The sequence below is a fragment of the Buttiauxella sp. AC038 genome (assembly GCF_979253565.1).
Window position 1 is genome coordinate 1,266,323 of record NZ_CEEDCQ010000001.1, and the last position, 230,686, is coordinate 1,497,008.

Here is a 230,686-nt window from a genome sequence, read left to right on the forward strand (position 1 = left end):
TAAGGGGGGCGGGGTATTAACCGTCTGGGCTGCACAACCTGCCAATAACAGCCCGAAAATAATCACACCTGCTTTATGCATAATTTCACTCCTTGCCAGATGTTGACTGGGATATCCGGGGAATATTTCCTCACGGCTTATTCTTTACCCAGCGTGGCTTCCACATACAAATAACCAATTCCCATCACTTGCTGTGGCCGCGAAAGCTTGCCGAAACTAATTTGTGTCGCATTAATCTTTAGCGCATCGCCATGGTCAAACGGATTAAACCCAATCTGCCGATTGATGGTTGCCAGCCAGTCCTCGCCAAATCCACAGCTTCTACCATAAAACAAAATATTGTTAATATTTAATATATTAAGGAAATTATACAAACTCAGCCCAATGGCATTAGCGGCACTTTCTACCCAGCTACGAACTTGTTCATCGCCACTATGCCAGGCTGAAATAAGCTGTGCGGAGGTGACATTTTCCGGGTCTTGTCGTGCCGAACCAGGTTGCGATTTTAACCAGATACGCGCCTGTTTTTTTAACGCTGAAAGCGATGCGACGGTTTCCAGACAGCCGTAGCGCCCGCAGTCACAGGCCATGCCATCAGGGTTCACAATGGTGTGGCCGATTTGCCCACTGCCATACAAACTGCCGCGATAAATCTGCCCGTTGATGACAAACGATGAACCAATCCCGTAATCCACATTTATCACGCAGAAATCCTGGCGGTTTGCCGGGTTTTGCCATTTTTCTGCCAGCGCCAGCATCACACAGTCGTTATCGACTCTTACCGTTACACCAAGCTTTTCCTCCAGCAGATATTTAATTTCTACCGGCTCACGCCACGGAGCCTGCGGCATGGTTTGCGAAACGCCTGTCACAGGATCGACTTGCCCATGAATAGCCAGAGCGAGATTGATGACTTTTTTCGGCCAGATTTTGCGTTGATTACGCCAGATGTTCTCAATAGCGGCCAGTAATACCTGCGGTGTGGCGGCGTTCACATGGATACGCTCAAATTCCCCTTGCGGTGAAAGTTGTGCGTCGCACAGTTGGCTTTCAATACTGGTGGGCGTGACATTCATGCAGAGAATGAAATCGCCATCAGGTGGAATTTGGTAACTGCCGCTGTTAATGCCTCGGTTACTGAGGTTTTCGCTGGAGTGGCTCAGTTTGCCATCGCTCACCAACTCCTCAAGGATCTTACTCACCGCTGGAATGGACAGCCCGGTGTACTGCGCAAACTGCGATTTGCTTAGCCGCTTATGCTGCCAAACCAGTTTCATAATCGTCTGGCGGTTAAGTTGGCGCACGCGTTGATTATTCAGCCCTGAATTATGCATTTCACTAAACCCCGTTAACTTTATTGTGTGAGCATTAAGCGCTCTAAGCCGTTATGAGTTCTCTACACTGCAAACATAACGTATTTCACTGTTGTTTGTTTACTGGAGAAGCGAAATGTACGGAGCCGTTAGCGTCTGGCAAGAGACGATTGCTTTACCCACCTGGACTACCGGTGCGGAAGACCCGAATCCTATGTTTCTGGAGAACCGTGTCTATCAGGGATCTTCAGGTGCTGTTTATCCTTACGGTGTTATTGACACACTTACTGGCAATCGCGAGATGCGTGATTACAACGCGGTGTGGATTGAGAACGACTTTATCCGCGTAATGTTATTGCCTGAGCTAGGAGGCCGTATTCATCGCGCCTACGACAAAGTGATGGAGCGCGACTTTGTTTACTACAACGAAGTGGTGAAACCAGCTTTGGTTGGACTGGTCGGGCCGTGGATTTCCGGTGGTATCGAATTTAACTGGCCGCAGCATCATCGCCCAACTACTTTCATGCCGGTAGATGTGACTTTCCAGAAACATGACAACGGTGCGCAAACCGTCTGGCTCGGTGAAGTTGAGCCAATGCGCGGCCTACAAGTGATGACCGGCTTTACGCTGTACCCGGAAAAGGCGCTGATTGAAATCACCGGGAAAGTATTCAATGGCAACGCTACACCGCGTCATTTCCTGTGGTGGGCGAACCCGGCGGTAAAAGGCGGTGATGATCACCAAAGCGTATTCCCACCGGATGTCACGGCGGTATTCGACCACGGTAAACGCGATGTTTCTGCCTTCCCGATTGCCCACGGTACTTACTACAAAGTTGATTATTCCGCAGGCGTGGATATCTCGCGCTACAAAAATATCCCGGTGCCAACCTCGTATATGGCGGATAAATCAGATTACGATTTTGTTGGCGCCTACCATCATGGCGAGCAGGGCGGTTTATTACATATTGCGGACCACCATGTTTCACCGGGTAAGAAACAATGGTCATGGGGGAACTGTGATTTCGGCCAGGCATGGGACCGTAATCTAACCGATGAAAATGGCCCGTATATTGAGTTGATGACCGGTGTGTTTACCGATAATCAGCCAGATTTCACCTGGATTGCCCCTTACGAAGAAAAAGTCTTCGTGCAGAACTTCCTGCCATACAGCCAGCTTGGCACTTTGCAAAACGCCAACACTCAGGCGGCAATAAAACTGGAACGCCACAACGGCGAGTTGCATCTCGGTGTATATGCGATTGCGCCGCTGCCTGATTTTACACTCGACATTGAAGCCGCAGGCCAAACACTCTGGAAATCAGCTCTTTCATTACAACCCGCGCAGGCGTCGCAGGAAAAATTCAGTAACCACTGGCCACAACGGTTGACGCTAAATCTGCGCGATCCGCAGGGCAATATCATTCTCAGTTATTGCGAACATATCCCTGAAGATTTACCTCTGCCGCAACCTGCTTGCGTGCCCGCCAAACCGCAAGACATCACGAATTGCGATGAATTGTATTTTATCGGTCAGCATCTGGAGCAGTATCTTCACGCCAGCCGTTCGGCACTGGATTATTACCAGCGTGCACTGGCTTTAGATCCCGAGGATTACCGCTGTAACGTGGCGCTCGGCCAGCTTGAATTTAACCGTGGCAACTGGGAGCTTGCTGAACAGTACGCGGATGCGGCACTTAAACGCGCACATCGTCTGAATAAGAACCCGCAAAATGGCGATGCCAGCATGTTGCGTGGAGCGGCAAAAGAGAAGCAAGGCGACTTTAACGGCGCATTTGACGATTACTTCAAAGCAAGCTGGAGTGGTAATTGCCGCGATGCTGCATTCTACGCGCTGGCACGTCTGGCGCTGCGTAAAGGTGATGCGGTTCAATCACTGGCGTTTGTGAACCAAAGCCTTAAATTTAACGCCAGCAATAATCTGGCGATGGGGCTAAAAGCACTGGTTTTACACCAAACAGGGGCAACACAAAAAGCCCTGAACTGGATTGCGCAGCAGCTTGAGGAATACCCGCTCAGTTACGTGTTGTACTACGCCCATTGGGCAATCACGCAAAGCGAAACTGAACGTGCTGAACTGGTGCGAGTCACCGGAAAACGAGGTGTTAATGCCAGTGTACTGGCAGGTTGGTTGGTGAGCCTTGGCAAGGATTCGGCGGCGAAAGAGATGCTAGGTATTCTTGACTCACAAGAGGCGATGCCGCTTTTGTGGCGTGCAGCGCTAACCACTGACCGCACTCGACAACATCTATTCATTCAGCAGGCGCAGGAGAATTTTGCCCGTAAAGTTCGCTTCCCAAATACCCTGGATGAAGTGCAAATGTTGCAGCGATTGCCGCATGATGGCTTCGCGCAATATCTGCTTGGTTGCTTCTGGTACAGCAAACGTCGGTATAACGAAGCGGTTGCCTGTTGGCAATTTGCCGCGCAACAACTTCCAGAGTTCGCTGCAGTACAGCGTGTGTTGGGGATTCACGCCTGGAATAAAACGCACGATGTAAGGCTTGCCGAAAGCTATCTGCAACGAGCGGTTGAACTCGAGCCCGATAACGCCCGCTTCCTGTTTGAACTCGATTACCTGCAAAAACTTAACGGGCGTGCTACCGAGCAGCGCTTGGCGAATCTGGCAACTCGTCGTGATGTGGTACTTAAACGTGACGATCTCACCGCTGAATTGTTGAGCTTGTGGAATATTCACGGTGAAACCGATGCGGCGGCGCAAGTCCTGGCACGGCGAAAATTCCACCCGTGGGAAGGTGGAGAAGGCAAAGTCACCGGACAGTATCTTATTAACCTGCAATACCGTGCGCTGGAGTGCATTGCCAATAAACAGTTGGGCGAAGCAGAAGTGTTGCTTCAGCAAGCGCTTAGTTACCCGGAGAACTTGGGTGAGGGGCGTTTAGTCGGCCAGAGCGATAACGATATTTGGTATCTGCTCGGCTGGTGTGCACAGCAACTCCAGCAGCCGGAACGTGCTCAGCTCTATTTCGAACGTGCGCTGGAAGGGGGCTCCACTCTGGAAGCCGGGCGTTACTACAACGACCAACCCGTAGATTACTTGTTCTACCAGGCTATGGCGCTGGTGCGTACTGGTGACAAAGAGCAGGCTCAACAGCAATTCCGTAGTTTTATTCACTGGGCCGATACCCACTTTAATGACCCGTCTGAACCTGATTTCTTTGCCGTATCGCTGCCAGATTTGGTCGCGCTGGATGGTGATCGTCAGGCTGCACACCAGCAACACTGCCTGTTTGTCGCAGCTCTTGGGCATCTGGGATTGGGGGAACACTCCGAGTTCGAAGCAGCATTGAAAGCTTTACTGTCACAAAACCCGGCACACGACAAAGCGCACTTGCTGCATCTGGCAATGCAGCGCGGCGTCTTTGCCTGAGCGCTGAAATAACAATAAACGGCGGGAGATAAATCCCGCCTCCTCTGTATCTCTACAAAGTGAGGAATAACAATGAAAACTGTGCAGACACAACTACGCATGGGGTATGTATGGACTATCTGTCTGGTGGCCGCCTGTGGCGGTTTGCTATTCGGATATGACTGGGTGGTGATTGGTGGCGCCAAACCCTTCTATGAAGCTTACTTTTCAATAACCGACCCTGCGCAGTCTGGCTGGGCGATGAGTTCAGCACTGGTAGGCTGTATTTTCGGTGCGCTGATTTCCGGCTGGTGTGCAGACCGGTTCGGACGCAAAACACCGCTTATCATTTCGGCGATACTGTTTACCGCATCGGCCTGGGGTACGGCGATGGCCAGTAACTTCGACATGTTTGTGGTGTTCCGCATTGTCGGTGGTGTGGGCATTGGCCTCGCATCAGCGTTAAGCCCGATGTATATCGCGGAAGTGAGCCCGGCTGAAAAACGCGGCAAGTTTGTTGCCATCAACCAGTTAACCATTGTGATAGGTGTGCTGGCGGCACAACTTATCAACCTGTTGATTGCCGAACCGGTGGGGACAGCCGCAAGCATGCAGCAAATCACCGAAAGCTGGAATGGGCAGGTGGGCTGGCGTTGGATGTTTGGTGCAGAACTGGTTCCGGCGCTGGCGTTTCTGGTGCTGATGTTCTTTGTGCCAGAGTCACCACGCTGGCTTGTGCGGGCCGGGAAAAATGAACGTGCCCACAAAATGCTTAAGCGCATCGGTAACCAGAAATATGCCGATGATACGCTCAACGATATTCTGCAAACTCTGAATAACGACACACAAAAAGTCTCCTGGGGAACGCTGTGGCAGCCGCAGGTTAAGCCCATCATTATTATTGGGATGGTGCTGGCGGTGTTCCAGCAGTGGTGCGGGATCAACGTGATATTTAACTACGCGCAGGAGATTTTTGCCTCCGCCGGGTTTGATATTAACAGCACACTGAAATCCATTGTTGCCACCGGTTTAATCAACCTTATCTTCACTCTCGCCGCGCTGCCGCTGGTGGATAAAATTGGCCGCCGTAAGCTGATGTTATTTGGCGCTGCGGGCCTGACTATCATCTATGCATTAATCGGTGCCGCATACGGTCTGGGTATTCTGGGGTTGCCGGTGCTTATCCTCGTCCTGGCGGCGATTGCGATTTACGCACTGACACTCGCCCCTGTGACCTGGGTTCTGCTATCAGAAATTTTCCCGAATCGGGTTCGTGGCCTGGCGATGTCTTTGGGTACGCTGGCGCTGTGGGTGGCCTGTTTCCTTCTGACGTACACCTTCCCGTTATTGAACGCCAGTCTCGGGGCTGCGGGTAGTTTCCTGCTGTATGGTGTGATTTGTGCAGCAGGTTTTGTCTATGTACGCCGTTATGTTCCGGAAACGAAAGGCGTGAGCCTGGAAGCGCTGGAAAAACGTATGGCAGAACAATACGGTGCTGTGGCGAAAGCTCGCGCTGAAAAAGTGGCTCAATAACAATGCAAAGCCTGTTACTCGAAAATAGCCATTTGCGTTTAGTTGTCGCCCCGGAGGGGGCGGCAATCCTCAGTCTGGATTCGCTAAAGCACCAGCAACCGATTCTTTATGCAGGTGAAAAGGCATTATTCCCGATGCTACCGCTGGCAAACCGAGTCGCCGGGAATTGCTTTCGGCTACACGGAGAAATGGTCACGCTGCCGAAAAGTCCTGTCGATGAACAATTTTTTCTCCATGGCGATGGCTGGCTGAAAAGCTGGCAGGTGGAAACCGAGGATAGTCAGCAGATTGTTTTAACGCTCAATAGTGGGCATGAGTGCGGGTTTGATTATCACGCGCGACTGGTTTACCGGCTGGAAGGTAAGCGTTTTATCGCGGAGCTTGAACTCACTCACCGGGGAAGTCAGCCGATGGTTTATGGGCTGGGTTTTCATCCCTTTTTCCATCTCACACCCACGACACTCGTGCAGTTTGGAGCAACGGGCTTCTGGCCTGAAGGAGAGAATCACTTACCTCTTGAATGGAGTGACCAACTGACGGCACAAACCAATTTCATCACGGCGAAAATCCCGGACAACCAATGGCTGAATGTTGGCTATTCCGGTTGGAATGGTTTGGCGTTGATTGAATCTGGTGACCTGCTGGTGCAGCTAAAATGTTCCACGCCGTACTTGATGGTGTTCCGTATGGCAGACGAACCATTTATTTGCCTTGAGCCACAAAGCCACCCGGTGAATGCCCATAATATGGCTGGGCAGCCGGGGCTGGTGTTACTGCGGGCAGGGGACTCGACACAGTTGCGGATGGAGGTGGTTGTTTTGTCGTAAGCGGAAGTCTTGTGTCGGATTAGCGAAAGCAACATCCGACAATTCCAATAGCACCATAACCATACTATTTCAGCGTGTTATTAGTCTGTTAATGAATGCTTGCAAGCACGTCAACGCTCGGACACACTAGCGCCTCCAAAACGGGAGGGATCATGGTTTTGCATTCAACGCGCTGGCTGGCGCTCAGTTATTTTACCTACTTCTTTAGCTACGGCATTTTCCTGCCATTCTGGAGTGTCTGGCTTGCCGGAGTTGGTCTGCCACCTGAAACTATAGGACTATTGTTAGGGGCTGGATTAATCGCCCGTTTCCTTGGTAGTTTGCTTCTTGCACCTCGTGTTACCGACCCTTCCCGACTTGTCTTTGCCTTACGTTTACTCGCCTTACTCACTTTGCTATTTGCCGTTGCTTTCTGGTTCGGGCAAACCGCCAGCTGGCTTTTGATTGTGATGGTCGGTTTTAACCTGTTCTTCTCACCGCTAGTGCCGCTTACCGATGCGTTGGCCGGAACCTGGCAGCGCCAAATCACCATGGATTATGGACGTGTGCGCTTGTGGGGATCGCTGGCATTTGTGATTGGCTCCGCCATGACGGGCAAGCTGGTGAGCATGTATAGCTACCAGGCAATTCTGGTGCTGCTGAGTATTGGTGTCGCGTCGATGCTAATCGGCATGATGTTGCGCCCATCCGTGATGCCGCAAGGTGAAACACGCCATAAAGAAGGTGCGGGTTGGCCTGCCTGGAAGAAACTGGTGCTCGGTTCATGGAGATTCCTGGCCTGTGTAACATTACTTCAAGGCGCCCACGCGGCTTACTACGGATTCAGTGCGATTTACTGGCAAGGAGCGGGTTATTCCGCGTCGGTTGTCGGGTATCTGTGGTCGCTGGGTGTTGTTGCGGAAATTGTGATTTTTGCTCTCAGCAACAAGCTGTTCCGCAACTGGAGTGCACGTGACTTACTGCTGCTTTCTGGTGTGACGGGGATTTTGCGCTGGAGCCTGATGGCGTACACCACCGATTTGCCGTGGCTGATTGCTGCGCAAATCCTTCACTGCGGCAGCTTCACTGTATGCCACCTCGCGGCGATGCGTTATATCTCGGCTCGCGAGGGCAATGAAGTTATCCGTTTACAAGCCGTCTATTCCGCGGTGGCGATGGGCGGTGGTATCGCCATTATGACGATGTTCTCTGGCTACCTTTACCAGCATATGCAGGGTGGGGTGTTCTGGATTATGGCGTTGGTGGCCGTTCCTGCATTGTTCATTCGGCCACGCCCAGTCTCATATTGCGTTAACACTCAATAATCTTACGGATCTGCTGCTGCTGGTGTTCACCCAGCGGCAGCGTTACGTGAATCAGTGGCGGTGAGTAAAGTGGCAAGGTGGTGGAATAGGGTGTAATCACCAACACCACTTCTTTCGGTGCCCCCTCTTTTTGGTAACTGTGAATCGTCAGGTGTTTAATATTTAGCGGCAGTAACGTGAGCTCGCGCAACTGCTGTTCAATACTCTGTTCAAGTTCAATGTTGTTGCCAGTAAGCAGCAAAACCTGCTTTTCATGCAGGTCATTTTCCTGCATTAACCACGCTCCGAATATCACCGCCACTAGTCCAACTTCTTCATCTGAAAAACGCATTTCAAAATGGTTTTCAAAATCATTGAACGCTTCACGTGTGGTGCGCATCAAGCGTGGATAAAGGCGGGTTATTTCTTCCGGTAGGCTGTTATCAATCCCAATACCGAACTGGCAACGATCCAATGCCTGAGCAAGATGAATGTAGAGTTGGTCGCTCAGGCCTTGTTCATCGCTAAAGGACATACCCGCCAGCTCGCGAAAGCGCGCAATCATTCCGAAAATGGCCGAGCGTAAGCGTAAATCCTGCTCATGATTGTCACGAATCGGGTCGGGAGTGCGTAGTAACTGGAATAAAAGCGCCAGGAATAACTGCTCGTTTTCGTTGGCTGATTGCAGCACGCGGCGCTTCCAATGGCGGGCAATCTCAAGTGCTGCCACAAACTCCGGGCGAATCTGTGTCCACGCGCGTTGCTGCTCAGTGAATTCTGGCGTGATCCCAGCATGGTGCTGGTGCAAACAGTACTGCAAAAACAGCGTTAAAAATTGCACATCGCGGCTGTCAAACTGGCGCTGTAAGCGCCGTTCGCAGAGGCCTATCAACGCCTGGAGGTTTTTCTCGTCATACAATGCTGTCAGAACCCCTTGCTGTTTAAGCTGGGTTTTGAGTGCTGGCGTAAAATGCTGCTGCACAAAGTGCGGGCATAATCGCAACGCGCGGCGTAACCAATGCAATAAGCACAGGCGGCAGTCCAGAGGCGTGCCCTCAATCCGATAGCTGCCGTCCTGTTGTGTGATAAGCCTCAGCCGGTGATAGCGCTGGATTTCATCGCCGGTGTCGGCTATATCTTGCAGGGCTTTGATGTCATCGACCCCGTTGAGCCTTGCGAGGATCTCTGGAGTGACGGTTTGGCCCGGTAAGTAAAGCAACAAAAGCAGGTGGCAGCGGCGCTGCGGACTAGAGAGTACAGATGGTGGTGGGGAGAGCAGTGTCATCATCCGCATAACCGAGTCAAAGTAATTAATGCTAAGAGTAGCTAAACCTTTTGTCGTAGAGAGCCACATTTGAGCTTTTTAATTACGGAATTCTGACTGGCTCACAGAATTATAATCTCGAGAGAATAATGAGCAGGAAAATGTGTAACAGAATTGCGTTTTTTACCTTAATTTCTGCACTTTTTAGCCCAGTGGCTTCGGCTCATCCGCACAGTTTTATCACTCTCGTGACCACGGTGATGACCGAAAATGACCAGCTTACTGGTCTTAAAATGCAGTGGACGATGGATGAAATCACTTCAGCAGATCTACTGTATGACGCAGGTAATGCCAAACCTGACTCGCCGGTGTGGAAGAAGCTTGCCGCCGAAGTGATGGCCAATGTTTTAGGGCAACATTACTTCACTGAATTCTGGCATAACGGCAAAAAAGTGACGTTTAACAATTTGCCACCCGAGTACGGGCTTGCGCGGGTAGGGCATCAGGCCGTGTTGACCTTTGTTTTACCTCTGGCACACCCGCAGCCATTGAAGGGGCAGACGTATCAGATTGCGACATTCGACCCGACCTATTTTGTCGATATGAGTTACGACAACTCCAGTGATGTCAAATTGCCGAAAACATTAGCCTCACTTTGCAAAATCTCAGTGAAAACCCCGCAGCCGAACGAAGATACGCTGGCCTTCGCACAATCGCTGGATAAAGCCGATGCGCCTCCCGAAGATATGGAACTGGGTAAACAGTTTGCTCAACAGGTGATATTGCAATGTCAGTAATGCCTTCAGCTAAACCCCATTCACGCCACTGGCTTCAGCTGTGGCCACTGGCATTTTTCCTGCTGGTTTGTGCTGGATCACTTTACAGCCTGTGGCATTACTGGCCACAACTCCTCATCGACAGTGCGATGTGGCAGAAATCGATTAACCAGCAAATGAGCACACTTCTGCGTGAGGTTGCCGAGAACCCGGCGCGGGCGGGTTGGTCATTGCTGTCATTTAGTTTTGTTTATGGTGTGCTTCACGCATTGGGGCCCGGTCATGGGAAAATAGTTATTACGACATGGCTTGCGACACATCCTTCGCGCTTGAAAAGCAGCCTTAAATTGACGTTTGCAGCATCTTTATTGCAAGGGTTAGTGGCGATTGGGTTGGTAACGATAGTGCTGGGGATTCTGGCTCTGCCTTCGCGCCAATTGCATATGAGCAGTTTTTGGCTCGAGAAGGGAAGCTATTTACTGGTGGGTGTTTTAGGTGTGATGTTGTGCGGTCGGGCCCTACTTAAATTGCAACGTGTGCTGCGAAAACCGAAGCGTTTCACTTCATTCACGCCTCATCATGTACATGATGAAAAATGTGGCTGTGGCCATCAGCATTTACCCACGCAGCAACAGCTAGCAGCAGGAGAAGACTGGCGTGCCCGAATGATGATTGTTTTATCCATGGGCATGCGCCCATGCTCTGGGGCAATTATGGTGCTGCTGTTTAGCAAAGTGATTGGCGTGTATAGCTGGGGAGTGTTGTCGACGCTTGCGATGGCTGCAGGCACATCTATTACCATTTCTGGCCTGGCCTTTTTAGTCCACGGATTCCGTCAGCTTGCGGTACGCATTAGCGGTAATAAAGCACCGGTTTTATGGCGGCAAGTCGCCTGGGCGACGCTGGCATTTGCAGGTGGTGGAATTTTAGTATTAGCAGCAGTGGTGATGTGGCTGAGTGCTCAACCGGTAATGCGTGGGATTCGACCGTTTTAATTGAATGCCTTCCCGATGGGAAGGCATTTTCTGAGATTAACGCTTCAGCGCTTCGCTCAGTTCATCACGCATTGCTGCCAGCATCGCTTTAACAACACGTGGGTTACCTGCAACGATGTTGCCGCTGGTCAGGTAGTTGTGGCCGCCGGTGAAATCACATACCAGGCTACCAGATTCGCGAGCAATCAGTTCACCTGCTGCGAAATCCCAAGGTTTCAGGCCAATCTCGAAGAAACCATCAACACGGCCAGCCGCAACGTATGCCAGATCCAGAGCAGCAGAACCGGTGCGACGGAAGTCAGCACACTGCGTGAACAGTTTGGTCACGATGTTCATATAAGGAGTAGCGTGTTGCTTCAGTTTGAACGGGAAGCCAGTTGCCAGAATGGTGCCATCGAGGTCACGTGCATTGCTGCCGCGCAGACGGTAACCGTTCAGCTGTGCGCCTTGACCACGAACGGCTGTGAACAGCTCATTACGCATTGGGTCATAAACAACAGCAACTTCGGTGCGGCCCTTAACACGGACAGCGATAGATACAGAGAAGTGTGGCAAACGTTTGATGAAGTTTGAAGTGCCATCCAGAGGATCGATAACCCATTGCACATCCTGCTCGGTACCCGCCAGTTCGCCTGATTCTTCAGCGATAATGGTGTGTTGCGGGTAGGATTTGCGGATAATTTCGATAATCAGACGCTCGGCGTCTCTATCTACGTTAGTCACAAAATCGTTGCTCCCTTTTTGACTCGCTTCTACAGCGTCAGGGGTTTCGTAGTTCTTGACAATTAAATTGCCCGCCTTGCGCGCAGCGCGCACGGCGATGGTGAGCATCGGATGCATCGGTCTCTCTCTGGATGTTAAAGAACGGGAAAACGCGGCGGAGTATAGCAGAGCGTTCGGAATATGTCCCAGGGTTATGATAGGATATCGCGATAATCTTTTCAGGCTATGAGTCAACGATGCTGCAAAACGTACGTATAGTGCTGGTTGAAACCTCCCACACCGGCAACATGGGCTCTGTAGCTCGTGCAATGAAAACCATGGGGCTGACAAATCTGTGGTTGGTTAATCCACTGGTGAAACCTGACTCTCAGGCAATCGCGCTCGCTGCGGGTGCCAGTGATGTTATTGGTGAAGCGAAAATTGTCGATACGCTGGATGAAGCACTGGCGGGTTGTAGTCTGGTGGTAGGAACGAGCGCTCGTTCACGCACGCTGCCTTGGCCGATGCTCGATCCGCGCGAATGTGGTCTAAAGACCATTTCTGAAGCGCAAGATGCGCCAGTGGCGATTGTGTTTGGCCGTGAACGTGTTGGTTTGACCAATGACGAATTGCAGAAATGCCATTACCACGTCGCGATTCAGGCAAATCCAGAATACAGCTCGCTGAACCTGGCTATGGCCGTGCAAATCCTCGCTTATGAAGTACGCATCGCCTGGCTTGCTACGCAAGAAGAAGGTAAAGAAGCGGTCGTTGTTGAAGACCAGACTCAGTATCCATCGGCTGACGATCTCGAGCGTTTTTACGTTCACCTGGAGCAAGTATTGCTGAAAACCGGCTTTATTCGCACCAGCCATCCGGGCCAGATTATGAGCAAATTACGCCGCTTGTATAACCGCGCACGCCCGGAAACTCAAGAACTTAACATTCTGCGCGGCATGCTTTCTTCTATTGATAACGAGAAAAAATCCGGCAAATAATACTTGAGTAAATTACTAGGTTAAATAGTTGACCAATTTACTCGGGAATGTCAGACTTGCGACCTGCTATGTGACAATCACATTTATAAAAAACCCCCGGTTCGAGGGGCGATTTGAGGTTAAGTAAGACATGAGACTGACATCGAAAGGACGTTATGCCGTGACCGCAATGCTTGACGTTGCGTTGAACTCCGAATCAGGCCCGGTACCGTTGGCTGATATTTCTGAACGTCAGGGAATCTCTCTCTCCTACCTGGAGCAGTTATTCTCCCGTCTGCGTAAAAATGGTCTGGTTGCCAGCGTACGTGGTCCAGGCGGTGGTTATCTGCTGGGTAAAGAAGCAAATAGCATCGCAGTTGGCGAAGTTATCAGTGCTGTAGATGAATCTGTTGATGCCACGCGTTGCGCGGGCAAAGGCGGTTGTCAGGGCGGCGATAAATGCCTGACTCACGCACTGTGGCGCGATCTGAGTGACCGCCTAACTGGTTTTCTGAATAACATCACCTTGGGTGAACTGGTGAATAACCAGGAAGTGCTGGATGTCTCTGGCCGTCAGCAAAATGAAAACCTTCGCAGTACGCGCTCTCAAGACGCGATCGACGTCAAACTGCGCGCCTAATTTACCCGTCATATTTCGGGTTGCAACTGTGTTGGCCGCACTTGTTCACCCCAGTCACTTACTTGATGTAAGCTCCTGGGGACTCTCAAGTTTGCCGCCTTGCTGCAAAACGATCTATTTAGGGCAAAAATAAAATAGATTTCAGAATCAGGCCGGGGTGTCACACCCCGTCAAAAAGGTCGTTCATTCAGCCAGTTGCCTGATTCATTGCATTGAGTGATGTACGGAGTTTAAGAGCAATGAAATTACCGATTTATCTCGATTACTCTGCGACTACGCCGGTTGACCCGCGTGTTGCGCAGAAAATGATGCAGTTTTTGACTATGGACGGAACCTTCGGTAACCCGGCTTCTCGTTCTCACCGTTTCGGTTGGCAGGCGGAAGAAGCTGTTGATATCGCCCGTAACCAAATCGCTGAACTGGTTGGTGCAGACCCGCGTGAAATCGTCTTTACCTCCGGTGCAACTGAATCTGATAACCTCGCTATCAAAGGTGCCGCTAACTTCTATCAGAAGAAAGGCAAGCACATCATCACCGTTAAAACCGAACACAAAGCTGTGCTGGACACCTGTCGCCAGCTTGAGCGTGAAGGTTTTGAAGTGACTTATCTGGCACCACAGAGCAACGGTATCGTTGACCTGAGCGTGCTGGAAGCTGCGATGCGTGACGACACCATTCTGGTTTCTATCATGCACGTGAACAACGAAATCGGCGTGGTGCAAGATATCGCGGCAATCGGCGAAATGTGCCGTGCACGTGGCATTATCTATCACGTTGATGCGACTCAGAGCGTGGGCAAACTGCCTATCGACTTGAGCACCCTGAAAGTTGACCTGATGTCGTTCTCTGGTCACAAAATTTATGGCCCTAAAGGGATCGGCGCGCTGTATGTTCGCCGTAAACCACGTATTCGTATCGAAGCTCAGGTACACGGTGGCGGTCACGAGCGCGGTATGCGTTCTGGTACTCTGCCTGTTCACCAGATTGCTGGCATGGGCGAAGCTTACCGTATCGCGAAAGAAGAGATGGAGACAGAGATGTCCCGTCTGCGCACGCTGCGTAACCGTTTGTGGAACGGCGTGAAAGATATGGAAGAAGTCTATCTGAATGGCGACCTGGAAAATGGCGTGCCAACTATCCTCAACGTGAGCTTTAACTACGTTGAAGGTGAGTCACTGATTATGGCGCTCAAAGACCTCGCGGTTTCTTCTGGTTCTGCCTGTACATCAGCAAGCCTCGAGCCATCCTACGTGCTGCGCGCACTGGGCATGACCGACGAACTGGCTCACAGCTCTATCCGTTTCTCTTTGGGTCGTTTTACTACTGAAGAAGAGATCGACTACACCATCGAACTGGTACGTAAGTCCATTGGCCGTCTGCGCGAACTTTCTCCACTGTGGGACATGTTTAAGCAGGGCGTGGATATTAACTCCATCGAATGGGCTCATCACTAATCGTTCGCTTCGAACGTCGATATCGGATTCAGGAAAATTAAAAATGGCTTACAGCGAAAAAGTAATCGATCACTACGAAAACCCACGCAACGTTGGTTCTTTTGATAATAGCGATGACAACGTCGGTTCCGGCATGGTGGGTGCACCAGCCTGCGGAGACGTGATGAAGTTGCAGATCAAAGTTAACAATGAAGGTATTATTGAAGACGCACGCTTTAAGACCTATGGCTGTGGCTCTGCCATCGCTTCCAGCTCGCTGGTGACCGAATGGGTCAAAGGTAAATCTCTGGATGAAGCGCAGGCAATCAAAAACACCGATATCGCAGAAGAACTCGAACTGCCACCGGTGAAGATTCACTGCTCAATCCTTGCAGAAGACGCTATCAAAGCGGCTATCGCGGATTACAAAAGCAAGCGTGAAGCTAAATAATTATTGTTGAGTCTTTTTCAAAATAATTTGAGTTGCAGCCAGGCGGCAAGCTTATGAATCTCCAGGAGCTTACTAAAGTAAGTGACTGGGGGAGTGAGAGTAGCCAACACCCTGCGGCTCGAAGAATGAAGAAAAATTGATTGAGGTTGTTGTATGTCGATTACCCTTAGCCACAGCGCTGCCGATCGTGTGAATGCCTTTTTAGCTAACCGCGGTAAAGGTTTTGGTCTGCGTTTAGGCGTTCGTACTTCTGGCTGTTCTGGTATGGCTTATGTTCTTGAATTTGTTGACGCACCGATGGCAGAAGACACCGTGTTCGAAGACAAAGGCGTGAAAGTGGTCGTCGATGGTAAAAGCCTGCAATTTTTAGACGGTACCGAGCTCGACTTCGTCAAAGAAGGTCTTAACGAAGGGTTTAAATTTACTAACCCTAACGTGAAAGATGAGTGTGGCTGCGGTGAAAGCTTCCACGTCTGATACTCGCAAATACCCCGTGTAGCGCAAGTTGTACGGGGTATCACGCTCTACTATGAAACCCCGAGTCTGTTATGGATTACTTCACCCTCTTTGGGTTACCGCCAGAATTTGCCCTTAACACTGAGCTGTTGGCTACCCGTTACCAGGAGCTGCAACGCCAGTTCCATCCTGATAAATACGCCAGTCGCCCCCAGGCAGAAATTCTGCTGGCGGTGCAACAGTCGGCGACCATCAATCAGGCATGGCAAACACTGCGTCATCCATTGCCGCGCGCAGAGTACATCCTCTCCCTCAACGGTTTTGATCTGGCGAACGAACAGCATACCGTGCGTGACACCGCGTTTTTGATGGAACAACTCGAATTGCGCGAAGAGCTTGATAATATCGAGCACGCCAAAGATAGCGACCGCCTGGAATCCTTCAGCGCCAATGTTAATGCGATGGTGAAAACCCGCATGGCTTTGATGGTAGAGCAGTTGGATAATCAGGACTGGACGCAAGCGGCGGATACTGTGCGTAAACTGCGTTTTCTCGATAAACTGCGCAGCCAAATAGAACAACTCGAAGAAAAGCTGCTCGATTTTTAACTGGAAGCTCAATATGGCGTTATTACAAATTAGTGAGCCGGGCCTGAGTGCGGCACCCCATCAGCGTAAGCTTGCGGCGGGTATCGACTTAGGCACCACCAATTCACTGGTTGCAACTGTTCGTAGCGGGCAAGCTGAAACGCTGCCTGACCATGAAGGGCGTCACCTGTTACCTTCGGTGGTGCACTACCAGCAACAAGGCCTGAATGTGGGCTGGGACGCGCGTGCGCAAGCCGCAACAGATCCGGCAAACACCATCAGCTCCGTAAAACGTCTGATGGGCCGTTCGCTTGCCGATATCCAGGCGCGTTACCCGCATCTGCCTTATTCATTCAAAGCGAGTGAAAACGGCCTGCCGATGTTAGATACCCCGGCCGGGCTGCTGAACCCTATTCGTATTTCATCCGACATCCTTAAAGCACTTTCCGCTCGCGCAACCGAAGCGTTAGAAGGTGAACTTGATGGCGTGGTGATTACCGTTCCTGCTTATTTCGACGATGCACAACGCCAGGGCACCAAAGACGCTGCGCGTCTGGCTGGCCTGCATGTGTTGCGCCTGCTTAACGAACCGACCGCAGCGGCTATCGCCTACGGCCTGGATTCTGGCAAAGAAGGCGTTATCGCGGTCTATGATTTGGGCGGCGGTACTTTTGATATCTCTATTCTGCGTTTAAGCCGTGGTGTGTTTGAAGTGCTGGCAACCGGCGGCGATTCCGCGCTGGGCGGCGATGATTTCGACCATCTGCTGGCCGACTGGTTGCGTGAGCAAGCCGGGGTGGCTGATCGCAGCGACAACCGAGTGCAGCGCCAGTTACTCGACGCCGCCATTGCTGCGAAGATCGCCCTGAGCGATGCCGAAACCGCGACGGTTGAAGTCGCAGGCTGGACAGGCAGCGTGACGCGCGAGCAGTTTAACGAGCTGATTGCAGCGCTGGTTAAACGTACTTTACTGGCTTGCCGCCGTGCGCTCAAAGACGCAGGCGTGGAAGCAGATGAAGTGCTGGAAGTGGTCATGGTTGGCGGTTCAACTCGCGTACCATTAGTGCGTGAACGTGTTGGCGAATTCTTTGGCCGCACGCCGCTGACTTCCATCGACCCGGACAAAGTTGTCGCTATTGGTGCGGCAATTCAGGCGGATATTCTGGTGGGTAACAAGCCAGACAGCGAAATGCTGTTGCTGGATGTGATCCCACTGTCGCTTGGCCTCGAAACTATGGGCGGCCTGGTTGAGAAAGTGATTCCACGTAACACCACTATTCCGGTTGCACGTGCGCAGGACTTTACGACCTTCAAAGACGGCCAGACGGCAATGTCGATTCACGTGATGCAGGGCGAGCGCGAACTGGTACAAGATTGCCGTTCACTGGCGCGTTTTGCGCTGCGTGGTATTCCGGCGATGCCAGCGGGTGGGGCGCATATTCGCGTTACCTTCCAGGTTGATGCTGACGGTTTACTGAGCGTCACCGCGATGGAGAAATCCACCGGCGTTGAAGCATCAATCCAGGTGAAACCTTCTTATGGCCTGAGCGATGGCGAAATCGCCAGCATGATTCAGGATTCCATGAGCTATGCCGAACATGACGTGAAAGCGCGCATGCTCGCAGAACAAAAAGTCGATGCCGCCCGCGTGCTGGAAAGTTTGCAGGGTGCATTAGCTACAGATGCTGCGCTGTTGAGCGGTGCAGAACGCGCAGATATCGACGCTGCAATGGTGGCACTCCATGCCGCTGCTGCCGGTGATGACATTGATGCGATTGAACAAGCCATTAAAAACGTAGACAAACAAACACAGGATTTCGCCGCACGTCGTATGGATGAATCAATCCGTAAGGCGCTGAAAGGCCACTCCGTGGACGAGGTTTAACATGCCAAAGATTGTTTTTCTGCCTCATCAGGATTTGTGTCCAGATGGTGCAGTTTTGGAAGCGAATGTCGGTGAAACCATTCTTGACGTTGCACTGCGCAACGGCATCGAGATTGAACACGCCTGTGAAAAATCCTGTGCCTGCACCACTTGCCACTGTGTCGTGCGTGAAGGTTTCGACTCCCTTGCTGAAAGCACGGAAGACGAAGACGACATGCTGGACAAAGCATGGGGTCTTGAACCTGAAAGCCGCTTAAGCTGCCAGGCGCGTGTAACGGATGAGGATCTGGTGGTTGAAATGCCACGTTACACCATCAACCATGCACGTGAGCACTAACAGGAGTAGCTTATGGGACTGAAATGGACCGATAGCCGCGAAATTGGTGAAGCTCTGTATGACAGCCGTCCGGATCTTGATCCAAAAACGGTACGTTTTACCGATCTGCACCAGTGGATCTGCGATTTGGAAGATTTTGATGATGATCCAGGCGCATCCAATGAAAAAATTCTGGAAGCGATTCTGTTAGTCTGGTTAGATGAGACTGATTAATTGAACCAAGCGGGCTGCCTCAGGCGGCCCGTTTTTATATGAAGCATGAGCTGAAAAGTATAAGGAAAAGAAAATGTCAGAAGCCATGAAAATCACGCTATCCACGTCGCCTGCCGATGCGCGTTGGGGCGAAAAAGCCGCTTACAGTATTAATGACGAAGGAATTACCCTGCACCTGACAGGCAAAGATGACCTGGGGCTAATCCAACGTGCGGCACGTAAAATTGACGGCCAGGGCCTGAAACACGTACAGCTGGCAGGTGAAGGCTGGGATGTTGAAAAGAGCTGGGCTTTCTGGCTGGGTTACCGTGCACCGAAAGGCACGCGCAAAGTTGACTGGGCTGTGCTTGGCGAAGCCGAGCAAAAAGAGCTGAATAACCGCCTGAAAATCATCGACTGGGTGCGCCACACCATTAATACGCCTGCTGAAGAGCTCGGCCCAGAGCAACTGGCTTCCCGTGCCGTTGACCTGCTGTGTGACGTGGCTTGCGATAATGTTTCTTACCGCATCACCAAAGGCGAAGATCTGCGCGAGCAGAACTATATGGGTATCCATACTGTTGGCCGCGGTTCCGAGCGCCCACCTGTGTTACTGGCGCTGGATTACAACCCAACTGGCAACCCGGATGCACCGGTTTATGCCTGCCTGGTCGGTAAAGGTATCACTTTCGATTCCGGCGGCTACAGCATGAAGCAAAGTGCATTCATGGATTCCATGAAGTCCGATATGGGCGGCGCTGCCACCATTACCGGTGCACTGGCATTTGCAATTACTCGCGGTCTTGATAAGCGTGTGAAACTGTATCTGTGCTGCGCAGACAACCTGGTGAGCGGCAACGCCTTCAAACTGGGCGACATTATTAAATATCGCAACGGCAAAACCGTTGAAATCATGAATACCGACGCAGAAGGTCGCCTGGTGCTGGCAGATGGTCTGATCGACGCTAGTGCGCAAAAACCAGAATTGATCATCGACTGTGCAACCTTAACGGGTGCGGCGAAAACCGCGTTGGGTAATGATTACCACGCGCTGTTCAGCTTCGACGACGGGCTGGTCAACCGTTTGATGGCGAGTGCTGCGGCAGAAAACGAACCGTTCTGGCGTTTACCGCTGGCTGAGTTCCACCGCAATCAGTTGCCGTCTAACTTCGCAGAGTTGAACAATACTTCAAACGCGTCCTTCCCAGCAGGTGCCAGCACGGCGGCAGGCTTCTTGTCCCACTTCGTGGAAAACTATCATGAAGGTTGGCTGCACATTGACTGCTCTGCTACTTACCGTAAAGGTGCGGTTGAGCAGTGGTCCGCTGGCGCAACAGGCATTGGTGTACGCGCGATTGCGAATTTGTTGACTGGAAAGTAACGTTACCTCAAGTTAATGTCGGATGTCGCTAACGCTAATCCGACATACGAAGGTAATGAAAGCAGTTGTAGGGTGGATTAGCGAAGCGACATCCACCATATTGCTGGTAAGCGAGCGGTGGATGGCACTTCATTTATCTACCCAACAAATTCTCATTCTGTTTTCCCCTGGAATTACCATGTCAGAAGCAAAAAACGAACTCGAAACGCTGCTTGAGCAGGCCGCCACGGAACCCGCTCACCGCCCGGCATTCTTCCGCGTGTTACTGGAATCCACCGTTTGGGTACCGGGTACCGCCGCTGAAGGCGAAGCTATTGACGCCGATAGTGCAGTCGAATTGCAGCACTGGGAAAAAGATGACGGCACATCCGTCATTCCGTTCTTCACCTCCGTTGAAGCGTTGCAACAGGCGATAAGCCACGAACAGGCATTTGTCGTGATGCCAGTGCGCACTCTGTTTGAAATGACGCAGGGCGCGACACTGTTTCTGAATGCAAAACTGCCCGCTGGCAAAGAATTTACCCCGCGTGAAATCACTCATTTGATAAGCGATGAAAGTGACCCTTTAACTCAGCAGGAAGTGCTGGATGGCGGGACATCTTTGCTGCTTTCCGAAGTGGCTGAGCCACCGGCACAAATGGTCGACTCCCTGACCACGCTGTTTAAAAACCTGAAAACCGTGAAGCGTGCGTTTATCTGCTCGATTAAAGAACATGCAGATGAACAACCGAACCTGCTGATTGGTATTGAAGCTGAAGGTGATATCGACGCGATTATTCGCCAGGCGGGAAGTGTTGCAACGGACACTTTACCGGGCGACGAGCCAGTCGATATTTGCCTGGTGGCGGAAGGTGAGAAGGGCATCAGCCACTTTATGATGGCGCACATTACACCTTTCTATGAACGCCGTTGGGGCAGTTTCCTGCGTGATTTTAAAACCAACCGGATTATCTGATTTTTTATGCTGTTGCCTGCAACAGCAATAAATCAATCAGCATCACCAGATTCGACTCAAACGAGGTGATCCCGGCGGCTTCTGCCGCATAGTGGATTGCCTCGTCATACAGCGGAAAATGCACATCAGCCAGTTCGGATAAACTGTTTGGCGATGCTCGCGTGAACGTCACAATCGACATCCCCACATTTTGCGCGACCCGCGCCTTATCCAATACTTGCTCTGTTTCACCGCTGCGAGAAATGGCGACAAACACCTGATACTTTGAGGCGTTACTTAAAAAGATGCCCCGACTGTCGCCCGGCCCGGAAATAAACGCCGTTTTCCCCAACACCTGAAGTTTCTTGGTCAGGTATTCCGCGAATAAATAAGAAAACCCGGCTCCGTACAAAAAGAAACTCTCTTTTTCCCGCAGTAATGTCGCAAACTCCGCCATCAGTTCAGGCGTGACCCAACGGAAAGTCTGGCGGTAATTATCGACAAACTGATCAAATAAAACCGGCAGTTCGCTGGTGGACTGAGCAGGTTGGTTAGCAATATGCGGAGTGCTGGAAAGTAGCTGCTTACAATGCCAGATAAATTCGCTGTAACCGCTAAATCCGAGCTTCTGGCACAGCCGCATAATGGTGGCGCTGGAAACAAAAGTCACCTGAGCAAGTTCCCGCACCGTGATATTACCTACCAGCAATGGGTGGTTTGTCACGTGCGAGAGAACGCGGTATTCAGCGCGGGTTAAAGATTCCCCGCGCTCAAGAAGACCTGCCAGTCGGTTGTCCATTACTGTGCTTGAGCAGGTTCGACGGGTAAATCCGGTCGTGCTCCCCATTCACTCCAGGAGCCGTCGTACAATGAAACACCGTTAACGCCAAGCGTGGTTAACGCCAATACCACCACTGCTGCTGTTACGCCTGAACCGCAACTGGCGATAATCGGTTTATCAAAGCTCACACCCTGGCGGGTAAAGATTTCACTCAGTTCATCGGTAGTTTTCAACTGACCATTTTCTACCAGATCGCCCCAGGGTACGTTCAGCGCACCTGGAATATGCCCACGCCTTAAACCAGGACGAGGTTCATCCGTTTGTGCGTTAAAACGTGGAGCAGGGCGAGCATCAACAATCTGCGCAGTGCCTTCATGGCTAACCAGCAGAACATCGGTCAGGCGCTTAATCACCATTGGATCGAAATTCACGTCGAAATCGCCTTCCGGCAATTCAACATCACCTTGCTGTAGAGGCAGTTCTTCACGCTGCCAGTCGGCCAGGCCACCAGCCAGAATCGACACACTTTCAACGCCGAAAGTACGCAGCATCCACCATGCTCGCGGTGCGGAGAACAGGTTGCCTTCATCGTAAACAACCAGATGTTTATCACTACTGATACCCAGCTCTCGCATGGCGACAGCAAAGGCTTCAGCACGCGGCATCATATGTGGTAAAGGGCTGGTGTGGTCGGAAAGGGCTTCGATATCGAAAAATACTGCGCCAGGCAGATGGCCGGCACGGTACTCAGCCTGCATATCACGTAAATGTTCCTGACCAGCTGGTGCCATGCGAGCATCAATAATCTGGATGTTCTCATCATTAATATGTTCTGCGAGCCAGTCGCCCGCAACGAAGAAAGTGGTGGACATGGTTGCCTCCGAATCGTTATTTACTCTCGGATTGTCGGTGTTTTTCACCAAACCGACAAGCAACCATGTCCAGGTGCGCGAGGTGCCTCGTATTTATTGCAAAACTATTTCACAGCCTCGCCATCTTTCCAGGCCTGTTGCAGTTGCGGCCAGTAATCGCGATTAGCTTCAATCATATCGTCGAGAATCGCTTTTGCATGTTGCATAGTAGGCACGGTGCGGTTGAGCGTAAACGCCTGCAATGCCTTTTCATAACTGCCTTCGATAGTGGCTTCGACCAGCAATTGTTCTGAAGCTAGCTGCTGCATCAATAATGTCTGATGGAACAGTGGAACCGCACCCATGCGTACCGGTTCTGGCCCTTCGGAAGTGATATAAGCCGGGACTTCAACCATTGCGTCATACGGCAGGTTGGCAATCGCCCCTTTGTTTTCCACAATCACCAGGTGACGCTGGCGCAAATCAAAGGCCAGTGAACAAGCGACATCAACAATAAAGGCACCGTGTACGCCAACATGGAATGCGTCCGGCAAAATCCCGGTTTTTTTGTATTCATCCGCCGCTGCAAACAGCTTCTTCTCGCGCCCATCCATCACTTCGTTGGCACGAGTGTAATCAGGGTTTTGGTGCTCAACGATGTCGTTTGGCATTAGGTAATACTGCAAATACGGGTTCGGCAGATATTCCGGGAAATGGTCCATAATCGGCTTAATGTGACGCCAGGTTTTCACCCATGACGGGTCGGAATGTTGCGGATCGGTTTGTGCGGCATCTTCTGTCAGTAGGCCAAACTTAGCGATATGGCGGCGCAGCTCCGGCAGGCGATCTTCTCCATCAACCAGCACGCGGGTAAACCAGCCGAAATGGTTCAGGCCGAAGTAATCGACTTCCAGCTTGTGGCGATCAACCCCAAGAATGGCACCCATATTGCGCATTGCCGCCACCGGCATATCGCAAATATTTAACACGCGAGCTTTCGGGCGCAGACGACGAACCCCTTCAGCAACAATTGCCGCCGGATTGGAATAGTTCACAATCCACGCTTTTTGATGGGCGTAACGCTCAACAAAATCACATAACTCGACCATAGGCAAAATGGTGCGCAGGCCATATGCCAGGCCGCCTGGCCCGCAGGTTTCTTGCCCAACCACACCATGGCGTAGAGGGATTTTTTCATCCTGCTCACGCATCTTATATTGCCCGACGCGCATTTGTGCGAAGACAAAATGGGCACCACTAAAGGCAACTTCCGGGTCAGTAGTTACGGTGAATTTTATGCTTTGGCTATGGTCACGAATGACTTTCTCAACCACCGGAGCAATGACCGACTGGCGCTCGCCATCAATATCGTAAAGGCGAATTTCAGCTAACGGGAAATCGGCCAGGCGCACCATCAGGCTTTTAACAATGCCAGGCGTGTAAGTACTACCGCCACCGGCAATGGACAAAATAAATGGGGGTTTAAACATCATTGACTCCTTTAGAGAAATGTCTCTACTGCTTCACGCATTTTTTTGACATGCAGCCCGTAGACCACCTGAACGTTATTACCTTGTTTAATGACCCCTTTCGCACCTGTTGATTTCAGGCGGGGCTCGTCGATAACTGACACATCGCGTACCGTGACTCGCAAGCGGGTGTAACAGTTGTCGACCACTTCAATATTGGCCCGGCCACCGAGGCCTTCGATAATCGCTTCACCCAAGCCATCGTTGCTGCCTTTGGCTTGATACTCTTGTTTGCTATACAGTTTTGTCTCCTGGTCATCACTCTCGCGCCCCGGCGTTTTCATATCGAAACGGCGAATCAGGAAACGGAACACCAGGAAATAGATAACCGACATCACCAACCCGACCGCGATGTACATCGGCCAGTTGGATTTCTCGGTGCCAGGCGGGAGGTTATAGAGAATGAAATCGATAATTCCGTTGGCACCGATAGCGTGAACGCCCAGCAGATAGAACAGCATCATGCCAATACCAGTCAGTACCGCATGCACGCCGAACAGCAGTGGGGCGACAAACAGGAAGGAAAACTCCAGTGGCTCCGTAACACCAACCAGCATGGATGTCAGGGCTGCCGGGATGAGAATGGCTTTGGCTGCTGCTTTGCGCTCAGGTTTCGCCGTCATATACATCGCAAGGGCCGCAGCAGGGAGGCCGAACATTTTGCTTATGCCGCGAGCATCCCAAACAACGGTGCTGCTAAGTTGATGGACGCTCGGACATGCCATTTCTGCGAAGTAAATATTGCGCGCGCCCTGGTAAACGCTGCCGCAAACATCGGCAGTCCCCCTAATTCGGTATACAGGAATGGGGTATAAACAAGGTGATGTAGACCCGTTGGCACCAGAATGCGCTCCAGGAAACCGTAGATGGCAACGCCAAATGCCCCGGCACCTTTAATCGCCAGCGCCAGTGCGCTGATACCATGCTGAGCAAATGGCCAGAGTTCGCTCATCACCACGCCAAGCAACATTGAAACCGGCAGCATAATAATGGCGACAAAACAGTGGCCGGAGTAAATGGCCATCGCGCCAGAAAACTGTACGCTGGAATAGCGGTTGTACAGATATCCTGAAAGCGCCCCGGTCAGTATCCCGGCAAAAACACCCATCTCAAGCACTTGCACACCTAAAACCATGCTTTGCCCAGCGGCCCGCATTTGGTCGGCAGGTGCTAATTCGCCCTGCAATTGCAACGTTACATTCATCGCATTAATGAAGACGATAAAAGTGACCAGGCCAATCAATGCTGCATATCCTTTGTCTTTTGCAGCAAGGCCAATTGGGATCCCAACGCCAAACACCAGAGCCAGGTTTGCCAGTACCGAAACGGCAGATTTAGCGATCAGCACACCCGTATGCTGAATAGAAGAGTGACCGAGGAACGGTAAGTACTCGGCCAGGTTTCCATTGCCCAATACATTACCAAACGCGATAAATAAACCGACGATGGGTAAAATAAGTACTGGGCCGTAGAGCGATTTTCCGAAGTTTTGTAGGGCATTAACGGCACTTTTCATTTAGCAGTCTCTTATTATTTCTTTGGCTAAACACCGCGTTGAGGCAGCGACTCAGCCAAAATGTAGCAAGAAAAAAGGCACTTCATCCATCTATCCTATTGTTTTAAAAACAAATTACTCACAAAGTAACATGTAACCTTTCAGGTTGTGATCGCGCTTGCACTTTGAAACGACACGCTGATGAAACCGTTGCACGATGCCAGCTTCCCTTTGCGAGCGAGTACGCAATGCAGAATTTGGATACTTTCGTTTTTCTGATGAACCCGCATAATAGTTGTAGAACTTGGTGATTTAATGGGCCCTATCGGCCAGGGATAAAAATGAGATCAATTCGTCTGGTAGGACTGGCAGCAACGCTAATGGCTGCTTTGGCACTTGCGGGCTGTGACAATAACGACAAACCAAAACCGGTGGCGAAGAGCGAAACTTCCGCTCAGCAACAGGTTGCTGCCCCAGTTAAGCCTGATGCCCCGCAGCTTGAAAAACTGGCGAAGGATTCAGCAGGCAAGCCGCTTAAATTGCTTGATGCCTCTGAAGTACAGCTTGATGGCGCAAGCACGTTGGTACTCACGTTCTCGATTCCCTTAGATCTCAACCAGGATTTCTCCCGGGTGGCGCATTTAGTCGATAAAACCAGCGGGAAAGTTGATGGTGCGTGGGAGCTTTCAGCCGACCTCAAAGAATTGCGTTTACGCCATCTCGAGCCGAAACGTGAACTGATTTTGACCGTTGATAGTGGGCTGCTTGCACTAAATAAAGCGACATTCGATAGTAATTTTGAGAAGCAAATTTCAACCCGTGATATTCAACCGAGCGTTGGTTTTGCCAGCCGGGGGTCATTACTTCCGACCAAAGTTATTGCCGGTTTACCGGTCATGGCGCTCAACGTCGATAAAATTGACGTCAATTTCTACCGTATAAAAAGTGAATCACTAGGTTCCTTTGTTAGCCAGTGGCAATACCGAAACTCAGTATCTAATTGGGAATCGGACAATCTATTAAAACTTGCTGACTTAGTTTACAGCGGCAGGTTCGATCTTAATCCGGCACGTAATACCCGCGAAAAATTATTGCTACCGTTAGGCGAGATTAAGCCGCTGCAACAGCCAGGCGTCTATATCGCCATTATGAATCAGGCAGGCCATTACAGTTACAGCAACGCGGCGACGTTGTTTACTTTAAGTGATATCGGGGTGTCAGCTCACCGCTACCATGACCGCCTGGATGTGTTTACTCAAAGTCTTGAAAATGGTGCTGCACAATCAGATGTCGAAATCACGTTGCTTGATGAAAAAGGGCACACGCTTGCACAGGCTAAGAGTGATGGCGATGGTCATGCGGTGCTTGAGAAAATAGAAAAAGGCACGTTGTTGCTGGCGAGAACAAGGGAGCAGACGACGATGCTAGACTTAAACCGCCCGGCGCTGGATCTGGCCGAGTTTAACATTGCTGGTGAGCCCGGTTTCAGTAAGGAGCTGTTTATGTTTGGCCCAAGGGATCTCTACCGCCCTGGGGAAACAGTACTGCTGAATGGATTGTTACGTGATAGTGACGGGAAGGTATTACCAGCACAGCCAGTAAAACTGGAAGTTGTAAAACCTGATGGCCAAGTCGCCAGAACGCAGGTCTGGCAATCAGAAAATGGCTTATATCAGTTCAGTTATCCGCTAAGTCAGGACGTACAAACGGGTAACTGGCAAGTGCGTGTAAATACGGGTGATAACCAGCCACGCATTTGGGCTTTTAAAGTTGAAGACTTCATGCCGGAGCGTATGGCTCTGAACATCACAAACCAATCGCAATCCGTTGGCCCTGATGAGTCTGTGAATTTCCAGATTGCCGGGCGTTATTTGTACGGTGCACCAGCTTCCGGGAACAGCTTGCAAGGGCAATTGTTCCTGCGCCCATTACGTGAAGCTGTATCGGCCTTACCAGGCTTCCAGTTTGGCGACATTAACGAGGAAAACCTCACCCGAAATCTTGATGAGGTTCAGCTTCAGCTTGATGAACAAGGCAAAACAACGGTAAGCACAGATAGTCAATGGGCAGATGTCCACTCACCATTACGGCTGGTACTGCAAGCCAGCTTGCTAGAGTCAGGTGGCCGTCCGGTAACACGCCGTGCGGAGCAAGCTATTTGGCCTGCGGAAGCACTGCCGGGCATTCGTCCTCAATTTGCGAGTAAAGAAATTTACGATTACCGCACCGACAGCACACGAATCCAGCCGATAGTCGACGAGGACACGAACGCAGGTTTTGATATCGTTTATGCCAATGCTAAAGGTGAGAAACTGGCGGTCTCTGGTCTTGATGTGCGTTTAATTCGCGAACGTCGGGATTACTTCTGGAACTGGGAAGAGGGCCAGGGCTGGCAGTCTCAATACGATCAGAAAGATCTCGTAGAGGCTGAACAAAAACTGGATCTTGCCGCAGGTGAAACGGGCAAAGTGGCTTTCCCGGTTGAGTGGGGTTCCTATCGTCTGGAAGTTCGCGATCCTGACACTAATATCGTCAGTAGCATTCGTTTTTGGGCAGGCTACAGCTGGCAGGACAACAGCGATGGAGAGGGGGCTGTGCGCCCTGACCGTGTAACGCTGAAAATTGATAAACCGAGTTATAAGCCTGGTGACACCATCAATCTGCATATTTCTGCTCCGGCGGCTGGCAAAGGCTATGCAATGGTTGAGTCCAGCGATGGCCCGCTGTGGTGGAAAGAAATTGATGTTCCGGAGAAAGGTCTGGATATCGCTATTCCGGTCGATAAAAGCTGGCAGCGGCATGATCTGTATCTCAGCACGCTTGTTATTCGACCTGGAGATAAGAGCCGTGCCTCCACGCCAAAACGTTCTGTTGGGATTTTGCATCTGCCACTGGGAGACGAAAGCCGCAGACTGGCGCTTTCTTTAGAAGCACCAACTAAAATGCGTCCGAATCAAAACCTCACGGTTAAAGTAAAAACCAAGCCGATTAACGGTGAAATGCCAAAGCAAATTCATGTGCTGGTTTCAGCTGTGGATAGCGGCGTGCTGAATATTACCGACTACAAAACCCCAGATCCTTGGGAAGCCTTCTTTGGCCGTAAACGTTATGGAGCGGATTTATACGATATCTATGGCCAGGTCATTGAGGGGGAAGGGCGGCTTGCGGCTTTACGTTTTGGTGGTGATGGCGATGAAGGTGACGAATTAAGCCGTGGCGGTAAAAAGCCGGTAAACCATGTCACTATCATCGCTCAGCAAGCTCAGCCAGTGCAATTAGACGCAAATGGTGAAGGTACTGTCACGCTCCCTATTGGTGATTTTAATGGTGAGCTACGGGTTATGGCGCAAGCCTGGACCGACGACCACTTTGGTAACAGTGACGAAAAAGTTGTTGTTGCGGCTCCGTTGGTTACTGAACTTGCAGCACCACGCTTCATGGCCAGTGGTGACAGTAGCCGTTTGGCTATGGACCTCACCAACCTGACAGACCAACCTCAACAACTTAGTATTAACCTGAAAACTACCGGCTTGATTGCATTGAACTCTGCTTCAGTGCAATCCGTGACGTTACTACCGGGTGCACGCAAAACCGTGTTTATTCCGGTTCGCGCATTGAACGGCTTCGGTGATGGGGAGTTAGCAGCACAAATTACCGGACTTAGCTTGCCTGGTGAAACTTTTGCCCCACAGCAAAAACAGTGGAAATTAGGTGTCCGTCCTCCGTTCCCGGCGCAAAACATCAACAGTGGTGCGGTGCTTGCAGCGGGTGAAGTTTGGGATATTCCACCGCAACACATTTCCGGCCTGGCACCTGCAACACTTGAAGGCCAGGTGCTATTGAGTGGTCGGCCGCCGCTAAACCTCGCTCGCTATATTCGCGAACTGAAAGCCTATCCATATGGCTGCCTGGAACAGACTACTAGTGGGTTGTTCCCGTCGCTTTATACCAACCAGGCACAGTTAGCAGCTTTGGGCATTACAGGAACTAGCGATGAACAGCGCCGCGCTGCAATCGACCTGGGGATTGCTCGCCTGCTGGACATGCAACGCGACAACGGCAGTTTCGGCCTATGGGACAAAGAAGGACCAGAAGAATACTGGCTAACAGCGTATGTGACCGATTTCCTTGTTCGTGCGAGTGAGCAGGGTTATAGCGTTAATACTGACTCGCTAAATAAAGCTAACCAGCGCCTGCTACGATATCTCCAGGATTCCGGAGTTATCGCTTTACGCTACAGCGATGATGCTGCTGCCAGTAAATTTGCTGTTCAAGCGTACGCCGCTCAGGTATTAGCTCGTCAGCAAAAAGCACCATTGGGCGCCTTGCGTGAACTTTGGTTGCGCCATAGCAGCGCTCGTGCAGGCTTACCGCTGGTACAACTTGGTGTGGCACTGAAGTTGATGGGAGATGCACCACGAGGTGATGAAGCTATCAAGTTAGGTTTGCAAACCAGCCGTAGCGACGAACGTATCTGGATGGCAGATTATGGCAGTGAGTTGCGTGACAAAGCGATGATGCTGAGCCTGCTGGAAGAGAACAAATTGCTACCAGAACAGCAGAATCAATTGCTGATGGACCTCTCTAATCTTGCATACAGCCAGCGCTGGCTTTCCACGCAGGAAAGTAATGCGTTGTTCCTGGCGGGTCGCAACTGGCAAACGGCGAAAGGGGATTGGCAGTCACAGGTATCTTTTGCAACCGAATCATTATCGGGTACTCAATCAGTGACACGTAATTTGTCTGCTGAACAACTCGCTGGCCTACAGATTACTAATACCGGGACGGGTAATCTCTATCTTCGATTAGATACGGTTGGTTATCCACAACAGGCTCCAGCGCCTTACAGCAACGTGTTGCACATCGAACGCCGTTTCCTTGATGCTAAAGGTAACAGCAAGTCGTTGTCAGAATTGAAAAGTGGTGAATTGGTGATGGTCTGGCTGGATGTATGGGCAGATAAAAATGTGCCTGATGCTCTGGTCGTTGATTTGCTGCCTGCCGGGCTTGAGTTGGAAAACCAGAACCTTTCTGAAAGCAGCGCCAACCTGAGTGACAGTGATAGCCAGATTCAGGGCTTGTTGAACCAGATGCAGCAGGCGGATATCCAGCATATGGAGTTCCGTGACGATCGCTTTGTTGTCGCGTTACCGCTCAATGAAGGCCAGCATGCGACCCTGGTTTACCTTGCTCGCGCTGTGACTCCGGGAAGCTATAACGTGCCGGTTTCACAAGTGGAGTCGATGTATGTACCTCAGTGGCGGGCAACAGGAACCAGCACCGGCATGCTGACTGTTCATCCGTAACTGGCAAGGCAAAATGCTAAAGCCATTTCGCTGGCAGCGCCGCTATTTCCTGGTGGTGCTGCCAATTATTTTATGTCTGGGGATTTGGCTGGCAGACCGGCTTTGGCCGCTGCCGCTTTCTCAGGCGAATAACGCACGAGTTGTCGTCGCGGCTGATGGCACACCCTTGTGGCGTTTCGCTGATGAGAACGGGATCTGGCGCTATCCGGTTACGTTAAACGATGTTTCACCTCGTTATCTCGAAGCTTTAATCAACTATGAAGATCGCTGGTTCTGGGATCATCCGGGAATTAATCCTCTATCGATTTTGCGTGCAGCCGGGCAGGATTTGCTTAGCGGCAAAGTGATTTCCGGTGGCAGTACCTTGACGATGCAAGTCGCCCGCTTGCTCGACCCGCACCCTCGCACATTTGGGGGCAAAATCCGCCAGGTTTGGCGCGCTTTGCAACTCGAATGGCATCTATCGAAAGAACAAATTCTCACGCTCTACCTTAACCGCGCACCGTTTGGCGGGACGTTACAAGGAGTGGGGGCTGCCAGTTGGGTTTACCTCGGAAAATCCCCGCAACACCTAAGTTATGCTGAAGCTGCTTTACTGGCGGTTCTTCCGCAAGCGCCAAGCCGTTTGCGCCCGGATCGCTGGCCTGAGCGGGCGCAAGCCGCCCGTAACAAAGTTCTTATGCGTATGGCCGAGCAAGCCGTCTGGGAGCCACAGCAGGTAAAAGAATCTCTCGAAGAACCGGTATGGCTGGCGCCACGGCAAATGCCGCAATTGGCGCCGTTGTTTTCACGCTATCTGGTGAACCGCAGCAAAGAACAGAAAATAACGACAACGCTGGATGCGCCATTGCAGCGCCAATTGGAAGAGCTGGCACTGAACTGGAAAGCTCAGCTCCCGCCACGTTCATCAATGGCGATATTGGTTGTCGATCATACCACCATGGAAGTGCGTGGCTGGGTTGGTTCAGCCGATATCACCGATCAAAGTCGTTTCGGGCATGTCGATATGGTCACCGCAATTCGTTCACCCGGATCGGTGCTGAAACCCTTTGTTTATGGCCTGGCGCTGGATGATGGGCTGATTCACGCCACGTCATTGTTACAGGACGTACCGCGCCGCTTCGGTGATTACCGGCCAGGGAATTTTGATACTGGTTTTCATGGCCCGGTCAGTATGAGTGAAGCGCTGGTGCGTTCCCTCAATCTCCCGGCGGTTCAGGTACTCGAAGCCTACGGCCCGAAACGTTTTGCCGCACAATTGCGAAACATTGGTTTGGATTTGCGGTTCCCGCAAGGCAGTGAACCTAATCTCTCGCTGATTCTTGGCGGCGGCGGTGCGCGTCTTGATCAGATTGTCGCTGCATATAGCGCCTTTGCCCGTCATGGTAGAGCTGCTCAGTTACGTTTACAGCCAGAGCAACCATTAGTCGAGCGCCCATTGATGTCGGCTGGTGCGGCCTGGATTATTCGCCGTATTCTGGCAGGAGAGGCACAGCCGCAGCCCGATGCCACATTGCCTGCCGTTGTGCCTTTGGCCTGGAAAACAGGCACCAGTTATGGATATCGCGATGCGTGGGCCATTGGAATTAACCCACGCTATTTGATTGGTATCTGGACAGGACGCCCGGATAGCACACCGGTTGCCGGGCAGTTTGGCTTAGGAAGTGCCGTGCCGTTACTTAATCAAGTTAACAACTTACTACAAGCCAACTCTGGTGTGCAGCAGGCGCGGCTGCCCGTTGACCCTCGTCCGCCTTCTGTTTCCGAAGGGAAAATTTGCTGGCCGGGTGGACAGAATTTGCCAGCCGCAGACAGTAATTGCCGGCGCAAATTAACGGGTTGGTTACTCGATAACAGCGAGCCGCCCACGCTTGAAGCACCAGGCCAGGAAGGAATTCAGGGATTAAGAAAGGTCGTCTGGTTAGATGGACAGGGAAAACGCGTGGCTGCTGATTGCTCGGGAGCAAGGCAGCAGACTATCTCTTTGTGGCCGCTGCCGCTTGAACCATGGTTACCGATGAGTGAAAGACGTGCAGCCCGTTTGCCGGAATTGTCAGAGCAATGCCCGCCCCAGCAGAAAGATGAAGTTACGCCTTTATTGTTGTTAGGGGTTCGCGAGGGCGCTATTTTGAAGCGTCTTCCTGGTGAATTACGCTTACCGCTTCGTTTAAGTGTTCAGGGAGGACAGGGCGATCGCTGGTGGTTTTTAAACGGTGAACCGGTTAGTGGAAATAGTAGCGCAATCGCACTAAATCTGGATAAACCGGGAGCGTACCAGGTTTTGGTTCTTGATGAAGCTGGGCAGATTGCCGCCGCTCATTTCGTATTGCAGTAGAGCGTTAGTCTAATTTTCAGGCGTTCGCATTAAAATGTTGCCGATATTCATCTTATTTTAAAAAAATGTTACCTGTATCCATAGGCAACGCGAGACTTGCTCATTATAATCGGCGCCAAATCATAACCGGTTGTCCCTTCAGGGGCCGGGCAAACAGAACAGACACAGAGGTAATCATGGCTATTGAACGTACTTTTTCCATCATCAAACCAAACGCGGTGGCAAAAAACGTTATTGGTAATATTTATGCTCGTTTTGAATCCGCAGGGTTTAAGATTGTTGGCGCAAAAATGCTGCACCTGACTTCTGAACAGGCTCAGGGTTTCTACGCTGAGCACGAAGGCAAGCCTTTCTTCGATGGTCTGGTTGCGTTTATGACTTCCGGCCCAATCATGGTTAGCGTACTGGAAGGCGAAAATGCCGTTCAGCGTCACCGTGACATCCTGGGTGCAACCAATCCGGCAAACGCTTTGGCTGGTACTCTGCGTGCAGATTACGCTGACAGCTTTACCGAAAACGGCACTCACGGTTCTGATTCTGCTGAATCTGCTGCGCGTGAAATCGCTTATTTCTTCGCTGAAGGCGAAGTTTGCCCACGCACTCGCTAATAAGCATTAACTGTTAAGCGACAGTTACATTTTATTTGTATGTACGTCGCTTTCAGCCATGGCTTCTGTGCCATAGAATTTGTACAATGCTACGCCCCGGATGAGCTTGCTCTTCGGGGCGTATCTTTTTAACCCACCTGGGGCCGTAACGTGTAACAACGAGGCCGGAAGAAATTATGTCAGAGCAAATTATCACTCCTGAGACACCAGTTTCAGTCGTTTCCAACAAGTCCGAAAAAATCAACCTGTTGGATCTTAACCGCCAGCAACTGCGTGAGTTTTTTGCCGAAATGGGCGAAAAACCATTCCGCGCCGATCAGGTCATGAAATGGATGTATCACTATTGCAGTGATGACTTCGATGAAATGACTGACATCAACAAAGTTCTGCGTAACAGACTTAAAGAAGTCGCTGAAATCCGCGCTCCTGAAGTTGCCGAAGAACAGCGTTCTGCCGATGGCACTATTAAATGGGCAATCCGCATCGCTGACCAGCTCGTTGAAACGGTGTATATCCCTGAAGAAGACCGCGCCACACTGTGCGTTTCTTCTCAAGTTGGATGTGCTCTGGAATGTAAATTCTGCTCAACAGCTCAGCAAGGCTTCAACCGTAACCTGCGTGTTTCCGAAATCATCGGGCAGGTATGGCGTGCGGCGAAAATTATCGGCGCGCAAAAGAAAACCGGCGTACGTCCTATTACCAACGTCGTCATGATGGGTATGGGTGAACCGCTGCTGAACCTCAACAATGTGGTTCCAGCAATGGAAATCATGCTTGATGACTTTGGTTTCGGGCTTTCCAAACGTCGCGTTACTCTTTCTACTTCAGGTGTGGTTCCGGCGCTCGATAAGTTGGGTGACATGATTGATGTGGCATTAGCCATTTCTCTGCATGCTCCCACCGACGAAATTCGCGACCAGATCATGCCGATCAACAAAAAGTACAACATCGAGACTTTCCTGTCCTCTGTGCGTCGTTATCTGGAGAAATCCAACGCCAACCAGGGCCGTGTAACCGTGGAATACGTTCTGCTGGATCACGTCAACGATGGTACTGATCATGCGCATCAATTGGCAGAATGCCTGAAAGATACGCCATGTAAAATTAACCTGATCCCATGGAACCCGTTCCCTGGGGCGCCATATGGCCGTAGCTCCAACAGCCGTATCGACCGTTTCTCAAAAGTATTAATGAGTTACGGCTTCACTACCATCGTGCGTAAAACGCGTGGCGATGATATTGACGCGGCTTGTGGTCAGCTAGCTGGCGAAGTGATTGACCGCACCAAACGTACGTTACGTAAGCGTATGCAAGGTGAACCTATTGATGTTAAAGCAGTCTGATAAACTATTGCTTTTGTCAGATAAGAACCCTGTGCCAGCGATGCCACGGGGTTCAAAAAACACATAGTTATATCTTGCAGTTATGCAAGTTTAGCGAGTGACTTTAAGATTAATAATTACGGTGCGTTTCATAGCGCTTTAAGGCAGTATGTAACGGTACAACAATAGTTTAGGCGCATCTATTTAAACCATCGCTGGTCGCAATTGACTGACAACATTAAAAATGGTGTCTATGGTTAACTCATCAGTGATTAAGTCGTTCACAAAATGCAGCATGTTTATGTGAACAAGTAGTTTGAGCTGAATGTTATGTTGTCTGGAGTTTATCCTCCAGAACACAGATTTGTTTCGCGAAGCGGGAGAGCGTGGTGAAGCGGAAACGCTGTGCTACAAGACTCCGGCCTAATTCCTCAATCGAACAGTCCCAGCAATTGTAGCTAATGAATACTGAAGCCACTCACGAATCAAATGCAGAAAAAACCACGGGTGAACGTTTACGTGTTGCCCGTGAAGAACTCGGTCTTAGCCAACAAGCCGTGGCCGAACGCCTGTGCCTGAAAGTTTCTACCGTTCGGGATATTGAAGATGACAAGGCACCTGCCGAGTTAGCCTCTACCTTCCTGCGTGGTTATATCCGTTCTTATGCACGTCTTGTGCGTATTCCGGAAGAAGAACTGTTGCCAATGATGGAAAAACAGGCACCTATCAGAGCTGCTAAAGTGGCTCCGATGCAAAGTTTTTCACTGGGGAAACGCCGTAAGAAACGTGACGGTTGGCTGATGAGCGTAACCTGGCTCGTTTTGTTCGTCGTTATCGGCCTGACGGGTGCATGGTGGTGGCAAAACCACAAAGCGCAGCAGGAAGAGATTTCGACTATGGCCGATCAATCTTCAGCTGAACTTTCTGCCAGCAACAGTAACTCTCAGTCAGTACCTTTAACTACCAGCGACTCATCTACTGCTGATACTTCTGCACAGCAACCTGTGCAGACCCCAGCGGCATCGCAGCCTGCTCCAGTGACTGATTCAGCATCAAATCAGACTCCAGCAGCAACGGCTCAGCAAACCACTACAGCGGATTCTTCCGCAGTAGTGGCACCAAGCCAGGCACCTGTAGACAATGCGCAAGCCACTGCAACGCCAGCGGCTCCGGCGCAAAATGCCGCACTCCCTACCGATCAGGCAGCTGTGACTACGGCTTCTGCAACTGACCCGAATGCGTTAGTGATGAACTTTAACGCCGATTGCTGGCTTGAAGTGACTGACGCAACCGGCAAGAAATTGTTCAGCGGTATGCAGCGTAAAGATGGCAATTTGAATTTAGCCGGTCAGGCACCGTATAAGTTGAAAATTGGTGCTCCAGCTGCGGTTCAGATTCAGTTCCAGGGTAAACCTGTCGATTTGAGTCGCTTTATCAGAACTAGCCAGGTTGCACGTCTGACAGTAAGTGCTGAATAATTGCAGCCAGCATGACGCGTAATTGTGGAGATTTGTAATGCATAATCAAGCCCCAATTCAACGTAGAAAATCCAAACGGATCTACGTCGGGAATGTGCCAATCGGCGACGGGGCACCGATCGCCGTTCAGTCTATGACCAACACCCGAACCACGGATGTTGAAGCCACTGTTAATCAGATTCGAGCCTTAGAAAGAGTTGGGGCCGATATCGTTCGTATATCCGTGCCAACGATGGACGCAGCAGAAGCGTTCAAGCTTATCAAACAGCAGGTCAACGTCCCGTTGGTCGCTGATATCCATTTTGACTATCGTATCGCCCTCAAAGTTGCTGAGTATGGCGTCGATTGCTTACGTATCAACCCCGGCAACATTGGCAACGAAGAGCGTATTCGCGCCGTTGTAGATTGTGCCCGGGACAAAAACATTCCGATCCGTATCGGTGTTAACGCCGGATCGCTGGAAAAAGATCTGCAAGAAAAGTATGGCGAGCCAACGCCCCAGGCGTTGTTAGAATCGGCGATGCGTCACGTGGATCATCTGGATCGTCTCAACTTTGATCAGTTCAAAGTGAGCGTAAAAGCCTCCGACGTTTTCCTGGCGGTTGAATCTTATCGTTTACTGGCTAAGCAAATTGATCAACCGCTGCATCTCGGGATCACCGAAGCTGGCGGCATGCGTAGCGGCTCAGTGAAATCAGCGATTGGCCTCGGCTTACTGCTTTCCGAAGGGATCGGTGACACGCTGCGCGTATCACTGGCTGCCGATCCGGTTGAAGAGATCAAGGTCGGTTTCGACATTCTGAAATCTTTGCGTATCCGTGCACGCGGTATTAACTTTATCGCCTGCCCAACCTGTTCGCGCCAGGAGTTCGATGTGATCGGTACCGTGAACGCTCTCGAAGAGCGCCTGGAAGATATCATCACGCCAATGGATGTTTCGATTATTGGTTGTGTGGTGAACGGGCCGGGCGAAGCGCTGGTTTCCACTTTAGGTGTGACCGGTGGCCACAAGATGAGTGGTTTCTACGAAGACGGTGTGCGTCAGCGCGAGCGAATGGATAACGAAAACATGATTGCGCAGCTTGAAGCGCGTATTCGTGCCAAGGCTTCCATGCTTGATGAATCGCAGCGGATTAGTATCCAGCAGTTGGAAAAATAGTGCGAAACATGGGAAGCATTCGGCTTCCCGTGTATGATTGAACCCGCCAGACGTTTTGCTAAAGCAAACAGTCTGATTTCGGGTTCATTTTTTGTATAAATTCGGTAGAGAATAAACGTGGCAAAAAACATTCAAGCCATCCGCGGCATGAACGATTACCTGCCTGGCGAAACCGCCATTTGGCAGCGCATTGAAGGCATTCTGAAACAGGTGCTCGGCAGCTACGGTTACAGTGAAATCCGTTTGCCGATTGTAGAGCAGACCCCGTTATTCAAACGCGCAATCGGTGAAGTGACCGACGTGGTTGAAAAAGAGATGTATACCTTTGAGGACCGCAACGGCGATAGCCTGACTCTGCGTCCTGAAGGCACCGCGGGCTGCGTGCGTGCCGGTATCGAACATGGTCTTCTGTACAATCAGGAACAGCGCTTGTGGTACATCGGGCCGATGTTCCGCCATGAGCGTCCGCAAAAAGGGCGTTACCGCCAGTTCAATCAGTTGGGTGTCGAAGTCTTTGGTCTGCAAGGGCCTGATATTGATGCTGAGCTGATCATGCTGACCGCGCGCTGGTGGCGTGCGTTGGGTATCGACCAGCATGTTAGCCTGGAACTGAACTCAATTGGTTCGCTTGAAGCACGTGCTAACTACCGTGACGCGCTGGTTGCGTTCCTGGAGCAGCATAAAGAGAAGCTTGACGAAGATTGCCAGCGTCGCATGTACAGCAACCCGTTGCGTGTACTGGACTCTAAAAATCCTGAAGTTCAGGCTCTGCTGGATGATGCACCTACGCTGGGTGATTATCTGGATGAAGATTCTCGTGAACATTTCGCTGGCCTTTGCCAATACCTTGACGCTGCGGGTATCGCGTATACCGTGAATCAGCGCCTGGTGCGTGGTCTGGATTACTATAACCGTACCGTTTTCGAATGGGTAACAAGCAGCCTGGGTTCTCAGGGCACCGTTTGCGCGGGTGGCCGTTACGACGGTTTGGTCGAGCAACTGGGGGGCCGTGCGGCACCTGCTGTTGGCTTCGCTATGGGTCTGGAACGACTTGTTTTACTGGTTCAAGCTATCAACCCGGAATTTAAAGCAGAATCTGTTGTCGATATTTACCTGATATCGTCAGGTCAGGGAACGCAAGCTGCAGCGATGCTGTTAGCTGAGCAATTACGTGATCAGGTCCCGGCTATTAAGCTGATGACTAACTACGGCGGTGGCAACTTCAAGAAGCAGTTCGTCCGTGCAGATAAATGGGGCGCGCGTGCAGCCCTGGTGCTGGGTGAAACTGAAGTCGCAAATGGTCAAGTCGTCGTGAAGGATCTGCGCACAGGTGAGCAAACTACCGTTGAGCAAGTAAACGCGGTCGCTCATTTGCAGGCGCTACTGGGTTAATTTCCCCAGTGATAAATCGTTAAGGAGAAGGACTGCGTGGAAATTTACGAAAACGATAACGAACAGGTTGATGCAGTAAAACGCTTCTTTGCTGAAAACGGCAAAGCGCTAGTGGTTGGTGTCGTATTAGGTATTGGCGCACTGGTTGGTTGGCGTTATTGGAACAGCCACCAGGTTGAAAGCTCGATGGCTTCTTCCCTCGAGTATCAAACTGTGACAGATGCTGTGCGTGCCGATCAACCTGCAACACTGAGTGCAGCAGAGAAATTCGCTGCAAGCACGAAGAATACATATGGTGCTTTAGCGTCATTGGAATTGGCTCAGAAATATGCTGATAACAATGATCTGGCGAAAGCAGCAGCTCAATTGCAGCAAGGCCTAAGCAGCACCAGCGATGCAAATTTGCAGGCGCTGATCAATGCACGTCTGGCGCGTATTCAAATACAACAAAAGCAATCTGATGCGGCGCTGAAAACCCTCGACAGTATTAAAGGCGAAGGTTGGGTAGCGATTGTTGCTGATTTGCGCGGTGAAGCGCTGCTCAGCAAAGGGGATAAGCAAGGTGCACGCGATGCGTGGAGCAAAGGCTCACAAACTGATGCTTCTCCAGCCCTGCGCGAAATGATGCAGATGAAAATTAATAATTTGTCGAGCTAAGAGGGACCCGATGCAATTGCGTAAACTACTTGTACCAGGGCTGATTTCTCTGACGCTGCTCAGCGGTTGTTCACTGTTTAGCGGTGAAGAAGACGTGGTAAAGATGTCTCCACTGCCGACAGTTGAAAACCAGTTTGAACCTGAAAAATCATGGAGTACTTCCGTTGGTAGCGGTATTGGTGATTTCTATTCCAATCTGCACCCAGCATGGCAGGACGGCAACATTTACGCCGCAGACCGCCGTGGTACCGTTAAAGCCGTTAACGCGGATGATGGTAAAGAAGTCTGGTCTGTTGATCTGTCTGAAAAGACAAACTTCTACTCAAGCAACCTGCCAGCACTGCTTTCTGGTGGTGTAACGGTTGATGGTGCGCACGTATACGTTGGTAGTGAGAAAGCGCAGGTTTATGCGCTTAACACCTCTGATGGTAGTATTGCGTGGCAAAGCAAAGCTGCAGGCGAAGTCCTTTCTCGTCCTGTGGTCAGCGACGGTTTAGTTCTGGTTCACACCAGCAATGGCCAGCTTCAGGCATTTGATGAAACTGACGGTGCAGTGAAATGGACCGTAAACCTGGATATGCCAGCACTTTCTCTGCGCGGTGAATCTGCACCTGCAATAGCGTTTGGTGCCGCAGTTGTTGGTGGTGATAACGGTCGCGTTAGCGCTGTGTTAATGAAACAAGGCCAACTTATTTGGCAACAGCGTATCTCTCAGGCAACCGGTGCTACCGAAATTGACCGTCTGAGCGATGTTGATACCACGCCTGTCATTGTTAATGGTGTGGTCTATGCTCTGGCATATAACGGCAACCTGACTGCGTTGGATCTGCGTTCAGGCCAGGTGATGTGGAAACGTGAGTTGGGTTCAGTAAACGATTTCATCGTTGATGCGAACCGTATTTTCCTTGTCGATCAGAATGACCGCGTTGTTGCTCTGAATGCTGATGGCGGTGTAACTCTGTGGACGCAAAGCGACCTGCTGCACCGTAATCTGACCTCTCCTGTTTTGTACAACGGTTATCTGGTTGTAGGTGACAGCGAAGGGTATATGCACTGGATCAATGCCGATGACGGCCGCTTTGTTGCTCAACAAAAAGTGGACAGTTCTGGTTTCCAGACTGAGCCAGTTGTTGCCAGCGACAAGCTGCTGATTCAGGCGAAAGACGGTACGTTGTACGCTATCAAGCGTTAAATTTGCCTGAAGTATTTTTAAGTGCGAAACGGTTCCGGTAGTCCAGGAGCCGTTTCCTGTTTTTAGAAACGATGTGATTTGACGTCGTTTTAAGATGAATTTTGAGTTATGAGGTTTTAATCATGGTACCTGTGGTTGCGCTTGTCGGGCGCCCTAATGTCGGAAAATCCACGTTGTTTAACCGCTTGACGCGTACCCGAGATGCGCTGGTCGCGGATTTCCCGGGGCTGACTCGCGACCGCAAGTATGGTCGTGCTGAAGTGGAAGGTCGCGAATTTATTGCTATTGATACCGGTGGTATTGATGGCACGGAAGACGGCGTTGAAACGCATATGGCTGCGCAGTCGCTGTTAGCGATTGAAGAAGCTGATGTGGTGCTGTTTATGGTGGATGCACGTGCTGGTCTGATGCCTGCAGATGAAGCCATTGCTAAACACCTGCGTTCTCGTCAGAAGCCAACCTTCCTGGTGGCAAACAAAACTGATGGCATGGACCCGGATCAGGCGGTTATTGATTTCTACTCCCTGGGTTTAGGTGAAATTCACCCGATTGCTGCTTCTCATGGCCGCGGCGTGACAACGCTTCTCGAACACGTTCTGATTCCTTTCATCGACGAAAAAAATCCGCGTGAGCCGGAAGAAGAAATTGATGAAGATGCAGCCTATTGGGCAGCATTCAATGCTAAACATGGCATTGTGTCTGAAGATGACGAAGAGATTGAAGAAGAGGAAGAAGAACCTTTCAACCCTCAGGATCTCCCAATCAAATTGGCGATTGTTGGCCGTCCGAACGTAGGTAAGTCAACGCTTACTAACCGTATTCTTGGCGAAGACCGCGTTGTGGTTTACGACATGCCGGGCACCACCCGTGACAGCATCTACATCCCAATGGAACGTGATGAACGTGAATTCATTCTTATCGACACCGCGGGTGTACGTAAGCGTGGCAAAATCACGGAAACCGTTGAGAAATTCTCGGTAATCAAAACGCTGCAAGCCATTGAAGATGCCAACGTTGTATTGCTGGTGATTGATGCGCGTGAAGGTATTTCCGATCAGGATCTCTCTCTGCTCGGCTTTATCCTAAATAGTGGGCGCTCACTGGTAATTGTGGTCAACAAGTGGGATGGCTTGAGCAACGAAGTCAGAGAGCAAGTTAAAGAAACGCTGGATTATCGTCTGGGCTTTATCGACTTTGCTCGCGTGCACTTCATCTCTGCGCTGCATGGCAGCGGTGTGGGCAACTTGTTTGAGTCCGTTCGTGAAGCCTATGACAGCTCAACGCGCCGTGTAAGTACTGCGCTGCTGACGCGTATTATGTCTATGGCTGCTGAAGATCACCAGCCGCCGTTGGTACGTGGCCGTCGCGTTAAGCTGAAATATGCTCACGCCGGTGGTTATAACCCACCAATTGTTGTGATTCACGGTAACCAGGTAAAAGACCTGCCAGACTCCTACAAACGTTATCTGATGAACTACTTCCGCAAATCGCTGGATGTAATGGGTACGCCAATCCGTATTCAGTTCAAAGAAGGGGAGAACCCGTTTGCTAACAAACGTAACACTCTGACACCGAACCAGCTGCGTAAGCGCCAGCGTTTGATTAAACACATCAAGAAAAGCAAATAAGATATCGCGGGAAATTACCCGCTATCGACAAAACACTAAGCCCGCATTGCGTCGGGCTTTTTTGTTATCAGGGGCTATCATCAAAGCACAAGAGAGCGCATTATTGGCGTGTACACAAGGGTGTACGTAGTCATTTTTATTCTCTGTTTGTGTACATAGCGCCATGTTTTATGTACCAGGCACCATGATTTTATGTACATCCAGATCTTGAAGCAGGTACTCGCAATGCCAAAACTCACTGACATGCAAATACGAAGTTGGATAAAGAGCGGTGAAAGGTTTGACGGTAGGTCTGATGGGAATGGCCTCTATCTGAGCTTCCCAAAAAACTACACGGTACCGTTCTGGCGTTTTCGGTATAAGTTTGCAGGGAAGGCCAGAGCTATGGTCATTGCCTCTTATGGTGAATTGTCATTGGCTAAGGCCAGAGATGTAGCCAAGGAATTATCTGCACGTGTTGCCCTGGGTTATGACGTGGCAGGTGAAAAGCAGGAAAGAAAGGCTGATGCGCTGGCTAAGATTGAAAGTGAGAAAAACGCCTCCCGTTTTTCAGACATTGCCGCTGAGTATTATTCCCGCCAGATAGAAACCACTTACAAACACCCCGAGCTTTTCCGTAGCAGCCTGCAAAAGAACATCATCCCGATCATTGGGAATATGAAGGTTGAGGATGTTAAGCCTCGACATATTGATAGCGTTCTGCAGGACGTGCTGGAACGTGGCTCGCCTACCGTTGCCAATGATGTCTTGCGCATGATGAAACGCATCTTTGATTTTGCTGTAGTGCGTGGAGTGATTGAAGTTAACCCTGCAATATCATTTGGCTCGAAAGATGCCGGTGGCAAAGAGGAAGGGCGTAAAAGGGCATTAAGCCGCGATGAGCTTATCCAGTTCTTTAAAGCGTTGCGCCGTGGTCGTGGCATAAGTCGTGAAAACGAACTGACATTCAAAATCCTTCTGGCGTTAGGTGTGCGCAAGATGGAGCTGTGCGCCGCTGAATGGGCCGAGTTCGATTTAGACGCTGGCGTATGGTGCTTGCCGGGATCCAGGGCAAAGAATGGTGACGATATTGATATCCCGCTGCCAGAGCCGGTTATTGAGTGGATCACAGAGATTCGCCTGTTCGCCGGGGATAGTCGCTGGCTTATACCTGCTCGTAAGGCCAGGACGACTGCTCACGTAAGCCGGGCCACGCTTAATATGGTGCTGCCATCTGTCATGAAAGAGATGCCAGATGTTGAACCGTTCAGCATTCACGACCTGCGACGCACTATGCGTACCCAGATGGCTGCTATCGGTATCGATCCGGTCATTGCGGAAAGATGCCTTAACCACAGGATTGCTGGAATCGAGGGTATCTACAACCGGCACCAGTATTTTGATGAACGCAAAATTGCGTTGGCTCAGTGGGCAGCGCTGCTGGTGGCACTTGAACGTGGCGAGGAATACAACGTGACGCCTCTTAGGGCGAAGAAGTAACAGAACAGATTGAGCCTATCCCGACGGGGCGAAAAGCGGAAATCCTTATCGCCTGACTCAATCCTTTTTTAAGGCTACGCGTAAAAGGTGACGTGATGAATGATGCAAAACCGGGAAACTCTGATGAACTAAACTTGTGGAAGCATGTAGGAATACCTCCATTAGACTATTGTACAATTGAACGCGCAACGAGAATTTTAAAATGTGAAATAGATGATATTTGGCATTGGAGAGATGAGGGTTATATAAATTTATATGCTAACGTTCATTATTTGGACAATATTGTAGTCGACTCGGTTTTTAATTTTAAAGATGTAGAAAACCCATTAATTGAGCTGTTTCTTCGTTATCCTGAAGAGGTGAGTTATGTATTCCCTCCTATAGAATTCGTTAATCTTAAAACGAAATATATTATTGAAGATGTTGACGGCATGTTTCCATTATTTTCAGTGTTTAAACCTCAAGACAGTAATTATGAAGATGTATCATATCCATTTATCCTGACTGAGGAAGGAGACATATCCGTTCAAGAGTCTATTGCTAGTGGATTGCTTCGGATTCAAGGTAATGCTAGAGGGTATGTCCACCCCAGAGCACCCATAAAGCCTTACGTAAAGCTCGAGGGTATTTTTGATTGTGACATGTTCAAACTCAAGGTGAAGAGCCAGAAGATACAGTTGAGCAGTATTTCTTGTGAGAGTCTTTATTTAATTAGGTCAGATCTTGAAGCGCTTTACAGGGCTAAGGTGTTGGGCTGCTTCCATATCGACAATAAATCAGTAAATACACGCATTGAAAAATATAACCCTGAAAATTCGAATAACAATGTCGATATGAGGGGGCGGCATCATGCAGTGTCAAGAGAGGGGCATATTCTGGCGCTGATTTATTCGTTCATTAATTATCGTGGAGAAATTTTTCAAAATGGAAAATATACAAAGGCAAGACATGTAAAAGTCACTCTAGATCACTGGAGTTACATATCTCCGGGGATAAAAGAACCCTCAGACAAGCACCTCTCTGGTTTGCTAAGGGATTTCTGGAGGCCAGCACAAGAAAGACGCGTGGCAAAAATGAAAGAGAAAAGCAGGAAAGATGACTTACTTTCCGGAAAGTAAAATATCATTCCTATTATCATCAAAACAATTGCTTTGAAATACCCGTAACGACTATCACAAGGAGTTACGGGACACATGACAGCACATCAAGTAGCACAATCAGCAATTCCCACCACCGGTTACATTCGCCGATTTCGTTTACCGGAATTACTGGGTGTTTCAATGCCTACCATTGATCGCTGGGTGAAAAACGGCACATTGCCGCGCCCGGTAAAGCTCACCGATAACGTGACCGCATTTGATGCTGTTGAGATTAATCACTGGCTGGCAGAACGCCGTGGAAAGGTGGCGTAATGCAAAATAAAACCGCCCAGTACAGCAGGCGGCTAATCAGAAGGATGACGCCTTTGATATTAGCCCACCAGCCAAAATTAAACCATCGCCAAAAAAGCACCGAGCTCGCGTTTATATGATGCGTACCGGGATTAATGGCTTCACTGAAAACGAGATACTCCGCTACTGCCGACTGTCCAGCGCCCGTAACTATGCGACCGAATTAGAAAGACGCTTAGATATTTGCTTGGAGCGTATCGACGAGCCTAACGGTGACGGCATTGGTAGCCACTTTCGCTATCGCATTACCTGCCGTGCTGACGTTATGCGTGTTATCCAGCTTGTGAACCATAACGCCACTGCTGGTGGCTATACCGGGCTTTCACAGCAGGAAATTAACGACATCCTATCCCTTTACCCGGAAGCGTTTAACGCCGCATAACGGAGCCTGAATATGAAACTCGAAAAACGCAGATTAACTTCTGAGGCCTCCCCTCAGCCCACCACCAACCTGGACGGTATTAGCAATAATGACTTTGCTGCCATTGTTCCTGTTATTTCCGGTCAGATTGGCGGGCGTGATACCAGTATTGTAAGTGCGATTTCGCTGCATAAAGCACTGGCAATAGAAACCAGAATGACGGACTGGATAAAACGGCGCATCAGCGAATATGGATTTAAGGAGGGGATGGATTACATCATTGTTGAAACTTTGCGCGCCCCAAATTTGAGTAGCTCAAAATCTCGCCAGCAAGTAACGCATGAATATTTAACCACCCTAGATATGGCTAAAGAGTTGGCAATGGTTGAGCGCAACGAGCAGGGCCGCGCCGTTCGCCGTTACTTCATCCAGTGCGAGGAAGCATTAAGCCGCAGCGTACCGGAGATTGCCGCGCAGTACCGCCGCCAGCTCAAAGCCCGCATTGGTGCCGCAAATCTGTTTAAGCCAATGTGTGCCGCACTTGATACAGCTCGAGCTGAGCAGGGCAAGCAGACATTGCCACGCCACTACAGCAACGAAAGCAACATGATCGCCCGCATTGTGCTGGGCGGGCTGACGGCTAAGCAGTGGGCGCAGGTTAGCGGTATTGCCGGTGAGCCTCGAGACAGCATGACTGCCGAGCAGCTTGAGCACCTGACATATCTGGAAAGCACCAACATCACCCTGATTGAAATGGGCATGGCCTACGACCAGCGCAAAGCTGAACTTATTCGCTTGTCTCAACGTTGGTTAGCCAAACGTCTGGGAGCCAATCATGCTTAATGCTGCCGTCCAGAATAAGGGCTTCTCCCTGGCTGGCCTGTTATCAAATGTTATGGTCCAGGACTCAGCGAAAGTTTTCTTTCAGTGCTTAGCAAAACTTAGTCTGAACCTGTCAAAACCTGACATCGAAAACCTTATAAAACCTAATGTCCATAAGTGCGCGGTGAGCGGTGGCCAAGGTTTTAATTACGTCACTACGCGAGCAGCGGAAGGTTTCTCGGAAGTCATCACGCGAGCTGATGAAGATTTGTTCGGGGTCATATCGCTAGACGGGAAGGTTTTTCCGACATCACTACGCGAGAGCGGGAGTTTATGCAACAGTACGCGCGCGAGCGCGAGGACTTACCGTGTATTAGCTCCTTCAGAAAACTTCAGTTCTAATCTGCGCCTGTGTTTGAAGGTTTTTCTGACGTCACTACGCGAGGGGCAGAGTTTCGCGACAAGTACGCGCGCCCGAGGGGAGTTTTCGGAGTCCATAAAAAAGGGCGACGAGTTTCGCAGCACCATAAAAAAGGGCTTGCAGCCATCCGTTGCTATGGGATACGGTAACGACGCACCAGCAAAATCTGGTGCCGGGATTGGCGTCCTGAATATGCATACGGCGACACATGACGCGCCTAGCGTCTTTTTTTGTGTCGTAAGCTTTGCTCACCCTTTTTTCAGCGTTGCGGTTATAATCCGCGCCGCTCACAAAATTATGGTGGGCTGGGCAGGGGCATCGAAAGATGCGCCGGACTCCGTATGCTCCGGTTACGCCAACCCTGCTCAGTTCACCACCAGTGAAATTGGCGTTTCCGGTGGTGGATTCATTCCATTGCATACGGAGGCTGCCTCATGGCTACTACCCTCGCCCAGGTCACACCAGAATTTATCTGGATTATCGCCGCAGTTCGCCGCGATTGTCCGACAATCAAAGCCGTTATCCACCATATCCCTGCTGTCTCAGAACAAGAAGCCCGTCGCGCTCTTGCGCGTGAACATGTTTGCTTCTTCGCTGGTCGCATCCTCGTACAGGGGATGCCAAATGCTTAAATCCTACGATTTGCCCATCAACCCAACAGAACGCACCGGGCAGCTCATTTCATTGGCTGAGTTGATGCGTGATGTTCTCGAAAGCGATTCGGATAACCGTGAGGAATATCTGGCAACGCTTATCGGCCTGTTCGAAATCTCCATTCGTGATCTGCATTGTCTGCTGGAAGGCAGCGAATTGCCGGAGGTAGCAGCATGAAACCTATGCACCTTATTGATGCTGAGTGCCGGGTAAAGCAGGCGGAACGTGTGCTGGCTATCTGGCTTGAATCTGGCTTATTTGGCGCAGAAAGCGCCGACATGATCGGGGCATTAGTGACGCTTCTGGATGGCGTACATGACTCAATCGAGCACTTTCGTGTTAGCGGGGAGGGTTCCCTATGAACCAGCAAACCGTCAGGAAGGCTGCCATGGCTAAGCCACTCATTACCCAACATGCTCAATACGAATTCACTCTCAGTCTCTTACATGGCATCCAGGCATCATTGATCGCTCTGGAAAGCTCAATAGACAAAATGGATGACGAAGACGTCAAGGCTGCCATTTCAGCGAACCGCTTTGTTGCCGCTGGTGCGTTTGATGCGTTGCTCGCGTTACGAAAATGGGAGGGTTCACTATGAGCAGCGAGATCACTATGTCTGATGTGATGTGCCGAATCATACAGGCGCAAACGGTGCTTAAACTCTGGCTTTTGGTGCTGACAACGGACGATGGCCGCACCCCTGATATGGTCGATTCAATTCTGACCATCCTTGATGGCCTGCCTGATGTTATCGCGGAAGACATGGAGCGTAAGCCATGAGCCAGCAGACCTTAGTCACAGACCAGATATTTTTCAAAACAGCCATGTGCCGTGTCGGGCAGATAGAGGCGTCGTTAATCGCCCTGGAATATGCCGCAGAGCAAATGGATATCACATGTGTTGAAGCGGCATTAGCCGGCATTCGTGCGCTGACCACCAGTCTTTATTCGCAGCTTGAAAGCACTCAGAAGTATGAGCTGGCGATGATGGAGGGTAAGTCATGAGCAACCTTTTAACGTTCCCAAAGACTACGACAAATCACGTTGTTACCCACATTGAAGCCACACCAGATGGCCTCAGACTGGATAATCGCATCATTGGCTACAGCGGAGTGATTCGCCAGCTCGAGGCCGGGCAGTTTGATTCCTCACTGGCTAACGGCTTGTGGGTGCTGGCAGAGATCCAACTGGCTGACACTAACAACTGGTTTTCCCCTTCTGATGAGCAGATGGCAATTATCTGGCGCTGGCTGATTGCCTGCCTCTTCATCCATGAGCAGCAGGACAAAAACGGCACAGTGGATGTAACCAATGAGGACGGCGGCACTGACAGGGCGGTTATCTATGCCGGGGAGCATGGCGGTATGTCGATTTATCCCATCACAGAGCGCTGTTCATTAGCGATCCATATCGAGGGTATTGCTCTTGAGAAGTACGGGGCGGTAACAGGCATGGAGCGGGCTATTCAGCTTTATCAGGGCATGGTTGAGCTTAATCCAGACACTGACGCACTGCGTTTGTCTCAGTGGGGGCGTGAAAGCCTCACGATGCTCCATGACGATTTTATCAAGATGCTGAATGCCGAAGGGATTCCAGCCGCACCAACAGCGCACTAAGGGAACAACATGATCACTAAAAACTTTCGTCTTAATGCGCTGGCTAACCAGTACGCCGCCGCGCTGTATAACCGCATTACCACCACCAGCAATGGCGAGCATTTCATGCTGGATGCTGGCGGTGAACCGGTACGCGTTGAAATTGTTAACGGCATTCAGGGCATACGCCCATTGGTAGATAGTTACTTACTTGAACCACTAAAAGGAATTGGTCCTCTGTGGGAAAACTCATGCATTACCTTGCTGAGTAAATGCGTGAACGGTGCCGAAGTTACGGAAAAAGGCTGGGATATCTGGCAAAGCATGGTCAGTGATATGGGCGCGAGTCTTGCGGATAACGAAGGGGCATTCCATGCGTAATATCGACCTCATCCGCGAAGTGACCAGCGCCGCCGCTAATCAGTGGGATTCTGTCCTGGCTGGCCTGAATATCGATGTTCCTGACTCACCTCGCCACCATGCCCCATGCCCGGCATGCGGGGGTGATGACCGCTTTCGCTTTGATGATAACGGGCGTGGCGCTCACATCTGCAACGTATGCGGCGCAGGTGACGGACTAGACCTGATCAAGAAGGTGAATAACTGCGACACCACAGAGGCCGCGAAGATGGTGGCTGATGTGCTGGGTATTGATTACCGGGCAGCCGAACCCGACAAAGAAGCAGCCAGCCAGAGAAGAAACCAACTGGACACTGAACGCCAGCAACGCGAACAGGTGCGACAGCAGCAGACAGCAACGGAGACGGAGCAACGCCGCAAAACCTTTGCCGATAAATACCAGACACTGGTGGCACAGGCCGCACCAGGTGAAAGCGAATACCTGAAATCAAAAGGGCTGAACGGGTTCCGTTATCCGATCCTGCCTGATGGTTCATTGCTGCTGGGGCTGGTAGATGAGTCCGGCACAGTCACCGCCGCGCAGACGATTACCGCTGATGGGGTTAAACGCCTGTTAGCGGGTTCGGCAAAGCGTGGGGCATACCATGCCGTAAACGCACCAGAAACGCCGCAGACCATTGTGATTGGTGAAGGGCTGGCGACAGTCTTATCCGTTCACCTGATGTTCCCTGACGCGCTGGCAGTAGCAGCAATCGACGCGGGCAACTTGTTACCGGTAGCGGAGCTGATGAGAAAGAAATACCCAGAGGACAAAATTGTCCTCATCGCCGATAACGACCAGCAGGGAGGTGGCTCCGAAACCAGAGGCACCAACATCGGGAAAGAAGCCGCACAGAAAGCTGCTTTATCCGTGGCTGGCTGGGTATCAGTACCACCGACAGACCATAAAGCCGACTGGAACGACTACCACCAGCAAAACGGGCTGGAAGCCGCTACACAGGCGTTTAATGAATCCATGTACCAACCGCAGGGGAAGGATGTGAAACCAGTGCTACAGGCCATTGAGGGTGGTAAAGCGCCCCGTGTCACCAGCTCCGCCGATATTGCTCAGATGGCTGCAAGTCAGAAAGCAAAACTGCTCTCCAGTCGCTGGGGGAAGCTGGCGGTAAATCCAGATAGCGCATCGGTGTACTGCTACGATTCTGGCGTATGGTCAAAACTGAATGACAGCGAGCTTGAACGCGTCATGGTAACTATTTTTGAAGAGCACGAAGCGCATTACACCGAGAAGGGGATTAAGTCCGTAGTGGCAACCATGAAGCTACAGCTTCCGATTCTTGGTGAGCAGCGTTGTGACCTGATAGGTTTTGAAAATGGTGTTTATGATCTGTCTACGCAGACATTCACCAAACATAGCCCGGAAAACTGGCTGATGAACCACAACGGGATAACCTATACCTCCCCCGCACCCGGCGAGAACCTCAGCACTCACGCACCGAACTTTACCCGCTGGCTGACACATGCCACCGAGGGCGGCGACCAGAAGGCCGAACGCATTAAAGCAGCATTATTTATGGTGCTGGCAAAACGTCACGACTGGCAGTTATTCATTGAAGTAACAGGTGAAGGCGGTAGCGGGAAATCAGTCTTCAGTGCCATTGCCACTGCTCTTGCAGGAGAGCACAACACAGCCAGTGGAAGTATGTCCACACTGGATCTTGCCCGTGGACGTGCGCAGTTCGTTGGCAAAAGCCTGATACTGATGCCAGATCAGACCCGCTATGTTGGTGAAGGCGCAGGCATCAAGGCTATTACAGGCGGCGACCCGGTAGAGATAGACGGTAAGTATGAGAAACAATTTACGACCGTGCTTAACGCTGTTGTGCTGGCAACCAACAACGAACCAATGACATTTACCGAGCGTAACGGAGGTATTGCCCGCCGTCGTGTGATATTCCCGTTCAACAACCCGGTATCTGATGCAGGGAAAGACCCAGATTTAACAGCGAAGATCCGCCGTGAAATTCCGGTAATTATTCGTCACCTGCTGGACGCATTTGCCGACCAGAACAAAGCAAAATTATTACTCATCGAGCAGCGTGACTCACTGGAAGCACTGGACGTGAAACGCGGCACTGATCCGGTCATTGATATGTGCGCAGCGCTTTTTTTCATGGATAAACCGAATGGTCTGATGATGGGCGGTGGAACATGGTCAGGCCAGCCAGAGCCAAGGGCATATCTTTATCACCTATACCTTGCGTTCATTGAGTATCACGGCCTGGGCAAACCGCTGTCGGTCAATAAATTCTCACGCGCTATTAAGTCAGCCGCCAAGGAGTACCGTGCCGCATACCTGACGAGACAGATTAACGGACGAGCGCAAACCAATGTCAGCCTCACCGAGCTTGCGGAGGAGTTCTTACCGCGTGCTTTCGGATGCGCAATTTCCAACGATGATGATGAGTAATTGTTTACCGGTAGATTTATCCCTACTGCCCTACCAAAATCGCCACAAGCCAGATGTGACAAGGCTTTGAGGTTGGTAGGGATATATATTTCTATGTCTACTTAACCCTACATATCCCTACAAGATTTATTTGTTCCAGTGGGCATTGGTAGGGATAAGTAGGGAATTGGTAGGGATGTGAAAACAGAAGCCCTACCATCCAAAGGCCGCGTCGTTACTGGGTTTGTGATGATTTTTAGTGGCTGGTAGGGATGTAGGGCAATGATTGCCTTAAAAGATTTACAAGGGGGGGCAGAAATGACCAGGAAAGTAATCAGAAAGGAGGAAACCTAGTGTTGAAAAAGAAATCAGTGGTGCCAAGAAAATTTATCTCAACTACTGGCAGGCCGATGTTATGCGTTCCAGGTGATCAGCTTGAATACTGTGATAAACATAAATACCCCATATTGGTCGTCTGGAAGCGAACTAGGTATGCAGATGTGACGTGGCTAAATGAGCCGTACCAACGTTCACACGGCTGGCTATGGGCGCAGGAGGATTTCAGACTGGATATTGAGTCCAGGGGGAAGCCATCTTTCAGCGTTACTCTCTTGGGAAAAAATCTGCCCGTGCTGTTCAGTACAGCATGATGACGCTGTACGAACTGACGATTGTCGACGCAGAGAAAGCGGCTTGTGAACTGTTCGATATGACGTTAGAGATCATCGCAGAATATGAGGCAAGACACGCCGCAGACACACAACAGGTGAACCACGCATGACAGCACAAATTTCAGCATACGGGCGGCTGGTGGCAGATCCCCAGACCCGCACCACAGCGAACGACAAGCAAATGACTATGGCACGGCTGGCGGTATCTCTACCCTGCCATACGGGGCCGAACGGTGAAGCCACTTACTGGCTGGGCGTTGTAGCATTTGGTAAGCAGGCTGAATTACTGGCAAAGCACCAGAAAGGCGACCTGATAAGCGTGGCGGGAAACATGCAGCTTAATCAGTGGTCAGGTCAGGACGGCGTACAGAAAGAACAACCGCAGGTCATAGTCGACAGTGTGATTAGCGCCAGAACAACACGGCCCGCAGGTAAAGCCAGCCAGGGTAAAACCTCACAACCAGAACAGCCGCCCGCTTATGGTCAGGACGATTACAACCAGGCACCGCCCTTTAGCGACGAGGTGCCATTCTGATTAGCGTGGAGGAAAACTAAATGGTGAAAGACAGTAAAGCCGAAGCACTGGAGGCTAAAGGGCTTTATCGCCGTGCTGCCTCACGCTGGCTGGAAGTGATGGCGCAATGCACGGAAGATGTAGATCGTGACTGGATAAAAGACCACCGTGATGATTGTATGAATAAAGTCAGGAAGCCAGCTGTTTTGCTGGACAACTTTGGTGGCCTGCATAAAGCAGCGACAGAGGCACAGCAGCGCATGGGGATAGCACAACCAGGTGGGGAAGCATTCAAGCTCAAAGACAAAAATAAGTAGACCGTAGTCGGCAAAATATTTTGCTGTGTACCAGCGTTACTTCATAGGCCACTTGAGCGGTGGCTTTTTTACGTTCTTTACGTTGCTGCAGAAAACGATTAACAAGCGTAGTGACCAAGGATGGCTATTTTATTTTTTCGACATGTCGGTTCTAGTGAAAATCTTACCATCACACAAAAAATCAGTAACCTTACCATTTTTGACGCCAGCTTCCCCAAAATCACATACATCTCCTGCAACTTTGTTAAGTGTCACATAGGTATCGTGTACTGTTTGGCTAAAGATAGCTTTTTCATTTTTAGCGCTCACCAAAATATGGTGGTCAGAATCATTAATATTCCAAACTTTGAGAATCGACGTTTCACCCAGATCATTCCTAGTAAATTCTGCTGGAGTTTGGTTTTTTACAACACCCTCAGCCTTAGATATCAAATTTTTATCATTGAAATATTTTGATATTTTCTCATAGGCGAAAGTTGAACCGCTTACCACGGCCAGAATAATTGAGATTATAAGCAACCATTTCATGAGGCGCTTAAGGTCATCGTAAATTGTTGCGGAAATACCCATTATCATCTCCTTAATATCTCCTTCGTACCGTGGGTTAACCATCTGGCACTTGAAGTTAGTCTGCTTATTTTCTTATTGGCTGCATGTCATAAACATAATTGCCGATTACAGCCTTTATGGAATACCCCTTACCTATATCTCTGCTCAGGATGGCCACTTCAGGCGAGTATGAATATGAGTAATGGTAGGTGTTGCAAGTGAGAGTCCAGCCATTAATTAACGTGATTTTTTTATCGTGCTCACACCCTTTAAAATCACCATCCACTCTGGTGATTTTGGCTACCGTGTACCCTTCAAAGTCGGAAAAATCACTGGCATCCAAAGCAAACGCTTGTCCTGAAAGCAGGTACAGACCTGCTGCTGCGACAACAAATACTCTATGCATTTAACCTCCTAATATTTCACATCACCCTATCATAGCCGAGCGTTACTGATATCCATCCGAATCAAAAAACACACCCTGATAGCTAAATGTTTCGTTAAGCCGGTACCGTGCCGAAAGGTTAAAAGATAAACAACTGACTGGGATGAAGAGAACCTGTCAAAATCTGATATCCGAATGTGACTCCTCAACTCATGTTAGTTATGAGCCCCTGGAGTTTCGCGCCCAATACGCGCGCGCGAGTACCGGGGCATTAAAATGCGTGAAGATTTTTCGGAAGTCATTACGCGAGGAAGATTAATCGGTCATCACTACACTGGCGGGAAGGTTTTTCGGACATCACAACGCGAGCCGTGGGGTTTCGGGACAAGTACGCGTACGCGCGCGCGAGACGAGTTTTCGGAGTCCATAAAAAAGGCCGGCGCAGGATTGATGAAAACTGTTCTTATGCGGGGTGGTTGTCAGAAGCTGTCATTGAGCGCGGTTAACTGACTATCCAAAAGCTAGTTTGCTAACGCTAAGGTAGCACTAAGGTTTGCACCGGAAACAAAGTCTCAGAGCACGAACCGCAAAATGGTACATCCTGTTTTCCAGTCGATATAATGAGCATACATCACAGCCAGCTGGGAAAATAACCATGACACCACGCGAGATTGAATTACTCACCATCGCCAAGCTGGAGCATGAAGGCCACCAGCTCACCCCGGCAGACCAGCGAGAGATTCACCGTTCAATACAAGACAGCATCACGCACCGTAACCGCTTCAGGAGCATGATGACCAGCCCGGCCTACCAGTGGAAGAAGCCCATTGCTAAACGCTAAATCAATGCTCTAATTTTAGTGTGATGAACGTCTGAATTTAAATATTTCAACATTTTCGGTCTTTGTACCCTTTCCTGCATCCCGAACCATCAGCAAAGTTAAAAAGACGAAAAAATCGCATTCAAATTGTTAATAAATAAACTATTATACTTTATAAATAATGTTCGTAATTTTGTTTAATCGTAGGTGAACAATTGACTGTCGCTGATTTTGTCGAGAGTAACCTCGGCACTGATTTAAGAAAAAAATTAGAAAGAATTGGAACTGGTGGTGCTAGCAATCAGAAAGGTAGCAAGTACGAGTCTTTTTTTGCAGTGGCAAAAATTTGTTCGGCTGTAGCTTCATCATTAAAAAACTCTAGTTTTGATAACTACTCAGTTTCTACGCAGGAGTTGGCATTTGTTGACGACATTTGCTATCAAGTGCATGATCTGAAAGAAAAAAATAACTACCAAGCGAAGAATTCATCTGGCTCCCCATCATCATGGACAAAAGATATTGAAGAGCGCTGTGCTTACCAGAAAGATATTGATTTGAATTATCACGGTGCGAAAGTATCAAAAAGCGTCCTGTTAGTGAGCTCAAGATCGAAATGTCAGAGGAATATTAAAAAAATCCCAGTAAGTATGCGAACTTTCTGCTATTGCGAATATTTTCCCTATCTTGAAAGTTCAGTTGAGCTCATACTAGCTCACCAGCCATTGCGAAAGGATTTAGAAGCAATTTGTGCGGAAAGTAACCTCCAGACACTTGATACTGCTTTTAAAATCATTCACAGTTCATGGGCAACACATAATTCTTCGGAAAAACGTACAGTAGGCGATATAGTCGGTGAGGCAAAAAGGATATCTCGGCCCAATATATTTCATGGATTGATTCCAGTTCGGCAAGTGCCTAACTGGTTGATGGAAAAATGCGCATCTTTTAACGGATGTGGCGCTCGTGTACAATCCGGCATCGTTTATGTGCGCTATAATGGGTTAGAAATTTCAGTGCCTAATGCTCCTGAAGACCTAACTCCTGAGCTTGAAAGAAATTTACTAGACGCAAAGAAAGTAGATGCCTTCATGCAATTGCTCACGAACTTTACTAAGCAAAGCTTCATTTAAAGCTTTGATCGCGTAATAAAAATGAGGTAGGGAGGGATAATGACCGCTCCGGAAAACAGAAGTTTTAGCCCATATGCAAGTGAGAGTGCTAAGGCTGAGCTTCAAAATTTATTGAAAAATGATGTTAGTCCACAGGAATACCAAGCAGCCATGAAGCTATTGGGTTCAATGTTGGGTGATGTCCTTTCTCCCTTAATTCCACACTCAGCGAAGTGTTTGGTTGTGTCTACGGCTGAAGATGCTGATTATCTTTCTCGCGGAGTTTTGGATGGCTTGAAGTCTTGTCATATAGCCAAAACTGCTGTTTTTTGGAACAATCATTATTCTTTGGATAACGGTGTGAGTGTCGCGCCGATCGTTCATAAATTTTTAGAGCCTGGCTATGAAAAATCTAGTCAACTCGTGATTGTTAAATCGATAATCTCAGGTAGCTGTGTTGTAAGAACCAATCTTTTGGAAGTTATTGAACAGGTTAAAGTCCAAACAATTTACATAGTGTCACCAGTGATGCACAAAAACTCAGAGAATTCTTTGAAGAGTGAGTTTCCATCAAAAATAAGTAAAAAATTTAAGTTTGTTTATTTCGCACAAGATGCTGAAAAAAATGAAACTTCAGGTGAAGTTATCCCTGGAATTGGTGGAGAAGTTTACGGAAAGCTTGGACTTGAGAATCAACCAGCAAAAGCTGGATTCATACCTGAACTCGTAAAAGAGCTAACACATATGCACTAAGCCCTCTCAGAGGGCTTTTTTATTTGGTCGTTAATCTGAGCTTCCTTTTCCACGCACTGTAGATGTCCTTATCCCATGCTTTCCCCATTTTAGTCTGATACCCGGCATCATTAAGCCGTTCGGCGATAATGCGCCCATTGTCCAGACCTTCCCTGATGGTATCCGCAACAATCTGGAGCACCGCCGCTTCATTGTAGGGTTGTGATGGTATCCCTTGCTTACCGCCAGCCAGAGCAGCCGCTGCCACTTCCATTCGCTCCACCAGCGCCAGCAGACGATTATCAGGGTTGCTGTCTGGCTGGTTAAGTTTCTGGCGTACTGCCTCAACCAGCCAGGCGGTTTTATCGGTGCCGGACTCATTCACAGCACAGTTGAACGCCCCGACCAGTTCAGCAGGAACGCGGAAAGTAACAGACATTGACTTGCTCATGATGGCTACCTGATAAATAAACAGGTGGATATTTTACCAGCGTAAGACACTGTAAGACAGTGATGAAATTCAATATGCAGGGCTATTCCGGGTGTAAACTTTAGAGCGGTACGCAAAGCAGAAGTACGCAAACACGTACGCAGCGAAAACGCATTATCTGAACGCGTACTTATCAAAATGTAGCGTGGTAAAATTGGCATAAATTTATGACTGAGTATGACAAGGTGGTGATCAATGGCAGCACTAACAGCAGAGGTTAAAGCCTATATAGTTCAGGGGTTGGCCTGCCTCGATACACCATCTCAGGTAGTAAAGGCCGTCCAGGAAGAATTCGGTTTAGTAATCACGCGGCAACAGGTCGAATCGCACGACCCAACAAAGGCGAATGGTAAGAAGCTGGCGCAGAAGTGGGTTGAGCTTTTCCACTTCACCCGCGAGCAGCTCCAGAAAGAATTATCGGGCATTCCGATCGCTAACAAGGCAATCCGATTACGTTCACTGGATCGAATGGCTTCTCAGGCTGAGAGCATGAAGAACTACCCACTAGCAGCACAGCTTATTGAACAGGCTGCGAAGGAGTGCGGTGATATGTATACCAACAGGAAAAAGCGGTAACGGCCCAATGATGGTTTGGTATCCATGCTGGTGGTATCCACTCTGGTATCCACCGAAAAGTAGTAACCAGTAACCACGATCAGTAACCAATAATAGATGGTTACTAGGCTACGACACGTTGCTGGTGGCAATCAGGTAATACTAGCAGAGCGAATATCTTGGCATTGAGCCCACCAGGTCCACACACAGCAGTGCTTACTAGTTAGTTTCCGAGTGATTATCAAACGCCAAAGGCATAGAGCTTGGGATAAGTCGACAGTTTTTGGGATAAATGGGATAACCTTGGGATAAATCTAAAATAATAAGCAATTGATAATAATGATATATTTTGAAGTTATCCCATTATCCCAAGAAATCAGGCACTTTTCTGTATATATAGAAAATCTCTTCATCACATGGTTTCTCCGCACCGCACCAAATCCACACATAAGATTCAGGAAAAGAAACACACCTCCAATAACTGTTGTGATTTGTGAGTTAGCATCGGAGACATAAACACTGGGAATGGAGTTATTCTGTGGCTGAGGATAAATTTATACAGCTGGCGCCAAACAAATGGGTCACTGAAACTGTGCTGATCGCAATTACTGGCCTGCGCGAAGGGACGATTCGTCGGGCCCGCAAAACATCCTGGATGCAGGGGCGAGAATATCTGCATGTATCACCGGAGGGAGAGCCAAAGCCTACCAGTGAGTGCATGTATAACATCGAAGCTATAAATAAATGGATTGAGTCACAGATTAAAAAGCAGCCAAGGAATTGATTTCGCGTTTGAGGCAATTCTTACGCTTAATGATGGCTTTTGTTTACCAGGCTAAAGGGGTTTATGTGGCAGAAAAGAACACAATCCAACTGGTACCCAACAAGTGGGTTTCAGAAGAAGTATTGATGGCTATAACTGGTTTGACGAAGAATGCCATCAAGTCAGCTCGCAGCAAATCATGGATGGAAGGGCGTGAGTACCGACACTACTCAGGAGACTGCCATCCTAGTGATAATAGTCCTATCCTCTACAATCGCTATGAAATTGATAACTGGGTGGAGCGACAACATCCAGCAAAACCGCGTCAATTTAAGTAGGGTAAAACTGATCCAATGATGAATCTAAATTGCCGTGTCTAGGAAGTGATAACCATGTGGCACTTTTCCTGGATAAGTGCCACATGCTACGAGCCTCCTTGTGGCACTTTTCTTCAATAAGTGCCACATGTTACTTCTCATCATGTGGCACTTCTGTCGAGAAAGTGTGACAGGTATATATGACATTAAAGGGGTTTTGACTGGAAAATCAAAAAAGCAGCATCGAATTGGTTTGCTCGGGAAAATGCTTACCACCGAAGCGCCTTAACTGAGTGGCAACTCAATTTTGAGCCGGGTTAACCAACCCGAACGCATACACCATCAATCGCGTTATCAGCCCCAATGCGATCAGGTACAACGGCGCATTGTCCTGGCAGACCGTAACGAGAACAGTTACACCATACGCCTTTACCTGTACCCGATTGCGTAGTGTCCTGTCGTTGTTCGTAGCTGGTTATCTTTTCCAGCAGACCATCATTAACCATAGCCTCAAGTGTTCGCCTAGTGGATTCGAGCTGGTGGCGCCTGTCGAATGACTCCATGCCATACAGAAGGTAAGCCACGCCGGATACATCGAACGGAGGAACGCCAACCTCGCTTGTCACCCATTCAAGCTGTTCCGGCTCAAAGTAGGTGAGTATCTCTTTTTTACGGCTGGTCATTCTCATGGCTGGCTGATTCCTTATTGTGGGATAGATCTATCATACATTAAGGATGGCGCGAGAAAGTTACTGAGGAAGATTTGATAGAGTGAAAAAATGTAGGACAGGCGAGCACTCCTGTTTTTGGTGTACACAAGGGTGTGCCTAATTTTAATATGTAAAATTAAATTCATTTAAAATCAACGTACTTACCCATGTATTTGCTATTCACATCAAGAAAAGCAAATAATTCGTCGCGGAGATAACCGCTTACGAAGAGTAAAAAACCCGGTTTTTACACCGGGTTTTTTTATAACCGTTATTCCTTAATTTGATACTTACTTTGCAGTTCACTCAAACGTTGTTGATAAGAGCCTGCAAGGCATGCGTTTTTATCATCTTCCTTCCAGCACTCATTTCTTCCTTTAATCCATCCACGCTGCTCGGCTTTAATCGTTGAATTATTATGGGATTTTGCCAGCGCCTGTTTGTAGGTTTCGGTCAACTTAAGATCCATTGCTGATAGCGTGGTGCTTTGGCAGATAAGGTCTTCCATGCTGCCTTTAGTTACCGCAGCACAAGAAAATGATGGGCCAGCATTCGTTGTGGTTTTCTTCTGCGCAGCCGGCGCAAAACTTACTTCATCCTCGGCTAAACAGACACCATGGATACGGTTTGGACCTGTATAAGAAATGTCAGGGTTGCCTTCTGTTGAACGCATAATACTGATAACCGTTTTTCCACTGGTTGCCTCCCAATAGGTTGGGCTGCTCTGTTTAATCGTCGCTTTTTGGCCATCAACCCAAACGCCACCATTACCGTCGCTGTATACGCCCCCAGTTTTTCCGCAGCTAAAATTGAATGACTGTGGAGGAGTTGCGAATGAAGCCAGGGGAAGTAGGGCAAGCGCAATTAACGTTAGTTTTTTCATTCTCAAACCTTTAGATGAAGCCGATGATATTCAGTTGATAGTTATAATATAAGTAGCAAATCCATACCCGACAAGTCATAAATCCATATTCAGCACATATCATTTACATAATATGATTATCTTTAAATAACTCCCTCCTGAATTTTAATGAAAAATAATTTATTTCTAACATAAATGAAGGTAAGGGGTTTTAATTTATCACTGATACATTTTAGTGATGTTGAAACCTTGATTTTATCTTCTTTGATATGTATTAATTATACAAAATAAAACACATAAATACGCGGTGAGAATGTTAATGGCTATCCTGCAGGGAATAAAATATGTTGTGATAATGTTTGCTTCTTTGTTATCTTTTTTTGCAAAGGCTGATGACTTAATTCAAAACATTAAAAACAGCCACAGTATAACCTTGTCGTATTTAGATGGAGAATTTCCTTTCTCTTATACGCTTGCAGGTAAGCCTACTGGTGTGGCAATTGATTTATGTGAAAGCGTTGCGCAGCATATCAGCAAGGAGATGGGCGGCACGCCGCTTCAGATTAAGTGGATTAAAGTGGCCCCGGCAGCACGCTTCCAGTCATTGATAAACCACCAGTCTGATATTGAGTGCTCAAACATTACAAACTCTATCGAGCGCCAGCAATATCTCTTGTTTTCTATACCTTATTTTTACGCATCCACCGCATTTATTTCCCACAAAGCTAATCACCTCAGTAACACGAAAGTGCTCTCCGGCCACACCATTTTCGTTACATCAGGTGATATAGCGGTGCAAGCGGTGACGAAACTCAATACTAAATTAGGTTATTCACTTTTCACTCATTTAACTCAATCAGCGCTTTCCGGCTTTGAAGATATGAAATCGACAGACAACTCCGTATTTGTTGCTGATGATATTTTGCTGTATTCGCTTAGGGCAACGAGTTCGAATCCGGAAGAATATGCTCTTTCCAATGATAATCTCATCGATGCACAACCCTTTGCTTTAGCGTTATCCCATGAATCCCGCACTCTACAAAAAGAAGTTAACAATGCGATGATGGAAATATTTGCTGAAGGTGAATTTAACAGAATATATAACAAATGGTTTTTATCTCGTATTCCGCCAGATAATATATTGATTAACATGCCAATGTCGGAGAAGTTGAAGAAGGATATTGCAAAATGGAGCGCTGAGTTTCCTGGGTTACCGGGAAAACAATAGTTTTCTTAATATCCATTAAAATACAAAAATAACATAGCTCACTTTATGCATGCTCATTTCTCCCCGGTAAGCGGTCTGACTTTTTGGTGCAAAGCGGGCTTATAACTTTCCCTTTCAGTTTTACACCAGTTAAACGACGCAAAAATGCCTGCTCTAGTAACCAGGTGAGTTTAAATGCGCCTGCATGATGACTTAGTCCTTCCGGGCGAATATTAGAAATACAGTTGCGTTCTGACCCCAGGCGTTTGCGCTCCGGTTCGCTGCATCGTAAGCCTCTTGCATCAGAGCCAGATTAATTCCCAAACCACTTTTGGCGGCTTCGGTTCCCGCTACAGACTGAAAACTAAGTCCACGGGTGCGCCACGTTCAATCAGCTGCAGTGTTACACCCTTTCAGGGAGTCATGTTGCGACATTTGGGGGAGAGCAACGTCAAAGCGTTGTTGGTGCTTAATGATCGGTTTGTCTTTATCATTAACCCAATAAGTTATTGCGGTTTAAGCCGCAGACTGTCGTTGAATGTAGTCAGGAGTGATGATGGAAATTAAATGCCCAAACTGTGAAAAACAGTTGCTGCAAACAGACTCAGGTGCGCACTGCGAAGCCTGCCAGCAGGATTTTCACCTGGAAGCCCGCTGCCCGGATTGCCACAAACCGTTGGAAGTCTTAAAAGCCTGTGGGGCAGTCGACTATTTCTGCCAGAACGGCCACGGATTGATTTCAAAAAAACGTGTTCAGTTCGTGCCTGTTGCTAACTAAGTTCTAACTTTTCGCAGCAACTTTACGCTTGCGAACAGGTTTCACCGGTGTAATTCCGGTGACCTGGCTTTCCACCCACCCATCTTCCAGGCGCGTTGTTAGCGTATCTCCGGACTGCACCTGTTTGGTTTTCTTCAGAACTTTTCCATCTGTCGCCGTTGTCACACTGTAACCACGTGCAAGCGTTGCCAGAGGACTGACTGCTTCAAGCTGGGCGATAGCGGTGCCAAAGCGCTGCCGGGTATTATTCAGCCGTGCGGTAACGACTTGCGATAAACGGTATTCAAGCTGTTGCAAGCGAGTTTGAGCGCGATGGATTCGTGACTGAGGCTGCTGCTGATTCAAACGCTGCATCAAACGTTGCTGCTGCTGATTGCTGCGGCGCAGTTTTGCGTCCATCGCGACATTTAAGCGTTGCTGCAAGCGCTCAAGCGTCGTTTGCTGACGCGCTAAACGCAGCTGCGGATGCTGCTGTTGTAAACGGTGATACAAACGAGTGAAACGCTGCATGCGCTGGGCGAGATAGTAATCCATCGCCATTTCCATACGCTGTTGGTGAGACTGAATCTGGCGCAGGAGTTCTGTCTGATTACGACTGATAATCTCCGCCGCAGCGGAAGGGGTCGGCGCGCGAATATCTGCCACAAAATCGGCGATCGTGACGTCAGTTTCATGCCCTACGGCGCTAACGACCGGAATCGCACTGGCGAAAATCGCCCGTGCAACGCGCTCATCGTTAAAGCTCCACAAGTCTTCCAGAGAACCGCCGCCGCGTCCGACAATCAGCACATCACACTCTTTGCGAAGGTTGGCAAGCTCGATGGCGCGAACGATTTGCAATGGCGCATCGTTGCCCTGGACCGCAGTCGGGTAAATGATCACTGGCAAAGAGGGGTCACGACGTTTGAGCACATGCAAAATGTCATGCAGCGCAGCACCGGTTTTTGACGTGATGACGCCAACCTGGCGTGCAGGCGTAGGCAATGGCTGCTTGTGAATTTGGTCGAACAAACCTTCAACTGTGAGGCGTTGTTTTAATTCTTCATACTGCTGCTGCAACAGCCCTTCGCCAGCAGGCTGCATACTTTCCACGATTATCTGGTAATCGCCACGCGGCTCGTAAAGCGTGATGGTGGCACGCACCAAAACCTGTTGCCCATGTTGTGGGCGGAAGGTGACACGCCGATTGCTGTTGCGAAACATCGCTCCGCGAATCTGAGCCGTATCGTCTTTAAGTGTGAAGTACCAGTGACCGGAAGCCGGTTGGGTAAAGTTGGAAATTTCACCGCTGATCCACACTTGCCCCATCTCTTGTTCCAGCAGCATGCGGACCGTCTGATTCAGGCGGCTGACGGTAAAAATTGATGGAGTATTTATCGTTGACATGTGACCTGGATCAAATTCTAAATCAGCAAGTTATTCGGTCGATAGTACCTTCCATATCGTACTTGGCAAGGAGTTTTCTGAAAAAAGTGTGGATGCAATCGATTCCGCTCTGTATAATGCCGCGGCAATATTTTATCTGTTCTCATTCACCCCAGGTTGAGATATTGCCATGCTACGAATCGCTAAAGAAGCACTGACGTTTGATGACGTTCTCCTCGTTCCAGCTCACTCTACAGTTCTGCCTAACACGGCCGATCTCAGCACCCAATTGACCAAAACTATTCGTTTGAATATTCCTATGCTGTCCGCAGCAATGGATACCGTAACGGAAGCCCGTCTGGCCATTGCATTGGCTCAGGAAGGTGGACTTGGTTTCATTCACAAAAACATGTCGATTGAACGCCAGGCTTCTGAAGTCAAACGCGTCAAAAAACACGAAAGTGGCGTTGTTACTGACCCACAGACCGTGCTGCCGACAACCACCCTGCACGAAATTAAAGAACTCACCGAGCGTAACGGCTTTGCGGGTTACCCTGTCGTGACCGAAGGTAACGAACTGGTTGGTATTATTACTGGCCGTGATATTCGTTTCGTTACCGATCTGAGCCAGCCTGTTAGCGTGTACATGACTCCGAAAGAGCGTCTGGTTACCGTGAAAGAAGGCGAAGCGCGTGATGTCGTGTTATCCAAAATGCACGAAAAACGTGTTGAGAAAGCGCTGGTTGTAGACAGCAATTTCCATCTGCTCGGTATGATCACCGTAAAAGACTTCCAGAAAGCAGAACGTAAACCTAACGCCTGTAAGGACGACCAGGGCCGTCTGCGTGTTGGGGCAGCCGTTGGCGCAGGTGCGGGCAACGAAGAGCGTATCGACGCTCTGGTAGCCGCTGGAGTCGATGTTTTACTGATTGACTCCTCTCATGGCCATTCCGAAGGCGTTCTGCAACGTATTCGTGATACTCGTGCTAAATATCCTGACCTGCAAATCATCGGCGGTAACGTCGCGACTGCAGCTGGTGCACGTGCTCTGGCTGAAGCCGGTGTGAGCGCGGTTAAAGTGGGTATCGGTCCTGGTTCAATCTGTACTACTCGTATCGTTACCGGCGTAGGTGTTCCGCAAATTACTGCGGTTGCTGATGCTGTTGAAGCACTGGAGGGGACGGGCATTCCCGTTATCGCTGACGGCGGTATCCGTTTCTCTGGTGACATTGCTAAAGCCATCGCGGCTGGCGCATCTGCGGTAATGGTTGGCGGTATGCTGGCAGGGACTGAAGAATCTCCAGGTGAAATCGAACTTTACCAGGGCCGTTCTTTCAAATCCTACCGCGGTATGGGTTCTCTGGGCGCGATGTCCAAAGGCTCTTCTGACCGTTACTTCCAGACTGACAACGCAGCCGATAAACTGGTACCGGAAGGTATCGAAGGTCGTGTGGCGTACAAAGGTCACCTGAAAGCGATAGTTCACCAGCAGATGGGCGGCCTGCGTTCCTGCATGGGTCTGACCGGCTGTGCTACCATCGACGACCTGCGTACCAAAGCGGAATTTGTTCGCATCAGTGGTGCGGGTATTCAGGAAAGTCACGTGCATGATGTGACGATTACTAAAGAGTCCCCAAATTACCGCATGGGCTCCTGATTCTCCTCGCCTGGCTTTATGCCAGGCGATTTTCTTTCTCTGTTTCACTTGCCTCGGAATAAGCGTCAATGACGGAAAATATCCATAAACATCGCATACTTATCCTTGATTTCGGTTCTCAGTACACTCAACTGGTTGCACGCCGTGTGCGTGAACTGGGCGTTTACTGTGAGCTGTGGGCATGGGATGTCACGGAAGCACAGATTCGTGAATTCAATCCAAGCGGTATCATCCTTTCTGGTGGCCCGGAAAGTACTACTGAGCTGAACAGCCCACGTGCGCCTGAATATGTGTTTACTGCAGGTGTACCCGTGTTTGGTGTGTGCTACGGCATGCAGACCATGGCGATGCAGCTTGGCGGCCATGTTGAAGGTTCCAACGAACGTGAGTTCGGCTATGCGCAGGTTGAAGTGAAAACTGACAGCGCACTGGTTCGCGGCATTGAAGACTCCCTGAGTGCAGACGGCAAACCTTTGCTGGATGTCTGGATGAGCCACGGCGATAAAGTCACCGCGATCCCTTCTGACTTCGTCACCGTTGCAAGCACCGAGACTTGCCCGTTTGCGATTATGGCAAACGAAGAAAAACGTTTTTATGGCGTGCAGTTCCACCCGGAAGTGACCCATACCCGCCAGGGCCAGCGTCTGCTGGAGCGTTTTGTTCTGGATATCTGCGGTTGCGAAGCACTGTGGACTCCGGCAAAAATTATCGAAGACGCGATTGTTCGTTTGCGTGAACAAGTGGGCAACGACAAGGTGATTCTTGGCCTGTCTGGTGGCGTGGATTCATCCGTTACCGCCATGCTGCTTCACCGCGCGATTGGCGACCGTCTGACTTGTGTGTTCGTGGATAACGGCCTGCTGCGTTTGAATGAAGCTGAACAAGTGATGGATATGTTTGGCGACCACTTCGGCCTGAATATTATTCACGTTAAAGGCGAAGAGCGTTTCCTGTCCGCATTGAAAGGCGAGAACGATCCAGAAGCGAAACGTAAAATCATCGGCCGCGTGTTTGTTGAAGTGTTTGATGAAGAAGCACTGAAACTGGAAGATGTAAAGTGGTTGGCGCAGGGAACCATTTATCCGGACGTTATCGAATCAGCGGCTTCTGCCACCGGTAAAGCGCACGTCATCAAATCTCACCACAACGTGGGCGGCTTGCCGAAAGAGATGAAGATGGGTCTGGTTGAGCCGTTGCGTGAACTGTTCAAAGACGAAGTGCGTAAAATCGGCCTGGAGCTGGGTCTGCCGTACGACATGCTTTACCGTCACCCGTTCCCGGGGCCAGGTCTTGGCGTGCGTGTGTTGGGCGAAGTGAAGAAAGAGTATTGCGACCTGCTGCGCCGCGCTGATGCTATCTTCATTGAAGAGCTGCATAAAGCCGATCTCTACAACAAAGTGAGCCAGGCGTTCACTGTGTTCCTGCCGGTGCGTTCTGTTGGCGTCATGGGCGACGGTCGTAAATACGATTGGGTTGTATCACTGCGTGCAGTTGAAACCATCGACTTTATGACCGCGCATTGGGCACATCTGCCATACGATTTCCTTGGCCGTGTCTCCAACCGCATTATCAACGAAGTTAACGGCATTTCCCGTGTGGTTTACGATATTTCTGGCAAACCGCCAGCAACTATCGAGTGGGAATGATTTCGCGTCCGGCATTGACTGGCACCAAATAGCAAGAATCACACCTAAGTCCGCGTAATTGCGGGCTTTTTTATTTTTCATCTGGCATTGTCCGGCAATCTTTCGCATCGCCAAGCACCCCTTTTCTATGGCATGGTAGATGGTACTATCTGAACCTGATGCCATGTTTTGTGCTTGATACCATGCTGCCTTCGATGGGTGGCTCATGGTATCTAAATTACATAATATATTGATCTAATTGATTTTTATTAGATGATTACGTGTGTTTTTGAGCATGGTATTTTTAAGTGGAGAATTATCGAAACCATGCTAACCGATACCAAGCTGCGCAATCTCAAACCACAGGATAAGCTCTATAAGGTGAACGACCGCGACGGCCTCTATGTGGCCGTACCGATGTAGAAAAGGCGCCAATTACAGCTCGGGCTAAAGAAGTTGGCATGGCACTCTTGTTGTATTTATGTGCGCTTGGTTAATACGCCTATTAGGTCAGGCGTTGACTTAATAGCAATGATTGACTTAATTAAGATAGATGGCGACCTTGAAAGAGTTGCTGGTCTGTTGAGGTTCTAGCTTGCAGATACGCGTTAAGGCGCGGATGCCATTGATATGGAGAGCATAATGATGGTGTTTCGAAGGTTGCAGATAGCTTTAGGAATGAAGGTGGGAGCTATTGTTAAAAATCAGAAATAAGTAGTTCTCTAAACCCATTTGGGGAAAACATGTGATAATGCCCCCTTAGAAGCTTAGCTTTGTGTTGACGCTTCACTTTTCCAAAGGTGTGAATCGCCCGGGATTATTTAGTGATAACGTTATGAGCTTTGGGAAAAATGTAGTGATTAGCTCGAGAAATAGGGGCACGTTCCATATGCCCCTGTTGTGGTGACTCAGATAGCTGAGACTAGGGCCTCTTTAGCTAAGCGTTGCATGTTTAGCGAGCGGGTGCTTAGACCGGCCTTGGCGAACCGGTAGCGCATATAAGAGGAAATGTCGTCCTCATGCGAGGAAACTATCAACTGACGATTGCTAAACTCACAGCGCAGCAGATCAGTTAAAGAGGCGATATTTACCTCATCTAGCGACTGGGATGGGTCATCGATCAGGATCAGCGGTACGCTCGAGTAAACTCTGTTCAGTGAGAGGAAAAAGCCTAGGCTAAGTGCCGACACCTGTCCGGAGCTCATCGACAGAATCGCATCATACTCAGATTTTTCGGCTGTAAGGAATCTGAGCTCTTTACCATCTTTGCTTTCGATAAACAGACCCAAGCCTCGCTGATAGTTCTGAATAAGTCTTCCACTATAAATATGGAAAATTAGCTCAATTTCAGAAATCGTTTGTTCAGAGTAGCTGCGTTCTGTTTTCTCCAATGTAGCCTTTAGGTTATTGACCTTATCTTTGGCAATCTTCGCCGCGTTGGTCTCACGCTGAATGACCTGTAGCTCATCAAGGCATTGTTTCAGCCTACTACTCTGCGCTTCGCTTGCCTTAGCAGCGACGTATAGCTCTTTGTCTTTCAGCGTTTGAGGGTCGATGATATAGAAGTCCTGCAGCTCACTGAAGGCAGCTGTAATGACTTTTCTCCAATCTTGCGGCAGAGGTTCTGTTTCAGCTGTTTTCTTGCCTCTTATGAAAGCTATTAAAGCCTGAATCCTAGTGTCCACCACCTCCGCGTTTTCGGAGAACGAGTGGTTAAGCTGTAAACCTAAGGTTTGAAGCCGGGCGGCAAGTTGGGTAATTGCTGGCAGCCGAGCCTTATCACGGAGCAGGGCGCTGTGTAGGGGGCTGTTATACCCAAAGGATAACTGCGCTTCTCGGGACTGGATCTGAGCTTCAATCACTGTCAGCTCCGCAGCCATCATCCCTGTGAGATTTATTAGGGCCTGGCCGTCAGCGCTTAGCGCGTCATTAATCTGCTTTGACCTGAGCTCAATCTTTTGCAGCATAGTTTTATGGGATTGCCAGTCAGCACCACACAATGGGCAATGCTGATCGTCGGCATTGACTTTAGCATGTTCAGCCACTAGTTCTGCTTTTAGACGATTCAGCTCTGCAGCGGCGTTGTTATTAGAGCTGCTCTTTTGCTGAAGCGCGTCACGTGTAACAATTTGCTCAAGGAACCATTCCAAGCGTCCTTGGCCCCATCCGGGAAGGCTTTTGGCCTCATCGGCCTTGATGACTGTAGTGCCACGTTTGATGAGCCCGCCCCATTTGAGCAGGTCGTTTAACTCTTTTTTGGTGACATCTAGGTCATTCAGCTTATTCAAATCATTGCCAAAACTTGCCAGGCTCTTCACCGAGTCCTTGTGAAGCTCAATATAATTATCAATAGAATCGTTTTTATCCCTGATCTGTATCGCACTTTTAAGTAGAGCCAGTCTTTGAAGTCGCTGGATATTTTCGTTGTATTCACGGTGAATGTCCGCAGAGTAGGTGGGGAAGGGGGTTTCTTTGTCCCAGCCAGGTTGAAGCATTGCGGTGGAAATCTTTTTATATTCAATTGCTCCTAGGTCGGCTTGAATCATTCCCTTGAGCAATTTGGCTTCAGATTCTAACCTTGATAGATCAGCAGCACGTTTAGCATCACCAATAAACTTTGTCAGACGCAAAGCGATAGATTTACAGTTGTCAGTTTCTGCCTTGACGTCGCTAATGTTAAAGAGGTTGTTTAATGCCTCTTTACGCTTGTCTACTCGCGTATGTAGGAGCTGGTTTTGGCCTTGCTCCAAATAATTCAAGTATGAGAAGTTTTCTTTAAAATTTTTGCCAAAGACATCTTCAATAAAATTATCTTCTCGAAAGTTTTCTGCTACGTAATCGTTAGAAGAAAATTCGGGTAGTTCGTAAAGCATGAGGTGGGTGAATTGGTCGGCACGATTGTTCGACTTCTCGTCAAAGTTTGCTGCGGGAGTATGCCTTGCTAAAACAAGTTTGCGCGAGCCATTGAAGAACTCTATCTTGATTACAAGGTCTTTATTCCCCGAGCGGTTGTTCCAGAGAAGATTGTCATCATAATTAGTTCTTTTACCCATCATTAAGGTGTTGAATAGATGACGAATCCGTTTTATACCTCCGGTTAGCAGTAGTTCGATGGCGTCGAATATGCTCGTCTTGCCAAAGCCGTTGGGGCCATCTAGGGTCAGAAGTGATGAATCGCCGAAATCCAGATGGATTTGCTTGAAAGCCTTAAAGCTAGAAATCTCAATTTTGGAAATTTGCCAGTTCATCGGTAATCAGCTCCTTGATTAAGTCTTCGATATTTATTTGGCCGTGTTTCTGTATGGTTTCATAAGTCTTGGTAAGGTCGGCTTCAGCCACAGCCTCCCCAATTTGTAGGCGAAGTGGTACTAGTTCCACTTTGTTTATTTGGAGCGCCAAGAAAGGTAGTTTGATGAAAATTTTTGCAGCCGCACTATATTTGGTGGCTGCTGTTGGTTCGTTTTTATATATGTCGAATTGTGTTTTATCTGAGATTAATTTGTTTAGGTTGGCGAAGTCCAGTCCCTTAATAGCCTCCATTTCGGTGTCGCTATAATAAAGCACATATTTTTTGTAGAAGTGTGGATCTTCTTCGATTTCAAAAATCTGTTCTTCGTGGTTCTTGAATTCTGCCAACTTGTCGAGATGATGAATGCAGATTAAGTCACAGTTTTTTTAAATGCTGGATCAGCTGTGAATGCTACCGGCGCGGACTGGTTGATAATAGCATTAAGATCGCCAGGTTTTATTAAATTGTCTAACCTGTGCAAAACTGCAAATCGGATCGCCGTACCGTTCTCCCGAACATAGAAACCGGTTGTGTCGTTCTCATGTACTTTGGAAAATTTGTGTGCATCTAGAGCTTGATGCATAATGTCAATAATCATTTAAGTCGAGCCTCTGCGTCGTCCTTTGTCAAAATGCTGATGCATAAACTTTTGGTGATGTTGCTATCGATGCGGTCTTGGTCATCAATGGAGATTTCATCGAAACAGTTTGTATATTTGGTATCAATTATGAAGCTCTCGTTTGCCTTAGCTGCAATCAGATTGTTAAATTCGAATAAAAGCCTTCCTAGATCATCGTTATTTTTTATTTCGGCGATAATCTCAGATGTGCAGTATCTTTTGTCTGTTGGTTCTGGCAAATATAATGCTGTTGGCGCATAGAATTTATTATTGCTATCCAAGTAATGTGGTAGTCGTTTTAAGATTGGCTCGGCATCAATCGTATGTAAGAGCTCTGAGTATCTGCGTATGTCTGAATTCTGAATGCGTGAGAATTTCTCTGAGGGCTTCATCAGTTGACAGAGTGTTTTGAAATCGCCGCCCTCAGAGAGCCTTATAAGCTCATATATACGTCTAGCTCTTTTGTAGGCAGCGTCCGACATACATGGGAGTGATTTAGTTAGTCTTTCTTCCAGATGAGTGTGGAGGCGTGCCTTCAACTCAATCGCGAAATAGTCTTTTCTTTCATACGGATTCGCGTCCGTTATATCTGCAAGAATATTTGCTGCTGTCAATCGGTGTTCGTAAGCTGCTTTACGCTGAGCATCACCTTCATTTTGTATTCTTGCGTGAATGGTTAGCGCTTGCGAGCTTATTTTTTCTGATAATAGGCAGTAATTTGCTTCTATCAGGCTGTCATCAAAAAAATTGTCTGGCGGACATAAATTTCTTTGATGATTTGCTTTGTCAGTTCTTCTATTTTATCAAGTTCGCAATGTCGAAATTCACCATATGCATAGAATTCAACGCGCTCGTGATTGGGTGCCAAGTAATCACTATGATCATTTATGGGTTGGGATATGTGAAAATATCTTTTAATTCCTGCGATTCTATCTAGCTCTATACTAGCTGATTTTTCTAAAGCTTCTTTGTAGTTGCTGCGATAGTCGCCTATTTTTGCTTTAACTTGATGGGCACTAATTAGGTTTTCATTTTTGTAAATCGCGAAATCGTCTGTGCTATCTAGTTGTAGCTGGAATTCACTATCGCCTTGATTAATTAGCTTTAGGCAATGATACAGCGCCACTTTGCCTTGATAGACAAATCCACTCCAAGTGGAAATTGCGCTATGCGGGTACTTACTTGCTTCCTGGTCGCTCATGTTGACTCCTTTCACCACACAGTACACGCTGTACTTAGGTGTATGGACGATATCACAGAGCTATCACTTTGTAAGTACACCCGTTTAGCTCCACGTATTTTTTGAGATTTCCGGGTTTTTCAGCCATCAGCCGGTATTCTTCCTGCGTCAGGCTGTTCAGGGATCCATGTGGCCACTCGTTATTGTTTTCGAAACTCCATTACTAACTGAGCATTGTACCTAATCTTGGGGGCCGGTCATAAAGGGTGAGAGTCCTGATCGAGCATTAAAAGCGTCTCACTATCACGATCAATGGGTGCAGTCTGTCAACAGGTTCGAGAGTGAGGTTTTGGGCGCACTAACAACTATAGTGATTCTGTAAGTGCCTATATAGTCAGCTAGCACTGCTCCGGGTAGTGCTTCTGCATGAACCGCATGCTAGTCGGCGTCCGTTAAAACATAATTTAGCCAATGGAATGAATTTTGTATGATAAAAAGAATAGATAAAATCGCCATAACTAATGTTAAGGGGATCGAAAACTCTGTTTTTGATGTTCAGCTTATTCCAAACAAACCGACACTCGTTGTAGCTCCCAACGGTTTCGGAAAAAGCTCCATTACTGCTGCTTTTGGCTCCTTGCGTTCAAAAAAGATGGATTTGGATAAGGATGAATGCCACAGGGGTGATGAAGACCTTCATCCATCTCTTAAAATCAGTTTTACCATGCAGGATGGAAGCAAGATTGAAAAAGAAGCAAACCATACAAAAAATGAACTGGCAGCGAAATTTGGCGTTCATGTAATTAATAGTCAGTTAGTTTCAAAAGCAAAAAAACTCAAAATTGCGGGCGCTAACATTGTCACTTCAGCAATTGAAATCACTCCAGTCGTACTGATCAAAAGTATTCCTCCAAAAGAAAAATTTAGCTACTCCTTCGCAACAGTAAAAGGTGGGTTCGGGAAAAACGGAAAGGCATTGCCAAACATTTCAGGCCTTCTCGTCAATAACCGGGCGATGGCCAAAATTTGGAATCAGGTCGATTTTACTAAACAGGGGCAGGCCGGTGTTAATAAGGCTATAAAAGCTCTACAAGATGAGATCAACGCAGGAACTGGAAATTCGGATAAAATTCTTGCCAGCGTTAAGGATGAAACAATACAAGCGGTGTCAGCCATTGACTTCGTTAGCGGCATTTTGTCTGCCTTCGCGGAATCCGGATTAAACTATTCCTCGCAAATAGAGGCCATCCTCGCAGCCTTACAGATTGGTGATATTCACGCCATCGACAAGGCCGCCTTTAAAAAGGCAGGGGAGCGCGCTAACTATTTGTTCGAAAAGGCGGCCTACGTTGAGGACTTCTCTGCGCTGAAAGGCACTTGGCGTAATATCCAGCCAAAGGAAACAGCAGATGGACTTGTGATTGTCTTTCCGAAGGCAAATCAGATTTCCAACGGAGAGCGAGATATCATTTGCTTTGTAGCTCAGTTGAAAAGGGCTAATCTCCAACTCAAGAAAAACAAGGCCATTATTTTAGTCATTGATGAGATATTTGACTATCTAGACGATGCCAATCTGGTTGCCTGCCAGTATTATCTGACACAAATGATTGCGGAACTGAAATCTGAAGGCCGCCAAATTTTTCCATTAATTATGACTCACTTAAATCCTGGATTCTTCAGAAATTTTACTTTTAGCGATCAAAAAGTTTGCTATCTAAACAAGATTGCGGTCTCGGACAAAGCGGTCGAAAGCATAATCTCTAAGCGAGATGACCCCGCCATATCGGACGCAATTTCTAAGCACTTCCTGCATTTCCACCCGGACGACATGGACCTATCTAACGAGTTTAAGGCTCTCGGGCTCCCTGCTGCTCTGGCTACAGCGTCTCAGTTTTCAGTACATTGTGCCAGCCACATGCAGAGATATGTTGAAGGTAAGGGTTTCGACCCCCTTGCGGTTTGTAGTGGCGTACGCCGAAAGGTAGAGCAATTAATCTTCGCTTCATTAGCGGACGAGTCCCGCAAAGAGTTTCTATCGACACACAAAACCGTCAGCAAATTACAAGTCGCAGAGTCTGTGGGAACCACTGTTCCTGAAGTCTATTTTTTGCTGGCTGTAATTTATAATGATGCGATGCATGTCAGGCCCAACCAAGATAATTTTTCCGGATTAGGAACAAAACTGTCTAACCTAACCATTAAGCACATGATTTCCACACTGATTCAGCCTGAGGTCTAATAAGCCACTGGCCTGCTTCGGCGAAGCCGCTTTTGCCAAGCGGACAAGATGGTGGTCTTGAGCGGCAGCTATAGGCTGAATTGGATAGTCTAGTATTGGCCTGAGCGGGCTACTCTTGATGCTTGAGGGCATCTATCAACTAGGGGGCGATTGAAGACAGACCGTAGTCACGATGAGGCAATGGCAGAGCTTTTCCAAGCCGATCCGTCTTACATGGTGGAGCTGCTAGCCGAGGTTGTTCATGATGGTAATGCGGATGAGTTGGCAATCTTGGAACGGCAGATGTTGGGTACTTTCGCTATGAGAGAAGTTAACCCGGCTTCATGAGCGGATTTAGATTTTACATGGCATTTTTCATGGTTTTGCGGTACGTGACGAGATAGATGCCCTTATATTGAAGGGTTTTTAGACTCCATTGATAATAGAGTGGGAATAATCAGTCGTTAGGTAGCATTAATACCTGTCGTTTCTTCATCGAATCGAAGCCCATTTTTTAATGGGCTTTTTTTATGATGCAATTTAACCGAGCCGCGCATGCAACCAGGGCAGCAGCTGTTTTTTGCGACTTAGCATTCCGGCGATGGTAACGGGTGCATTATCGGTAAGTGCCGGGCCCGCAAAATAGAGCCTTGAACACTCCGCGCTAATATCGGTCAGCATCAAAACCACCAACCCAGCCCCTGATGTGGTGACCCGCTGTTCCATGGCTGATTTAAGCTCATCAATCAGCGGCTCCGCCTGCGCAAGAGAATATAATTCGAGTTGTGCGGCGAGGACTTTATTCCCCGAAATATCAAACATTTTACTGTCTTTATTGAGCAGCTCATCTGCGCTCAAGCCGATGATATCTGTCTTGGCCGTCAGCAAATCACGAATGAAATCTTCACGCTCCACTTTTGTGAGAGCGCAGAGCTCATCAACGGCCTGGCGGTCTTCTTCAGTAGTGGTCGGTGAGCGAAGGGCGACGGTATCACTTAACACGGCTCCCAATAGCAAAATGGCTTCACCAGGGGAGATCTCACGGTGATGAGCGGGAGTCATCAACAGCCATAACAATGTTGCACTGCTGCCGACAGGTTTAATCCAGACTTCAGGAGGGAGTTGAGTGATCAGGCCGCCAAGACGGTGGTGGTCGATAATTCCGACAACATTGCTTTCATTGAGCGTGGCCGGTCCTTGCGCAGGTTCGGTGAAATCAACCAGCCAGACATCTTTACCCGCAAGGGAATCATCAAGCAGTGGTGGGGGCGTCAGGTCAGCATGGCGGAAAATGTAGGCTGTTTCTCTATTTAACTCACCGAGGCGAAACGCCCGAGCATGTTGCCCTTTAATCGTTAACCAACGCGCAGCCACATAGGCCGTGCAGACGGTATCGCTGTCCGGATTTAAATGGCCAAAGACATGTATCATTTAATCTCTCCTGCTCACTATTCTATGTGCTTCGCGGCTTGTCTTTAGAGTATAGGATGCTATCGGTTCTGATTTCACAACCTAAGAGTGGGCAGCATAAATTCGCTGTGATGAAGGGAAATAAAAAACCCTCTGTTTTGCAGAGGGTTTTGCTTTATGCGGCTTAAGCTAAAATTCGTTCTGCCCAGACGCTAATATCATCACCGCTGCCGAGATCGGCCTGCACCAGGCCATTCACCATGAAGGTTGGTGAAACATGAATCCCATTCTGACGGGCATATTTACTGTGCCATTTAATATCATTCTGTAATGCCGGGTGGGCGAATGCCTGCGCCAACGCCACACCGCTGTAACGTTCGATACGGTCAATGATTTGCTGCGGTGTTGCATCCATATTCGGGCCGCTGCAATGCTCGGTAAACTCGAATTCTTCACGGTGATCGGCAACGGCTTGCATCACTTTATGCGCCGCTTCACGGCCTTGCGGAAGAGTGGATGCGGCAAGAATACAGCGCACAATCACACCGGAAAACATATGCCATGGTTGCGACTGAAGGCGAATTTTCACCGTGACGTTGTCTTCACCCACTTTTTCCAACAGTGCGTCGAGCTTATTGAAAGCGCGAACAGAGAATGGGCAGGTCGGCTCAAGAAAAACTTCAAATGTGCGCGGACCGTGACCCCAGACCAGTGGTTGAGCATGAGGTTTATCGTTTTGACTCATAGTGATCCCTTTATTGTGTTTTCAGCGTTGGTATGCGAAACAACTTATCAGATATTGAACGGATTTATACTTCGTCCGAAGACCACACCGGATAGTCGGTATAACCCGCTTCTTTGCCGCCAAACAGTGCCGCGTGATTGCTAATAGATGCCAGCGGCAAGTTTTCCTCAAGGCGGCGCGGGAAATCAGGGTTGGCAACAAACGGGCGGCCAAAGGCAACCAGATCCACGATACCTGCCGCGAGGAATTTTTCTGCTTTCTCCTGGGTGTAATTCCCCGCCACGATTATGGCACCACTGAATGTTGCCCGAAGCGTTTCACGGAACTCGTACGGTACTTGCGGTGCGTCATCCCAGTCGGCTTCCGCCAGATGGATAAAGGCAATGCCTTTTTGCTCACACCAGGCCGCCAGTGCCAGAATCGCTTCAATAGCCTGCGGGTCGTCCATTCCACGCTGAGTAATAAATGGAGCCAGGCGAATACCGGTTCTGTCTGCACCAATGGCATCGCTAATGGCTTCCAGCACTTCTTGCGCAAAACGCACGCGGTTTGCCAGGCTGCCACCGTATTCATCGGTGCGTTTGTTGGAGCTGCGGCGCAGGAATTGGTCAATCAAATACCCGTTGCCACCATGAACCTCTACACCGTCGAAACCCGCGTCAATGGCATTGAGCGCCGCCTGGCGATAGTCGGCAATCACCTGGCCAATATCTTCATGCGTTAATTCACGCGGAACAGGGCTGTCTACCATTCGGCCTACACCGTCTTCGCCCACGACCCAAACTTGCGCATCGGGTGCCAGTGCAGAAGGTGCGACGGGTTTGCCATCAGCGTGAAAACTTTCATGGGACATGCGGCCAACGTGCCACAGCTGCGAGAAGATTTTCCCGCCAACCTGATGAACGGCATCGGTCACCAGGCGCCAGCCGCTGATTTGTTCTGGGGAGTGAATACCTGGTGTCCAGGAATAACCCTGACCTTGTGGCGAAATTTGTGTCGCTTCGGTAATGATAAGTCCGGCACTGGCACGTTGTTGGTAATACTTCGCCATCATCGACGTAGGGATATTACCCGGCTGTGCGGAGCGAGAACGCGTCATCGGCGCCATAACAATACGGCTACGGGTTTCAACTGACCCTACACGAGAGGTCTCAAACAGGTGACGTGATTTCATTTCTTCGACTCCGAGATAATTATGATGCCTTGACTTTACGTCCTGCTTGTCGTTTTGATAATGGCATTGAAATCTGATTGTCTATTCAGGAAATTAGAATAATGGGTAAGCTCGAAGATATGACCTTGCTGGTGGCCGTGGTTGATGCCGGTGGACTGGCGGCGGCGGGAAGGCGGATGAATTTGTCGCCTGCTACCATGACTGCGCGACTAAAAGCATTAGAGGAACGCTATCAGACACGCTTTTTTAACCGTTCAACACGGGCCATAGCATTGACGCGGAGCGGTGAGGAGTTTTACTACGCCGCTCTGCGTGTGCTTGAGGAAGTAGAGCTGGCTGAATCGAAATTGATGCAGAAAGAGGGCATTCTGAGTGGCACGCTACGGATTGCAGCGCCGTCTGATTTTGGGCGTCAGTATTTATCACCTGCGTTACTCGATTTTTCCCGTCAGCACCCGGAAGTTAAAAGTTCGTTGTATCTCAGCGAAGATGTGGTGGATTTGATTTCTTTACGGCTCGATATGAGCATTCGTTTTGGTAACCTGCCGGACAGCAATCTGGTAACGAAAGTCATCAGGCAGAACTATCGCGTGCTGGTGGCATCTCCGGCTTACCTTCATACCCATGGGGAACCGCATTCAGTGCAAGATCTGGCCGGACATCGCTGCCTGGTGATGGAGCGTCGCGGAACGCTGATGAATGAATGGCGCTTTGAGGCTGAAGGGGAAATGCAAAGTGCGCGCGTTACGCCTGCCATGGTGTGCGACGACGGTGCACTTTTGCGCCAGTGGGTGCTGGCCGGGGCCGGTATTGCCAGTAAATCCTGGTGGGATGTTAAACGCGATGTTGAACAAGGGCGGCTGAAAGTGTTGTTGGCAGACAGTTTCATTGGCTTTAGCAGGCACGACAAAAAACAGGTGGGGCTACAGTTTGTTTATCCACAGCGCCGCTTTCAGCCATTACAGGTTTCCATGTTCAGCGAATTTTTCATCAACTGGTTGGATAATGAATAAATCGGCCGGGTAATAGGCGTGACAAATCCCACTGGCAGTTATCAGTGTTATAATTTTTAATTAAAAGAAGGCGTTACCGGTTAGTGCTATCCACTGACAGGCTGCTTTGTTGTGCTTCTACTTTGTCCTGATGATGGTACCAGGCACCGATGGCAGAATAGACAAAACGGCCGAAAAGGAAGAGAAAACTGATGAGCAGAATAATGCGGGTCATACGATTGTTAAACTTATGTCGTCTTCGCATACTCGTAACCTGTGTCACGCAAATGATCCTTGATGTTTGCCCGTCAACTGCGGGCGACGGGGATATTTATACACAGTGATGCCCTAAGGTCAATTGCGGGTCATCGGTGAATAACGTACTAAATCATTTCTCCCTGTTATATAAACATTTCTTAATATTAGTTGATTAGTATATCTACAGTTATTTTTTTGAATTATTCACTTTTGGACTTTAATCTCCATCAAAAAATTGATTAAGATCATCTTTGTAACTCCATCCCTAACTAGAATCTGCACTCTATTCCATAGCGATATGGTTTTATCGGCCAGGTTGGAAGCCTGTTCGAAACTTACCCGAGCTGGACGACAGGGTTCTTGGCGATAACTAATGCATCTGGCAAGCTGGTATAACAAATATAAAAATCAATGGTGGGCACTTCCTTTGGTGCTGCCGAGTCTACTTTTTCCTATAGCCGAATGGTGTAATGCCCATACCGTCATGGACGGGGGGCGCGTATTTCTCGTCTATGTGCCACTTGGGCTAATGACAGCATTTATGGTGGTTTTCGGTTGGGCAGCACTGCCGGGAATTATTGTTGCGTTACTCCTCCGATATGTCCCTCTAAAAGGCGAAATTGCTGCATTACTGGCAGTGGTTCACTTTATCGTCCCAATCACGATCAGTTGGGGTGGCTACCGTATTTTCGTTCCACGGCGTGGCTCAGTGATGTTTGGTGCTATCAAACTTACTGGGCAGCGCATGTTGTGGTTGGTATTAGTTAACTCTGTAACATTTTTAGTTATCTATCAGATGGGGGTTTTCTTCGGTTGGTATGATGTATCCAACAATATCGGTGCGGAAAACCCTCTCCACACCCGGACATTAATTAATTTTCAGGCGGTGCTGATTGGTTGTTTGACGGGGATGCCTTTCTTTTACTCCGTCATTCGTATGTTCCGAAATCCACGCTTTATGTTTTCATTTTTCTCGCGGATGAAGGCTCAAATGCAGTCGGGCGTGACCAAAGTCGAGATTACGCTATGGGCTGGGTTGGTCATCGTATTAGTTAGTCTGCTGCTGTTACCCTTAAATGATTTCAGCACCATTTTCACAACGGATTACACCTTAACGCTGATTCTACCGCTAATGTTATGGGGCGCGATGCGCTTTGGTTTTCTGTTTATCACCATGTCATGGGCGGTGATATTGACGATCCTGTGCAGCGGTTTTCATAACTATTTGCCGCCATATATGGGCTTTCAACTCCATCTGGCCATAGCCTCATCCTGTTATGCTGTGTTCTCTATCACCATCTATTTGATGGCTGTTGTCACTACTCGCCAGCGTTTTCTGCATAGCAAGGCGCGCCGTGTTGCTTTTATCGACCCCATCGTTCAAATGCCCAATTTGCGCGCGCTTAATCGCGACTTATCTCGTTATCCGTGTTCAGCTCTGGCTTTTCTACGCGTGCCCGAACTTGAGCTTTTAGGTCGAAATTACGGAGTGCAACTTCGTATCCAATACAAGCAGCAGCTCAATGAATATCTGCATCCGATATTAACCGCCAACGAACGGGTCTATCACTTGTCTGGACATGAGCTGGCTGTTCGGTTGAACTATGACTCTTATCATGAGCGTATCGACGCCCTTGACCATCGCGTTAAGCAGTTCCGCTTTATGTGGGATGGTATGCCGATGCAGCCACAAGTAGGCATCAGCTTTTGCTATGTTCGCCAGCCTGTCACCCATATTTACTTCCTGTTAGGTGAGCTTAGTACCATGGCTGATTTGTCGCTTTCGACATCAAAGCCTGAAAGCTTGCAGCAGCAAGGCACAAACCATGTGCAGAATGCGGTTAGAAAGAAAGTGGCGATGATGAATCGCCTGCAAGTCGCCATTGATTCAGGGAATTTCATCTTGATGGCGCAACCTATCGAAGGGATTCGTGGTGACTCTTATCATGAAATCTTGCTGCGTATGAAAGGGGATAACGACGGGGATGCGATGTTTATGCCCGATGCGTTTTTGCCGGTGGCACATGAGTTTGGCTTGTCTTCTAAAATCGATAAATGGGTGTTAGAAGCAACGCTTGAGTTCATGAGCAAGTATCGAAAACAACTTCCCGGAAGCCGTTTCTCCATTAACCTCACCCCCGCTTCTGTAGGGCGTTTGCAGTTTGCGAGCGAAGTGAAACATCTACTTGAGCGTTACAAAATTGAACCCTGGCAGCTTATTTTCGAAGTCACCGAAAGCAATTCATTAACCAATCTTGAGCAAGCTAACGCGACTTTGACTATGTTGCAAAATATGGGCTGTCGGATTGCTATTGATGATTTTGGTACAGGGTATGCCAGCTATGCGCGGCTGAAAGATATTAGCGCGGATATCCTGAAAATTGACGGTAGTTTTATCCGGAATATACTAACCAGTAGTCTGGATTATCAAATTGTTGATTCAATCTGCCAATTAGCACGGATGAAAAAGATGCAGTTGGTTGCCGAATATGTTGAAAGCGAGGCGGTCAAGGCAGCGGTGCAAAGTCTGGGGATTGATTACATACAAGGGTATTTGGTTGGACGGCCGCTTTTGCTCGAGAAGCTTGTCATTCAGGAAAATCGAGATACCGAATAACCAAACGCCCTGATGGGCGTTTGGTTGAGTAAATAATCAGGCGGTGGTGTTCGGGCTAGCTTCTTCTTCAATCTTAAGCTTCCAGCCTGGTGTGTTATCCCAATACTGCTGTTCGCGCTCTAAATCGAGCAATACCAAAGTGTTCAGGCTGAACCAGTCATGTGGGAAACGCAGTGTCCATTTGTGCTCATCAGTTTCTAACACCAATGTCGGCGGAGTGGTTGTTGCCTGACGTTGATTATTCAGTAACACGCCCAGGCGCAGAATTTGAATTAGCGGTAGGAACTGCTTTTTCTTAAACAGCGTAAATCGTGGCAGGTCATCGATTTTTACCGCTTTGCGGTGATAGCGCACCAGCGAAGAGATGAGCATTTGTTGCTCTTGATTAAAGCCAGGCAAGTTGCTGTGTTGCAGGATATAAGCCGAGTGGCGATGTAGCCCACTATGGTTAATATTCAGTCCAACCTCGTGCAACATCGCTGACCATTTCAACAGGGCGGCCATTTGCGGATTAGCTTGTTTTGGGTTTTGTACTTCCCACTGTTGATAGATATGCTCAGTCGTTGTCAGTACACGTTTAGCCTGATCACTGTCGATATTGTACTGGTTTGCCAGACTTTGCGCGGTGCGAATACGAATATCCTGATGGCGGAAACGACCCTCCATTTCATACAGAACACCTTCGCGCAGAGCTCCGTCAGACAGACGTAACTCTCGAATTGCCAGCGAGTCGAAAACACCACAGAGAATCGCAAGGCCTGGTACAAACACGGCTTTACGTTCTTCCGATAATCCCGGCAGGCTCATAGTGCTGAAACTCTTATACTTCAGCACTTCATCACGCAGCATTTCCAGGCGTTCAGGGGTGATAATCCCGTCCTTTTCACCCATGTTGACCAGCACTTCATGCGCCGCTTTGATGGTGCCAGAGGCCCCCATCGCAACATTCCAGCCCTGTAAGCGGTACTGCCAGGAGAGGTTTTCCAGCTTCTGCACAGCTGCGAGGCGAGCGCGTTTAAAGTTTTCCGGGTTGATATTCCCTTTTGGGAAGAAGTTTTGTGCGAAGCTCACACAACCCATGCGGCGGCTTTCGACCAGCATTGGCTCGAAATCCTCACCAATTACCAGTTCGGTTGAGCCACCACCAATATCAATAACCAGTTTGCGGCCTTTTTCCGGCTGGGTATGTTCTACACCCATGAAAATCAGACGCGCTTCTTCGTTACCTGAAATAATTTCAATCGGGTAGGGGATAACCTGTTCGGCGCGCTTAAGGAACTCTGCGGCATTTACGGCCAGGCGTAAACTGTGAGTACCCACGATACAGACGTTTTCCGCGGAGAACCCCTGAAGACGTTCAGCAAATAACGCAAGGCACGACAGCCCACGCTCTATCGCTTCTTCGCTTAACTCGTTCTCAGCATTCAGACCATCGGCTAAATGGACACGTTGTTTCAGACGACCAATGATTTGCATTGCGCCATCTACCACACGCGCGATAACCATGTGGAAACTGTTCGAGCCAAGGTCTACCGCTGCGAACTCTTGCGGCCGTGGAGCATGTTTTTTTATCGGCATGTTTTTGTCATCAACATAGTTTTATAGTCGACATGGTGCATTATTCAGGTTGTTCAAGAGATTTAATGTAATCGTAAATCGCCAGTTGCGACCGTACCTTACGGCGGTTGCCGCGCGGCACATAACGATTACTCAGTTCTTTGTCGATGTAGCGCGCTTTTACCGTATCACTGAACAGTATTTCAATGATATCCAGCACCCGTTGTTTCAGGCGCGGGTCGAGAATAGCAACGGCCACCTCGATGCGATAATCAATGTTGCGCGTCATCCAGTCGGCAGAGGAAAGAAACACTTTTTTGTCGCCGCCATTTTCAAACACATATACGCGATCGTGCTCGAGATAGCGGTCAACAATACTGATTACGCGAATATTGTCGCTAATACCGTCCAAATTGGGGATAAGCGAGCACATGCCACGGATCAGCAGATTAACTTTTACACCTGAGCTAGAAGCCGCATACAGGCGGTCTACCAGCCCTTTATCGACCAGGTTATTCAGTTTCAGCGTGATGCCAGACGGCTCGCCATTTTGTGCATTAGCAATTTCTTTATCGACCAAATCGTAAAGCAGGCGGCGTGAGTTCTGTGGTGAAACCATCAGATGTTCGAATGTCACCGGGCGATAAGGGTTTTCGATAAAGTTAAATACGCGGCGTACTTCGTTGGTGATGCGCGCATCGCAGGTCAGTAACGAATAGTCGGTATAAAGCCGTGCAGTTTTCTCGTTAAAGTTACCGGTACCGATGTGGGCATAACGCACCACCTCTTCACCCTCTTTACGAGAAATCAGGAATAATTTGGCGTGAATCTTCAGGCCAGGGGCTGAGAAGATAACGTGCACGCCCGCTTCGGTCAGGCGTTTCGCCCAGTGAATATTGGCTTCTTCGTCAAATCGCGCTTGCAGCTCAACCACCACGGTGACTTTCTTGCCATTGTGCGCGGCGTGAATCATTGACTCGATAATGCGAGAGTCTTTCGCCACGCGATAAATATTGATTTTAATCGCCAGCACGCTCGGGTCGAACGACGCCTGGCGCAACAATTCCAGCACGTGCTCAAAGGTGTGATACGGATAGTAGAGCAGCACGTCGCGGTTGCGGATTGCATCAAAGCCGTTACGGAATTTATCGAACCAGATATGGCGCAAACGCGGCATCGGCTTGTTCACTAAATTGGCTTTGCCGACGTTAGGAAAATTAATGAAATCTTTGAAGTTATGGTAGCGACCACCCGGTACGATGGAATCGTAATTGGTGATGGTCAGTTTGTTACGCAGCATTTCAACCATCGCATCAGGCATATCACGCTGATACACAAAACGCACCGGCTCAGCTGTCAAACGCTGTTTCAGGCTTGATGACATCAGTTCCAGCAAGCTCGATTCCATTTCCGTTACCAGATCGTATTCTGCGTCGCGGGTCATTTTCATTGAGTAGGCGTTCAAGGAATCGTAATCGAAGAAGCCTTTGAAAATATCGTCCAGGCAATAACGCAAAATGTTATCTAGCAGGATCATCGGTTTGCGGCGGCGTGGTGCTTCCGGCGGCAAATTAACAAAGCGCGGTACTTTATCTGATGGAATTTCTAGCAGCGCGTAGCGAATGTCATCGCCACGAATGATCTCTACGGCGAGATAGGTGTAGTCATCTTTAAGAAACTGCACCAGATCGGTGTCGTGGTTAATCAGGATCGGTGTGATGTGCTGGCGCAAATAGTGTTTAAAGTAATGTCGCAGCCAGTTTTGCTGATTCGGGGAAAGCTGGCGTTCATTGATCAAGAAGATCTGATTACGCGCCATTTCCAGCAGCAGATCGTTATACAGCCCATCAAACTCTTGATCGGCCTTTAGAACACGCGCCTGAATTTTGTTGAGTAAATGGCGCGAGTTAGGAGCCGTACCTTGTTCTTCGCTGATCAGAATGCGCCGTTTTAGCTCGGCGAAACGAACTTTGTAAAATTCATCAAGGTTATTCGAATAGATGCCGAGAAAACGCATTCTCTCAATCAGCGGGTTAATTTTATCCGCTGCTTCCTGGAGCACACGTTCGTTAAAAGATAACCAGCTCAGTTCTTTTTCGATATACAGCTTATCCTGACCCATTAGCCCTCACACTCCGTTTTCGTGGACGTTAAAATGCCGTCACGTTTGTCATTATGGCGAGCTTTGCCGTGGAATGTCCAACGATGGCCGTAAAGTATGACAAATCATGATGAAGTTTAGTAAGCGTTGTAGGGTGGAGGCGTGAAAAAGGGGCCGTAGCCCCTAAGTTTTATTCGTCTGCAGCATGACCCTGCGGTGGCAATTTGTTGCCATCCAGCCAGGCGCTATTTTCACGCATTTCCAGGCGTCCTTCGACAAACCAGGAGACAACTAGCGGATAAATAGCGTGTTCCTGATTCTGTACGCGGGCGGTGATGTCTTCTTCATCATCACCTTCAAAAACCGGTACTTTGGCCTGCAGAATAACCGGCCCACCGTCGAGTTCTTCAGTGACAAAATGCACGGATGTTCCATGCACCTCGTCGCCGTTTTCCAACACCTGACTATGAGTATTGAGACCGGGATATTTTGGCAGCAGAGAAGGGTGGATGTTTATCAGTCGCCCTGCGTAATGACCGACAAACTCCGGGCTAAGAATGCGCATATAACCGGCTAGCACCACCAGATCCGGCGCGTAGGCGTCAATCTCAAGTATTAACTCACGATCGAACGCAGCGCGATCAGCGAATTGGCTAGCCGTTAACGCGTGAGCAGGAATTTCTGCTTCACGCGCACGTTCCAGGCCAAAGGCATCGGTTTTATTACTGAATACAGCCGCCACGGTGGCATTAATCTTTTTCAGCTTACAGGCATCGATAATTGCCTGAAGATTGCTTCCGTTTCCGGAAATTAGCACCACTATACGTCTCATTACTCAATAACCACGCGCTCGGAGGAATCAGAAGCTTTGATACTACCGATTTTCCAGGCGTTTTCACCTTTTGCGTTCAAAAATTCTATCGCTTTTTCAGCTTCTGACGCAGGCAGGACAATCAGCATGCCGACACCGCAGTTAAAGGTGCGGTACATTTCGTGACGGCTGATATTGCCGGCTTTTTGCAACCAGTTGAATACCGCAGGCCACTGCCATGAAGATTCAGCAATAATCGCCTGTGTGTTGTCTGGCAGAACGCGAGGGATATTTTCCCAGAAACCACCACCGGTCAGGTGTGCAATCGCATGAACGTCAATATTTTCAATCAATTCCAGAATGGACTTCACATAAATGCGAGTCGGTTCCAGTAAATGATCTGCCAGCGGTTTACCTTCAAGCTCTGTAGTTAGCGGGTCAGTACCGCTCACTTCCAGCACTTTACGAACCAAAGAATAACCGTTGGAATGCGGGCCACTTGATGCCAGGGCAATCAGCACATCACCGTCGGTGACTTTAGAACCATCGATGATTTCAGATTTCTCGACCACGCCAACACAGAAGCCAGCAACGTCGTAATCTTCGCCATGGTACATGCCTGGCATTTCAGCCGTTTCACCGCCAACTAATGCACAGCCAGATTGCAGACAACCTTCGGCAATACCAGAAATAACGCTCGCAGCCGTTTCGACTTCAAGTTTGCCAGTTGCATAATAATCAAGGAAAAACAGCGGCTCAGCACCTTGAACAATCAGGTCATTCACACACATCGCGACCAGATCGATGCCGATAGTGTCGTGGCGCTTTAAATCCATCGCCAGACGTAATTTAGTACCCACACCGTCGGTGCCAGAAACCAGCACAGGCTCACGATACTTTTGAGGTAACGCGCACAACGCACCGAAACCGCCCAGCCCACCCATGACTTCCGGGCGGCGAGTCTTTTTCACTACACCTTTGATTTTATCGACCAGAGCGTTACCAGCATCAATATCAACACCGGCATCTTTATAGCTAAGAGAGGTTTTGTCGGTCACTGCTTAGTCCCCGCGGATGGGTTAGAAATAAAAAACGCCGCAATTCTAACAGTGCAGGCAAACGTTTGCGAGCCTCTTATTTAGCGGGATGCAATTATTGTTGATATATACTCATTTCACCCTGGTTGATCTCGAAGCGGTGGCGCGGTGTTAAAAAAGCGGTATAATCCGGCGATTTTTTTTGTGCTGGCCAACTATCTCTGGGAGAAAGAGTATGAAGATCGTGGAAGTCAAACACCCACTCGTCAAACACAAGCTAGGTCTGATGCGTGAGAACGACATCAGCACCAAACGCTTTCGTGAACTCGCCTCAGAAGTTGGCAGCTTGCTGACTTACGAAGCCACGGCGGATCTGGAAACTGAAAAAGTCACTATCGAAGGCTGGAACGGCCCGGTAGAGATTGATCAAATCAAAGGTAAGAAGATTACCGTTGTGCCAATTCTGCGTGCCGGTCTGGGCATGATGGAAGGCGTGCTGGAAAACGTTCCAAGTGCGCGTATCAGTGTTGTTGGTATCTACCGTAATGAAGAAACTCTGGAGCCAGTTCCTTACTTCCAGAAACTTGTTTCTAACATTGAAGAACGTATGGCGCTGGTGGTTGACCCTATGCTGGCAACCGGCGGTTCTATGATTGCGACCATCGACCTGCTGAAAAATGCCGGTTGCACCAGCATCAAAGTGTTGGTTCTGGTCGCAGCACCTGAAGGTATCGCCGCGCTGGAAAAAGCGCACCCGGACGTAGAGCTGTTCACCGCTTCTATCGATCAGGGTCTGAACGAGCACGGATACATTATTCCGGGCCTCGGCGATGCCGGGGACAAAATATTTGGTACTAAGTAAAAATTGAGCCGACTTCGAAAGTCGGCTTTTTTTTGATTTGTTCGAGCCGTTATTTCTAAAAACAATACTCAGAGGAAAACACAATGACACGCCGCGCCATTGGAGTGAGCGAAAGACCACCCCTGCTGCAAACGATACCGTTAAGTTTGCAACATCTGTTCGCGATGTTTGGTGCCACCGTTCTGGTACCAATCCTGTTCCACATTAACCCGGCGACGGTGCTGCTGTTTAACGGGATTGGGACACTGCTGTATCTCTTTATCTGTAAAGGTAAAATCCCGGCTTATCTCGGTTCGAGCTTTGCGTTTATTTCACCTGTGCTGCTGCTTCTGCCGCTGGGTTATGAAGTGGCGTTGGGCGGGTTTATCATGTGTGGCGTGTTGTTCTGTATCGTGGCGTTGATTGTCAAAAAGGCCGGTACTGGCTGGCTGGATGTGATGTTCCCTCCAGCGGCGATGGGCGCGATTGTGGCAGTTATCGGTCTTGAACTGGCGGGTGTGGCTGCGAATATGGCCGGTCTTCTACCTGCTGATGGCACTTCTCCTGACTCAACCACAATCATTATTTCGCTGGTTACGCTTGGGGTAACCATCTTTGGTTCAGTTCTGTTCCGTGGCTTCCTGGCGATTATCCCGATTCTTATCGGTGTGCTGGTGGGTTATGCACTCTCCTTCGCCATGGGTGTGGTTGATGTCACACCAATTATTAACGCGCACTGGTTTGCACTGCCAACCTTCTATACCCCGCGTTTTGAGTGGTTTGCCATCTTAACTATTCTGCCTGCGGCGTTGGTCGTTATTGCGGAACACGTTGGTCACCTGGTGGTAACGGCAAACATTGTTAAGAAAGATTTGCTTCGTGACCCAGGCCTGCATCGTTCCATGTTTGCCAACGGCATTTCGACGATTTTCTCCGGTTTCTTTGGTTCGACGCCAAACACCACTTATGGTGAGAACATCGGCGTTATGGCGATAACCCGTGTTTATTCCACCTGGGTTATTGGTGGCGCGGCGATTCTGGCGATTCTGCTTTCCTGCGTAGGCAAACTTGCCGCAGCGATCCAGATTATCCCGGTTCCAGTGATTGGTGGTGTTTCTCTGCTGCTGTACGGCGTGATCGGCGCATCCGGTATTCGAGTGCTGATCGAATCAAAAGTCGATTACAACAAAACTCAAAACCTGATCCTGACCTCCGTTATCTTGATCATCGGGGTGAGTGGCGCAAAAGTGCACATTGGTGCTGCTGAGATAAAAGGGATGGCGCTAGCGACTATCGTAGGCGTAGGTCTGAGCCTGATCTTTAAACTTATCAGTGTGCTGCGTCCGGAAGAAGTGGTGCTGGATGCTAAAGAAAACGACGTAAATTCGTAGTTTTTCCTCAAGCCGGGCGGCGCGTTCGCCCGGTTCTATTGATCCTCATTTCTGTGTTAGACTCTCTGCGTTTTTCTGCCTGTTATGGTTGAGGTAATTCTGAATACGCCGGCACAGCTATCACTGCCACTCTATTTGCCTGATGACGAAACTTTTGCGAGTTTCTGGCCGGGTGATAACCCTTCTTTACTCGCCGCACTCCAGTCCGTGCTCCGTCAGGATCACAGCGGATATATCTATTTCTGGTCGCGAGAGGGAGGAGGGCGCAGCCATTTGCTGCATGCCGCCTGTGCGGAACTGTCACAACGTGGCGAAGCTGTTGGCTACGTGCCGCTTGATAAGCGCACCTGGTTTGTCCCGGAAGTATTGGACGGTATGGAACAGCTTTCGCTTGTGTGTATCGACAATATCGAGTGTGTAGCGGGCGACGAACTGTGGGAAATGGCGATTTTTAATCTCTATAACCGCATTCTTGAATCAGGAAAAACCCGTCTGTTGATTACCGGCGATCGTCCTCCGCGCCAGCTCAATTTGCAACTTCCCGACCTCGCATCGCGCCTTGACTGGGGCCAAATATATAAGCTGCAACCGCTTTCCGACGAAGACAAACTTCAGGCCCTGCAACTGCGTTCACGACTGCGCGGTTTTGAGCTGCCAGAAGATGTGGGCCGCTTCCTGTTAAAACGTTTGGATCGCGAAATGCGTACGCTGTTTATGACGCTCGATCAGCTGGATCATGCTTCTATCACGGCGCAACGTAAACTGACGATCCCGTTTGTGAAAGAGATTCTGAGTCTTTAATTCGTTTGGCGGATACACAGCGCGGCATCCGCTATTATCACTACAAAATTTCTAGCACCGACTCAGGCGGGCGGCCAATACGGGCTTGGCCATTAGCCAGCACTATCGGACGCTCAATTAGCTTTGGATTTTCGACCATCGCCTGAATCAATTGCTCTTCGCTTAATGCACTATCTGCCAGATTCAACTCCTTGTACAAATCCTCTTTCTGACGCATTAACTCGCGTGCGCTGGCAAAACCCAATTGGCTGAGCAACATTTTGATGGTTGCCGCATCCGGAGGGGTTTCCAGGTACAGCACCACTTCGGGTTCTACGCCATTTGCTTTTAGCAGGCTTAACGTTTCACGGCTCTTAGAGCAGCGCGGATTGTGATAAATAGAAACGGCTGTAGACATCGTAACTCCTGTTACATCTTAGAATACGGAAGGAAGCGTTTTTGCAGTTCGCGGAACTGATCGATTCGCGCATCATAACGGGCTTGCTGCAAGCTACCCAATTTCACTTGAGCGCTGGCACTACTGAGCAGCGAAATAGCCTGGTCAAGACGCCCAACGAGTGCCATCACCTCTGCGCGTGCAGCGAGCTCTTGATCACGATTGCCTAAATCAGCCTCGGTTTGCGCTAACAAATCCCAGGCATTGCTATCATCAGGGTGAGTGAAGGTATAACGATTGAGAATTGCTGCCGCCTGCTCTGGCTGTTTTGCCTGAACATAGGCGTTGGCAAGGTTAAGCTGTAACACCGGGTTCTGTTTCAAATCAGGCGCGTTTTTCAGTCGATTGATAGCGTCCGCGAATTTATTTTGCCCAAGGTCAATATCGGTAGATAAATCGAGATACCACGCATTTGTAGGTTGTGCGGTAAGCAGTGGTTGTAAAAGCTTACGGGCTTCATCCCATTTATTACTACCCATCGCCTGAAGCGCACGACCATATGCCGCCGCGTGTTGTTCGCGAATATTTCCCTTAGACCAGCTATCCAATAAATCACTGGTTAGTTGGTTACGTCCGGAGTTGTACATACCCAACGTACGGGCTTTTGCCATGTAAAAATCTTCTGAAGATTGTGTCACCACCGGCCGCATTTGGTTGGCTCGGTTGCGTGCATCTGCTAAACGGCTTTCAGGTAATGGGTGGGTGAGCAAAATTTCTGGTGGGCGAGATGAATAACGCGACTGGTCGAGCAGTTTCTCAAGGAAGGTTGGCATCGCTTGTGGATCGAAACCGGAGCGCTGCAACACCTGAATACCGATACGGTCTGCTTCCTGCTCGTTTTGTTGCGTGAAGCTGATCATGCCCTGTTGTGTACCGGCGAGTGTTCCGCTTAACGCTGCCATACCCGCTTGAGGGCTGGCCATCGCCAGTAAAATAGAACCTAATGCACCCACCCAGGTTAGTGGAGCATTTTTTTCTGATCTTCCATGGCTCGCGCCAGGTGACGTTGTGTGACGTGAGAGATTTCGTGCGCCATAACCGAGGCGAGTTGGCTTTCATTATCGGCATAACGGAATAGCGCTGAGTGCAGCACCACATTGCCGCCGAAGAAAGCAAAGGCGTTGATTTCGTCGTTATTGATCAGAAAGAAATGGAAAGGGGTCTTAACGGAGTTGGCATGGCTAACCAGACGCATACCCAGTTTGTTGATGTACTGCACGAGCAAAGGGTCATTGATTAATGGGGCGCTGCCTCGCAGTTGACGAACATAAAAGTCGCCCATCTGCATTTCCTGGCCAATTGACAGAGTATTACCTGCTGAAGTTCCCATATCTGGCAGTTGGTCGCTAACGTCCGCAAAGGCTGGAGTTACTGGACCCGCAAGCAAAGCTGCCATCAGTGTTGCAACCAGCGATTTTTTCAACTGCTTGAACATACGTCCTGTCCTGTTTAATCAAAGTTAATCTTCGACATGTATTACGTGAATTTGTTCGCATACAAAGATGAACTGTAGCCCACCGCATGACTGAGACCTATCTTATCTGCGACAATTTTAAACCGCCATTGAACAGACATAAAAAGCAAAGTCTTTACAGTGACATTTAGATACAATCTCTCCTCGCACAATACTGTCAGGGAAGGGATGTATGCTTGAAATGTTGTTGCAGTGGTATCGGCGACGGTTTAGCGATCCGGAGGCTATCGCACTGCTAGTCATTCTGGTTGCAGGATTTGTCATTCTATTCTTCTTCCACGGACTGTTAGCGCCGCTATTGGTGGCGATTGTGCTGGCTTATTTACTGGAGTGGCCAACCGCACGGCTTCAGCGTATCGGATGTTCACGAACCTGGGCTGCAACGATTGTATTGGTGCTGTTTGTCGGCATTTTGCTGCTGATGGTCCTGGTAGTTGCGCCAGTTGCCTGGCAGCAGGGTATCTATCTGATACGTGACATGCCGGGAATGCTGAATAAACTTTCTGATTATGCCGCCACACTGCCAAGACGTTATCCGGCACTGGTTGATGCAGGCATCATTGATGCCATCGCCGAGAACATGCGTGGGCGCATGATGGGGATGGGCGATCAAGTGGTGAAATATTCACTGGCTTCATTAGTTGGGCTGTTAACGCTGGCAATTTATCTGGTGTTAGTGCCGCTGATGGTGTTCTTCCTCGTCAAAGACAAAGAACAGATGCTTAATGCTGTTCGCCGGGTTTTACCTCGAAACCGTGGGCTTGCGGGGCAGGTATGGCTGGAGATGAATCAGCAAATTACGAACTACATTCGCGGCAAAGTGCTGGAAATGCTGGTTGTGGGTGTGGTGACCTATATTGGTTTTGTGATTTTTGGCTTGAACTACTCTCTGCTACTGGCAGTGCTGGTCGGATTCTCTGTGCTGATTCCATATATTGGCGCGTTTGTCGTGACAATCCCGGTAGTATGCGTGGCGTTATTCCAGTTTGGCATTGGCCCTGAATTCTGGACGCTTTTCGCGGTGTATCTCATCATTCAGGCGCTGGACGGTAACTTGCTCGTACCGGTGTTATTCTCTGAAGCGGTGAATTTGCATCCGTTGGTGATTATTCTGTCAGTTGTGATTTTTGGCGGGTTGTGGGGATTCTGGGGCGTCTTCTTCGCGATTCCACTTGCTACGCTGATTAAAGCGGTGGTGCATGCCTGGCCGGATAGTGTGTTGATAGACGATAAGCTAAATTAGAGAAAGTAAAAAGCCGACGTGAAGTCGGCTTTTTTAATATTTTTAGCGTAGCTATTAAGCGTTTTCTTTCAGCCAGTTCACCACAATGTCGTGATGGTTGCTGGTTTTGAAATCATCAAACACTTTTTCAACTTTCCCTTCACCATCTAGCAGGAAGCTAATACGGTGGATGCCATCGTAGGTTTTGCCCATAAAAGATTTCTCGCCCCACACCCCAAATTGCTCGCAGACCTGATGGTCTTCATCAGAAAGCAGGGTGAAGTTCAGTAACTCTTTTTCAGCAAAACGTGAAAGTTTCTCTGGTTTGTCGGTGCTAATACCCAGCACTTCCACACCGCTTTTTTTCAACGCATCCATGTTGTCGCGCAAGCCACATGCTTGCACGGTGCAGCCTGGCGTCATCGCTTTAGGATAGAAATAAACCAGAACGCGCTGTCCCTGGAAGTCGGTTAAATTTATTTGCTCGCCGTCTTGATCAGGCAAGCTAAATTTCGGTGCGCTATCACCGGCTTTCAGTGGGCTCATTACAACTCTCCGTCTTAATCATCTTGCTGTGGATAATTCACAACGTTAATACTGCCTTGTGCTTTAAGTTCTGTACAGAGGACCTTGAATTCATCTTCGATAACATTCGCATCCTGACCTGCCGGACTATGAGCTGTTATCTGAATATACAGCTGGGGTGGATTGCCATCCTGAGCCGGCTGGGTACGAGAACTCAATTCCGCAATATTCATGTGATGGGCATCAAACAGATGGGTGAAACGCTCGATTAAATGAGGCGAGTCGGTGACTTCTACCTGTACCCAGACTGTTGCTGGCATTGCCGGGCGCTCTTGCGCGGCTGTACGTTTCATAACGATTAATAAATCGAGCTCAGCACCTTTCAGCGGTAGCGTTGATTCAATCAGGGTTATGGCATTCCAACTGCCAGAAAGCAGCATGATAAACGTGAACTCTTCACCGAGCATAGCGAGGCGACTGTCTTCAATATTACAGCCGCAACTGCTCACATGGCGGGTGATGGTATTAACAATACCAGGTCTGTCCGCCCCAAGGGCCGTAATGACCAAATAATGGTGTGGTGAGAGTGTCAAACGTGTTCTTCCTGTGAATCGGTGAGATATCATAAGGAAAGCATAAAAAAAGTTGCGTACAACCGTGTAGCGTCACCTGGTGACTTGCTTTTGATCCTGCACCAAACGTACCATTGAGACACTTGTTAGCACAGAGGATGGCCAATGTTCACTGGAAGTATTGTCGCGCTTGTGACGCCGATGGATGAGAAAGGTAATGTCTGCCGGTCAAGCCTGAAAAAACTGATTGATTACCATGTCGCCAGCGGGACCTCGGCGATTGTCTCGGTAGGTACTACCGGAGAGTCTGCTACGTTGAGCCATGACGAGCACGGTGATGTGGTACTGATGACGCTGGAACTGGCCGATGGCCGTATTCCGGTTATCGCAGGGACTGGCGCGAATGCCACCTCTGAAGCTATCTCGCTGACAAAGCGTTTTGAAAACAGCGGAATTGTGGGCTGCCTGACGGTAACTCCATACTACAACCGCCCAACCCAGGAAGGGCTATATCAGCACTTCAAAGCAATCGCCGGAAGCACCGACCTGCCGCAGATGCTGTACAATGTGCCATCTCGTACCGGTTGCGACATGCTGCCTGAAACAGTAGGCCGTTTGGCGAAGATTAAAAATATTATTGGTATCAAAGAAGCTACCGGGAACTTAACACGAGTAAACCAGATCAAAGAGCTGGTTGAAGATGACTTCATCCTGGTTAGCGGCGATGACGCGAGTGCGCTGGACTTTATGCAATTGGGTGGCCACGGTGTGATTTCTGTGACGGCAAACGTAGCCGCGCGAGAAATGGCAGAAGTGTGTAAACTGGCCGCCAATGGGCAATATGCGCAAGCGCGCGTTATCAACGAACGTTTGATGCCGCTGCACAATAAATTATTTGTTGAACCCAATCCTATCCCGGTCAAATGGGCTTGTAGAGAGTTGGGACTTGTGGCGACCGATACCTTACGCCTGCCAATGACACCGCTGACTGAAGCCAGTCGTCCGGTGATTGTTAGCGCGCTCAAGCATGCCGGTTTGCTGTAAAGTTTAGGGAGATTTGATGGCTTACTCAGTACAGAAGTCGACGGTGGCGAAAGTTGCAGTGGTTTCGTTAGCCATGCTGTTAGCAGCATGTAGCACCGACCAGCGTTATAAGCGCCAGGTTAGTGGTGATGAATCCTATCTGGATGCAGCACCCCTCGCGGAAATCCACTCCCCGGCGGGGATGATCCTGCCGGTGCAGAATGGTGAATACAATATTCCGGTCACCAACGGCAGCGGCGCAGTAGGCAAACAGCTGGATATCCGTCCGCCAGCTCAACCTCTGGCATTGGTCAGTGGCGCACGTACTCAGTTTACTGGGGACACCGCAACTCTGATGGTTGAAAGTGCGCGTAGTGCAACGCTGTGGCCACAGGTCGTAAGCGCTGTACAGGCGAAAAATTACGGTATTGATAAACGTGATGACGCAAGCCAAACGCTGACCACTGACTGGGTCCAATGGAACCGTGCTGATGAAGATCAGCAGTACCGTGGGCGCTATCAAATCAGTGTGAAACCTCAGGGCTATCAACAAGCTGTGGTGGTTAAGCTGCTGAATCTGGAACAGGCTGGCAAGCCAATTTCTGACGCGGCATCTATGCAACGTTATAGTGCAGAAATGCTTAACAGCATCAGTGCGGCACTGGATAAAACCCAGACCGATCTGCAAAACGCGAAAGAAAGTCGTGCAGCAACGCAGCTTGATGTTCAAAGTGCCGCTGACGACACTGGCCTGCCAATGCTGGTGGTGCGTGGTCCATTCAACGTCGTATGGAACCGTTTACCGGCAACGCTTGAGAAAGTGGGCATGAAAGTCACCGACTCTACGCGTTCAACAGGCAGCATGGCTGTAACTTACAAACCATTGTCTGACAGCGCATGGCAAGATTTAGGGGCGAAAGACCCGGGTCTGTCCAGTGGCGATTATAAACTGCAAGTGGGCGACCTCGATAACCGCAGTAGTCTGCAGTTCATCGATCCGAAAGGTCACACGCTGACGCAGTCTCAGAACGATGCTCTGGTAGCTGCATTCCAGGCAGCATTCAGCAAGTAACATTTTAAAGGCCAGAGCTCTCTGGCCTTTTTTCTGTTAGGCTACGCAAACGTGTGCGTAGACACAGATAGCGGAATTTTTAGTTAAATCACACCTGGAGTAAGAAAGATGCAAAAGCAAGCTGAGTTGTATCGTGGCAAAGCGAAAACCGTATACAGCACGGAAAATCCGGATCTGTTGGTGCTCGAATTCCGCAATGATACTTCAGCAGGAGACGGTGCTCGTATTGAACAGTTTGACCGTAAAGGCATGGTGAACAATAAGTTCAACCATTTCATTATGACTAAACTGGAAGAGGCGGGCATTCCTACGCAAATGGAAGCTCTGCTCTCCGACAACGAAGTGCTGGTGAAAAAGCTGGATATGGTGCCGGTTGAGTGTGTAATTCGTAACCGCGCGGCGGGCTCACTGGTTAAACGCCTCGGTATTGAAGAAGGCATTGAGCTAAATCCACCGCTGTTTGACCTGTTCCTGAAAAACGATGCGATGCATGACCCGATGGTCAACGAATCTTACTGTGAAACCTTTGGTTGGGTGAACAAAGAGAATTTGGCTCGTATGCGTGAGTTGAGCTACAAAGCTAACGATGTTCTGAGCAAACTGTTTGATGACGCGGGTCTGATCCTGGTCGATTTCAAGCTGGAATTTGGTTTGTTCAACGGCGAGGTTGTACTGGGTGATGAGTTTTCCCCAGACGGTAGCCGTCTTTGGGACAAAGAAACGCTCGACAAGATGGACAAAGACCGTTTCCGCCAGAGCCTTGGTGGCCTGATTGAAGCTTATGAAGAAGTCGCTCGTCGTCTTGGCGTTCAATTAGACTAAGTTTACCCGTCATACTTCGAGCAGCAGTGGCGTAGCCGCATTACTGCAACTCGAATTATTTTAGGTATTACAGCAAGATTTCCTTTAAAGCCGGATGTGTTTTACATCCGGCTTTTTCACATCTTGTTTCCTATGGTAATCCTGGAATTAACCACCTACGATCTACTTATTACAAGTTATGAATAATGAGGTCGACTATGCGCTGGCAAGGTCGTCGCGAAAGCGACAATGTTGAAGACAGACGAAACAACTCTTCTGGCCCAAGCTTCGGGGGCGGCGGCGGTGGTGGATTCCGCTTACCTGGCGGTAAAGGCGGTATCATCTTATTAATAGTGGTCGTTGTGGCGAGCTATTATGGTGTCGATCTCACTTCAATGCTCGGTGGGCAGCCCGTTCCGCAACAGCAATCTACGCAACGTTCCATTAGCCCTAACGATGATGAGGCCGCTAAATTTACCCGGGTTATTCTGGCAACGACCGAGGACTCCTGGGGAGAAGTTTTCCAGAAGATGGGGCGCACTTATCAGCCACCAAAACTGGTGATGTACCGTGGCAGTACACGTACTGGCTGTGGCACAGGTCAGTCAATCATGGGGCCTTTCTACTGCCCGGCTGACAGCACGGTGTATATCGATCTCTCTTTCTACGATGAAATGAAAAGCAAACTGGGCGCTGATGGTGATTTCGCTCAAGGCTACGTCATTGCTCATGAAGTCGGCCACCACGTGCTGAAATTGTTAGGGATTGAACCTAAAGTCCGCCAGCTCCAGCAGGGCGTAAGCCAGGCGGAGGGCAATCGTCTTTCTGTAAAAATGGAATTGCAGGCCGATTGCTTTGCGGGTGTCTGGGGCAACAGCATGCAAAAACAAGAAGTGTTGGATGCCGGAGATTTGCAGGAAGCGTTGAATGCAGCTGAAGCGATTGGCGATGATAAACTGCAACAACAGAGTCAGGGACGCGTTGTTCCCGACAGCTTCACCCATGGTACTTCAGAACAGCGCTATACCTGGTTCAAACGCGGTTTCGATAGCGGTGACCCGGCGCAGTGCAATACCTTCGGTAATACCGCCAAATAACGAGATGTGACAAGGACGCAAGCCATGGAGCTGCTAAGGCAAGCAACCGCCAGTATGGCTGATGCTGGTATTCGCCGTATGATTATCATGGCGGGTGAGAAAACCTGGAGTAGTCAGCAAGTACAATCTCTTACCCGGCAATTACCCGGTGACTGGCTATGGGTTGGTGCAGCCCCGGAATTGCCGCTTCATTGTGCAACGTCGGCAATGCGCACTCTATTGGGCCGTGAGTTTCTCCATGCGGTCTTTGATGCAAGAGAAGGGCTTGATGCTGAAGCGCTGGCAGCCCTCGCGGGAACGCTTAAAGCGGGCAGTTGGTTGGTTCTGCTGGTTCCCGACTGGGACAATTGGCCGATGCAGCCGGATTGCGATTCAAGCCGCTGGAGTGAGCAGCCGGAAGCGATTCCAACTCCGCATTTTATCGCTCATCTACAGCACTGTATCTGTGCAGATAGCGAATGCGTGCTCTGGCAGCAGTATCAGCCGCTGCAAATCCCTGCTTTCTCGCCACGTCCACAATGGCATGCAGCCAATGGTGCACCTTTTGCAGAGCAGGCCGCTATTCTGGATAAGCTTTTGAATATGCCTGCGGGCGTTGCGGTGGTGACTGCTCCCCGCGGGCGTGGTAAATCTGCGCTGGCGGGGATGTTATTGCAAAGGATTCCAGTCAAAGGGCTGGTAACCGCTCCGGGAAAAGCGGCGACGGATGTGCTCGCTGAGCATGCAGGCGAGCGTTTCAATTTTGTCGCACCTGACGCACTGCTTGCCAACCCCGATGCATTTCAGGCCGACTGGCTCATCATTGATGAAGCCGCAGCGCTTCCGGCACCCCAGCTACGCCAACTAATATCCCATTTCCCGCGGGCTTTACTCACCACCACGGTTCAGGGTTATGAAGGGACAGGGCGCGGGTTTGTACTCAAGTTCTGCGCAAGTCTCGACGCACTGACGCGCTACACTCTTTCAACACCCATCCGTTGGGCTGCAAATGATCCGCTGGAAAAGTTAATCGACGCGGTTTTGCTATTTGATGAAATCGACATAACGACAGCCCCGCAAGGTACGATTTCTTTGCAGGTCATTGAACGCGACAGCGAGTTACAACCATCGCAACAACTACAACAGATGTACCGCTTACTGTCTGGCGCGCATTACCGCACTTCACCACTGGACTGGCGTCGAATGCTGGATGCTCCGGGGCAGCATTTTATTGCTGCAATCAGTCGTGGAGAAACGATTGGAGCAACCTGGCTTGTGGAGGAGGGTGGGCTTCATGAGGATCTCAGTCGAGCGGTGTGGGCCGGATTTCGGCGTCCACGTGGTAATTTAGTGGCGCAATCGCTGGCAGCACATGGCGGTAGTCCATTAGCTGCGACACTTAAAGGATTGCGCGTCAGCCGTATTGCTGTGCATCCTCTGCGCCAGCGTCAGCAAAGCGGCCAACAGATGATTGCCAAAGTGAAAGATCATGCAATGTTTGTTGCTGATTATCTTTCGGTGAGTTTTGGTTTTACTAACGAGTTATGGCGCTTTTGGGAAAGCTGTGGCTTCCGGTTGGTGCGCGTAGGTAGTCACCGGGAGGCCAGTAGTGGCTGCTATACGGCGATGGCGTTATTGCCGTTAACCGAGCAAGGTGAAGCTTTGACTGGTCATGAGCAGCAGAGGCTACAGCGCGATATTAAGTGGCTGCAACCGTGGATTGACCAATCCTTACCTGTTATTCCTGATGAAAAGGCTGCGCTAAACAGTGATGACTGGCTGGAGTTGGCAGGATTTGCCTTTGGACATCGCCCTGTGGAGGCCTGTCTGGGCTCTCTGAACCGTTTGTTGCTAACCAGCGATTTACCCCTTAACGCACTACGTGGCCGGGTACAACAGCGTTTAAGTGTTGAGTTTCTTTGCCAGCAATTACGCATTTCCGGACGCAAAGCATTGTTAATTGCGATGCGGCAGGAAGTGCAAAAGGCGCTGGAAAAACTTGATGAGCAACAGTGCATTGAGCTGAAAAATACGCTTTTACAATTGCAATTTTTCCACTAACTCGTTCAGTCAAACAGTATGGTCATCATGGAATCCCGGCGTATAGTCATCTCCAGAAACTAAAGGAGAACACCATGAAACACGACCATTTTGTAGTTCAAAGCCCTGCCACCCCGGCTAAGCAACTGATTCTGTTATTTCATGGTGTTGGCGATAATCCGGTAGCAATGGGGGAAATTGGTAGCTGGTTTGCGCCACATTTCCCCGATGCGCTGGTGGTCAGCGTAGGTGGCCCGGCACCCAGCGGTCCGTATCAAGGCCGTGAGTGGTTTTCCGTTGCGGGAGTCACGGAAGAAAACCGCCAGGCACGAGTTGATGCCATCATGCCAACATTTGTCCAGGTGGTGCGTGACTTGCAAAAAGACAGTGGCGTTCCTGCGAATGCCACAGCTCTGATTGGTTTCTCGCAAGGGGCGATCATGGCGCTTGAAGGAGTGAAAGTACAGTCAGAACTGGCTTCTCGCGTGGTAGCTTTTAATGGCCGTTATGCACAACTTCCGCAAAGTGCCACAACTTCAACCACTATTCATTTGATTCATGGTGACGTTGATAAAGTGATTGATGTGAAGCATGCCTTTGATGCTTACGAACAGTTAATGCAACTGGGCGGTGATGTGACGCTGGATGTGATTGACGATTTGGGCCATGCAATTGATGAGCGCAGCATTCAGATTGCGCTCGATCACCTGCGTTATACCGTGCCGAAGCACTATTTCGATGAGGCTCTCAGCGGCGGTAAGCCAAACGACGATGATATTGTCGAGTTTCTTTGAACCCCCGGTCTGAGTGAAGCTCCCAGCTCATAGACTCCTTCTGTATTTTGAACACAGCAGGATTCTATGGGCACACCAGAACATCACGTTCCTGCTGAGATAATTCATCCATGTTATGCTTCATGCAATATTGTGTTTGATTGAGGTTTTTCGTGATCGATTATGATGCTTTCCCTGAGCAGCGGCAGGATCTTATCCATCAAATGCTTACTGAAACTGGCAGGGTGATTGGCGCCGACATTGCCCGCCAACTCGGTGTTTCAGAACATACTATTCGCCGTGATCTTCAGGTTCTGGCTCGCAAAGGTTTATGTAAAAAAGTCTACGGAGGGGCTGTCAGTCAGCTTCAGAAATCAGCGAGCTTTGAAACCCGTGTGGCGCAAAGTGTTTCTGAAAAGTCAGATGTAGCCAGACGATGCGCTGAGTTGATAAAGCCGGATACCTGTATTTTCATCGACGCTGGTTCAACGTATCTGGCGATGGTGGATTTTATCCCTGAGTCGTTTGAACTTACCATCGTGACAAATTCGCCACAAATTGCCTCTGCATTAAGCAGTAGACAGTCAGGGGAGTTGATTCTGTTGGGAGGAAAAGTGAGTCCCAAAACAGGGAGCACTCTGGGTTTAGATACCGTAAACCAGGTCCGTAATATGATTTTTGACCAGACGTTTATCGGTGTTTGTGGCCTCGACCCACAGGCTGGGCTCACAGCCGTATACTATGAAGATGCCTGTTTTAAAAAAGAAGTCATCGCTCAGAGTAACGAAGTTATTGCCGCTGTCATTGCAGATAAGATGTGTCAGGTGGCGAGATATAAAGTTGCTACCTGTGATGCTATTGATATTGTCGTGGTGAGCCGTGAAACCCGAATGCAGGATTTCAGTAGCGAAAATCTTCGCATCGAGATTGTTGATTAGCCACATATCTACCTCAGTGAAGGCTGGAATGAACCTTCACTGATGGTTTGCGCAAGCAGACGTTAGGACTGAAGAGCCAACATCCGTTTGATCGTTTCCTGGACTGCATTTGCGTCATTGTATCCAGTGATAAAATTTGCAACCGCCTTGGTTTCCTCGAAGGCATTGCGCATTGCAAAACTGTATTCGGCCATTGCGAGCAACTCAATATCGTTGTAGCCATCGCCGAAAGCCATGGTTTCGTGCTTACTGACACCAAGCAGTTCCTGGAGCTTTTGTATGGTGGTTCCTTTGTGAACACCATAGTCCGCAATATCAATCCATGCCGCTTCTGACACCACAATGTAAACTTCATTTTCGAAGGTGGACAGGTGAGGCCGGGTCTGTGGGCAGTGACCTTCCTCGTCATACACAGTAATTTTAACAAAATCAGATGTCAGCGCACCCAGGTCGTCTACTTCAACCATGCTAGAATACGAATTTCGTACCTTATCCTTTAGCCTTTGCGCAAGGTCGGCGCGGATCACTGCCCCTTCTGAAGTACAGGCGATGATGACATGTTGAGAGCTAACTTCCTGAAGGGTATTAATGATGCGTAAGCCCAACTCATTTTTGATCAGTGACTGATAAACAAATTTCCCGTCGTATTTGATTCGGGTTGCACTGTCTCCCACAATCCACAGGTTCCTGCTGTAGTCTCCAAACAACTCCTCAACCCTGTCGCACTGTTTTCCGGTACAGGCTGCGAAGTGAACACCCTTTTCGGCCATTATTGCGCTGACTTCCATGAATAACGCCCTGTCATAATCTCCGTTACTATTTAGAAATGTGCCATCCAGGTCAGTAATAATAAGTTTAATCATTAGGTCAGAGCCTCTATGTGGTGGAGTGTTTGACGACGTCAGGTGATATTCGAATCGCACAAAGCATGTTGATTTGTGCGACATTACGCACACTTAATGGTGGTTTAATGTTGCTCGATGATGCTCGTTAGTGTGTTTTTGTGCAATATTTAGATCTAAAAAATTGCTACGGTGATAGTTTGTGATAGATTTGTTTTCAGAATATACGCTGTTTGAGGTATGAGGGGCAGGATCTTGCCGGCGGTAACGAGTCTGGCCAGTAAGGGTTTTAACGAATTCTGAATCTGTTGATTACTCTGATAACTAAAGAGAAATTTCTATGAAACATGAACATGTTGGCGAAATTATAATTAGTGAATCGGCTATTGCCGAGGGTGTGACAAAAGTTGCTGCACAACTCAATCAGCATTTTAATGACGCTGTCATTATTACGGTTGTACCGGGCGGGATCCTCTTCACTGCTGACCTGACCCGGCAGTTAAATTTTGATATTAATATGGATTATATTGCCTGCCCGCATACGCCAGGCGACAGGAATAATAACTCAGCGATAGTTTTCCATCAGAATATCGATATCAGCGGTCGAGATGTCATCATCATTGATGATGCCATTGAGTCAGGCGGAACGATGAAGCGCCTTGTTCAATTTATCTCAGAAAACTACACGCCAAAATCGGTCAGCGTTGCTGTTCTTTTTGTCAAACCGGGTCGAGTAGATATCCCCGTCAGACAATATTATGCATATGAGATGGAAAATGATGACTTATTAATTGGATATGGCATGCCATGGGAAAATAAGTACAGAAATCTGCCTTATGTAGCCAAATTAAAACGTTAAATTTTGACTGCTTGCCTTTAGACACTGGCCTGAATGCCAGAAAAGCGAAGGGTTCGGTAGTCTGAAAAGCGGGGATTTCCCCGCTCATTTGTTAGTTAAGGCTTTTTCTTTGGGAAATCGTCTTCGTCATCCCACTTATCGTTAAAGTCACGATGAGGAGGAAGCTCAGGTTTATTCGCCATATATTTCTTCGGATCAATACGCTTCAGATCCTTAATTACATTAAGGAAAATGCCCAGAAGCAGCACCAGTACGATGATCCACCAATAATGCGATAGCCATTCCATGCGTATAACCTCTTTCGCCTTGTTAATTGACGTTGTGGCGGCGTTTGCTGCACTCACTTACCCGAATCAATTACTCAAGTAAGCTCATCGGGATAAGCTCCATGGCTGCCGTGCCACAACACCAATTAATCTGGCTATGATTAATGTTAATTGCGACCTGTCAGGCGACAAGCTGCTCCATAATGCGTTGATACATACGGGCCAACATTTGCAGGTCAGCGGCGTTAACACACTCATTTATCTTATGAATAGTCGCGTTCACTGGCCCAAGTTCCACCACCTGCGCCCCCATGCGTGCGATAAAGCGCCCATCGGATGTGCCGCCGGTGGTCAACAGTTGCGGTCTAATCTCATTATAGTGCTCAACTGCATTCACTACCGCATCCACCAGCTTCCCGCGTGATGTAAGGAACGGTTGGCCCGAGAGCCACCAGTCGAGGGTGTAACGCAACTCATACTTATCGAGCAGGGCAATCACGCGTTGTTTAATATCTTCGTCAGTCAGCTCCGTGCTGAAGCGGAAGTTGAACTGCACGTAGAGATCGCCTGGGATAACGTTGTTACTGCCGGTGCCGGCCTGAACGTTGGCAATCTGCATGCTGGTCGCCGGGAAGAACTCATTGCCTTTGTCCCATTCGATAGTGACCAGCTCATTGAGCATTGGCGCTGCGCGATGAACTGGGTTATCAGCCAGATGCGGGTAAGCAACGTGCCCCTGTACACCGTGAACGGTGAGGTTACAGGTCAGTGAGCCACGGCGGCCGTTTTTTACTACATCGCCTACAACTTCAGTGCTGGAAGGTTCACCAACCAGGCAGTAATCGAGTCTTTCATGGCGCGCCATTAATGTTTCGACGACTTTAACAGTGCCATTTTTGGCACTGGCTTCTTCATCAGATGTGATAAGAAATGCAAGGCGGCCTTTATGGCGCGGGTTCTGTGCCACAAAACGTTCTGCTGCAACCACCATCGCGGCTAGCGACCCTTTCATATCTGCAGCACCACGACCAAAGAGCATGCCATCACGGATAGTCGGTTCAAACGGTGGGTTAATCCAGCGGTCGGCATCACCTGAAGGCACGACGTCGGTATGGCCAGCAAACGCCAGCGTTTCGCCTTTTCCTCGCCATGCCCAGAAGTTTTGCGTGTCGCCAAAATCCATGTGCTCGATAGTAAAACCAATGGCACGTAGTCGCTCAATCATCAGCGCCTGGCAGCCAGCGTCGTCAGGGCTCAGAGAAGGGCGGCGGATAAGCTGTTGCGTCAGCTCAATAACCGGGCAAGACATAGCTCTATACCTCGTTGATAAACTGCTGATAGTTCGATTCATTGAAACCCAGCAGCATAGGCTGACCGGGCGCGTAGAGCAATGGGCGTTTGATGATTGCTGGCATTTCAAGCATTAGCGCTGCTGCAGTTTCGGCGTCAGTAATACTTGCGCGATGAGCTTCATCGAGCTTTCTCCAGGTCGTCCCGCGCGTATTCAACAAGGCTTCCCAGCCTAACTCGGCAATAAAACTATTCAATAATTCGGCATCTAACCCATCTACACGATAGTCATGGAATTGATATTCCACACCTTGAGTATCCAACCAGCGGCGTGCTTTCTTGATGGTGTCGCAGTTTTTAATACCGTAGAGAATTATCACGGGTTAAATCCTTATTTTTGGCAGTGATTATTTATGCAGCAATTTAGAATAAATAAAATGATAAAAAAGTTGCAAGGAAAAATATAACTCAGTTGCTAATCTAAAAGTTAGGTAATAGAGATTCTTTTTCTGCTTTGATTAATTTATCGCCGTTTGGCATTGAGCGTGCTCAGAGTCTTTGAGTGCTACGAAAAGTCCGATTTTCGTGGCTTGCAGAGCTGCGGAGTAACTGAAACATTTTATTTCAAGTGTTTCGTCACATTATTAAATACCTATTGAGCTAATAATTAAGTCCATACGCAGTCGACTCTCAATATTTGATGATAGATAGCCAGTGAAGCTGCAAAGTAATGCCGCTTCACTCCATGGAAGGGATTACGTATAATTAAAGCAATTATAAGAGAGGCGGTTATGATTGAGCACGAACTAGGGAACTGGAAAGATTTCATTGAAGATATGCTTCGTAAATGATCTAACCGGGTAAAAAATACAATGGGAACATGATGTTCTTATTCTCATATCCTTTGAGCCATACAAAAAGCGACCACTTAAGGTCGCTTTTTTGTTGGTTAGCTATCTGGATGTTCTTTGAGCGGGAATCTTCTGCGCACCAGCACAAAGAACAATGGCACGAAGAATATCGCCAGCACGGTCGCTGAAATCATCCCGCCCATCACCCCGGTACCAACCGCATGCTGGCTACCGGAACCTGCACCACTGCTGGTTGCCATTGGCAACACGCCGAAGATAAATGCCAGGGATGTCATCAGTATCGGGCGTAAACGTTGGCGGCAGGCGTCGAGTGTTGCGGCAACCAGTTCGCGGCCCTGGGCATTCATATCGTTGGCGAACTCAACAATCAGAATGGCGTTCTTGGCCGCCAATCCTATAACCGTTAACAGCCCCACCTGGAAATACACGTCGCTTTCCAGCCCGCGCATCCAGGTTGCCAGCAACGCACCAACTACCCCTAACGGAACAACCAGCATCACCGAGAACGGCACTGACCAGCTTTCATAAAGTGCCGCCAGACACAGGAACACCACTAATAGAGAGATGGCGTAGAGCGCCGGAGCCTGCGCCCCTGATAAGCGTTCCTGATAAGACATGCCAGTCCATTGAAGGCCAAAGCCAGCCGGTAATTTCTGCACCAGTTGTTCCATAATATCCATTGCCGTCCCAGTGCTCACACCGGGTGCGGCTTCCCCAACGATTTCTAACGACGAATAGCCGTTATAGCGTTCAAGGCGCGGCGAACCAGACTCCCAGTGAGAAGACGCAAAGGCTGAGAATGGCACCATTCCGCCATCTTTATTGCGCACATACCACTGGTTAATATCGTCCGGCAGCATGCGGTATTTGGCATCAGCTTGTACATACACCTTCTTCACGCGGCCCCTGTCCATGAAATCGTTAACATAGCTGGAGCCCCAGGCGGTTTGTAGAGTGTTATTGATATCGCTAATGGAGACGCCCAATGCCTGTGCTTTACGCTGATCTATATCGATCTGCATTTGCGGACTGTCATCAAGGCCGTTGTGGCGCACGCGGGTTAGTGAGCTATCACTTCCCGCCATATCAAGCAGTTGGTTGCGGGCTTGCATCAGTGCCTGGTGCCCGGCACCGGCGTGATCCTGGAGTTCCATATCAAAGCCTGCGGCATTACCCAGGCCGTTAATCGCTGGTGGGCTGCTGGCGATAACCTGAGCCTCTTTGATTTTACGAAACGCTTTAGTAGCCCTTTCAATGATGGCAAAGGAACTTCCGGTATCAGAATCCCTGTCATCCCAGTTCTTCAGGCGGATAAACATACGCGCTACGTTCTGCCCGTTGCCACCAGGCCCTGCACCAATGGTGGAGAACACTGAAAGGACGTTGGCCTTCTCTTGGGTAAGGTAATATTGTTCAATTTTCTCAACGACTTTCGTCGTTTGCTGCTGTGTGGAACCACTCGGTAAAACCACCGAGGTGGTGAAAACGCCGGTGTCCTCAAGCGGTAGGAATGAGGTCGGCAGGCGCATAAACATGAACACCATGCCGGCCAGTAGCAGGACATAAATCAGCATCCAGCGCACGCTGCGGGCGAGTATTCTCCCGACCCCATGTTCATAGCGCTCGGCGTTGCGGTTAAACATGCGGTTAAACCAGCCAAAGAAACCTTTCTGGCCGTGTTGTTCACCTTTATGCAGCGGTTTGAGAAGCGTTGCGCATAGGGCTGGTGTCAGTATGAGCGCCACTAAAACAGACAGCACCATGGCGGAAACGATGGTTATCGAGAACTGGCGGTAAATTGCTCCAGTTGTGCCGCCAAAGAAGGCCATTGGCACAAACACAGCGGAAAGTACCATCGCAATCCCGACCAGTGCGCCTTGAATCTGACCCATCGATTTGCGGGTCGCTTCTTTGGGCGATAACCCTTCCTCGCTCATGATGCGTTCGACGTTTTCCACCACCACGATGGCATCATCTACCAGCAAACCGATCGCCAAAACCATGGCGAACATGGTTAGCGTGTTAATACTGTAGCCAAAGGCGTAGAGCACCGAAAACGTACCCATCAACACCACTGGTACGGCGATAGTCGGAATCAATGTCGCCCTGAAATTCTGTAAGAACAGATACATCACGAGGAATACCAGCAAGATGGCTTCCAGTAATGTTTTCACGACGTCTTTAATAGAGGCTTTGACGAATGGCGTGGTTTCGTAGGCGATTTTTGCTTTCAGCCCATGGGGGAAATATTGCGCAAGTTCATCAATTTTTGCCCGCGCCAGCGCATCGGTTTCCATTTCGTTGGCACCGGATGCCAGTTTAATCCCAAGCCCTGACGCAGCCTGCCCGTTATAGCGGCTCAGGAAATCATACTTTTCTGCGCCTAGCTCAACGTCTGCAACATCACCCAGCGAGACAACTGAACCATCCTGATTCACGCGCAGCGTAATATCTTTAAACTGTTGCGGTGTTTGCAGCAGCGATTGGGCATTGATGGTGGCATTGAGCGCCTGCATATCAACAGATGGCGTTCCACCGAGTTGCCCCACGGCAATCTGGGCGTTTTGCGAACTGATGGCATCAACCACATCCTGCGTGGTCATCTGATAGCTGGTGAGTTTGTTCGGGTTGAGCCAGATACGCATCGAATATTGCGAGCCATAAGCATCAACGCTGCCCACGCCATCAATACGGCTGAGCGGGTCCTGAATATTACTGGCCACGTAATCGGCAATATCTTGCTTATCCATGCTGCCGTCTTCAGAAACAAACGCCACCATCAAAATATTGGTATCGCCCGTTTTATTGACCGTAACACCTTGCGTTTGTACCGCCTGTGGCAATTTGCGCAGCGCGGATTGCAGCTGGTTTTGCACCTGCTGCACGGCTTCATCTGGGTCGGTTCCGGCTTTAAAGCTCAGCGTGATCGTCGCCTGGCCTGCGCTGCTACTTTGGGACGACATATACATCATGTTGTCCAGTCCGGTCATATTTTGCTCGATAACCTGAGTGACTGTGTTTTCCAACGTTTGTGCTGACGCACCAGGGTAGTTCGCAGTGATTCGCACATTTGGCGGCGCGAGGTCGGGGTATTGCTCTACGGGCAATGAAAAAATAGCCAGTGCGCCGGTGAGGCACAAAATAATAGCCAGCACCCAGGCAAAAATGGGGCGATTAATAAAGAAATTCGCCATTCAGTCAGGACCTCGTCAGTACTTCAGATTGTGATTATTGATATCAGTTGTCACTGTAGCCTTAACAGCAAGTCCAAACGTGGAGGAAATAAGGAGATAATGTAAATTATTTTCGTGCTATGTAGATGTTTTACCAGTTGAAACAGGGCTTAGAAGCCCCGGTTTTCAAGGAAAAGTACTGTTGCCGCGACGCGTGAACGCACCTGAAGTTTACGCAGCAAATTGCGTATATGCACTTTCACTGTCTCTTCTGAGATATGCAGGCCAGAGGCAATCTGCTTGTTTGACAAACCTTTAGCGACTTCTTGCAAGACATCTAGTTCACGTTCGGTTAAGACGGCAAAAGGGTCGTCACTGCGTTTGTCGGTGCTGCGGGTGCGTAAGTATTCAGCAACTTGCTCACTGTAAGCTTCGCCTTCAGTTGCACCACGATGTATATCTTCCAGCAATACATCCGGGTCGCTGTCTTTAAGCAGATAGCCATCAGCACCGGCATCTATCAGGGTGAATATATCACTGCGTGAATCAGAAACGGTCAGTACTACGATACGGGCACTGACGCCGTCACGGCGCAGGGCATTTAGCGTATCTAACCCGCTCAGGCCTTTCATATTCAGATCGAGCAAAATCAGATCAGGGGTCAGGCGATTCGCAAGGCTAATGGCTTCTGCGCCGCTGCTTGCTTCACCCACCACACTAAAGCTGTCATCCATTTCCAGCAATTGGCGGATGCCACGACGCATTAACGGATGATCATCGACGATTAATACCTGGCAGACATTTTTCTCACTCATCACAACTCCCAATATTGTTCACATTATTATCGTTATAGATTCACCGGCGTTTCGCGCGTTGCCTGGTCTGATGGCGGCGAACGAAAAGTCATCGTAATCAACGTCCCACCCTCTGCGGGGCGGGAAATAGCCAGATTGCCACCTAAACGAGCAGCGCGCTCGTGCATAATATTCAATCCGTAATGCCCTTCAGGTTCCGTCAGGCTGGCAATTCCAGAGCCATCATCAAGAATACTCACAGTATGAATCCCCTCAGGGGATGTATTACAGCTTACGGTTATTTTTTGTGCTTGCGCATGTTTAATAGCATTTAACACACCCTCACGAATAATCTGCAGCAAATGCACCTGTTGCGAGGCATCCAGCGCCTGAGTGGGTATGTCGCAATCCATGGTAATAACGGCTTCAGTCTGGTTGCGCAGGGGAGCAATCATCTCCTGCAATGCGGAAGGTAAATCGGCTTGCTGAAGTGTCAGGCGGAAGGTCGTCAATAGCTCACGTAATTGGCGGTAGGCATCGTTCAGCGCCTGGGAAAAATCACCAATAATACGTTGTGCAGGCTGGTTTTCTACCGGTACCGCACGTTTGAGTAACGTGAGTTGGATACGTAAATAAGAAAGCACTTGCGCCAGCGAGTCGTGTAATTCACGGGCAATCGTCGCGCGCTCTTCCATCAGCAATAATTGTTGATAGTGCTTTTGCGCCTGGTTGAAGTAGAGACCACGGCCCAACATATTTGCCAGACTTTGCATTAATGGTAGTGGCGGAACACCTTCCGGAGCCTGCCAGCGGAGCAAACCTAACTCTTTATTCTCAAGCACAATCGACAATGTTTGCCATGATTCCTTATCGTCTTGAACACCTTCCTGTATTTTCCAGTTTTCACCCGTCTTCATCTCCAGATAATTGACTGGTGTTTTCTGGCGCACCTGCTGCAATACTCGTGCAAAACAGTGCTGGTCTATGGTGCTGACGGTCAGTGCCTGTGAGCAGGCATATAGCACTTCCAGCGTCTGATTGGCTTCCTGCAGGTCCAGCGTTTTTTCCTGCACGCTCTCTTCAAGTGAACGATAAAGTTTATGTAACTCGCCCGACATGCGCGTGAAGGTATGTGACAACAAGCCCAGTTCATTGGGTAGCTGTGTATTTAGTGGTGGGTAATCAAACTCACCGCGTTCAATAGTCCGACTTGCTTCCATTAGTTTGTTCAGAGGTGCCACAACCTGGTGGCGAAAGCGGCGTAAGGTGAAAAAGACCAGCGTGAAAATGGCAATAAAGCCCACCACTGAAGCTATCACCACCTGCAGCATTTTGCGTTCGGCATAATGCTGAAGTGCCAGGACAAACAGGTCTATTTGTGCCACATAGCCGGTAATGTTGGCCTTGTACCACTGCAGATCGCCCTGGCGAATATGGTTTTCCATATCGGACCAGGCATGGTTAATCACTGCGAAACGGTTACGGACTTCAGCAGGAACCCAGAATTTTTCAATTTTAAGCAGGGCTGGAGAACGCAGCGACTGGTTGTACTGCTCAAGATGTTTGTCCAGATTGATGCGGTCGCCTTGCAAATCATATCCCAGGCGATAGCTCTGCATACGTAACGAACCTGCGACGTTAATCGCTTCGGCATCTCGCAAGCTGCTGGCAAGGGTTAACATCGCGATGCCTGTGGAAAGCAGCGATAGCAGAATAATGTAAAAGAAAGCTCGGGCAAGGCTCGTGGAGAGCGAGCGTTTTACTATCACTTATAATAACCCATCGAAATAGTTGAGAGCGAAACGTATCAGAAACGTAAGATTTCAGAAATTATTGTTGGCTATATTTCGGCATACCTTCCAAAACAAACTTATAGAATTAACCAGCACCTACCAGAAACACAACCGTTGCATAACAAACCGGTGCAAAACGATGTTTCATTAAACACGAAAATAAATTGATCCTTACCAGGTTATTAGCAGATTTCGCATCAAACTGGGCAAATGACCATTGCCAGTGAAGACTTTGCCAGGTCATAACATACCCCCATAAAAAATAGCCTCCTGTTTGTGATAACGGGCAAAGGGGTAAAAATGAATCGTTTTGTTCTTGCCAATGCACAGCAATGTATCGGTTGTCATGCATGCGAAATCGCCTGCGTAATGGCTCACAATGATGAAAAGCATGTTCTGACCACCCAACAATTTCAGCCACGGATCTCTGTTATTAAACATCAGGGAAGGCGCAATGCGGTAACTTGCCGTCATTGCGAAGATGCTCCGTGTGCAAGCAGTTGCCCCAACGAAGCTATTTCGCGAGTAAATGATAGTGTTCAGGTTAATCAACACAAGTGTATTGGCTGTAAATCCTGCGTGGTTGCGTGCCCATTTGGCGCGATGCAGGTCCTCACCACTCCGATGAATGACGGGCGCTCCGTTAAAGCGAATGCCCATAAATGTGATTTATGCCATGAGCGTAAAAACGGCCCGGCGTGTGTGGAAAATTGCCCCAGCAAGGCACTGAAATTAATTAATAGCGAGACGCTTGCCGCCCTGGCAAAAAACCGGCGTTTACGCTCGGCGGCTCAGGAATCTCAGCCGTGGCATACCACCGCGCAGCAAACAGCACAGCAACTCTCTCTGAGTGCTGATTTAAGTAAAGTAGAAAAAATGCGTGCCACTCCTGCGCGGCAGGACCCGGACAAAATTGACCTGGCCTTGCGTAAAACCGGCTTCGACGAAATCTATCTCACTTTTGATAAAAATCAGGCTGAAAGCCAGGCCGATCGCTGTATGAAATGTGGCGAGCACAGCATTTGCGAGTGGACATGCCCGCTGCACAACCATATTCCGCACTGGATTGAACTGGTCAAAGAAGGGCGCATTCTGGAAGCGGTTGAGCTTTCGCATCAGACAAACTGCCTGCCGGAAGTGACCGGGCGAGTGTGTCCACAAGACCGTTTATGTGAAAGTGCCTGTACCCTCAAAGATGAATATGGCGCTGTCACCATCGGCAATATCGAACGTTATATTTCCGATAAAGCCTTTGCCAGTGGCTGGACGCCGGATCTTTCTTACGTTAAATCGACAGACCGCCGCGTTGCCGTAATTGGTGCTGGGCCTGCCGGCCTTGCCTGCGCGGATATTCTGGCACGCAATGGCATTAAAGCCACTGTGTTCGACCGCCATCCCGAAATCGGTGGGCTGCTGACGTTTGGTATTCCCGCATTCAAGCTGGATAAATCGCTGTTAAGCCGCCGCCGTGAAATCTTCAGCGCAATGGGAATTGAATTCAAACTTAATACCGAGATTGGCCGCGATATTTCCCTGCAACAGGTGCTGGCTGATTTTGACGCGGTGTTTGTTGGGGTGGGGACTTATCGTTCAATGAAAGCAGGGCTGCCAAACGAAGATGCGCCAGGCGTTTACGACGCGCTGCCGTTCCTGATTGCTAATACTAAACAGGTAATGGGATTACCGGAGTTGCCTGACGAGCCGTATATCAATATGGCTGGTAAGCAGGTGGTGATACTCGGTGGCGGTGATACGGCGATGGATTGTGTTCGAACTTCGCTACGCCATGGTGCCCAGCAAGTCACCTGCGCCTATCGCCGTGATGAAGCCAACATGCCGGGTTCCAAAAAAGAGGTCAAAAACGCACGGGAAGAAGGGGCGTTGTTTGAGTTCAATGTGCAGCCGCTGAATATTGAACTGGATGACAGTGGGCAAGTGATGGGCATCCGTATGCTGCGCACCCAAATGGGCGCACCTGACGAACAGGGCCGCCGCCGTCCGGAACCGATTGAAGGCTCTGAATTTATCATGCCAGCCGATGCGGTAATTATGGCGTTTGGTTTCCACCCTCACGGCATGCCATGGCTGGAAGAGCACGGGGTGAAGCTTGATAGCTGGGGGAGGATCCTTGCCAGCGTTGAAGATAAATTACGCTATCAGACCAGCAACCCAAAAATCTTTGCGGGTGGTGATGCGGTCCGTGGTGCTGATCTGGTGGTCACGGCGATGGCGGAAGGCCGACATGCGGCGGCAGGGATTATGGAATATCTGCAAGTTCTGCCCCAACGTCTTAATTAGTTGCTAATTTCACCCCGTCTTATCGGCGGGGTGAGTGTTTGTTTTACAAACCGAATTTCTTTTTGATCCCACACCGGCATTTACCCCTAAAGGGTGATGCCTCTACTCCCCCTTTATCACATAACGTATCACTCTATAAAAACCCGTAGAAAACTACGGAGATAACACAGATGTGTTTGCCGGTTTCAGTACTGCGAAGGCTGGCATTTGTGATGCAAGGATGTGCCTTATGGCTGATTTTTCCCGACGTGGATTATTGACCGGGAGCTTTCGACGCTCCGCAACTGCTTTCCGCCCACCCTGGAGCGGAGATGAAAACCATTTCCTTTTGGATTGCACTCGCTGCGATACCTGCTTGTCGGCCTGCGAAACTCGCGTTCTGAAACGCGGTCAAGGCGGCTACCCCGAAGTTAACTTCGACCATGGTGAATGCACTTTTTGCTACGCCTGCGCGCAAGCCTGCCCGGAACAACTCTTCCTGGCACGTGAGGTTTCCCCGTGGGAACACACGCTATCGATTGGCGATAACTGTCTGGCCAAAAATAGTATCGAATGCCGTAGCTGCCAGGATACCTGCGACACGCAGGCAATTTCATTTCGCCCCTCTTTGCAGGGGATCGCACAACCTCTGCTCAATCACACCGATTGCACCGCTTGCGGGGCATGTATATCCGGTTGTCCGGTTTCCTCCATCAAGATGAGGCACGCAAATGCAAGCTAACTGGCACGTCGCAGGCCTGGTGGTTCAGGCGCAACCACACAATATTCTCGCGGTAAGTGCCGCATTGAACGAACTTCCGGGTAGCGAAGTCGCGGCAAGTGATGTCGAGCACGGGAAATTGGTTGTGGTTATGGAAGCAGAACGTAGTGACGTGCTGCTGAATCAAATTGAGTCGGCACGCAATATTGCGGGCGTGTTGGCGGTGTCGCTGGTTTATCACCAGCAGGATGAGCAAGGTGAGGAAACACCATGAAACTCAGTCGTCGTAGTTTTATGAAAGCGAACGCTATTGCAGCCGCGGCGGCCGCCGCTGGCCTTAGCGTACCGAGCGTTGCCCGTGCGGTTGTCGGGAAACAAGATGCCATTAAATGGGATAAAGCCCCATGCCGTTTTTGTGGCACCGGTTGTGGCGTATTAGTCGGCACCCAGGACGGGCGTGTTGTGGCAAGCCAGGGCGACCCGGATGCACCGGTTAACCGTGGTCTGAACTGCATTAAAGGCTACTTCCTGCCAAAAATTATGTACGGAAAAGACCGTCTCACGCAGCCGCTGTTGCGCATGAAAGACGGGCAGTACGATAAAGAAGGTGAGTTCACTCCCATCACCTGGGATCAGGCCTTCGACATCATGGAACAAAAATTCAAGACCAGCCTGAAAGAGAAAGGGCCGGAAGCGGTCGGCATGTTTGGCTCTGGCCAGTGGACGGTATGGGAAGGTTACGCCGCCTCTAAATTATTCAAAGCCGGTTTCCGCTCCAACAACCTCGACCCGAACGCACGCCACTGCATGGCTTCAGCTGTTGTGGGCTTCATGCGCACTTTCGGCATGGATGAGCCGATGGGCTGCTACGACGATATAGAGCAGGCCGATGCGTTCGTACTGTGGGGCTCGAACATGGCCGAGATGCACCCGGTTTTATGGTCGCGCATCACTAACCGCCGCCTGTCGAATGAAAAAGTTGAGGTCGCCGTTCTTTCTACCTTCCAGCATCGTAGTTTCGAGCTGGCAGATAACGGTATGGTGTTCACGCCGCAAACCGACCTGGCGATTCTGAACTACATCGCCAATTACATTATTCAGAACAACGCGATAAATGAATCCTTCTTTAAGCAGCATGTGAATCTGCGTAAAGGTGTGACGGATATCGGCTACGGTTTACGCCCGACACATCCTCTGGAAAAAGCGGCGAAAAATCCAGGTTCAGATGCCTCTGAGCCAATGAGTTTTGACGATTACAAAGCCTTTGTTGCCGAGTACACGCTGGAAAAAACCGCTGAAATGAGTGGTGTGCCGCAAGACCAGCTTGAAGCGCTGGCGAAGTTGTATGCTGACCCGAATAAGAAAGTGATCTCTTACTGGACGATGGGCTTTAACCAGCACTCGCGTGGCGTCTGGGCGAATAACCTCGTTTACAACATCCATTTGCTCACCGGCAAAATCTCCCAGCCGGGCTGCGGTCCGTTCTCTTTAACCGGCCAGCCTTCGGCTTGCGGTACGGCGCGTGAAGTCGGCACCTTCTCCCATCGCCTGCCAGCAGACATGGTGGTGACGAACGAGAAGCACCGCCAAATCACCGAAAACATGTGGCAACTTCCAGCAGGCACCATCCCGGCAAAAGTAGGTTTACATGCCGTGGCCCAGGACCGTGCACTGAAAGATGGCAAGCTCAACGTCTATTGGGTGATGTGTAACAACAACATGCAGGCCGGACCGAACATTACCGAAGAGCGTATGCCGGGCTGGCGCGATCCGCGCAACTTCGTGATTGTTTCCGATCCTTATCCAACGATCAGCGCATTAAGCGCGGATCTGATCCTGCCAACCGCAATGTGGGTGGAAAAAGAGGGCGCTTACGGCAATGCCGAACGCCGCACCCAGTTCTGGCGACAACAGGTTAAAGCGCCGGGCGAGGCTAAATCCGATCTCTGGCAGCTCGTTCAGTTTGCGAAGCGCTTCAAAGTTGAAGAAGTGTGGCCAGCTGAACTTGTCGATCAGAAACCAGAATACCGTGGCAAAACGCTGTTCGACGTATTGTTTGCTAACTCGAACGTCAGCAAATTCCCGGTCACTGAACTGGCTGAAGGGCAGCTCAATGACGAATCCCACGAGTTAGGTTTCTACCTGCAAAAAGGGTTGTTCGAGGAGTACGCCGCATTTGGCCGTGGCCACGGGCACGATCTTGCGCCGTTTGATGATTACCACAAAGCGCGCGGCCTGCGCTGGCCGGTAGTCGACGGTAAAGAGACGCTCTGGCGCTACAGCGAAGGGCATGACCCATACGTGAAAGCGGGTGAGGGCTTCAAGTTCTATGGCAAGCCAGACGGTAAAGCGGTGATTTTCGCGCTGCCATTTGAGCCTGCGGCTGAATCTCCGGACCAGGAATATGACCTGTGGTTGTCCACCGGACGCGTGCTGGAACACTGGCATACCGGCAGCATGACGCGCCGCATGCCGGAACTGCATCGCGCCTTCCCGGAAGCCGTTTTGTTTATCCACCCGCTTGATGCCAAGGCGCGTGATCTGCGCCGTGGCGACAAAGTGAAAGTTATCTCGCGTCGTGGCGAAGTGATTTCGATTGTCGAAACACGCGGTCGCAACAAACCGCCGCAGGGGCTGGTGTACATGCCGTTCTTCGATGCAGCGCAACTGGTGAATAACCTGACGCTCGACGCGACCGATCCACTTTCGAAAGAGACGGATTATAAGAAATGCGCTGTAAAACTGGCGAAGGTGTAAGGGGGATTAAATCATGAAAAAAACCATCCTGACTAAGATGTTCTTTCAATGGATTGCGGCATTTACGCTGCTGGCAAGTGGTGCTTTGTGGGCAGCAAACGGCGTTGACCTGACGCAATCACCTGAAGTTTCTGGTACGCCAGAAGGGTCAATCCATATGCCAAAACAGCAGGGGCGTATGGCGCTCAACTATGTGAACCAGCCGCCAATGATTCCCCATAGCGTTGATGGCTACCAGGTGAGTAAAAACACCAACCGTTGCCTGCAATGCCACGGCGTTGAACATTACCGTACTACAGGTGCGCCGCGCGTCAGCCCGACACACTTTATGGATAGCGACGGCAACGTGCTTTCTAATGTGGCACCGCGCCGTTACTTCTGCCTGCAATGCCATGTCCCTCAAACCGATGCGGCACCGATTGTCGAAAACACATTCACGCCGTCTAAAGGTTTTGGGAACTAGAGGTCATTATGGATAAATCAACCCGTAAGCCCGGCATCATCAAGCGTATGTGGCAGTGGTGGCGTCGCCCGAGCCGCCTGGCGCTGGGCACGTTATTGCTGATTGGTTTCGCTGGTGGGATTATTTTCTGGGGCGGTTTTAACACCGGCATGGAGATGACCAACCGCGAAGAGTTTTGTATCGGTTGCCATGAAATGCGTGCCAACGTCTACGAAGAATATATGCAGACAGTGCACTACAATAACCGCAGCGGCGTGCGGGCTACCTGCCCGGACTGCCACGTCCCCCACGAATGGGGGCCTAAAATTTTGCGTAAAATTCAGGCCAGCAAAGAGTTGTATGCCAAAGCGTTTGGCTTAATCGATACGCCGCAAAAGTTTGATGACCACCGCCTGGCGATGGCGCAAAACGAGTGGCGGCGAATGAAGAACAACAACTCGCAAGAGTGCCGAAACTGCCATAACTTTGACTATATGGATTTCACCGCCCAGAAAACGGTCGCGGCAAAGATGCATGATAAAGCGGTCAAAGATGGGCAAACCTGCGTGGATTGCCATAAAGGGATTGCGCATAAGTTGCCCGACATGAGCGGAGTGAAAAACGGTTTCTGATTACCCGTCATACTTCGAGTTGCAGGTGTGTTGGCTGCACCCGTGCGCCCCAGTCACATAGTTATCTATGCTGCTGGGGACTTACGGCCTGGCCGCCTACCTGCAACTCGGATTATTTAGGGTAATCTCGTTTCATAACCAGAAGACAAAAAGTATTTAGCGGAATATTATGATCGGCTCCCCTAACTCACTGTGGAGACGGTATGTCGATTAAAATCGAAGTCATCAAAGATAAAGTCCTCTCAGATAATTACTTCATTCTGCGTAATATCACCTACGATCTATACCGTAACGAAGCTGAAGCTATTCGCCACAAACGTGAAGTCTATGACCGGGGAAACGGCGCAACCATGCTGCTGTACAACCGCGATAAAAAAACGGTCGTTTTGACACGTCAGTTCCGCGTGGCAACGTGGGTAAACGGCAACCCTGATGGCATGTTAATTGAAGCCTGTGCGGGTCTGCTGGATGCCGATGAACCGGAAGTGTGTGCCCGCAAAGAAGCTATCGAAGAAACCGGGTACGAAGTTGGGGAAGTCGAAAAAGTCTTTGAGCTTTATATGTCGCCAGGCGGCGTGACCGAGCTGATTCATTTCTACATGGCGGAATACAGCGACGCTCAGCGCGACAACGCCGGTGGCGGTATTGATGATGAAGATATCGACGTGCTGGAAATCCCCTTCCTAAAAGCGCTGGAAATGGTCGCAAGTGGTGAAATTCGTGACGGAAAAACGGTAATCCTGTTACAACAGCTGCAATTACGCGGAATCATGAATTAAAAACATTGTTATTCAATGGATTACGGATAGGTGATTTTAAGTAAATCTATCCGATAAATCCGATTGAGTACAAACGTTAACCAGACGAAGATATCGCCACTTTTTGTATATCCGTCATACTTCAAGTTGCCTCTTTGTTGGCTGCGCTCACTTACCCAGATCACTTACTTATGTAAGCTCCATGGGACTTGGTCCCTTGCCGCCGTGATGCAACTCGAATTATTTTGTGTATACGTGAAATTCTCTTCGTCTTTTCAGGATGTGTGTCGCCAATGTGCCTTCGGTTCAAATCGCTGTTTCTTTTTATATTATTTATAGCGAGCTCCGTTTTCGCGGCACCTGCACAAAAGTCTTTCTCCGACTGGCAAGTTACCTGCAACAACCAAAATTTTTGTGCGGCCCGTAACACTGGGCTGCATCAAGGATTAGTAATGACGCTGACCCGTAGTGCGGGCGCGCGTACTGATGCAACGCTGAGAATTGATCTCGGTAATATGACCATCGCAGAACCTAAAGCGCCGCCAATTGCGCCACGCCTGTTGGTTGATGGTGAACCGTTGACGCTGGACTTAGCGAAATGGCAGGAAACACCGCGCCATCTCAAAACCAGTGATGCTGATGCGATCAATGGCTTCCTCGATAAAGTGGCGAACGCCGATGCGATTACGCTGGCGAAAGGACGGGGAAGTATTTCACTTGCGGGTCTGAAAGCGTCACTGTTGTTTATTGACAGCCAACAGCAGCGAGTCGGTAGCGAAACAGCATGGATTAAGAAAGGTGACGATCCACCGCTGAGCGTGCCGCCTGCACCCGCGCTCAAAGAAGTCACACTGACAAACCCAACTCCAACGCCTTTAACGCAGGTGGAACTGAGTGATCTGCTGGATTACGGGACCTGGCGCATGAACAACAGCCAGTGTTCGCTCGATCCTGCCCGTCGTGAAGTTCGCGTTTTCGCCCTTAGCGATGACAAAGCATTGTTGATGACCGGGTGCGAAGCAGGCGCTTACAACGTGGTCGATCTCGCCTGGGTGGTGTCACGGCAGAAACCTTTTGCTGCCCGACAAATTCGCTTAAAACTGCCGTTTACGCCGGGGAGTGGAAACACTGAACTAGAGCTGATGAACGCCGGGTATGATGAAACGAACAAAGAGCTGACGACGCTTGCAAAAGGGCGTGGCGTTGGTGATTGCGGTGTGGCGACACGCTGGCGTTTTGATGGCCAGCGTTTTCGCCTGGTGCGTTACGCCGAAGAGCCGACGTGCGATGAGTGGAATGCGAGTTCGTCGTGGCCCACGCTCTGGGTCACCAAATAATCCCCGTCATACTTCAAGCTGCAGATGCGTTAGCTGCTTTCGTTCACCCCAGTCACTTACTTGTGTAAGCTCCTGGGGATTCACAATACTTATTTTCGACTAAACACCCATCACCTTCTTCGCCTTCGCCACCACATTCTCGGTAGTAAAGCCAAAGAACGGGAATAACTTATCGGCAGGTGCCGATTCCCCGTAAGTCGTCATGCCGACAATCGCCCCTTTCAGACCGACATATTTGTACCAGTAATCCGCAATACCCGCTTCAACTGCCACTCGTGCAGCAATATCTGAAGGTAATACCGACTCGCGATACGCTTCGTCCTGAGCGTCAAAAATGTCGGTCGAAGGCAGTGAAACCACGCGTACTTTGTGGCCATCGGCGGCGAGCTTATCTGCTGCAAGTACCGTAATTTCCATCTCCGAACCCGTGGCAATCAGAATCACATCTGGCGTACCGCCGCTGTCTTTCAGAATATAACCACCGCGACTGATGGCGCTGACCTGCTCGGCAGTACGATCCATTTGTGCCAGGTTCTGACGCGAAAGAATCAGCGCTGTTGGGCCGTTATGCCGCTCGATTGCCGCTTTCCAGGCTACAGCAGCTTCAACCTGATCGCACGGGCGCCAGGTGCTGAAGTTCGGTGTCAGACGTAGGCTGGCAAGTTGTTCTACCGCCTGATGTGTAGGGCCGTCTTCGCCAAGGCCGATGGAGTCATGGGTATAGACCATGATTTGTCGCGCTTTCATCAGTGCCGCCATACGCGCCGCGTTGCGCGCGTACTCCACGAACATCAGGAAGGTCGCGGTATAGGGCACAAATCCACCGTGATGGGCGATGCCATTGGCGATGGCGGTCATACCGAATTCGCGCACGCCGTAGTGAATGTAATTCCCGGCGAGATCCTCTTTGATGGATTTAGACTCTTTCCAGATGGTCAGGTTACTTGGCGCTAAATCAGCCGAGCCGCCGAGCAATTCAGGCAGGCTTGGGCCATAGGCATTCAACGTGTTTTGTGAGGCCTTACGGGTGGCAATTTTCTCTGGATTGGCCTGCAACTTTTCAATGTATTGCTGCGTGAGGTCTTGCCAATCCTCCGGCATTTCACCGTGCATACGGCGGTTAAATTCAGCGGCGAGATCCGGGTGAGCTTTGGAGTAAGCGGCAAACTTATCGTTCCACGCCGTTTCTGCCTGCTCGCCTTTTTCTCTGGCATCCCAGGCCTGGTAAATCTCTCTTGGGATCTCAAATGCAGGGTATTTCCAGCCCAATTGTTTACGGGCGAGTGCCACTTCCTGCTCGCCGAGTGCCGCGCCATGTGCCTCTTCTTTGCCCGCTTTGTTTGGCGAGCCAAAGCCAATGATAGTGCGGCAGATAATCAGCGACGGTTTATCTTTCACGCTTTGCGCTTCCTCAATCGCCTTCTTCACGGCTTGCGGGTCGTGGCCATCAATTTCATGCACCACATGCCAGTGATAAGCCTCAAAACGTTTGGCGGTGTCGTCGGTAAACCAGCCTTTGGTTTCGCCATCAATCGAAATGCCGTTGTGGTCATAGAAACCGATGAGTTTGCCAAGGCCGAGGGTACCTGCCAGTGAACAAACTTCGTGGGAGATGCCTTCCATCAGGCAGCCATCCCCCATAAATACGTAGGTAAAGTGATCGACAATTTCATGGTCGGGGCGGTTAAATTGCGCCCCTAACGTGCGTTCAGCAATGGCCATGCCGACCGCATTTGCCAGCCCCTGGCCAAGCGGCCCGGTGGTGGTTTCAACACCGGGTGTATAACCAATTTCCGGGTGGCCGGGGGTTTTGGAGTGAAGTTGACGGAAGTTTTTTAGCTCTTCCATCGGCAAGTCATACCCGCTCAGATGCAACAGGCTGTAGAGCAGCATCGAGGCGTGGCCGTTAGAGAGAATAAAGCGGTCACGGTCAGCCCATGTGGGGTTCGTCGGGTTATGGTGCAGGAATTCGTTCCATAACACTTCGGCAATATCAGCCATCCCCATCGGTGCGCCAGGGTGGCCCGAATTCGCTTTTTGTACCGCGTCCATACTCAGGGCACGAATGGCATTAGCAAGCTCTTTACGAGATGACATGTTTCACTCCGTGGTTGTCGTTCAAAGTTTGGCGGCGAGCAAATCTTCCAGTTTTCGTTGATCGATGGCGAACAGGCGGATGCCCTCTGCCAATTTTTCTACCGCCATTGGATCCTGATTATGCTCCCAACGGAAATCTGCTTCGCTGATAGGTTCCGGGCGACGGAAGCCCTGTGACAGCGGCACCAGTTTGCGTACCACCGGCTCTTCGCTCTCCTGCAACTGTTGCAGCAGGTTAGGGGCGATAGTCAGGCGATCGCAGCCAACTAATGCAAGAATCTGTTCGGTGCGGCGGAAGCTCGCGCCCATCACGATGGTGCTGTAGTTGTGCTGCTTAAAGTAATCATAGATATTGCGTACCGATTTGACGCCTGGATCTTCTTCAACCACATACGGGTCCATCGGTTTGCGGGCCTGATACCAGTCGTAGATACGCCCGACGAACGGTGATATCAGGAACACGCCAGCTTCCGCACAGGCTCGTGCCTGAGCAAAAGAGAACAGCAGCGTCAGGTTACAATCGATACCCTCTTTTTGCAGTTCTTCGGCGGCACGAATACCTTCCCAGGTTGAAGCAAGCTTGATTAAAACTCGCGACTTATCAATGCCCAGCTCTTCATAAAGAGCAATCAAATGGCGGGCTTTCGCGATGCTTTTTTCTTTATCAAATGAGAGACGGGCGTCCACTTCTGTTGAGACGCGTCCAGGAATGCTTTTCAGAATTTCCGCACCGAAACTGACCGCAAGTTTGTCACAGGCTTGAGCGACCTGGGCCTCTCGCGTGTCGCCGCGCTGTTTACCGTAAGCAATGGCATCTTCAATGAGCGTTTGATAGTGCGCCAAACCTGCTGCCTTCAGTAATAGCGAGGGGTTGGTCGTCGCATCGATAGGCTGGTAATTGCGGATAGATTCAATGTCACCGCTGTCGGCAACAACGGTGGTGAATTTCTTGATACTATCTAACTGATTCATGACTATCTCCTTGAAATGCAAAGTCTAATTTGAGTGCTCCATGTCACTCACGATGGAAATTCATCGTTGGCATAACTAAAAAGCATAGCAGATAGGCATGGCATTGTTGTTAATGCCAGGTAACATAATGGCTCTGATTTTCTAACATTTTTGCAAGACGTTGCTGATAGTATGGCGATGTTCAAAGTTTAGAACGCGCGCAAGCGTGATACTACGTGGCCCTAAAGCGATCTTAACGTGACCTTACGACCCTTGAGAGTGATAAAAAAGGAACGAAGAAATGGACGAACAACTAAGACAAAGTGCCCTCGATTTTCATGAATTCCCAGTCCCCGGTAAAATTCAGGTTTCGCCAACCAAACCGCTGGCGACCCAGCGTGACTTAGCATTGGCCTACTCTCCGGGCGTTGCGGCACCTTGTCTCGAAATCGAAAAAGACCCACTGGCGGCTTACAAATACACCGCGCGTGGCAACCTGGTCGGCGTTATTTCCAACGGCACTGCGGTGTTAGGGCTAGGTAATATCGGCGCACTGGCGGGCAAGCCGGTGATGGAAGGTAAGGGCGTTCTGTTTAAGAAATTCGCCGGTATCGACGTGTTTGATATTGAAGTCGATGAAATGGACCCGGATAAACTGATTGAGGTGATTGCTGCACTAGAACCAACGTTTGGCGGCATTAACCTGGAGGATATCAAAGCGCCAGAGTGCTTCTACATCGAGAAAAAGCTGCGCGAGCGCATGAACATTCCTGTGTTCCATGACGATCAGCATGGTACGGCCATCATCTGTACTGCGGCGGTACTAAACGGTCTGCGTGTAGTTGAGAAGAATATCTCTGATGTGCGTTTAGTGGTTTCTGGCGCGGGCGCATCGGCTATCGCCTGTATGAACCTGCTGGTGCAATTGGGCATCCAGAAACACAACATCGTTGTGTGCGATTCGAAAGGCGTTATCTATAAGGGCCGTGAAGAAAACATGGCTGAAACCAAAGCGGCTTACGCGGTGGAAGATAACGGTAAGCGCACGCTCGACGAAGTGATTGAAGGTGCGGATATTTTCCTCGGCTGTTCTGGCCCGAAAGCCATGAGCCAGGAGATGGTCAAGAAGATGGCGCGCGCGCCATTGATTCTGGCGCTGGCAAACCCTGAGCCGGAAATTCTGCCACCGCTGGCAAAAGAAGTGCGCCCTGATGCGATTATCTGCACCGGGCGTTCTGACTTCCCGAACCAGGTTAACAACGTGTTGTGCTTCCCGTTCATCTTCCGTGGCGCGCTCGATGTTGGCGCAACGGCAATTAATGAAGAGATGAAACTGGCGGCGGTTCACGCGATTGCCGAACTGGCTCACGCAGAGCAGAGCGATGTAGTGGCTTCTGCTTACGGTGAAGAAGAGCTGACTTTCGGCCCTGATTACCTGATTCCAAAACCATTCGACCCGCGTCTTATCGTACAAATCGCACCCGCAGTGGCGAAAGCGGCAATGGAAACCGGTGTGGCAACACGTCCGATTCAGGATTTCGACGCTTATCGCGAAAAACTGACCGAGTTCGTCTACAAAACTAACCTGTTTATGAAGCCAATCTTCTCTCAGGCCCGAAAAGATCCAAAACGTGTGGTGCTGACAGAAGGTGAAGAGGCGCGCGTGCTACATGCGACTCAGGAGCTGATTACACTTGGTTTGGCGAAACCGATTCTGATTGGTCGCCCGGCGGTTATCGAAATGCGCCTGAAGAAACTCGGCCTGCAAATGCAAGCCGGGCGCGATTTTGAGATTGTGAATAACGAATCCGATCCGCGTTTCAAAGAGTACTGGAATGAGTACTACAACATCATGAAACGCCGCGGTATTACGCAAGAGCAGGCGCAGCGAGCCGTGATCAGCAATACCACGGTTATCGGCGCAATTATGGTGCACCGTGGTGAAGCGGATGCCATGATTTGCGGTACCATCGGTGAGTATCACGAGCACTTCTCTGTGGTGGAAAAGTTGTTCGGGTATCGTGAAGGCGTGAAAGCGGCTGGGGCAATGAACGCACTGTTGCTGCCAAGCGGCAACACCTTTATTGCTGATACCTATGTGAATGACGATCCGTCGCCGGAAGAGCTGACAGAAATTACCTTATTAGCCGCAGAAACTGTGCGTCGCTTTGGTATCGAGCCAAAAGTCGCGTTGTTGTCGCATTCCAACTATGGTTCCTCCGATTCGAAAGCGGCATGCAAGATGCGTAAAACGCTGGAGATGGTGCGTGAGCGTGCGCCAGAACTGGAAATTGACGGTGAAATGCATGGTGATGCGGCGCTGGTGGAAAGCATTCGTAACGAGCGTATGCCTGACAGCCCACTGAAAGGTTCGGCAAATATCCTGATCATGCCAAACGTCGAAGCGGCACGTATTAGCTACAACTTGTTGCGTGTTTCCAGCTCCGAAGGGGTGACAGTCGGACCAGTATTGATGGGCGTGGCGAAACCGGTGCATGTGTTAACCCCGATTGCGTCCGTTCGTCGTATTGTGAATATGGTGGCGCTGGCGGTGGTTGAGGCGCAGACCGTTCCGCTGTGAGTCTGGTTTCCCTCTCTCCTTGAGGGCTGTCTCTTATACAGATCTTTGAGGGGCAGTTCCTGCTGATTCAGAGAAGGTTCCGTTCACTAAACGTTCAGAGATCTCTGTAGTTACCGAACCGGTGAACGTATCAAGGGTGCTACCGCAGCACCCTTGATAATCCCGGCTCCCGGCGATTAAATCGCTGCTTCGCAGTAAACCTCCGTTTTTCCTTTCAGTCCCAGGGTCGGTTGCGACGCGCTCCCGGCGCTCACAACCTCTCGCCGTTCCCGACGGCTCGACCCGGCCTTACAGTCAAACCGGAGGCGATTTATGCCGGACTCAAAGGTCAACGTCAAAAGCTAAGGTCAAAAACCGAACCGGTTTTGACCTTGTTCCCGGTATAAATTGCCCCGGCGTTGCCCATAAGTCAGGGTTGAGCTGCCGGGAGCAGCGAAAGAGAGCGATCGCCGGGAGCGAGTCGCGAACGACCCTGAACGTTGGGGATAAGCTGGGGTTTACCGCGCAGCGGCAATTTAATTACCGGGCGCCAGGATTATCAAGGAGAGGGCGTTCTCTCCTTGATACGTTCACCGTTAATAATGGTTGCAGAAGTCGCCAGACATTCGGGTGAACGGAAAAAATGCTCATCTTACAGATCTCGCCCTGACAGATTGCCAGAGCGAAATGTGTATAAGAGACAGCTTTCAGGGTTGGGGTGAGGGTGGTTAAACCCAATCCCTAACCGGCAGGAAATCACGATACAAGGCAGCCTCCGGGCTGCCTTCTTCTGGCTGATAGTTATATTCAAAGCGAACCAGTGGCGGCATCGACATTAAAATCGACTCGGTACGCCCACCCGTCTGCAAACCAAACAGCGTTCCGCGATCCCACACAAGGTTAAACTCCACATAACGGCCACGGCGATAAAGCTGGAAGTCGCGCTCGCGCTCGCCCCACGGCAACGCTTTACGGCGTTCTACAATCGGCAGATACGCATCCAGATAACCGTTGCCCACCGCCTGCATAAAACTAAAGCAATGGTCGAAATCCGGGGTGTTCAGATCGTCAAAGAACAGGCCGCCAATACCGCGTTGTTCATTACGATGCTTAATAAAGAAGTAATCGTCACACCACTTTTTGTAACGCGGGAACACGTCATCGCCAAACGGCTGGCACAAATCATGCGCGGTTTGGTGCCAGTGAATGGCGTCTTCTTCAAAACCGTAAAACGGTGTTAAATCAAAGCCGCCGCCAAACCACCACACCGGGTCACAGCCCGGCTTTTCGGCAATGAAAAAGCGCACGTTGGCATGGCTGGTGGGAATGTACGGGCTGAGCGGATGTACCACGAGGGAGACGCCCATTGCTTCAAAGCTGCGCCCGGCAAGTTCCGGGCGATGAGCCGTTGCTGATGCAGGCATCGCATCGCCATGAACGTGGGAGAAGTTAACGCCCGCTTGCTCAAAGATATTCCCACCGCGTAACACCCGGCTGCGCCCGCCGCCACCGCCTTCGCGTTGCCAGCTGTCTTCTTCAAATGCAGCTCCATCAATATTGCTCAGTTGCTGGCAAATGGTGTCCTGCAATTGCAGCAGGAATTTTTTTACGGCCTGGATATCTGGCAAGTTCATAGGGTTCAACGTTTCTTACTGTGGGCTTTTTGGTTATCAAACCAATTAAAGTAGCTAATGATGCCGGAGGCAATCGCATTAGCAATTTTCTGGCGAAACGCGGGAGTGCCTAATAATTTCTCTTCACCAGGGTTGGTGATGAATGACGTTTCAACCAGTACGGAAGGAATCGACGGCGACTTCAACACCACAAATGCCGCTTGTTCCGTGTTCCGGCTGTGCAATTTATGCACTGGCTTAATCTGTTTGAGGATATGCGAGCCGAGCGTCAGGCTGTTTTTGATGGTGTCGGTTTGCACCAGGTCGAACAGTACCTGTTGTAGATACTGGTCTTTATGTTTGACCTTGCTACCTGCGACATCATCGGCGGCGTTTTCTTTATCCGAGAGGTATTTCGCCATCGCACTACTTGCGCCGCGATTGGAAAGGGCAAACACCGACGCACCGGCAGCAGACGGGTTCGTAAAACCATCAGCATGAATCGACATAAAGAGATCGGCCCCGTGTTTGTGGGCGATTTCTACACGATCGTACAGCGGGATGAATTCATCGCTGGTGCGTGTGAGTTTGGCCTCTATCCCATTGCTTTTAAGGATGTTTCGTACATTTTTAGCAATGGCCAGTACGACATGTTTCTCTTTAGAACCATTATGGCCAATCGCGCCGGTATCAATACCGCCGTGGCCTGGGTCAAGCATCACTACCCGACGTCCACCCGATTTTTTGCTCGGTTTGCTGTGGTTAGTGGTGGTTTTAAGAGGTTTCGTCTCGGAGCTGGCTAAAGCCTTATTTACGCCCGTTAACGTTAAAGCAGCCAACCCAGTAAGCAGTAACTGGCGGCGGGTAGTCAGATGCGTCAGTGATTTAATTTTGCTCATGCGGCTAATATTTTTATCTTTAAAATTGCAGATAGGCATTTATAGCGTATCGGCAAAGGGTAAACGACAAGCATTTGTGGGATTTTCATTACCAAAAATGAATGAGTGGCTAGTATGTCATTTTTTGCCTCGTTTTGCGGCAGATATTGGCTAAACAGAAACTTAACGCCATAATCACTGTTTTAGACTTTCAGGTGGCTAATACCATGGAAATACGTGTTTTTCGCCAGGATGATTTCGAAGAAGTCATTACGCTTTGGGAACGTTGCGACTTACTGCGTCCATGGAACGATCCTGAGATGGATATTGAACGCAAACTCAATCATGACGCGGATCTGTTCTTAGTGGCAGAAGTGGGCGGCGAAGTTGTTGGCTCGCTGATGGGCGGATATGACGGCCACCGAGGATCAGCTTATTACCTTGGCGTGCACCCGGAATATCGTGGTCGCGGCATCGCCAATGCGTTGCTGAGCCGACTTGAAAAGAAGTTAATCGCACGCGGTTGCCCAAAAATTCAAATCATGGTGCGTGAAGAAAACGAGTTGGTGATTGGCATGTATGAGCGGCTCGAGTATGAGCAGCAAGATGTAATGCTACTCGGCAAGCGATTGATTGAAGACCAGGAATATTAATGCCTGTGCTGTATCCACCTTCGGATTACGATATCCACGGTAATCTGAAAACACCTTTTTTGTTCTGGTGTACCCTTCTTTTGCAGGCGCGAACCTGGTTTGTTCTGGTGCTGGCGGCAGCGTCCCGTCAACAGGGCGATGCCATCCTTGGTGTCTTCTATCCTGACCGCGACAATTTCTGGTTCGGGCTATTGCCTGGCGTTCCTGCTGCATTGGCCTTTATGATCAGTGGTCGCCGCCATTTGTACCCCCGAGTTTGGGCAGCGTTGCGCTGGGTGTTAATTGCAGCACAACTGGTGCTACTGACCTGGCAGTTGCTGCTGCTGTGGCAAGGTGAGGAGTTGACAGAAGTAACCTTGTTCCTGCTGCTTGCCGATTTATTTGCCTTGTGGTGGTTAGTCACCAGCCGTCGTTTACGGGATTACTTCACTATCAATCGTGAATAACCGGGCACTTTTGGGAAAGTTTGCACTCCAAAGCGCGTATCCATGCTTAATAAGGAATTTCTGATGAAAAAACTGCGCCTGATGTTATTAGGGCTGCCGCTGGTGTTAGCAGGCTGTTCGACGCTGTCATCCGTCAACTGGTCTGCGGCAAATCCGTGGAACTGGTTTGGTTCGTCAATTGAAGTCAGCGAGAAGGGGGTCGGGGAGCTAAATGCCAGCACACCGATGGATGAAAAAGCAGTCAGCAGCGCATTGAATGATAACTACCGTTTACGCAGCGGCATGAAAACCGATAACGGTGAGATTGTTCGCTTCTATGAAGCGATGGATGACAAAACCGTGATGGTTGTCGTCAACGGCGAAAAAGGCACTGTAAGCCGCGTTGATGTTATGGATAGCGACATCGAAACCGATAGCGGCGTGAAGATTGGTACCACCTTTAGCGACCTGTACGACAAAGCATTTGGCGCGTGTGTCAAAGGGACTGGAGATGATAGTGACGGTGTCGAGTGTAAGGCCAAAGACAGCCAGCACATCAGCTACATTTTCAGCGGCGAATGGCATGGCGGGCAGGAGTTGATGCCGTCTGACGATACGCTCAAAACCTGGAAGATCAGTAAAATTATCTGGCGTCGATAAAAATAACCGCTGGCTTGCGCCTTCTCAATAAGGTGTTGCTGGAATTGGGTATCATAAGGGAATAAACGCCACGTAGAGTGGCGTGTGTTTTTTAGGAGGATTCATGTCTCGTGTTCAATCTGGCATTCTGCCAGAACATTGTCGCGCCGCCGTTTGGCTGGAAGCGAGTATTCAGGGCGATTTCGATGCTATTCGCCAGGGTTGTAAAACCTTTAATCAATCACTGACTGCGTTTCAGGATAAATTCCCTGATGCGAATTTAGGTGCTGTGGTGGCGTTTGGTCACGATCTATGGCGCGATCTCAGCGGCGGTGTGGGTGCGGCCGAGTTGAAAAACTTTGCTCCATTGGGCAAAGGTCTTGCGCCAGCAACGCAACATGACGTGATGATCCATATTCTTTCTCTGCGCCATGACGTGAATTTCTCTGTGGCACAGGCAGCGCTTGCAGCATTTGGCGACGCGCTGAAAATTGAAGAAGAAATCCATGGTTTCCGCTGGGTTGAAGAGCGCGATTTAAGTGGTTTTGTTGATGGCACCGAAAACCCGCAGGGCGAAGAAACGCGCCGTGAAGTCGCGGTGATTAACGACGGTGTGGATGCAGGCGGCAGCTATGTGTTTGTCCAGCGTTGGGAGCATAATCTCAAGCAGCTTAACCGCATGAGCACCCAAGATCAGGAAATGATCATTGGCCGTACTAAAGAGGCCAACGAAGAGATTGACGGTGATGAGCGCCCGGAAACATCTCACCTGACGCGTGTCGATTTGAAAGAAAATGGTAAAGGCCTGAAAATTGTGCGCCAGAGCCTGCCATACGGCACGGCGAGCGGTACCCACGGCCTGTACTTCATCGCTTATTGCGCCCGTTTGCATAACATTGAGCAGCAACTGCTGAGCATGTTTGGCGAAACCGACGGTAAGCGCGATGGCATGCTGCGTTTCACCAAACCGGTAACCGGCGGGTATTATTTCGCGCCGTCTTTAGACAAGCTTCTAAACCTGTAAGGGCTACCTTACTCGCCATTCTGGCACCGGGCAGTGCTCAAAATCCTCACGTACTTCATGTACGCTCCGGTTTTTGCGCGCTGGCCGTCGTCAGACTGCCTTCGCCGCTAACGCCCTACCTTTGATACCTGAAATAATTAGATCCAACCCCACCGCAACTTGAAGTATGACGGGTATATATCCCTTTCTTATTGCAAATCACCAAACGATATATAAAACCGTTACAGCTTTGACACTCGTTATAAATACACTGGTAACCATAAAGCTCGATCGTTATCACATTTATAAGGGTGCCCAATGGCAATGACATCGGTTAAAAAAGTCTGGAGTGCTTTGGTTGTTTCTGCATTGCTGGCAGGTTCAGCCCATGCTACAGAACTGCTGAACAGCTCTTATGATGTGTCTCGCGAGCTGTTTGCCGCGCTCAATCCTGCCTTCCAGAAACAGTGGGCTGAGGAAAATAACGGCGACAAGCTGGTGATTAAACAATCTCATGCCGGGTCATCAAAACAAGCGCTGGCGATTTTGCAGGGCTTAAAAGCAGACGTTGTAACTTATAACCAGGTTTCGGATGTGCAGATCCTGCATGACAAAGGCAACCTGATTCCAGCCGACTGGCAGGCGCGTTTGCCAAACAACAGTTCGCCGTTCTATTCCACCATGGCGTTCCTGGTGCGCAAGGGCAACCCTAAAAATATTCACGACTGGAGCGACCTGGTTCGCCCGGACGTAAAGCTGATTTTCCCTAACCCAAAAACTTCAGGTAATGCCCGTTACACCTACTTAGGTGCATGGGGTGCAGCCAACAAAGCTGACGGCGGCGATAAAGCCAAAACAGAACAGTTCATGACCCAGTTCCTGAAAAACGTTGAAGTGTTTGACACCGGCGGCCGTGGTGCAACCACAACGTTTGTTGAGCGTAACCTGGGTGATGTGTTGATTAGCTTTGAGTCCGAAGTTAACAACATTAGCAAACAGTACGAGAAAGATGGCTACGAAGTGGTTGTGCCAAAGGTCAACATTCTGGCGGAGTTCCCGGTGGCCTGGGTCGATAAAAACGTCAAAGCCAACGGCACTGAAAAAGCAGCACAAGAGTATCTGAACTTCCTGTATAGCCCGGCGGCACAAACCATCATCACTGACTATTACTACCGTGTGAATAACCCGGAAGTGATGGCAAAACTGAAAGATAAATTCCCTCAGACCGAATTGTTCCGTGTGGAAGATGAGTTCGGTGGCTGGCCAGAAGCGATGAAAACCCACTTTGCCAGCGGCGGTGAGTTTGACCAGTTGCTCGGCAAGGGGCGTGAGTAATGTTTTCTGTTGCCTCCAAGCGGGTGCTGCCGGGCTTTACCTTAAGCCTCGGCACCAGTTTGCTGTTTGTTTGCCTGATTTTACTGCTGCCGTTAAGTGCGCTGGTGATGCAACTCTCTGAGATGACGCTGGCGCAGTATTGGGAAGTGATCACCAACCCGCAGGTGGTGGCGGCATATAAAGTCACGCTGCTGTCTGCGGGTGTGGCGTCTATCTTCAACGGTTTCTTTGGCATGTTGATGGCGTGGATCCTGACGCGCTACCAGTTTCCGGGCCGTAGCCTGCTTGATGCATTAATGGATTTACCCTTTGCTCTGCCCACTGCCGTAGCGGGTTTAACGCTTGCCGGGCTGTTTTCAGTTAACGGCTGGTACGGCGAATGGCTGGCGCAGTTTGGCATTAAAGTGACGTACACCTGGCTGGGTATTGCCGTGGCAATGGCATTTACCAGTATCCCGTTTGTAGTGCGAACCATTCAACCCGTGCTGGAAGAGTTAGGCCCGGAATATGAAGAAGCTGCGGAAACGCTGGGTGCGACGCGCTGGCAGAGTTTTCGCCGCGTGATTTTACCGGAGCTTTCTCCGGCGCTGATGGCGGGTGTAGCACTTTCATTCACCCGTAGCCTGGGTGAATTCGGCGCAGTAATTTTCATTGCCGGCAACATCGCCTGGAAGACCGAAGTCACCTCACTGATGATTTTCGTGCGTTTGCAGGAGTTTGATTACCCGGCAGCCAGTGCGATTGCCTCGGTGATCCTTGCCGCTTCACTGCTGCTGCTGTTTACCATTAACACGTTGCAAAGTCGCTTTGGTCGGCGCGTGGTAGGTCACTGATGACGGACGTAACTGAATTGAAAAGCTATCGCCGTACTGGATTTAACTGGGGCAAATGGACGCTGATAGGCCTCGGCGTACTGATTTCGTTTTTGCTGCTGGTGGTGCCAGTGGCATCGATTTTCGCTCAGGCCTTCTCGAAAGGGCTGATGCCTGCGCTGCGCAATATTGTTGACCCGGATATGCTGCACGCCATCTGGCTCACCGTAATGATTGCGCTGATTACCGTGCCGGTGAACCTGGTGTTCGGTATTTTGCTGGCATGGCTGGTGACACGCTTTGATTTCCCTGGCCGCCAGTTGTTACTGACGCTGCTGGATATTCCATTCGCGGTTTCACCCGTAGTCGCAGGACTGGTTTATCTGCTGTTCTACGGTTCGAATGGCCCGCTGGCAGGCTTCATGGATGCGCATAACATCCAGATTATGTTCGCCTGGCCGGGCATGGTGTTGGTGACTATCTTCGTGACTTGTCCGTTTGTGGTGCGCGAACTGGTGCCAGTGATGTTGAGCCAGGGCAGCCAGGAAGACGAAGCAGCGATTTTGCTCGGCGCTTCGGGCTGGCAGATGTTCAGACGCGTTACATTACCCAATATCCGCTGGGCGCTGCTGTACGGCGTGGTGTTAACCAATGCTCGCGCCATTGGTGAGTTTGGTGCCGTGTCGGTGGTTTCAGGTTCTATCCGCGGTGAGACATTCTCACTGCCGTTACAAATTGAATTGCTACAGCAGGACTACAACACCGTTGGCTCGTTTACCGCTGCGGCGTTATTAACCCTGATGGCAATCGTTACGTTGTTCTTAAAGAGTGCGGTGCAGTGGCGTTTGAATAGCCAGGAAAAACGCCTGCAACAGGAGGGGAATCATGAGCATTGATATTACCAATATTAAGAAATCTTTTGGTCGCACCCAGGTGTTGAATGATATCTCGCTGGATATCCCTTCTGGCCAAATGGTGGCATTGCTTGGGCCGTCAGGTTCCGGTAAAACCACGCTGCTGCGTATTATCGCGGGCCTTGAGCACCAGAACAGCGGGCGCATTAGTTTCCACGGCACCGATGTGAGCCGCATTCACGCGCGTGACCGCAAAGTGGGCTTTGTGTTCCAGCATTACGCACTGTTTCGCCATATGACGGTGTTCGACAACATCGCTTTTGGCCTGACGGTTCTGCCGCGCCGCGAACGTCCTTCTTCCGCAGCGATTAAACAGAAAGTCACTCGTTTGCTGGAGATGGTGCAGTTATCCCATCTGGCAGATCGTTTCCCGGCACAGCTTTCCGGTGGGCAGAAGCAACGTGTGGCGTTGGCACGTGCGCTGGCGGTTGAACCGCAAATCTTGCTGCTTGATGAGCCATTCGGTGCGCTGGATGCACAGGTACGTAAAGAGTTGCGCCGCTGGTTGCGCCAGTTGCATGAAGAGCTGAAATTCACCAGCGTATTCGTGACCCACGACCAGGAAGAAGCGATGGAAGTCGCGGACCGCGTGGTGGTCATGAGCCAGGGGAATATTGAACAAGTTGATACGCCGGAAGCGGTATGGCGCGAACCCGCGACTCGTTTCGTGCTGGAGTTCCTTGGTGAAGTGAACCGTATGAAAGGCGTTGTGCGCGGCAGCCAGTTCCATGTTGGCGCACACCGTTGGCCGCTTGGCTTTACACCTGCGCACCAGGGGCCTGTCGATTTGTTCTTACGCCCATGGGAAGTGGACGTCAGCCGCCGTACTAATCTGGATTCGCCACTGCCAGTTCAGGTGCTGGAAATCAGCCCACGTGGGCATTACATGCAGCTGGTTGTGCAGCCGTTGGGCTGGTATGACGAACCGTTAACGGTCGTGCTGCGCGAAGACTATGTTCCTGTGCGTGGTGAGCGTCTGTTTGTCGGCCTGCAACATGCGCGCTTGTATGATGGGAAGAACAGAATTCACAGTACTTATAATGGCCAGGTAGACCTCGCGCAATCCGCCTGATAAGTTTACTGAACAACACGACACGCAAAGGCGGCCCACGTGGCCGCTTTTCTTATTTTCTGGACAGGCAAGTGAACACCTTAGAAAGCACGATTGGCAATACACCTCTGGTTAAATTGCAGCGCACCGGCCTTGATAACGGCAGTGAAATTTGGGTGAAGCTTGAGGGGAACAACCCCGCAGGCTCGGTTAAAGACAGAGCTGCACTTTCGATGATTGTACGCGCAGAAGCTCGCGGTGAAATCTCCCCAGGAGATACGCTCATTGAAGCGACCAGCGGCAATACCGGGATTGCATTGGCGATGATTGCAGCGCTTAAAGGCTACCGAATGAAGCTTTTAATGCCTGACAACATGAGTATGGAACGCAAAGCGGCGATGCAGGCTTATGGCGCAGAATTGATTCTGGTGACCAAAGAGCAGGGCATGGAAGGCGCACGCGAAATGGCACGTTTGATGGATGAACGAGGCGAAGGCAAAGTCCTCGACCAGTTCAACAACCCGGATAACCCATACGCGCACTACAGCACAACCGGGCCGGAGATCTGGCAGCAGACACAGGGTCGTATTACGCATTTTGTTTCCAGTATGGGAACCACGGGTACAGTCACGGGCGTCAGCCAGTTTATGCGCGAACAAGACAAACCAGTCAAAATTGTTGGTTTACAGCCTGAAGATGGCAGCAGTATTCCGGGGATTCGCCGCTGGCCAGAAGAGTGGCTACCGAAGATCTTCAACCCTGCTTTGGTTGATGAAGTGATTGATATGTCACAGGTTGAAGCCGAGAGAACGATGCGCAAACTTGCCCGTGAAGAGGGGATTTTCTGCGGCGTGAGTTCCGGCGGTGCAGTCGCGGGTGCATTGCGTGTTGCACAGGCAAATCCGGGGGCTGTTGTCGTAGCAATTATCTGCGACCGCGGCGATCGATATTTATCGACGGGAGTATTTGGCGAAGAGAGTTATTCGCAAGGCTCAGGAATATAATTTCAGAATATTAATCGTGTAGGGTGATAAGCCACGCCCTACAAAATCGTTACCTCGCCATCCCCCTCTAATCTGACTTATTAAGAAAAAATGATAGTAACGTCACGGTGACTTACGCCGCAGTGCCATCTTGCCATAATGACTTGTCATTAATATTAAGTTCTAATATCTCTATCACCACGATGTAATAAATAACTGGCAGGTGAATAGATGGAAATTAAACAACCACAAGATTTTTTTCTTTCAGAGGCACACGCCTTCTGTTTATTTATGTTGGATAACCAGGAAATGGCAGATGCCCACGGCCATGATTTTGATGAGCTGGTTATTGTGCGTAGCGGCAGCGGTTTTCATATTATTAACGATCAGGTGGAGTTGGTTTATACAGGTGACTTCTTTTTTGTTTCGGCGAATGACACTCATTATTACGAGTCGACTAATAATCTTTCCCTTATTAATCTCTTATTTCATAAAGACCGGCATTTTGGTTTCATACATAATATTGATGCATTGTTGGATGTTGTCCGAGAGACGACTCAACCTTCAGTGAGAGAACTGCTCACTTTAAACGAAAGTGAACTGCAGAAAATCGTCGGGTTAACGGAAGAAGTCACAGCCAGGCGAGATGATCATTTTGATGCAGTTTACTTTTCTGCTACAGAAGCAGCCATTCTGGAAATTGTCTCTTTGCTGTGTCGCTGCATTGCCCGCCGGGGAGAAAGAAATCGTAATAGTGAAAGTAGCGGGCAAAAAATACTGAATTATGTTCGCCAGAACTATTGCCGACATATTAATTGGGACGCTTTGTGCGAAGAGTGTGGGATGGCGAAACGCACGATGTTTCGTTTCTTTAAAGAGATGACCGGTACCACACCCGAGAAATTCCAGCAAATTTGTTGCTTGTTAAAGGCACAGGAACTTTTACGGACTACCGATCGGCCGATTAAAGATGTGGCGTTATTTTGCGGCTTTATTAACGCCTCACGTTTAACCGATGTGTATAAAAAGAGATTTTCTCGTACACCCTCGCAGGAAAGACATCTAAGTTATTCAATTACAGAATTATAGCCATATTTTTCATATTCATCAGTTTTTATGGGAATAAGTAATACATGACGTAAACAATAATTTAATGGAGTCAATATTATGGATAAAACAAAAATCATTAACCCTTGGTATGTGGGGGTTGTTTCGGGAATGGCATCTTATATCGACTCGGCCGCCATTGTTTCCAATGGCACAGCGTTAGTTATTTATCAGAAAGCGATTGGCATTACTTCGGCTGATATTGGTGTACTTTCCGGCGTATTAACTCTATGCATTGCAATTGGCGCATTTTTAGGTGGCAGGTTGGGCGACCGCCTCGGCAGGAGAAAAGTGTTTATTGCCACTATGGCAATGATTGTTTTGGGATCGCTGATGCTGGCGTTTGGCAAGGTCTTTGTCATTTTGCTGGCCGGTACGATGTTTGTTGGCCTGGCGACAGGAGCTGATTTGCCGGTTTCTTTGGCAACGATTGCTGAAGCGGCCTGTGATAAAAACCGTGGCAAGATTATCGGATTATCTAACCTGTTGTGGCTGGTAGGTATCAGCACCACCATGGGAATTTCAGCCGTCGCCGGGGGTTGGGGGCAATTGGGTGCACAAATTATGTACCTTCATGTGGGCATTGTCGCCGCCGTGTTGCTGCTATTACGTTGGACGATTCCTGAATCGCCAATGTGGTTACTTGCTCGTGACGAGAATCGCCGCGGGGCGACAACGGTTCGCGCACAGAAATCGTCGTTTAAAGATTTACTGCATGGGAAATATTTATGGCCGTTTGTAGCGTTATGCTTTTTTTATACGCTGGTGAATCTGGCGGCAAATACCGGCGGCCAATTCGGGACTTATGTTGCCGTGAATGTAGTCGGCATTACGGTTGAGGAAAATTCTCTGTGGAATTTATTGTTGATGCCCGTAGGAGTATTATCTGGTTTGCTCTTTATGAAGATGGTAGACACCTCAAAAAGAATGCTGGTTTTTATTATTGGCGCATTCTTCTTCGCTGGCGGTTTCTTTATGCCCGTATTACTTAATTTCTCGCCATTATCGTGGTTCTGCTTCCTTTTATTTACTGCTACCGGCAGTGGTATGGCTTTTGAAGGTATTATGAAAGTGTGGTCGCAGGAATCATTTCCGACCATGCTTCGTTCAACTGCTCAGGGGGCGATTGTGGGTGTGGCACGTTTATCATGTGCATTATTAGCCTTTGTCACTCCCGTTTTACTCGATGCTGGACCGGTAGCACTTTACTCCATCCTTTCTGCAATTGTTGCTCTAGGTATGTTTATCGGTTGGCTGTGTTTTCATCGCCAACAAAGAAATGAATTTTCCAGTGAAGGCGAAATGGTAGTGGAAAAATATCCCAGAGTCCCTTTATTACCTGCCGAAGCGATGCGGACAAAATAAATATCGGATCTGCAAAATATTGAGTTATCAAAGGAGCCTGTCATTATGCTGTCAGTCAAAAAGGTCACGCTTGACCATGAGTTATCTTTATCGGGTATCGATGCTTTTCCAGTCATCGGTTGGGAGATTGAAAGTAACCAAAGGAATGTGAAGCAAGTTTGTTATCAGTTACAGGTGAGTGATGATAAATACTTCGATGCTGTTTTATTTGATAGCGGAGTAATCAGTAGTGACGCTTCGGTGAATGTGAATATTAATGAAATTTTACTGCATCCCTCAACACGTTATTTTGTCCGTGTGAAAATTAAAGATAACCATGGTGAGGAAAGCCTGTGGAGTACCGCCGCAGAATTTATTACTGGGCTGCTGGATACCCCCTGGTCAGGGGATTTTATATCTGCTGAAACTCTTGCAGATAAAGATAATTCAAAAGTCACACTATTAAGAAAAACCTTTTCACTCAACAACGACAGTGCGGTGGTTTCCGCTTATTTGCATGTATCAGCTTTAGGGGTTTATCGGTTTTATCTTAATGGAGGCAAAGTCGGTAATGATGAGCTAACGCCAGGCTGGACGAGCTACCACAACCATTTGCTTTATCAAACTTACGATTTGAGCGAGCAACTCAAGCCAGGTGAGAACGCTATTGGCGCTGAGCTGGGGGCTGGCTGGTATAAAGGTGATATGGGCTTTACCCGCGACAGGAATTATTACGGCGAACAGACCGCACTTATCTGCCAACTGGTGATTCATTATGAGGATGGAACCCGGCAGATTGTGGTCAGCGATAATTCCTGGCGTGGCGAAGATTCACCGATTATGTTCTCTGAGATTTACGACGGTGAAATTTGCGATGCAAGCTTTGAGCAAGAAGGCTGGAATAAAACGGGATTTGATGACGCTCACTGGCGCCCTGTCAGCCTGGTTTCTTATGATAAAAAAGTGCTCACCGCGCAGGGCGCCTGCAAAGTAAAAAAAATAGCCACGCTGGAACCCACTTCGATTATCACGACGCCGCAGGGCGATACGGTTATCGACTTCGGGCAAAACCTGAGTGGCTGGGTTGAATTCAAAGTAAATGGCAATCGGGGTGACAAAGTTATTCTGCGCCATTTCGAGACGCTGGATGCTCAGGGAAATGTTTATCTGGATAATCTGCGTTCAGCGAAACAACGCGTGGAGTATGTTTTAAAAGGCGGGGCGACGGAGGTTTATCACCCTCGCTTTACCTGGCAGGGTTTTCGCTACGTAAAAGTCGAAAGCTACCCTGGAAATGTCAGCCCTGAGAATTTCAAAGCTGTGGTGCTGCATTCTGATATGGCTCAAACCGGTCATTTCAATTGTTCAAATGAAGATTTAAACCAGCTTCATCACAACATTCTGTGGGGGTTAAAAGGGAATTTCATTGATGTCCCGACCGACTGCCCCCAGCGCGATGAAAGACTGGGCTGGACAGGGGACGCACAGATATTTTGCCGCACGGCCAGTTACCTGATGCATACGCGTAATTTCTTTGCGAAATGGCTCCGGGATCTGCAACACGACCAGACGCCAGAAGGCGGTGTGCCGCACGTCATTCCTGATATTCTCACCGGGCATTGCGCGAATGATATCAACCTGGCCGAGGGAGGAACGCACTCAGCAGCGGCGTGGGCAGATGCCGCGGTTATCAATCCGTGGACGATGTACCTGATGTATGGCGACACTCGCGTTCTGGAAAACCAGTATCAGAGCATGAAAGGTTGGGTGGATTTTATGCTCACGCATTCCGAGAACCTGATCTGGCGTTATAAATTGCAGTTTGGCGATTGGGTTGCGTTGGATGCGAAAGAGGGGAGTTATTTTGGCGCGACGCCAACGGATCTTGTCTGCACGGCTTATTTTGCTTACTCCACACAACTATTCAGCCAGGCCGCCAAAGCACTCAATCGAACAGAAGATTTTGAGCGCTACAGCACTTTACATCAGCAAATCGTTCAGCGTTTTCAGGATGAGTTCTTCACTTCCTCAGGCAGGCTTGCGGCCAGAACGCAGACTGCGCATATTCTGGCGCTCTATTTTAACCTGGTGCCAGAATCGTTCCGGGAACGTACCGTGAATACGCTTGTAGAACTCCTGCGCGAGCATGATGGCCATTTGGTGACCGGTTTTGTGGGTACCCCTTATTTTTGCCATGCACTGAGCCAGAATGGGCGGGAACAAGAGGCGTGGGAACTGCTGCTTAAGGATGATTTTCCCTCCTGGTTGTATCAAGTAAAAGCCGGTGCAACGACCATCTGGGAGCACTGGGATGGTATGAAGCCTGATGGCTCGATGTGGAGCGCCGATATGAACTCGTTTAACCATTATGCGTATGGCGCGGTGGGGGAGTGGCTGTATCGCTCCGTTGCGGGTATTGAGGCAGATGCTGATGAACCTGGCTTTAAGCATGTCATTATCGCACCAACGATTGGCGGTAACGTTTCCTGGGTCGATGCGGCTTATGACTCCGTTTACGGTGAAATTAAGGTTCGCTGGCAAGTGAGACAAAGCAGTGCGGGGGATATTGTGACGTTGGACGTTAAGGTTCCACATAACACACATGCGACCCTAAAACTTTCGGGCATCGGAGAGCTGCTGTCAGCTCGGGATATGGTCTTTAAGCTGCAAGAGAATAGCGGATTTGCAGAGGTAGGATCGGGAGATTATAAGGTCGAATATCTGCGCGCATAAAATTCAGTGCCAGACATAGACGAAAAAAAACCGGAAATAGACATTTCCGGTTTTTTTATTCATTGCAGGGAGATGACCTGCCGCGTGAATCTTACTTCTTGATGCGGATTACCGGGGTTTCGCCCACAGTCACGCTACCAGTCAGTTTGATCAGCTCTTTGATTTCGTCCATGTTGGAGATAACAACCGGAGTCAGGGTAGACTTCGCTTTCTCTTCCAGCAGGGCCAAATCGAACTCGATAACTACGTCGCCTTTCTTAACGCGCTGGCCTTCTTCTGCGATGCGTTTGAAGCCTTCGCCTTTCAGTTCAACAGTGTCGATACCGAAGTGGACGAACAACTCAATGCCGCTATCGGATTCGATAGAGAAAGCATGGTTAGTTTCGAAGATTTTACCGATGGTGCCGTCAACCGGAGCAACCATTTTGTTGCCAGTCGGTTTAATTGCAATACCATCACCAACAATCTTCTCGGCGAAAACCACATCTGGAACATCTTCAATGTTAACGATTTCGCCAGAAAGTGGGGCAACAATCTCAATGGTTCCGGTGTCTTTTTTATCATCAGAAACCAGAGATTTCAGTTTATCAAACAAACCCATGATCTTCTCCTAAGCAGTAAATTGGGCCGCATCCGGTGGATTAGCAGATTGTTTTTTCTTCAATGAACTTGTTAACCAGCATCATTAACTCGTCCGTTGTCGGTTGAGCAAGTGCTTGCTCTGCTAACACCTTCGCATCTTCGAAGTTCGTGTTACGAATAATCTTCTTAATGCGCGGGATAGAAATGGAACTCATACTAAATTCGTCCAGACCCATTCCCAGCAACAGAAGTGTAGCACGTTCGTCGCCTGCAAGCTCACCACACATACCGGTCCATTTACCTTCTGCATGAGAAGCATCAATAACTTGCTTAATCAGAGTCAGTACAGACGGTGACATTGGCTGGTAAAGATGTGAAATCATATCATTACCGCGGTCAACTGCCAGGGTGTACTGCGTCAGGTCATTGGTACCGATACTGAAGAAGTCGACTTCTTTAGCCAAATGGCGAGCAATCGTGGCCGCAGCCGGAGTCTCTACCATCACGCCAACTTCGATAGTTTCGTCAAACGCTTTGCCTTCTTCACGCAACTGCGCCTTCATGATTTCGATCTCAGCTTTCAGTGCACGCACTTCTTCAACAGAGATGATCATTGGGAACATGATACGTAATTTACCGAATACAGAAGCACGCAGGATAGCGCGAACCTGTGCGTACAGAATCTCTTTACGATCCATAGCGATACGTACTGCACGCCAGCCCAGGAACGGGTTCTCTTCTTTCGGGAAGTTCATGTACGGCAGCTCTTTGTCGCCACCGATATCCATGGTGCGTACGATAACTGCTTGTGAGCCACAGGCTTCAGCAACAGCTTTGTACGCCGCGAACTGCTCATCTTCAGTTGGCAGTGAATCACGGTCCATGAACAGGAATTCTGTACGATACAGACCTACACCTTCTGCACCATTACGCTCAGCACCGTCGACATCACGAACAGTACCAATGTTTGCGCATACTTCTACCTGATGACCATCGAGAGTGATTGCTGGCAGGTCTTTCAGTTTTGCCAGTTCAGCTTTCTCAGAAGCTTCTTGCTGCTGTACAGCACGCAGAGCTTCGATCTCTTCGTTGGTTGGGTTAACGTAAACTTTATTGTTAACAGCATCGAGGATCAGGTAATCACCGTTCTTCACCTGGCTGGTCACGCTACCGGTACCAACAATCGCAGGCAGTTCAAGAGAACGCGCCATGATGGAGGTGTGGGAGGTACGGCCACCGATATCGGTGATGAAACCCAGAACCTTTTGCAGGTTAAGCTGTGCGGTTTCTGACGGAGTCAAATCTTTAGCGACCAGGATAACTTCATCTTGGATGGAGCTAAGGTCAATAATTGCCAGACCAAGGATATTGCGCAGCAGACGCTTACCGATATCACGTACGTCAGCCGCACGTTCTTTCAGGTATTCATCGTCTAATTCTTCCAGCGCGATCGCCTGGCCTTCGATAATTTCGTGAGCAGCTGCATCAGCAGTCACTAACTTATCGGTGATAAGGGCTATGATTTCCTGCTCAAGCTCTTCGTCTTCCAGCAACATAATGTGGCCTTCGAAGATAGCTTCCTTTTCTTCACCGAAGGTCTCGCCAGCTTTAATTTTGATCGCTTCTAACTGTGCCGACGCTTTAGCGCGCCCGCTTAAGAAACGTTCAACTTCCTGCGCAACTTTGTCGGCAGAAATTTTCTTCCGGTCGATGACAATTTCATCTTCCTTCAGCAAAAGTGCCTTGCCGAAAGCGATACCCGGGGATGCTAAAATGCCTGAAATCATAACCCTACCTTACTTGTGACTGATATTTACGAAGAACCCAGAACTTACTCGAGTTCAGCCATCAGTTTTACCAGATGCTCAACTGCTTTCTGATCATCTTCGCCTTCAGCGGAGATGGTCACAACAGTACCTTGGGTCAGACCCAGAGTTTGCAGTTTGAACAGGCTTTTCGCGCTTGCGCTTTTGCCGTTGGAGGTCACAGTGATCTCAGAAGTGAAGCCTTTAGCTTCTTTAACAAACTGAGCAGCAGGGCGGGTATGCAGACCGTTTGGAGCGGTAATGGTAACTTCTTGCTGGAACATTGTATTTCCCCAACTTATAGGTTTAGTGTTGTGGAACTAAAGTCTAGCCTGGTGGCAAAACTTTAGCCTGTATAGTTAGCGCCGTGTTAATTGTAACTCTACGCGACACAGGATGCTTTCTGGAACCACGAAATGTGCTTTGGTATCGACCATGCGCTTCGCGGCTCGCTCGTCATTAATCATTATGCCGTGAAATGTGATTTTGCACCAAATCGTTAAATCGATTCAGCAGATGTACATCACATTTTCCGATTAATTTCGCGCATCAAAATAATTTGCTGGATAGATACCAGACCTGGCTGAGTGACGCAATGGCAGGGTGCCTAAAAGTTTGACGTATGCCACAAAAAAGCACCCATTCGGGTGCTTTTTTACACTGATTTACCTGATTGGCTTCACTGTTGGAGTTCTTTTTCAGTGAAAAGATCGGCAAACAGGGCGGTACTCAGGTAACGCTCCCCGGAAGAAGGCAGTATAACCACAATATTTTTATTGGTAAATGCTTCATCTTCCTGAAGTTTTAACGCGGCAGCTACTGCTGCACCCGATGAAATCCCCGCAAGAATACCTTCTTCTTCCATCAAACGACGTGCAGTAGAAATTGCTTCGTCGTTAGTGATAGCGATAACTCTGTCGATAAGTTTCAGATCGAGGTTTCCAGGGATAAAACCAGCACCGATACCTTGAATTTTATGTGGGCCAGGTTTGAGTTCTTCGCCCGCCAAAGCCTGAGCAATAACCGGGGAGTCAGTCGGCTCAACGGCCACACTGATAAGGTCTGTTTTGCCCTTGGTGTTTTTAATATAGCGACTAACACCAGTCAACGTACCACCGGTGCCAACACCAGCGATGAATACGTCCACTTCACCATCGGTATCTTCCCAGATTTCTGGGCCAGTAGTTTTTTCATGGATTTCAGGGTTTGCTGGATTGCTAAACTGTTGCAGTAACAGGAATCTCTCAGGATTACTGGCAACAATTTCTTCTGCTTTCTGAATCGCGCCTTTCATGCCTTTCGCGCCTTCAGTCAATACCAGGTTAGCACCCAGGGCTTTGAGCAGCTTACGGCGTTCAATACTCATGGTTTCAGGCATGGTTAGCGTCAGCTTATAACCACGTGCTGCGGCGACATATGCCAGTGCAATGCCGGTGTTACCACTGGTTGGCTCAACTAACTCTATACCAGGCTTCAGCACACCGCGTTTTTCGGCATCCCAAATCATATTGGCCCCGATACGGCATTTTACGCTAAAGCTCGGGTTACGGGACTCTACCTTGGCCAGGATGCGTCCATTACCGATGCGGTTCAGTCGAACCAGCGGCGTATGACCGATAGTCAGAGAGTTGTCTTCATAGATCTTGCTCATAACCCGTCCTTAACTGTATGAAATTTGGGAAACCTCTCCAGCATACCTGCTTAGAAGTTATGCGGAAGTAAAGAAATCGCATATCTATATGTAGAAGGGAAATAAGCAGAAGCCAGAAGGAATAAGGAGCGGCATAAGCCGCTCCTGCAAATTTACTTCCACATGGCGTGTTTAGGGCGATAGCAGTCGACCCACATGGCGGTAGCACCACATACAGCGACTGGCATGATAACCAGATTCAGGAATGGGATAAGCGTAAACAGACTGACTAGTGAGCCAAACTGCATGTTAATGATTTTCTTCTCACGCAGTGAGATGCGCATTTCTTTAAATGGCACTTTATGGTTATCAAATGGGTAGTCGCAATACTGGATAGCCAGCATCCAGGCGCTAAATAAGAACCATAAAACTGGCGCGACGGTTTGGCCGATGCCAGGGATAAAGTAGAGAACCAGCAATACAAGCGCTCGCGGTAGGTACCAGGAGAGCTTTTGCCATTCGCGTTTCATAATACGTGGAACATCTTTCATGATATCTAACACGCCGGTATCCGGCGGTGTTGCGCCAGTCAGACGAGCTTCGAGTTGTTCTGCCAGTAATCCGTTGAAGGGGGCAGCAATCCAGTTGGCTATGGTTGAGAAGAAGTAGCCAAACACCAGCAAGATAGACACGACTGCCAGTGGCCAAATGAGATAGCTCAACCACTGTAACCAATCTGGAACGTAAGAAAGAAGTGTGGGAACCCAAACATCCAGGCGAGTAAACAACCACCAAAATGCTCCACCCATTAATAAAATATTGACCAACAATGGCAAGAGCACGAAGCGCCTGATCCCTGGCTGATGTACCAGCTTCCAGCCTTGCGAAAAGTAATAAACGCCACTACGTGGCCCGGCTCCTGAAGTTGAAACCATATCTGAACGAACTCCTTTTTGGTCATTACAATGACGTGCAGAGTTATCATAACTGAGTGCCAGGAGAAAAACTTATTAAGAAATGGTCGAAAAAACAGCGAAAAATCGATTTTGGTACATCTTTATGCTGAGAAAACAGTGTGTGGACTTGCACTTGAGCAGATGGGCAAATACTCTTAGTGAGTAAATGTTTGCCGCGGTGGCAAGGTGTTAGAACAACAGAGAATATAATGATGCAGGATTTGCGTCTGATATTAATCATTGTTGGCGCGATCGCCATAATAGCCTTACTGGTTCACGGCCTGTGGACAAGTCGTAAGGAGCGTTCTTCCATTTTTCGTGATCGTCCAATGAAGCGCCTGAAGTCTAAGCGTGACGAATACGAATCGGATGACGACGAGGCTGACGATGAACAAGATGATGGAGTAGGTGAGGTGCGTGTGCGTCGGGTTAATCCTGCGCCAGAAACAACGACTCGCGAGCCAGAAATGCCTCGTCAGCCGCAAGCTCCTCAACATCAGTATGAGCCACCTTACGCCTCTGCGGAGCCGCGTCAGAGTGCGCCAGTGCGTCAGCCTGAACCGGTGATTCCACGTCAGGAAGTTCCTGTTGCGTCGGCACATCAGCCAGCGCCACAGCAACCTGCTGTCCATCAACCGGTACAACAGCCTGTTCAACCGCCTCAGCCAGTGGCACCGCAAGCGCCGGTCCAACCGGTGCAGCATTCTGAACCTGCGCCTGAGCAAGTTGCGGTACAACCTGCTCCGACACCGGAACCTCCGGCACGTCGTAAAGAGACGGTGATTGTGCTGAACGTTTCTGCTCATGCTGGCAGCATGATTAACGGTGATGTGCTGTTAAACAGTATTCAGCAAGCGGGCTTTATCTTTGGCGAAATGAACATTTTCCACCGTCATCTCAGTCCTGATGGCAGTGGTCCGGTTCTCTTTAGTCTTGCTAATATGGTTAAGCCAGGTTCTTTTGACCCAGAAAGCATGACGAATTTTGCAACGCCTGGCGTGACAATTTTCATGCAAGTACCGTCATACGGCGACCCAACGCAAAACTTTAAATTGATGCTGCAGTCCGCTCAGCACATTGCCGATGAAGTCGGTGGTGTTGTGCTTGATGACCAGCGTCGTATGATGACGCCGCAAAAAATGCGTGAGTACCAGGACCGTATCCGCGAAGTGGTTGAAGCTAACATCAGCCATTGATACGCGCTCTGAACATGTTTTTCTTTGAACCCTCGGATTCCGGGGGTTTTTTATATTGATGGTGCGATATGGACACAATCGAACAAAAAATTACTCAACTGCGAACCACGCTTCGCCATCATGAATACCTTTACCATGTGCTTGATACTCCAGAAATCCCGGATGCGGAGTATGACCGCCTGATGGCTGAATTGCGTTCTCTGGAAGACACGCATCCTGAACTCATCACCCCTGATTCACCGACACAGCGCGTAGGTGCTGCACCTTTAAGCGAATTTACCCAGGTTCGCCATGAAGTACCGATGCTGTCGCTTGATAACGCCTTTGATGAAGCTAGCTACCTGGCCTTTAACAAGCGAGTTCAGGACCGCTTAAAAAGCCCAGAAGCCATTACTTTTTGCTGCGAGCTGAAACTAGATGGCCTCGCGGTGAGCCTGCTGTACGAAGATGGAGTACTGATTCGCGCCGCAACTCGTGGCGATGGTACGACGGGCGAAAATATCACTGCTAACGTGCGCACCATCCGCTCTATCCCTCTAAAACTGCGTGGTGAGAACATCCCCCGCCGCCTGGAAGTTCGTGGCGAGGTATTCCTGCCTCAGGCGGGCTTTGAAAAGATTAACGAAGAAGCGCGCCGCACCGGCGGGAAAATCTTTGCTAACCCGCGTAACGCTGCAGCCGGATCTCTGCGTCAGCTCGATCCTCGCATTACGGCAAAGCGCCCATTAACCTTTTTCTGCTACGGCGTGGGTTTGCTTGAAGGCGGCGAATTGCCTGCCAGCCATCATGGGCGTTTGCAGCAGTTTAAAGAGTGGGGGTTGCCGGTGAGCGACCGCATTCGTCTGTGTAATACACCTGAAGAAGTGCTGGCGTTTTATCACCAGGTTGAAGCCGATCGCCCGAAATTAGGTTTTGATATCGACGGTGTTGTTATCAAAGTTGACTCGCTCGCGCTGCAAGAAACTCTGGGCTTTGTTGCCCGTGCACCACGTTGGGCGGTGGCGTTCAAGTTCCCGGCTCAGGAACAAATGACCTTTGTTCGTGACGTTGAGTTCCAGGTTGGGCGCACCGGGGCGATTACCCCTGTTGCTCGTCTGGAGCCGGTTCAGGTTGCAGGTGTGCTGGTTAGTAATGCCACATTGCATAATGCTGATGAAATTGAGCGCCTGGGTTTAAGAATTGGCGATCGCGTGGTTATCCGCCGCGCGGGCGATGTTATCCCGCAGGTTGTTGGTGTTGTGGAGTCTGAACGCCCGGAAAATACCACCGAGATTGTCTTCCCGACGCATTGCCCGGTTTGTGGTTCTGACGTTGAACGTGTTGAAGGCGAAGCGGTTGCACGTTGTACCGGCGGCCTGATTTGCGGTGCGCAGCGTAAAGAAGCACTTAAACATTTTGTCTCTCGTCGCGCGCTAGATGTTGATGGCATGGGCGATAAGATAATCGACCAATTGGTTGAGAAAGAATACGTTCATACGCCTGCGGATCTTTTCCGTCTGACTGCCGGTAAACTTACCGGGCTTGACCGTATGGGCCCGAAGTCTGCTCAAAACGTAGTTGCTGCGCTTGATAAAGCAAAAGAAACCACGTTTGCACGCTTCCTCTATGCACTTGGCATTCGCGAAGTCGGCGAAGCGACAGCCGCCGGTTTAGCGGCGCACTTTGGTACGCTGGATGCGCTGATTGCGGCAAGCATCGAAGATCTGCAAAAAGTACCTGACGTGGGAATTGTGGTCGCTACTCATACGTTCAACTTCTTCGCTGAAGAGAGCAACCGTGAAGTGATTCGCCAGTTGACTGAAGAAGCGGGCGTTCACTGGCCTGCTCCGGTGATTATCAAAGCGGAAGAGATCGACAGCCCATTTGCCGGCAAAACGGTGGTACTCACAGGTTCACTGACCATTATGTCTCGTGACGATGCCAAAGCGCGCCTGGTCGCATTAGGCGCGAAAGTTGCGGGCAGCGTATCGAAGAAAACTGACCTGGTGATTGCGGGTGAGGCGGCTGGTTCTAAGCTCGTCAAAGCACAGGAATTGGGTATCGACGTGATTGATGAAGCTGAAATGATTCGCTTGTTAGGTGAATGAGATGGATAAAGAGCAGCTTATTGAGATAGCTAATACAGTAATGCCGTTCGGCAAGTATAAAGGTCGCGTATTGATTGATGTACCGGAAGAGTACTTGCTGTGGTTTGCGCGTAAAGATGAATTTCCTCAAGGGCATCTTGGTGAGCTAATGAGGCTTACTTTGCTGATTAAGACCGAAGGGTTGGAGGGGCTGGTGAAGCCCCTCAAAAGGCATTAACTAAGTGTTATCGGTGGCGGCTTTGGCTGCCACCTGCGTCTCTTTCTGATAACGGCGGGCTAGCACCGCGCATATCATCAACTGCAGCTGGTGGAAGATCATAAGCGGCAGCACCATCATCCCGACTGTTGCGACCGGGAATAAGATATTTGCCATCGGAATACCATTCGCCAAACTCTTCTTCGAACCGCAAAACACAATGGTAATTTCATCAGCTTTGCTAAAGCCCAGACGCCTTGCCACAAACATGTTGATGGTGATGACAATAGCCAGCAATACCAGACTTACCACCACGATAAACAGCAGTGAACCCAGGCCGACTTTGTGCCAAATTCCGTGCCTTACCGCTTCGCTAAATGCCGTGTAAATGACGAGCAGAATGGAAGTCTGATCCGTTTTACCAATCCATTTTTTATGTTTTGCGACCCAATTACCAATCCACGGGCGAGAAAGATGACCCGCCACAAACGGCACCAGTAGCTGCATCATAATGCTGCCGACCTGCTGCAAGCTGCCACTCGCGCCATGAACATGCATCACCATGCCCACTAAAAGTGGCGACAGGAATATACCAAGCAGACTAGAGGCCGATGCGGCGCACACGGCTGCTGCAACGTTGCCACCTGCAAGCGAAGTGAACGCAATAGCGGACTGCACCGTGGCAGGCAAAATACACAGGTACAAGAATCCTGTATAAATCTCAGGGCTGACATTGACTGGAGCCCACCAGGCGAACAACACGCCTAGCACCGGGAATAGCACGAACGTGCTGCACATTACCCACAGGTGTAAACGCCAGTGGCTGCTGCCAGCAATAATCGCTTCGCGCGAAAGCTTTGCGCCGTGCATAAAGAATAACAGTGCAATTGCGGCGGTCGTTAGCCCTTCAAAAAAGCCAACAAAGCTGCCTTGAGCGGGGAAGAAAGACGCCAGTAATACGGTCACAATTAGCGTCAGCGTGAAGGGGTCGAGTACGCGAAAGAGTTTCATCATCATTCCTCAAACTGTTGTAGGGCTATTGTGCTTTCATTAGTTTTAGAAATAAAATTGATTTATTGAATGCATTAATGAATTTAATAGATGAATTATTCACTGCGTCAGTTAAAAGTGTTTGTCGCCATAGCTCATGCCGGGAGTTTTAGCCGGGCAGGGGAGCAAATTGGTTTGAGCCAATCGGCGGTTAGCCATAGCGTAAAAGAGTTAGAGAGTGAGCTAGGCGTAAAGCTGCTTGACCGCACAACACGAGAAGTCGTGCTGACGGATGCGGGCCAACAACTGGCGTCCAGGCTTGAGCGGCTGCTGGAAGAGTTGACCAGCACACTTTTGGATACACGTAGCGTTGGCCATCAGCTAAGCGGAATTGTGCGGGTCGCCGCGAGCCAGACTATCTCAGCCCACTTAATGCCGCAATCTATCGCTGCGGCAGCGCTTGAGTTTCCCGCGATCCGCTTTGTGCTCCACGACCGCCCGCAACAGTGGGTGCTGCAAAGCATTCGTCAGGGGGAAGTCGATTTTGGCATGGTTATCGACCCTATTCAGGCAAATGATCTGGATTGTGAAGTCGTGCTTTCCGAGCCGTTTTTATTGCTTTGCCGTAATGACCATCAGTTTGCCGCTCAGTCGTGTGTTTCGTGGCAGGCATTACAAGGTCAAAACCTGGTGCTACAGGATTACGCATCAGGCAGCCGCCCGTTGATCGATGATGCGTTAATGCGTCAGGGTATTGAGGCCAATATTGTTCAGCAGATTGGCCACCCGGCAACACTGTTTCCAATGGTTGAGGCCGGAATTGGCATTAGCGTTCTTCCAGCACTTGCATTGCCGTTACCTAAAGAGCGCCCTCTGGTTGTCAGGCCGCTAGTTCCGGTTGTCGATCGGCAATTAATGTTGGTGCGGCGGAAAAATCGCTCGCTTTCTCGTGCTGCTGAGGCTATCTGGCAGGTTGTTCGTCAACAGGCGCAGCAGTTAACCACTGCTCGCCTGAGCGACCCATTGTTTAATAAAGATTAGACGTAGATATCAATCTGATGATCTTCGGACGGTTTATTCACACCTTCTACTCGTGATTGTTGCTGTTCCTGTTTTTTGTCTGCGGCTTCAACTTGTTGGCGCTGTAGTTGCGCAAGTTGCGCCTGCAGCATTTTAATCTGCGCCTGAATCAGTTCCTGCTGTTTTTGCTTTTCTTCTGTTGTGCCGCTGCCATTGGCAATATCTTTCGCTTGCTGAGTTAGTTTAGTTATTTGCTGGGTGATACGGCTGATTTGTGAAGCCTGGTTGTTACCAGAACTTGCTGAAGAACTGCCTGTGCTGGCTTGCGGTGAAGGTGTAGAGGTGTTGATAGTGTTGCTCATAATAGTTCCTCGAGGGATTAGATGAAGCAGTTATCGGCTAAACGCGGGAAAATCTTGAGAGAAGAAGGTGGTATTCATTAATTTTGGCAGGGCGCCAGGTGATGTATTAGAAACGCGCATAGCAAAAAGGCGCCTTTATACATTGGTGGGGCGTGCAGGATATCACTCGTCTCATCCTGAGACTCGCCCTGAGGGTCACCGCAAGCGGTGATGTAAAATCGTTCCCGACGATTTTGTCAAACCTGCAGCAGGTTCGAACCCAGCATGAAAAAGATCGAGCCTTAGAAACGACAAAAGCGCCCCGAAGGCGCTTTTGTCTAAATTTGGTGGGGCGTGCAGGATTCGAACCTGCGACCAATTGATTAAAAGTCAACTGCTCTACCAACTGAGCTAACGCCCCGAATGGTGGGTGATGACGGGCTCGAACCGCCGACCCCCTCCGTGTAAAGGAGGTGCTCTACCAACTGAGCTAATCACCCAAACTTCGGTACTTCTATTGCAAGAGTAGATAATGGTGGGTGATGACGGGCTCGAACCGCCGACCCCCTCCGTGTAAAGGAGGTGCTCTACCAACTGAGCTAATCACCCAAATCTTATCTCTTGCTACACTGCGGAATCACTCACTAATGAATGGTGGGTGATGACGGGCTCGAACCGCCGACCCCCTCCGTGTAAAGGAGGTGCTCTACCAACTGAGCTAATCACCCCCGCTGTGTGGAGTCGCATTATAGGGAGAGTTGAAAATGAGTCAACGCCTTTTCTAAAGATTTTGTTCGTTCGTCGTAAAAATAAACAATGCGATCGCGAATTACGCATTGGTGATTGATTTGTCATCAAAATATGTGGATTGAAGACAAGAAAGGGTATCGACATTGAGGAATCAGTACACAGTGGTAGAATGTTGCCCACTCTATATTCACTGGCATTTGCCGGTTCCCCGGTACTTTTGCGTAATTAAGGCCGTTTAATGAAAATCAAAACTCGCTTCGCGCCAAGCCCAACAGGCTATTTGCACGTTGGTGGTGCTCGTACTGCTCTCTATTCATGGCTTTTTGCTCGTAACCACGACGGTGAGTTCGTGCTTCGTATAGAAGACACAGACCTTGAGCGTTCAACACCAGAAGCTATCGAAGCTATTATGGATGGCATGAACTGGCTGAGCCTTGAGTGGGATGAAGGCCCGTATTATCAGACCAAGCGTTTTGATCGCTATAACGCGGTTATCGACGAGATGCTGGAAGCTGGTACAGCGTACAAATGCTACTGCTCTAAAGAACGCCTTGAAGCTTTGCGTGAAGAACAAATGGCGAACGGTGACAAGCCGCGTTATGACGGTCGCTGCCGTCATGGCCATGAGCATCATACTACTGATGAACCATGTGTTGTGCGTTTTGCCAACCCGCAAGAAGGTTCTGTTATTTTCGATGACCAGATCCGTGGCCCAATCGAATTTAGCAACCAGGAGTTGGATGATCTGATCATTCGCCGTACCGATGGATCCCCAACCTACAACTTCTGTGTTGTAGTGGATGACTGGGATATGGAAATCACCCACGTTGTTCGTGGCGAAGACCATATCAACAACACTCCGCGTCAGATCAACATCCTGAAAGCATTGAATGCGCCAGTTCCGGTTTATGCGCATGTTTCCATGATTAATGGTGACGACGGCAAAAAACTGTCCAAACGTCATGGTGCAGTGAGTGTCATGCAGTATCGTGACGATGGCTATCTACCAGAAGCTCTGTTGAACTACCTGGTGCGTTTGGGCTGGTCTCATGGCGATCAGGAAATCTTCACTCGTGAAGAAATGATCAAATTGTTCACACTGGACTCCGTTAGCAAATCGGCCAGTGCATTCAACACTGAAAAATTGCAGTGGCTTAACCACCACTACATTAACCACCTTGCTCCTGAATATGTTGCGACCCATCTGCAATGGCATATCGAGCAGCAAAATATTGATACCCGCAACGGCCCACAACTGGCTGAGTTGGTTAAATTGTTGGGCGACCGCTGCAAAACGCTGAAAGAGATGGCTGAAACTTGCCGCTACTTCTATGAAGATTTCAGTGAGTTTGACGCGGATGCTGCGAAGAAACACCTTCGTCCGGTTGCTCGTCAGCCGCTGGAAGTTGTGCGCGATAAACTGGCAGCATTGACCGACTGGACTGCAGAGAATGTGCATAATGCAATTCAGGCAACCGCTGATGAGTTGGAAGTAGGTATGGGTAAAGTTGGTATGCCGTTGCGTGTCGCTGTTACAGGGGCGGGGCAGTCACCTGGTCTTGATGTCACTGTTCACGCGATTGGTAAGCAACGTTCGATTGCTCGTATTAATCAGGCTCTGGAATTCATTGCTGCGCGCGAAGCACAACAGTAACGCCCCGCGTTATAAAGTGTTGTGACTAAAAAGCCGGCTTATGCCGGCTTTTTGATACTCGTTTTACTCATCACGAATACCTAAACGCTTTAACACCCCAGCAATGCCTTCTCGCAGAATCAATGCAGACATCTTTTCTTGTTCCGAGATAGACATCTGTTTCATCGAATTGAGCAAAAGCCCTTCCAGTGAAGTGTCATTAACGTGGTAGCTGCTGAGTTTCTCCGAAACGCGTTTTGCACTATTAATAAAATCGCGAACACGTTCATCCACATGAATCAGGCGAGCTTTACCTCCCTGAACACCGGGTTTTTGAGTTGTGAGCCAGCTTTCTTTGCGTACCCATTTGTTGATTGTTTGGCGACTATAACCAGTAATCATCGCCAGCTCTTCCGGGGTCATACGTTCCTTGAGCACAGTTTTTTCCTTAAATCCAAAGGGGTTATTAGTGGTTCATTTTAGAGGATCATTTTACTGGAAACTGTGACAGGATTAACTACAGGAATACGAGGTGCATCTGCTTTTACTTGTATTGTTTGCTTTTTCGGCGATTAATCGCAGAAGCTGAATTTGACGTTGACACTATTGAATGGGTTTCATATGATGCCGCCCGTCGATACGACACGGTTTCACGGTACGGGGCTATAGCTCAGCTGGGAGAGCGCTTGCATGGCATGCAAGAGGTCAGCGGTTCGATCCCGCTTAGCTCCACCAAATCTTTACCAGCAAGATTTGAATCGTTTAAACCAAACCCATTCGTGGGGCTATAGCTCAGCTGGGAGAGCGCTTGCATGGCATGCAAGAGGTCAGCGGTTCGATCCCGCTTAGCTCCACCAAAATATGAAACCCTCGCCTAATGGCGGGGGTTTTTTCGTTTCTGCGCCAGAATAACTTCACAAAATAGTGATCTGAGCACGATTTTCATCAATTTAGTGAATAGATAAATACGATGTATTCTCAATATGAATATATCAAACTATTTCTCTTTGTTGGGTTGTATAAAAAACCAATAAATTTAACTACATGCAATAATTCGCAAACTTGATTTGCGCAACAAATAAACGTATTATTTATCACCGAATAATGCTGCAAAGCCATTACAGAATACTCAGACCAGGGCTTATGATTTTTCAAAAATCTATCAAGAAATTCGTCACAGCACTGGTTTTATCTCTCTTGCTTGTCCCTTTTTCTCGCTACATTTCACCGTTAACGACAATTGATGGTGTTCAGGTTTATCTCGCTTATCTCCCAATGGGTTTGTTGATAGCCATGGTGTTTATCTATGGCCGGACTGCGATTATTCCTCTAATAATTTCATCAGCAGTGACATTCTCATGCGTACTACATCTGTCATTTGTGGCGTTAGTATCATTTGTTTTTTGCCTGATATTTCCAATAATAGTTTGTAGCATAATTGCCCGTCATTATCTTGGGACGAGGTGGCGCTATGCTCTGACCGATAAAGGAATGGGGACTCGAATATTCTGGCTAGGGTTTGTCGCGCCTTTTAGCACTAAATTATTGATGTATCTGGCGGGACGATATATTCAATTTCCAGAAGCAGTGGCTGCGTACTTTGGTGACAATTCACTCATGTTTATGGTAGTGGATTTTCAAAATTTAATTGCCGCCTCGCTGATATTTACTTTCCTGTTTTACTATCCACTCAGAATGATCCTGAATCCAAATTACGTCCGAGCCTTTTGGCGTCGTTGCGTGATGCGCGATTTCATTGGTCCACGCCGTTTTTATTCTTTGACCTGGATGTTATGCCTGATAACTCTGCTGGTTGTGCTGTGCTCGTCGTGGGGCATGTTGCAGGTTTCAGGTTACCTCGTGCCCGCTATTTTTGTGCTATTTACGCTGGGTATCCGCCATTTTGGCCCGCGTTTAATGGGGCTGTTATGGGCTATATCCGTATGGCTACTATTGACATATAACGATGGTTTCCTTTACGGGGTTAATACAGAATTTGCCCTGTCATTCATTCTTTCTGTTTTCATCTCTTTTTCCGTCTGTATGTTGTACATGACGATGATGTTTAAGAAAAACGAATGGATGAAACGCATTTATCATTCGCAGTCACTAACCGATCCGTTAACACAATTACCAAATTTACGTGCGCTGGAACATCATGTGCAATGTTATCCGGAAGGGACGCTTTGCTGCCTACGGATGTCGAACCTGGAATTTTTAAGCCGCCATTACGGCATGATGATGCGAATTCATTGTAAGCGGATGGTTACCAGCCAGATAACGCCTTTCCTGCATGAAGGCGAACAAGTATTTCAGTTACCCGGCAGTGAATTATTAATTTTCCTCCGCGGACAACATACCGATGCGCGACTCGAACATATTGTTGATTTACTCAATAGCAAAAAAATAACATGGCATAACACCATGCTGGAAATTGAGTACGGCGCATCCTATAGCGTTATCGACAATAGCCTTGAAGAATTACACCACACTTTAGGGCAATTAAGTTTTCTTTCCGAACAGGCGAGTGAATCGTTACGCGTGCTCAGCTTGAATACCAGAGTTGAATATGTCTCTGACAAAACGACAGAGCGTGTTTTGTTACTGCAAAAAATCAAACGGGCCTTAAATGAAGAAGAACCTGTCACTCTCTATGCACAACCTATTGTGAATAAGATGGGACATGGATATCACGAAATACTGAGCCGCATCACTTTTGATGATGAATTAATTACCCCGGATAAGTTTATTCCTGTTATTGCCGAGTTTAACCTCAGCACGCGCTTCGATATGTTAGTGGTGAAGAAGCTGGTGAATTATTTGTATCTTCACCCAGAGAAGGGCGAACAGTCACGTTTCTCGGTAAACCTTATGCCGTTGACCTTGATGCAAAAGGATATTGCGCAGAATATTATTTCATTGTTTACGCAATTTCAGGTGCCAGCCAGCAGCGTGATTATTGAAGTCACCGAGGAACAGGCTTTTTCAGACTCAGAAACTTCAATGCAGAACATTACATTACTGCGTGATTATGGGTTTAAAATTGCCATCGACGACTTTGGTACCGGTTATGCGAACTACGAGCGGTTGAAAAGGTTGCATGCGGACATTATTAAGATTGATGGTTGCTTCATTAAAGACATCACCACCGACTCGCTTGACCCACTGATTGTTAAATCTATATGTGATATGGCTCGAGCGAAGCAATTGATTGTTGTGGCTGAGTTTGTTGAAACGGAAGAGCAGCGCAGGCTGTTATGCGAACTCGGCGTACATTTTTTACAAGGGTATCTGATAGGCAAGCCAGAGCCTCTGGCCTTAGTCCATACATTAAGGTAGCAGTATGTTGCGAGCATATAATCAAGGGGCTGATTTGTGAGCACTTCTTTAGCGAATAGATTTCGCCTGCCAATGGCAAAAACACTCCGGGTTATCCATCTGGTTTTCATTTTTGTTTTTGCGCTGACCACTTTTTTATTCTGGCAGCAAGGACAGCTATTTAGCCATGGCTACCGTACAAGCCAGCTTAGTCACCTCGAAAGTGTGATTGCCAGAATCGAAAGTAAAGCACAGTACAAAGTTGATAACCTTCGCTACCTAAAACGAATTTTTATTGAAGCGATGGACGATCCTTTGTTCCCTGGTGTGGCAACTGTTCCTTCGGAAATTACAGGTGATGTTGGTGATTCACCATTGTGGATCCGCGAGTTACCTTTGCCCGATACGCTTACCGAAGACAGCGCATTTCACGGCGAGGACGCGCTACAAGTCCGCCAGCAGCTCTATGCATTGCGGAAGATTCAGGGTCTTTTCCCGTTAGCGACAGGGGCCAATGAACTGACTGCAGATTTGTACTACATCTCACGCGATGGCGAATTTATTGTCTCGCTATCCCAGGAGATGAACTCGCTATTAGTGAGCAGTTACAACCCGCAAGTAGAGCAGGGTAGTTTCGTGCTGGCTTCGCCATTGCTCAATCCACAGCGAGAACCTTTCTGGACACGACAGAATATCGCTAAAACTGATGACACTCTGGTTAATGCCGCCATTCCTGTCGATTTTCGTGGTGAATGGATAGGTCTTCTGGGGATTGCGTTTGAAAATGATGCGGTGCAAAAATTCCTTGCGGCGTCATTACCGGAAGATACGCAGAGTGCTTACCAACTGTTTGATGAACGGCTAATCCCACTCACCGGTACCGTTGGGTCGAGTAATCAATTTCAACTCACTGCTAAGCATCTACAAACTATTCGCCAGATGCTTGAAGTCTCATCGCGCGGCACGATGCGCGATGGGTCGGTATTCATCACTTTTGGCAGAGTTGTTGGCACGCGCTCGGTACTGATCAGTACCCAAACCCTCAGACAGGGTTTACATGAAGATTTTGGCCGTTTCAGTATCCTGTTGATCGCGATGTGGGGAATATTCGTGCTTTTCCTTTGGGGATCGCACCGAGTTATTTGCCGCCTGGTGCGCAATATGGGGAACTTGCAGCGTGAAATGCAGCACCATGCGCTTCACGATGACTTGACCGGCGCACTTAACCGCCGTGGCTTCTTTGAGAAGACATCACAAATTAGCCCTGATTATGTAGATTACACACTTGTGCAATTAGATCTCGACCACTTCAAGAAAGTGAACGATGTTTACGGGCATCAGGTCGGTGACAATGTGCTGGTGCATGCGACTCAGCGCATTCAGCGTGCGGTTCGCAGCCAGGATATTCTTGGGCGTATCGGCGGTGAAGAGTTCTGCATTTTCCTGCCAAATTCCGACCTCAAAGCGGGGATTATGGTCGCGACAAGAATTAAGTGGGAGCTTGAATCATCGCCTCTGCTCCTCGATGACGGTACGCAGCTACAAATCACTGCCTCGTTAGGGGTTGCGGCCTACAGTGAGCTTCCAGAGTGCTCGCTTGAGCAAATCCAGTCGCTTGCAGATATGCGGATGTATACCGCTAAACAACGAGGCAGAAACCAGGTCTGCTGGCAGGATGATGGTGTTAGCCAGGCATAGAAATTTGGGCATAAAAAAGCCGGGGCAAATTGCCCCGGCTTTTTATTGTGAGAATTACAAGAACAGACCAGCGATAGATGCTGACAGAATACTCACCAGAGTTGCGCCGTAAACCAGTTTCAGGCCGAAGCGAGAAACCACGTTACCTTGCTCTTCGTTCAGGCCTTTAATCGCACCAGCGATGATCCCGATAGAAGAGAAGTTGGCAAACGACACCAGGAACACTGACAGGATACCTTCCGCACGTGGGGAAAGCGTACCGGCCAGTTTTTGCAGATCCAACATCGCAACGAATTCGTTGGAAACCAGTTTGGTGGCCATGATGCTACCAACCTGCAACGCTTCATGAGATGGAACACCCATCACCCAGGCTACCGGGTAGAAGATGTAACCCAGGATGCCCTGGAAGGAGATGCCGAAGATTGCTGCAAACAGTGCGTTCAGTGCGGCAATCAAGGCAATGAAGCCAATCAGCATCGCTGCAACAATAATCGCAACTTTAAAACCTGCCAGAATGTATTCACCGAGCATTTCGAAGAAGCTTTGGCCTTCGTGCAGGTTAGACATCTGGATATTTTCTTCGCTCTCATCAACGCGGTAAGGGTTAATCAGCGACAGTACGATAAAGGTACTGAACATGTTCAACACCAGCGCGGCGACCACATATTTTGGCTCGAGCATCGTCATGTAAGCACCGACAATCGACATGGACACGGTAGACATGGCCGTAGCGGACATGGTGTACATGCGGTTGCGCGACATCTTGCCGAGAATATCCTTATAGGCGATAAAGTTTTCTGATTGTCCCAGAATCAGCGAGCTTACGGCGTTAAAGGATTCCAGTTTACCCATACCATTCACTTTAGACAGAACAGTACCGATAAAGCGGATAACAATCGGCAGAACCCGGATGTGCTGCAATATCCCGATCAGCGCGGAGATAAAGACGATTGGGCAGAGTACTTTCAGGAAGAAGAAGGCGAGTCCTTCGTCATTCATCTTACCGAATACAAAGTTTGTCCCTTCGTTAGCGAACGACAGCAGTTTCTCAAACATTTCTGAGAAACCTCTCACAAAGCCCAGACCGATTTCTGAGTTCAGGAAGAACCAGGCGAGAATGAGTTCAATCACTAACAGTTGAACGATAAAGCGAATACGAATTTGCTTACGGTTGCTACTTAGCAATAAAGCAAGTAGCGCTACCACGGCAAGCGCTAAGACAAAGTGAAGAACGCGGGACATATTTGCTCCAAACATGAGGCAGGTTTAATTTCGTTGCACATTCTATGAAACAAGCAATAAGAAAACGAGACTAATCGCACACTATAGTGATGTCCTGTGACCAAACTCAAAATTAGTGATCAACCATACATTTCTGCTATGTTAAGTAAAGAAGGTAAAAGTTGCGTCAACGCACATATCTCTAACATAGTGCTTGCCGCAGTTCATGAAAGTTAACTGGCATATAAAATTGTCACTGCAAATTCCTCATTGTTTCCGTCTATCAAAATAATCGGTTTAAGCATTTTAAATGAATTTGATAATCATTCTCATTTTTGATAGCTTGAAACATAGCAAAGGCTATATCTCAGAGGCAGATGATGACAAACAGTCGCGTTGACAACAGTGGTACCCGCACAGCGCGCAGATTACGCCTGGCGTTGATGGGGCCGGCTTTTATCGCTGCTATCGGGTATATCGATCCCGGCAACTTTGCGACCAACATCCAGGCCGGGGCAAGTTTTGGCTACAAATTGCTATGGGTAGTGGTGTGGGCAAACCTGATGGCGATGCTTATCCAAATTCTCTCGGCAAAACTGGGGATTGCCACCGGCAAGAACCTCGCGGAGCAGATCCGTGACCACTATCCGCGCCCGGTGGTGTGGTTGTACTGGATACAAGCCGAAATCATTGCCATGGCGACCGATCTGGCGGAGTTTATTGGTGCTGCGATTGGTTTTAAATTGATCCTGGGCGTTTCGTTACTCCAGGGCGCAGTGCTGACCGGGATTGCAACGTTCCTTATACTGATGCTGCAACGGCGCGGCCAGAAACCGCTCGAAAAAGTCATCGGTGGTTTGCTGCTGTTTGTGGCTGCGGCTTACATTGTTGAACTGATTTTCTCGCAGCCCAAACTGGCTGAACTGGGTAAAGGGATGCTGATCCCAAGCTTGCCGACCAGCGAAGCGGTGTTCCTGGCCGCCGGGGTTCTGGGGGCGACAATTATGCCGCATGTGATCTATCTTCATTCATCGCTGACCCAACATATGCACGAAGGCAATCGCGCCGAACGTTACAGCGCGACCAAATGGGATGTGGGTATCGCAATGACGATTGCCGGGTTTGTAAATCTGGCGATGATGGCAACCGCCGCCGCGGCGTTTCACTTCACAGGTCATACCGGCGTTGCCGATCTCGATGAGGCGTACCTCACGCTGGAACCTCTTTTGAGTCATTCAGCGGCGACTATATTCGGTTTGAGTCTGGTCGCGGCGGGTCTGTCGTCAACCGTTGTCGGTACTCTGGCAGGGCAGGTTGTGATGCAGGGGTTTGTTCGCTTCTACATCCCGCTGTGGGTGCGCCGCTCAGTCACTATGGCACCGTCATTTATTGTCATCCTGATGGGGCTTGACCCAACCCGCGTCCTTGTGATGAGCCAGGTACTACTCAGTTTTGGTATCGCACTGGCGTTGGTGCCGCTACTGATTTTCACCAGCAATGAAAAATTGATGGGCGATCTCGTCAATACCCGGCTGGTAAAACATGTGGGGTGGGTGATTGTGGCTATAGTGGTGGCGCTTAACCTGTGGCTGCTAGTTGGTACCATCTTAGGGCTATAGTTCCAGGTAAAATATCGCCGATTGCTGTTGGTCACGGTTTTACAATGCCGGTAAGGGTATATTTATCGGCTGTGTGAATTGTGGCCTGGTATTTATCTGAGAAGACTATGAACAGTTTTGATTTATCTTTCCTTAAATACCTTCAGGAACACAGTCCAGTACTGATTTCGGAAGCCACGGTGCGTTTTGGTAAAACACTTTCTACGCTAAAGCGCACCATGAAAGAGATAAACGAACTACTACCCGACGAATATTATCTCCATCTGGATAACCAGTTTATTACTACCCGAATGGAGTATCGCGCGTATATCGAATTTCTCGAAAAAATCACCTTCAATCGCTATCTCACTAATTCCGAAGAGCGAATCAGTGATTTGTTGGTTGGACTATGTTTGCATGATATTGTCAATAAAAGTGAATACTACAAGAAATTCCATGTCAGCGCCGGCACGATAAAAAATGATAATCCGACATTGGCGAAGTATCTGGACTCCAGAAATTTATCGGTAAATAGCGTTCATCGCCTTGGCACCACTTTATGCGGCGACGAAATACAGCTGCGCATAGCAGTGTGTATGACGATTTTGAAAACCGTTGAAATCGGCGAAGATAATATTCTGGTCATTCATAAAGCTAACGAGCCTGTCAACCGAGCCATCGCCAGTCAATTTTTGCAAACCTGCGGGCCCGAAATTGAGCGTGCGGCGGCGTACTACAACCAAGAGATCGCCACACGTCTAAGCCTGGGATACAACGGGAAAAAGTACTTCCTGGTTTACATGAGCATTGCATTACACCGCATAGGGCGCAGGCATATCCTTCAGAATGTGTCATCGCTGGCGTTTATTACCGCTATGAATTTCAGTTTGCTTGACGATGAGCAAGAGAATCGCTTCCTCGATTTACTTGTTTCATCGCTGACATTTACCTGGCGCCCGTTCACTATTTACGACAGCCAATTAGTGGCATTAGTGCGGGATTTTTTCCACAATATAGCCCCAGCACTGCAGGCAACGATTCATAACCAGTCGTCTTTTTTTGCTGAAATTTATCAGTTTATTTATACTTCTATTGTGCAGAATAAATTCCATCTCTGGTTTGACGATAAAAAATTGCACGAGGTACAGGAACATTATCCTGCGCTTTATCAGGCTGCCTGTGATGCAATAAAAAATATTGAGCAAGGCTATCAGGTGTCGTTTTCATCAACACATATCGCGACATTAATTCTGATTTTGAAAAAATATGAGCTACAAAATCGCCTGCAAGATGAACAGAAAAAACGCATCGTTATTGTCACTAACTCATCAGAAAGCAAAGTAGGCTACTTTAAAGAAGTGATTAAAGCTTGGTTCCACGTTGAAATTATAGCCTGCATCAATATCAACGAATTGCATCAGTTAAGCGGTATGCCATTTGATCTGTTACTGACTTTCACCAATAAAATATCCAGCTATCTTAGATATTACCAACTCGATTATATTAAGGTGAATTTCCATTTAAGCCCGGAAGATATTTCGTTACTGCGTAAGCACGGTTTATCCAGAGCCAAAAAGAAAATAGCCGTTGAACATTTTATGCAGAAATGTGACGGGGTGACGGGTAGTGATTTACGCCGTTTACTTGAAACACACTACCCGGAAATTTTTATCTGAGTCCATTTACCTCAACGGGGCAGTGGCTGTTTAACCCCCGGCACCAGACATCCTGCAAGATTAAATCGTCGTTAAGTACCAGAATATCTGCATCTTTTCCTGCGGTTAAACTGCCTTTTCGTTTTTCGGCTCCGGCAAGCACAGCCGGGTTGTGGCAAGCAATGCGTGCAACCGACACCAGCCCGTTCTCTAATCGGTCAACAATATTTTTCACTGAATCCAGAAAACTCATCTCCAGCCCTGAAATGGCCGGCCAGTCGTCAGGTGAAATATGTTGGCAGGTGCCATTTTGCGCCGTGATATTGAGTTGCCCATTATGGATACGGAAAGTTTCCTGGCGCAGATAATGATGGAATTCGTATCCTTCAGGGAAATCAGCATATCCCATGCAGTCGCTCATCAGCACTAAACGCCGATCGCCTTTAAGACGGTAGAGAATATCGAAGGCCTGAGGCTTAATCGTGATGCCACTCTGTTTGGCGACTTCCGCGTATACATCCGGGTAGTACATTAGTGCACCAACGACACCTAGCTCGCGGTGATGAAATCCGCGCATGGCGCTAAAAGCATGAGTGAAATGCGAAAGCCCGGCTTCAATCGCGGCGGTGATTTGATCGAAGGTTGCGTCGGTATGTCCGGCCGAAGCGGTAATACCTTTAGCATGAAGGTGGCGAATCATCTCCAGAGCACCTTCGAGCTCAGGGGCCAGCGTCACCAGCCGAATATTCCCTCCGGCCAGTTGATTAAAATGTTCGAATCCTGAAACAGAAGGGGCTTGTAAGCAGTCCGCGCGCTGCATCCCTAAGTGTTTGGGGCTGATCCACGGCCCTTCCATATGAACCCCAAGCACCTCAGCACCCGCTTGCGGAGTGACCTCCGAGATATATTCAGCGGCATTTTTTACCGAATACTCCAGAAAATCATGTGGCATGGTCCCGGACGTCGCAAGCCAGGATGTCACGCCGCTGCTTACCAGGTCGCGGCTCATATGCACAAGCGAGTTTTTATCACCTTTGTAAGCAAAGGAGCCGCGCCCCCAGCCGTGAACATGAATATCCACAAATCCGGGCATTAACCAATGATCGCCGTAATCAAGCGCTTCTCCTTGGTAATTGTGGGTAACAGCTTCAATTTTGCCGTTGGTAAAAATAACGTACCCATCAACACACCCATCAGGGGTGATGATACGCGTTGATTTCAGAGCAACAGTTTCAGTCATGTGCCAGCCTTTTTCCGTTGAGAACGCATTGCGCAAGCTCTTGAGCAAGCACGGCACATAAGCCGGTGTAGGCTTGCGGATCGAGCATTTCACTAATTTCATCCGCGGTGAAATTATCGCGGATCACCGGGTCTGCTTGCAGAACTTGCGCATACTCCAGGCCTTCGTGGGTGCTGCGCATCGCCAGGGTATAAACCAGCTCATGCGCCGGATCTTTTCCTAAGCGATCCACCAGGTTCATCATGATTTTTTCGCTATTGATCAGCCCCCCGGTGAGCATTACATTCTGCTGCATACGGGATTTATCGATCACGATAGTACGCGTCAGTTCTTCCGCTCTGAGCACAATTTCGGCCATCAGCTCCATGCTTTCCTGCAAATTCGCATCAAAGATAAAGTAGGCGGAGCTATCGGCTTCAAATGGGCGAGGGCAGACATACAGAGTTGAAGTCATGACGGCATACAGTCGCTGCGCGTTGGCAATAATCCCTTTTGCCAGTTTTGGGTTAACTTTTTGCGGCATGGTGCTGCTGCCCACCGTCCCCTTGGTAAACGCTTCTGACACTTCGCCAAACTCTTCGCTGGAAGTCTGATAAACCTCCTCAGCAATTTTGTGGAACGTGGTTGCCAGCAGGCATAAATTGCTTATGTATTCGGCGCGATAAACCCTGGCGTTACGCGAAGGAACGCGCATTGAATGCATTCCTAATGTTTCTGCCACCAGGTCCTGTACCTGACGACCCGGCTCGCCAGTGGCATGAAATGCACCGACAGCGCCACCCATCATTACCGTGAATACACGCTTTTCGGCTTCCTGCATGCGTTCGACTGCACCCAGTAACTCATAAATCCACACCGAAACTTTATAGCCATAGGTAATGGGCAGGGCGTGTTTACCGTGGGTACGTCCGGGCATTAGCGTTGCCTTGTGTTCGAGCGCCAACCGGGCGAGATTGACCAGCGTGCTGTCGACGAACGCCATCAGTTTCTGGTGGAACTGCCGCGCCAGATACAAATGAGCCGTTTGCTGAATATTTTGCGTCGTGACGCCGTAGTGCACATATTTGCCACTCTCTTTGTCACAGGCTTTGACCAGCACTTTAATTACCGGTACAAACCCGTGGCCAATCTCACGCAGAAGGCGCTCTATTTCAGCTAAGTCAATACGCTCAAGCTTGCAGTTGTTGGCAATATCCTGCGCGGCGTCAGCGGGTATCATCCCCACTTTTGCCTGGGCGAGCGCCAGAGCGGCTTCCACGTCGAGCCAGGATTGCACACGGGCTTCATGAGTGAATAACGCTTTCATTCCTTTATCGTCGATGGTTTTACTTTTTGAATCATAAAGTGCGCGCATGATTATTCCTCTTAATGTGATTTGTGGCCTGCCAAAACATCATCAACCGCATTACGAACGAACTCGACGTGCGGGCCAAAGACCACGTGAATATGGTTGCTCGAGGGAATAAAAGTCCCCAACGAACCAGATTCTTTAAGTAATGCCATATCCAGTTTCTTCTGATCGCTAAGGTCGATGCGCAGACGAGAAACACAGTTTTCCACACGTTTGATATTGGCTTTACCTCCCAACCCTTCGATAACCAGCGCGGCAACTTTGTCATACTCTTTATTGTTGAGCAGAGTGCTGTCAGCCATCTCACTTTCACGGCCTGGCGTTTTAATATCAAACTTACCAATCGCCCAGCGGAAGACGAGATAGAAGACCACAAAGTTCACCAGTCCCAGCAGCACCAGACTGACCCAATGGGTGTTCTCATACATCAAACCAAAAATACCGAAGTCGAAAATTGTGCCGCGGATATAACCGACGGAAACGTCCAGCCACTGCAAAGGAATGGTCAACAGCCCACACAGTACTGAATAAACAACAAACAATTTTGGCGCAATAAACAGGAAGGAAAACTCCAGCGGTTCGGTGATATTTCCCAGCATCGCGGTTAATACCACGGTAAGAATCATCCCTTTAGCAAATTTTTTATTCTTAAAATATGCCATGTGATACATCGCCAGACCAATGGCTGGCACGCGGAATAATGTCGTCAGCATTTGTGATGAGGCGGTATAACTGGTTAATGTTGGCATGTACTCTTTCCATGCCGGGTGATTCGGCCCTAATTCAAACAGGATTTTATTCATCGCCGGTAAAATACCGACGTAAGTTTGTCCATCAATTAAATAAGTACCACCCGCTTCAGTAAAACGAACGGTGGAGCTCAGTACATGATGTAAACCGAACGGAATCAGTAAACGGTTTAGCGTCATATAAATACCAGCGCCGATATTGGGAGCCATCATGATGGTGGAAATACTTCTCATCCCGGCGGTGAAAACATCCCAGATAAACGGTACTAACAGGCCAACGGGAATGGTAAAAGCGATACAGAGAATGGCAACAGACTTCTTGCCGCTAAAGAACGCAAAGGCCAGTGGAAGTTGGAGTCTGTAGTATTTATCAGTCACTTTCGCCGCCAGCAAACCAGCAATAATTCCCCCCAGCGCCTCAATCTTAAGGGTCTGTATTCCCAGCACCATTCCCTGGCCCACTAAAGAGAGATCGCCACTTGCCAGTTGATCCATCAATTTCAAATGGACGTGCATGGAAATTAGTAGCGTTAAATAGGCGACGATGGATGAGAAAACGGCAATCCCTTTCTCTTTTTTTGACATGCCATAAGCGACACCCATGGCAAATAATAATGGGATATTCTGGAATACCACGCTGCTGATTAATCCCAGAGAAGAGAGAATAGCTTTGAAATAAGCATTACCTAAAATAGGTAGCTTATCAATCATATAACTTTGACCCAGTGCACTACTGATCCCCATCACCATGCCGACAGGCGCCAGCACCGCAATGGGTAATAATAACGAGCGCCCGAATGTCTGTATTTCATTCTTAAAGTTAGCGTTCATGACAATATCCCTGAGGTGTGTTTGCCATGCTATAAGACACGTTATCTCAGAGTTCTGGCAAGGCCAAATAATGGCACATTTGAAGCGCAGGATTTGCCCGTAAAAATATTGACCCAATTCACATTTCTAAGCAGAGAAAGGCAAAATGACAAAGCTCGCAGGCATGAGGAGGGGAATAACGACGGTAAATTGAAAACAAAAAAATGGGAGCCTTAGCTCCCATTTTTAAATCATTAGCCTCAATGGCGATGGCCACCACCGTGCCCACGTCCATGATCGCCACGGCCTCGGCCACGATGATCGTCACGATCGTTCCAGCCCGCGCGATAGCCTTTCTCAAAGCTGTTACGGCCGCGGTCTTTATACCAGCCACGATGGTAGCCGTTATCATGGCGATGCCAGCCACGGTCACGCCATTCATAATTACGATGCCAGTAATCACGGTCGCGCCAGCCGCCGCCATCCCAGTAATTACCGCGATAATCCTGATCGCCAATTTGAAGCTTAACTGACGGCAGCAGGGTGATTTCGCCCGCATTCGCCATCATTGGTGCAGATGCCAGTAATGCTATCGCAAGAATCAGTGACCTGAACATACTCTCTCCCCTTACACGGTAACCGCCAGAGCGGCTTGTTAGCGGTATAGTAAGTTGTGGTAACTAAGTGTTTCATCACCACAACTCCTAATTCGCTGAGGAGAGCACTTTTTGCTAATTTAGTTCGTAATTAAATCAGATAGTGATAACGGTTACACTAAGATGGCTTCAATTTCAGCCAGTTCTTCTGCCGTAAAGTGACGATTGGCTAACATGCCGACTGCGTCATCAATCTGGCTGGTTTTACTGGCGCCAATCAGCACTGATGTAACTTTGTCACCACGCAGCACCCATGCGAGCGCCATTTGGGAAAGTTTCTGCCCGCGACGTTGCGCGATATCATTCAATTTACGAACTTTCTCCAGTTTTTCATCTGTGAGCTGGTCAGCATTAAGGAACTTGCTGCCGCTTGCGGCACGGGAATCAGCAGGAATACCATCAAGATAGCGATCGGTCAGTTGGCCGCCAGCCAGGGGAGAAAAGGCAATGCTACCCACGCCTTTTTCTTGCAGAACGTCCAGTAAACCGCCTTCAACCCAACGCTCAAACATCGAGTAACGTGGCTGGTGGATAAGGCATGGAGTACCGAGGTCGTTCAAAATATCAATGGCTTGAGCGGCGAGTTCGGCTGGGTAATTTGAGATGCCAACGTACAGTGCTTTACCTTGACGCACCACGGTATCCAGTGCGCGCATGGTTTCTTCAAGTGGTGTTTCTGGATCCGGGCGATGGTGGTAGAAGATGTCAACATACTCCAGCCCCATACGCTTCAGGCTTTGATCAAGGCTTGAAATTAGATACTTACGCGAGCCCCAATCTCCATACGGCCCATCCCACATGGTGTAGCCCGCTTTGGAGGAAATAATCAGTTCATCACGATATGGAAGGAAATCTTCACGCAGGATACGGCCAAAGTTTTCTTCAGCAGAACCCGGAGGCGGCCCATAGTTATTGGCCAGATCCAGATGGGTAATCCCGGAATCAAATGCGCGGTGCAACAACTGGCGGCTGTTGTCCAGTAGCGTGCTGTCGCCAAAATTGTGCCATAAACCTAGAGAAATGGCGGGTAGTTTGAGTCCGCTGCGCCCACAACGACGATATTCCATTGATTCATAACGCGCAGGATTTGCCTGATAGACCATATTAGTTTCCCGGTAAGTGAATAATGCCCAACTTAGTGTATACGTTTTCACAACATTACGGGCTTCAGACTACACCGCAGTTACGTGTAAATCCCTCTTTCCACACTCTTATTCTCATTGATCCTCGACAGCGATCACATATGCCCAATACTCACAGTAAGCCCTCTGAGAAGGAATGAGTTATGTCTTACACTGTCGCAGACTATCTTCTGGACCGATTCACCGAAGCTGGAATTACCTATCTGTTTGGTGTTCCCGGTGACTACAACTTACAGTTTCTGGACAATGTGATTAATAACCCGACCCTTGCCTGGGTGGGGTGTGCCAACGAACTAAATGCTGCATATGCTGCTGATGGTTATGCTCGCTGTAATGGCGCGGCTGCTGTGCTCACTACCTTTGGGGTAGGAGAGCTAAGTGCTATTAATGGCATCGCTGGAAGTTACGCTGAATATTTACCGGTTATCCATGTCGTCGGCGCGCCATGCCTTGGGGCGCAACAGCGCGGTGAGTTAATGCACCACACATTAGGCGACGGTGATTTCCGGCACTTTGCGCGTATGTCGCAGGAAGTGACAGTGGCCCAGGCTTCCCTCACTGTAGAAAATGCGTGCTATGAAATCGACCGCGTTTTGCAGCAAGCTTTGACCCAACGCCGTCCAGGTTATTTGTTATTACCTGGCGATGTCTCTCAGGCCCCCGCTACTCGCCCAACAAAACCGTTACTTGCCTCACAACACTCTACCGATCCCGCGTTACTGACGGAATTCCGTGTCTGTGTACAAGAACGCCTGGCTGAAAGCCGCAGTGTGGCCTTATTAGCGGATTTTCTGGCGCTACGTTTTGGACAGCAAAAAGCGTTGCAACAGTGGATGGATGACACTCCGATGCCTCACGCAACGTTGCTAATGGGCAAAGGGTTATTTGATGAAGGTCAGCAGGGGTTTGTAGGCACTTACAGCGCCGCTGCCAGCGATACAACGGTGATTCAGGCGATTGAAACGGCCGAGCTGGTTATCTGTGTGGGCGTTAAGTTTACCGATACGCTTACCGCTGGGTTCACTCAGCATCTTACCCTTCAGCAGACTATCGACATTCAACCAAATGCCACCCGAATCGGTGAACGCTGGTTCAGCGGCATTGCGATGGCACAAGCCGTGTCGGTCTTGCATCAATTGTGCAAACACCAGGTTTCCGGTTGGCCCGGGTCAGAGCAAAAGCCGCCAGCACTGCCCGAAGCGACTAGCGGAAAACTAGACCAGCATGCGTTCTGGCAATCAATTCAAAAATTCCTGCGGGCGGGAGATATCATTCTTGCAGACCAGGGAACCGCCGCTTTTGGCGCGGCGACGCTGACCTTACCCGCCGGGGTGACTTTTATCAGCCAGCCGTTGTGGGGTTCGATAGGCTTTACCCTCCCGGCCGCGTTTGGGGCGCAAACCGCCTGCCCCAATCGTCGCGTAGTATTGCTGGTGGGGGATGGGTCGGCGCAGCTTACGATTCAGGAGATTGGCTCGATGATGCGCGATGGACAACGCCCGGTGATCTTCTTGCTCAATAACGACGGTTACACCGTTGAGCGTGCAATTCATGGTGCAGAGCAGCGTTATAACGACATAGCGTCCTGGAACTGGACGCAAATTCCGCAGGCGATGAATATTCACAACCCTGCGCAATGTTGGCGAGTGACTGAGCAAGTGCAGCTTGAAGAAGTGATGGAGAAGGTGGCGTTGGCAGAACGACTTACGCTTGTGGAGGTCGTTCTGCCGAAACAAGATATTCCCGAACTATTGCAGGCCGTTACGGCAGCGCTTGCTAAGCGCAATGCCGCTAAGGATTAAACCTTAGGCTTCTCCGCCATCATTACCGGTTTACCTGCAAGCATCAGCCAGGCTGGCAACATCACGATGCACAGCAGTGGGAGTAGTTTGATGTCGGGCACCACAGCCATTGCCATAAACAGGCTGAGCCAACCATCGCGCGTAACGACTAACACCAGGCCAAGGATGGCGCAAGATAGCGTAATGGCAGCCGGAACCGCTTCAACATGCTGGTGGAGCATCATCCCAAGTGCGACCGCAACGAATACCACTGGGAATATGCGTCCGCCACGGAATCCACATGCAGAAGCAATCACCAATGCAGCTAGTTTTACCACCGCAAACATCAGCAATGTTGCTACAGAGTAATGCTGCCCAGCGGCGAGCTGGCGCATTTCATCCAACCCCTTGAATAGCGTGACTTCACCACCAATCAGCCCTAATACGCCTAACAGGAAGCCACCAATCCCAAGAATTAACACCGGGTGTTTGAGCTGGTGCATTAAACGATGCATACGTGGCAGGCACCAGACGGCAACCATACCCAATGCAATAGCGATAGCTGCCACCACGGCACCACTGAAAATATCCACCAGGCGCAGTTCCGTGTATTGCAAAGAAGGCAAAGAGAAATCAGGGTGGAAGAACAAGTCTGTGGTCATTGCTCCGGCTGCTGCTGCCATAAGTGGTGCAAAAAGTCGGTCCCACAAAGGAACATCATTGCTGCCGTTGAGCGTTTGGGAAAATACCAACGCCGCTGCCACCGGCGTGCCGAACAGTGCGCCAATGGTTCCGGCTGCGGCAAGAATCGTCCAGTCGAGCGCCCCGACTTTTGGCAACAAGCGTGCGCCAATAGCCGCCGCCAGCGCGATATTTACCGCCATAATAGGATGTTCAGGCCCGAGGCTTACACCACCCGCAAGCCCTAGCAATAGCGCAATAATCAAACCCGGCAACGCCATTACGCTAACTGGCGCACCAATCAACGGTTCAGTGGCAGGGTCAGGGCCTGCATGTCCTGGCATATAGCGAATCACCAACCCAACTGCAATCCCGGTGAAGGTCAGCATCAATAAAATCCACATCGGTGAATTCATATCGAGATCGAATCGGGCGGGAAGTGACACCCATAAATATTTTTGTAAGACAGCGGCAACTTTCATCACCACAATTAATACCAGGCTGGAACAGATCCCAATGACCAGTGCCGGAATGGAAAGCACCAGCATGGTTCTGGCTCGCGGATGGAGCATGATTTTTCCTTAACTAAAATTTTTTTAACGCAAAATCGCCACAACATACAGTCTGCCAGATAACACATCTTGCCTTTCAGCAATACGGGCTGAAACGCTCAAGCTAATCTGTGACGAAGATCTATAATCCCAAGGCACTTCTCATCTGGTCGTTGTTGTTTAGGCTAGCTAATTTTACAGTGTTGTCAGGACTTATTTTGACTTTAGCGGAGCAGTGGAAGAATGACAAAATATGCTTTGGTAGGAGATGTAGGCGGTACCAATGCACGTCTGGCACTGTGCAATGTAGAAAATGGCGACATCACTCAGGCAAAAACCTATTCGGGCCTCGATTTTCCAAGCCTGGAAGCGGTTGTGGTGCATTATCTCAAAGAGCACAGTGTTAATGTGACTGACGGTTGTATCGCAATTGCTTGCCCGATTACCGGCGATTGGGTGGCGATGACCAACCATACCTGGGCATTTTCTACCGCTGAGATGAAAAAAAATCTTGGCTTTGAACATTTGGAAATCATTAACGACTTCACCGCTGTCTCGATGGCTATTCCGATGATCAAAGATGAGCATCTGATTAAGTTTGGCGGCGGTGAGCCAATCGAAGGCAAACCTGTTGCGGTATATGGTGCAGGTACCGGGCTTGGTGTGGCGCATCTTGTTCACGTTGATAAACGCTGGGTTAGCCTACCGGGTGAGGGCGGTCATGTTGATTTTGCGCCAAACAGTGAAGAAGAGGGGATTATCCTCGAAGAACTGCGCACTGAAATCGGCCATGTTTCTGCTGAACGAGTGCTCTCGGGACCAGGCTTGGTGAATCTGTACCGCGCTATTGTTAAATCCGATGGTCGCGAACCGCAGGGTTATAAACCGAAAGATATTACTGAACGAGCGCTCGAAGATAGCTGCACCGACTGCCGTCGCGCGCTGTCTTTGTTCTGTGTGATCATGGGGCGTTTTGGTGGCAACCTGGCTCTGACGTTGGGAACGTTTGGTGGTGTTTACATAGCAGGTGGGATCGTGCCGCGTTTCCTGGAATTCTTTAAAGCATCCGGTTTCCGTGGTGGTTTTGAGGACAAAGGACGTTTTAAAGAGTACGTGCAAAAAATCCCGGTGTACCTGATTGTTCACGATCAACCGGGGCTGCTCGGTGCTGGCGCTCATTTGCGTCAGACGTTGGGTCAGGTTCTGTAGCAGTTTTCGTAGGTCGGATTAGCGCAAGCGACATCCGACATTATGGTCTACAAGCGCATCAACGCACGAAATTCTTTTACCTTGCTGCGACTCACCGGCACCTGAAAATCCAAATCCCGTAGGCGCAAAATATAAGTATTGTTAAACCACGGCTCTATCTCGCGGATTTTGCTTAAGTTAACGCAATATGAACGGTGGCAGCGGAAGAAGTGGCTTTCGGGCAACCTGTGGCAAAACTCGCTGATATTCATCGACATCACATAGGCTTCACGTCGCGTATAAACAAACGTCATTTTCTCGTGCGCTTCGGCGTAATAAATATCGTTGATGTCGGTGACGATAATTCGCTCATCTTTCACCAGGTTAATGGTTAGCGCTTCACGGCTTGGGCTGTTGGCAGAGGCAGGGGCATTCTGTTGCTGGTAAGCAGCTTCCAGTTTTTGCAACATGCCGATAATGCGCGATTCCTGGTATGGCTTCAGAATGTAGTCGAACGCTTCGAGTTCAAAGGCCTCCACTGCGTGCTCTTTCCACGCGGTGATAAACACGATAAACGGCTTATGGGCAAATTTACTGATGTTTTGCGCCAATAACACGCCATCTAAAGAAGGGATGTTTATATCTAAAAAAATAGCGTCAACTTCGTGATGTTGCAGGTATTTCAGTACATCCATACCATCGTCAAAGATACCAGCCACTTCCATCTGGCTATGTTCTTTTATCAACCAGTTAAGCTCCTGCTGCGCCAGCACTTCATCTTCTACGATGAGAACTTTCATGCATTTCCTCCTTGCTGCGACAATAACGGCGGAACGACAGTAGCGGCGTGAGGAATGTAAAACGCAATTTCCGTCCCCGGATCAAGGCGGCGGATAACCAACCCCTCTCCATAGAGTAATTTTACGCGATGATGCACATTTAACAGACCAATTTTATTGCCTGGCATCTCGTTGGCCTCTACGCGTTCAATAACTTGCGGATCGATACCATGCCCGGTGTCGCGCACCGCAATACGCACACGATTCCCGCTCTCTTCCACGCTGATGGTGACGACACCTTTGCCTTTGCATTGCTGCACGCCATGCACGATCGCGTTCTCAACCAGCGGCTGAATCAGCAGGCTTGGAATCAGGCAGTTAACCTCTTCGTCTATGTTATAAATCACCGTCAACTTGTCGCCAAAACGCGCCTGCTCAATAGCGATATAGTCTTTAATTTGATACAGCTCTTTTTTAATGTCGATCTGCTCATCGTCTTTTAATTCAATGTTGTAACGCAGGTAGCGCGACAAGTTATAGATAAGCTGGCGCGCTGTATCTGGATTCATACGAATAGAGGATGAAATCGCATTTAGCGCGTTGAACAGGAAATGAGGGTTAATTTTGCTTTGTAGAGCGCGTAACTCAGCTTTATTTGCCATTTCGCGTAACTGCTCGGCGCGAGAAACTTCCAGTTGAGTGGAGATAATCTGCGAAAGCCCGACCGCCATTTCTTGTAATGTGGAAGTGATCTGGTGCGCGTGGCGGTAATAGATTTTAAGCGTGCCGGTGACGACACCTTTTTCCCATAACGGAATAATTATCAGCGAGTGAATTTCCGGGGTGCGATAAGCCTCATCATCATTGCGGATAATGATTTTGCCTTCTCGAATCGCGAGTTGCGTTCTTGGGCTGATACCATCGTCGTTCTGTTTATAGTTATTCTCTCCAAACCCGACGTAGGCCAGTACTTTGTCGATATCGGTAATCGCCACCGCGTCGGCATTAATATCTTCGCGAATGATATTGCAGACCTGGCGCAATGACTCGCTGTTAACGTTGCGGAACAGTGGCAGTGTTTTGTTGGCAATATCTAGTGCAAGTTTGGCCTGGCGTGCGGCACTGGCCTCTTTTTCACCCTCAACACTTTGCACCAGCACCACTATCAGGCCAATAGAGACCGTTCCGAGGATCATCGGAATACCAATTTTCGAAACGATATCTATTCCAAGCCCGACAGATGGCGCCCATAGCACCACCAGAATCATGGTCATAGTTTCACACAGCATCCCGGCGATTATGCCGACACTCCAGTGTTTCTCTTTGGGTATTTTACGGTTTATCCACCCAGAAATAATGCCCGCAACGATGCTGGTAATCAGGCAGGGAACAGCAGTTATGCCACCAATATCAATTAGATAACGGTGTGTCCCGGCAATAATACCGGTGATGATACCTACCCAAGGGCCAAATAAGATCCCGCCGGCCATGACGGCAATAATACGCACGTTCACCAGCGAGCCTTCAACGTGTACACCAGACCAGGTGCTGAACAAAGCAAACATGGAGAAAATAGCGGTGACTGCTAATAACTCTTTGGGCGTGTGGGCATTTTTATGCAGAAGCTCGCGGAAAAGGCGGATGCGAATTAGAAAGAACAGGCAAATAAGCATCAACGCCGCCCGGTCAAATACCGCCAGCAGCATGTTAAAAATTTCGTGCACGGGTGACTCGCGTGACAAAGAATGGAAAGGCAATGATAAGGAAATTACCCAGCGGTTACCAGAAAGGTATCTTTTGGTGAAAAGAGAGGGGATGTCGCTTGCGCTAATCCACCCCCCACAACGGTCTTACAGCTTTTTGTCGGTCAGATTAAGCTAGTGACATCCGACAACTGAATCGATTACTTCCCGCCCAATTGCTCCCGCCCTGCGTCAGTTAAATCCGCAGGCGTGGCTCGCCCCGTGAAATCCACTTCGAAATCATCGGCCGCGAAGTCTGGTGGTGATTTTCCTTCAACAAATGCTGGCCACTGGCGCTCGAGATAGGCGGCATTTTTCTCACACCACGGAGCTGCAGCGATATACATCACGTTACTGTCGAATTCTCCAAGGTGTTCATTTTCAACGGCATGGATCACATCGCAGTGCCAGAACACGGTATCACCTGCTTCCATATCTGGAATTGAGGAAATCCCTGTTAATAAAAGGGGATGCCATTGCTCGTTAATGGATAGTGCTCGCCCTGGCTTTGCTTCACATAAGGATTCTTCCGGCACATCGTCTTGAAGTGCGCGCAGTAAGATATAGGCCATTGCGTTTGCGATCGGCAGTAATGTTAGCGTGCCGCCATGTTTGCGTTGTGGGCTAAGTGCCGTCCAACCCTGGAAAGTACGGAACATGGAACACACTGCTGGGGATGGGAACTCACGTACTTCGGTACGGCCTTCCGCAGCAAATGGGTTGTAATTTTGCCAGTCACCGGTAAACACATGGCGGTAAACATGGCGGAAATTCTCATCCAGCCAGCGCTCAACTGAACCGCCATCGACATGTGGCGACAGGCCCAAAGAGTTAGAGCGCGGCGGGCGGCGGCGAGTACGGTCAGCGTAACTCACAACACGATTCGGATCGAAATGTTGCTTACCGTTGCTTTCGGTTTCCCATAAATTATTCAGGAAAACCTGTACCGCTTTCATACGGGCATGCTGGCGAGCTTCAATTTGTGGTTTAGACCAGTAAATACCGTAAATTTGCGGCTTACTGGCAGCAAGATTGCCGAAGTAGTTATCTTCTGCAGCGTTCTTTAGTTTTTCGACAAAGTTATTCCGCTCCAGATAATTTCCCACTTCTTCATTCCAGGCTTGAGCCTGGGATTGTGGGAATACACCTTTTACAGTGCAGCAACCGCGCTGGCGAATCAGGGCTTTTTGTTGCTCACTTACACGATTGTTGACGATATCGTCGGCGTTGATTTGTGGTACCGGATTTTCACCATGGGCCATCTCATCACGGATTGCGTCGATCTGGTGCTGCATATCGCCTTCGAGTTGTTCAAACACAGCTTTGTAGTCCGGCAATTCGTGGCGAAGCTTTTGTTTTATCTCACGGATTGCACGCGGTAAGTCATCAATGTGTAGGGTCATGGCGAAACTCCACGTCTATTAGAAAGAGGTTATATGAATGTTGCGACATGGTTAATGTAGTCGATGGCTATCAAATAAAACAGGGATTGGCTTCAAATGAAGCATCCTCTTTTTGTGCATCATAAAAATATTTCGTTTTTCCTCTCGACAGATGTTTTTTATTCAGGCTATTTTCTAAGCAGGCCACATCGCGTGGCAGCGTCGCTCGGACGGTCCGGGCGCTAACGTTAATCTGAGGAATTTATGGCTGACTCCAGTCCAAAGCGTCGTTTTTCGCGTATCGATCGTCTCCCTCCGTATGTATTCAACATCACCGCTGAGCTGAAAATGGCGGCGCGTCGTCGCGGCGAAGATATCATCGATTTCAGTATGGGCAACCCTGACGGCCCAACCCCACCGCACATCGTTGAGAAACTCTGCACTGTCGCACAGCGTGAAGACACCCACGGTTACTCGACTTCCCGAGGCATACCGCGCTTGCGCCGCGCGATTTCGCGCTGGTACAAAGACCGCTATGACGTCGAAATCGACCCTGAAAGCGAAGCTATTGTCACTATCGGCTCGAAAGAAGGACTGGCACACCTGATGCTGGCAACGCTCGATCATGGCGACATGGTACTGGTGCCAAACCCAAGTTACCCCATTCATATTTACGGTGCGGTCATCGCCGGTGCGCAAGTTCGTTCGGTGCCGCTGGTGGAAGGCGTCGACTTCTTTGCCGAGCTTGAACGAGCTATTCGCGAAAGCTATCCAAAACCGAAAATGATGATCCTCGGCTTCCCGTCGAACCCAACAGCACAGTGTGTTGAACTGGAGTTTTTCGAAAAGGTTGTCGCTTTAGCAAAACGCTACGACGTGCTAGTGGTGCATGACCTGGCCTATGCCGATATCGTCTATGACGGCTGGAAAGCCCCGTCAATAATGGAAGTCCCAGGTGCACGGGATGTGGCCGTTGAATTCTTCACGCTGTCGAAAAGCTACAATATGGCGGGATGGCGCATTGGTTTTATGGTGGGCAATAAAGAGTTAGTCAACGCGCTTGCCAGGATCAAAAGCTACCATGACTACGGCACATTCACGCCGCTACAGGTCGCGGCAATTGCGGCGCTCGAAGGTGATCAGCAGTGTGTACGTGATATCGCCGAGCAGTACAAACGCCGCCGTGATGTCTTAGTTAAGGGCTTGCATGAAGCTGGCTGGATGGTTGAGTGCCCAAAAGCGTCAATGTATGTGTGGGCGAAAATCCCTGAGCAGTACGCGCAGATGGGGTCACTGGAGTTTGCTAAAAAGCTGCTTCAGGATGCGAAAGTGTGCGTTTCGCCAGGTGTTGGGTTTGGTGATTACGGCGACACGCATGTTCGCTTTGCTCTGATTGAAAACCGCGACCGCATTCGCCAGGCAGTACGAGGCATTAAAGCCATGTTCCGTGCGGACGGTTTATTACCAACCACGCAGAAATCTTCTTCAGATTTAGCCGAATAAAAACGAAAACAGGAGCCTTATGGCTCCTGTCTCTCAATGTTTGATAGTTCGATATTCAGGTTATTCAACCATCATCACAAACGTACCCACCCACACTAACAAAATGAACGATAAGCCCATCATGAAATATTTCACGTTACATTGCTCCGCGCGTGTTTCCGCGCAATCGTGCTAAAAATTCAGTATAGAAAGATGAAACCGCAGTTCGGGTGTTTTGGGATTTACTTCACTCGATAAAGCCGTTTCATATTGCATTTTGATAACGATTCATCGATTCGCCGGCGCTAATGTACTCCCCATATCAGGCTAAATACAAGCGTCAACAAACGGCTAAGACATTCATTTTTTAAACTTTACATTTCACATAAATAAGTGGTTATAAAGTCAACTAAATTCAATTGGTTATGTGGGTGGCTGTCTGGCGGGGATGAGATGAAGAACAGGCTCTTTTGAGCCTGTATTAACGATGGTTATCAGACTTATTTTACTGCGTCGTGGGCATTTTCCATTGCCTGTTTCATCGCTGCGTTATTAACAGAGTTTTGTCGGTTCTGCTCTGAAAGATAACAGGTATCTTTACTGATTCCCTGTGCCTGGCAATCTGCCATGCGCTGAGCAGGAGAACTACAACCAGCCAGTGCTGCGGCCATAACCAACATCAACATTACTTTTTTCATTGCTGTTTAACCCAAAATTGAGAAGAAGCCGCCGAAGCGAAACGCCATAATCTGGCGCGAGCATAATCCATCATTTTTAATACGGGTAAACTAAGAAAAAGCCTAATCATTGATATGAGTTATGAATGGTGCCGGAAATATTTGATTTTTAATCCAGGTGCTGATTACCCACCCCAGATTTCAGCAGTGCAGCAATATGGCTTGAAAGCCTTTCAGCACTCAGGCGGGAATCGCCATTACGAATTTCCTGTTGCAAGCGGGCAACCGGCATTAGCGTTAAACCGAACAGCGAAATAAAGAGAAACTCCGGGTCGAGATCTGGGTTTAAGCGGCCTTCATCCTGCCATTTGTGAATCCAGTTCACCGCCGACTGTTTCTCTTTTGTGCCGAAACGGGCATCAATTCGTTGCTTCAATAACCCGGTTTCACTCAATACTTCTCTTATCCAAAGCGGAGCAAACCACGGATAAAGCAACGAGACATCAATGAATTTCTGCGTCAACGCGGTCAGCGCACCCACCGGGTCGTTTGGGTGTAGCTCAAAAGCGCCACCCATTGATGCCCTCGCCGGCATATAACGCTCATCAATTAATACATCCAGCAATTGTTCGCGGGTCTTGAAATAGTAATGCAGCATGGCTGGTGTCACGCCTGCAGCCGCGGCAATGGCGCTCAGAGGGGTTTGTGCAATCCCCTGATTTGAAAATAGCTTCAGCGCGATATCAATCAAGTGCTCACGCTTATCGGTGTTGTTACTGGTGCCTGCTGGGCGGCCAGGGCGGCGACGTTTTTGGCCATTATCAATATTATTTTCGGATTTATCAGGGCCGTTTACAGGTGACATTTTGTGCGCACTCCATTGACCGTATGAAACTATTCCATCTATATTAATTACCCAGTTAATTAATTACAACCCGGCAGATAAAATGACAGTCACCGAAACGCCCCAGACAGAAACGCAACAGCAAACGGCATCGATTCGTTTGCTGTTTTCCGCGCTGATGCTGGTCATGCTGCTTGCGGCACTCGACCAGACCATCGTGTCTACCGCCTTGCCGACGATCGTCAGCGAGTTGGGTGGGCTGGAAAAACTCTCCTGGGTGGTGACGGCTTATTTGCTCTCTTCAACAATTGTGGTGCCGCTATACGGTAAATTTGGCGACTTGCTTGGGCGGAAAATTGTCCTGCAAGTCGCTATTGTACTGTTCTTACTTGGCTCGGCATTGTGCGGCCTGGCGCAGAATATGACGCAACTGATTCTAATGCGTGCGTTGCAGGGGTTGGGCGGCGGTGGCCTGATGGTCGTGACAATGGCGGCAGTGGGTGATGTCATCCCTCCGGCTGAACGAGGGAAATATCAGGGCTTGTTTGGCGGGGTGTTTGGGCTCGCTACGGTCATTGGTCCGCTGATTGGCGGTTTTCTGGTGGAGCATTTTTCCTGGCGGTGGATTTTTTACATCAACTTGCCGTTGGGTATTTTCGCCTTGCTGGTGATTGGAGCGGTGTTAAAACCGCAAACGGCACGTATTCGCCACCAAATTGACTTCCTCGGTGCGGGTTATCTTGCGGCGTCGCTGACCTGTTTGATTCTGTTTACCAGCCAGGGCGGCACGGTAATGGCGTGGTCCGATCCCCAACTGTGGTGCATATTTGCTTTCTTCGTGGTGACGCTTGGTGGCTTTATCTATGAAGAACAGCGGGCTTTTGAGCCGATTATTCCGCTCGGTTTGTTCCGTGACCGTACATTCCTATTAAGTTGCCTGATTGGTTTTATCATCGGCATGTCGCTGTTTGGTTCGATGACCTTCCTGCCGCTTTATTTGCAGGTGGTGAAGTCATCCACGCCGACGGAAGCGGGGATTCAGTTGTTACCGCTGATGGGCGGACTCATGCTGACTTCGATTATTAGCGGGCGCATCATCAGCAAAATTGGGCGTTATCGTATCTTCCCCATTCTTGGCACGTTGGTGACATTCATTGCCATGGCATTGCTCGGTACGCTTAAAATAGATACGTCGATTCATATTCTTTATATGTATATCGCACTGCTGGGATTTGGCCTCGGGATGGTGATGCAGGTGCTGATACTGGCGGTACAAAATAGCGTTGAGCAGAAACTGATTGGGGTTGCGACCTCCAGTACTACGCTGTTCCGCCAGATTGGCGGTTCGATAGGTGTCGCGGCTTTCGGTGCGATTTTTACTAACGTGCTGCAAAACAAACTTATTGAGCTGATCCCACCGGATGTCCAACTGCCACACCAACTGGGTGCGAAAGCGGTACATGAACTTCCGGCAGCGCTGCAGAATGATTATTTGCAGGCATTTGGTTCGGCCTTGCACTCGGTGTACATGATTTCGGCGTGTGTAGTAGTGCTCGCATTTTTGCTCTCATTGCTGATGAAAGATGTCCCGCTACGCAAATAATGTATGCTAATTATCAATAGATAAGTGATTGGGCGAAGAGGCAGCGATGGTCACAGCGATAGATTTAAATAGCGATTTAGGAGAGAGTTTTGGTGCGTGGACGATGGGTGATGACGCCGCGATTCTGAAACTTGTTAGCAGTGCCAACGTTGCCTGCGGCTTCCATGCTGGTTCCCCGGCTGCACTGCTATCAACACTGCGAGAGGCAGCCCAACAAGGCGTGGCAATTGGTGCACACGTCTCCTATCCTGATTTGGTGGGGTTTGGTCGTCGTAATATGGACGTTGCCCGAGATGAATTAATCGCTGATGTGATTTACCAGATTGGCGCACTGCAAGGCCTGGCGAAAGCGGCGGGCACCCAAGTGCGTTATGTAAAACCACATGGTGCGCTCTATAACACTATTGCCCAGGACGAGCGGCAGGCTTTGGCGGTCATCGACGCTATCCTTGTCATTGACCCTCGTTTACCGCTGGTGGGCCTTGCGGGTTCCTGTGTGCTGGATTTGGCACAGAAAAAAGGGCTACGAACTATTGCTGAAGCCTTTGCCGACCGCGCCTATCACGCTAATGGTACGCTGGTTTCTCGCCGTGAGGCTGGCTCCGTACTGCATGATGCGCAGCTCATAGCACAACGTATGCTGCAACTAATTACCCAGGGTGGCGTGACATCCATCGAAGGCCAGTTTACCCCTATCAAAGCCGACTCCATCTGTGTACATGGCGACAGCCCAGGCGCTATCGAAATGGTTCGCCAGATTCGTAACCTGCTGGAAGAGAAGGGCATTGCTATTCGAGCTTTCGCTGCCAGTTAATCAAAGCGCGACGGTGGCGCGCCTTCAATGCGTTGACTAGACTTCAAAAAGTCGCAGTGAGCTTATTCTCGCGGCAGCCCCTTTCCTGCCGGATGAAAATAATGAAAATAACACCCGCCGATAAATCTTCACCCGTTGTCGAAAAACCGTTCTGGCTGAACTTTGACTTTCAGGTGCGGCGCTATGGTTTTGTCCTGCTGTTGCTGATTGTTGTTGCCGCCTTGTGCGGGATATTTTCAAAGGGTTATCTGAGTGATTCTCACCTTTCCAATACCAATGGGACGCTTTCTCTTCATTATGAAAAATTCAATCGGCTGATGAGTGATGCTGACATGAAAATTGTTTCAGTCTCATCCCCTGGTGATGGCAACCGTATTATTTTTGGCGGTGATTTTATGGAGAGTTTTCGCGTTGATTCTCTGCAACCGCAGCCGGATAAAATGTACAGCCTTAATGGAGAAATGATCATTGAATATGACAAACCTACAGCAGGTGCGCAGCAAACACTGTGGCTAAGTCTTACCCCGATGAAAGCAGGCCTGATTAAAAGCACGATAGCGGTTGATGGCGGACCGGATATTACGTTCCGGCAAATTATCTATCCCTGAGGTAGCCAGACAATGGATATGGTATTAAGGGCTCTTGCCATTTACTTGATATTGATGGTGGTTTTTAAGATTGCGGGCCGGCGTGCCTTGCTGCAAATGACCTCATTTGACCTGATATTACTGCTGATTATTAGTGAGGCCACCCAACAGGCACTGTTGGGAAATGATTTTTCAGTGACCGGCGCGATGATTACGATCGTCACTTTAATTGTGGTGGATATTCTTTTTGGCATGATTAAAAAATATCTGCCGGGAGCGGATGATCTACTTGATGGAACGCCGGTTATTCTGGTGGAAAATGGCTACCTTTTTCAGGACAAAATGAAAAAAGCCGATATTTCCTGCGACGATATTTTGTTAATGGCGAGAGTTGACCACGGCATTACCCGGCTTGATGAAATTAAGTTTGCGATCCTCGAAACCAACGGTCATATTTCCATCGTCCCAGAATCCAAATAAAGTGCCAGAACGGAGAAAGGCATCCCCGTTCTGTGGCCGCACTTTACAGCGTCCCGGTACCACCATCTGAACACCACACCTGGCCTGACGTAAAGCTCGACTCAGGCGAGGCAAGCGTCACATACATCCCGGCAATTTCTGCAGGCTGCCCTGGTCTGCCAAGCGGCGCGGACTCACCGAATTTTTCAATTTTCTCTTGTGGCTGACCGCCGGAACACTGCAAAACAGTCCAGTATGGGCCGGGCGCTACAGCATTTACCCTGATACCTTCTGGCCCAAGCTGTTTTGCCAGCGACTTAGTGAATGCCACAATGGCCGCTTTGGTCTGGGCATAATCGAGCAGAATTTCGCTGGGGAGATATGCCTGAACCGACGAGGTATTAATAATAGATGCACCGCGCGGCAGATAATCTAACGCGGCTTTAGTTATCCAGAACATGGCGTAAACATTGGTCTTGAACGTCGCATCAAAGGCTTCTGTAGTGAGATCTTTAATCGACTCGCAATACTGCTGACGACCCGCATTGTTCACCAGCAGATCCAATCCCTCAAGCTCTTGCGCAGCCTGTTTCACCAGCTGTTGGCAGAATGACTCTTCGCGAATATCTCCGGGAATGGCAACCGCTTTACGCCCAGCCTCGCGAATCAATTCGATAACCTCTTTAGCATCTTCCTCTTCTTCAGGCAGATAGTTGATTGCAACATCCGCACCCTCGCGCGCAAAGGCGATAGCTACCGCCCGGCCAATCCCGGAATCACCACCGGTTATCAGTGCCTTTTTCCCCGCCAGACGGCCACTGCCTTTATAGGATGTTTCGCCGTGATCGGGGCGCGGCGTCATTTTCCCGGCAAGCCCAGGGAAAGGCTGTTTTTGATGGGGAAAGGGTGGGGTAGGGAATTGATCGGCGTGTGTTTCGTTACGGGTTGCGGGTATGTTTTTGTTATCACTCATACTTTTCTCCTGTTGGCATTTCAAACGCAGACAGTAAGCATAGGACAAACTCGGCAGGCTGGAGAGCAACCAGGATTTCCCCTGGCGTTAAATACATTCATGAGCACGATTCATAATGGCTATCCGATTATCCTGGATTATCTTTTTGCGCGCAGTCGTTACTATAAGCGCCTGACTTATTTGGGTACGAAATTCTATGATTGACTCTCAGGCGCGCGTGCAGACCGCAGCCAGTAAAACGGCCGGCCTCTCTTTCGTGATTATTCTTAGCGCGTTAATGGCGTTCACTTCTTTATCGACTGATATTTATTTGCCAGCCATGCCATTAATGGCCCAGGACCTGCACGGCAATGCAGAACTGACGATAACCGGGTTCTTAATGGGCTTTTGTGTCGCCCAGTTGATTTGGGGGCCGTTAAGCGATCACTTTGGCCGCCGCCTGCCCTTATTTATTGGTATGGCGCTGTTTATGATTGGCTCAGTAGGCTGCGCACTTTCCACCGACATTTCGCAGATTGTTTTCTGGCGCGTGTTCCAGGCTCTGGGTGCCTGCACCGGGCCGATGCTGGCGCGAGCGATGATCCGCGATTTGTTTAGCCGGACGCGTGCCGCGCAAATGCTATCAACATTAATGATCATTATGGCGATTGCACCCATTGCCGGGCCACTGCTCGGTGGGCAGATGATTAAAATCACCTCCTGGCACGCAATTTTTTGGTTGCTGGCAGTGATTGGCGGGATGATGTTTATTTCACTGTTCTGGTTGCCTGAAACATTGCCGCAAGAAAAGCGGGTAAAAGCCTCGTTACCCAGCGCATTTCGTAACTACTACGCGCTACTAACGAACACTACTTTCATGCGTTTTACCCTGTGCCTGACCTTCTATTACGTCGCGGCCTACGCGTTTATTACCGGCTCGCCGTTTGTCTACATCACTTATTTTGGCGTGGAGCCGCAGCACTACGGTTGGCTATTTGCGTTGAACATTGTTGGGCTGATGGGCATGAGCGTGATAAACCGCCGTCTGGTGCAGCGTTATCCGTTGGAAGTGTTGCTTAAATTCGCCGTCGTTACTGCCGCCGTTGCCGCTCTGGTTCTGGCCGCTGCTGCGAAGCTAGAAATTGGTGGGTTGATTTTGATTGTGGCGGCCGTTTTTGTCTTCTTCTCGATGAACGGCATTATTGCCGCAACCTCTACCGCCGCCGCGCTGGATTCAGTACCAAACGTTGCTGGTTCCGCATCCGCCTTTATGGGGTCATTGCAGTACGGCAGCGGGATTATCTCTTCGTTGCTGTTGGCACTGCTCAGTGATGGAACGCCGTGGACAATGGCCTGGATTATTGGCTTGTTCACCGTAGCCAGTGCGGTAATGGCATTGAGCACACAAAGCACCCAGTAAATATCAATACCTTGTGCTGGCCTCTGCGTTGAATAAATCACGCTGCAAACTCAATGGGTAATGCCATTTATTTGAGAGGCTAAAGTTTATAAAATATTATCATCAACCGGAGATAATAAATTGCACGGTTGCTGAGATATAAGCAAAAACTATTGCTGAGTCAGTTTATTTATTAGAACCTGACTCAGCATATTTATCTCTACCAGATATAGCCGACGGCAAGGAGCCCATACAGCTCTCCGTTATGCTGAACGATTGGACTATCAGCGATATCTTTGTCATAAAATTCATAGTTGGCAGCAAACATTCCTAGCCATTTGGAATTGAAGCGATAGCTGGTAATGACTGCAGCCATTGGGGAGAAGGTGGTGCCGGTATCCCATTCCGAGCGTTCAGGTGTTGCTTCGCTTTTCGAGACACCGCCGAAGTAATAGTTCGCCATCTTATCGCTGCGAATCATCATCCCCATGCCGGGCATAACCAACAAATTTCCCTTAATGATTGGAAAATCTGCCCATAGCAATAATTCCTGACCATTACTACGGCCTGTTACATCTGAACTAATTCGCGCACTAAGCAGGGCGTAAGGGGTAATGAGAGTTCCACCGACACCAGCTTCTAACTCTGATTTTCGCTTGTTCATCCCGTCGAATGCATCTTCATCATCGGGGTCAAGGTTACCAAAGCGGAACCTGCCATATGCATAAGCAGCTACTTTATCGTCCAGGTGAAAGTAGTAGCGCGCACGGTCGCCCAGATACATAAATTGTTCGCCAAAATAGACAGCGCCGGGGATGATATAAGTATCATTTTTCTGCGCCTCGTAACGTGGCGTGCCACTAATGACAGCCCCGCCCAGGACCAGGCCTTTAGGGATGGGGCTGGTGACATTGTCCTTGGCGAATAAGTCTAAGGAGCCAAGATCAACTTCGGCTTTCGCGTATGTACTTAGTAGCAGCAGGGAGCAGAGTGCAGCAAACTGTCGTTCTGGTCTCATCTAGTTTCCCAAAAGTGGTGAGCGCGTGGGTATTCTCATTCTTGCCAAAATGTCTGTCCCGTTCAAATCTTTACAGATAATTTCATTATGTAAATGATGGGGCTGCTGTTGTACGAGCTTCTTGCAAAGTTTAGTTCACCGGCAAGAGAGAGAATGAAATTATTTATACTGTAATCAAGGTTATGCGACAGGTGTTGAAATAACCATCAATATTGGCAGTGAACGAAGCACTTTTAAATTAGATAATTACAGAGTGAATATCTTATTAGTTATATCTTTGTAGGTTTTAAAACTGCTGTTTAATTTATTGCCTACGATAAGTCTGAGTGAGTTTGATTTGGAATGTAGAATAATGGACATTATTTGTTTAGTGATAACATCTTAACACCATGGATACAAATATATAATATCGCTGTGTGTTATTTATGCAGTTAGAGCGATTTTGCATAATAAACGCTATGATTATTCAAAAGTGGATGTTTTGTTTTTTATTTTAATAGAGCTGCATATGAATCAGCCTGATTTCTTTCTGGGAAATGAATTTTTTATTATTTGAGATGTTCCTCACTATATTTTTTAGTGTAAGTTATTATGTAGCTGGTAGCAGCACGTATTTTATACAGAATTCATTGTAAATAAAAAGTTAATACTAATGTTTTAATTAAAGAAAGATGTTCATTTTTAGACAAAGTGACACGTCGAAATTCTTATTTTGTTGCATCTATACCCAAAATAATTCGAGTTGTAGGAAGGCGGCGACGCAGTGACAAATTCGTCGGGAACGAATTTGACCAGCCAAAGGCTGGCCTCCGGTGAGAGACAGGAGTCTCTCATTAATCCCCGGGAGCTTAATCAAGTAAGTGACTGGGGGAGCGAGTATTGCCAACGCACATGCAACTTGAAGTATGACGGGTATATGTAATATCAATATTCAGGGGCAAGTGGTTTGCACAACATTCTCGGTATCGTCAAAGTAGTCATTGGACAGGTTTTTGCTATTGCTGTTGATGGAACTCAGCGTGAACTGCATGAAGGGGATCGAATCTTCGCTGGAGAAGAAATCGTAACCAGTGCTAACGGCGCATTAACGGTGAACTTATCCGATGGTCATACAATGGATATGGGGCGTAATAGCCACTGGAGTGATCAAAGCGGCGTAACTGCTGCAGCTAATACTGAGCACGCGACTGATGATGTCGCAGCACTACAGCAGGCAATTACAGATGGTGTTGACCCGACTAAAGCCCTGGATGCAACTGCTGCGGGTAATGAAGCGCCAATCGAAGCTGGAACTGGTGGCGGCGGGCATTTTATTGAACGAGTGGAGCTGACTGGCGAAGTAGTTGATGCTACTTCAGGTTTTCCAACAACGGGTCTCGGTTCTCTTGTTCACGATCACAACCAATTTGATACGTTTATTTCTCCAGCAAACGATTCCTTAAGTATTTCTGATGACCTTCCCCTGGCCGAAGTTGTGGCTCATGTAGTGGAGACACCGCTTACTACGCCGACGCCAGCAGAAGTGCCGCAGACCGAACTGACACCGGCGTTTGTGCCGCAGACGGAACTGACACCTGCGTTTGTGCCGCAGACGGAACTGACGCCGGCGTTTGTGCCGCAGACGGAACTGACACCCGCATTTGTGCCGCAGACCGAACTGACGCCAGCGCAAGTACCGTTGACGGATCTGACTCCGGCTCACGTTCCACTGACTGATTTGACGCCCGCGCAGGTGCCACTGACGGAGCTGACACCAGCGCAAGTCCCGTTGACGGACCTGACCCCGGCTCACGTTCCACTGACTGATTTGACGCCCGCGCAGGTGCCACTGACGGAGCTGACACCAGCGCAAGTCCCGTTGACGGACCTGACCCCGGCTCACGTTCCATTGACTGATTTTACACCCGCACAGGTGCCACTGACGGAGCTGACACCAGCGCAAGTCCCGTTGACGGACCTGACCCCGTCTCACGTTCCACTGACTGATTTGACGCCCGCGCAGGTGCCGTTGACGGAGCTGACTCCGGCTCACGTTCCACTGACTGATCTGACGCCCGCACAAGTCCCGTTGACGGACCTGACCCCGGCTCACGTTCCATTGACTGATTTGACACCCGCACAGGTACCACTGACGAATCTGACGCCAGCGCAAGTCCCGTTGACGGAGCTGACTCCGGCTCACGTTCCACTGACTGATTTGACGCCCGCGCAGGTGCCGTTGACGGACCTGACTCCGTCTCACGTTCCACTGACTGATTTGACGCCCGCGCAGGTGCCGTTGACGGACCTGACTCCGGCTCACGTTCCACTGACTGATTTGACGCCAGCGCAAGTACCGTTGACGGACCTGACTCCGGCTCACGTTCCGCTGACTGATTTGACATCAGCACAGGTGCCACTGACGGATCTGACGCCAGCGCAAGTCCCGTTGACGGATTTGACTCCGGCTCACGTTCCACTGACTGATTTGACGCCCGCACAAGTCCCGCTGACCGAACTGAAGCCTGCGAAACACCACGACCATGTCAGCATCACTATTGATAGTATTGAAACCGAGGAGGTTCCCTCAACGGACAAGCCGGATAGCGGGGTTACTCACGTTAATGGTGGCAGTGAATCACCGGATGGTTTCGATGTTAAAGATGGGAAAATAGTCAGCATTGGCTCAAATGTGCGTATCCATTTGAGTGAAAATGATAATGTGCCGGGATGTGCCGATCCTGAACACCAAATCCTGCACTACAACGATGGCAATGAGAAAGGCGACGGCAATTACTCCGATATCTTTGTCGTCCATCCGGGTAGCCAGTATCGGCAGGGAGATGGCACTTACCAGGACCTGCATTCCGTCGACGGCAATACGCAGCCTGAACAGGACGGGCATAAAGATTACGTCTTCGTTCAGGATGGCAAAGATTCGGATTACCAGATTGGCTACGGCACCAATAACAATTCGCAAACCAATGTGAATACTCAGGAGAACGTTTCGGTTACCGGGCTGGATGGTATGGGTCACTCCCTGCACCTTCAGGGCATAAACCATATCGAAGGGGTGATTCTCGGCGATGGTACTATCCACACGCAAAATGAGGGAAGTACCACTGTTGAGACCGATACACCAACACAACAACCTGGTGAGCAGCATTCCGTAATCACCGGTACCGTAACGGGTGACGTCGTACTGGGCGATATCGTGAAACTGACCGTTAACGGCCACCACTATAAAGGTGAAGTGGTTGATCTGGGTAACGGGAAGCTTGGCTACCATATTGGAGTTGAGAGTGGTGATCTGAAAGAGGGGCTGCCTGTACATGTCAGCATTACTGTCAAAGGTGATGATGGGCATGCAACGCATGCAACAGCCGATCAAACAGTCAGCCATGATCAGGTCCCACCCGCACCTTCAACTGATCATGTTAGCTCTGCACATCTGGCGAGCTCTGAGCAAGATGCAAGCGCTACCATCACTGACTACATCGCTCACAACGACAGCACGGATTCGACTCCTGAAGCCCACCCGAGCCCGATTACCCAGGTAAATGGCGGCAGTGGCGCAGCTGAAGGCTTTGATATTCAGGATGGGAAGATAATCGCCATTGGTTCGAATGTGCGTGTCTGGTTGAGTGACGGCGATACAGCACCGCACAGTGCAGACAGTGCTAACCAGATCACCCATTACCATGACGGCAACGTAAATAGTGACGGGAAATATGCCGATATTTATGTGGTGCATGATGGCAGTGGCTACACGAATGGTAATGCTCACCAGGGCCTGAATGCCATTAACGGCATGACGCAGTCAGTCGACAGCGGGCACAAAGGCTACATTTTCTTGCAGGATGGTTCAGAGGCTGATTATAAATGCTCACCAGGTCCTAATAACAATGCCAATTCTAACGTAAATACGCTGGAAAATGTTTCGATCACGGGGACACATAGTGATGCGGACCAGGGGCTGCATTTACAGGGTGTGAACCACATTGAAGGCGTCATCTTTGGTGATGGAACGCTGGCTTTTACGGCGAATGATAGCCGTACAACAGTGGTTCACCACGATGCTCCGGTACCCGCAGATATCCCTTCCGCAGCGCCACCTGTGCCTGTCGATGACGTTTCGGTCCACGCTCATGTTGACGCCGCAACGGTTGTTGAACACCACACTCAACAGGCACATCCGCTCAATAACTTGCTGGAAAGCAGCGATGATCTGTTCCTTCCGGCAGCAACTGCGCCAGCGGATAGCGCCACACATCAGCCCGATAATTCTGGTCTGGTGACCGGAAAAGGTGAGCATGCGCAAGAGCGCATAAACCTGAGTGATTTAGCTCATGAACTTGAGCATGGCACTGATATCACAAGCCTGATTAAAGGTGGTGAGCAACCGCATACCGATGCGACGGTTATCGATCCTAAAGCGCATGCGGCTCCAGTAATGGTGTCTGAGTCTGCGGGAATGGATAGTTTGCAGCATTCATCATTTGATCATTTATTGCATAAACCAGAACACCATTACTAACGCTTAACACCGGTAATGAATAAGAGCCTGCCCGCGAAAGTGAGCAGGCTCTTTTTTTGCAGCCCTCTATGTCATGTTGAAGAAAATGCCATTAAATTAGAATAAAAATCAGCAGGATAACCTGGTTTTTTCTTATGAATTTGGGGTCGCTACGAACCCCTTTAACCTTGCTAAGGAGTCAGCATGCCACTGCATTTACGCCGTTTAGCTTTAATCCCTCTGTTTGTTCTTACCGCCTGTAATAGCCACAACACCACCGTTCCCCCAACCAGCACGCTTTCTGCCGCCGGATACCACCATCAGCAACTGGTTGTTGATAACACGACGCTTGAAATCTCGCGCAGTGCGCTGGAATACAACGTACAAAAAGTACAAAAACTGCTCGGTAATAAATCCACCATGTGCGCAATTCTGAAAGGGGATGCCTACGGGCACGACCTGTCGCTGGTCACGCCGGTTATGCTGGCAAACAACGTGCAATGCATCGGCGTTGCCAGCAATGAAGAACTGAAAACCGTACACGATCTCGGTTTTAAAGGCCGTTTGATGCGCGTGAGAAATGCGACCGAAGAAGAGATGCGCCAGGCGACGGACTATGACACTGAAGAGTTAATCGGCAACCTGGATATGGCAAAACGCCTCGATGCGATTGCTCAACAACAGGGGAAAACGCTGCGTATTCATCTGGCGCTGAACTCCGGTGGCATGTCGCGTAACGGGCTGGAAGTCAGCAATCAGGAAGGGCTGAACGATGCGAAAGCCATCTCCGAACTGAGCCACTTGAAAATCGTCGGCATCATGTCGCATTACCCGGAAGAAGATGCGGCGGCGGTGCGCAAAGATCTGGCGCGCTTTAAAGTGCAGTCACAACAGGTTCTGGAGATTACTGGTCTGAAGCGAGAAGACGTGACCCTGCATGTTGCCAATAGCTTTGCGACGCTGACGGTGCCTGAATCCTGGCTCGATATGGTGCGTGTTGGCGGTGTGTTTTACGGCGATACCATTGCCAGTAACGACTACAAACGCGTGATGACATTGAAATCCTCTATTGCCTCGGTGAACCGCTACCCGAAAGGCAATACCGTCGGTTATGACCGCACTTACACGCTCAAGCGCAACTCCGTGCTGGCTAATATTCCGGTGGGTTATGCCGATGGCTATCGCCGCGTGTTCAGCAATGCGGGGCACGTATTGATTCGTGGCCAGCGTGTACCCATTCTTGGCAAAACATCGATGAATACCGTGGTAGTTGATGTGACTGATTTGAAAGGTGTTGCACCAGGGGATGAAGTTGTTCTGTTTGGTAAGCAGGGGAATGCGGAGGTAACCGCGACTGAAGTAGAAGATATCAGTGGTGCATTGTTTACCGAAATGTCGATTCTCTGGGGTGCTACGAACAAGCGCGTACTGGTTGATTGATATTCTTAGCCCAGCTTTTAGCTGGGTTTTTTCTATTAGCATCTCTTACTTTTATGGCCGTGAACTTAGAGGGTTGCAGTAAATCATTGCGTGATCTCATCAAGAGGTATCATTCAGTCGGCATTTTGCTGGATCTAATGCCATATGCTTTGGTGGTATGCTCGTCATGGTTTTTCTAAGAACTCACGTTCTCCATATCAAAGTGAATCTATGGCGACAATGAAAGAGGTTGCCCTGTTGGCCGGAGTGTCGACAGCAACTGTATCTCGGGTAATAAATCAAACTTCATATGTTGAACCTGTTACGCAGGAACGTGTGGAGAAAGCTATGCGTGAGCTGAACTATCGGCGTAATGCAGCAGCTCTGGCACTCGCAAAACGCAGTGGCAATATGCTGGGGTTGTTAACCGGCAATCTGGCCGATCCGTTTTTTGCCCGATTAGCCCGAGGTGTAGAAGAAGTTGCACGCCAGCAGGGGTTTCGTCTGATGGTCTGTAGTGGTGGTCATCAGGCTGAGTTGGAAAAATCAGGCTTAGATTTTTTGATTAACCAGGGCTGCGAAGCCATTGTCGTGCATGCGACACGCCTGCCCGACCAGGATTTAATTCGCTATAGCACCCATACCCCCGCCATGGTCCTTGTGAACCGCTACATTCCATCAATATCACCTCGCTGTGTATGGCTGGATAACCAAAGTGCAGCACGCCAGGCTACACGGCATCTATTAGAAAATGGTCATCGCTGTATTGCCTGTATCACATCAGACTTGCCCATTGATGACAGACAGCAGCGGCTGGAAGGCTACCGATTAGCGATGGCTGAATTTGGGATTACCCCGGAGAAAAGCTGGATAATTAGCGTGCCGTTTAATGAAGAAGGTGGGGAAACGGCTGCCAAAAAACTTCTCGATAGCCACATTCCTTTTACTGCGGCATTTACCTTTAACGATGTTATGGCCGCCGGTATGATGCGCGCCCTTCATCAACAAGGCGTTGCGCTACCTGAACAGTTATCGCTGGTGGGTTTTGATGATGTAGTACTCGCGCGTTATCTGTTCCCAGCCTTAACGACCATGCATTACCCGATAGAGCGCATGGCCCGGCATGCAGCTCTGCTCGCCATTGGGTTGCATCAACATGAAACGCCACCGCCGCGCTCATTGTGCTTTGCTGCTGAACTGATCGAACGAGATTCGGTGATGCGAAATAATTAATTGAAGGCATGTCGTCAACGGCGCTTTTTGTGACAAATGTCGCAACTGTACTCTTCATGTATGCGGTTACATGGCAGCATCCTTTCCATCACATTTGCATTGTTCTGTTCCCTTTACTCTGCACCCATCAAAATAAATCGGAACACAATTATGAAAGCGAATGAATCACACAACGACAAAAAAACGCTCTCTTTTGGGCTGGCTTTACTCCCCATAATCGCGATGCTGGCATTTCTCATCGTCGGATATGGTGTGATGGGATTGCGTATTGAGCCGTTGCTTTTGTGCTCTGCGGCTATTGCCGCAGGTCTGGCATATTGGCAGGGATATAACTGGGACGATGTGATGAACTCCATCGTTGCCAAACTCGCTAAAGCGATGCCGGTTATTATGATTTTGATTTGCGTCGGCGGGCTTATCGGCACCTGGATGTTTAGTGGCACCATTCCTTATATGGTGTACTGGGGATTGAAACTGATTAGCCCTCAATACATTCTTATCGCCGCATTTTTCCTGACCAGTGTAGTGTCAGTTTGTACCGGAACGTCATGGGGTTCGGCGGGCACGGTGGGCGTGGCGTTGATGGGTGTTGCTGCCGGGTTGGATGTTCCACTAGCGGCTGCAGCAGGGGCGGTGGTTTCTGGTGCCTACTTTGGCGACAAAATCTCTCCGCTGTCGGATTCAACCAACTTTGCCGCTATTGTTGCTGATACCACGTTGTTTGAGCATATCCAGCATTTGATGTACACCACCATTCCGAGCTTCATTCTGGCAGCCATTGTTTATCTGGTTGCAGGCCACAGCAGCATGATGGGCGAAGTTGCCACCCCGCAGCGGGTGACAGACATTATTAACGCGCTCGATAGTCTCTATCACTTCCATATCGTACTGATATTGCCGCCGATTATTGTGCTGTGGGGAGCCATCAGCAAAAAACCGGTCATTCCGTTGATGCTGATTGCCTGCTTGCTGGCCATTATTCTTGGCGTCTGGCTTCAGGGATTGAGTGTTAAGCAGGGGCTGGATGCATTCATGGATGGTTTTAACATCAACATGTTCCCGCAGGGTTCTGATGGGATGATTGCCGATGTGCCTCGCCTGCTTAATCGCGGCGGCCTGTTCTCCATGATGAGTACAATCTTGCTGGTGTTCTGTGCTTTCTCTTTTGCTGGCGCACTGACACTAACAGGTGCACTGACTATCATTATCAACCGTTTGCTCACCGTTATTCATAGCGTAGGTCAACTGATTGCAGCCACTATTGGCACGACTATTCTGGTTACGGCTGCTACCAGCGACGGCAAACTGGCGCTGCTGGTTCCGGCCGAGCTTTATCAGGATGCGTATCGCCGCATGGGTTTAGATACTAAAAATCTTTCCCGCACCATTGAAGATGCGGGAACTGTGATTGAGCCTCTTATTCCATGGACCGCAGCGGGCGTCTATATGGCGACAACGCTTGGCGTAAGCACTCTGGATTTCTTACCCTGGGCCGTACAGTGTTACTCCGCTATTTTCTTTGCTTTGATTTATGGTTTTACCGGGTTTGGTATCGCTAAAGCACCGATTAAGGTCACTACGCCAATGGAGAATTCAAAGCAGGAGGCTACATCATGAAAAACAATTTTGACCAGGTGATTAATCGCCATGCTACGGGTTCAGTGAAATGGGATTTCATCGATCGTTATCAGAATATGCAAACCGACAATTTACTCCCAATGTGGGTTTCTGATTATGATTTTGCCTGCCCGCCAAATGTGTTGGAGGCGCTTCATCGGCGTGTTGAACATGGTGTATTTGGCTATAGCGAGCGTGATGAAAATTACTACACGGCGCTGACTAACTGGTTTGAGCGTCGCCATCAACTCCTGATTCACCCTGAATGGGTTTGCAGTATTGAAGGGGGAGTGCCGGGTCTTTCACTGCTGGTACAAATGCTAAGCCAGGTGGGTGATAGCGTTGTAGTTCAGGGGCCGTACTACGGATCATTTGCCAAGATTATTACGCTTAACCAGCGCAACCTTGTTGAGAATCCGCTGCAAGAAGATCCCGATGTGGGATATGTGATGGATCTTGAGCAGTTAGATGAATTGTTTAGCAAATACCGCCCGCCACTGTTCATTCTGTGTAACCCGCATAACCCTACCGGGCGTTGCTGGAGCAAAGATGAGTTAACCAAACTTTTGACGCTATGTGAAAAATACGATGTGACGGTGCTTTCAGACGAAATCTGGGCTGATCTACTGCTGCCAGGATCAACGTTTACCTCTGTTTTGCACCTTGAGTCTCGCTGGCATTCAAGGGTAATTGCTGCCACATCAGCAAGTAAAACCTTTGGACTTTCATCCCTGCGGATCTCTAACTTCCTTATTCCTGATGCTGGGTTAAAGGCGCGATTTATCGAGCGTTTAAATGCGCACGGTCTGGACGTATTCAATGCGCTTTCGATGGAAGCTGCTACTGCGGCATATAATGGTTCCGAAAAGTGGCTGGACGAATTGCTTGGTTATCTCGCGGCAAATCGTGATTGGTTTGTGTCGCAGGTAGAGAACTATTTGCCGTGGTTGCGTGTTATTCCGGCACAAGGTACCTATTTGATATGGATAGATTGCCGAGCATTGGGCTTGAACGATAATGAGTTAAAGAGCGTGATGACTGAGATAGCCGGTATTGCTCCTTCTATGGGAAGTGGTTTTGGCCCAGCAGGCTCTGGCTTTATACGGCTGAATCTCGGTTGCCCGCGCAGTTATCTTGAGCAAGCCATTAAAGGGCTACAGCGTATTGGCGCGCAGTAACTTCAAACACAATAATACGCCCCTCAGCCAGCCTTGGCTGAGGGGCGTATTTCAAAGGGACTCTGGAAACTTTCCCTACCACATCAAATCATCAGGCACGACAAAGTCAGCATACGGGTCTTCTTCGTCTTGAGCTTCCTGGCTCAGCGTACTGTTTAATACGATATAGCTCGCATCACGCTGTGCAATTTTATCGGCAACACTTGCTGGGATAATCGCGTATTCACCTTCAGGATTTTTATCTGTCATCAAACGAGCAATAGCGAGACGGCCATTGGTTAATTGAGTCTGAGTAACCTTATCCACATAGATTTTTTTAATTAAATTGTTATCTGTGAAGTTATAGCCAATATCGCCTTTTGAAATAACAATTCTATTCATTTCAATAAGCTGTTTAATTTGAGCCTTATATTCTTTTGATAAAGCAGCCTGCTTTTGTTGTTCAACCAGCTCTTTATCACGCTCAATTTGCGCCTTTTTATTCTCTTCCACGGCCTCGCGCGCCTCACGAGCCTGAACTCGTGATTTTTTGGCCGTTCTCTGAACTTTGGCCATTTTTTTGCTGCTGACTAAGCCAGCTTTCAGCATCTGCTCTTGTAATGTGAGTTTTGTCATGTTCATGGTCTAAAAAAATCAAATCGTGGGCAAGATTATACCTTTCATACCAGAGGTAGTGTTGTTGTTTTTTTGCAGGCAACGCTCTATGGCTTAGCAGATTCAAAGATAAGTACAAAACCGGGATGGGTTATAGGGAGACAAGAACTGGAATTATCTCAATGGACTATGGCGTCCACCTCAGCGAACTTGGAATGACGTTTGTTCTTAGCGATAAAAAATGAGCGAGTGACATCACTTACTGCATAAGACTCCATATTCCCGATAACTCAGATCTGCAATTGATAAACATAAAATCTGAGTTTCTGGGAATGATTTCGCGAAAATGGAGATAAAACGGAGGTTTTTTTCGGTTAAGCTGTAACCATGTTTTGATATGACATCTCGGTCAGATTCATGGTCCAGGAACTCAACCTATAATGGAAAACAGTACTCCGCGACTGCCGCATGATCCCCATATGTGCCGCAGTTATGAAAAAAAGACTCGTAGCCCACTTGCACTCTATTCAGAGTATCAGCGTATGGATGTCGAGCTGCGGGCACCATTGGCAATGACCTACAGCCACTGGCATGGTCAGGTTGAAGTTAATGTGCCATTTGACGGGGATGTGGAATATCTAATTAATGATGAATTGGTGCGAGTCAAGCAAGGTTATATCACCCTGTTTTGGGCTTGTACCCCACATCAGCTTACAAATCCAGGCCATTGCAAACAAATGGCAATATTCAACTTACCAATGCATTTATTTTTATCCTGGCCGCTGGATCGCGAATTGATTAATCACGTGACTCATGGAATGGTGATTAAATCCTTATCAGCACAGCAACTCAGCATTTTTGAAGTTCAGCGTTGGCAACATGAACTGAATAGTACTAATGAGCAGGTTCGCCAGTTAGCAATCGATGAAATTGCCTTAATGCTAAAGCGCTTTAGTCTATCTGGCTGGCAGCCTGTGCTGGTTAATAAAACGTCACGCACTCAGAAAAATAGTCTTTCGCGGCACTCACAGTTTTATGTTAGCCAAATGCTTGAGTTTATTGCCACACACTGTGACAAAATTTTGACAGTTAACGCTATCGCGGAATATGTGAAACTGAACCCAAACTATGCCATGGGTATTTTCCAGAGAGTTATGCAACTGACTATGAAGCAATATATTACTGCAATGCGTATTAACCATGTAAGAGCACTACTAAGCGACACCGATAAGACTATTCTAGATATAGCTATTATTGCAGGGTTTCGTTCTAGTAGCCGTTTTTATAGTACATTTAATAAATACGTCGGTATGCCACCGCAGCAGTATCGTAAATTGAGTCAACAACGAATAAATCACCAACTCTACGTGGAGGGATAATTATTAAGAAAGCCCGTAGTAGTATTGTGTTGAAATAAATTTCATTATATTGGTATTGAAAGTATGTGATTTCCATGAAAATAATTGGGTTGGCCATTTTAATGCAAGGTTAAATATCATAGGCGTTTTTCTTATCTGTTCAAATACAAACCACTAACTATTGGATGGGATTATGCAATTGAATAGCTATACTTCAAAAAGTAGAAGGGAATTATCTTTTTTTTGGTCTGTTTTGCCTATGGTCGTAATGCTAGGCGGAATTAGTATTGGGTATTTTGTTTTTAACATCCGTGCGGAGCCCATGATTTTGATGGGCACAGCTACTGCTTCATTTATAGCTATAGCTCATGGTTTTACGTGGGATGACATTCTAAAATCCATTTGCGAAAAAATATCTGAGGCTTTACCCGTAATACTGATTGTAGCGAGTATAGGTTTCTTAATTGGAGCATGGATGGTCTCAGGTACAATACCGATGATGATTTACTATGGTTTAAAGTTAATTAATCCTCAGTATTTCTATATTTCCGCATTTCTTCTTGGAGCATTAATTTCTGTTTGTACCGGTACCTCTTGGGGCTCTATCGGTACAGTTGGTATTGCGATGATTGGTGTTGCCATTGGATTGAATGTATCACTTCCAATTGCTGCCGGGGCTATTGTTTCAGGTTGTTGGTTCGGTGATAAACTTTCTCCAGTCTCTGATTCAACAAACATGGCCGCGCTGGCTGCTGGTGTAAATCTATACTCGCATATAGGCCATCTTTTGTGGACAACTGGCCCCGGGTTTATTTTATGTAGCATTGTATATAGTTATATGGGTATGGGTATTGAGGCCTCTATTAGTACACCAGAGAATATTATAAAATTGATGGCGTCAATTGGTAGTGTTTATCATTTTAATATTTTCCTATTATTACCACCGATTATTGTATTGTATGGTTCTCTTTCAAAGAAACCGCCAATTCCTATGTTATTCCTGTCTACATTAATATCCATGATTCTCGCATTAGTTTTTCAGGGTTTCTCTGCGTCATCGGTAGGAGAATCGGTTGTGAGTGGCTTTAAGCTCTCTATGATCGAGGGTAGTAATGTATCTGCGCTTTCTTCTGATGTATCTCGCTTGCTGGAGCGGGGTGGTGCAATATCTATGTTTAGTAGCTTTGTTACTGTTTTCAGTGCATTCAGCTTTGCTGGCGCGATGAGCGCAACGGGCTCGCTGCATACGGTTATTCATGCTCTCACGAAAGGTGTCAAATCAACATTTCGTTTGGTCCTCACAACGATTATTACAACTTTTACCATCTGTGCATGTACAGCAAACGGTACTTTGCCATTATTGCTATGCGGTGATGCTTTTAAAGATGAATACAAAAGAAGAGGTCTTGCGGCAAAAAATCTCTCCAGGACAACTGAGGACGCAGGGACGGTAGTCGAACCTATTATTCCCTGGTCTGCGTCAGGTGTTTATTGCGCCACTATGCTGGGCGTATCAACACTAGACTATTTACCGTGGGCAATTTTGTGCTACAGCGGAGTTATATTTGCATTACTTTGGGCTGCAACGGGTATCGGTATCGCTAAATGTGAACCGAGTGACGCCACTGAGAATATCGTTGAGCATCAACTATAATGTTAGAGTGAATTGAGTTTCATATTTACTCGAAAAATACGAATTAATTTATCTACGTTACGCATGCTGTAGCAGAAATATTCTACGGATGAAATTTTTATGCGTGTTATTCAGTTTGTATTTTAAATCACCTTAGCTTTTCAGGTGATGATCCAGGAGTGTGTAATGTCTCTGTTTGATTGTGTAGTAGCAAGAGATGCTAGTTGTCGTAAATATGGGCAGTTACAAGAAATGTTTGGTACTGAAGATGTATTGCCTCTTTGGATTGCTGATATGGATTTCAGAACACCAGAGCCTATTATCAATACGCTACGTTCTGTCGTAACTCAACCGGTGCAAGGATATAATCTAGAACACCCACAGTGGAAGAAGTCGGTTACCGAATGGTATAAGAAACGGTATGGTTTCGATGTCCAGGAAGGTTGGTTGCATTTTGTCCCTGGTGTAATAAGAACAATAGTATTGTCTTTAATGTCCTTAACAAAACCTGGCGATAATATATTAACATGCACCCCAATATATGATCCTTATCCAAATTTTATAAAGACAAGTGGCAGGCAGTTGATACAAACAGGATTAATCGAGAAAAGTGGGTGTTATTATTTTGATTGGAGTGACTTCAAAGAAAAGCTAAAAACTTGCAAGATGTTCCTTTTTTCTTCACCTCATAATCCTGGCGGGATGGTATGGGACCGCGAAACAATTGAGAAGGTAAATAGATACTGCCATCGTGCAGGGGTCATTGTTGTATCAGATGAGGTTCATTGCGATTTAACATTGCCGGGCAAGCAACATATACCATTTTTTACGGTAAATGAGATGCTGGATAGCCAATCGATAGTGCTTACCTCTATCAGCAAGACATTTAATACCCCGGCTATACAAGGTGGGGTGGTTATTATTAAAAATAACGACTTGCGCAACAAGTTCTATGGTTTTTTGGATAACTGTTACCTGGCTGAAACAAACTCGCTACAACAGGCAGCAATTTATTCTGCATATATCAACTGTGATGAATGGCATCAAAGGTTACTGACTTATTTATCTGATAATGTAGAGTATGTAAAAAAAGAGATAGAAACAAACTGCCCGTTAATATCAGTTGTTTATGGCGGCGCATCCTATTTGCTTTTCCTTAATGCAGAAAAAATGAAACTCAGTGATGAGAATCTAAATTCATTTTTTGTACATGAAGCTAAGCTCGGTCTTTCGCCTGGTATTCAATATGGTCCTGGCGGAGAGGGACATATGAGATTAAACGTTGGATGCCCGCGCTCAGTACTCGTGGAATCAATGAGGAGATTAAAAGAGGCGTATAAGAACAGAAATAATGTCTAATGCGACAAAAAACGATTCATGTATTTAGTGTGATTACCCATGCAGCAAACTCTGCCTTACTTGATGGATACGCTGCCCGATGTGTCGGGTAGCGCCATTCTGCTTGCCCGTCGACAGCGTTTCCCCTACAGCGTAAGAATCGCAGTATCTGCAAACTCTCGGTTAGTTTTGACGCTGTAAGTGTTTTTGATAGGGTGATACGAAGATGAAACTAGGGATTTAGTCTTACATGCTGCTGATTTCATTGGGGAAATGAATAGAAATGGGTGTTAATGGTGTCCCCTGCAGGAATCGAACCTGCAACTAGCCCTTAGGAGGGGCTTGTTATATCCATTTAACTAAGAGGACTTAATGCCCTTCATACTTCAAATTGTGGGGGTGTTGGCTGCATTCACAAATTCCAGTCACTTACTCAAGTAAGCTCCTGGAGATTTGTTCTTTTGCCGCCTACCCACAATTCGAACTATTTAGGGCATTGCGCGGCACAGTATACCCGCTTTTAGGTCTGAGTTAAGGGGCACGCCTGCTGATTGCCTGAATCGTAACCAGTTTCACGTTCTTCGCATCTGCTTTTCGCCCTTGCCGGCGTCTTCGCCGTTCTCAACTTCCTGTTTGCGCTTTGCTTTAGCCTTCGCCTCTGCTTTTTTCTTGTTGCTCATATCGTTACGGATTTGTGCGTGGCTAATCAGTGCGAAGATAAATGTGCCGCCGCAGATGTTGCCTGCGAGCGTTGGCAAAGCAAACGGCCAGAAGAATTCACTCCAGTGGATGGTACCGTTAAATACCAGGTAGAGAATTTCCACGGAGCCGACCACGATATGGGTTAAATCCCCCAGCGCGACTAGCCAGGTCATGATGATGATGACAAATATTTTTGCCGAACCCGCAGAAGGGAACATCCACACCATGGTGGCGATTATCCAGCCGGAAATAATGGCGTTGGCAAACATTTCCCCCGGCGTGTTGTGCATCACGTCCATGCCTATCGAGACAAAAGCATCTCGCGTTTGTTCGTCAAATATTGGCATATATTCAAACGCGTAAGCGGCAAGTCCGGTGCCAATCATATTACCCAGCAGCACCATGCCCCATAGCCGTAGTAATAGAAGAAAATTTGAGCCGGTAGGTTTTTGCATCACCGGCAGCACGGCGGTGACGGTGTTCTCAGTAAACAACTGTTGGCGCGCCATAATGACGATGATAAAGCCGAAGGTATAGCCAAGGTTTTCCAGCAAAAAACTGCCGGGGACTCCCTCAAGATTGACGTGAAATACCCCTTTGGCCAGTAGCGATGCGCCCATTGATAAGCCCGCCGCAATCGCTGACCACAGCAATGCCATCGCGTCACGTTCCAGCTCTTTCTCCCCGTCCTGACGGATATGTTCGTGAATAGCCATTGCCCGCGACGGCAGCTGTTCTTCGTCGACTTCTATCTTTTCACCATGGTCTTTTTCGTCACTTTCGACCTCGATCTCATCGGTGGATTTGTCGATTTTGTCTTCTTTTAATTCATCCATTTTTCAGGCCACTCACGCGTTAACTGTTCTTTTAAGCGTAGCGGCTTTTGGCTTTATTCCCTGTAACAGCGGTGAATTTGACTTAATTTTGATCTTAGGTGTGATGATTACCTCTTTTGGAGTACCGCTGATGGGGCCGCCCATCTGGAGCAAAGCCTATGATGTGTTATGATTTTGTTTCCCGAGACAAGGAGTGTTCCTCAAATGCTTGATGCCATTAACCTGACCTGCGTACGTGACGACCGCGTGTTATTTAGCGAGTTGTCTTTCACCGTACAACCAGGTGAAATGGTGCAAATCGCCGGGAAAAATGGCGCAGGGAAAACGTCGCTTTTACGGATTCTGGCGGGCCTTGCACAGCCTGAGAATGGCGAAGTGAGGTGGCAAGGGGAAGGGCTGTCTCGTGCGCGCTATCAATATCATCAGGATTTGTTGTGGCTCGGGCATCAGCCGGGAATCAAAACAGTTCTTACCGCCTTTGAAAATCTCAGCTTCTACCACGCAAACAGTGTGGAAAGCCTACGTTGGCAAGCACTTACTGAGGTTGGTTTACTTGGATTTGAAGATGTTCCTGTTAATCAACTTTCTGCAGGGCAACAACGCCGGGTGGCGCTGGCCCGATTATGGCTGAGCTCGCAAAAGCTCTGGATTCTTGATGAGCCTTTTACCGCCATTGATGTTACGGGTGTGGAAAAACTTACCCGGCAGTTGAAGCTGCATACCGAACAAGGCGGCATCGTTATTCTCACCACGCATCAGCCACTGGCAGTCAGCAATGTGCGCCAGATCCATTTGCAGGAGAAAAGGGCATGATGCGCCGAATTTTTCTGCATGAGCTGCGTGTGGTGTTCCGCAAAGGTGCGGAAATAGCCAACCCGCTGTGGTTCTTTCTGATTGTTATTACCTTGTTTCCGCTTGGAATTGGCCCTGAGCCACAACTGCTGGCGCGCATTGCGCCGGGCGTGATTTGGGTTGCAGCGCTGTTGGCATCGTTGCTGGCGATGGACCGGCTGTTTCGCGATGACTTTCAGGATGGTTCGCTTGAGCAACTGATGCTGTTGCCAATCCCTTTGCCGATGGTGGTGTTAGCGAAAGTGACCGCTCACTGGGTGGTGACGGGTTTGCCCCTGCTAATTCTTTCGCCGCTCGCTGCTTTGCTGTTAGGGTTAGATTTTTACGCCTGGAAAGTCATGGCTTTGACGTTGCTGCTTGGAACTCCGACGCTGAGTTTTCTTGGTGCGCCAGGCGTGGGTTTAACTGTAGGTTTGCGACGTAGTGGCGTGTTGTTGAGTCTGCTGGTGTTACCACTGACTATCCCATTGTTAATTTTCGCCACCGCCGCAATGGACGCAGCTTCCATGCATCTTCCGGTTGACGGTTACATGGCCATCCTTGGTGCGCTTCTGGCATCAAGCGCTACGCTAAGCCCGTTTGCCACGGCAGCGGCACTGCGCATTAGCGTGCAATAACAGTTTTGTTGGATGAAATATAAAAGCAAAAGATGGTGTATCAATATTTTGTAGGGTGGATAAGCGAAGCGTCATCCACCAAAGCAACTTTTTTGTGAGCAACGATTATGTGGAAATGGTTACATCAACTCGCTAAACCCGAGCGGCTTTATCAGCTTTGCGGGCTCATGGTGCCGTGGTTTGCGCTTATCAGCACGGTGCTGTTAGTGGTCGGTTGTATCTGGGGCTTTGGTTTCGCCCCTGCGGATTATCAACAAGGCCAGAGCTATCGCATTATGTATCTTCACGTGCCTGCGGCAATTTGGTCGATGGGTATCTATGGCTCGATGGCCGTGGCTGCGTTTATCGGCCTGGTGTGGCAGATGAAAATGTCTGACCTCGCTGTGGCGGCGATGGCACCAGTGGGCGCGGTATTTACTTTTATTGCACTGGTGACCGGTTCTGCCTGGGGCAAACCGATGTGGGGCACCTGGTGGGTGTGGGATGCACGTCTGACTTCCGAACTGGTGTTGCTGTTTCTCTATATCGGCGTGATTGCGCTGTATAACGCCTTTGACGACCGGCGCCTTGCCGGGCGTGCTGCGGGTATTCTGGTGCTGGTGGGCGTGGTGAACTTACCGATTATTCACTTCTCGGTGGAGTGGTGGAACACGCTGCACCAGGGCTCGACCAATATGCAGCAAAGTATTGACCCATCAATGCGCACTCCGTTACGCCTGACTATCTTCGGTTTTCTGATGCTGTTTGCCACGCTGACATTAATGCGCCTGCGCAACCTAATTTTGCTTCAGGAACAGCGTCGCTCGTGGGTAATGGAACTGGCGAATAAAAGGAGAAGCGTATGACCAGCGCATTTTTAAACTGGACAGATTTTTTTGCCATGGGGGGCTATGCGTTTTATGTCTGGCTTGCTGTCGCGCTAACCTTCATCCCTTTGCTGGTATTGGTGGTGCATACCCGTTTGCAGCACCGCACCATTTTAAATTCAGTCACGCGCCAACAGGCACGAGAAAGACGGATCCAGGCCGCACGTCACACAGAGGGAACTGAATGAACACTCGTCGTAAAAATCGATTATATCTGGCGCTTTCTGTTCTGGTGGGGTTGGGGCTAACGATCACGCTGGTGCTGTATGCGTTGCGCAGTAATATCGACCTGTTCTATACGCCGAGCGAAATCCTGTATGGCAAAGGTGAAAGCCACCAGTTGCCAGAAGTGGGGCAGCGTTTGCGCGTTGGCGGTATGGTTCAACCTGGCAGCGTGAAGCGTGATAACCAAACGCTGAAAGTGACATTCAAACTCTACGATGCCAGCGGGGTGGTGGATGTCAGCTATGTTGGCATTTTGCCGGACCTGTTCCGCGAAGGGCAAGGCGTGGTCGCACAAGGTGTGTTTGAAGCCGGTAACAGGGTTGAAGCGAAAGAAGTGCTGGCGAAGCATGACGAAAATTACACCCCGCCGGAAGTAAAAGAAGCGATGGAAAAAAATCACCAACGCGCTCCACAGGCCTACAAGGATAACGCCTCATGATGCCAGAAATTGGCAGTTTTTTGCTTTGCCTGGCACTCGGCTGGTCATTGTTACTCAGTGTTTACCCGCTGTGGGGCGTGACGCGAAATGATTCACGGTTGATGGCTTCTGCACGCCCTTTAGCGTGGGCGCTGTTTATCACACTGTGTGCTTGCTTCCTGGTGTTGGTGAATGCGTTTGTGGTGAACGATTTTACCGTGCTGTATGTGGCGAATAACTCCAACAGCGAGCTACCGGTCTGGTATCGCGTTGCTGCCACCTGGGGCGCGCATGAAGGCTCATTGCTGCTTTGGGTATTGTTGCTAAGTGCATGGACATTTGCCGTCGCGCTGTTTAGCCGTAGCATGCCGCAAGATGCCGTTGCCCGCGTGCTGGCGGTAATGGGGATGATTAATTTCGGCTTCTTACTATTTATCATTTTCACCTCAAACCCGTTTACCCGCACGCTGCCTGACTTCCCTGTCGAAGGGCGCGACCTGAACCCGCTGTTGCAGGATATCGGGCTGATCTTCCACCCTCCGTTGTTGTACATGGGGTATGTCGGTTTCTCCGTGGCGTTTGCGTTTTCTATTGCTGCATTGATGGCCGGGAAACTCGATTCTGCCTGGGCGCGTTGGACTCGCCCATGGACGCTGGCTGCCTGGTCATTTTTAACCATCGGCATTGTTTTAGGTTCGGCCTGGGCTTACTACGAGCTGGGCTGGGGCGGCTGGTGGTTCTGGGACCCGGTAGAAAATGCTTCGTTTATGCCGTGGCTCGCAGGCACGGCATTAATCCATTCGCTTTCGGTAACCGAAAAGCGTGGCAGTTTTAAAGCCTGGACGGTGCTGCTCGCGATTACCGCATTCTCGCTGTGTTTGCTCGGCACCTTCCTGGTGCGTTCGGGCGTGCTGGTTTCGGTGCACTCATTTGCCTCTGACCCGGCGCGCGGCATGTTTATCCTCGCGTTCCTGGTGATTGTGATTGGCGGTTCGCTGCTGTTGTATGCGGTAAAAGGCAGCAAAGTCCGTTCGCGCGTCGGCAATAGTTTGTGGTCGCGGGAGTCATTTTTGCTCGGCAATAACGTGTTGCTGATTGCCGCGATGCTGGTGGTGTTGCTGGGAACGCTGTTGCCTTTAGTGCACAAGCAACTGGGGCTGGGCAGCATTTCTATTGGCGAGCCATTCTTCAACACCATGTTTACCGCGCTAATGGCGCCGTTCGCGCTGATGCTCGGGATTGGCCCACTGGTACGCTGGCGTCGTGATGAACCGCAAAAGCTGGTTAAACGCCTGGTGGTTGCCGTGGTGGTGACCGTCGTGCTGGCTTTGATTTTGCCATGGCTGATGCAAGACCGCGTTGAAGCCATGACGGTGGTTGGTTTACTGATGGCGGTGTGGGTGTTTGTGCTGGCCTTAACCGAAGTTTATGACCGTGCCACACACCGTTACGGCTTGCTGAAAGGGTTGTGGAAATTACCACGTAGCCACTGGGGCATGGTGTTCGGGCATCTGGGGCTGGCGGTCACGGTGGTCGGTATCGCCTTTAGCCAGAATTACAGTATTGAGCGTGATGTGCGCATGAAAGCAGGCGACAGCATCGACATTCACCAGTACCACTTTGTGTTCCGCGATGTGCATGAGCTCACTGGCCCGAACTATCGGGGTGGCGTGGGGATTATCGACGTGACGCTTAATGGCAAACCTGAAGCCACGCTGCATGCCGAGAAGCGTTTCTACAACAGCAACCGTGCCATGATGACCGAAGCGGCCATTGACGGTGGCGTGACGCGCGACCTGTACGCTGCTCTCGGTGAACAGTTAGACGACGGCAGTTGGGCGGTGCGCCTCTATTACAAACCTTTTGTGCGCTGGATTTGGATGGGCGGAATATTAATGACGATCGGTGGGCTGTTCTGTTTATTTGACCCGCGTTACCGCCAGCGTAAAAACATGCCGGAGGCCGCATGAATCGCAAAATATTATTTATCCCGCTCGTTTTGTTTTTGTTATTGGCGGCAATGCTACTGTGGCAGCTGGCACGCAATGCGCAGGGTGATGATCCGACGAATCTTGAATCGGCGCTGGTAGGGAAATCTGTTCCGGTATTTCGCCTGGAGTCGCTGGAAAACCCCGGCAAAACTTATGACCAGGCAGTGCTGACAGACGGCAAACCCTTGTTGCTAAATGTCTGGGCGACCTGGTGCCCAACTTGCCGTGCAGAGCATCAATATCTCAACGGCCTGAAAGCGCAGGGCGTTCGTGTGGTGGGTATGAATTATAAAGATGACCGCCGCAAAGCGATTACCTGGCTGAATGAATTAGGCAACCCGTACGCGCTAAGCCTGTTTGATGGCAACGGCATGCTGGGGTTAGATCTGGGCGTTTATGGTGCACCAGAAACGTTTTTGATCGACGGAAAAGGGATCATTCGTTATCGCCATGCGGGCGATCTTAACGATCGCGTCTGGCTGCAGGAATTAAAACCGTTGTGGGATAAATACAACAAGGAGGCAGGCGCATGAAGCGTGGATGGCTAATTATCATCGCATTCCTGTTCTCGTTTAATGTGTTTGCGGCAATAGACACTTTCCAGTTCAAAGACGAAGCGCAAGAACAGCAGTTCCGCCAGCTTACCGAGCAATTGCGTTGCCCGAAATGCCAGAACAACAGCATTGCGGATTCCAATGCCATGATTGCCTCTGACATGCGTCTGAAAGTTTATGAGTTGATGCAGCAGGGCAAAACGAAGCAGCAGATTATTGATTACATGGTTGAGCGCTACGGCAATTTCGTGACATACGAACCGCCGTTGACGCCTGCCACTATCGTCTTATGGGCGCTGCCATTGCTGTTTATTCTTGGTGGCGCGGGTGTGATTGTGATGCGCAGCCGCAAACGGCGGGTCCATTTTAGTGATGAACCTGAAAGTGCGCAGCTGCAAACCGCAGCCAGGAAAGCCCACTTCTGGTTTTTCGCACCCGGTGCTGTGGTGTTAATTGTAGTGAGTGTTGGCGTTTATCTGAAAACGTCTGACTGGAAGCAGGTGCGAGCCTGGCAGAATGTCGCAAATCAGACACCGCAATTGTTACAGCGCGCATTAGACCCAGAAGCCGAGCCGCTGAACATGACTGAAATGGCCGATCTAGGTCTTGGGTTACGCACCCGGTTGCAGCACGAACCTGACAATATTGAGGGGTGGATGATGCTGGGGCGAATTGGTATGGTTCTGAATAACGCAAGTACCGCTACACAAGCTTTTGCACATGCGTATAAACTGTCGCCCACTAACAGTAATGTAAAGCTGGGCTATGCTGAAGTATTGACCCGTAGTGGCTCGCCGCAAGATAACCAACTGGGTGGGAATCTGCTGCGAGAGCTCATTAAAACGGACCATACAAATGTTCGCGTGCTCAGCCTGCTGGCATTTAGCGCTTTCGAACAACAAAATTACCGCGAGGCAATTGGTGCATGGCAAGTCATGCTTAATGTATTACCGGCAAATGACCAGCGCCGGGCTGTGGTGCAAAGAAGCATCGAGCAGGCGCAGGTTGCACAAGCTGGTATGGACAGCACCAAACCTGAGAGCGCAGACAAATAATAACAGGGAGACACATATGAATTTCCGCCTGACCGGACTGGCGCTGGCCACGACACTTTTAGTCGGGTGCGCCAGCTCTGCCGATCAAGAGCCACAGGGGCGCTCGGACCCATTTGAAGGGTTCAACCGTTCAATGTACAACTTCAACTTTAATGTGTTGGATCCGTATGTTGTCCGCCCGGTGGCTGTGGTGTGGCGTGATTATGTGCCGCAACCCGCGCGTAATGGGATTAGCAATTTCACCAGCAACCTGGAAGAGCCCGCCGTAATGGTGAACTACTTCATTCAGGGTAATCCGTATCAGGGGATGGTGCACTTCACGCGCTTCTTCCTGAACTCATTGTTGGGTATGGGTGGTTTCATTGACGTTGCTGGCATGGCGAACCCGAAACTGCAGCGTGAAGAGCCGCACCGCTTTGGTTCTACGCTAGGTCATTATGGCGTCGGTTACGGCCCGTACGTGCAGTTGCCGTTCTATGGCAGTTTCACGCTACGTGAAGATGGCGGCGATTATGTCGATACACTCTATCCGCTGCTGTCCTGGCTGACCTGGCCGATGTCTATCGGCAAATGGACGATTGAAGGCATCGAAACACGTGCTCAATTGCTGGATTCTGACGGTTTGCTCAAGCAGTCATCCGATCCGTACATTTTGGTTCGTGAAGCTTACTTCCAGAGCCACGACTTTATTGCTAACGGTGGCAAGCTTTCACCAGCAGCAAATCCGAATGCTGCTGCGATTGAAGATGACTTGAAAGATATCGACTCGCAGTAAGCATTGAGTGGGTAATAATGACCCGTCCTAGCATAGGTTGACACTTTTATGCTTCTAAAACGCCTGATGCACTTCATCAGGCGTTTTGTATTTTAACGACAGATGCGGGCGTTGATGGTTATAGATCTTCACCGACTCATCCACCATCCTTCTCGCCTGTTCCAGATCTGCCGGCCGACTCAACAAATACTCATTTTTCAGTATCCCGTTTATCCTTTCTGCCAGCGCATTCTGGTAACAGTCGTATCCGTCCGTCATTGAGCACAGTAGTCCATGCTTTTCATGCACTGACTGATACATTCCCGAGCAGTACTGAAATCCTCGGTCTGAATGATGGATCAACGGCGTCATTGTTCGTCGTGTCTTCAACGCGTTCGTGAGCGCTTTCACGACATGCTCCGTATGCAGGCTTTCATGAACATGATGGCCCACGATCTTCCGTGAAAATGCATCCGTTACCAGACTGATATACACCGTATTCGTCTGCGTCGGGAGGTAAGTGATATCCGCGACCCATACCTGTTCAGGCTTCGATATCACGACCTTTCCAGGCCCCTCTTTCAGCAGGTTTGGATGTCTATGGAAACGGTGATGACTATTTGTTGTTTTATGGTAGGCCCTCCTGGGGCGGACCAGAAGATGAGCCAGTCTCAGGATAGTGAACAGCCTGTCTCGTCCGATATGCAGCATCGGTTCGGGGGTATTTTGCAGGATATAATGGAGTTTGCGTGTCCCCAGCCGCGGCTGCTTGAGCCTGAGTGTGGTGACCTCTCGGGTAATGCGTTGCACGCGCTCTGCTCTGCGTTTTTCACGCTCACATCCCTGATACCATGCCTGGCGGCTTATTTTCATAAATCGGCAGATTTTAACAACCGTCAGTCCGGGTGTTTGTGTTTGCGCGATAAGGCAGCTAACTGCTTTTTTGTCAGGGCGGCTCCAAATTCAGTATTCATGATTTTGACGACGGCTTCAAAAAACTGCGCTTTGCCTTCAGCTTCAGCCAGTTGCTGCTCAAGTTCTTTAATGCGTTGCTCAGGAGTGAGGGGAAGAGACGGGACCATATTATCTCCTGTCACATAGCTTCTGATGGAAGATTGCCAGTCGAGGTGACCATATTGACGTAACCATTTCAGAACGGTAGAGGCACCCTGGATACCATAGCGTCTCTGGGCCTGGCGATAGGTCATTTCACCTTTTTCGACCTGTTCAATAACTGATAATTTAAAGGATAGCGGGTAATCGCGTTGCGTGCGTTTAACGTATTGTTTCATCACATCCTCCTTAAAGCCTCTGGAAAATGTGTCAACGTTATTCAGGACGGGTCATAAATATAAAAAAGGCGAAACCTCGGTTTCGCCTTTTTTGTCACTGTTAACTATTAGAATGCGTAGTTAAAGTTCATACCGTACAGCCAGGCTTTGCCTTCAGACTGGAAGGTATATGGGCCTTCTTTGATCTCAACGTGCTGACCGTGCATGTAGGAAACGCCCAGGTCTACAGAAGCATCGTCGTTAAATGCGTAGGTAGTACCAGCACTGATCCAGAAGCGATCCTGGTCAGGAATGGAGATGGAACGGTTTTCTGCCGGAACCGGGCTGTCATCGAACGCGATACCGGTACGGAAGGTCCAGTTTTTATCCATAAAGTAGGTGGTACCTACAGCGATACGGTACGCATCTTTAAAGCTTTCGTCTTTATAGAACAGCGTCTGGCCGTTAGTTCCGGTCGCTTTCAGCTCCTGGAACTGGCTCCAACTGGTGTAAGTCAGGCTGTAGTGAATTGCCCACTGTGGATCCACTTTGTTATAGCCGGACAATTCCCACATTTCTGGCAAGTTCAGTGTCAGAGAACCAGGGACAGTTTGCCCGTTGGTGCCTGCTGGTAAGCCAAAGTTTGACAGGATTGGGTTATAAGCAGAAGGCAGGTTGCTTTTGTAGTCGCCGTCGAAGTCGATTTTAACTTCTGAACGGTAGGTGAAGCCGTAACGGTTGTTTTTATCGATTTCATAAAGAATACCGGCGTTCCAGCCGTAGCCCCACTCGTCACCTTTCAGGTGTGCGATTTGGGTGTCGCTTGGGATACGAGAAACCGGGCCTGCCAGTGAGGGAGGTAAAGCACCGGAACCAGCTACAATTTGACCCAAATCACCCGCATAGCGTTCGATTTTTGCTTTAGCGTAAACAGCATCAAAGCCAAGACCAAAACTCCAGTTGTTATTTAAACGGTATGCGCCGCTCAGGTTCAGGTTCAGGGTAGTCAGGTCGGTTTTACCGCCCATAGAGCCTGCGGTGTAATCATTGTTGAATTCTGTTGCTAAACCATAGTTTGAGGTAACAGATGCACCCCAACCAAATTGCTCGTTAATAGGAGCAACGAAGTGGAGGTTTGGAACCCAGGCGGTTGGTGCGATGTTATCAGCATCGGTGCTGCGGCCAGTTGGCGATGTACCGGAAATATTCACACCCGGATCAACAAAGACTGCACCGCCGGAGAAGGAAGGGCGGTCAAACATCATGATAGTTGCAGGGTTACGGCTTGCAGAACCCGCATTATCCGCAACTGCACCTTCCCCGGAATAAGCTCGGCCTAGGCCTGAGGAAGAGAACTCGTTTAATTGAAAGCCGGCTGAGTAGGCCTGCGATGAGACAATTGCCACTGCAACCGCTAGGGCTGACTTTGTAAACAGGTTTTTCTGGCTCATGACCAAAACCTCATAATGGATTTATTTTTATACAAACAATGTTACATACCGTAACAGGAGCGCGAATAGTAGGGTCTGTTCTGTTACATAGAAAGCAGACCAGTGGCGAGAGTATAGGTCTGACCAGATAGGATGTTGCAAGTTTGTATCTAAGAATTTTCAAATTTGATCGTCGAAACGAGATCTGCCTGGCAAAATCGGGTTCTTCGTCACTTAGCAAAATGGGTGAATCTTGTTTTAGATCATTTTTAAGTGTGATTTGGGTCACTTACGGATTTTGACAAGATTAACGACTGGAGTCGCTTCAACAGGGAGCGTAAAATAGACAAGATTCGTTGAAAACATTTTGCCTTTTAAATACAGAGGAAATCATAAAATGAGTAAGAACACTGCTGATGAAACCCCGGTTTGCTGCTGTATTGATGTCGGCTCTATCATCGACAACACCGACTGCACAGCAACATACAGCCGCGTGTTCGCGACCCGCGCTGAAGCTGACGAAACTCTGGCTGCGCTGACCGAGAAAGCACGTGCCGCAGAATCAGAACCTTGCCAGATTGTTCCGCGTTACACCGAAGAAGCTGACGGCGTTCGTCTGGATATCGATTTCACTTTCAGCTGCCAGGCTGAAACCATGATCTTCCAGCTCGGCCTGCGTTAATATTTCCTGGCGCTCTCGTCCCCGAGAGCGTCATTTTCCTCTCTTAAAGCGTGTTCCCCCTCCCAATTTTTTAGTCCCCCGGTTGGCTGATTGTAACTTTTTAGTTAAAACTGTGATCAGGTCAGACCACTATTGGTCGTTTACAATTTTATTCCCAGAAATATGCAGTTACAGCAACATCGCTGTAGATTCATAGACGCCGGGAAGAACAGGGGAGTTTTATGAGTCAGGCACTTCCGCTGGTAACCCGTCAGGGCGACCGTATTGCTATTATCAGTGGGTTACGCACCCCATTTGCCCGCCAGGCTACCGCGTTTCACGGCATACCTGCTGTCGATCTCGGCAATATGGTGGTCAGCGAACTGCTGGCACGCAGCGAAATTCCCCCGGAAATGATTGAACAGCTGGTTTTCGGCCAGGTTGTCCAGATGCCAGAAGCGCCAAACATCGCCCGCGAGATTGTCCTCGGCACCGGAATGAGTGTGCATACCGATGCCTACAGCGTTAGCCGTGCCTGTGCGACCAGCTTCCAGGCTGTGGCAAATGTCGCTGAGAGTTTAATGGCGGGCACTATTCGTGCAGGTATTGCCGGCGGTGCTGATTCTTCGTCGGTGCTGCCGATTGGCGTCAGCAAAAAGTTAGGCCGCACTTTAGTGGATGTGAACAAGGCGCGTACTTTGGGCCAGCGCCTGAAATTATTCTCTCGTTTACGCCCGCGTGATTTGTTGCCCGTGCCGCCTGCGGTTGCTGAATATTCAACGGGCTTACGCATGGGTGACACCGCCGAGCAAATGGCGAAAACTCACGGGATTACGCGTGAGCAACAAGATGCGCTGGCGCATCGCTCCCACACTAAAGCCGCTATTGCCTGGAAGGAAGGGAAACTGGCGGATGAAGTGATGACCGCCTTCATTCCGCCATATCGCCAGCCTTTCAACGAAGATAACAACGTTCGCCAAAACTCCTCAATTGCTGATTACGCGAAGCTACGTCCGGCTTTTGACCGTAAACACGGCACAGTTACCGCGGCAAACAGCACGCCATTAACCGATGGTGCGGCTGCTATTATCTTGATGACGGAATCGCGCGCCAAAGAGTTGGGCCTGAAGCCATTGGGCTATTTACGCAGCTATGCGTTCACCGCCGTGGATGTCTGGAAAGATATGCTGCTTGGGCCGGCGTGGGCCACTCCGCTGGCGCTTGAGCGCGCGGGCATCACGCTCAATGACCTGACGCTTTTCGATATGCACGAAGCCTTTGCCGCGCAAACGCTGGCAAACTTACAAATGCTCGCCAGCGAACGTTTTGCTCGCGATGTATTAGGCCGCGCTCACGCTACTGGCGAAGTCGACGACTCTAAATTTAACGTACTCGGTGGCTCGATTGCTTACGGCCATCCGTTTGCTGCAACGGGCGCGCGTATGATCACTCAAACCTTGCATGAATTGCGCCGCCGTGGTGGTGGATTTGGCCTGGTCACCGCCTGCGCGGCAGGTGGTTTGGGTGCGGCAATGGTTCTGGAGGCCGAATAATGGAACAGGTTTCTGCTTTCAACTTACATATCCGCCTCGACAATATCGCGGTGGTGACAATTGATGTGCTGGACGAAAAGATGAACACGCTAAAAGCGTCGTTCGGCCCGGAAGTGCACAACATCATCAAACAGGTTCGCGATAACACTGCATTGCAGGGGCTGATATTTATCTCTGGCAAGCCGGATAACTTTATTGCGGGTGCTGACATAAACATGATTGCAAGCTGCAAGAGTGCACAAGAAGCGCAGGCACTGGCACACCAGGGACAGCAAATCATGGCGGAAATTGCCGCGTTGCCGATCCCAGTCGTCGCTGCGATTCACGGTGCGTGTCTCGGCGGTGGGCTGGAGCTGGCGCTGGCATGTCATTCGCGAATTTGTACCGATGATGAGAAAACAAAACTGGGGCTTCCGGAAGTGCAGCTCGGTCTACTGCCGGGCTCTGGCGGTACGCAGCGCCTGCCGCGTTTGATTGGCGTCAGTCACGCCCTCGATATGATTCTGACCGGCAAACAATTACGCCCGCGCCAGGCACTGAAACTGGGGCTGGTGGATGAAGTTGTGCCGCAGTCAATTCTGCTCACGGCAGCAGTTGAGCTGGTGGGCAAAGGCCGTCAGGCATCGCGCACATTGCCGGTTCGTGAACGAATTTTAGCCGGTCCGCTTGGGCGTTCTTTATTGTTCAGCATGGTGAGTAAGAAAACTGAGCAAAAAACTCGCGGTAATTACCCTGCTACTCAGCGCATTATTGATGTCATTAAAATCGGTCTGGGGCAGGGGAGTTTCAGCGGTTACGAATCAGAGGCGAAAGCGTTTGGCGAGCTGGCGATGAGTCCGCAATCTGCGGCATTACGCGGGTTATTTTTTGCTAGCACGGAGCTTAAAAAAGAGCACGGCGCTGATGCACCACCGCGTCCGATTAAAGCCGTGGGTGTGCTCGGTGGTGGTTTGATGGGCGGTGGGATTGCTTTTGTCACCGCGACTAAAGGCAAATTGCCCGTACGTATCAAAGACATTAATAACGATGGTATTAACCATGCGTTGAAATATAGCTGGGACTTGCTGGATAAAAAGGTACGCCGCCGACATATGAAAGCGGCTGAGCGCCAGCGTGAAATGGCGCGTATTTCCGGTGGCACCGATTATCACGGTTTCCACAATCGAGACATCGTTGTGGAAGCGGTTTTTGAAGATCTCGCTCTCAAGCAAAAGATGGTCGCGGAAATTGAACAGAACGCTGCGCCACATACCATTTTCGCGTCCAACACTTCTTCGCTACTGATTGCTGATATTGCGGCCAATGCCGCACGTCCGGAGCAAGTGATTGGTCTGCACTATTTCAGCCCGGTCGATAAAATGCCGCTGGTCGAAGTGATCCCGCATGCTCGAACCAGTGCGGAAACCATTTCCACAACTGTTCAGCTTGCCAAAAAACAGGGCAAAACACCGATTGTCGTTGGCGACAGCGCCGGTTTTTACGTCAACCGTATTCTGGCACCGTATGTTAACGAAGCGATGCGTTGCCTCGTGGAAGGGGAGCCTGTCGATAAGATTGATAATGCGCTGGTGGCGTTTGGTTTTCCTGTTGGCCCAATCCAACTTTTGGATGAGGTGGGAATTGATGTGGGGACTAAAATTAGTCCTATACTTCAGCAAGCTTACGGAGATCGTTTTGCCGCACCGGCAGAAATTGCAGCAATATTGAATGACGATCGCAAAGGTAGAAAAAACGGGCGTGGTTTCTATCTTTATTCAGGGAAAGGGAGTAGAAGCAAAAAGCAGGTTGACCCTACAATCTATACCCTGCTTGGTATTTCACCTAAAGGGCAACTGGCAGAAAAAGAAATCGCACAACGCTGCGTGATGATGATGCTTAATGAGGCGGCTCGTTGCGTAGATGAAGGTGTTGTTCGCAGTGCCCGCGATGGTGACATCGGTGGCGTGTTTGGTATTGGTTTTCCACCGTTCCTCGGTGGCCCGTTCCGCTATATGGATACCCTGGGAGCGGGTGAGGTCGTCGCACAACTGCAACGCCTGGCCAGTCAGTACGGGGAGCGTTTTACTCCCTGTGAAAGACTTTTACAAATGGTGGAAGAGCAACGAAATTTCTGGGGAAAAGTGAACCCTGGTGAAGGAAATGTAGTCAAAGAATCATGATTATATGGTTCGGTGAATGGATGCTGGTCGCTCACTTAACGAACAGTGATTGACTATACTTGCACCATTGAGGTAAAAAACAGCGTTTCATTCGATGTACGGATAAGGCACAATGCCCGGCTGCTGAATTTCACCTTCGAAGTTTTAGGGGAATTCAAGCATTCCTGGTTAACAAAAGCGGTGCAATATGCAAGTTTTTATCATGCGTCACGGCGACGCAGCTCTCGATGCCGCCAGTGACTCGGTACGTCCACTCACCCAGTGTGGTTGTGATGAATCCCGAGTAATGGCGACCTGGTTGAAAGGTCAGGTTGTGGATATCGAACGTGTTCTGGTGAGCCCTTATCTGCGAGCCGAACAAACCCTGGATGTTGTGCGGGAAGCACTGACTCTTCCAGGTAAAGAAGACATTCTGCCGGAATTGACGCCGTGCGGCGATGTAGGTCTGGTGAGCTGCTATTTGCAAGCCCTGGCCAATGAAGGGGTTGAGTCGGCGCTGGTGATTTCTCACCTACCGCTAGTCGGTTATTTGGTGTCTGAGCTGTGCCCAGAGGAAACACCACCGATGTTCAGTACTTCGGCTATTGCCAATGTCACACTTGATCCTGAAACCGGGAAAGGCGTGTTCAACTGGCAGATGAGTCCGTGTAATTTGAAGGTAGCTAAAGCTATCTGATTGCCGTAAGCATGAAAAAAGAGCCGCTATATATAGCGGCTCTTTGTATTTCTGAGGCCCGGGATGCGGACTCAGGATTATGGCAACTCCGGCGGCAGCCACTCTTCGATTTCAATCAACACCAACAACGCTGCGTCACCACCGTACTCTTTCGGTGCCTGGTGGAATGCCATAATGTGCGGGTGCTGTGCCAGCCACAGCGGCGTTTGCTGCTTCAACACGTGCTTACCATGCCCGTGCATCACGCAGGCGCAAAATACGTGCTCACGCCGACATGCCGCAATCAACGCGCCTAATTCCTGTTTTGCCTGCATCTGTGTCAGGCCATGCAAATCGAGGAATAATTCTGGCGAATAATCACCCCGGCGAATTTTTTCAGTTCGAAATGACTGACATCTTCGCGCACGTAACGCGTGGGGCCTTCTGTTGCCAGGCGCGGCTGGAATTCATCAGAAAAATAATGGCTGGCATCAGCCTGTTCCTGCAATAGCCGTTTCACCGGCACTTCCTGCACTTTCTTACGCATCGGACGGTGAACAATCGTGTCCTGAGCCAATTTTTTTGTGCCGCTCATCAAATCACGGAAAAGGTTCTGATCATCAACGCTGAGCGGAGTTTTCTTTTTCATCTATTTCTCGTCTCGACTTTATCGTCTCGCACCTGTTTTGCGGTCAGTTTACCTGGTTTGCCGTCCATCACTAAATAAAACGCAATTTTAGCCGCTGTGACAGCTATTGAAATGCTGATTTGTCGTGGTCTTCATGGCAAACTAGCCGATTATTGAACTAGCGCGAACGGCCTGCGGAGGGCAACGTGGATAAAATTTTCGTCGATGAGGCAGTTAATGAGCTGCACACCATTCAGGATATGCTGCGCTGGGCAGTCAGTCGTTTTAGCGCCGCCAACGTCTGGTATGGCCACGGCACGGATAACCCGTGGGACGAAGCCGTTCAGTTAGTGCTGCCAAGTCTCTATCTGCCGCTGGATATTCCTGAAGATATGCGTACTGCACGCCTGACACCAAGCGAGCGTCATCGCATCGTTGAGCGTGTGATTCGCCGCGTTAACGAGCGTATCCCGGTGGCTTACCTGACCAATAAAGCCTGGTTCTGTGGCCATGAGTTTTATGTTGATGAGCGTGTGCTGGTGCCGCGTTCCCCAATTGGTGAACTGATTACCAACCGTTTCGCGGGTCTTTTCAACGACGAACCTCTTCACATTCTGGATATGTGTACTGGCAGCGGCTGTATCGCTATCGCCTGTGCTTATGAATTCCACAATGCGGAAGTGGATGCGGTCGATATTTCTCTTGATGCGCTGGCAGTGGCTGAGCAAAACATCGCTGAGCACGGTCTGGAAAATCAGGTTACGCCAATTCGCTCCGACCTGTTCCGTGACCTGCCAAAAGTGCAGTACGACATTATCGTGACTAATCCACCGTATGTGGATGCAGAAGATATGTCTGACCTGCCGGGTGAGTTCCACTTCGAGCCTGAATTAGGTTTAGCTGCCGGTACAGATGGCCTGAAACTGGCACGTCGTATTCTGGCTTGTGCGCCTGACTACCTCGCCGATGGCGGTATCCTGATTTGTGAAGTCGGGAACAGCATGGTACATCTGATGGACCAGTACCCTGATGTGCCGTTCACCTGGCTTGAGTTCGATAACGGCGGTGACGGTGTGTTTATGCTGACTAAATCGCAGCTTATTGATGCGCGTGAACACTTCAGCATTTACAAAGATTAATCTGCGCAGACGGGCCTTATGGCCCGTCTTCTTTTGCTGACAACACAACGAAAATGACAACGGTAAGGAGCCGTGAAAAATGGCAGGAAATTCTATCGGACAAGTATTTCGCGTAACGACATTTGGTGAATCCCACGGTGTCGCACTGGGTTGTATCGTTGATGGTGTGCCGCCAGGCATCCCGCTGACCGAAGCCGATTTACAACACGATCTCGACCGCCGCCGCCCGGGGACTTCACGCTACACCACGCAACGCCGCGAACCCGATCAGGTGAAGATCCTTTCCGGTGTATTTGAAGGTGTCACTACCGGCACCAGCATCGGTCTGTTGATTGAAAATACCGATCAGCGCTCGCAAGATTACAGCGCTATCAAAGACGTGTTCCGTCCGGGGCATGCAGATTACACCTACGAACAAAAATATGGCCTGCGCGATTATCGTGGCGGTGGCCGTTCTTCAGCACGTGAAACCGCGATGCGTGTTGCGGCTGGGGCGATTGCTAAAAAATATCTGGCGCATAAATACGGCATTATTATTCGTGGTTGCCTGACGCAAATGGGCGACGTGCCGTTAGAAATCAAAGACTGGGATCAAGTCGAGCAGAACCCGTTCTTCTGCCCTGATCCAGACAAGATTGAAACGCTTGATGAGCTGATGCGTGCGCTGAAAAAAGAAGGCGACTCCATTGGTGCGAAAGTTACCGTGGTCGCGGATAAAGTGCCGCCAGGCCTTGGCGAACCTGTATTTGACCGCTTAGATGCTGATATCGCCCATGCGCTGATGAGCATTAACGCCGTGAAAGGCGTGGAAATTGGCGAAGGCTTTGGCGTGGTAAATCTGCGTGGTAGCCAGAACCGCGACGAAATCACCAAAGAAGGTTTCCAGAGCAACCATGCTGGCGGCATTCTGGGTGGCATCAGCAGCGGCCAGCAGATAGTGGCTAACATGGCGCTGAAACCGACTTCCAGCATTATGGTCCCAGGCCGCACCATCAACCGCGAAGGCGAAGAAGTTGAGATGGTCACGCGTGGTCGCCATGATCCTTGCGTGGGTATTCGTGCGGTTCCGATTGCCGAAGCCATGGTAGCGATTGTATTGATGGATCATATGCTGCGTCAGCGTGCTCAAAACGGTGACGTGACTTTCCCTTTGCCGCGCTGGTAATGCGATGAAAAAAACACTCGTGGGGCTGCTGGCATTACTTGCCAGTACCGCTACTTTCGCCGCGACGCCGTGGCAGAAAATTAGTCATCCGATTGCGGGAAGCCCGCAATCTATTGGTGCATTCTCTAACGGCTGCATTGTGGGTGCCCACGAGTTGCCGCTCAACGATCCTCGCTATCAGGTGATGAGACAGGACCAACGTCGCTATTTCGGCCATCCTGATTTAGTGATGTTTATTCAGCGCCTCAGCAACCAGTCAACACAACTGGGCCTTGGCACGTTGCTGATTGGCGATATGGGAATGGCAGCGGGTGGGCGTTTTATCTCGGGCCATGCCAGCCACCAAAGCGGCCTGGATGTTGATATTTTTTTGCAACTCCCTAAAGCTCGCTGGACCTCGGCTCAGCTTCTTAAACCGCAAGCGCTGGATTTAGTCGCCAGTGATAATCAGCATGTGGTGCCGCGTTTGTGGCAGCCAGAAATCAGCAGCCTGATTAAACTTGCAGCCAAAGATAACGACGTGACGCGGATCTTTGTCAATCCGGCTATCAAGCAACAATTGTGTCTGGATGCGGGTGCCGATCGCGACTGGCTGCGTAAAGTGCGCCCGTGGTTTGCGCATCGTGCGCATATGCATGTTCGCTTGCGTTGCCCGGCAGATAGCCTCGAGTGTGAAGATCAGCCATTACCGCCGCCAGGCGACGGCTGTGGTGCTGAACTGCAAAGCTGGTTTGCGCCACCACCTCCAGGCAGCAGTGCGCCGAAAAAGAAAACTCCGCCCCCTTTACCGGCCTCTTGTCAGGCTTTGCTGGATGAGCACGTTCTCTAACGGATAAGTTCATGGAATGGTTTATGGTTTCCCCCCTGACGCTGGTGGTGCTGTTTTTTGTCGCCATGCTTGCAGGGTTTATTGATTCACTGGCGGGCGGCGGCGGTTTGATTACTGTCCCTGCATTATTGGCGACGGGAATGTCACCCGCACATGTACTGGCAACGAATAAGCTTCAGGCGTGTGGTGGTTCAGTTTCATCCTCAATTTATTTTATTCGCCGCAAAGTGGTGAGCCTGAAAGATCAGAAACTTAATATTCTGATGACCTTTATCGGCTCAACAACCGGGGCATTGCTGGTTCAATACGTCAAATCAGACGTGCTGCGCCAAATCTTGCCGCTGCTGGTGATCTGCATTGGTCTGTACTTTTTACTGATGCCAAAACTCGGTGAAGAAGACAGGCAGCGCCGTTTATACGGCCTGCCATTTGCGCTGGTTGCAGGTGGTTGCGTCGGTTTCTACGATGGTTTCTTTGGCCCTGGTGCGGGCTCTTTTTATGCATTGGCGTTCGTCACGCTGTGCGGCTTTAACCTCGCAAAATCTACGGCTCACGCCAAAGTATTAAACGCTACATCAAACCTCGGCGGCCTGCTTTTGTTTATCATTGGCGGGAAAGTGATTTGGGGAACCGGTTTTGTAATGATGGCCGGGCAGTTCTTAGGGGCGCGAATGGGATCACGCCTCGTGTTGAGTAAAGGGCAAAAACTGATCCGTCCGATGATAGTTATCGTGTCGGCGGTGATGAGCGCCAAACTCTTATTTGATAGCCACGGACCGGAGATCCTCCATTGGTTGGGGGTAGCTTAAGATGACGACAGCAAATATGACAATAACGACAGAACACCATTATCAGGAACTTATCGATATTTTCGATAACTGCTTTAAAGACGAATTTAATACACGTCTGATTAAAGGCGACGACGAACCGATCTATCTTCCAGCAGATGAAGAAATTCCTTATCACCGCGTGGTGTTTGCTCACGGCTATTACGCCAGCGGAATGCATGAGATTTCTCACTGGCTTATTGCGGGCAAAGCGCGCCGTGAACTGGTGGATTTCGGTTATTGGTATTGCCCGGATGGGCGTGATGCCGAAACACAAAGCAAATTTGAGGATGTGGAAGTGAAGCCCCAGGCGCAGGAATGGTTACTGTGCGTGGCAGCAAATTTCCCGTTCAATGTGAGCTGCGATAACCTGAGCGGCGATGTTGACCCGGACAGAATCGCGTTCCAGCGCCGTGTGCATGCGCAGGTGATGATTTACCTGCAAGAAGGTATCCCGGCTCGTACGGCAAAACTGATTGAAGCGCTGCGGGAATATTACAAAACTCCAGCGCTGGCTGCAGAGCATTTTCCGTGGCCGGAAGACCTTTAGACATCCCCTAAATAATTCTAGTTGCAGGAAGGCGACAAATCCATTCTTCACAGGAGCATAGCTAACTATGTGACTGGGGAGAATGGATGCAGTCAACGCGTCTGCGGCTTGAAGTATGACGGGGATAAAAACCTGCAAAATGATGAGGAAGTACGATGATCGCTGAATTTGAGACACGCATTCTGGCGCTAATTGATGAAATGGTTGAGACGGCCAGTGATGACGAGCTGTTTGCCAGCGGTTATCTGCGTGGCCATCTGACTCTGGCGGTAGCTGATCTGGAGCATGGTGAAGACCATAGCCCTGAAGCACTTAATACTGCGGTATCAGGTAGTCTGGAAAAAGCGATTCAGGCAGGTGAGCTTTCACCGCGTGATCAGTCTTTAGTATTGAGCATGTGGGACAATTTGTATCAGAAGGCTAAGTTCTAAGTCTTTTGCCCTCTCCTTTATTGGGAGAGGGCAAAATCTCAAATCTATTTAACTTCTCTTCCTTTCAGTAACCTGCGCACCCAGAATCGATTTGGATTGAGCGCAGCAAGCGTTTCAGCATCCATCGGAACCGGTTCATCGCTCATTTGAGCTGCCAGAATTTCTGCCGCCAATGGCGCGCTGCATAATCCCCTTGAACCCAGAGCCGCCAACATAAAAAGATTGTCATAAACCGGAGCGGTTTCGGCGTTGTCATGGTTTTCAACAAGTGTTGCGTAGGTTTCGAGCGTGTCATCGTAGCGAGGGACACTTCCTACAAGCGGCATATGGTCGCGCGTGGCACAACGCACGCCACAGCGTGCTTCAGTGGCGCTAACATCCACTTCCTGTGGCCACTCCATATCCGGCAGGCAGTTAAGCAAACGCTGACGGTTATGCAGCTGATCTTCCTCGTTATAATGCATCTCTTCCACACCACGATGGTAACTTGCGCCGATGCAATGCTGCTGATTATTCGGGTTTTGTGGCGTCAGATAGCCGTCGTAGCACAACACCTGGCGTAATTTTGAAAGTGACGGGCTGGTGGGAATATGGCTGACCTGACCACCCACGGCCGAGAATGGCAATTTTTCGGTTTGTGAGAATTTGCTCACTTTAAAACCGTTGGCTAATACCACTGCCGCATGCCGTTTTGTTTCCTGCTCGGCAATTGATAAATTCCATCCGTCAGGCGTTTGGGTGAGTCCTTCAACGCGATGCTGGTAATGCGTTTTTAGACCCAAATTTTCGGCCATCGCCAGTGCACCGGATGTAAGTTGTGCCGGGCACAGCCAACCACCAAGAGGGTAGGTTGCTCCACCATGGCCGGTTTCTAAACCGCAAAGTTTTGTCGCCGTTTCTGCGTCGACGGCATGAACGAGAGCAGCGGGAAATTCCAGGCTCAGCATCTGGTCGATTTTATGCTGACTCTTTTCGTCCCAGCCAAGTTGCGTAACGCCACACCAGTCATGATCAAAATCGACGGGCAATGAGTCATACATGCGGCGGGCAAAGGTAAATGCGGCACTGAAAAAGTTTGTCAGAGTTGCGCTGTGTGTATTGAGCAATGGGTAAAGCGCACCCTGGCGGTTGCCGGAGGCACCGAGCGCCGGAGCAGCATCTTCGCAGTAGAGCGTGACCTGCCAGCCGCGACGCAGCAAAGCGAGTGACAGCAGAGCGCTGGCAACGCCACCGCCAATAATGGCAACCTCTTGTGCTTGTGACGAAGGGCGCGCGTACCAGGGCGTGCGTGCTGGCGTTTCGATCGCACCTTCCATTACCCCAACCAGCATTTCGCGTTTGCGGCCAAAACCCTTGGTTTTGGTCATCGCGAAACCGGCATCAATTAAGCCACGGCGTACAAACCCGGCGCAGGTAAATGTCGCCAGCGTGCTGCCCGTGCGCGCCAATTTCGCCATCGCGTTGAACAACTGTGGCGTCCACATATCCGGATTTTTTGACGGAGCGAAACCATCAAGGAACCAGGCGTCTACCTGATTATTTAAAGTGTCATCTAATTGCGGTATCAGTTCATTGATATCACCGAACCAAAGGTCGAGAGTAACGCGGCCTTCCGCCAGCAAAATGCGGTGGCAGCCTGCGATTGGCAGTGGCCACTGTTGCTGTAATTGCTGCGCAAAATCGGCAAGTTCAGGCCAATGGGCATGAGCTGCACGTAAATCTTTTACGGTCAGAGGGAATTTTTCAAAGCTAATAAAGTGCAGGCGTTTGAGGGTGGCTTGAGGCTGATTTTTGCAAAAATCTTCAAAAGCTTGCCATAAAGTCAAAAAGTTAAGACCGGTGCCGAAACCACTTTCACCGACTACAAACAGCGAACGCTCATGGGTAGCAAAACGCTCATTTAGACGGTTTCCTCCCAGAAATACATAACGAGTTTCCTCCAGTCCATTATCATTAGAGAAGTACACGTCGTCGAACTCTCGGGATACAGGTGTACCCTCTTCATTAAAGTCCAGGTTTGCAGATTGTATTGGGGAGTGTTTCACGTAAGTTACTCGTCTGGCAGGCAGTGTAACGATCATAACGATGTGTGCGAAGCGGTGCAAATTTCAGACTGATTTGGCTGATCGGACTTGTTCGGCGTACAAGTGTACGCTATTGTGCCTGTCGAAATCCTAATAGTGCAGTAGAAGAGGTATTGAATGAAACGTGCAGTGATTACTGGTCTGGGCATTGTTTCCAGCATCGGTAACAACCAGCAGGAAGTCCTGGCATCTCTGCGTGAAGGTCGCCCGGGGATCACTTTCTCTCAAGAATTCAAAGATTCTGGAATGCGCAGCCACGTGTGGGGTAACGTTAAACTGGACACCACCGGCCTGATTGACCGTAAAGTCGTCCGTTTCATGAACGATGCCTCTGTCTATGCTTACCTTTCAATGCAGCAAGCTATTGAAGATGCTGGTTTGAAAGAAGAAGTTTATCAAAGCAATCCTCGTGTGGGCCTGATTGCAGGTTCCGGTGGTTCTTCTAAATCTCAGGTGTTCGGTGCAGACGCAATGCGTAGCCCGCGCGGCCTGAAAGCGGTTGGTCCTTATGTTGTGACCAAAGCGATGGGTTCTGCGGTTTCCGCATGTCTCGCTACTCCGTTCAAAATTCACGGTGTGAACTACTCAATCAGCTCCGCATGTGCGACTTCTGCGCACTGTATCGGTAATGCTGTTGAGCAAATTCAGCTGGGCAAACAGGACATCGTATTTGCTGGCGGCGGCGAAGAGCTGTGCTGGGAAATGGCCTGTGAGTTCGATGCAATGGGCGCACTGTCTACCAAATATAACGAAACGCCGGACAAAGCGTCCCGTACCTATGATGCGAGCCGTGACGGTTTCGTTATCGCAGGCGGCGGCGGTATGGTTGTGGTTGAAGAACTGGAGCACGCTCTGGCTCGTGGCGCACACATCTACGCTGAAATCGTTGGCTACGGCGCAACGTCTGATGGCGCAGATATGGTTGCTCCATCTGGTGAAGGTGCTGTGCGTTGCATGAAGATGGCAATGCACGGTGTTGATACCCCGATTGACTACCTGAACACCCACGGGACTTCTACGCCGGTTGGCGATGTGAAAGAACTGGGCGCAATCAAAGAAGTCTTCGGTAACAACTCACCAGCAATGTCTGCGACCAAAGCGATGACCGGTCACTCTCTGGGTGCCGCAGGCGTTCAGGAAGCTATCTACTCTCTGCTGATGCTGGAGCACGGTTTCATCGCGCCAAGCATTAACATTGAACAGCTGGATGAGCAGGCTGCTGGCCTGAACATCGTGACTGAAACTACCGAGCGTCAACTGAATACTGTTATGTCTAACAGCTTCGGTTTCGGTGGGACTAACGCAACACTTGTGATGCGTAAAGTTAAAGCTTAATTCATCACTAACAGTGAGAATGACGAACGGGGTGCCTATGGCGCCCCGTTTTTTTTGCTGTTCACAATTATTGACAGCATCAATGGCTGAAGGCACTATTCGCGCAATAACATTATCGTTCTGATAATGCGTAAGCGTTCAACGTCAACCAACGCACCCTTAATCTGAACGTTCAGAGGGAAAGGGCGTGGGTGGTTACCTCGCCTTACTCTGCGATAAATGGAGTAAGCAGCATGTCTGCATTGATTGATTCTCAGCTTAAAAATAGCAAATCCGAAAATAAGTCCTTATTCAGCATTACCTTCGCGGTGTTTCTCACCTATATGACGGTTGGCTTGCCGTTGCCTGTTATTCCGCTTTTTGTTCACCATGAGCTTGGGTTTGGTAACACCATGGTAGGGATTGCCGTAGGCATTCAGTTCCTGGCAACAGTGTTAACCCGCGGTTATGCCGGGCGTCTGGCCGACCAGCAAGGAGCTAAGCGTTCGACGTTACAGGGGATGTGCGCATGCGCATTTGCTGGCGTCGCTTATCTGCTGGCGGCGCTATTGCCCGTTGAGCCGATGGCGAAATTCGGCCTGTTGATTGTTGGCCGTTTGATTCTCGGTTTCGGTGAAAGCCAGTTGCTTACCGGCAACCTTACCTGGGGACTAGGCCTGG

Annotated in this window: 206 protein-coding genes, 7 tRNA genes and 8 pseudogenes (2 of these 221 cut by a window edge); 143 read left to right on the forward strand and 78 right to left on the reverse strand. The window is 49.4% G+C overall.

Annotated features, from left to right (window positions below; translation table 11 throughout):
- Together AC0IXI_RS06070 and AC0IXI_RS06075 are read right to left on the reverse strand one after the other, a co-directional pair.
- Window positions 1-81, reverse strand: partial view of a hypothetical protein gene (locus AC0IXI_RS06070; protein ID WP_166671971.1) — the 5' end (the start) only. It extends 93 nt beyond the left edge of the window; 81 of the gene's 174 nt are visible here — the first part of the coding sequence; it begins with the start codon at window positions 79-81; the stop codon falls past the left edge of the window.
- Window positions 82-137: 56 nt separating this feature from the next.
- Window positions 138-1,334: an ROK family protein gene (locus AC0IXI_RS06075; protein WP_134184915.1), complete on the reverse strand. Its 1,197-nt coding sequence runs from the start codon at window positions 1,332-1,334 to the stop codon at window positions 138-140.
- A 115-nt stretch (window positions 1,335-1,449) separates the two neighbouring features.
- Between AC0IXI_RS06075 and AC0IXI_RS06080 the strand changes: the two genes are divergently transcribed.
- From AC0IXI_RS06080 to AC0IXI_RS06095, 4 genes are all read left to right on the forward strand, one after another.
- Window positions 1,450-4,725, forward strand: a complete 3,276-nt coding sequence (locus AC0IXI_RS06080; protein WP_471682089.1) for a DUF5107 domain-containing protein — start codon at window positions 1,450-1,452, stop codon at window positions 4,723-4,725.
- Window positions 4,726-4,797: 72 nt separating this feature from the next.
- Entirely contained in the window at window positions 4,798-6,237 is a 1,440-nt protein-coding gene (locus tag AC0IXI_RS06085) for a sugar porter family MFS transporter (RefSeq protein WP_134184919.1), read from the forward strand.
- A gap of 2 nt (window positions 6,238-6,239) precedes the next feature.
- Window positions 6,240-7,064, forward strand: coding sequence for an aldose 1-epimerase (locus tag AC0IXI_RS06090; RefSeq protein ID WP_471682090.1), 825 nt, complete (start codon window positions 6,240-6,242; stop codon window positions 7,062-7,064).
- Between the two features lie 152 nt (window positions 7,065-7,216).
- Entirely contained in the window at window positions 7,217-8,368 is a 1,152-nt protein-coding gene (locus AC0IXI_RS06095) for a 3-phenylpropionate MFS transporter (protein WP_134184923.1), read from the forward strand.
- On the opposite strand, the gene csiE is transcribed toward AC0IXI_RS06095, so the two are convergent.
- Window positions 8,355-9,635, reverse strand: a complete 1,281-nt coding sequence (gene csiE / locus AC0IXI_RS06100; protein WP_134184925.1) for a stationary phase inducible protein CsiE — start codon at window positions 9,633-9,635, stop codon at window positions 8,355-8,357. The two genes, AC0IXI_RS06095 and csiE, sit on opposite strands and share 14 nt — an antisense overlap.
- Window positions 9,636-9,772: 137 nt before the next feature.
- On the opposite strand from csiE, the gene AC0IXI_RS06105 reads away from it, so the two are divergent.
- Both AC0IXI_RS06105 and AC0IXI_RS06110 read left to right on the forward strand, forming a co-directional pair.
- Window positions 9,773-10,408: a DUF1007 family protein gene (locus tag AC0IXI_RS06105; RefSeq protein ID WP_471682091.1), complete on the forward strand. Its 636-nt coding sequence runs from the start codon at window positions 9,773-9,775 to the stop codon at window positions 10,406-10,408.
- Window positions 10,399-11,382, forward strand: a complete 984-nt coding sequence (locus AC0IXI_RS06110) for a nickel/cobalt transporter (RefSeq protein WP_471682092.1) — start codon at window positions 10,399-10,401, stop codon at window positions 11,380-11,382. The genes AC0IXI_RS06105 and AC0IXI_RS06110 overlap by 10 nt, the downstream gene beginning before the upstream one ends.
- Window positions 11,383-11,418: 36 nt before the next feature.
- On the opposite strand, the gene suhB is transcribed toward AC0IXI_RS06110, so the two are convergent.
- A complete protein-coding gene (suhB, locus tag AC0IXI_RS06115; RefSeq protein WP_064513082.1) occupies window positions 11,419-12,222 on the reverse strand; it encodes an inositol-1-monophosphatase in 804 nt (267 codons plus the stop codon).
- Between the two features lie 119 nt (window positions 12,223-12,341).
- Between suhB and trmJ the strand changes: the two genes are divergently transcribed.
- From trmJ to sseB, 11 genes are all read left to right on the forward strand, one after another.
- Window positions 12,342-13,082: a tRNA (cytosine(32)/uridine(32)-2'-O)-methyltransferase TrmJ gene (trmJ, locus tag AC0IXI_RS06120; RefSeq protein ID WP_064513080.1), complete on the forward strand. Its 741-nt coding sequence runs from the start codon at window positions 12,342-12,344 to the stop codon at window positions 13,080-13,082.
- A gap of 130 nt (window positions 13,083-13,212) precedes the next feature.
- On the forward strand, window positions 13,213-13,701 hold the full coding sequence (gene iscR, locus AC0IXI_RS06125) for a Fe-S cluster assembly transcriptional regulator IscR (protein WP_064513078.1): 489 nt from the start codon (window positions 13,213-13,215) through the stop codon (window positions 13,699-13,701).
- A 239-nt stretch (window positions 13,702-13,940) separates the two neighbouring features.
- A complete protein-coding gene (locus tag AC0IXI_RS06130) occupies window positions 13,941-15,155 on the forward strand; it encodes an IscS subfamily cysteine desulfurase (RefSeq protein ID WP_064513076.1) in 1,215 nt (404 codons plus the stop codon).
- A gap of 43 nt (window positions 15,156-15,198) precedes the next feature.
- Window positions 15,199-15,585, forward strand: a complete 387-nt coding sequence (gene iscU / locus AC0IXI_RS06135) for a Fe-S cluster assembly scaffold IscU (RefSeq protein ID WP_064513073.1) — start codon at window positions 15,199-15,201, stop codon at window positions 15,583-15,585.
- A 153-nt stretch (window positions 15,586-15,738) separates the two neighbouring features.
- Window positions 15,739-16,062 carry an iron-sulfur cluster assembly protein IscA gene (iscA, locus tag AC0IXI_RS06140; protein ID WP_064513071.1) on the forward strand — a complete coding sequence of 108 codons (324 nt, stop codon included), beginning with the start codon at window positions 15,739-15,741 and terminating at the stop codon, window positions 16,060-16,062.
- A 71-nt stretch (window positions 16,063-16,133) separates the two neighbouring features.
- Window positions 16,134-16,649, forward strand: coding sequence for a co-chaperone HscB (gene hscB / locus AC0IXI_RS06145; protein WP_064560314.1), 516 nt, complete (start codon window positions 16,134-16,136; stop codon window positions 16,647-16,649).
- Window positions 16,650-16,662: 13 nt separating this feature from the next.
- Window positions 16,663-18,513: a Fe-S protein assembly chaperone HscA gene (hscA, locus tag AC0IXI_RS06150; protein ID WP_471682093.1), complete on the forward strand. Its 1,851-nt coding sequence runs from the start codon at window positions 16,663-16,665 to the stop codon at window positions 18,511-18,513.
- A gap of 1 nt (window position 18,514) precedes the next feature.
- Window positions 18,515-18,850, forward strand: coding sequence for an ISC system 2Fe-2S type ferredoxin (fdx, locus tag AC0IXI_RS06155; protein WP_034459208.1), 336 nt, complete (start codon window positions 18,515-18,517; stop codon window positions 18,848-18,850).
- 12 nt (window positions 18,851-18,862) lie between these two features.
- A complete protein-coding gene (gene iscX, locus AC0IXI_RS06160; RefSeq protein ID WP_064513065.1) occupies window positions 18,863-19,063 on the forward strand; it encodes a Fe-S cluster assembly protein IscX in 201 nt (66 codons plus the stop codon).
- A 73-nt stretch (window positions 19,064-19,136) separates the two neighbouring features.
- Window positions 19,137-20,423, forward strand: a complete 1,287-nt coding sequence (gene pepB / locus AC0IXI_RS06165) for an aminopeptidase PepB (protein ID WP_471682094.1) — start codon at window positions 19,137-19,139, stop codon at window positions 20,421-20,423.
- Between the two features lie 178 nt (window positions 20,424-20,601).
- On the forward strand, window positions 20,602-21,378 hold the full coding sequence (sseB, locus tag AC0IXI_RS06170) for an enhanced serine sensitivity protein SseB (protein WP_471682095.1): 777 nt from the start codon (window positions 20,602-20,604) through the stop codon (window positions 21,376-21,378).
- A gap of 4 nt (window positions 21,379-21,382) precedes the next feature.
- On the opposite strand, the gene AC0IXI_RS06175 is transcribed toward sseB, so the two are convergent.
- The 4 genes and pseudogenes from AC0IXI_RS06175 to AC0IXI_RS06190 all read right to left on the reverse strand — a co-directional run bounded on the left by AC0IXI_RS06175 (window position 21,383) and on the right by AC0IXI_RS06190 (window position 26,034).
- Window positions 21,383-22,156 (reverse strand): MurR/RpiR family transcriptional regulator, encoded by a 774-nt coding sequence (locus AC0IXI_RS06175; RefSeq protein ID WP_471682096.1) that lies wholly within the window; start codon window positions 22,154-22,156, stop codon window positions 21,383-21,385.
- Window positions 22,156-23,010 carry a 3-mercaptopyruvate sulfurtransferase gene (gene sseA, locus AC0IXI_RS06180; RefSeq protein ID WP_471682097.1) on the reverse strand — a complete coding sequence of 285 codons (855 nt, stop codon included), beginning with the start codon at window positions 23,008-23,010 and terminating at the stop codon, window positions 22,156-22,158. Before sseA ends, AC0IXI_RS06175 begins: the two co-directional genes overlap by 1 nt.
- A 104-nt stretch (window positions 23,011-23,114) precedes the next feature.
- Window positions 23,115-24,479 carry a 6-phospho-alpha-glucosidase gene (locus AC0IXI_RS06185; RefSeq protein WP_413498760.1) on the reverse strand — a complete coding sequence of 455 codons (1,365 nt, stop codon included), beginning with the start codon at window positions 24,477-24,479 and terminating at the stop codon, window positions 23,115-23,117.
- A gap of 11 nt (window positions 24,480-24,490) precedes the next feature.
- Window positions 24,491-26,034 (reverse strand): annotated as a pseudogene (locus AC0IXI_RS06190) (PTS transporter subunit EIIC).
- Between the two features lie 320 nt (window positions 26,035-26,354).
- Here AC0IXI_RS06190 and AC0IXI_RS06195 point away from each other — a divergent pair.
- From AC0IXI_RS06195 to AC0IXI_RS06330, 28 genes and pseudogenes are all read left to right on the forward strand, one after another.
- On the forward strand, window positions 26,355-31,319 hold the full coding sequence (locus AC0IXI_RS06195; protein ID WP_471682098.1) for an alpha-2-macroglobulin family protein: 4,965 nt from the start codon (window positions 26,355-26,357) through the stop codon (window positions 31,317-31,319).
- 13 nt (window positions 31,320-31,332) lie between these two features.
- Window positions 31,333-33,654 (forward strand): peptidoglycan glycosyltransferase PbpC, encoded by a 2,322-nt coding sequence (gene pbpC / locus AC0IXI_RS06200; RefSeq protein ID WP_471682099.1) that lies wholly within the window; start codon window positions 31,333-31,335, stop codon window positions 33,652-33,654.
- A 176-nt stretch (window positions 33,655-33,830) separates the two neighbouring features.
- The gene (ndk, locus tag AC0IXI_RS06205; RefSeq protein ID WP_064513049.1) at window positions 33,831-34,262 is read left to right on the forward strand and encodes a nucleoside-diphosphate kinase; all 432 of its coding nucleotides are present in this window, start codon (window positions 33,831-33,833) and stop codon (window positions 34,260-34,262) included.
- Between the two features lie 176 nt (window positions 34,263-34,438).
- A complete protein-coding gene (gene rlmN, locus AC0IXI_RS06210) occupies window positions 34,439-35,605 on the forward strand; it encodes a dual-specificity RNA methyltransferase RlmN (protein ID WP_064513046.1) in 1,167 nt (388 codons plus the stop codon).
- 440 nt (window positions 35,606-36,045) lie between these two features.
- On the forward strand, window positions 36,046-37,062 hold the full coding sequence (rodZ, locus tag AC0IXI_RS06215; protein ID WP_413498746.1) for a cytoskeleton protein RodZ: 1,017 nt from the start codon (window positions 36,046-36,048) through the stop codon (window positions 37,060-37,062).
- A gap of 37 nt (window positions 37,063-37,099) precedes the next feature.
- Complete coding sequence (ispG, locus tag AC0IXI_RS06220; protein WP_064513042.1) at window positions 37,100-38,221, forward strand: flavodoxin-dependent (E)-4-hydroxy-3-methylbut-2-enyl-diphosphate synthase; 1,122 nt, start codon at window positions 37,100-37,102, stop codon at window positions 38,219-38,221.
- Window positions 38,222-38,338: 117 nt separating this feature from the next.
- Window positions 38,339-39,613, forward strand: a complete 1,275-nt coding sequence (gene hisS, locus AC0IXI_RS06225) for a histidine--tRNA ligase (protein ID WP_134184945.1) — start codon at window positions 38,339-38,341, stop codon at window positions 39,611-39,613.
- 36 nt (window positions 39,614-39,649) lie between these two features.
- Window positions 39,650-40,270, forward strand: coding sequence for a YfgM family protein (locus tag AC0IXI_RS06230; RefSeq protein WP_034459176.1), 621 nt, complete (start codon window positions 39,650-39,652; stop codon window positions 40,268-40,270).
- A 10-nt stretch (window positions 40,271-40,280) separates the two neighbouring features.
- Entirely contained in the window at window positions 40,281-41,462 is a 1,182-nt protein-coding gene (bamB, locus tag AC0IXI_RS06235) for an outer membrane protein assembly factor BamB (RefSeq protein ID WP_064513038.1), read from the forward strand.
- A gap of 122 nt (window positions 41,463-41,584) precedes the next feature.
- Window positions 41,585-43,090, forward strand: coding sequence for a ribosome biogenesis GTPase Der (der, locus tag AC0IXI_RS06240; RefSeq protein ID WP_064513036.1), 1,506 nt, complete (start codon window positions 41,585-41,587; stop codon window positions 43,088-43,090).
- A gap of 225 nt (window positions 43,091-43,315) precedes the next feature.
- A complete protein-coding gene (locus AC0IXI_RS06245; RefSeq protein ID WP_471682100.1) occupies window positions 43,316-44,569 on the forward strand; it encodes a tyrosine-type recombinase/integrase in 1,254 nt (417 codons plus the stop codon).
- 95 nt (window positions 44,570-44,664) lie between these two features.
- A complete protein-coding gene (locus AC0IXI_RS06250) occupies window positions 44,665-45,687 on the forward strand; it encodes a hypothetical protein (RefSeq protein ID WP_471682101.1) in 1,023 nt (340 codons plus the stop codon).
- A gap of 75 nt (window positions 45,688-45,762) precedes the next feature.
- Complete coding sequence (locus AC0IXI_RS06255) at window positions 45,763-45,981, forward strand: helix-turn-helix transcriptional regulator (RefSeq protein WP_471682102.1); 219 nt, start codon at window positions 45,763-45,765, stop codon at window positions 45,979-45,981.
- Window positions 45,982-46,039: 58 nt separating this feature from the next.
- Complete coding sequence (locus AC0IXI_RS06260; RefSeq protein ID WP_471683206.1) at window positions 46,040-46,402, forward strand: hypothetical protein; 363 nt, start codon at window positions 46,040-46,042, stop codon at window positions 46,400-46,402.
- A gap of 12 nt (window positions 46,403-46,414) precedes the next feature.
- Window positions 46,415-47,224 carry an antA/AntB antirepressor family protein gene (locus tag AC0IXI_RS06265; protein ID WP_471682103.1) on the forward strand — a complete coding sequence of 270 codons (810 nt, stop codon included), beginning with the start codon at window positions 46,415-46,417 and terminating at the stop codon, window positions 47,222-47,224.
- Window positions 47,225-47,816: 592 nt separating this feature from the next.
- Window positions 47,817-48,017 (forward strand): annotated as a pseudogene (locus AC0IXI_RS06270) (ash family protein); the annotation flags it as partial.
- A gap of 41 nt (window positions 48,018-48,058) precedes the next feature.
- Window positions 48,059-48,256 carry a host cell division inhibitor Icd-like protein gene (locus tag AC0IXI_RS06275; RefSeq protein ID WP_471683207.1) on the forward strand — a complete coding sequence of 66 codons (198 nt, stop codon included), beginning with the start codon at window positions 48,059-48,061 and terminating at the stop codon, window positions 48,254-48,256.
- Window positions 48,249-48,455 carry a hypothetical protein gene (locus tag AC0IXI_RS06280; protein ID WP_471683266.1) on the forward strand — a complete coding sequence of 69 codons (207 nt, stop codon included), beginning with the start codon at window positions 48,249-48,251 and terminating at the stop codon, window positions 48,453-48,455. The genes AC0IXI_RS06275 and AC0IXI_RS06280 overlap by 8 nt, the downstream gene beginning before the upstream one ends.
- A complete protein-coding gene (locus AC0IXI_RS06285) occupies window positions 48,452-48,640 on the forward strand; it encodes a hypothetical protein (RefSeq protein ID WP_471682104.1) in 189 nt (62 codons plus the stop codon). Before AC0IXI_RS06280 ends, AC0IXI_RS06285 begins: the two co-directional genes overlap by 4 nt.
- 26 nt (window positions 48,641-48,666) lie before the next feature.
- Window positions 48,667-48,876 carry a hypothetical protein gene (locus AC0IXI_RS06290; RefSeq protein ID WP_471682105.1) on the forward strand — a complete coding sequence of 70 codons (210 nt, stop codon included), beginning with the start codon at window positions 48,667-48,669 and terminating at the stop codon, window positions 48,874-48,876.
- The gene (locus AC0IXI_RS06295; RefSeq protein WP_471682106.1) at window positions 48,873-49,058 is read left to right on the forward strand and encodes a hypothetical protein; all 186 of its coding nucleotides are present in this window, start codon (window positions 48,873-48,875) and stop codon (window positions 49,056-49,058) included. The genes AC0IXI_RS06290 and AC0IXI_RS06295 overlap by 4 nt, the downstream gene beginning before the upstream one ends.
- On the forward strand, window positions 49,055-49,282 hold the full coding sequence (locus AC0IXI_RS06300) for a hypothetical protein (protein WP_471682107.1): 228 nt from the start codon (window positions 49,055-49,057) through the stop codon (window positions 49,280-49,282). The genes AC0IXI_RS06295 and AC0IXI_RS06300 overlap by 4 nt, the downstream gene beginning before the upstream one ends.
- Window positions 49,279-49,893, forward strand: coding sequence for a hypothetical protein (locus AC0IXI_RS06305; protein WP_471682108.1), 615 nt, complete (start codon window positions 49,279-49,281; stop codon window positions 49,891-49,893). The genes AC0IXI_RS06300 and AC0IXI_RS06305 overlap by 4 nt, the downstream gene beginning before the upstream one ends.
- A 9-nt stretch (window positions 49,894-49,902) precedes the next feature.
- Window positions 49,903-50,253, forward strand: coding sequence for a hypothetical protein (locus tag AC0IXI_RS06310; RefSeq protein ID WP_064553370.1), 351 nt, complete (start codon window positions 49,903-49,905; stop codon window positions 50,251-50,253).
- Window positions 50,246-52,702 carry a primase-helicase zinc-binding domain-containing protein gene (locus AC0IXI_RS06315; protein WP_471682109.1) on the forward strand — a complete coding sequence of 819 codons (2,457 nt, stop codon included), beginning with the start codon at window positions 50,246-50,248 and terminating at the stop codon, window positions 52,700-52,702. The genes AC0IXI_RS06310 and AC0IXI_RS06315 overlap by 8 nt, the downstream gene beginning before the upstream one ends.
- Before the next feature lie 628 nt (window positions 52,703-53,330).
- Entirely contained in the window at window positions 53,331-53,462 is a 132-nt protein-coding gene (locus tag AC0IXI_RS06320) for a hypothetical protein (RefSeq protein ID WP_471682110.1), read from the forward strand.
- Window positions 53,459-53,887 (forward strand): single-stranded DNA-binding protein, encoded by a 429-nt coding sequence (locus AC0IXI_RS06325; protein WP_471682111.1) that lies wholly within the window; start codon window positions 53,459-53,461, stop codon window positions 53,885-53,887. Before AC0IXI_RS06320 ends, AC0IXI_RS06325 begins: the two co-directional genes overlap by 4 nt.
- Before the next feature lie 20 nt (window positions 53,888-53,907).
- Window positions 53,908-54,183, forward strand: a complete 276-nt coding sequence (locus AC0IXI_RS06330; RefSeq protein ID WP_471682112.1) for a PerC family transcriptional regulator — start codon at window positions 53,908-53,910, stop codon at window positions 54,181-54,183.
- Between the two features lie 129 nt (window positions 54,184-54,312).
- On the opposite strand, the gene AC0IXI_RS06335 is transcribed toward AC0IXI_RS06330, so the two are convergent.
- Window positions 54,313-54,753 carry a hypothetical protein gene (locus tag AC0IXI_RS06335; protein ID WP_471682113.1) on the reverse strand — a complete coding sequence of 147 codons (441 nt, stop codon included), beginning with the start codon at window positions 54,751-54,753 and terminating at the stop codon, window positions 54,313-54,315.
- A 64-nt stretch (window positions 54,754-54,817) separates the two neighbouring features.
- The gene (locus tag AC0IXI_RS06340; protein ID WP_471682114.1) at window positions 54,818-55,138 is read right to left on the reverse strand and encodes a hypothetical protein; all 321 of its coding nucleotides are present in this window, start codon (window positions 55,136-55,138) and stop codon (window positions 54,818-54,820) included.
- Window positions 55,139-55,772: 634 nt separating this feature from the next.
- On the opposite strand from AC0IXI_RS06340, the gene AC0IXI_RS06345 reads away from it, so the two are divergent.
- The 3 genes from AC0IXI_RS06345 (at window position 55,773) to AC0IXI_RS06355 (ending at window position 57,799) form a co-directional block, all read left to right on the forward strand.
- Window positions 55,773-55,958 (forward strand): hypothetical protein, encoded by a 186-nt coding sequence (locus AC0IXI_RS06345; protein WP_471682115.1) that lies wholly within the window; start codon window positions 55,773-55,775, stop codon window positions 55,956-55,958.
- 194 nt (window positions 55,959-56,152) lie between these two features.
- Window positions 56,153-57,067 (forward strand): hypothetical protein, encoded by a 915-nt coding sequence (locus AC0IXI_RS06350; protein WP_471682116.1) that lies wholly within the window; start codon window positions 56,153-56,155, stop codon window positions 57,065-57,067.
- Window positions 57,068-57,106: 39 nt separating this feature from the next.
- Complete coding sequence (locus AC0IXI_RS06355; protein ID WP_471682117.1) at window positions 57,107-57,799, forward strand: hypothetical protein; 693 nt, start codon at window positions 57,107-57,109, stop codon at window positions 57,797-57,799.
- A gap of 19 nt (window positions 57,800-57,818) precedes the next feature.
- On the opposite strand, the gene AC0IXI_RS06360 is transcribed toward AC0IXI_RS06355, so the two are convergent.
- Complete coding sequence (locus tag AC0IXI_RS06360) at window positions 57,819-58,229, reverse strand: hypothetical protein (protein ID WP_471682118.1); 411 nt, start codon at window positions 58,227-58,229, stop codon at window positions 57,819-57,821.
- A gap of 234 nt (window positions 58,230-58,463) precedes the next feature.
- On the opposite strand from AC0IXI_RS06360, the pseudogene AC0IXI_RS06365 reads away from it, so the two are divergent.
- From AC0IXI_RS06365 to AC0IXI_RS06375, 3 genes and pseudogenes are all read left to right on the forward strand, one after another.
- A pseudogene (locus AC0IXI_RS06365) lies at window positions 58,464-58,838 on the forward strand (DUF2280 domain-containing protein); the annotation flags it as partial.
- 523 nt (window positions 58,839-59,361) lie between these two features.
- Entirely contained in the window at window positions 59,362-59,607 is a 246-nt protein-coding gene (locus AC0IXI_RS06370; protein WP_471682119.1) for an excisionase family protein, read from the forward strand.
- Between the two features lie 29 nt (window positions 59,608-59,636).
- On the forward strand, window positions 59,637-59,924 hold the full coding sequence (locus AC0IXI_RS06375; protein ID WP_471682120.1) for an excisionase family protein: 288 nt from the start codon (window positions 59,637-59,639) through the stop codon (window positions 59,922-59,924).
- Window positions 59,925-60,220: 296 nt separating this feature from the next.
- Here AC0IXI_RS06375 and AC0IXI_RS06380 read toward each other — a convergent pair whose 3' ends face one another.
- Together AC0IXI_RS06380 and AC0IXI_RS06385 are read right to left on the reverse strand one after the other, a co-directional pair.
- Window positions 60,221-60,592 carry a hypothetical protein gene (locus tag AC0IXI_RS06380; RefSeq protein WP_471682121.1) on the reverse strand — a complete coding sequence of 124 codons (372 nt, stop codon included), beginning with the start codon at window positions 60,590-60,592 and terminating at the stop codon, window positions 60,221-60,223.
- Window positions 60,593-60,884: 292 nt separating this feature from the next.
- Window positions 60,885-61,496 carry a lysozyme inhibitor LprI family protein gene (locus AC0IXI_RS06385; RefSeq protein WP_134184947.1) on the reverse strand — a complete coding sequence of 204 codons (612 nt, stop codon included), beginning with the start codon at window positions 61,494-61,496 and terminating at the stop codon, window positions 60,885-60,887.
- A gap of 298 nt (window positions 61,497-61,794) precedes the next feature.
- Between AC0IXI_RS06385 and AC0IXI_RS06390 the strand changes: the two genes are divergently transcribed.
- Window positions 61,795-62,703: a transporter substrate-binding domain-containing protein gene (locus tag AC0IXI_RS06390; RefSeq protein WP_471682122.1), complete on the forward strand. Its 909-nt coding sequence runs from the start codon at window positions 61,795-61,797 to the stop codon at window positions 62,701-62,703.
- A 53-nt stretch (window positions 62,704-62,756) separates the two neighbouring features.
- On the opposite strand, the pseudogene AC0IXI_RS06395 reads toward AC0IXI_RS06390, so the two are convergent.
- Window positions 62,757-62,995, reverse strand: a pseudogene (locus AC0IXI_RS06395) (ethanolamine ammonia-lyase light chain EutC); the annotation flags it as partial.
- Window positions 62,962-63,086: pseudogene (gene eutB, locus AC0IXI_RS06400) on the reverse strand (ethanolamine ammonia-lyase subunit EutB); the annotation flags it as partial. The pseudogenes AC0IXI_RS06395 and eutB, both read right to left, overlap by 34 nt.
- 152 nt (window positions 63,087-63,238) lie before the next feature.
- Between eutB and AC0IXI_RS06405 the strand changes: the two are divergent.
- On the forward strand, window positions 63,239-63,460 hold the full coding sequence (locus AC0IXI_RS06405; protein ID WP_471682123.1) for a zinc ribbon domain-containing protein: 222 nt from the start codon (window positions 63,239-63,241) through the stop codon (window positions 63,458-63,460).
- A gap of 3 nt (window positions 63,461-63,463) precedes the next feature.
- On the opposite strand, the gene xseA is transcribed toward AC0IXI_RS06405, so the two are convergent.
- Window positions 63,464-64,846 carry an exodeoxyribonuclease VII large subunit gene (xseA, locus tag AC0IXI_RS06410; protein WP_413498745.1) on the reverse strand — a complete coding sequence of 461 codons (1,383 nt, stop codon included), beginning with the start codon at window positions 64,844-64,846 and terminating at the stop codon, window positions 63,464-63,466.
- Between the two features lie 169 nt (window positions 64,847-65,015).
- On the opposite strand from xseA, the gene guaB reads away from it, so the two are divergent.
- The 3 genes and pseudogenes from guaB to AC0IXI_RS06425 form a co-directional block, all read left to right on the forward strand.
- Window positions 65,016-66,482 (forward strand): IMP dehydrogenase, encoded by a 1,467-nt coding sequence (gene guaB / locus AC0IXI_RS06415; RefSeq protein ID WP_064513024.1) that lies wholly within the window; start codon window positions 65,016-65,018, stop codon window positions 66,480-66,482.
- 68 nt (window positions 66,483-66,550) lie between these two features.
- Entirely contained in the window at window positions 66,551-68,128 is a 1,578-nt protein-coding gene (guaA, locus tag AC0IXI_RS06420) for a glutamine-hydrolyzing GMP synthase (protein ID WP_064513022.1), read from the forward strand.
- 306 nt (window positions 68,129-68,434) lie between these two features.
- Window positions 68,435-68,521 (forward strand): annotated as a pseudogene (locus AC0IXI_RS06425) (Arm DNA-binding domain-containing protein); the annotation flags it as partial.
- Between the two features lie 494 nt (window positions 68,522-69,015).
- Here AC0IXI_RS06425 and AC0IXI_RS06430 read toward each other — a convergent pair.
- From AC0IXI_RS06430 to AC0IXI_RS06450, 5 genes are read right to left on the reverse strand one after another with little or no spacing between them, the layout of a single operon-like run.
- On the reverse strand, window positions 69,016-71,355 hold the full coding sequence (locus tag AC0IXI_RS06430; RefSeq protein ID WP_471682124.1) for an AAA family ATPase: 2,340 nt from the start codon (window positions 71,353-71,355) through the stop codon (window positions 69,016-69,018).
- Window positions 71,330-71,743 (reverse strand): ABC-three component system middle component 1, encoded by a 414-nt coding sequence (locus AC0IXI_RS06435; RefSeq protein ID WP_471682125.1) that lies wholly within the window; start codon window positions 71,741-71,743, stop codon window positions 71,330-71,332. Before AC0IXI_RS06435 ends, AC0IXI_RS06430 begins: the two co-directional genes overlap by 26 nt.
- Window positions 71,744-71,766: 23 nt before the next feature.
- Window positions 71,767-71,994 carry a hypothetical protein gene (locus AC0IXI_RS06440; protein ID WP_471682126.1) on the reverse strand — a complete coding sequence of 76 codons (228 nt, stop codon included), beginning with the start codon at window positions 71,992-71,994 and terminating at the stop codon, window positions 71,767-71,769.
- Window positions 71,991-72,746, reverse strand: coding sequence for an ABC-three component system protein (locus AC0IXI_RS06445; RefSeq protein WP_471683208.1), 756 nt, complete (start codon window positions 72,744-72,746; stop codon window positions 71,991-71,993). The genes AC0IXI_RS06440 and AC0IXI_RS06445 overlap by 4 nt, the downstream gene beginning before the upstream one ends.
- Complete coding sequence (locus AC0IXI_RS06450) at window positions 72,743-73,216, reverse strand: dsDNA nuclease domain-containing protein (RefSeq protein ID WP_471682127.1); 474 nt, start codon at window positions 73,214-73,216, stop codon at window positions 72,743-72,745. Before AC0IXI_RS06450 ends, AC0IXI_RS06445 begins: the two co-directional genes overlap by 4 nt.
- 466 nt (window positions 73,217-73,682) lie before the next feature.
- On the opposite strand from AC0IXI_RS06450, the gene AC0IXI_RS06455 reads away from it, so the two are divergent.
- The gene (locus tag AC0IXI_RS06455) at window positions 73,683-75,434 is read left to right on the forward strand and encodes a hypothetical protein (protein ID WP_471682128.1); all 1,752 of its coding nucleotides are present in this window, start codon (window positions 73,683-73,685) and stop codon (window positions 75,432-75,434) included.
- 519 nt (window positions 75,435-75,953) lie between these two features.
- Here the strand turns inward: AC0IXI_RS06455 and AC0IXI_RS06460 are convergent.
- From AC0IXI_RS06460 to AC0IXI_RS06470, 3 genes are all read right to left on the reverse strand, one after another.
- Window positions 75,954-76,844, reverse strand: coding sequence for a DHH family phosphoesterase (locus AC0IXI_RS06460; RefSeq protein ID WP_471682129.1), 891 nt, complete (start codon window positions 76,842-76,844; stop codon window positions 75,954-75,956).
- A gap of 163 nt (window positions 76,845-77,007) precedes the next feature.
- The gene (locus AC0IXI_RS06465) at window positions 77,008-77,568 is read right to left on the reverse strand and encodes a DsbA family protein (protein ID WP_471682130.1); all 561 of its coding nucleotides are present in this window, start codon (window positions 77,566-77,568) and stop codon (window positions 77,008-77,010) included.
- A 64-nt stretch (window positions 77,569-77,632) separates the two neighbouring features.
- Window positions 77,633-78,742: an alkene reductase gene (locus tag AC0IXI_RS06470; protein ID WP_064513016.1), complete on the reverse strand. Its 1,110-nt coding sequence runs from the start codon at window positions 78,740-78,742 to the stop codon at window positions 77,633-77,635.
- A gap of 101 nt (window positions 78,743-78,843) precedes the next feature.
- Between AC0IXI_RS06470 and AC0IXI_RS06475 the strand changes: the two genes are divergently transcribed.
- Window positions 78,844-79,755: a LysR family transcriptional regulator gene (locus AC0IXI_RS06475; RefSeq protein ID WP_134184977.1), complete on the forward strand. Its 912-nt coding sequence runs from the start codon at window positions 78,844-78,846 to the stop codon at window positions 79,753-79,755.
- A 73-nt stretch (window positions 79,756-79,828) separates the two neighbouring features.
- On the opposite strand, the gene AC0IXI_RS06480 is transcribed toward AC0IXI_RS06475, so the two are convergent.
- The gene (locus AC0IXI_RS06480; RefSeq protein ID WP_072009456.1) at window positions 79,829-80,017 is read right to left on the reverse strand and encodes a YfgG family protein; all 189 of its coding nucleotides are present in this window, start codon (window positions 80,015-80,017) and stop codon (window positions 79,829-79,831) included.
- A gap of 348 nt (window positions 80,018-80,365) precedes the next feature.
- Here AC0IXI_RS06480 and AC0IXI_RS06485 point away from each other — a divergent pair, with 348 nt between their 5' ends.
- Window positions 80,366-82,609, forward strand: coding sequence for a sensor domain-containing phosphodiesterase (locus tag AC0IXI_RS06485; RefSeq protein ID WP_413498733.1), 2,244 nt, complete (start codon window positions 80,366-80,368; stop codon window positions 82,607-82,609).
- A 36-nt stretch (window positions 82,610-82,645) separates the two neighbouring features.
- Here AC0IXI_RS06485 and ppx read toward each other — a convergent pair whose 3' ends face one another.
- From ppx to purM, 4 genes are all read right to left on the reverse strand, one after another.
- Window positions 82,646-84,187 carry an exopolyphosphatase gene (gene ppx / locus AC0IXI_RS06490; RefSeq protein ID WP_134184981.1) on the reverse strand — a complete coding sequence of 514 codons (1,542 nt, stop codon included), beginning with the start codon at window positions 84,185-84,187 and terminating at the stop codon, window positions 82,646-82,648.
- Between the two features lie 40 nt (window positions 84,188-84,227).
- Window positions 84,228-86,288 carry a polyphosphate kinase 1 gene (ppk1, locus tag AC0IXI_RS06495; RefSeq protein ID WP_134184983.1) on the reverse strand — a complete coding sequence of 687 codons (2,061 nt, stop codon included), beginning with the start codon at window positions 86,286-86,288 and terminating at the stop codon, window positions 84,228-84,230.
- Window positions 86,289-86,457: 169 nt separating this feature from the next.
- Window positions 86,458-87,099, reverse strand: coding sequence for a phosphoribosylglycinamide formyltransferase (gene purN, locus AC0IXI_RS06500; RefSeq protein WP_134184986.1), 642 nt, complete (start codon window positions 87,097-87,099; stop codon window positions 86,458-86,460).
- On the reverse strand, window positions 87,099-88,136 hold the full coding sequence (gene purM, locus AC0IXI_RS06505; RefSeq protein ID WP_471682131.1) for a phosphoribosylformylglycinamidine cyclo-ligase: 1,038 nt from the start codon (window positions 88,134-88,136) through the stop codon (window positions 87,099-87,101). The genes purN and purM overlap by 1 nt, the downstream gene beginning before the upstream one ends.
- Window positions 88,137-88,350: 214 nt before the next feature.
- Between purM and upp the strand changes: the two genes are divergently transcribed.
- The 3 genes from upp (at window position 88,351) to AC0IXI_RS06520 (ending at window position 91,148) form a co-directional block, all read left to right on the forward strand.
- On the forward strand, window positions 88,351-88,977 hold the full coding sequence (gene upp, locus AC0IXI_RS06510; protein ID WP_034459132.1) for a uracil phosphoribosyltransferase: 627 nt from the start codon (window positions 88,351-88,353) through the stop codon (window positions 88,975-88,977).
- 83 nt (window positions 88,978-89,060) lie between these two features.
- Window positions 89,061-90,347, forward strand: coding sequence for a uracil permease (gene uraA / locus AC0IXI_RS06515; RefSeq protein WP_064512992.1), 1,287 nt, complete (start codon window positions 89,061-89,063; stop codon window positions 90,345-90,347).
- Window positions 90,348-90,446: 99 nt separating this feature from the next.
- Window positions 90,447-91,148 (forward strand): DnaA inactivator Hda, encoded by a 702-nt coding sequence (locus tag AC0IXI_RS06520; RefSeq protein ID WP_226812157.1) that lies wholly within the window; start codon window positions 90,447-90,449, stop codon window positions 91,146-91,148.
- A gap of 40 nt (window positions 91,149-91,188) precedes the next feature.
- Here AC0IXI_RS06520 and arsC read toward each other — a convergent pair whose 3' ends face one another.
- Entirely contained in the window at window positions 91,189-91,545 is a 357-nt protein-coding gene (gene arsC, locus AC0IXI_RS06525) for an arsenate reductase (glutaredoxin) (protein WP_064512989.1), read from the reverse strand.
- An 11-nt stretch (window positions 91,546-91,556) separates the two neighbouring features.
- A pseudogene (gene bepA, locus AC0IXI_RS06530) lies at window positions 91,557-93,019 on the reverse strand (beta-barrel assembly-enhancing protease).
- A 211-nt stretch (window positions 93,020-93,230) separates the two neighbouring features.
- Between bepA and AC0IXI_RS06535 the strand changes: the two are divergent.
- On the forward strand, window positions 93,231-94,301 hold the full coding sequence (locus AC0IXI_RS06535) for an AI-2E family transporter (protein ID WP_064512984.1): 1,071 nt from the start codon (window positions 93,231-93,233) through the stop codon (window positions 94,299-94,301).
- Between the two features lie 54 nt (window positions 94,302-94,355).
- On the opposite strand, the gene bcp is transcribed toward AC0IXI_RS06535, so the two are convergent.
- Entirely contained in the window at window positions 94,356-94,826 is a 471-nt protein-coding gene (gene bcp / locus AC0IXI_RS06540; RefSeq protein ID WP_064512983.1) for a thioredoxin-dependent thiol peroxidase, read from the reverse strand.
- Between the two features lie 14 nt (window positions 94,827-94,840).
- Window positions 94,841-95,398 carry a glycine cleavage system transcriptional repressor gene (locus AC0IXI_RS06545; RefSeq protein ID WP_064512981.1) on the reverse strand — a complete coding sequence of 186 codons (558 nt, stop codon included), beginning with the start codon at window positions 95,396-95,398 and terminating at the stop codon, window positions 94,841-94,843.
- A gap of 144 nt (window positions 95,399-95,542) precedes the next feature.
- On the opposite strand from AC0IXI_RS06545, the gene dapA reads away from it, so the two are divergent.
- The 7 genes from dapA (at window position 95,543) to AC0IXI_RS06580 (ending at window position 103,100) form a co-directional block, all read left to right on the forward strand.
- Entirely contained in the window at window positions 95,543-96,421 is an 879-nt protein-coding gene (gene dapA, locus AC0IXI_RS06550) for a 4-hydroxy-tetrahydrodipicolinate synthase (protein ID WP_034459109.1), read from the forward strand.
- Window positions 96,422-96,437: 16 nt separating this feature from the next.
- A complete protein-coding gene (gene bamC / locus AC0IXI_RS06555) occupies window positions 96,438-97,472 on the forward strand; it encodes an outer membrane protein assembly factor BamC (protein ID WP_064512979.1) in 1,035 nt (344 codons plus the stop codon).
- Between the two features lie 108 nt (window positions 97,473-97,580).
- Window positions 97,581-98,294: a phosphoribosylaminoimidazolesuccinocarboxamide synthase gene (gene purC, locus AC0IXI_RS06560; RefSeq protein ID WP_034459103.1), complete on the forward strand. Its 714-nt coding sequence runs from the start codon at window positions 97,581-97,583 to the stop codon at window positions 98,292-98,294.
- Between the two features lie 197 nt (window positions 98,295-98,491).
- Window positions 98,492-99,370, forward strand: a complete 879-nt coding sequence (gene ypfJ / locus AC0IXI_RS06565) for a KPN_02809 family neutral zinc metallopeptidase (protein ID WP_471682132.1) — start codon at window positions 98,492-98,494, stop codon at window positions 99,368-99,370.
- A 24-nt stretch (window positions 99,371-99,394) separates the two neighbouring features.
- Window positions 99,395-101,410, forward strand: a complete 2,016-nt coding sequence (locus AC0IXI_RS06570) for a tRNA(Met) cytidine acetyltransferase TmcA (RefSeq protein ID WP_471682133.1) — start codon at window positions 99,395-99,397, stop codon at window positions 101,408-101,410.
- Window positions 101,411-101,484: 74 nt separating this feature from the next.
- Window positions 101,485-102,183, forward strand: a complete 699-nt coding sequence (ypfH, locus tag AC0IXI_RS06575; protein WP_413498727.1) for an esterase — start codon at window positions 101,485-101,487, stop codon at window positions 102,181-102,183.
- 152 nt (window positions 102,184-102,335) lie between these two features.
- Window positions 102,336-103,100 carry a DeoR/GlpR family DNA-binding transcription regulator gene (locus AC0IXI_RS06580; RefSeq protein ID WP_064512971.1) on the forward strand — a complete coding sequence of 255 codons (765 nt, stop codon included), beginning with the start codon at window positions 102,336-102,338 and terminating at the stop codon, window positions 103,098-103,100.
- Window positions 103,101-103,162: 62 nt separating this feature from the next.
- On the opposite strand, the gene AC0IXI_RS06585 is transcribed toward AC0IXI_RS06580, so the two are convergent.
- The gene (locus tag AC0IXI_RS06585; RefSeq protein ID WP_471682134.1) at window positions 103,163-103,963 is read right to left on the reverse strand and encodes a Cof-type HAD-IIB family hydrolase; all 801 of its coding nucleotides are present in this window, start codon (window positions 103,961-103,963) and stop codon (window positions 103,163-103,165) included.
- Between the two features lie 319 nt (window positions 103,964-104,282).
- Between AC0IXI_RS06585 and AC0IXI_RS06590 the strand changes: the two genes are divergently transcribed.
- Entirely contained in the window at window positions 104,283-104,801 is a 519-nt protein-coding gene (locus AC0IXI_RS06590; RefSeq protein WP_422569725.1) for a phosphoribosyltransferase, read from the forward strand.
- Window positions 104,802-104,896: 95 nt separating this feature from the next.
- Here AC0IXI_RS06590 and AC0IXI_RS06595 read toward each other — a convergent pair whose 3' ends face one another.
- The 3 genes from AC0IXI_RS06595 to AC0IXI_RS06605 form a co-directional block, all read right to left on the reverse strand.
- Window positions 104,897-105,088 carry a YpfN family protein gene (locus tag AC0IXI_RS06595; RefSeq protein WP_034459091.1) on the reverse strand — a complete coding sequence of 64 codons (192 nt, stop codon included), beginning with the start codon at window positions 105,086-105,088 and terminating at the stop codon, window positions 104,897-104,899.
- A 160-nt stretch (window positions 105,089-105,248) separates the two neighbouring features.
- Window positions 105,249-106,376, reverse strand: coding sequence for a succinyl-diaminopimelate desuccinylase (gene dapE, locus AC0IXI_RS06600; RefSeq protein WP_134185002.1), 1,128 nt, complete (start codon window positions 106,374-106,376; stop codon window positions 105,249-105,251).
- Window positions 106,377-106,380: 4 nt separating this feature from the next.
- Entirely contained in the window at window positions 106,381-106,737 is a 357-nt protein-coding gene (locus tag AC0IXI_RS06605; protein WP_064512967.1) for an ArsC family reductase, read from the reverse strand.
- Window positions 106,738-107,148: 411 nt separating this feature from the next.
- On the opposite strand from AC0IXI_RS06605, the gene ypfM reads away from it, so the two are divergent.
- Complete coding sequence (gene ypfM, locus AC0IXI_RS06610; RefSeq protein WP_087867655.1) at window positions 107,149-107,208, forward strand: protein YpfM; 60 nt, start codon at window positions 107,149-107,151, stop codon at window positions 107,206-107,208.
- A 98-nt stretch (window positions 107,209-107,306) separates the two neighbouring features.
- On the opposite strand, the gene acrD is transcribed toward ypfM, so the two are convergent.
- From acrD to narQ, 3 genes are all read right to left on the reverse strand, one after another.
- A complete protein-coding gene (acrD, locus tag AC0IXI_RS06615) occupies window positions 107,307-110,423 on the reverse strand; it encodes a multidrug efflux RND transporter permease AcrD (RefSeq protein ID WP_471682135.1) in 3,117 nt (1,038 codons plus the stop codon).
- Window positions 110,424-110,572: 149 nt separating this feature from the next.
- Window positions 110,573-111,217 carry a nitrate/nitrite response regulator protein NarP gene (gene narP / locus AC0IXI_RS06620; RefSeq protein WP_134185006.1) on the reverse strand — a complete coding sequence of 215 codons (645 nt, stop codon included), beginning with the start codon at window positions 111,215-111,217 and terminating at the stop codon, window positions 110,573-110,575.
- A gap of 32 nt (window positions 111,218-111,249) precedes the next feature.
- A complete protein-coding gene (gene narQ / locus AC0IXI_RS06625) occupies window positions 111,250-112,965 on the reverse strand; it encodes a nitrate/nitrite two-component system sensor histidine kinase NarQ (protein ID WP_134185008.1) in 1,716 nt (571 codons plus the stop codon).
- 324 nt (window positions 112,966-113,289) lie between these two features.
- Between narQ and aegA the strand changes: the two genes are divergently transcribed.
- The 8 genes from aegA to AC0IXI_RS06665 all read left to right on the forward strand — a co-directional run bounded on the left by aegA (window position 113,290) and on the right by AC0IXI_RS06665 (window position 121,913).
- Window positions 113,290-115,287 (forward strand): formate-dependent uric acid utilization protein AegA, encoded by a 1,998-nt coding sequence (gene aegA / locus AC0IXI_RS06630; RefSeq protein WP_471682136.1) that lies wholly within the window; start codon window positions 113,290-113,292, stop codon window positions 115,285-115,287.
- Between the two features lie 229 nt (window positions 115,288-115,516).
- Window positions 115,517-116,008 carry a ferredoxin-type protein NapF gene (gene napF, locus AC0IXI_RS06635; RefSeq protein ID WP_471682137.1) on the forward strand — a complete coding sequence of 164 codons (492 nt, stop codon included), beginning with the start codon at window positions 115,517-115,519 and terminating at the stop codon, window positions 116,006-116,008.
- The gene (napD, locus tag AC0IXI_RS06640) at window positions 115,998-116,261 is read left to right on the forward strand and encodes a chaperone NapD (RefSeq protein ID WP_134185014.1); all 264 of its coding nucleotides are present in this window, start codon (window positions 115,998-116,000) and stop codon (window positions 116,259-116,261) included. Before napF ends, napD begins: the two co-directional genes overlap by 11 nt.
- Window positions 116,258-118,744 carry a nitrate reductase catalytic subunit NapA gene (napA, locus tag AC0IXI_RS06645; RefSeq protein WP_471682138.1) on the forward strand — a complete coding sequence of 829 codons (2,487 nt, stop codon included), beginning with the start codon at window positions 116,258-116,260 and terminating at the stop codon, window positions 118,742-118,744. Before napD ends, napA begins: the two co-directional genes overlap by 4 nt.
- 13 nt (window positions 118,745-118,757) lie before the next feature.
- Complete coding sequence (gene napB / locus AC0IXI_RS06650) at window positions 118,758-119,207, forward strand: nitrate reductase cytochrome c-type subunit (RefSeq protein WP_413498718.1); 450 nt, start codon at window positions 118,758-118,760, stop codon at window positions 119,205-119,207.
- An 8-nt stretch (window positions 119,208-119,215) separates the two neighbouring features.
- Window positions 119,216-119,818 carry a cytochrome c-type protein NapC gene (napC, locus tag AC0IXI_RS06655; RefSeq protein WP_134185018.1) on the forward strand — a complete coding sequence of 201 codons (603 nt, stop codon included), beginning with the start codon at window positions 119,216-119,218 and terminating at the stop codon, window positions 119,816-119,818.
- 203 nt (window positions 119,819-120,021) lie between these two features.
- Window positions 120,022-120,597 carry a GDP-mannose pyrophosphatase NudK gene (gene nudK, locus AC0IXI_RS06660; RefSeq protein WP_134185020.1) on the forward strand — a complete coding sequence of 192 codons (576 nt, stop codon included), beginning with the start codon at window positions 120,022-120,024 and terminating at the stop codon, window positions 120,595-120,597.
- Between the two features lie 272 nt (window positions 120,598-120,869).
- Complete coding sequence (locus AC0IXI_RS06665; protein ID WP_471682139.1) at window positions 120,870-121,913, forward strand: DUF1176 domain-containing protein; 1,044 nt, start codon at window positions 120,870-120,872, stop codon at window positions 121,911-121,913.
- 99 nt (window positions 121,914-122,012) lie between these two features.
- Here the strand turns inward: AC0IXI_RS06665 and tkt are convergent, their stop codons facing one another.
- Complete coding sequence (gene tkt / locus AC0IXI_RS06670) at window positions 122,013-124,010, reverse strand: transketolase (RefSeq protein ID WP_471682140.1); 1,998 nt, start codon at window positions 124,008-124,010, stop codon at window positions 122,013-122,015.
- Window positions 124,011-124,031: 21 nt separating this feature from the next.
- Entirely contained in the window at window positions 124,032-124,982 is a 951-nt protein-coding gene (gene tal / locus AC0IXI_RS06675) for a transaldolase (protein ID WP_134185026.1), read from the reverse strand.
- A gap of 280 nt (window positions 124,983-125,262) precedes the next feature.
- On the opposite strand from tal, the gene maeB reads away from it, so the two are divergent.
- The gene (gene maeB / locus AC0IXI_RS06680) at window positions 125,263-127,542 is read left to right on the forward strand and encodes an NADP-dependent oxaloacetate-decarboxylating malate dehydrogenase (RefSeq protein WP_034459057.1); all 2,280 of its coding nucleotides are present in this window, start codon (window positions 125,263-125,265) and stop codon (window positions 127,540-127,542) included.
- A 707-nt stretch (window positions 127,543-128,249) separates the two neighbouring features.
- Here the strand turns inward: maeB and hemF are convergent.
- Together hemF and amiA are read right to left on the reverse strand one after the other, a co-directional pair.
- On the reverse strand, window positions 128,250-129,155 hold the full coding sequence (gene hemF, locus AC0IXI_RS06685; protein WP_471682141.1) for an oxygen-dependent coproporphyrinogen oxidase: 906 nt from the start codon (window positions 129,153-129,155) through the stop codon (window positions 128,250-128,252).
- Between the two features lie 5 nt (window positions 129,156-129,160).
- Window positions 129,161-130,033, reverse strand: a complete 873-nt coding sequence (gene amiA, locus AC0IXI_RS06690) for an N-acetylmuramoyl-L-alanine amidase AmiA (RefSeq protein ID WP_064513158.1) — start codon at window positions 130,031-130,033, stop codon at window positions 129,161-129,163.
- A 206-nt stretch (window positions 130,034-130,239) separates the two neighbouring features.
- On the opposite strand from amiA, the gene AC0IXI_RS06695 reads away from it, so the two are divergent.
- The 12 genes from AC0IXI_RS06695 to AC0IXI_RS06750 all read left to right on the forward strand — a co-directional run bounded on the left by AC0IXI_RS06695 (window position 130,240) and on the right by AC0IXI_RS06750 (window position 143,011).
- The gene (locus AC0IXI_RS06695; protein WP_064512930.1) at window positions 130,240-130,665 is read left to right on the forward strand and encodes a GNAT family acetyltransferase; all 426 of its coding nucleotides are present in this window, start codon (window positions 130,240-130,242) and stop codon (window positions 130,663-130,665) included.
- Window positions 130,665-131,111 (forward strand): DUF2919 domain-containing protein, encoded by a 447-nt coding sequence (locus AC0IXI_RS06700; protein ID WP_422569735.1) that lies wholly within the window; start codon window positions 130,665-130,667, stop codon window positions 131,109-131,111. Before AC0IXI_RS06695 ends, AC0IXI_RS06700 begins: the two co-directional genes overlap by 1 nt.
- A gap of 63 nt (window positions 131,112-131,174) precedes the next feature.
- Window positions 131,175-131,750 carry an RpoE-regulated lipoprotein gene (locus tag AC0IXI_RS06705; protein WP_134185033.1) on the forward strand — a complete coding sequence of 192 codons (576 nt, stop codon included), beginning with the start codon at window positions 131,175-131,177 and terminating at the stop codon, window positions 131,748-131,750.
- 103 nt (window positions 131,751-131,853) lie between these two features.
- Entirely contained in the window at window positions 131,854-132,753 is a 900-nt protein-coding gene (locus tag AC0IXI_RS06710; RefSeq protein ID WP_134185035.1) for a Dyp-type peroxidase, read from the forward strand.
- Window positions 132,754-133,050: 297 nt separating this feature from the next.
- The gene (locus tag AC0IXI_RS06715) at window positions 133,051-134,067 is read left to right on the forward strand and encodes a sulfate ABC transporter substrate-binding protein (protein ID WP_471682142.1); all 1,017 of its coding nucleotides are present in this window, start codon (window positions 133,051-133,053) and stop codon (window positions 134,065-134,067) included.
- Window positions 134,067-134,900 (forward strand): sulfate/thiosulfate ABC transporter permease CysT, encoded by an 834-nt coding sequence (cysT, locus tag AC0IXI_RS06720; RefSeq protein WP_064512920.1) that lies wholly within the window; start codon window positions 134,067-134,069, stop codon window positions 134,898-134,900. Before AC0IXI_RS06715 ends, cysT begins: the two co-directional genes overlap by 1 nt.
- Complete coding sequence (gene cysW, locus AC0IXI_RS06725) at window positions 134,900-135,775, forward strand: sulfate/thiosulfate ABC transporter permease CysW (protein WP_064512918.1); 876 nt, start codon at window positions 134,900-134,902, stop codon at window positions 135,773-135,775. The genes cysT and cysW overlap by 1 nt, the downstream gene beginning before the upstream one ends.
- A complete protein-coding gene (cysA, locus tag AC0IXI_RS06730) occupies window positions 135,765-136,865 on the forward strand; it encodes a sulfate/thiosulfate ABC transporter ATP-binding protein CysA (RefSeq protein WP_064512916.1) in 1,101 nt (366 codons plus the stop codon). The genes cysW and cysA overlap by 11 nt, the downstream gene beginning before the upstream one ends.
- Window positions 136,866-136,936: 71 nt before the next feature.
- Complete coding sequence (gene cysM / locus AC0IXI_RS06735; RefSeq protein ID WP_064512914.1) at window positions 136,937-137,848, forward strand: cysteine synthase CysM; 912 nt, start codon at window positions 136,937-136,939, stop codon at window positions 137,846-137,848.
- A 210-nt stretch (window positions 137,849-138,058) separates the two neighbouring features.
- Entirely contained in the window at window positions 138,059-138,916 is an 858-nt protein-coding gene (locus AC0IXI_RS06740) for a helix-turn-helix domain-containing protein (protein WP_471682143.1), read from the forward strand.
- A 78-nt stretch (window positions 138,917-138,994) separates the two neighbouring features.
- Window positions 138,995-140,299 carry an MFS transporter gene (locus AC0IXI_RS06745; RefSeq protein ID WP_471682144.1) on the forward strand — a complete coding sequence of 435 codons (1,305 nt, stop codon included), beginning with the start codon at window positions 138,995-138,997 and terminating at the stop codon, window positions 140,297-140,299.
- 45 nt (window positions 140,300-140,344) lie between these two features.
- The gene (locus tag AC0IXI_RS06750) at window positions 140,345-143,011 is read left to right on the forward strand and encodes a family 78 glycoside hydrolase catalytic domain (RefSeq protein ID WP_471682145.1); all 2,667 of its coding nucleotides are present in this window, start codon (window positions 140,345-140,347) and stop codon (window positions 143,009-143,011) included.
- A 91-nt stretch (window positions 143,012-143,102) separates the two neighbouring features.
- Here the strand turns inward: AC0IXI_RS06750 and crr are convergent, their stop codons facing one another.
- The 5 genes from crr to cysZ all read right to left on the reverse strand — a co-directional run bounded on the left by crr (window position 143,103) and on the right by cysZ (window position 147,963).
- Window positions 143,103-143,612 carry a PTS glucose transporter subunit IIA gene (crr, locus tag AC0IXI_RS06755; RefSeq protein ID WP_034459029.1) on the reverse strand — a complete coding sequence of 170 codons (510 nt, stop codon included), beginning with the start codon at window positions 143,610-143,612 and terminating at the stop codon, window positions 143,103-143,105.
- Window positions 143,613-143,652: 40 nt separating this feature from the next.
- Window positions 143,653-145,380 (reverse strand): phosphoenolpyruvate-protein phosphotransferase PtsI, encoded by a 1,728-nt coding sequence (gene ptsI / locus AC0IXI_RS06760; protein WP_064512905.1) that lies wholly within the window; start codon window positions 145,378-145,380, stop codon window positions 143,653-143,655.
- A gap of 44 nt (window positions 145,381-145,424) precedes the next feature.
- Entirely contained in the window at window positions 145,425-145,682 is a 258-nt protein-coding gene (ptsH, locus tag AC0IXI_RS06765) for a phosphocarrier protein Hpr (protein ID WP_034459025.1), read from the reverse strand.
- Between the two features lie 395 nt (window positions 145,683-146,077).
- Entirely contained in the window at window positions 146,078-147,049 is a 972-nt protein-coding gene (cysK, locus tag AC0IXI_RS06770; protein WP_064512903.1) for a cysteine synthase A, read from the reverse strand.
- 152 nt (window positions 147,050-147,201) lie between these two features.
- The gene (gene cysZ / locus AC0IXI_RS06775) at window positions 147,202-147,963 is read right to left on the reverse strand and encodes a sulfate transporter CysZ (protein ID WP_064512901.1); all 762 of its coding nucleotides are present in this window, start codon (window positions 147,961-147,963) and stop codon (window positions 147,202-147,204) included.
- A 230-nt stretch (window positions 147,964-148,193) separates the two neighbouring features.
- Here cysZ and zipA point away from each other — a divergent pair, with 230 nt between their 5' ends.
- The 3 genes from zipA (at window position 148,194) to AC0IXI_RS06790 (ending at window position 151,484) form a co-directional block, all read left to right on the forward strand.
- A complete protein-coding gene (gene zipA / locus AC0IXI_RS06780) occupies window positions 148,194-149,180 on the forward strand; it encodes a cell division protein ZipA (RefSeq protein WP_422569741.1) in 987 nt (328 codons plus the stop codon).
- Window positions 149,181-149,248: 68 nt separating this feature from the next.
- On the forward strand, window positions 149,249-151,267 hold the full coding sequence (gene ligA, locus AC0IXI_RS06785; RefSeq protein ID WP_471682146.1) for an NAD-dependent DNA ligase LigA: 2,019 nt from the start codon (window positions 149,249-149,251) through the stop codon (window positions 151,265-151,267).
- Between the two features lies 1 nt (window position 151,268).
- Window positions 151,269-151,484: a DUF3820 family protein gene (locus AC0IXI_RS06790; RefSeq protein ID WP_034459012.1), complete on the forward strand. Its 216-nt coding sequence runs from the start codon at window positions 151,269-151,271 to the stop codon at window positions 151,482-151,484.
- Here the strand turns inward: AC0IXI_RS06790 and AC0IXI_RS06795 are convergent, their stop codons facing one another.
- Window positions 151,485-152,474, reverse strand: coding sequence for a bile acid:sodium symporter family protein (locus AC0IXI_RS06795; protein ID WP_064512895.1), 990 nt, complete (start codon window positions 152,472-152,474; stop codon window positions 151,485-151,487).
- 90 nt (window positions 152,475-152,564) lie between these two features.
- Between AC0IXI_RS06795 and AC0IXI_RS06800 the strand changes: the two genes are divergently transcribed.
- The gene (locus AC0IXI_RS06800) at window positions 152,565-153,494 is read left to right on the forward strand and encodes a LysR family transcriptional regulator (protein ID WP_064512893.1); all 930 of its coding nucleotides are present in this window, start codon (window positions 152,565-152,567) and stop codon (window positions 153,492-153,494) included.
- Here AC0IXI_RS06800 and AC0IXI_RS06805 read toward each other — a convergent pair.
- The 5 genes from AC0IXI_RS06805 to AC0IXI_RS06825 all read right to left on the reverse strand — a co-directional run bounded on the left by AC0IXI_RS06805 (window position 153,491) and on the right by AC0IXI_RS06825 (window position 154,542).
- Entirely contained in the window at window positions 153,491-153,835 is a 345-nt protein-coding gene (locus AC0IXI_RS06805) for a FlxA-like family protein (RefSeq protein WP_471682147.1), read from the reverse strand. The genes AC0IXI_RS06800 and AC0IXI_RS06805 overlap by 4 nt on opposite strands.
- A 324-nt stretch (window positions 153,836-154,159) precedes the next feature.
- Window positions 154,160-154,235: transfer RNA gene (locus tag AC0IXI_RS06810), tRNA-Lys, on the reverse strand.
- 3 nt (window positions 154,236-154,238) lie between these two features.
- Window positions 154,239-154,314: transfer RNA gene (locus AC0IXI_RS06815), tRNA-Val, on the reverse strand.
- 33 nt (window positions 154,315-154,347) lie between these two features.
- Window positions 154,348-154,423, reverse strand: a tRNA-Val gene (locus AC0IXI_RS06820).
- 43 nt (window positions 154,424-154,466) lie between these two features.
- A tRNA-Val gene (locus AC0IXI_RS06825) sits at window positions 154,467-154,542 on the reverse strand.
- 260 nt (window positions 154,543-154,802) lie between these two features.
- Between AC0IXI_RS06825 and gltX the strand changes: the two genes are divergently transcribed.
- Window positions 154,803-156,218: a glutamate--tRNA ligase gene (gene gltX, locus AC0IXI_RS06830; RefSeq protein WP_471682148.1), complete on the forward strand. Its 1,416-nt coding sequence runs from the start codon at window positions 154,803-154,805 to the stop codon at window positions 156,216-156,218.
- A 63-nt stretch (window positions 156,219-156,281) separates the two neighbouring features.
- On the opposite strand, the gene AC0IXI_RS06835 is transcribed toward gltX, so the two are convergent.
- On the reverse strand, window positions 156,282-156,635 hold the full coding sequence (locus AC0IXI_RS06835) for a YfeC-like transcriptional regulator (protein WP_064512886.1): 354 nt from the start codon (window positions 156,633-156,635) through the stop codon (window positions 156,282-156,284).
- Between the two features lie 221 nt (window positions 156,636-156,856).
- Here AC0IXI_RS06835 and AC0IXI_RS06840 point away from each other — a divergent pair.
- The 4 genes from AC0IXI_RS06840 (at window position 156,857) to AC0IXI_RS06855 (ending at window position 161,213) form a co-directional block, all read left to right on the forward strand.
- Window positions 156,857-156,932: transfer RNA gene (locus tag AC0IXI_RS06840), tRNA-Ala, on the forward strand.
- A gap of 46 nt (window positions 156,933-156,978) precedes the next feature.
- Window positions 156,979-157,054: transfer RNA gene (locus tag AC0IXI_RS06845), tRNA-Ala, on the forward strand.
- 286 nt (window positions 157,055-157,340) lie between these two features.
- On the forward strand, window positions 157,341-159,536 hold the full coding sequence (locus AC0IXI_RS06850; RefSeq protein ID WP_471682149.1) for an EAL domain-containing protein: 2,196 nt from the start codon (window positions 157,341-157,343) through the stop codon (window positions 159,534-159,536).
- Window positions 159,537-159,572: 36 nt separating this feature from the next.
- The gene (locus AC0IXI_RS06855; protein WP_471682150.1) at window positions 159,573-161,213 is read left to right on the forward strand and encodes a diguanylate cyclase; all 1,641 of its coding nucleotides are present in this window, start codon (window positions 159,573-159,575) and stop codon (window positions 161,211-161,213) included.
- A 54-nt stretch (window positions 161,214-161,267) separates the two neighbouring features.
- Here the strand turns inward: AC0IXI_RS06855 and AC0IXI_RS06860 are convergent, their stop codons facing one another.
- Window positions 161,268-162,455, reverse strand: a complete 1,188-nt coding sequence (locus tag AC0IXI_RS06860) for a NupC/NupG family nucleoside CNT transporter (RefSeq protein WP_034458999.1) — start codon at window positions 162,453-162,455, stop codon at window positions 161,268-161,270.
- Window positions 162,456-162,744: 289 nt separating this feature from the next.
- Between AC0IXI_RS06860 and AC0IXI_RS06865 the strand changes: the two genes are divergently transcribed.
- The 3 genes from AC0IXI_RS06865 (at window position 162,745) to AC0IXI_RS06875 (ending at window position 165,708) form a co-directional block, all read left to right on the forward strand.
- Window positions 162,745-162,834 (forward strand): hypothetical protein, encoded by a 90-nt coding sequence (locus AC0IXI_RS06865; RefSeq protein WP_420535613.1) that lies wholly within the window; start codon window positions 162,745-162,747, stop codon window positions 162,832-162,834.
- Window positions 162,815-164,053 carry an Nramp family divalent metal transporter gene (locus tag AC0IXI_RS06870; RefSeq protein ID WP_422568972.1) on the forward strand — a complete coding sequence of 413 codons (1,239 nt, stop codon included), beginning with the start codon at window positions 162,815-162,817 and terminating at the stop codon, window positions 164,051-164,053. Before AC0IXI_RS06865 ends, AC0IXI_RS06870 begins: the two co-directional genes overlap by 20 nt.
- Window positions 164,054-164,160: 107 nt before the next feature.
- Complete coding sequence (locus tag AC0IXI_RS06875; RefSeq protein WP_424221690.1) at window positions 164,161-165,708, forward strand: PRD domain-containing protein; 1,548 nt, start codon at window positions 164,161-164,163, stop codon at window positions 165,706-165,708.
- Here the strand turns inward: AC0IXI_RS06875 and nagA are convergent.
- From nagA to mgrA, 5 genes are all read right to left on the reverse strand, one after another.
- Window positions 165,701-166,927 (reverse strand): N-acetylglucosamine-6-phosphate deacetylase, encoded by a 1,227-nt coding sequence (gene nagA / locus AC0IXI_RS06880; RefSeq protein WP_471682151.1) that lies wholly within the window; start codon window positions 166,925-166,927, stop codon window positions 165,701-165,703. The genes AC0IXI_RS06875 and nagA overlap by 8 nt on opposite strands.
- Window positions 166,920-168,281, reverse strand: a complete 1,362-nt coding sequence (locus AC0IXI_RS06885) for a class-II fumarase/aspartase family protein (protein ID WP_471682152.1) — start codon at window positions 168,279-168,281, stop codon at window positions 166,920-166,922. The genes nagA and AC0IXI_RS06885 overlap by 8 nt, the downstream gene beginning before the upstream one ends.
- Window positions 168,282-168,292: 11 nt before the next feature.
- Entirely contained in the window at window positions 168,293-169,858 is a 1,566-nt protein-coding gene (locus AC0IXI_RS06890; protein WP_422568976.1) for a PTS transporter subunit EIIC, read from the reverse strand.
- 239 nt (window positions 169,859-170,097) lie between these two features.
- Window positions 170,098-170,454 carry a DUF2502 domain-containing protein gene (locus AC0IXI_RS06895; RefSeq protein WP_064512870.1) on the reverse strand — a complete coding sequence of 119 codons (357 nt, stop codon included), beginning with the start codon at window positions 170,452-170,454 and terminating at the stop codon, window positions 170,098-170,100.
- 152 nt (window positions 170,455-170,606) lie between these two features.
- Window positions 170,607-171,596, reverse strand: coding sequence for an L-glyceraldehyde 3-phosphate reductase (gene mgrA / locus AC0IXI_RS06900; RefSeq protein ID WP_471682153.1), 990 nt, complete (start codon window positions 171,594-171,596; stop codon window positions 170,607-170,609).
- A 182-nt stretch (window positions 171,597-171,778) separates the two neighbouring features.
- Between mgrA and AC0IXI_RS06905 the strand changes: the two genes are divergently transcribed.
- Window positions 171,779-173,437, forward strand: coding sequence for an alpha-keto acid decarboxylase family protein (locus AC0IXI_RS06905; protein WP_471682154.1), 1,659 nt, complete (start codon window positions 171,779-171,781; stop codon window positions 173,435-173,437).
- On the opposite strand, the gene AC0IXI_RS06910 is transcribed toward AC0IXI_RS06905, so the two are convergent.
- The gene (locus AC0IXI_RS06910; RefSeq protein ID WP_413498707.1) at window positions 173,434-174,669 is read right to left on the reverse strand and encodes an ion channel protein; all 1,236 of its coding nucleotides are present in this window, start codon (window positions 174,667-174,669) and stop codon (window positions 173,434-173,436) included. The genes AC0IXI_RS06905 and AC0IXI_RS06910 overlap by 4 nt on opposite strands.
- A gap of 222 nt (window positions 174,670-174,891) precedes the next feature.
- On the opposite strand from AC0IXI_RS06910, the gene glk reads away from it, so the two are divergent.
- A complete protein-coding gene (gene glk, locus AC0IXI_RS06915; RefSeq protein ID WP_413498706.1) occupies window positions 174,892-175,857 on the forward strand; it encodes a glucokinase in 966 nt (321 codons plus the stop codon).
- Window positions 175,858-175,904: 47 nt separating this feature from the next.
- On the opposite strand, the gene AC0IXI_RS06920 is transcribed toward glk, so the two are convergent.
- From AC0IXI_RS06920 to AC0IXI_RS06930, 3 genes are all read right to left on the reverse strand, one after another.
- Window positions 175,905-176,636 carry a LytR/AlgR family response regulator transcription factor gene (locus AC0IXI_RS06920; protein ID WP_134185068.1) on the reverse strand — a complete coding sequence of 244 codons (732 nt, stop codon included), beginning with the start codon at window positions 176,634-176,636 and terminating at the stop codon, window positions 175,905-175,907.
- Entirely contained in the window at window positions 176,633-178,339 is a 1,707-nt protein-coding gene (locus AC0IXI_RS06925; RefSeq protein WP_134185070.1) for a sensor histidine kinase, read from the reverse strand. Before AC0IXI_RS06925 ends, AC0IXI_RS06920 begins: the two co-directional genes overlap by 4 nt.
- 179 nt (window positions 178,340-178,518) lie before the next feature.
- On the reverse strand, window positions 178,519-179,760 hold the full coding sequence (locus tag AC0IXI_RS06930) for a DUF1479 domain-containing protein (protein ID WP_413498704.1): 1,242 nt from the start codon (window positions 179,758-179,760) through the stop codon (window positions 178,519-178,521).
- Window positions 179,761-180,003: 243 nt separating this feature from the next.
- Here AC0IXI_RS06930 and alaC point away from each other — a divergent pair, with 243 nt between their 5' ends.
- Complete coding sequence (gene alaC / locus AC0IXI_RS06935; protein ID WP_134185074.1) at window positions 180,004-181,242, forward strand: alanine transaminase; 1,239 nt, start codon at window positions 180,004-180,006, stop codon at window positions 181,240-181,242.
- A gap of 60 nt (window positions 181,243-181,302) precedes the next feature.
- Here alaC and ypdK read toward each other — a convergent pair whose 3' ends face one another.
- From ypdK to AC0IXI_RS06950, 3 genes are all read right to left on the reverse strand, one after another.
- The gene (ypdK, locus tag AC0IXI_RS06940) at window positions 181,303-181,377 is read right to left on the reverse strand and encodes a membrane protein YpdK (protein WP_115631778.1); all 75 of its coding nucleotides are present in this window, start codon (window positions 181,375-181,377) and stop codon (window positions 181,303-181,305) included.
- A gap of 344 nt (window positions 181,378-181,721) precedes the next feature.
- Window positions 181,722-181,919 (reverse strand): putative periplasmic lipoprotein, encoded by a 198-nt coding sequence (locus tag AC0IXI_RS06945; RefSeq protein ID WP_134185076.1) that lies wholly within the window; start codon window positions 181,917-181,919, stop codon window positions 181,722-181,724.
- Window positions 181,920-182,067: 148 nt separating this feature from the next.
- On the reverse strand, window positions 182,068-182,763 hold the full coding sequence (locus AC0IXI_RS06950; protein WP_471682155.1) for a TetR/AcrR family transcriptional regulator: 696 nt from the start codon (window positions 182,761-182,763) through the stop codon (window positions 182,068-182,070).
- 82 nt (window positions 182,764-182,845) lie between these two features.
- Here AC0IXI_RS06950 and AC0IXI_RS06955 point away from each other — a divergent pair, with 82 nt between their 5' ends.
- From AC0IXI_RS06955 to AC0IXI_RS06970, 4 genes are all read left to right on the forward strand, one after another.
- A complete protein-coding gene (locus AC0IXI_RS06955; RefSeq protein WP_471682156.1) occupies window positions 182,846-184,345 on the forward strand; it encodes an MDR family MFS transporter in 1,500 nt (499 codons plus the stop codon).
- Between the two features lie 46 nt (window positions 184,346-184,391).
- Window positions 184,392-185,159 carry a LamB/YcsF family protein gene (locus tag AC0IXI_RS06960; protein ID WP_471682157.1) on the forward strand — a complete coding sequence of 256 codons (768 nt, stop codon included), beginning with the start codon at window positions 184,392-184,394 and terminating at the stop codon, window positions 185,157-185,159.
- 101 nt (window positions 185,160-185,260) lie between these two features.
- Window positions 185,261-185,767, forward strand: coding sequence for a hypothetical protein (locus AC0IXI_RS06965; protein WP_134185080.1), 507 nt, complete (start codon window positions 185,261-185,263; stop codon window positions 185,765-185,767).
- Window positions 185,768-185,779: 12 nt separating this feature from the next.
- Window positions 185,780-186,226, forward strand: coding sequence for a DUF421 domain-containing protein (locus AC0IXI_RS06970; RefSeq protein ID WP_064512841.1), 447 nt, complete (start codon window positions 185,780-185,782; stop codon window positions 186,224-186,226).
- 43 nt (window positions 186,227-186,269) lie between these two features.
- Here the strand turns inward: AC0IXI_RS06970 and AC0IXI_RS06975 are convergent, their stop codons facing one another.
- A complete protein-coding gene (locus tag AC0IXI_RS06975; RefSeq protein ID WP_134185082.1) occupies window positions 186,270-187,178 on the reverse strand; it encodes an SDR family oxidoreductase in 909 nt (302 codons plus the stop codon).
- Window positions 187,179-187,374: 196 nt separating this feature from the next.
- On the opposite strand from AC0IXI_RS06975, the gene AC0IXI_RS06980 reads away from it, so the two are divergent.
- A complete protein-coding gene (locus AC0IXI_RS06980; protein ID WP_471682158.1) occupies window positions 187,375-188,577 on the forward strand; it encodes a multidrug effflux MFS transporter in 1,203 nt (400 codons plus the stop codon).
- Window positions 188,578-188,776: 199 nt separating this feature from the next.
- Here the strand turns inward: AC0IXI_RS06980 and AC0IXI_RS06985 are convergent, their stop codons facing one another.
- Complete coding sequence (locus tag AC0IXI_RS06985) at window positions 188,777-189,574, reverse strand: MipA/OmpV family protein (RefSeq protein WP_471682159.1); 798 nt, start codon at window positions 189,572-189,574, stop codon at window positions 188,777-188,779.
- Window positions 189,575-190,520: 946 nt separating this feature from the next.
- Between AC0IXI_RS06985 and AC0IXI_RS06990 the strand changes: the two genes are divergently transcribed.
- The 5 genes from AC0IXI_RS06990 to AC0IXI_RS07010 all read left to right on the forward strand — a co-directional run bounded on the left by AC0IXI_RS06990 (window position 190,521) and on the right by AC0IXI_RS07010 (window position 199,516).
- Window positions 190,521-194,090, forward strand: a complete 3,570-nt coding sequence (locus AC0IXI_RS06990; RefSeq protein WP_471682160.1) for a retention module-containing protein — start codon at window positions 190,521-190,523, stop codon at window positions 194,088-194,090.
- Between the two features lie 183 nt (window positions 194,091-194,273).
- A complete protein-coding gene (gene alr / locus AC0IXI_RS06995) occupies window positions 194,274-195,509 on the forward strand; it encodes an alanine racemase (protein WP_471682161.1) in 1,236 nt (411 codons plus the stop codon).
- A 210-nt stretch (window positions 195,510-195,719) separates the two neighbouring features.
- A complete protein-coding gene (locus AC0IXI_RS07000; protein ID WP_064512833.1) occupies window positions 195,720-196,721 on the forward strand; it encodes a LacI family DNA-binding transcriptional regulator in 1,002 nt (333 codons plus the stop codon).
- Between the two features lie 150 nt (window positions 196,722-196,871).
- The gene (gene nhaC, locus AC0IXI_RS07005) at window positions 196,872-198,338 is read left to right on the forward strand and encodes a Na+/H+ antiporter NhaC (protein WP_064512814.1); all 1,467 of its coding nucleotides are present in this window, start codon (window positions 196,872-196,874) and stop codon (window positions 198,336-198,338) included.
- The gene (locus AC0IXI_RS07010; RefSeq protein WP_471682162.1) at window positions 198,335-199,516 is read left to right on the forward strand and encodes a MalY/PatB family protein; all 1,182 of its coding nucleotides are present in this window, start codon (window positions 198,335-198,337) and stop codon (window positions 199,514-199,516) included. Before nhaC (AC0IXI_RS07005) ends, AC0IXI_RS07010 begins: the two co-directional genes overlap by 4 nt.
- Before the next feature lie 75 nt (window positions 199,517-199,591).
- On the opposite strand, the gene AC0IXI_RS07015 is transcribed toward AC0IXI_RS07010, so the two are convergent.
- Complete coding sequence (locus tag AC0IXI_RS07015; RefSeq protein ID WP_064512831.1) at window positions 199,592-200,131, reverse strand: DUF2058 domain-containing protein; 540 nt, start codon at window positions 200,129-200,131, stop codon at window positions 199,592-199,594.
- 419 nt (window positions 200,132-200,550) lie between these two features.
- Here AC0IXI_RS07015 and melR point away from each other — a divergent pair, with 419 nt between their 5' ends.
- The 4 genes from melR (at window position 200,551) to AC0IXI_RS07035 (ending at window position 204,640) form a co-directional block, all read left to right on the forward strand.
- Window positions 200,551-201,489: a transcriptional regulator MelR gene (gene melR / locus AC0IXI_RS07020; protein WP_410371380.1), complete on the forward strand. Its 939-nt coding sequence runs from the start codon at window positions 200,551-200,553 to the stop codon at window positions 201,487-201,489.
- A 172-nt stretch (window positions 201,490-201,661) separates the two neighbouring features.
- Complete coding sequence (nhaC, locus tag AC0IXI_RS07025; RefSeq protein ID WP_134185096.1) at window positions 201,662-203,122, forward strand: Na+/H+ antiporter NhaC; 1,461 nt, start codon at window positions 201,662-201,664, stop codon at window positions 203,120-203,122.
- Between the two features lie 165 nt (window positions 203,123-203,287).
- Entirely contained in the window at window positions 203,288-204,460 is a 1,173-nt protein-coding gene (locus AC0IXI_RS07030) for a MalY/PatB family protein (protein ID WP_471682163.1), read from the forward strand.
- A gap of 39 nt (window positions 204,461-204,499) precedes the next feature.
- Window positions 204,500-204,640, forward strand: a complete 141-nt coding sequence (locus AC0IXI_RS07035) for a hypothetical protein (RefSeq protein ID WP_471682164.1) — start codon at window positions 204,500-204,502, stop codon at window positions 204,638-204,640.
- Window positions 204,641-204,733: 93 nt separating this feature from the next.
- Here AC0IXI_RS07035 and AC0IXI_RS07040 read toward each other — a convergent pair.
- Both AC0IXI_RS07040 and AC0IXI_RS07045 read right to left on the reverse strand, forming a co-directional pair.
- Window positions 204,734-204,808: transfer RNA gene (locus tag AC0IXI_RS07040), tRNA-Arg, on the reverse strand.
- Window positions 204,809-205,011: 203 nt separating this feature from the next.
- On the reverse strand, window positions 205,012-205,977 hold the full coding sequence (locus AC0IXI_RS07045) for a formate/nitrite transporter family protein (protein ID WP_064512804.1): 966 nt from the start codon (window positions 205,975-205,977) through the stop codon (window positions 205,012-205,014).
- Between the two features lie 204 nt (window positions 205,978-206,181).
- Here AC0IXI_RS07045 and ccmA point away from each other — a divergent pair, with 204 nt between their 5' ends.
- The 9 genes from ccmA (at window position 206,182) to mlaA (ending at window position 213,330) form a co-directional block, all read left to right on the forward strand.
- Complete coding sequence (gene ccmA / locus AC0IXI_RS07050; RefSeq protein ID WP_471682165.1) at window positions 206,182-206,790, forward strand: cytochrome c biogenesis heme-transporting ATPase CcmA; 609 nt, start codon at window positions 206,182-206,184, stop codon at window positions 206,788-206,790.
- The gene (gene ccmB, locus AC0IXI_RS07055; RefSeq protein WP_064512799.1) at window positions 206,787-207,446 is read left to right on the forward strand and encodes a heme exporter protein CcmB; all 660 of its coding nucleotides are present in this window, start codon (window positions 206,787-206,789) and stop codon (window positions 207,444-207,446) included. The genes ccmA and ccmB overlap by 4 nt, the downstream gene beginning before the upstream one ends.
- A gap of 107 nt (window positions 207,447-207,553) precedes the next feature.
- Entirely contained in the window at window positions 207,554-208,291 is a 738-nt protein-coding gene (locus AC0IXI_RS07060) for a heme ABC transporter permease (RefSeq protein ID WP_471682166.1), read from the forward strand.
- Entirely contained in the window at window positions 208,288-208,500 is a 213-nt protein-coding gene (gene ccmD / locus AC0IXI_RS07065) for a heme exporter protein CcmD (RefSeq protein WP_471682167.1), read from the forward strand. The genes AC0IXI_RS07060 and ccmD overlap by 4 nt, the downstream gene beginning before the upstream one ends.
- Window positions 208,497-208,976 (forward strand): cytochrome c maturation protein CcmE, encoded by a 480-nt coding sequence (gene ccmE / locus AC0IXI_RS07070; protein WP_064512792.1) that lies wholly within the window; start codon window positions 208,497-208,499, stop codon window positions 208,974-208,976. The genes ccmD and ccmE overlap by 4 nt, the downstream gene beginning before the upstream one ends.
- Window positions 208,973-210,925 carry a heme lyase CcmF/NrfE family subunit gene (locus AC0IXI_RS07075; RefSeq protein WP_471682168.1) on the forward strand — a complete coding sequence of 651 codons (1,953 nt, stop codon included), beginning with the start codon at window positions 208,973-208,975 and terminating at the stop codon, window positions 210,923-210,925. Before ccmE ends, AC0IXI_RS07075 begins: the two co-directional genes overlap by 4 nt.
- A complete protein-coding gene (dsbE, locus tag AC0IXI_RS07080; protein WP_064512788.1) occupies window positions 210,922-211,479 on the forward strand; it encodes a thiol:disulfide interchange protein DsbE in 558 nt (185 codons plus the stop codon). Before AC0IXI_RS07075 ends, dsbE begins: the two co-directional genes overlap by 4 nt.
- Window positions 211,476-212,555 (forward strand): cytochrome c-type biogenesis protein CcmH, encoded by a 1,080-nt coding sequence (locus tag AC0IXI_RS07085; protein WP_471682169.1) that lies wholly within the window; start codon window positions 211,476-211,478, stop codon window positions 212,553-212,555. The genes dsbE and AC0IXI_RS07085 overlap by 4 nt, the downstream gene beginning before the upstream one ends.
- Before the next feature lie 16 nt (window positions 212,556-212,571).
- The gene (mlaA, locus tag AC0IXI_RS07090) at window positions 212,572-213,330 is read left to right on the forward strand and encodes a phospholipid-binding lipoprotein MlaA (RefSeq protein ID WP_134185110.1); all 759 of its coding nucleotides are present in this window, start codon (window positions 212,572-212,574) and stop codon (window positions 213,328-213,330) included.
- A gap of 54 nt (window positions 213,331-213,384) precedes the next feature.
- Here the strand turns inward: mlaA and AC0IXI_RS07095 are convergent.
- Window positions 213,385-214,601, reverse strand: a protein-coding gene (locus AC0IXI_RS07095; protein ID WP_471681904.1) for an IS3 family transposase whose coding sequence is annotated in 2 segments (ribosomal slippage) — window positions 213,385-214,254 and window positions 214,257-214,601 — 1,215 coding nt in all. Because the reading frame shifts where the segments join, the coding sequence is not laid out codon by codon here.
- A 107-nt stretch (window positions 214,602-214,708) separates the two neighbouring features.
- Window positions 214,709-216,031 (reverse strand): long-chain fatty acid transporter FadL, encoded by a 1,323-nt coding sequence (fadL, locus tag AC0IXI_RS07100; protein WP_413498685.1) that lies wholly within the window; start codon window positions 216,029-216,031, stop codon window positions 214,709-214,711.
- 376 nt (window positions 216,032-216,407) lie between these two features.
- On the opposite strand from fadL, the gene AC0IXI_RS07105 reads away from it, so the two are divergent.
- The 4 genes from AC0IXI_RS07105 (at window position 216,408) to sixA (ending at window position 221,059) form a co-directional block, all read left to right on the forward strand.
- Window positions 216,408-216,692: a YfcZ/YiiS family protein gene (locus AC0IXI_RS07105; RefSeq protein ID WP_064512780.1), complete on the forward strand. Its 285-nt coding sequence runs from the start codon at window positions 216,408-216,410 to the stop codon at window positions 216,690-216,692.
- A 221-nt stretch (window positions 216,693-216,913) separates the two neighbouring features.
- Window positions 216,914-218,224, forward strand: coding sequence for an acetyl-CoA C-acyltransferase FadI (fadI, locus tag AC0IXI_RS07110; protein WP_064512777.1), 1,311 nt, complete (start codon window positions 216,914-216,916; stop codon window positions 218,222-218,224).
- Complete coding sequence (fadJ, locus tag AC0IXI_RS07115) at window positions 218,224-220,383, forward strand: fatty acid oxidation complex subunit alpha FadJ (RefSeq protein ID WP_471682170.1); 2,160 nt, start codon at window positions 218,224-218,226, stop codon at window positions 220,381-220,383. Before fadI ends, fadJ begins: the two co-directional genes overlap by 1 nt.
- Window positions 220,384-220,570: 187 nt before the next feature.
- Window positions 220,571-221,059, forward strand: a complete 489-nt coding sequence (sixA, locus tag AC0IXI_RS07120; protein ID WP_064512773.1) for a phosphohistidine phosphatase SixA — start codon at window positions 220,571-220,573, stop codon at window positions 221,057-221,059.
- Between the two features lie 77 nt (window positions 221,060-221,136).
- Here the strand turns inward: sixA and smrB are convergent.
- A pseudogene (gene smrB, locus AC0IXI_RS07125) lies at window positions 221,137-221,687 on the reverse strand (endonuclease SmrB).
- A gap of 185 nt (window positions 221,688-221,872) precedes the next feature.
- Between smrB and prmB the strand changes: the two are divergent.
- The 6 genes from prmB (at window position 221,873) to AC0IXI_RS07155 (ending at window position 226,607) form a co-directional block, all read left to right on the forward strand.
- Window positions 221,873-222,805: a 50S ribosomal protein L3 N(5)-glutamine methyltransferase gene (gene prmB, locus AC0IXI_RS07130; RefSeq protein WP_064512769.1), complete on the forward strand. Its 933-nt coding sequence runs from the start codon at window positions 221,873-221,875 to the stop codon at window positions 222,803-222,805.
- 79 nt (window positions 222,806-222,884) lie between these two features.
- Window positions 222,885-223,970 (forward strand): chorismate synthase, encoded by a 1,086-nt coding sequence (gene aroC, locus AC0IXI_RS07135; RefSeq protein WP_471682171.1) that lies wholly within the window; start codon window positions 222,885-222,887, stop codon window positions 223,968-223,970.
- 4 nt (window positions 223,971-223,974) lie between these two features.
- On the forward strand, window positions 223,975-224,799 hold the full coding sequence (gene mepA / locus AC0IXI_RS07140) for a penicillin-insensitive murein endopeptidase (RefSeq protein ID WP_471682172.1): 825 nt from the start codon (window positions 223,975-223,977) through the stop codon (window positions 224,797-224,799).
- An 11-nt stretch (window positions 224,800-224,810) separates the two neighbouring features.
- Entirely contained in the window at window positions 224,811-225,608 is a 798-nt protein-coding gene (locus AC0IXI_RS07145) for a sulfite exporter TauE/SafE family protein (protein ID WP_134185121.1), read from the forward strand.
- Between the two features lie 22 nt (window positions 225,609-225,630).
- On the forward strand, window positions 225,631-226,176 hold the full coding sequence (locus AC0IXI_RS07150; RefSeq protein WP_134185595.1) for an elongation factor P hydroxylase: 546 nt from the start codon (window positions 225,631-225,633) through the stop codon (window positions 226,174-226,176).
- 155 nt (window positions 226,177-226,331) lie between these two features.
- Window positions 226,332-226,607 (forward strand): YfcL family protein, encoded by a 276-nt coding sequence (locus AC0IXI_RS07155; RefSeq protein WP_064512761.1) that lies wholly within the window; start codon window positions 226,332-226,334, stop codon window positions 226,605-226,607.
- A gap of 44 nt (window positions 226,608-226,651) precedes the next feature.
- On the opposite strand, the gene mnmC is transcribed toward AC0IXI_RS07155, so the two are convergent.
- Window positions 226,652-228,652, reverse strand: coding sequence for a bifunctional tRNA (5-methylaminomethyl-2-thiouridine)(34)-methyltransferase MnmC2/FAD-dependent 5-carboxymethylaminomethyl-2-thiouridine(34) oxidoreductase MnmC1 (gene mnmC / locus AC0IXI_RS07160; protein WP_471682173.1), 2,001 nt, complete (start codon window positions 228,650-228,652; stop codon window positions 226,652-226,654).
- A 156-nt stretch (window positions 228,653-228,808) separates the two neighbouring features.
- Here mnmC and fabB point away from each other — a divergent pair, with 156 nt between their 5' ends.
- A complete protein-coding gene (fabB, locus tag AC0IXI_RS07165; protein ID WP_034458876.1) occupies window positions 228,809-230,026 on the forward strand; it encodes a beta-ketoacyl-ACP synthase I in 1,218 nt (405 codons plus the stop codon).
- A gap of 233 nt (window positions 230,027-230,259) precedes the next feature.
- On the forward strand, window positions 230,260-230,686 hold the beginning of the coding sequence (locus AC0IXI_RS07170; RefSeq protein ID WP_471682174.1) for an arabinose transporter. Its footprint extends 755 nt past the window's final position; 427 of the gene's 1,182 nt are visible here — the first part of the coding sequence; the start codon lies at window positions 230,260-230,262; its stop codon lies off the right edge, out of view.

Bases quoted from the DNA above. Each gene is read 5' to 3' on its own strand.
- AC0IXI_RS06075 (WP_134184915.1), bottom strand. From the start codon at position 1,334: ATGCATAATTCAGGGCTGAATAATCAACGCGTGCGCCAACTTAACCGC.
- AC0IXI_RS06080 (WP_471682089.1), top strand. From the start codon at position 1,450: ATGTACGGAGCCGTTAGCGTCTGGCAAGAGACGATTGCTTTACCCACC.
- AC0IXI_RS06085 (WP_134184919.1), top strand. From the start codon at position 4,798: ATGAAAACTGTGCAGACACAACTACGCATGGGGTATGTATGGACTATC.
- AC0IXI_RS06090 (WP_471682090.1), top strand. From the start codon at position 6,240: ATGCAAAGCCTGTTACTCGAAAATAGCCATTTGCGTTTAGTTGTCGCC.
- AC0IXI_RS06095 (WP_134184923.1), top strand. From the start codon at position 7,217: ATGGTTTTGCATTCAACGCGCTGGCTGGCGCTCAGTTATTTTACCTAC.
- csiE (WP_134184925.1), bottom strand. From the start codon at position 9,635: ATGATGACACTGCTCTCCCCACCACCATCTGTACTCTCTAGTCCGCAG.
- AC0IXI_RS06105 (WP_471682091.1), top strand. From the start codon at position 9,773: ATGTGTAACAGAATTGCGTTTTTTACCTTAATTTCTGCACTTTTTAGC.
- AC0IXI_RS06110 (WP_471682092.1), top strand. From the start codon at position 10,399: ATGTCAGTAATGCCTTCAGCTAAACCCCATTCACGCCACTGGCTTCAG.
- suhB (WP_064513082.1), bottom strand. From the start codon at position 12,222: ATGCATCCGATGCTCACCATCGCCGTGCGCGCTGCGCGCAAGGCGGGC.
- trmJ (WP_064513080.1), top strand. From the start codon at position 12,342: ATGCTGCAAAACGTACGTATAGTGCTGGTTGAAACCTCCCACACCGGC.
- iscR (WP_064513078.1), top strand. From the start codon at position 13,213: ATGAGACTGACATCGAAAGGACGTTATGCCGTGACCGCAATGCTTGAC.
- AC0IXI_RS06130 (WP_064513076.1), top strand. From the start codon at position 13,941: ATGAAATTACCGATTTATCTCGATTACTCTGCGACTACGCCGGTTGAC.
- iscU (WP_064513073.1), top strand. From the start codon at position 15,199: ATGGCTTACAGCGAAAAAGTAATCGATCACTACGAAAACCCACGCAAC.
- iscA (WP_064513071.1), top strand. From the start codon at position 15,739: ATGTCGATTACCCTTAGCCACAGCGCTGCCGATCGTGTGAATGCCTTT.
- hscB (WP_064560314.1), top strand. From the start codon at position 16,134: ATGGATTACTTCACCCTCTTTGGGTTACCGCCAGAATTTGCCCTTAAC.
- hscA (WP_471682093.1), top strand. From the start codon at position 16,663: ATGGCGTTATTACAAATTAGTGAGCCGGGCCTGAGTGCGGCACCCCAT.
- fdx (WP_034459208.1), top strand. From the start codon at position 18,515: ATGCCAAAGATTGTTTTTCTGCCTCATCAGGATTTGTGTCCAGATGGT.
- iscX (WP_064513065.1), top strand. From the start codon at position 18,863: ATGGGACTGAAATGGACCGATAGCCGCGAAATTGGTGAAGCTCTGTAT.
- pepB (WP_471682094.1), top strand. From the start codon at position 19,137: ATGTCAGAAGCCATGAAAATCACGCTATCCACGTCGCCTGCCGATGCG.
- sseB (WP_471682095.1), top strand. From the start codon at position 20,602: ATGTCAGAAGCAAAAAACGAACTCGAAACGCTGCTTGAGCAGGCCGCC.
- AC0IXI_RS06175 (WP_471682096.1), bottom strand. From the start codon at position 22,156: ATGGACAACCGACTGGCAGGTCTTCTTGAGCGCGGGGAATCTTTAACC.
- sseA (WP_471682097.1), bottom strand. From the start codon at position 23,010: ATGTCCACCACTTTCTTCGTTGCGGGCGACTGGCTCGCAGAACATATT.
- AC0IXI_RS06185 (WP_413498760.1), bottom strand. From the start codon at position 24,479: ATGTTTAAACCCCCATTTATTTTGTCCATTGCCGGTGGCGGTAGTACT.
- AC0IXI_RS06195 (WP_471682098.1), top strand. From the start codon at position 26,355: ATGAGATCAATTCGTCTGGTAGGACTGGCAGCAACGCTAATGGCTGCT.
- pbpC (WP_471682099.1), top strand. From the start codon at position 31,333: ATGCTAAAGCCATTTCGCTGGCAGCGCCGCTATTTCCTGGTGGTGCTG.
- ndk (WP_064513049.1), top strand. From the start codon at position 33,831: ATGGCTATTGAACGTACTTTTTCCATCATCAAACCAAACGCGGTGGCA.
- rlmN (WP_064513046.1), top strand. From the start codon at position 34,439: ATGTCAGAGCAAATTATCACTCCTGAGACACCAGTTTCAGTCGTTTCC.
- rodZ (WP_413498746.1), top strand. From the start codon at position 36,046: ATGAATACTGAAGCCACTCACGAATCAAATGCAGAAAAAACCACGGGT.
- ispG (WP_064513042.1), top strand. From the start codon at position 37,100: ATGCATAATCAAGCCCCAATTCAACGTAGAAAATCCAAACGGATCTAC.
- bamB (WP_064513038.1), top strand. From the start codon at position 40,281: ATGCAATTGCGTAAACTACTTGTACCAGGGCTGATTTCTCTGACGCTG.
- der (WP_064513036.1), top strand. From the start codon at position 41,585: ATGGTACCTGTGGTTGCGCTTGTCGGGCGCCCTAATGTCGGAAAATCC.
- AC0IXI_RS06245 (WP_471682100.1), top strand. From the start codon at position 43,316: ATGCCAAAACTCACTGACATGCAAATACGAAGTTGGATAAAGAGCGGT.
- AC0IXI_RS06250 (WP_471682101.1), top strand. From the start codon at position 44,665: ATGAATGATGCAAAACCGGGAAACTCTGATGAACTAAACTTGTGGAAG.
- AC0IXI_RS06255 (WP_471682102.1), top strand. From the start codon at position 45,763: ATGACAGCACATCAAGTAGCACAATCAGCAATTCCCACCACCGGTTAC.
- AC0IXI_RS06265 (WP_471682103.1), top strand. From the start codon at position 46,415: ATGAAACTCGAAAAACGCAGATTAACTTCTGAGGCCTCCCCTCAGCCC.
- AC0IXI_RS06275 (WP_471683207.1), top strand. From the start codon at position 48,059: ATGGCTACTACCCTCGCCCAGGTCACACCAGAATTTATCTGGATTATC.
- AC0IXI_RS06280 (WP_471683266.1), top strand. From the start codon at position 48,249: ATGCTTAAATCCTACGATTTGCCCATCAACCCAACAGAACGCACCGGG.
- AC0IXI_RS06285 (WP_471682104.1), top strand. From the start codon at position 48,452: ATGAAACCTATGCACCTTATTGATGCTGAGTGCCGGGTAAAGCAGGCG.
- AC0IXI_RS06290 (WP_471682105.1), top strand. From the start codon at position 48,667: ATGGCTAAGCCACTCATTACCCAACATGCTCAATACGAATTCACTCTC.
- AC0IXI_RS06295 (WP_471682106.1), top strand. From the start codon at position 48,873: ATGAGCAGCGAGATCACTATGTCTGATGTGATGTGCCGAATCATACAG.
- AC0IXI_RS06300 (WP_471682107.1), top strand. From the start codon at position 49,055: ATGAGCCAGCAGACCTTAGTCACAGACCAGATATTTTTCAAAACAGCC.
- AC0IXI_RS06305 (WP_471682108.1), top strand. From the start codon at position 49,279: ATGAGCAACCTTTTAACGTTCCCAAAGACTACGACAAATCACGTTGTT.
- AC0IXI_RS06310 (WP_064553370.1), top strand. From the start codon at position 49,903: ATGATCACTAAAAACTTTCGTCTTAATGCGCTGGCTAACCAGTACGCC.
- AC0IXI_RS06315 (WP_471682109.1), top strand. From the start codon at position 50,246: ATGCGTAATATCGACCTCATCCGCGAAGTGACCAGCGCCGCCGCTAAT.
- AC0IXI_RS06320 (WP_471682110.1), top strand. From the start codon at position 53,331: ATGACGCTGTACGAACTGACGATTGTCGACGCAGAGAAAGCGGCTTGT.
- AC0IXI_RS06325 (WP_471682111.1), top strand. From the start codon at position 53,459: ATGACAGCACAAATTTCAGCATACGGGCGGCTGGTGGCAGATCCCCAG.
- AC0IXI_RS06330 (WP_471682112.1), top strand. From the start codon at position 53,908: ATGGTGAAAGACAGTAAAGCCGAAGCACTGGAGGCTAAAGGGCTTTAT.
- AC0IXI_RS06335 (WP_471682113.1), bottom strand. From the start codon at position 54,753: ATGGGTATTTCCGCAACAATTTACGATGACCTTAAGCGCCTCATGAAA.
- AC0IXI_RS06340 (WP_471682114.1), bottom strand. From the start codon at position 55,138: ATGCATAGAGTATTTGTTGTCGCAGCAGCAGGTCTGTACCTGCTTTCA.
- AC0IXI_RS06345 (WP_471682115.1), top strand. From the start codon at position 55,773: ATGACACCACGCGAGATTGAATTACTCACCATCGCCAAGCTGGAGCAT.
- AC0IXI_RS06355 (WP_471682117.1), top strand. From the start codon at position 57,107: ATGACCGCTCCGGAAAACAGAAGTTTTAGCCCATATGCAAGTGAGAGT.
- AC0IXI_RS06360 (WP_471682118.1), bottom strand. From the start codon at position 58,229: ATGAGCAAGTCAATGTCTGTTACTTTCCGCGTTCCTGCTGAACTGGTC.
- AC0IXI_RS06375 (WP_471682120.1), top strand. From the start codon at position 59,637: ATGATGGCTTTTGTTTACCAGGCTAAAGGGGTTTATGTGGCAGAAAAG.
- AC0IXI_RS06380 (WP_471682121.1), bottom strand. From the start codon at position 60,592: ATGAGAATGACCAGCCGTAAAAAAGAGATACTCACCTACTTTGAGCCG.
- AC0IXI_RS06385 (WP_134184947.1), bottom strand. From the start codon at position 61,496: ATGAAAAAACTAACGTTAATTGCGCTTGCCCTACTTCCCCTGGCTTCA.
- AC0IXI_RS06390 (WP_471682122.1), top strand. From the start codon at position 61,795: ATGGCTATCCTGCAGGGAATAAAATATGTTGTGATAATGTTTGCTTCT.
- AC0IXI_RS06405 (WP_471682123.1), top strand. From the start codon at position 63,239: ATGGAAATTAAATGCCCAAACTGTGAAAAACAGTTGCTGCAAACAGAC.
- xseA (WP_413498745.1), bottom strand. From the start codon at position 64,846: ATGTCAACGATAAATACTCCATCAATTTTTACCGTCAGCCGCCTGAAT.
- guaB (WP_064513024.1), top strand. From the start codon at position 65,016: ATGCTACGAATCGCTAAAGAAGCACTGACGTTTGATGACGTTCTCCTC.
- guaA (WP_064513022.1), top strand. From the start codon at position 66,551: ATGACGGAAAATATCCATAAACATCGCATACTTATCCTTGATTTCGGT.
- AC0IXI_RS06430 (WP_471682124.1), bottom strand. From the start codon at position 71,355: ATGAACTGGCAAATTTCCAAAATTGAGATTTCTAGCTTTAAGGCTTTC.
- AC0IXI_RS06440 (WP_471682126.1), bottom strand. From the start codon at position 71,994: ATGATTATTGACATTATGCATCAAGCTCTAGATGCACACAAATTTTCC.
- AC0IXI_RS06450 (WP_471682127.1), bottom strand. From the start codon at position 73,216: ATGAGCGACCAGGAAGCAAGTAAGTACCCGCATAGCGCAATTTCCACT.
- AC0IXI_RS06455 (WP_471682128.1), top strand. From the start codon at position 73,683: ATGATAAAAAGAATAGATAAAATCGCCATAACTAATGTTAAGGGGATC.
- AC0IXI_RS06460 (WP_471682129.1), bottom strand. From the start codon at position 76,844: ATGATACATGTCTTTGGCCATTTAAATCCGGACAGCGATACCGTCTGC.
- AC0IXI_RS06465 (WP_471682130.1), bottom strand. From the start codon at position 77,568: ATGAGTCAAAACGATAAACCTCATGCTCAACCACTGGTCTGGGGTCAC.
- AC0IXI_RS06470 (WP_064513016.1), bottom strand. From the start codon at position 78,742: ATGAAATCACGTCACCTGTTTGAGACCTCTCGTGTAGGGTCAGTTGAA.
- AC0IXI_RS06475 (WP_134184977.1), top strand. From the start codon at position 78,844: ATGGGTAAGCTCGAAGATATGACCTTGCTGGTGGCCGTGGTTGATGCC.
- AC0IXI_RS06485 (WP_413498733.1), top strand. From the start codon at position 80,366: ATGCATCTGGCAAGCTGGTATAACAAATATAAAAATCAATGGTGGGCA.
- ppx (WP_134184981.1), bottom strand. From the start codon at position 84,187: ATGCCGATAAAAAAACATGCTCCACGGCCGCAAGAGTTCGCAGCGGTA.
- ppk1 (WP_134184983.1), bottom strand. From the start codon at position 86,288: ATGGGTCAGGATAAGCTGTATATCGAAAAAGAACTGAGCTGGTTATCT.
- purN (WP_134184986.1), bottom strand. From the start codon at position 87,099: ATGAGACGTATAGTGGTGCTAATTTCCGGAAACGGAAGCAATCTTCAG.
- upp (WP_034459132.1), top strand. From the start codon at position 88,351: ATGAAGATCGTGGAAGTCAAACACCCACTCGTCAAACACAAGCTAGGT.
- uraA (WP_064512992.1), top strand. From the start codon at position 89,061: ATGACACGCCGCGCCATTGGAGTGAGCGAAAGACCACCCCTGCTGCAA.
- arsC (WP_064512989.1), bottom strand. From the start codon at position 91,545: ATGTCTACAGCCGTTTCTATTTATCACAATCCGCGCTGCTCTAAGAGC.
- AC0IXI_RS06535 (WP_064512984.1), top strand. From the start codon at position 93,231: ATGCTTGAAATGTTGTTGCAGTGGTATCGGCGACGGTTTAGCGATCCG.
- bcp (WP_064512983.1), bottom strand. From the start codon at position 94,826: ATGAGCCCACTGAAAGCCGGTGATAGCGCACCGAAATTTAGCTTGCCT.
- dapA (WP_034459109.1), top strand. From the start codon at position 95,543: ATGTTCACTGGAAGTATTGTCGCGCTTGTGACGCCGATGGATGAGAAA.
- bamC (WP_064512979.1), top strand. From the start codon at position 96,438: ATGGCTTACTCAGTACAGAAGTCGACGGTGGCGAAAGTTGCAGTGGTT.
- purC (WP_034459103.1), top strand. From the start codon at position 97,581: ATGCAAAAGCAAGCTGAGTTGTATCGTGGCAAAGCGAAAACCGTATAC.
- ypfJ (WP_471682132.1), top strand. From the start codon at position 98,492: ATGCGCTGGCAAGGTCGTCGCGAAAGCGACAATGTTGAAGACAGACGA.
- AC0IXI_RS06570 (WP_471682133.1), top strand. From the start codon at position 99,395: ATGGAGCTGCTAAGGCAAGCAACCGCCAGTATGGCTGATGCTGGTATT.
- ypfH (WP_413498727.1), top strand. From the start codon at position 101,485: ATGAAACACGACCATTTTGTAGTTCAAAGCCCTGCCACCCCGGCTAAG.
- AC0IXI_RS06585 (WP_471682134.1), bottom strand. From the start codon at position 103,963: ATGATTAAACTTATTATTACTGACCTGGATGGCACATTTCTAAATAGT.
- AC0IXI_RS06590 (WP_422569725.1), top strand. From the start codon at position 104,283: ATGAAACATGAACATGTTGGCGAAATTATAATTAGTGAATCGGCTATT.
- AC0IXI_RS06595 (WP_034459091.1), bottom strand. From the start codon at position 105,088: ATGGAATGGCTATCGCATTATTGGTGGATCATCGTACTGGTGCTGCTT.
- dapE (WP_134185002.1), bottom strand. From the start codon at position 106,376: ATGTCTTGCCCGGTTATTGAGCTGACGCAACAGCTTATCCGCCGCCCT.
- acrD (WP_471682135.1), bottom strand. From the start codon at position 110,423: ATGGCGAATTTCTTTATTAATCGCCCCATTTTTGCCTGGGTGCTGGCT.
- narP (WP_134185006.1), bottom strand. From the start codon at position 111,217: ATGAGTGAGAAAAATGTCTGCCAGGTATTAATCGTCGATGATCATCCG.
- aegA (WP_471682136.1), top strand. From the start codon at position 113,290: ATGAATCGTTTTGTTCTTGCCAATGCACAGCAATGTATCGGTTGTCAT.
- napF (WP_471682137.1), top strand. From the start codon at position 115,517: ATGGCTGATTTTTCCCGACGTGGATTATTGACCGGGAGCTTTCGACGC.
- napD (WP_134185014.1), top strand. From the start codon at position 115,998: ATGCAAGCTAACTGGCACGTCGCAGGCCTGGTGGTTCAGGCGCAACCA.
- napA (WP_471682138.1), top strand. From the start codon at position 116,258: ATGAAACTCAGTCGTCGTAGTTTTATGAAAGCGAACGCTATTGCAGCC.
- napB (WP_413498718.1), top strand. From the start codon at position 118,758: ATGAAAAAAACCATCCTGACTAAGATGTTCTTTCAATGGATTGCGGCA.
- napC (WP_134185018.1), top strand. From the start codon at position 119,216: ATGGATAAATCAACCCGTAAGCCCGGCATCATCAAGCGTATGTGGCAG.
- nudK (WP_134185020.1), top strand. From the start codon at position 120,022: ATGTCGATTAAAATCGAAGTCATCAAAGATAAAGTCCTCTCAGATAAT.
- AC0IXI_RS06665 (WP_471682139.1), top strand. From the start codon at position 120,870: ATGTGCCTTCGGTTCAAATCGCTGTTTCTTTTTATATTATTTATAGCG.
- tkt (WP_471682140.1), bottom strand. From the start codon at position 124,010: ATGTCATCTCGTAAAGAGCTTGCTAATGCCATTCGTGCCCTGAGTATG.
- tal (WP_134185026.1), bottom strand. From the start codon at position 124,982: ATGAATCAGTTAGATAGTATCAAGAAATTCACCACCGTTGTTGCCGAC.
- maeB (WP_034459057.1), top strand. From the start codon at position 125,263: ATGGACGAACAACTAAGACAAAGTGCCCTCGATTTTCATGAATTCCCA.
- hemF (WP_471682141.1), bottom strand. From the start codon at position 129,155: ATGAACTTGCCAGATATCCAGGCCGTAAAAAAATTCCTGCTGCAATTG.
- amiA (WP_064513158.1), bottom strand. From the start codon at position 130,033: ATGAGCAAAATTAAATCACTGACGCATCTGACTACCCGCCGCCAGTTA.
- AC0IXI_RS06695 (WP_064512930.1), top strand. From the start codon at position 130,240: ATGGAAATACGTGTTTTTCGCCAGGATGATTTCGAAGAAGTCATTACG.
- AC0IXI_RS06700 (WP_422569735.1), top strand. From the start codon at position 130,665: ATGCCTGTGCTGTATCCACCTTCGGATTACGATATCCACGGTAATCTG.
- AC0IXI_RS06705 (WP_134185033.1), top strand. From the start codon at position 131,175: ATGAAAAAACTGCGCCTGATGTTATTAGGGCTGCCGCTGGTGTTAGCA.
- AC0IXI_RS06710 (WP_134185035.1), top strand. From the start codon at position 131,854: ATGTCTCGTGTTCAATCTGGCATTCTGCCAGAACATTGTCGCGCCGCC.
- AC0IXI_RS06715 (WP_471682142.1), top strand. From the start codon at position 133,051: ATGGCAATGACATCGGTTAAAAAAGTCTGGAGTGCTTTGGTTGTTTCT.
- cysT (WP_064512920.1), top strand. From the start codon at position 134,067: ATGTTTTCTGTTGCCTCCAAGCGGGTGCTGCCGGGCTTTACCTTAAGC.
- cysW (WP_064512918.1), top strand. From the start codon at position 134,900: ATGACGGACGTAACTGAATTGAAAAGCTATCGCCGTACTGGATTTAAC.
- cysA (WP_064512916.1), top strand. From the start codon at position 135,765: ATGAGCATTGATATTACCAATATTAAGAAATCTTTTGGTCGCACCCAG.
- AC0IXI_RS06740 (WP_471682143.1), top strand. From the start codon at position 138,059: ATGGAAATTAAACAACCACAAGATTTTTTTCTTTCAGAGGCACACGCC.
- AC0IXI_RS06745 (WP_471682144.1), top strand. From the start codon at position 138,995: ATGGATAAAACAAAAATCATTAACCCTTGGTATGTGGGGGTTGTTTCG.
- AC0IXI_RS06750 (WP_471682145.1), top strand. From the start codon at position 140,345: ATGCTGTCAGTCAAAAAGGTCACGCTTGACCATGAGTTATCTTTATCG.
- crr (WP_034459029.1), bottom strand. From the start codon at position 143,612: ATGGGTTTGTTTGATAAACTGAAATCTCTGGTTTCTGATGATAAAAAA.
- ptsI (WP_064512905.1), bottom strand. From the start codon at position 145,380: ATGATTTCAGGCATTTTAGCATCCCCGGGTATCGCTTTCGGCAAGGCA.
- ptsH (WP_034459025.1), bottom strand. From the start codon at position 145,682: ATGTTCCAGCAAGAAGTTACCATTACCGCTCCAAACGGTCTGCATACC.
- cysK (WP_064512903.1), bottom strand. From the start codon at position 147,049: ATGAGCAAGATCTATGAAGACAACTCTCTGACTATCGGTCATACGCCG.
- cysZ (WP_064512901.1), bottom strand. From the start codon at position 147,963: ATGGTTTCAACTTCAGGAGCCGGGCCACGTAGTGGCGTTTATTACTTT.
- zipA (WP_422569741.1), top strand. From the start codon at position 148,194: ATGATGCAGGATTTGCGTCTGATATTAATCATTGTTGGCGCGATCGCC.
- ligA (WP_471682146.1), top strand. From the start codon at position 149,249: ATGGACACAATCGAACAAAAAATTACTCAACTGCGAACCACGCTTCGC.
- AC0IXI_RS06790 (WP_034459012.1), top strand. From the start codon at position 151,269: ATGGATAAAGAGCAGCTTATTGAGATAGCTAATACAGTAATGCCGTTC.
- AC0IXI_RS06795 (WP_064512895.1), bottom strand. From the start codon at position 152,474: ATGAAACTCTTTCGCGTACTCGACCCCTTCACGCTGACGCTAATTGTG.
- AC0IXI_RS06800 (WP_064512893.1), top strand. From the start codon at position 152,565: ATGAATTATTCACTGCGTCAGTTAAAAGTGTTTGTCGCCATAGCTCAT.
- AC0IXI_RS06805 (WP_471682147.1), bottom strand. From the start codon at position 153,835: ATGAGCAACACTATCAACACCTCTACACCTTCACCGCAAGCCAGCACA.
- gltX (WP_471682148.1), top strand. From the start codon at position 154,803: ATGAAAATCAAAACTCGCTTCGCGCCAAGCCCAACAGGCTATTTGCAC.
- AC0IXI_RS06850 (WP_471682149.1), top strand. From the start codon at position 157,341: ATGATTTTTCAAAAATCTATCAAGAAATTCGTCACAGCACTGGTTTTA.
- AC0IXI_RS06860 (WP_034458999.1), bottom strand. From the start codon at position 162,455: ATGTCCCGCGTTCTTCACTTTGTCTTAGCGCTTGCCGTGGTAGCGCTA.
- AC0IXI_RS06865 (WP_420535613.1), top strand. From the start codon at position 162,745: ATGAATTTGATAATCATTCTCATTTTTGATAGCTTGAAACATAGCAAA.
- AC0IXI_RS06870 (WP_422568972.1), top strand. From the start codon at position 162,815: ATGACAAACAGTCGCGTTGACAACAGTGGTACCCGCACAGCGCGCAGA.
- AC0IXI_RS06875 (WP_424221690.1), top strand. From the start codon at position 164,161: ATGAACAGTTTTGATTTATCTTTCCTTAAATACCTTCAGGAACACAGT.
- nagA (WP_471682151.1), bottom strand. From the start codon at position 166,927: ATGACTGAAACTGTTGCTCTGAAATCAACGCGTATCATCACCCCTGAT.
- AC0IXI_RS06885 (WP_471682152.1), bottom strand. From the start codon at position 168,281: ATGCGCGCACTTTATGATTCAAAAAGTAAAACCATCGACGATAAAGGA.
- AC0IXI_RS06890 (WP_422568976.1), bottom strand. From the start codon at position 169,858: ATGAACGCTAACTTTAAGAATGAAATACAGACATTCGGGCGCTCGTTA.
- AC0IXI_RS06895 (WP_064512870.1), bottom strand. From the start codon at position 170,454: ATGTTCAGGTCACTGATTCTTGCGATAGCATTACTGGCATCTGCACCA.
- mgrA (WP_471682153.1), bottom strand. From the start codon at position 171,596: ATGGTCTATCAGGCAAATCCTGCGCGTTATGAATCAATGGAATATCGT.
- AC0IXI_RS06905 (WP_471682154.1), top strand. From the start codon at position 171,779: ATGTCTTACACTGTCGCAGACTATCTTCTGGACCGATTCACCGAAGCT.
- AC0IXI_RS06910 (WP_413498707.1), bottom strand. From the start codon at position 174,669: ATGCTCCATCCGCGAGCCAGAACCATGCTGGTGCTTTCCATTCCGGCA.
- glk (WP_413498706.1), top strand. From the start codon at position 174,892: ATGACAAAATATGCTTTGGTAGGAGATGTAGGCGGTACCAATGCACGT.
- AC0IXI_RS06920 (WP_134185068.1), bottom strand. From the start codon at position 176,636: ATGAAAGTTCTCATCGTAGAAGATGAAGTGCTGGCGCAGCAGGAGCTT.
- AC0IXI_RS06930 (WP_413498704.1), bottom strand. From the start codon at position 179,760: ATGACCCTACACATTGATGACTTACCGCGTGCAATCCGTGAGATAAAA.
- alaC (WP_134185074.1), top strand. From the start codon at position 180,004: ATGGCTGACTCCAGTCCAAAGCGTCGTTTTTCGCGTATCGATCGTCTC.
- AC0IXI_RS06945 (WP_134185076.1), bottom strand. From the start codon at position 181,919: ATGAAAAAAGTAATGTTGATGTTGGTTATGGCCGCAGCACTGGCTGGT.
- AC0IXI_RS06950 (WP_471682155.1), bottom strand. From the start codon at position 182,763: ATGTCACCTGTAAACGGCCCTGATAAATCCGAAAATAATATTGATAAT.
- AC0IXI_RS06955 (WP_471682156.1), top strand. From the start codon at position 182,846: ATGACAGTCACCGAAACGCCCCAGACAGAAACGCAACAGCAAACGGCA.
- AC0IXI_RS06960 (WP_471682157.1), top strand. From the start codon at position 184,392: ATGGTCACAGCGATAGATTTAAATAGCGATTTAGGAGAGAGTTTTGGT.
- AC0IXI_RS06965 (WP_134185080.1), top strand. From the start codon at position 185,261: ATGAAAATAACACCCGCCGATAAATCTTCACCCGTTGTCGAAAAACCG.
- AC0IXI_RS06970 (WP_064512841.1), top strand. From the start codon at position 185,780: ATGGATATGGTATTAAGGGCTCTTGCCATTTACTTGATATTGATGGTG.
- AC0IXI_RS06975 (WP_134185082.1), bottom strand. From the start codon at position 187,178: ATGAGTGATAACAAAAACATACCCGCAACCCGTAACGAAACACACGCC.
- AC0IXI_RS06980 (WP_471682158.1), top strand. From the start codon at position 187,375: ATGATTGACTCTCAGGCGCGCGTGCAGACCGCAGCCAGTAAAACGGCC.
- AC0IXI_RS06985 (WP_471682159.1), bottom strand. From the start codon at position 189,574: ATGAGACCAGAACGACAGTTTGCTGCACTCTGCTCCCTGCTGCTACTA.
- alr (WP_471682161.1), top strand. From the start codon at position 194,274: ATGCCACTGCATTTACGCCGTTTAGCTTTAATCCCTCTGTTTGTTCTT.
- AC0IXI_RS07000 (WP_064512833.1), top strand. From the start codon at position 195,720: ATGGCGACAATGAAAGAGGTTGCCCTGTTGGCCGGAGTGTCGACAGCA.
- nhaC (WP_064512814.1), top strand. From the start codon at position 196,872: ATGAAAGCGAATGAATCACACAACGACAAAAAAACGCTCTCTTTTGGG.
- AC0IXI_RS07010 (WP_471682162.1), top strand. From the start codon at position 198,335: ATGAAAAACAATTTTGACCAGGTGATTAATCGCCATGCTACGGGTTCA.
- AC0IXI_RS07015 (WP_064512831.1), bottom strand. From the start codon at position 200,131: ATGACAAAACTCACATTACAAGAGCAGATGCTGAAAGCTGGCTTAGTC.
- melR (WP_410371380.1), top strand. From the start codon at position 200,551: ATGGAAAACAGTACTCCGCGACTGCCGCATGATCCCCATATGTGCCGC.
- nhaC (WP_134185096.1), top strand. From the start codon at position 201,662: ATGCAATTGAATAGCTATACTTCAAAAAGTAGAAGGGAATTATCTTTT.
- AC0IXI_RS07030 (WP_471682163.1), top strand. From the start codon at position 203,288: ATGTCTCTGTTTGATTGTGTAGTAGCAAGAGATGCTAGTTGTCGTAAA.
- AC0IXI_RS07035 (WP_471682164.1), top strand. From the start codon at position 204,500: ATGCAGCAAACTCTGCCTTACTTGATGGATACGCTGCCCGATGTGTCG.
- AC0IXI_RS07045 (WP_064512804.1), bottom strand. From the start codon at position 205,977: ATGGATGAATTAAAAGAAGACAAAATCGACAAATCCACCGATGAGATC.
- ccmA (WP_471682165.1), top strand. From the start codon at position 206,182: ATGCTTGATGCCATTAACCTGACCTGCGTACGTGACGACCGCGTGTTA.
- ccmB (WP_064512799.1), top strand. From the start codon at position 206,787: ATGATGCGCCGAATTTTTCTGCATGAGCTGCGTGTGGTGTTCCGCAAA.
- AC0IXI_RS07060 (WP_471682166.1), top strand. From the start codon at position 207,554: ATGTGGAAATGGTTACATCAACTCGCTAAACCCGAGCGGCTTTATCAG.
- ccmD (WP_471682167.1), top strand. From the start codon at position 208,288: ATGACCAGCGCATTTTTAAACTGGACAGATTTTTTTGCCATGGGGGGC.
- ccmE (WP_064512792.1), top strand. From the start codon at position 208,497: ATGAACACTCGTCGTAAAAATCGATTATATCTGGCGCTTTCTGTTCTG.
- AC0IXI_RS07075 (WP_471682168.1), top strand. From the start codon at position 208,973: ATGATGCCAGAAATTGGCAGTTTTTTGCTTTGCCTGGCACTCGGCTGG.
- dsbE (WP_064512788.1), top strand. From the start codon at position 210,922: ATGAATCGCAAAATATTATTTATCCCGCTCGTTTTGTTTTTGTTATTG.
- AC0IXI_RS07085 (WP_471682169.1), top strand. From the start codon at position 211,476: ATGAAGCGTGGATGGCTAATTATCATCGCATTCCTGTTCTCGTTTAAT.
- mlaA (WP_134185110.1), top strand. From the start codon at position 212,572: ATGAATTTCCGCCTGACCGGACTGGCGCTGGCCACGACACTTTTAGTC.
- fadL (WP_413498685.1), bottom strand. From the start codon at position 216,031: ATGAGCCAGAAAAACCTGTTTACAAAGTCAGCCCTAGCGGTTGCAGTG.
- AC0IXI_RS07105 (WP_064512780.1), top strand. From the start codon at position 216,408: ATGAGTAAGAACACTGCTGATGAAACCCCGGTTTGCTGCTGTATTGAT.
- fadI (WP_064512777.1), top strand. From the start codon at position 216,914: ATGAGTCAGGCACTTCCGCTGGTAACCCGTCAGGGCGACCGTATTGCT.
- fadJ (WP_471682170.1), top strand. From the start codon at position 218,224: ATGGAACAGGTTTCTGCTTTCAACTTACATATCCGCCTCGACAATATC.
- sixA (WP_064512773.1), top strand. From the start codon at position 220,571: ATGCAAGTTTTTATCATGCGTCACGGCGACGCAGCTCTCGATGCCGCC.
- aroC (WP_471682171.1), top strand. From the start codon at position 222,885: ATGGCAGGAAATTCTATCGGACAAGTATTTCGCGTAACGACATTTGGT.
- mepA (WP_471682172.1), top strand. From the start codon at position 223,975: ATGAAAAAAACACTCGTGGGGCTGCTGGCATTACTTGCCAGTACCGCT.
- AC0IXI_RS07145 (WP_134185121.1), top strand. From the start codon at position 224,811: ATGGAATGGTTTATGGTTTCCCCCCTGACGCTGGTGGTGCTGTTTTTT.
- AC0IXI_RS07155 (WP_064512761.1), top strand. From the start codon at position 226,332: ATGATCGCTGAATTTGAGACACGCATTCTGGCGCTAATTGATGAAATG.
- fabB (WP_034458876.1), top strand. From the start codon at position 228,809: ATGAAACGTGCAGTGATTACTGGTCTGGGCATTGTTTCCAGCATCGGT.